This window comes from Arthrobacter sp. PAMC25284 (assembly GCF_019443425.1).
GTDB classification, from domain to species: domain Bacteria; phylum Actinomycetota; class Actinomycetes; order Actinomycetales; family Micrococcaceae; genus Arthrobacter; species Arthrobacter oryzae_A.
On the sequence record NZ_CP080382.1, the window covers coordinates 1,376,093 to 1,606,778 of the forward strand.

Below are 230,686 nucleotides of genomic sequence, written 5' to 3' on the forward strand. Positions count from 1 at the left end.
CCCGGCCGTTCGGACTCCGGGCGCGGCCCCTACAGCTCCACCTCGATCTGGCCATCCACAATCCGGGTGCCATACGTGGCGAGGCGGAGGCCGGAGTTGCCGAGGCACTCTCCCGTGCGGAGGTCGTAGACCTCTTTGTGCAAGGGGGAGGCGAGCGTCTGCCGGGCCCCCGCGGGAGCCGACGATGCCGCGGGCCATCACGTGGGCACCGGTGGCCGGGTCCTCCTGAGCGACCGCGAAGACGTCCCCGCCGACAGTGCGGATCAGCGCGACCTGTTGGCCGAAAATCAGCGCCGCTTCACCCCAGCCCGGCTCCAGATCGGCCACGGCGCACACCCGGTGCCAGCCCGCCCCGAGTCCGGTGGTCTGTTCCTCAAGCGTCAGTACGGTGGTCATCCTGGCCCCTCTCAATTACTGCATCAACCGCTGCTGCGGCCACATACCCACGCTAGGACGGCGGTGTAACAACGGCGTGCAGTGAATGTGTCCACCGTGTAAAAGAGAGTTCACACGGCCGGAAACGTGTTCGTGATGCAGAAGTTAAGACCACGAAACATAAGGGAAACTGAAGCGAAACTGCCCTTGCCTAGTCTGGATGGACCAAGCTGCAGAGCACCGTCTGCGGCCCACCCGAAAGGCCCACCGTGACCGGACAGACTTCAAGCCCCCTGAACCAGGGCGCAGAGCTCCCCTCAACTCCGCGCCGTATCGTCGTCGCCGGAGGCGGCCCCGCGGCCCACCGGTTCGCCGATGCGATGCACGCCCGCGGCCTTGACGGCTGGAATGTCACCGTCCTCACCGAGGAAGCCCACCTCCCCTACGACCGCGTCGCGCTGAGCAAGGCCCTCACGGACAGCACCGTGGACCTCACCCTTGGCAACACCTCGATGTGGGACCACGCCGCCCTTGACCTGAAAACCGGAGAGCGCGTCACCAGCATCGACACCGCCGGCAAGACGGTCCGGACCGCGGCCGGAAGCGTCTACCCCTACGACGAACTCGTCGTCGCAACAGGCTCGGACGCCGCCCGCCTGCCCATCCCCGGCGCTGAACTGACGCACGTTTACCGCACCCTGGAGGACGTCTGGGCCATCAACCAGGCGATTACGGAGCTGACCGCCAGGCTGGGCCGCAAGGTCAGGGCTGTCACCATCGGCGGCGGTCTTCTGGGCCTCGAATCCGCCGCCGGCACTGAGCAGCTAGGCGCCACCCCGATCGTCATCAACGGCTCCCCCTGGCTTATGAACACCCAGCTGGACGAGGGCGCGGGCCAAGCCCTCGGCCGCCTGATTGAGGCCAAGGGATTCACCGTGCACGGCGGGGTGTTCCCCTCCGAGGTCCTTTCCGACGACGACGGCCAGGTCACCGGTGTCCTGATGGCGGACGGCCGCACCATCGACGCCGACCTCGTGGTCGTCGCCGTCGGCGTCCGGCCCCGCGACGAACTGTTCCGGGCTCCCGAGGGTGCCGAGCAGCTCTTCCAGCTCGGCCCCCGCGGCGGAGTTGTCATCTCAGACGGCTGCGAAACTGAGATCCCCGGCATTTGGGCGATCGGAGAGGTCGCGAACTTCGGCGGCATGTGCCTGGGGCCTCGTCGCCCCGGCCAACACCATGGCCGAAATCGTCGCGGACCGGCTGCACGGCGGCGAGGCCACGTTCCCCGGCTTCGACACCGCCACCAAGCTCAAGCTTTCCGGCGTCGACGTCGCCAGCTTCGGTGATGCCTTCGCCCGGACCGAACACGCCCTCGAAATCGTCTATGCCGACCCCGCCCGCGGCGTCTACCAGAAGATCGTCACCACCGACGACGCCAAGACCCTCCTCGGCGGCATCTTCGTCGGCGATGCGACCCCGTACACGTCCCTGCGGCCCATGCTGGGCCGCGAACTGGCCGCCGAGCCGGGCGCCTACCTCACCGCCGCCGGCGGCGGGGACGCCCCGGAGACGGAACTTCCGGACGACGCAACCCTTTGCTCCTGCAACAACGTCAGCGCCGGCAGCATCCGCGACGCCATCAACGGCTGCGGCGCGTGCGAGGGCAACGCCCCGGTCCAGGAACTCGGCGAGCTCAAGGGCTGCACCCGGGCCGGTACGCAGTGCGGTTCGTGTGTGCCGATGCTCAAGAAGCTGCTGGAAACCGAACTGACCAAGTCCGGCGTCGAAGTCTCGAAGGCGCTCTGCGAACACATCGAGCTGTCCCGCCAGGATCTCTTCGACGCCATCCGTGTCCTGGGACTGACCTCGTTCGAAGAGATCATGGCCAAGTACGGCACTGGCGCGGGCTGCGATATCTGCAAGCCGACCATTGCGAACATCCTCGCCAGCCAGAACAGCGCCTACGTCCTCGACGCCGGCCGCGGCACCCTGCAGGACACCAACGACCGCGCTCTCGCCAACATGCAGAAGGACGGCACGTACTCGGTGGTCCCGCGCATTGCCGGCGGCGAGATCACCCCGAAGAAGCTCGGCGTGATCGCCGCCGTGGCGGAAAAGTACAGCCTGTATACCAAAATCACCGGCGGCCAGCGCATCGACATGTTCGGCGCCCGGCTCGAGCAGCTCCCGGAAATCTGGAAGGAACTGGTGGATGCCGGCTTCGAGTCCGGCCAGGCCTACGGCAAGAGCCTGCGCACCGTGAAGTCCTGCGTCGGATCCACCTGGTGCCGCTTCGGTGTCCAGGACGCGGTGGCCATGGCCATCGCACTGGAACTGCGCTACCGCGGCCTGCGCAGCCCGCACAAACTCAAAATGGGAGTCTCCGGCTGCGCCCGTGAATGCGCCGAGGCGCGGGGCAAGGACGTCGGCGTCATCGCCACCGCGGACGGCTGGAACCTCTACGTCGGCGGCAACGGCGGCGCCACTCCGGCCCACGCCGAGCTGCTGGCCAAGGACCTGGACGACGAAACACTGATCAAATACATCGACCGGTACTTTATGTACTACATCCGCACGGCGGACCGGCTGCAGCGCACTGCGCGCTGGCAGGAAGAGCTCGACGGCGGCATCACGCACGTCGAGGACGTGGTGGTGAAGGACACCCTGGGCATCGCCGAGGAACTCGAGGCAGCCATGGCCAGGCACGTGGACACTTACGTCGATGAGTGGGCCGACACGCTGAAGGATCCGGAGCGGCTGCGCCGGTTCCGCTCCTTCGTCAACGCCCCGGACCAGAAAGACGACTCGATCACCTTCGTCTCCGACGAGCGTGGCCAGATGCGCCCGGCCACGGCCGAGGAAAAGAGCTCCACGCTTATCGCCACGACCATCCCGGTCCGGCCCGTCGATGCACCCGAACCCGCCCCCGCCACGGAAAGCAAGGTCTAACCATGCAGCTCAGCATCGATCTCAGCGGCCGCGAAGTCCTCGTCACGGGTTCGGATTCCGCCGCCCGCCAGGCCGTCCGCCGCTTCGAGGCGGCCGGAGCTGTCGTCTCACGGCTGAGCACTCCCCAGGGCGCCGGCCAGGATGGTCCGCTGCCGGAACGGCCGTTCCTGGTGGCCGCCGTCGACGACGGCCAGCCCGGCTGGGAGGCCCTGCTGGACCGGTGCCGCACCGTCGGAATCCTTGTCTCGGCCGAACCCGCTGCGGGTCCGGCCGGCCACATCACGCTCGTGGGCGGCGGCCCCGGCAGCGCCGAGCTGCTGACCGTCGCCGCGGTGGCGGCGCTGCGGGACGCCGACGTCGTCTTCTACGACCGGCTTGCGCCCTGCCAGGAATTGCCCGCCCTGACCTCGGCGGAGCTCGTCGACGTGGGCAAGAAGCCCGGCCACCACAAGGTCAGCCAGTCCGACATCGAGAAGCTCATGGTCGAGAGCGCCCTCGCGGGCAACAACGTGGTCCGGCTCAAAGGCGGCGATCCGTACGTCTTCGGCCGCGGCGGTGAGGAAGTTGCCTCCTGCGTGGCGGCCGGCGTTCCGGTCCGCGTGATCTCCGGGGTCACGAGTGCCATCTCCGTCCCGGCCGCGGCCGGGATCCCGGTCACGCACCGCGAGGTCAGCCATATGTTCACCGTGGTTTCCGGCCACGCCCCGCTGACGGAGAAGGAACACACCCACCTTGCCGGACTCGGCGGGACGATCGTGGTCCTGATGGGTATTGGCACCCTGCACCAGCTGGCGGCCGGTCTCCGCCGCGCCGGCATGCGCGCTGATATGCCGATGGCCGTCGTCGAACGCGGCTACCGTCCCGGCCAGCGCACCACCATCGCCGATCTTGGCACCATCGCCACCGCCGCCGCCGGCTGCTCCAACCCGGCCGTTCTGGTGATAGGCGACGTCGTGAAAGTGGCCGAAACCAACCGCGGCACGGCCGGGGCCGCGGCGGACCTGGACCGTCTGGCCGCCTCCCTGATGGAGGCGTGAGGACCATCATGAGTGCAGTGAACGCGATCGCACCGCCATCCCCGCCCCTGAACGCCCGCCAGCCGGACGAGCTCCAGCCGGACGGCTCTCTGCCGGAAGGGGACACCGCGGCGAGGGCGGACCAGCCGTTGGAGGGATTCCGGATCGGGGTCACCTCGGACCGGCGGTCCCAGGACCTGATCGAGGCCCTCGAACGGCGCGGCGCGGAAGTGCTGCACGCCCCGGCGCTGAAGATCGCCCCCGTGCAGGAGGACCTGCGCCTGATCGAGGACACCCGGGCCATCATCGACGCCAGACCGGACCTCTGCATCGCTACGACCGCCTACGGCATGCGCCGCTGGTGCGAGGCCGCGGACACCTTCGGGATCGGCGAACAACTGCTGGAGACGCTTGGGGCCTGCCGCATGTTCGTCCGCGGACCCAAGGCCCGCGGCGCGGTCCGCGCGGCAGGGCTGGCCGACGTCGGCATCAGCAGCGACGAAACCACCGCCACCCTGGTGGATATGCTCCTCGCCGAGGGAGTGCGCGGAAAGACAGTTGCGGTCCAGCTGCACGGTTACACCGATGTGCGCCAGCTGGAGCGGCTGCGGATGTCCGGCGCCACGGTCCTGACGGTTACGCCCTACCGCTGGGTAAAGCCCGACGGCGAGGACCGGCTGCCGCGGCTGATCGAGGCAGTCTGCAGCGGCAACCTTGACGTGCTGACCTTCACGAGTGCCCCCGCCGTCGATGCGCTGTGGAGCACCGCGCACGAGATGGGGATGTACCGGCAGCTGGTGGAGTGCCTGAAAACCACGGTGACGACCGCCGTCGTCGGCCCTGTCACCGCCCAGCCGCTGCTCGACGTCGGTTTGCACCCGCTGATCCCTGAGCGGTACCGGATGGGAGCGCTGATCCGGCTGGTCTGCGAGCACCTCGCCCTGAACCACGTCCGCCGGCTGGACACGGTGCACGGCAGCCTGGAGCTCCGGGGCCGTTCGCTCCGGATCGACGGCGAGGTCGTGGAGCTGGCGCCCGCGCCGCTGCTGCTCCTGCGTGCCCTGCTGGGTGCCGGCGGTGCCGTCCTGAGCCGGGAATCCCTCGCCGACCTGCTGGAACTGCGCGGCTCTGTGCATGCCCTGGACATGACGGTCAGCCGGCTAAGATCCGCACTGCCGGACGGCCGCCTGATCGAGACCGTAGTGAAGCGGGGCTACCGGATCCGGACCTGATCCGGCCCCCAGCCCACGCCCCTTGTTACCGGCGGGTAAACACTGGCGAACAAACGGTAGGCATACTGCAACCGGGCGGAAACCTCCCGGAAAAAACCGACGCCTACGCTGGGTCCGTCAAGCATTCGGGGCCAACATCGCCGGCCCCACTTCTGAAGGGGCCAGCACATGTCCGTTAGCGCAGCGACCGCCGCACCGACCGTATCCGCCGCCGCGGGGCCATCCGCCGCGGCGCACTCCACCGCACCGTCCGGCACGGCACCGCCCGGGCACCGAATCGTGATTGCCGGCGCCGGCCCGGCCGCCCGGGAGCTGGTCCGCAGCCTCACGCGGACGCCGTTCGCCGGTGTCATCACGGTGCTCAGCAACCGGGACGACGCTCCTGCCGAGCTCTTGGAACTCGCCGCCCTGCCCCGGGTGTCCGTGCGTTTCGGCCAGCCGGCCAGCTTCGTTGACCCCATGGGCCGGCTCGTGACCACCACGGACGGGCTCGAATTCGGCTATGACGAACTGGTCATTGCCACCGGCGCCGGCCCCGCAGAAGCTCCGGTGGAGGGCGGCGCCGGGTGCCTGAGCTATTCCACAATCGACGACGCCGGCCTGCTGGGCGAAACGGTCCGGGACATTGCCCTGGTCCTGGGCCGGCGGCCGCTGGGCATCCTCGTCGGCACCGGCGCGGCGGCGGGCCAGTCGGAAGCGGTCCTGCGGGCCCGCGGTGTCCGGCCGGTCCGCACGACCCTCCGTCCCTCCGCTGCCCTGCCACCCGTCCCCGGGTCGGCCCTGCTCTCCACCGGCATCGTCTTTGCCGACGGATCCAGCATGAGCGGTGACCTTGTTGTCCTGGCCGAGGAGCGCGTTGCCCGGGACGGACTGGCGGCCAGCGCCGGACTGGCGACGGCAGCCGGGGGCGGCATTGTGATCGGCCAGGATTTCCGGACCTCCGTGCCGGGTATCTGGGCGCTCAGGGACGCCGCAGCCTACGACGGCGTCCGGCTGGGTCTCCTGCTTTCGGCGGGAACGGCGGCGGCGGCCTGCGCCTCACACCTGCTGCATGCGACAGCATCAGGACGCGCGGGGGACTCTGTGCCGTGGCCTGCGGCAGGACCGGATGCAGTGGCCGCGTAGAACTGCCCGGCAGCCCCGGGGCAGACTCCGCGGCTGCCCCCCGGGCCCCGGTGATATGGCAAGATGGACCTCTGATACGCCGCGAGCCCTGCGGCGCCGACAGGCCCACGAGGCCACCCGGAACAAGGCCCGCCAGGAAAGGGACCACCATGAGCAACGAAGCCACGGCTGCCGGAAGCACCACCCCCGCAACCCGGGACAGCGCACCGAACATTGCCGCCTATATCGACCACACCCTGCTCAAGCCCGAGGCCAGCGAGGCGGAGGTCCTCAAAGTCTGCACCGAGGCGGCCGAGTACCGGTTCAAGTCCGTCTGCGTCAACCCGGTCTGGGTCAAGACCGTCCACACCGCCCTCAAGGGCTCGGGCGTGCTGACGTGCTCCGTTATTGGGTTTCCGCTGGGCGCCACGCCGAGCGACGTCAAGGCCTTCGAAGCCCGCGGAGCCGTCCTGGACGGCGCGGAAGAGATCGATATGGTGATCAACATTGCCGCCGCCCGCGCCAATGACAAGGGCGCACTGGTGGAGGACATCGCCGCGGTTGCCCAGGCCGTCCACGACGGCGGGGCCATTCTGAAAGTCATCATCGAAACGGCCCTGCTGACCGATGACCAGAAGGTCCTGGCCTGCGAAGCGGCGGTCGAAGCGGGGGCGGACTTCGTGAAGACCTCCACCGGTTTCAACGGCGGTGGCGCCACAGCCGGGGACGTCGCGCTCATGCGCCGCACAGTGGGCCCGGACCTGGGGGTTAAGGCCTCCGGCGGAGTGCGCTCCCTCGCCGACGCACAGGCTATGATTGCTGCAGGTGCAACACGTATTGGCGCCAGCTCAGGCATCGCGATCGTCAAGGGTGAACAGGGTTCGTCCGCGTACTGATCCGTGCCCGCCGCTGCCACAGGTTTGAGCCCCCTCGGGGCCTAGGAGGAACGAATGTCCAAGAACACCAGCAAGGCCCCGCAGGGCGAGAACAACCTGATGTCCACCGTCATCATCTTCGCAGTGATGATGGCCCTGTTCCTGGGCTCCATCTACTCGCTGTCTTTCCTGACGCTCGGCAACCCGTGGCCGATGGCCGTCTGCCTGGGCCTTTTCGCGCTCGCGTTCTGGATCCCGCAGACCATTCTGGGCCGCTCCGATTCGGCCGGCGAGAACTGATTCCTGCCGCCACCCGCGCTTAAACGACTGAAGCTCCGGTTTTCCGGAGCTTCAGTCGTTTAAGGCTCAGCCCGGTGCAGGACCGAACATTCCCTCCAGCAGTGCCGTCCCCAGCGCATACCCGGCGGGGACATACGATCTCGCCAAGGCCAGGACCGCTATGGCCACACCCACCATGGCGTAGGCGCTGACCGGGATCAGGACCAGCCATTCCCGCCGCGAACCGGCCCGGCCCAGCAACGGGATCGAGAACGCCCCGTTGGCCTTCCAGACGTCCTTGACCAGCGGCAGTTTCCGCAGGAACTTCGGCGGCTTGATCACGAGCGGCCAGAGCAGCGGCACTCCCCCGGTGGTAATCATGTCCCCGACGATGTGCACAATGACGCCGGTGAGCATGGAGACCGGCAGCCAGGTCCATTGCTGCGGCGCGAACCACGTCACGAGTCCTGCCATCACGATCGCGAAGACCCAGTTGCTGATCCAGCCGTACTTCGGAAAAAGCTTCAGCGCCTTGGCGGCGATGTTGATCAGAAACAGGCACAGCAACCCGGCGCCGACGGACAGCAGCCCCCACTCCGTAGCGACCTGGAGCTGCCCGGCGAACGTTGCGAGCAGCACGAAGCACACCGCGCCGACGATTGAGTGGGTCCCCTGCCGGTGGCCGCCGCTGACCTTCTCGATGCCGCGGGCAATCAGGTTCGACAGCGGCGGCAGCGAGTGCGCCACGGTACTGGAGCGGTGGTCCCAGTCACAGATCAGGGCCGTTCCGGCCGTCGCCATGGCACCGATCACGATTCCGGTGGCATCCAGCGGATACCAGCCCAGCGCGTACGGCCCGGTCGAGGCTATGGCCACCCACGCCGCGGCACCGGATGCAGCGTGGTGTCCGCCCATCATGCGTTACCCCACCGCCAGCGGCGCGTCCGAGAAAATGTTGCGGATGACCCCGTTGGCCCAGTCGAGGATTTCGGCGTCCTGCAGGTCCCGGCCACCGATCCGGGCCGTCTTGGGCTTGGGCACCAGGACCGCGTCAAGCGCCGGCTTGGCCTGAGCACCGGGATACATCCGGGTCAGCCGCATGAGTTTGGACTCCGGCAGTTGGGCCGGGGAGAACTTGATGAAATTGCCCTGCAGGGCAACGTCGGAGAGCCCGGCCTCGCGGGCCCCCACCCGGAAGCGGGCGACGTCGATCAGGTTCTTCGCCGGCAGCGGCGGCTCACCGTAGCGGTCCACGAGCTCGGCGAGGACCTCATCGATGGCCGCGGAGGTCAGCGCCGAGGCGAGTTTCCGGTAGGCCTCGAGACGCAGCCGTTCACCGGGGACGTAGTCGTGCGGCAGGTGCGCGTTGACCGGCAGCTCAATCTTCATCTCGGCGGCCTTCTCCTCGGCCTCGCCGCGGTAATCAGCCACGGCTTCGCCCACGAGACGGATATAGAGGTCGAAGCCCACACCCTGGATGTGGCCGGACTGTTCGCCGCCGAGCAGGTTGCCTGCACCGCGGATCTCGAGGTCCTTCATGGCCAGCTGCATGCCGGCGCCGAGTTCGTTGTGCGTCGCCACCGCCTTGAGTCGTTCCAGCGCCACCTCGCCCAGCGGTTTTTCCGCGGGGTACAGGAAATAGGCGTAGGCCCGTTCGCGGCCGCGCCCCACGCGCCCGCGGAGCTGGTGCAGCTGCGAGAGCCCGTACTTCTCCGCCCCGTCAACGATCAGCGTATTGGCGTTGGAGATGTCCAGGCCCGTCTCGATGATCGTGGTGCAGACCAGGACGTCGAAGCGCTTCTCCCAGAAGTCCACGATGATCTTCTCCAGCCGGCTCTCGGACATCTTGCCGTGGGCCACCTCCACCCGGGCCTCCGGAACGAGCTCGCGGATGTGCGCTGCGGTCCGTTCAATGGAGGACACCCGGTTGTGGACCAGGAAGACCTGCCCCTCGCGCATCAGTTCGCGCCGGATTGCCGCGGAGGTCTGTTTGTCCGTGTACGGCCCCACATAGGTCAGCACCGGGTGTCGTTCCTCCGGCGGCGTCGCCAGGGTGGAGGTCTCCCGGATGCCGGTCAGGGACATTTCCAGGGTCCGCGGGATCGGGGTGGCGCTCATGGCCAGGACGTCGACGTTGGTACGCATTTTCTTCAGCGCTTCCTTGTGTTCGACGCCGAACCGCTGTTCCTCGTCCACGATCACCAGGCCGAGGTCCTTGAATTCGAAGTCCTTGGACAGCAGCCGGTGGGTACCGATGACGACGTCGACGGCGCCGGTCCGGACCCCTTCGGCCGTCTCCTTGGACTCTTTGGCGCCCTGGAAGCGGGACAATGGCTTGACCCGCAGCGGGAAGCCGGAGAACCGCTCGGTGAATGTCTCGTAGTGCTGTTGGGCGAGCAGCGTGGTCGGCACAAGCACGGCGACCTGCTTGCCGTCCTGGACCGCCTTGAAGGCCGCCCGGACCGCGATCTCGGTCTTGCCGTACCCGACGTCGCCGGAGATGAGCCGGTCCATCGGGATCTCCCGCTCCATATCGGCTTTGACCTCGTTGATGGTGGTCAGCTGGTCGGGGGTCTCCACATAGGGGAAGGCCTCCTCGAGTTCGCGCTGCCACGGTGTGTCGGGTCCAAACGCATGCCCGCGGGAAGCCATTCGCGCCGAGTACAGCCGGATCAGTTCGCCCGCGATTTCCTTGACGGCCTTGCGCGCCTTGGACTTGGTGCTGGCCCAATCCGCACCGCCCATTTTGCTCAGCACCGGGGCGTCGCCGCCGACGTAGCGGGTGACTTGGTCCAGCTGGTCGGTGGGGACGAAGAGCCGGTCCCCCGGCGCGCCGCGTTTGGAGGGCGCGTATTCAAGCACGAGATACTCGCGGACCCCGTCCCCGCCGCCAGCTACCTTGCGCTGGATCAGCTCCACGAACCGGCCAATACCGTGCTGTTCGTGGACAACGTGGTCACCGGCGAGCAGCTGCAGCGGATCGACGGCGTTGCGCCGCTTGGACGGCATCCGGCGCATATCCTTCGTGGATCCGGCCGAGGTCCGGCCCCAGCAGGTCGGCCTCGGTCAGGAGTGCCAGCTTGAGGTCGTCCAGCACGAAGCCGCGACCGGCCGCGGCGGTGGTGATCTCGATCAGTCCGGCCTGCGGCTCCTTCTCGAGGGAATCAACCCGTGCGCACGGGATGTCGGCGTCGTGGAAGAGTTCGGCGAGGCGCTGCGCTGGGCCGGGGCCTTCAGTTACCACCACAATCCGCCACTGCTCCCGGACGCGGGAACCGATGAAGTCCATCATTTCGGCGACGTCGCCCTGGTAGCCACGCGGTTCGCGGGCGTGAAGGTTCAGCACGTCGACGTCGGGCATAAGTTCTTCATCGGTGGCCAGCGAGCTGATGGACCACCAGGACACCCCGTGGGTCAGGGCGGCGGTGCGGGTCTCGGTCAGTGACCGGAAGCTGGCCGAATGCAGGGCCGCCGAGGTCTGCGAACCCAGAATCGCGTCCAGCGCCAGCGGCGCGGTGCCGCCGTCGGACGCGGTCGACCAGGCGGCCTCAAGGAACTCCTCATTGGTGGCGGCGAGGTCGTGGGCTCGTGTCCGGACCTTTTCCGGCTCGATCACGACGGAGATGGACCCGGCCGGAAGCTGGTCCAGGAACGGGACCATGGCATCAACCAGTACGGGCGCGAGGGATTCCATGCCCTCGACGGCGATCCCGCCGGCGATCTTCTCCAGCATGTCCGCCGCAGCGGGCAGCTGGGACTTCAATGTCGCGGCGCGGGACATCACGGAGGGAGTGATCAGGATTTCGCGGCACGGCGGGGCGTGCAGCGTGGTCGGATGGTGCACGCCCGGTGCGCTCAGCGAGCGCTGGTCGGCGACCGCGAACCAGCGCATCTGCTCCACCTCATCGCCGAAGAACTCCACCCGGATCGGGTGGTCATCGGTCGGCGGAAACACGTCCAGCATGCCGCCCCGGACGGCGAATTCGCCGCGGCGGGTCACCATGTCCACGCGGGCGTAGGCGGCGTCGGCGAGGCGCCTCACGACGTCGCTGAACGGGACCTCCTGGCCGGTCGTCAACGTGACCGGTACCAGCTCGCCGAGTCCCGCCACGATGGGTTGAACAACGGCGCGGACCGGCGCCACAACGACGCGGAGGCCGCCCGCGGCGGAGGACTCCGGGTGGGCCAGCCTGCGGAGCACGGACAGCCGCCGGCCGACAGTATCCGAGCGCGGCGAGAGCCGCTCGTGCGGCAGGGTCTCCCAGCTGGGGAATTCGGCCACGACGTCGGCGGGCAGGTAGGCACGCAGGGCCGCGGCGAGGTCTTCGGCCTCCCGGCCGGTGGCCGTAACTGCCAGGACCACGGGCGCCCGTCCGGTCCCGGCAGTACTTGCGCCGGCCGCTTCGGCTGCTTCGACTGCGGACACGGCGAGTCCGTCCGCGAGCTCCGTCAGCAGGGCAGCCCGCAGCCCCGCCGGGGCGCTGATCTGGTAGTCCTCGCTGCGTTCGCCGAACCCGCGTGAGGCTTCGGCCCGGACCCGGGCGTAGTTCCGGTCGTCGGCGAGGGTGCGGCGCAGGCCGGTGAGAGAGGGGCCGTTGAGGCTCATGACTGAAGCTCCTGATGGGATCACGTACGTGCAGGCAACACGAATACCCGGAATTCGTTGGAATCCCGGGTATTCCAAGCCTACCGCGGAGGCGGCGGCACCCCGTCCGGGACCCTGCGTCGCCGGGCAATTCCGGCAGCGGGGGCCTATGCTGGCAGGAGCGGCACCCGGCCGGTTGGCATCGCAGCACGGCCGGACACCGGAAGCGACCCGTCCGACGGGCCGGGCGCTCCGAACGGCTTAACTAGACGGTTGCACGAATCACGCCAGGACCAAGGAGCCAACCATGAACTCCATGCCCGAGGGATCGCCGCAAAGCGGCCCCGCCAGGCCCGCAAGCCCCCGGAAGGTGCTGGTCACAGGCGCCACCGGCTACATTGGCGGCCGACTGGTCCCCCGGTTGCTGGAGGCCGGACACACCGTGAAGGTCATCGTCCGGACGCCCGCCAAGATTGCCGGAGTGCCGTGGCTCAACGACGTAGAGGTCGTACAGGGCAGCCTCGACGACGGCGGGATCCTGCGGGAGGCGCTGGACGGCGTCGACGTTCTCTACTACCTGGTGCATTCGATGGCCGGCGGCACCGGCTTCGAACAAAAGGAAAAGACGATGGCGGAAACCGCGGCCGCGGCGGCGACGGCTGCGGGCGTCAGCCGGATCGTGTACCTCGGCGGCCTCCACCCCGGCGGCACCGAACTGTCCACCCACATGCGCTCCCGGGAAACGGTCGGCAAAGTCTTCCTCAACAGCCAGGTGGACGCTGTGGTCTTCCAGGCAGGGGTGGTCATCGGCTCCGGCTCAGCCTCCTTCGAAATGATCCGGCACCTCTCCGACACCCTGCCCGTCATGCCCGCACCGAGCTGGGTGCGGAACAAAATTGAAGCCATCGCCGTCCGCGACGTGCTCTACTACCTGGTGTCCGCTGCATCCGTTGCCGGTCCGGTCAACCGCACGTTCGATATCGGTTCCCGCCAGGTGCTGACCTACGCAGACATGATGAACGAATACGCCGCCGAAGCCGGCCTGCCCAAGCGGTTGGTGCTCGCGCTCCCGATCCCGGCTGCCAAACTCGCGGGAATGTGGGTGGCCCTGACGACTCCAATCCCGCTGTCCATGTCCCTTCCCCTGGTGGAATCCCTGCAGCACGATGCGATTTCCGGCGAGCACGACATCGATGCGGTGATCCCCCAGCCAGAGGGCGGACTGACCGGTTTCCGGCACGCTGTGGCATTGGCGCTGAATAAGGAACGCGACGGGCAGATCGAAACGGCCTGGTCCAACGCTGGCGCCGACGCCGACCCGTTGCCGAGCGATCCGGACTGGGCCGGCCACCGGGTCTTCGTCGACGAGCGGACCTACGACAGCGAGGCCGCCCCGGAACACGTCTGGACCATCATCGAAGGCATCGGCGGCAAGAGCGGCTGGTACTCCATGCCTTTGGCCTGGACGATCCGCGGCTGGATTGACAGCGTTACCGGTGGCGCCGGGCTCAGCCGCGGACGCCGGCACCCGCACCGGTTGGCCGAGGGCGAGGCAGTGGACTGGTGGCGGGCCGAGCGGATCGACCGCGGCAGGCTGCTGCGGCTCCGCGCCGAAATGAAGGTCCCGGGCCGGGCGTGGCTGGAACTGTCCGTCGAGCCGGACGGGGACGGCAGCCGCTACCGGCAGCGGGCGATCTTCTTCCCCAAGGGGCTCGGGGGCCGGCTGTATTGGCTCGCAGTACTGCCGTTCCACAGCCTGATCTTCCCAGCCATGTCGCGCAACATTGCCGCCGCGGCCCTGAAGCTGCAGGAGGCCGAATCGGAGCAACCCCGGCCCAGCACGTAAGATGTTGGGTGCCCGATTCGTCAAGTTCCATCACCACGGAGGACCCCATGGCCCTGAGTGCATCCACTACCGTCCAGCACAGCGTTGACCGTGTCGCCGCTGTCTTCGCCAATGAGGACTTCCTCCGCCACACGAGCGAACTCGTCGGCGGGACGCTGGAATCCTTCGTCATCGACGGTGATCCGGCCGGAGCGTTCAGCACCACCACCGTGCGGACCATCCCCACCACCCGGATGCCGGACATCGCCCGGAAGTTCGTCGGTGAAAGCGTGAACGTGACCCAGGTTGAGACCTGGGCGGCTCCCACGGCCGACGGTTCCCGGCACAGCAACATCTCCCTGAAAATCGCCGGGGCTCCGCTCGACGTGAAGGCTGTCCAGCGTCTTGTCTCCGACGCCGGCAGTACCCGGATCGAACTCGAAGGGACCGTGACGTCATCCGTACCGTTCCTCGGCGGCAAGATCGCCGACGCGGCCGAGCCGATGGTGGGCAAGGCCCTGAACATCCAGTCCCAGCAGGCCCAGGCCTGGCTCGAGAGCCACTAGCCCCGTGCAGCTTCCTTTTTTTCTGGCCGTTGTGCTGATCGTTGCGGGCCTGTGGTCCCTCGTCGTCTGGCCGCAGTTTCTGCGCCGGGTGATGAAGGACCCACGGGCCCGCGACGCCGGCGGCAAGGCCACCCGATTCCTCACCGTCCACGTTGTCCTCGTCAGCATCTCGCTGCTTTTCGGGGCGGCTACGGCCGCGGTCGGGGTGGCGGGGCTGTTCGGCTAGCGAGCAGAGCCTGCGTTTCCGGCGGGGCCGTCGGAGGGCTCCCTGTTGTGTCGGCTTAAGAGGTCCACGAAGGTTACTTACGCGGGACTTTCCCATGAGTCAACGCGGCCTCTAGTGCGAGCCCCTATCAACTGCTAGCATTCCGGCTCAGGGTGTTGCACCGGATAGCGGGCGGGGCCCTTTCGTCCGGAATTGGGGGCAGGGATGACAGCCTATTTGGCGAGCGCACAAACCGAACCGCAGCAACGGTCGGTCCGCATCGATCTTGTACGTTTGCTGGGACTGACGGTGGTCGTGGCCGGCCACGTCTGGGCCCAGTTCCCGATCGGCGGTTACGTAGCGATTTTCTTCGTTCTCGCCGGCTACCTGCACTCCGGCCGGCGTTCCTTGGCCGCGGAGGTCCGGTACCAGACGTGGAAGCTCCTCATCCCCTATGCCGCCTGGCTGCTGTTGCTGGCCATCCCGTATTTTGTCCGACTTACATTAGGACGGACCGGTCCCGTGGACTTCGGAGGCCGCGCCCTGGATCTGCTCTGGGGCGGCGAACGGGCCACCAGGCCATTTACCGCATTCTGGTTCATGACGGCGATGTTTGTCGCCGCGGTGCTCTTCCGAGTCCTCGTCCGGGCGCCCCGCTGGCTCTACGTCGGCTGCCTCGTGGCCGCCTTGGCAGCGAGCGTCTTTGACCAAGAGCTCCTCGGGGACCGGCCGGGCGCGGCGGACGTCGGGGCGGTGGCAATCCTGTTCATGGCCGCCGGGCATGCCTACCGGTGGATAGAGCCGAAGATCGACCGGCCGTTCACGGCGGCCTTGGCCGTCATCGCCGGGTGCGCCATCCTGGTCGCGTCCGGAACAAGTGCCAGAATGACACTCAAGGCCGCGGACTTCGGGACGCCCGTCCTCAGCGTCGCCGTCGCCGTGCTGATTGCCGTAGCCGCGCTGTCTCTGGCCCGGCCGCTGGCCCGGTCCTTGTCCGCCAACGCGAGCCGGACCGTAACGGCGCTCGTACGGATGGGGACGCCCGTTATTCTGCTCCATGCTGTCCCGCTCTGGCTGTTACCGGACAGCGTTCCCCAGACCGTGAAGTTCGTTCTGGCCTGGGCATTTCCTGTTTGCGTGGCGCTGGCCCTGCTGCGGTTCCCGAATTCCTGGGCCAGGCGCACACTCATGCCGGACAAGAACCACCATCTGCTCTGAACCAACCGGAAGTCCAAAACGCCTGTGCGAAGCGGTCGGCACGGACGTAGGCTGTGAGCAGTTGGCATGGATCACGTGCCAGGGAGGACGTCGAAGAATGCGGATTTCGGTCATCGGTTGCGGATATTTGGGGGCGGTCCACGCGGCCTGCATGGCACGGCTTGGCCACGACGTGGTGGGCATCGATGTCGACGCCGCCAAAGTCGCCCAACTGTCCGACGGCCAGGCTCCCTTCTACGAACCGGACCTCGATGATCTCCTGACCGAACTGGAGGATACCGGCCGACTGCGGTTTACCACCGACATGGCCGCCGCGCGCGGCTCCGAAGTCCACTTCATCTGTGTTGGCACACCGCAAAAACGCGGCGAAAACGGCGCCGATCTGCGGTATGTCGATGCCGCCGTTGAAGCCTTGGCCGCCTACGTCTCCCCCGGCGATGTGGTTGCTGGAAAGTCCACAGTTCCAGTCGGCACCGCTGCACGCCTCGCTGAGGTCATCACAGCCGCGGAGCCGCACGCCACGCTGGTCTGGAACCCTGAATTCCTCCGTGAAGGCCACGCCGTCGCTGATACCCTGGGCCCCGACCGGTTTGTCTACGGCGTACCTGACGGCAGTGAAGAGCACCCCGCAGTGGCTGTGCTGGACCGTGTTTACGAGACTCCGCTGGCCACCGGCACGCCGCGGCTCGTGCTGGACTATGCGACGGCGGAACTGGTCAAGGCAGCTGCCAATTCGTTCCTCGCCACCAAAATCTCCTTCATCAATGCGATGGCCGAGGTCTGTGAAGCCACCGGAGCGGACGTCTCCCGGCTGGCGGATGCGCTCGGCCTCGATGACAGGATCGGACGGAAGTTCCTGAACGCGGGCATCGGCTTCGGCGGCGGCTGCCTGCCGAAGGACATCCGCGCTTTTATGGCCCGCGCCGGTGAGCTGGGCGCGGACCAGGCCCTGTCCTTCCTGCGCGAGGTGGATGCCATCAACATGCGCCGGCGAATCCGGGTGGTGGAGTTGACCCGTGAGCTATGCGGCGGAACCCTGATGGGGCAGCGCATCGCAGTACTGGGCGCCGCGTTCAAGCCCGAGAGCGATGACGTCCGCGACTCCCCCGCGCTCAGCGCGGCGGCGCAACTCCAGCTTCAGGGCGCCATCGTCACCGTCACGGATCCCCAGGCGCTGGCCAATGCCGCCAAGCGATTCCCCGAGTTGCCACTGGAACCTGATCTGGAGGCCACGCTGCACAAGGCGGACGCCGTGCTGCTCCTGACCGAGTGGAAGCAGTACCGCGACATGGATCCGCACACAGTCAAGGCACTGGTGTCAGCTCCGCGCATCCTGGACGGCCGCAACGTCCTGGACCCGGCCAAGTGGCGCGCCGCTGGCTGGACCTATAAAGGCCTCGGCCGGCCCTGACCCGTTGGACCCGACCCGCCGGACCCGGGCCTGCCGGGACGGCGTGCTGCCTGCTATGCGGAGGGCGCCTCTGCTGAGAGCGCCTGGCCAAGGGCATCCTCGGCCGCAACCCAGGACAGCATGGCGCACTTGACCCGGGCTGCGTAGCGGGAAACTCCCTCGAACGCGGCGGCGTCACCGAGGACTTCCGGGTCCGCGGCCACTTTGCCGCGCGAGCGGAGCACTTCCCGGAAGCTGCCGATCACCGTGCGGAGCTCTTCCGGGGTCATGCCCTCGGCCAGATCCGTCAGCACCGAAGCGGAGGCCATCGAGATCGAACATCCGTCGCCGTCCCAGCGCAGCTCGCTCACCTGACCGTCGGACACCGCAACCCGGAGCGTGATTTCATCGCCGCAGACCGGGTTGAGCTGGTGCGACTGTCCCGTTGTTGAACCCCCGGGCGCCGCGACGCCTGCCAGGCCGCTGCCGTGGCGGGCTTTGGAGTGCTCCAGGATGATCTGTTGATAAAGCTGGTCAAGACTCATGTACTGCTGTCCTTAAGCCTGGAAGTAACCGCGGACGCCGGCAACGGCGTCAAGAAACGCGTCCACATCATCTGTTGTGTTGTAAAGGTAGGTGCTGGCCCGTGTGGTTGCCGTCAGCCCGAGCCGGCGGTGCAGCGGCTGGGCGCAGTGGTGACCCACCCGCACGGCGATGCCCCGGCTGTCCAGGAACTGTCCGACGTCGTGGGCGTGCACGCCCGCCACGTCGAAGGCGGCCAGGCCGATCCGTTCCCGGCCCGCCGCCGGGCCCAGCACCCGGATCCCGGGGATGGCTTCCAGGCCTTCCACGAGGCGCTGGCCCAGCTCAGCCTCCCAGGCGTGGATGCGGGCTATTCCGGTTTCGCTGAGGTAGTTCGCCGCGGCTGCCAGGGCCACAGCCTGGGAGATCCGCTGGGTCCCGGCCTCAAAACGCTGCGGGCTGGGCAGAAATCCGGCCCGGTCCATAGTAACGGTGGTGATCATGGAGCCACCGGTCAGGAAAGGCGGCATGGCGTTAAGCAGCTCGGCGCGGCCGTAAAGTCCGCCAATGCCCGTCGGGGCCAGCATCTTATGCCCGGAGAAAACGGCGAAGTCCACGTCCAGGGCCTTGACGTCCAGCGGCAGGTGCGGGGCGGACTGGCACGCGTCGAGCACCACGAGTGCGCCCACGGCCCGTGCGAGGCCCACCAGCGTCTCCACCGGGTTGATGGTGCCAAGGACATTCGAGGCGTGGGTGAAGGCCACGATCCTCGTGCGGGGTCCGATGATCCGGGCCGCCGCGTCGAGGTCCAGGGTTCCGTGGTCATCCACGGGAATGAATTTCAGGCTTGCCCCGGTACGTTCGGTCAGTTGCTGCCAGGGAATCAGGTTGGCGTGGTGCTCCATCTCCGTTACCACCACCTCGTCGCCTGCCGACAGCGCAAACCTCGCGGCCTCCGGAGCGGCGCCGGGGAGCGAGGCGTTAAGGAAGGAGTAGCTGAGCAGGTTCAGGCCTTCGGTGGCATTTGAGGTCCAGACAAGTTCATCGTCTGCGGCGCCAATGAAGGCCGCCACCGTTTCGCGGGCATCCTCGAAGACCTCGGTGGCCTCGACGGCCAGGTGATGGGCGCCGCGGTGGACCGCCGAGTTGCGCTGCTCGTAGAACTCCTGTTCGGCCTCCAGCACGCTGACGGGATTCTGCGACGTGGCCCCGGAATCGAGGTAAATCAGCGGCCTGCCGTTGACGGTCTGCTGCAGGATCGGGAAGTCGTTACGGATCCTCAGGACCTCGTCGTTTCCAATTGCCGCGGCAGAGCTGCGCAGGTGGGCTGGGATGGCAACCATGGGAGGACTCCTGGATTGGCGTTTGCTGCAGCGCATATTCCCGCCGGCCAGTGAGGTCGATGGAAATACGTCACACAGATTCGTCCTAATTATCCCACGGCCGAACAGCCGTCCTTCGCGCTGGGTTCCCGGAGCCGGACCCGGCGGAATTCGACCGGGGGGCCGGCAATGTAATTCTTCAGCAGGGAAAGCCACGCGCCGCCGTACCGGATGTCGTCCGACTCGGCCGTCCAGGTCTGGGATCCGCCGCCCGCGCGCCGGGCCGCGATCCGGCCGGGGCTCATCGCTACCACCAAGGCAACCCATTCTCCGGGCACCGGCGCGGGACTGGAAACGTGGGCAAGACTGACCGCGGGCGACGTGCCGCCGTCCTGTCGATAGAGCGTGAGGGTGCCGTCGGCGGTGAAATCGAGGTGGTACCCCACCACGGACCGGGGGTCACCGGCGCGGTAGGGCCCGTCCCCGTCCTGCCCGAAGGCGACTCCGGCGCCGTTCCGCCCGGCAGGGACCCGCTCCGGCCAGCGGAGCTCAAACTCCAGCTCCCACTCCGGAACATTGACGGATTCGGCCATTGACCCGAGCACATAGCCGGACGTCTCCCGACTGGAGATGCGGACGGCCCCGTCCACGAACGAGGGCTGCTCATCCCAGACTGCGTCGGCCGCCCAGGGCAGATCGCCGGTGCCCCGCCGCCCGTCCGCGAAACTGTCCTCCATGCGCGGCGCATCAAGGTGCAGGACATTCCGGATGTTCGAGCAAATGAAACCGCGCACGCCGAGGTTCAGCAACCGGGCATGCTCGCTGCGCCGGTGGACCTCCCATGCGGCGACGGGCTTCCCCGTGCCCACCATCTCGCGGATCATGGCTTCCGGGGCCGTGTGATGGACGCCAAGCACATCCACCCCCGGCGAAAGCTCTGCGACCCGCTCTTTTTCCCGCGACGTCATGTAACCGAAGGTCGTGTACCCGCGGGCCGCCGCCAGGTCATGGCCGGGCGAGGACGCCGGCTGTTTCCAAACAATGTGTTCGCGCGCGTTTGGATAGTTCTCCAGCAGTTCGAGAATTTCGTCTGCGTTGGTGCCGGGTTTGTCCTCCAGGAAGATTACGTGCGTTGCGGCGAAGGCGTCCAGGACGTCGGTCAGCAGCGGAATGGGTTCCAGCGGTGTCGCCGGACCAAGCCATGCGCGCGCGTCATTGCGCAGCGATTCCACCGCGGCATAGGACGCGCGCGGGATGGTCAAGTCGATCCCCGTCAAGCGCAGGGCGTTGAGGTCGTGGTGGCAGACGAGCACCTCCTCCCGGGTGGAGGACACTGACACCTCGATCGCTTTGAGCCCGGCGTCCACCGACGACTGGTAGGCGCGCATGGTGTGCTCTGGCCAGTTATCCCCCGATCCCCGGTGCGCGACGAAGAACGACGGCGCCGCCAGCAACTCCGCAATCGTAAATGGCCCGCGGTCTCCCGGTGCCGCGATCACGCCCTCCGCCACGAACACGGCGGCCGCAGCGGAGGCCGGCACGATCTCGGCCCGCGGCCGGAACGGGCCGGCCGGCGGCACGGGACATGCCGAGCATCCTGCCGCGCCGAGAACGGTTCCGGCGGCGGTCAGGCCCAGGAAATGGCGCCGGGAGACCGGCATCCGGGAGCCCCTCATGGCAGGCGCGATCCCGGCAACTCCGGCGCGTACAGGTCTCCGGCCATAGGTGCAGGATCAGCCGCAGGCACCCGTGCGCGCTCGAGATTGGACCTCTCACGCGCTTCGTCGGCCGCGATGACCACCATGGCGAAAACGGTCCAAACGACAATTCCAGCGGCGGAACGGGTCGCCAGCGAGCTATAGGTCTGCGGAATGGCGAGCGCCATAATGCCGGCGAGCATCAGTCCGGGGTATCCCGTGCGGCGGCCGTAACGGGCCAACAGGACGAGCATCGACCCGAAGTAAAGGCCCGCGAAGACGACGCCGATATCGATGCCGTACATCAAGGTTGGGTTCTCAAGACTGGTCTCCAGTCCTGCTTGGGCGGCAACACGGTAGCTGGAGCCTATGCCGTCCCCTGCCAGCGCGTAATCGGCCCACCTGCTCAGGTAGTACTCAAGGGCAAGGCCGCGCGCTTCGGTGGAGCCGGTGTCGTTGGAGAGCCGGGCCGCTACACCCGCGATCAAGGGCGAGGCCATGATGGCCGCGCCGCCGCCGGCCATCACCACCAGCATGGCCGACTTAACCCAGACGGGCCGACGGGTGAAAATAAGGACAGCAAAAATGGAGACTGCCAGGCTGGCGAGCCCCACACGAGACTGGGAGATCAGCATGCCCACTGACATGAGTCCGAGCAGCGCGGCTTGGAGCCACGGCCTGCCAATTCCGATGACCAGCGGCGCGGCAACGCAGATAACAAGCGACAGAGCCAGCGGCTGGTCCAGTGTCCCCATCCAGCGGCCGGAATCCCGGGCAAACCAATACTGCGTGCTGAACCCGGACTGGAAGAAAATCACTGACCCCGTTATCCATTGCAGGACGGCAACGCCACACACGAGGGCCACCAGGGACAGCATCAGCGTGCGAAGCATCACCACGAGACCTTGGCCGCGGGCCGCGTGGGACAACAGGAGCAGGAAATAGAGCACCGGAACGACGATCTGATCGATGAGCAGGACCATTCCGCCCCGGCCGGAAGTTACGGAGGTCAGGAAGGCTGCGAGCATCACCACGAACAGAACCAGAAAGAGCACGAAGTGCCGGGCCACGGCCATCCGGATGCTTTCCGGATCGTGAAGCATTCTCATGACGAAGACCGAAAGGACAAGCCAGGTGGCGGCGTGAACGGATAATGGACCGGACGATATTCCCGTGAGAACCGGGGACCCGATGGCCGGGACGAGAAACCAGAGGCAAAGAGCGGCGGCCAGCAGCACCCGCACCTGGTTCCGCAATAGGACTGACGCGCCAAGGCAGAGGCCAATCCACAGCGCCAACTGCATTTACAGCCCCTGGCCGGACGTCTGACGCCGGGACAGGCTGTCCCCGCAAGCGCCCATGCTCAGTGCTTTCCGGCAGCTTCGGTGACCGGCTGCGGTTCCACCGGCGCTGCCGGCGCCGCCCTCCGTTTCCGCCGCGCCCCCGACAGCCGGGAACGCCTGAGGCCCGCCGGGACAGCCTCCGCGAGCTGGCGCGGCAGCGCCGTCAGAACGGCCCCCGACACCCGCCCCTTGACCAGTTCCAGGTTCCGCAGCGATGACCGCAGCAATTCGCGGCTGACCTTCTGGTACATCACGACCATCACCGTCGAGTCGGACCGGACCGCCAGCAGCGCTGCATCGCTCAGCGGCTGCAGGGCGGGCGCGTCAATGATCACACGGGTGTAAGAGCCCCGCATTTCGCCCAGCACGGCGGTCATGGACCGGCTTGCGATGAGTTCGGTCGGATTGTCCGGGGCGGCTCCGGCGGCCACGACGTCGAACCCGGCGCCCGGTGCGTGCTGGATGACGCTTTTCAGGGCGGAGCGGCCGGCGAGGACATCAGTGAGGCCAAGTCCGCCTGGCAGCCCTAGATCGTGAGCCAGCTGCGGCTTGTGGAGGTCGGCCTCCACCAGCAGGGTGCGTTCCCCCGCCTCGGCCCAGGCGCGTGCCAGCATGAGGGCTACCGTGGATTTTCCCTCACCCGGGGTAGCCGAAGTAATAACCAGGACGGCGGAAGCCGGCGCGGCCGGTAAATGGTCGATATTGGTCCGGAGCCGCCGCGCGGCCTCGTCAAACCCGGAGGCCGGCCGCTGCTGCAGGATGGAGATGAAATTACCAGCCTCACCGGCAGCGGGAATGCGCGCAAGCACGGGCACCGCGGCGGCTTCCTCCACCTCAGCCGGGGTCCGGAGCCTCTTGTCCCCCAGCCGGCGCGAGACCACCAGAACGATGCCGGCGCCGAGTCCCAGCAATGCCCCGAGCCCGAGGTTCAACCCGACGCGCGGCGACACCGGATCCGTGGACGCCGTCGGCCCTCCAACCACGTTGAGGTCGGTCTGGCCGGCAGCGTCCTTGGTCTGCCCGGCCTCAACGGCGCGGAGCGATTCGCTGAGACGAGAGGCAATGGTCTGGGCCGCCTGGGTCGCCTTCGCGGGGTCGGGGAGGCTCACCACGACGGTGAGGATCCGGGTGTCCTGGTTTGCCGAGGCGCTGATGCTGCCCTCAACTTCCGCGGACGGGACACTCGAATTGCTGCTGAACAGCTGACGGATGAAACTATCGCTCTCGATCAGGCTGGCATAGGCAGCGACACGTCCGCGCGACAGTTCGAGGGACTGAAGGGGTGACTGGCCGACCGCCGTATGGGACACCACATAGAACTTGACGGCGCTTTGGTACATAGGAATTGTGCTGGCAGTGACGAGCGCCGCGGCGCCCAGACCCGCCAGCAGACCTGCCAGTACCCACAACCAGCCCCGGACTATCGCGCGCCCGTACTCTGCCAACTCCAATGGGCCACCCCCTGTGGCTTCCACGCCGCGCCGATTACCGACACAGTTCGTCATGGTCCCCTGACGCCCCATTATTGACCGAGGTCAGGCGGTAAGGAAGCTTTTTTAGGGGATGGCTTTTGCGTGATAGCCGTGTTAACACCCGTCCCGCGCAGTATGGCCCGGCTGCCTGGTCCCAGGCAGCACACGCCGGAGACCGGGGTCCGAGGTACCGCGGCACCTAGCCAAACACCGCCGTCGGCCGTAGTCTGTCCTCAATCAAGGTGGATCTGCACGGTCTCAGCCAAGGTCTTGACCGCAGGATCCAGCAACAGGTCTCACTAAGCAACAGGTCTCAATAGCGGTCCGCGGCGAGTGGCGTGGCCGGGTCCCTGCAAGGGGGCCCTGTTCCTTCCGTCGTGCGCTTCGTGCGGCGGCGATTGATTTATGGGGGCACGATGTCTAACAGGCGGCAACACCTCTCGGTGCTGGTGGCGCATCCCAGCGCGGATCTCTATGGTTCGGACCGGGTGCTGCTGGAAACCGTTGAGGGACTTCGGCGGGCCGGCGCCCAGGTTGTGGTGACGTTGCCGGCGTCGGGCCCGTTGGTTCCGGAAATCGAGCGCCGCGGGGCTACGGTCGTGTTGTCCCCAACGCCGGTGCTGCGCAAAAGCATGCTGTCCGTGCCCGGTATGTTACGGCTGGCCGTCACATCCGCCCGCGGACTACGCAGCAGTATCGGCGTAATCCGGACGGCGCGCCCGGACGTGATCCTCGCCAACACCATCACGGTCCCGCTCTGGACTCTGGCCGGCCGCCTGACGGGCGTGCCCGTGGTCACCCATGTGCACGAGGCCGAAGCGAACGCCCCGCGGGTGCTGCGGGCAGCCCTGGCCCTGCCGCTGCTTCTCTCCCACGGGATCCTGACGAACAGCCAGTTCAGCGCCGAGACACTGGCCGCGGCGCTCCCGTTCCTGCGTGGCCGCTCGGAGATCCTTTATAACGGCGTCCCCGGACCGACCGTTGCGGTCGCACCGCGTGACGGTCTCCACGGAGGGCTCCGGATCCTGTACGTGGGCCGGCTGTCCCACCGCAAGGGTGTCGACGTCGCGATCGACGCGCTGCTGGAGCTTCGGAGCTCCGGAGTGGAGGCCAAACTGGGCATTGTCGGTGCGGTTTTCCCCGGCTACGAGGATTACGAGGCGGGGCTGCGCGAGCAGGTTGCGGCCAACGGTGCGGAGAGTCATGTCACTTTCCACGGTTTTCAAAACGGGATCTGGCCCTTCCTGGCTGAGTCCGACGTCGTCGTCGTGCCGTCACGGATTGATGAGCCGTTCGGCAACACGGCGGTGGAGGCAGTGCTGGCCTCGCGGCCGGTCATCGTCAGCAACACTTCTGGCCTGCGGGAGGCGGCGGCCGGTTACCGCTCGGCCCAGTTCGTTGAACCCGGCGACGTCGGCGAACTCGCCGCCGCTCTGGCGAGGGTTTCAGTCGGCTGGCAGGACTACCAGGCGGATGCGCGAGTCGACTCCGCGGAAGCCGTGCGTCGGCACAGCCCGGAGCACTACGGAAGGTTGATGGCAGGCCATCTGGCCCAGGCAGCCGGCAAGGCGCTGTGACCGGAACCGCCGCCAGCCGGTCCGCCCCGGGGGCGCGGGCAGCCGGTCATGGCGAACAGAACAGCGGACAGATGCCGACGACGGCACGCAGCGTCCGCTGGAGCTTCGGCGCAGTTCTGGCACGACAGGGATTCCAGCTCGCCTCCGCCGTCGTTCTGGCCCGAATCCTGGGTCCGGAAAGCTACGGCGTCATCGCCGCCGCCACTGTCTATATCAGCCTTGTCGCCCTGCTCCTTGACCAAGGACTATCGGCCGCGCTGATTCAGCACCCGGACGTTGACCGCCGGATGGCCGGTGCGACGGCGACGCTGAACCTGGTCGTTGCCACCGTTCTCGGGGCGCTGACCTGGTGGGCGTCTCCGTCGATTGCGGGGTTCTTCCGGGTGGACGAACTCGAACCGATCCTGCGGCTGTTGGCGTTCGCAATCCCGCTCAAAGCCCTCGCGATCACGCCCCGCGCTATGTTGTCCAGGGAAATGCAACTGCACCGGGTGGGCGCGGCGGACATCGTCGCGGCCGCAATCGGCAGCGCGGCCGGAATCAGCGCAGCGCTGGCCGGCTCCGGCCCCTGGGCCATGGTTTACCAGGTGGTGGCCACGGACCTCGTCTACAGCTGCCTGCTACTGCGCGCCAGCCGTGGACCGCTGCCAAACCTCGCGTTCCGGTCGATCGTTCCGTTGTTCCGCTTCAGCATCAGCGTTTTTGCCACTGATTGCCTGGCCTATGTCTCCCGGAACATGGACAACATCCTCGTGGGCCGGGTGCTCGGCGTGGGTGCACTGTCCCTCTACGGCATGGCCTACCGGATCCTCGTGGTGCCGGTGCAACTGATCGGCCAAACGGTCAACCGGGTTATGTTCCCGGCCTTCGCCAGATCTGCCGACCGCCCCCACGAGGTGGCTGCCCAACTGCTCACCGCCACCCGGCTGCTGGCCATCGCCGCAATCCCACTCATGACTTTCGTTGCCTGCACCGCACCCGAGCTCGTCAATTTGGTGCTGGGAACAGCGTGGCTGCCCGCCGCGGCCTTAGTGAGCGTCCTCGCTATCGGCGGCGCCCGCGAAACCGTATTTTATGTGACCCCGTCCCTCATGAAAGGTCTTGGCAAGGGCGCCCTGATCGTTCGCTACGAGATTCTGGCGGCGCTGATACAAGTAGGCGGCATAGTCATCGGCCTCCAGTTCGGGGTCCTTGGCGTCGCCATCGGCTACTCGGCGGCGGGCTTCGTGCTCACCCCGCTGCTGCTCTGGATCCAGCAGCGGTTGACCGGTGTGACGACCAAATCCCAGCTGGCCGCCATCCTGCCAGCGGTGCACGCCGCCCTCTGGGGCGCCGCTGGCTACTGGCTGTGGTCACTCGTTGACCTGCCCTCCCTGTGGCGCCTGCTGGGCGGGCTGCCGGTTTTCTTCGGACCGGTGGTGGCGGTGCTCTTTGTGTTCCACCGCGCTGTACTGTCCGGCGTTCTTGCTCAAACGCGGGCACTTTTCCGCCGGCCGCCGAGCCAGCCGCAAGTTACATCGTCGGAAGGACCGTAAATGACCGAGACCTTGCCCATCGGCGACGGAACCGCGCCGGGAGGCGTCGTTATCGCGGTGCTGACTTATCGCAGGCCCGCGGACATCGCACTCGCGTTGCCCCGGCTCGCGGCCCAGGCAGCCCCGGACAGCGGTCTCCCCGGACAGCCGCGGGCGACTGTGCTGGTGATCGATAACGATCCGGATGCTGGTGCCCGGGAGACCGTCAGCCAACTGGCCGAGTCCTTCCCTCCCGGGCTGGTGCGGTACGTCCATGAGCCGAGACCCGGAATTGCCGCCGCACGGAACCGTGCCCTGTCCGAAGCGGCTGCCAGCGAACTGCTGGTTTTCATCGACGACGACGAGGTACCGTCCGAGCAATGGCTCACCCATCTGGTGGAGCTTCAGGCGGCCACGGGCGCCGCCGCTGTAGTCGGCCCCGTGATCAGCGAATACGAACACGAGCCCGAGCCGTGGATTGAAGCGGGCGGCTTCTTCCGCCGCCGCAGGCTCGCGACGGGCTCCCGCCTGGACGTGGCGGCGACGAACAATCTGCTGCTGGACCTGCGGCAGGTGCGGGCTCTGGACCTGCGCTTTGACGAACGATTCGGCCTCAGCGGAGGTTCGGACACACTCTTCACAAGAAAACTCGTCCGTCGCGGCGGAGAAATGCTCTGGTGCGACGAGGCCGTCGTTGTGGACCGGGTGCCAACATCCCGGCTCACACGGTCCTGGGTGCTCCGCCGCGCTTTGCGCAGCGGGAACTCAGCCACACGTGTCAGTTTGGAACTTGCGGAGAACATCGGAACCCGTGCCGCGGCCAGGGGTTCGTCGCTCGCCGCCGGAGCGGTGCGGTTGATCGGCGGATTCGGGCGGCTCACGGTCGGCGCCCTGACCGGGTCAGCGGCGCATCAGGCGATGGGACTGCGGACGGCCGCACGGGGCCTCGGGATGGCCTCGGCGGCCTTCGGTTACGTCTACAGCGAGTACCGGAGGAAATAAAGTTTCCGGCGCGAGAATCGGCCCGGCCTGACGGATGCCACCAACCCTGAAATCACGGGGAATTTTGAGCCCTTACGCAAGCGACACGCCCTGCCGTAATAGAGTCGCAACCTCACATATTCCACCGTTACCAATTTGCAACCATTCGATGGCTCGACTAACGTGATCCACCAGAAGCCGGGGTCGGGGATGCCGTCCAGGAAGTCAGGCGTAAATGCTGCCCGTTTGCCCATGCGGACGTCGCAGCACACTCATTCTGCGCCGACAGTGCACATACTAAAATTCGGCAAAGCGACCCAGCGTGGACGCCGCCGGCTGTACCTGGAGCCGGGTGCCATGCTTCCCTCGCTATGACAGTGCGATTCCCTGTGCCCGGAGAACGAAACTTATGAGGTATGACCGTATGGCTATCGCGCCCAAGAACAAGAACATCCGACGAACGTATACTCTCAGCGCTGCCGCCCTCACCGCAGCAGCGCTCACCCTCACTGGGTGTGGAGAGCTCGGGGCATTGACGACTCCCGGCGCTGCGTCGGATGTCCAGGCCGCCGTGAGTGAGGCCAATCCGGCACCGGCCGCGGGAACCGCACCGAACTCCGGCACGGACGGTGCGCCGACGCCGACCCCAGCCACCGACGCACCCGCCCTCGAGGAATCACCCGCTGAGGCACCCGCCGTCAAGGATGCACCCGCAAAGGCACCCGCCGTCGAGTCGGCTTCTGTGGAGTCAGCGGGGCCCGCCGCCTCCCTCACCCCGGCAACCACAGCCGGTTCAGCCGTCTCCGCGACACCCGCCGACGAAGGTTCTGTCGTCCGCGCGGCATCTACCGGCGCAAGTCCGGCAGTCGTAGCTGCTGTGACTGTGCAGCCGAAGAGCGCAATCGCGCCCCAGAGTGTTGCCGCAGCGTCAGCCCCCGCACGCACGGTTGCCGTGCAGGCAGCGCTGACGCCAGGCTCGTATAAGCCATCAGCATCAAACACGGGTGTGCCCGCCGGGACGACACTGAAGGCATACAACACCTCCGGAGCGGACCTGGTCATCACCAAGGATGGCACCGTGCTTGACGGCCTGGACATCTACGGTGACATCAAGGTCCGCGCCAAGAACGTGACCATCAAGAACAGCCGTTTGCGCGGCGGCAAGGCGATCCCCCGGGCCAATACCGGGATCGTGGACGCCACCAACGCGGCCGTGGCAAACCTCGTAATCCAGGACAGCACGATTATTCCGGACCGCGCCTCGTACTACCGCGACGGTGTCGTTGGGCACGACTACACCTCCCGCCGGAACCACATCCAGGGCACGAACGATGGCCTGGGTATCTTCAACCGTCCCGGCGGGCCGGCGGCAGCCAACGTCACGGCCGAGGGCAACTACATCCACGATCTGACTTACTGGTCCAATGACCCGGCTCACCGGGACGGCACGCACAACGACGGCATCCAGGTCCAGGGCGGCCAGAATATCCGCATTGTCGGCAACAACGTCGTGGGAACCTCACGGCCTGGCCCCGGCAGCGCGCCCAATCCCCGTGGCGACAAGGCGGGCACCGCCATCATGCTCCAGCAGAATGTTGCCCAGCTCGCCAACGTGATCGTAGATAAGAACTGGGTCGATGGTGGCCAGACGTCCATCAACATCGACAACGGAAAATACTCGAAGATCACGGTCACACTCTCGGGCAACAAACTTGGCCGCAACCAGTTCGACTTCGGCAATGGCTCGAAGTATCCCGTCCGTATCATCAAGCGCAGCGCGAGCAACACTCCCGGGCTGTCGACCAACCGCTGGGCGGACAACCTCGCTCTGCTCGTCGAAGGCAAGACCGGCGGCATCCGCTACAACAGCTGATATGTAGGCGTTCCTTGTCAAGAGGGCACACCACGACCGGGCGCACCGGGCGCGGTGGCGGTGTGCCGTAACGAGGGCCGGATCCGTCACGGATCCGGCCCTCGGCCGTTCACGTTGAGGCTACCCACCTGCCTGCCGGTTATTTGGCGGTCAGGCTCACTGTGGCGGAAGCCCTTGAATTGCCAAAGATATCCGCGACGACCACGCGGTAGCTGTGGTTCGTCCCGGGCGGGACGGAATCCACGTATTCCAGCATCGGCCGGTACCAGAACCGGGATGACGCCGCTAGGGTTTTGATGAGCACCCCGTCCCGATACAGCTTGTAAGTAAGCCGGGAGTTGTCACGGTCCCAGTTGGATTGCCAGCGGACTTTGACCTTGCCGGCCGACGTCGACGTCAACTCCGGGTTCGTCGCCGTCGACGACGACCTCGGTCCTTCCTTGTTGGGCGCTATGGTGCTGACGGCAAAGCGTGCCAGGCCCTGCTGTCCCCGTTGATTGACGTTTCTGAACTCGCCGCCCATCACGATGTAGTTATTGTTTCCGGTGACGGCCCACGGGCCCTGGTTCTGGCCAGTGGCCGTGCCGGTGTCCATGTCCGGGTACCAGACGAGCAGCGTCGGAATGGGCTCGCCCACAAAACTGGGCAGCCTGGTGCTTGTCCTGGTCATGGTGCCCGTCGCTGCCTTGCTGTAAGCCAGTGCCCGGTGCCATGCCTTGGGGGTTACCTCCGGGAACCCGTTGATCTTCGAGCAGTCGTGAGAGTGGCCTGCCTTGTAGACCGCCGTGTTGTTGCCGAAGATGCTATACGAGTCGCCGCGGCAGTCGTCGATCCATTTGATGTCCAGGTCGGACCAGTTGGCGGCGAATGAACCCTCCAGGTTACCGGTCCCGCCTTTGGATATGCTGATGTAGGCCGTCCCGTACCAGCTGGTGCCATCGCTGGACAGGGACGTGATGGCCGCGTCACGACCGGCATTGCGCACAACACTGTTGACCGGCGCGGGCAGGCTTTTCCCGCTGACGGCGTCCACGGCGCCCAGGCCGAAGCCGGGTTCACTGCTGCCGTTCAGGGTGGTGAATGAACCTCCGGCCACCAACTTTGTCCGGTCCGGTGACAGGACCAGCGCGTTGACGCTTCCCCCCGCGGCCACCGGTTTCCACGGCAGCAGGCCCCCGTCGGTCGCGCGGACCGCCGCAAGCTTGGACCGTCCGGTGGATCCTACGGCACTGAACGATCCGCCGAGGTAGACGACGTCGTTCGTCGCGGAAATCGCTTTGACTGTCGCTGACATTGCCGGTGCCCAGCCGGGAATGACTGCGCCAGTCTTCGGATTGAGGGCGACCGCACGCTTCACCGCGGTGCCATTAACGTTGGTGAAGTCCCCTCCGACATAGAGCCGCTTGCCGTCTGGGGAGCGTGTAACGGCCAGGGCCTGTGCGTTGAGGGAGGCCGCGAAGCCGGTGACCAGCTGTCCGGTGCTGAGGCTGAAGGCCACGATGTTCTTCCGAGGCGTCGTCTGCGAGCCGGGCGCCGCGCCGGGGGGCCGGGCCGTAGCGAATTTGCCGACCGCATAAACGGTGTCTCCGATGATGGTCTGCTGCCAGACGACGCCGTCGATTTGTGCCGTCGGCAAGGAGTCCGCCGTGACGGTGACGGGACTTGCAGGATCAGACGGGTCGGCCGGGGCGGAGTCCGCAGATGCCGCGGGCGCAGTGGCTATCGCTGTGGCGGCCGCGAGCATCACGCTGAGTCCCAGGGCCGGCCACTGGCCTCCGCGCCCGGCAGCCGGTCCGGAATGGTCCGGCAGAATCCAACGGCGCGGGGTCTTACGGCGGCGATGCCCCCGCAGGAACCGGAGTGTCAACGGCATCATAGTCTTCCTTTCCGCACTGCTGCTCTTTTAAGGTGTATCCCTGCCATTCCGGTGACCCTGGCTCCGCTCAATCCGGTGTCACTTCGAAGTCGTCAAAGCGTGCCAGCACCGGGTCGTTGCTCGCGGATCCCGAAAGATAGGACAGCATCCCCACGGTTCCCGCGGATTGCAGGCCGGCGGTGTTGTCGGTGACGCTCAGGTCCCAACTGGCGGGCTCGGGAGTGCCCTGCAGCCATGTCCGTGCGCGGACGGTCGTGGGCGCAATGCCCGTGACTTCGACTCTTAGGTTCAACCTTTGGCCGGCTGTCAGCGTGATGCCGGGCGAGGATTGAGCGAGCGTCGTCTCAGACGTTCCCGAGTGCCGGGTCAGGCGCAGCGCGATGGAACCGGTCGCCGAAACCTTCACTTTGCCCCGGTACTCTGCGATCCCAATCCTCCGGCCGCTCAACCCGAGATATGTGCCGCCACCGTTGCCGATCTTGTCGAGCGATACCGTCACGAGGCTGTTGCTGCTGGTGCTCGAGACTGCCGGCAGGAACGTCGCCGGCCCTTGCCCGGGGGTCAGTCTCATGACACCCTGTCCGCCCGTGACGAAATAAACCGTTGGAGAGCCGTCCACGGACCACTCCCCGCCGGCGTCCGCCGCCCCCCAGCCGGAGGTTTGCGTGCGGGCGAAGGCATCCTGCGCAAGGATGGTCCCGTTCCCGGCCGCGACGGTCACACTGCGCGATGAGGTTGCTGTGGCGCCGGCGTTGTCCGTCACCGTGAGCGTGATCGTGTAGCCGCCGCCAGCCGCATAGTTGTGCGACGCCGTGGCTCCGGTGCCGGTCCCGCCGTCGCCGAAGTCCCAGGCGTGACTGCTGATCGTGCCGTCCGAATCCGTCGAAGCCGACGCATCCACCGCAACGGCCAGCCCGTTGACTGAACTGGTGAACGACGCCGACGGCGGCACGTTGTTCGAGCCGGCTATGGTGATGCTCCGGCTGTCGCCTGCAACGCTGTTTCCCAGCGGGTCTTTTACGGCGATGCGGTAGCTGTGCTGGCCTAATGCAAGTCCAGCGTCCTCGTAGCTCAGGGATGGCCGCTGCCAAAAGGTGGACTGCGAGGACACGGCGTAGACCGGGTCCGGCGCTGAATCCCGGAACACGCTGTAGGTGAGGTTTGAATTGTCCCGGTCCCAGTTGGACTGCCACTGGACGCGGATCCGCCCGGAGCCGGGGCTTGAAAGGGTCGGAACGAACTCGCTCCCCGAGACGCGCGGTCCCTGCAGATTCGGCGCCAAATCCGTGCGGGCGAATCGTGCCAGGCCCTGCTGCGGCTGCTGATTGATGTTGCGGAACTCCCCTACCATCACGACGTAGTCGTTGTTGCCGGTCACCGCCCAGGGGCCCTGGCTTTGGCCGCTTGCCGAGCCGTTGTCCACCTCCGGGAACCAGTTCAGAAGCGACGGTGCGGGTTGCCCGGGAAATGAGGGGTAGCCCTGGGTGTCTTCGGTCAGTGTTCCCGTTGCTGCCTTGCTGAAGGCCACGGCCCGATGCCAGGCGCGCGGTGTCACCTCGGGAAAGCCGCCCAGATTCTGGCAATAGTGCGGATGCCCGGCGACGTAGACGGCTGTTTCATTGGCAAACACCCCGTAGGAGTCACCGTGGCAATCCTCGACCCAAGTGATCCGGCCGTCGGACCATTTGGCGGAAAAGGCGCCCTCCAGGTTGCCACCTGTGCCATAAATGTAGCCGGTGCCGTAGAAATTAGTCCCGTCGGAGGCCAGCGACAGCACAGCGGAGTCCCTGCCGCCGTCACGGACAACATCATTGGCCTGCAACGGCAGGTTGGCGCCGGTGACTGCATTGACCATCCCCAGCCCGTAGCCGGGTCGGTTTGAGCCGTTCAGGGTGGTGAAGGCCCCGCCCGCAACAACTTTCGTTCCGTCCGGGGACACGGTCAGGGCATTCACTTTACCGTTGCCTGCGACCGGGTTCCACGGCAGCAAGGCACCGTCGGCTGCGTTGACGGCGGCGAGTCGGGGCCGTGAGACCGAACCCACTGCGTTAAAGGTCCCGCCCATCCATACGGTGTTGCCGTGCGCGGCAATTCCCCGGACGCCGGCGGCCATCTTCGGCGCGAAAGAGTCGATCAGGTTTCCCGTCACGGCGTCCAGCGCAGCGACCCGCCAGCGCTGGACGCCGTTGACGGAAGTGAAGTCGCCGCCGACGTAGATCCTCGAGCCGTCCGGGGAAGGCGCGATTGACAACGCCTGGGCATTCAGGACAGGGGCAAAGCCTGGAATCAGTTGTCCGGTGGTGAGGTTAAAAGCGAGGATGTTGGACCGGGCGACCTGCTGGGTCCCGGGCGCGGCGCCGAACGGCCGGGCGTTATTGAATCGTCCGGCCACATAAACAGTGTTTCCGATGACGGTGGTCTGCCACGCCACCCCGTCATGCTGGGCGGTGGGCAGGCTGTCCGCCGTGACCGTGACAGGCGTTTTTGGATCATTGGGGTCCACTGGGGCTGAGTCCGCGGAGCTCGCGGGCGCCCCGGTGAGAGCCAGGGCAACGGCCAGCAGCAGCGCGATCGCCGTTGCCGCGACGTTGCCAGCCACGCGCCCAGCACGGACGGGCGCCCCTGGGCCCCGGCCCGGGTCACGCCGGCCCTGCCCGGGTTTTTTGGCTGACGAAACGCTGGCCCTTGGTGTGACAATTGCCCGCCGGGACATGGCCTCACCATCCTCGTCTGCGTGGATCCACATTTCAGCCGCCGCCCCTCAGTTGAGCCGGACTTCAACATCGTCAAAGCGTGCCCGTACAGGTGCGTTGGCGGCACTGCTCCACAGGTAGGACATCAGCCCGACGGAGCCTGGGGCCTGGAGCGAGGCTGTGGCATCACCCGCGCTGAGCAGCCAGTTGGCCGGCTCACTGGCACCGACGCGCCAGACTTTCGCTTGGAGCGTCGTGGGCGAGGATCCGGTCACGGTCATGCGCAGACGGAGCTGGTCCGCCGCGGCCACGGTCAGACCGGGAACGGCGACAGACTGCAGCGTGACCTCCGATCCCCCTGCAACCCTCGTGAGGTAGAGGCTGGCGCTTCCGGTGGCGGAAACCTTTAGCTTGGTGCGGTATTCGTCCGCGCCCACTTTCCGTCCGACAATGCCGAGGAACATCCCGCCGCCGCTGGCTATCTTGTCTGCCGAGACCGTGGCCTGGACATCAGCGCCCGGAGTCGAGATCCCGGCAAGGTAGGCGAGCCGTGAAACTCCGGGGCTGCCCATGACCATGGAGCCGCGGTCCTCTCCCACTGTGTAGTTGCCGGCCGAGCCGTTGACCGTCCAAGCGCCTCCCGGATCGGTTGTCCCCCAGCCCGAGGTTGTGGTCCGGCCAAAGGTGTCGGCGGCGAGCGGGGTCCCCGCTGGCGGCGCCGTCACAGTGACCGGCTTCTTGATGGACGTGGCGGCACCGTCGCTGTCCAGTACCGTCAGGGTGACTTGATACGTGCCGGCTTTGAGATAGCTGTGCGACGCAGTAATTCCGGTGCCCGTGGCAGCATCCCCGAAGTCCCAGGAGTATGTGCTGATCGTCCCGTCGGGGTCGCTGGATGCTGCGGCGTCGAAAGCTGCCGTGAGGTTGGTGACTGCCACCGTGAAACCGGCCGACGGCGGCCGGTTCGGTTGAACGGTCACCGGGGAGGACGTTCTGCTGACGGCGCCGATATTGTCCGTGACCGTCAGGGTGACCTGGTAGGTGCCGCTGCTGGCGTAGCTGTGGTCCGCGGTTCGCCCTGTCGCCGTTGCCGCGTCGCCGAAGTCCCAGGCATACGAGGCGATGGTCCCGTCCGGGTCGCTGGATGTCGATGCGTCCACGGAGACCTTGAGCTTGCTGGTGCTGGAGGCGAACGCGGCGACGGGCGGCTGGTTGCCTGGCGGTGCCGTTGCCGTAACTGTGCGCGTTGTGCTTGCCGAGCGTCCGTCGCCGTCCAGCACCGTCAGGCGGACCATGTAGGAACCTGGCGCTGCATAGGTGTGCTGGGCTGTTACACCGGTTCCCGTGCTGCCGTCGCCGAACGCCCAATTATAGGAGGCGATGGGACCGTTCGGGTCCGAGGAGCCGGAGGCGTCGGCGCTGAGCGTGAGGTAGGTGATCGATGAGGCGAAGGCGGCCGTCGGCGGCGTCGACGCGACGTTCAGGGTCCGGCCTGAGGCACGGTAGTGGGACTGCACCTGTTGCAGTCCCAGGGCTGCCGGGTAGAGCGCCACCTCATCAATGTCTCCCTGCAGGTTGTCGCTTGTGGGGTCGCTGGGCCAGCCGGCCAGTAGGCCCGATCCGATCCGCCAGTATCCGTCAAACACCCTGCCGGTGGTTACGTCCGTGCGGAAGGCTACTCGCGCCCCGTCAATGTAGAGGAACATGCCGCCGGTTCCGAGCGTGGCCACAATGTGGTGCCATTGGCCATCGTTGAACCCTGTTGCGCTGTTGACGGTTCGGATCGCGCCGTTCCACGTGCCGAAATAGATCCGCCCTGCGTCATCCATGTAGACATTGCGGTCCGTCACCTTGGACGTGCCGGCGGCTACGTTGCCGAATCCGATGATATTGCCTCCCTTGGTGGTGCCGGTTCTCACCCAGGCCTCTGCGGTGAAAACGTCCGGGGCTCGGAGGATCCCGTTGTTTACGGCGACGCTGTTGACCGTGCCGTCGAAGGTTCCGGCGCCCGGACCCTCGCCGATGACGGCCCCGTCCATGCGGAGTCCGGCGCCCGGGGCTGCGCCCAGGTCCTCCGCCCCCGCGGAGTCGACGAGCGTTGATCCGGGGCCGTCGCTAAACCGCCAGAAGTTGCCCGGGCCGTCGGCAAGAATGGCGGCCGCGTACCCGCTGGCAGGAGTCGCTTCGGAGGCCGTGATGTTCACGGTGTCAGAGCGCACCTCATTGCCGAGCGGGTCCGTGACGAAGACCCGGTAGCGGTAGCTCTGCCCCGGCACCAGGCCGGAGTCGAGGTAACTCATGCCCGGCCGCTTCCAGAAAGTACTGTCCTGGGTGACGGTATAGACCGGGGAGGCGGTGACGCCATCCCGGATGACGCGGTAGGTGAGCCTGACATTGTCCTGGTCGTGGTTCGCCTGCCAGCGGACCCGGACGGTTCCGGCCGCGGGTGACGTCAGGGTGGGGTTGATGCGGGCGCCGCTAAGTACCGGACCGCGCTTGTTGGGCGCGTTGTCGCGGACTGTGAACCGGACAAGCCCTTGCTGACGGATTCCGTTCACGGTGGTAAATTCGCCGCCCATCACCACGTACTGGTTGTTGCCAGTCACCGCCCAGGGCCCCTGGTTCTGGCCGGTGTACGTGCCCGTGTTCAGGGTGGGGAACCAGTTAAGCAGGGACGGAGACGGCAGCCCGGCCCAGTTGGGGTATCCCAGCGGGTCCCGGATGATGGTGCCGGTGGCCGCTTTGCTGAAAGCGAGGCCGCGCTGGAACCCCCACGGCTCGGTCTGCGGAAAGCCACCGATGTTGCCGCAGTAGTGCGGGTGCCCCACCTTGTAGATGGCGTTGTCCGCCACGTAGACGCCGTAGCTGTCCCCATGGCAGTCTTCCAGCCACCGGATGGCGCCGCCGTTCCACCCGGCGGCGACGGTCCCTTCCAGGTTGCCTCCGGTGCCGAAGACGTAGCCGGTCGCGTATACGTTCTCGGCATCGCTGGCCAGACTGGTGATGCTGGCGTGGAGGCCGCCGTTGCGGACCCTGTTGTTGGCGGCCCAAGGCTGCAGGCCGCCGGTCACGGTGTCCACTGCGGCCAGCCCGTAGCCGGGGTCCGACGAGCCGTTAAGGGTGGTGAACGCTCCCCCGATGACCATCCGACTCCCGTCAGGCGACAGTGCGAGCGCATTCACCCGGCCACCCACCGCCGAGGGCGCCCACCCGGTGAGGGCACCGGTTGAAGCCTGCACCGCGGCGAGCCGGTTTCGCGCGACCGAACCCACCGCGGTGAACAGGCCACCAAGGTACACGGTGCCGGCCGTGGGGACGATCGCCCGGACGGCGGCGGCGGCCTTGGGCAGGAAGGAAGTGATGACCGCGCCTGTGACGGGATTGAGGGCGGCCACGCGCCAGACCGTGGTGCCGTTGACGGAGGTGAAGTCGCCGCCGACATAGATCCTGGACCCGTCGGGGGCTGCCGCGATACTGAAAGCCTGGGCGTTCAGGACTGGAGCAAACGGGAGCAGGTCGCCGGTAGTGAGGTTGTACGCCAGGATGTTGCGGCGGACCACAGTGTTGCTGCCGGCCGGTGCGCCGGCAGGACGCGCCGTACCGAAGCTTCCGGCGACATAAACCGTGTTGCCGACGATGACCTGCTGCCACACCACACCGTCAATCTGCACGGTCGGCAGCCCGTCTGCGGTCACAGTGGCCGGGTCGGCGGAGCTGGCCGGCACCGGCGGGGCGCTATCGGCACCCGCCGGGGTGATCCCGGCCATCCCCATCGTCACTGCCACCGCCGCTGCCGTAGCGCCGGCCAGTAACTTCTTCAGCAGCCGGCGCCCTGCCGGGCGGCGGTCCGATGACGGCAGTGATGTTGGCATGCTCATTCCTGTCCTGGGTCCGGCATTGAGGGGTTGTGTGGCGCTTACGGGTTCTTGACGACGAAGTTGTCGAAACGCAGTGCCACCGGCACGTTGGTCGCCGAACCGGACAGGTACCCGATCAGGGCCCGGGCTGCCGGCGGTCTGCAGTGCCGCGGTTGAGTCGGCAACCGTCAGGTTCCAGTCAACAGGCTCCGTCCCGGAGGCCCGCCAGACTTTGCCGCTAAGGGTCGTCGGTGCCGCCCCGTCGAGTTTGAGCCTAATGACGATGGGGTCATTGGTGCCCATGGTCAGCCCGGCAATATTGATCGGACCGGCCAGCGTGGTCTGAGCATCGTTGATGACCTTCGTCAGGTACAGCGACACCGCTCCGTTGCTCGCGATCTTGACCTTGGCCCGATAGTCGTTGTTGTCCGCCCGGCGGCCGACCAGGGAGACGTACATGCCGCCGCCGTTGGCGATCTTGTCCGCGGAGACGGTCACGCTTCCGTCGAATGGGGCCGTCGACATTGAGGTGAGGTAGGCGGTGCGGCTGGCTCCCCCCACCCCGAGTGTTACCGCTCCGGTTCCGTTGTTGACCGCGAAGTTGGAGTTCCCTCCCGAGACCGTCCAGGCCCCACCGGTGTCCGCCGCGCCGAAACCGTTCGCCAAGGTCCGTCCGAAGGCGTCTGCAGCGAGGACGGCGTTGGCCGGCGGAGCTGTCACGGTCACAGTTGCGGTGGCGGTGCCCTTGCCGCCGTTGTTATCCGTCACCGTCAGGGTGACGGCGTAGCTGCCGGCGGCGGCGTAAGTGTGCGATGCCGTCGACCCCGTGCCCGTTGACCCGTCCCCGAAAGTCCAGGCATAGCCGGTGATGGTTCCGTCGGTGTCCGTCGAGCCCGAAGCGTCGAAGGCGGCCGCCAGTCCGGAGACCGTTTTGGTGAATGCGGCCTTCGGGACAACGTTCGCCGGCGGCGCCGTCACCGATACGGCACGAACCACACTGTTGGTGTTGCCGGTGTTGTCCGTGACCGTCAGTTTGACGTTGTAGGTCCCGGCCGCCGCGTACTTGTGCTGAGCCGTGACGCCGGTGCCTGAACTGCCGTCACCGAAGTCCCAGCTGTAGGCCGCGATCGGACCATTGGCGTCGGAGGACGTGGTGCCGTCCACGGATGCGGTGAGTCCTGCCGTTGTCGAGGTAAAGGCCGCTACCGGCGGGGCCGGCGCCGCGTTGACGGTCCGGCCGGAGGCGACGTAGTGGGCCTGAACCCGGGAGAGCGGCAACACCGCCGGGTAGACGGCGACTTCGTCGATCTGGCCGGCCAGATAACGGCTCGTGGGTTGGCTCGGCCAACTGTTCAGGTTGTCTCCGCCGATCCGCCAATACCCGTCGAACGCCCAGGCCGCGGTGGTGTCGGTCCGTCCCGCCACCTGGGTGGCGTCGACGAAGAGCTGCATGCCGTTCGGTCCCAGGGTCGCGACGACGTGATGCCATTGGTTGTCGTTAAAGCTCTTCGTTGTGTTGACCGTGATCCGGGACCCGGTGCTTCCCTGCGGGCGGACTCCGAAGAAGATACGTCCGGAATTGTCCATGTAGACGTTTCTGTCGTAGTCGGCAGAGACGCCCGTCTGTGAGTTGCCATAGCCGACGATCTCCCCGCCGGCCTTGGTGCCGGTACGGATCCAGGCCTCGGTGCTGAAGACCTGCGGACGTTCAGTCAGGGTCGGGCTGGCGGCGACGCCGTTGGTGCCGCCGTTGAACGTGGCGGCAGTATTGGACTCTCCTGACAGCGCCCCTGCTGCGCCGAAGCTGACGCCGGGGCGGACGAGGAGGTCGTCTTTGCCGGAGAGGTCCACTCCGGTGCCTCCGCCGGTCTCACCCAGCCGCCAGTAGTTGCCCGGCTTGTCCGCCAGAACCTGCTGGGCATAGTTCCCCGGCGGCGTGACCGAACCCGCTGCGGCGATCGTGACTGTGTCGCTGCGTGCTTCGTTGCCGAACGCATCCTTGACGAAAATCCGGTAGCCGTAGCTCTGTCCCGGGGTCAGCCCGGTGTCCAGGAAGGTCATGCCCGGACGCTTCCAGAACGTGGACGCCTGTTTCACTGTCGCGAGCACGGCGCCATTGCGGCGGATCTCGTAGGTCAGGTTCTCATTGTCCTGGTCCCAATTGGCCTGCCAGCGCACCCGCACGGTACCGGCGGCCGGGGTGGACAGGGTGGGGTTGAAGTTTTGCCCCGTCACCCGCGGACCGCGCTTGTTCGGGGACAGTCCGGTACGGGGAAAACGGGTGAGCCCCTGCTGGGGCTGGTTGTTGATGATGGTGAATTCACCGGCCATCACGACGTAGTCCGCGTTGCCGGTGACCGTCCACGGCCCCTGGTCCTGGCCCGTGAAGCTTCCGGCGTTAAGGATCGGGTACCAGTTGAGCAGCGACGGCGCTGGGTTGCCCTCGAAGTTGGTGTAGCCGTGATTTTCCTTCGTGACGACGCCCGTGGCGGCTTTGCTGAACGCGATGCCCCGGTTGAACTGCCAGGGCTGGGTCTGCGGGAAGCCGCCGACGTTGCCGCAGAAGTGCGCGTGGCCGGCCACGTAGACGGCGTCCCCAAGCGGAACGATCGAGTAGGTGTCGCCATGGCAGTCCTCCAGCCACGTGACGGAATCATCTGACCATTTGACCGAGAACATCCCTTCTAGGGTGCTGCTGCGGCCATAGGTGTACCCGGCACCGTAGACGTGGGTGCCGTCGCTGGCGAGGGTCGTGATGGAACCCGTGGTGCCGCCGTTACGCACGATGCTGTTAACCGGGAACGGCAGGACCTTGCCCTGGGCTGTGTCCAGCTTGGCGATGCCGTAGCCGGGGTTGCTGGATCCGTTCATCGAGGTGAAGGCTCCGCCCACGACGATGCTGGCACCGTTCGGGGACAGCACCAGGGCGTTGACCCTGCCCCCCACTGCGGAGGGGTTCCACGGCAGCAGGGAACCGTCAGAGGCCTTGAGCGCGGCGAGCCGGTCCCGGGTGACAGAGCCGACGGCGTTGAAGAGTCCGCCCATGTAGACGGTGGTGTCGGTGGCGATAATCGTTCGGACGGAGGCAGACATCCGGGGCAGGAAACTCATGATGAGGTCACCGTTGGTGGGGTTCAGCGCCACCGCCCGCCAGACGGTGGCGCCGTTGTAGGCGGTGAAAGAACCTCCGACGTAAAGCCGGGAGCCGTCCGGTGAGACCGCCAGTGCCGTGACTTCGGCATTGAAGCTGGGAGTGAAGGTGTTGAGCAGCTCGCCGGTCGTGAGGTTGTACGCCAGGATGTTGTTCCGGGTTACGGTGCCGGTGCCGGGTGCGGCGCCGGCGGGCCGCGCCTCCGTGAAGTCGCCGCCGACGAACACCGTGTTGCCGAGGATCACCTGGGTCCAGGCCACACCATTGATCTGGGCGGTCGGCAGGCCGTCCGCGGAGACCGTGGCAGGGGTGGCCGGATTGGCGGGATCAGCGGGGGCCGTGTCGGCGGAGGCAGGCAGCGCGCTGGTCAGTCCCAGCGACAAGGCCATGGCCGCGGCGAGCACCACCGCCAGCAATTTCTTTGTGGCCGTCAATCCGGCGTACGTCGGCGCCGGTCCCGTAGACCGGCCACCTTCGCTCCGAGCGCTCCCCAGCATTGCGTTCCTCAGCATTATCGTCCCCTTTGGTTCAGTTGAAGACCGGCCGTGGTAGCGCTGAGCGCAGCCACGTCCTGGGCCGTGTAGAGGCCTCGGATCCAGTGATCGTTGCGGTTTTCTCCTACATTGGTTTTCATAAGCGCCTGGCCTTGACTGCCCGGAATGATCGGGAAGTGGCGGGGCGCAGACCGTACCTGCCGCACCGGAATACCCGCACGCAGCGCCACCCAGTGCAGCCAAATGTCGTCGGCGCCGGGGCAGGCGCTCAGGAATCCGTCACCACGCCGCCGCAGCTCATCGAGCATCGCCGGCGGGTAAATCACCCCGGACACTCCGGGGGCGAAGTTGGTGGGCCGCACGGCAGTGTCCTTCGCCCGCGGCCAGGTGCCGTACTCGGCGACAGCGCCGTCAGAGATCCCCATGACGCTGACCCAATGGCCGCTGATGGCATCGGGGTGCCGTCGGCTGGCGTCCAGCAGCAGTGCCAGCCAATTTCGCGGGTAGATAATGTCGTCGTCGGCGGTGACAAGCCGCGCTGTGTGCCCCTCCACTGACTGCACAAACGGGAAGTACTTGGTGTGCGGACCGTAATTCGAGGTGAGCTTAACTTCCAGGCCTCGACGTTCCAGCCTGGCCAGCGACTCCGGACGCGCCTCGAACAACTCCCGGGAATCCAGCCACAGAATAAGCCGGCGCGGCTTCACCGTCCCACGGCCGATCGATTCGATGGCCACGGCCACCGAATGGATCCGGTCCCCATAGCTGGTCAGCGACACGACGACGTCGGCTGTTCCCGTGACCGCGTCGCGGGCGACACCATTCCGCAAGCGCAGATAGGCCAGGGCACCACCGGCCCCGCCGCCTTTTGAGTGTCTTCCGGACTTTGCGGACGGTCATCCGGACAAGCCCCGGCGTGCGCGGGCGCTCCGTTGATCTGGTCATGGCCCGCTTCCTTCCTGGCTGTTGCTGGACGGTTGTTTCGAAGAGACTGCTTTCTGCGGTCGCCTGTGGCTGCCGGGCATCGGCGCTCAGACCGGCGCCTTTCCTGCAAACGTCGCAATAGGCGTCTCGGCCTCGAGGTTGAAGTGGATCGTCACGCTGTCCCGTGCCTCGTTCGGTACAGCAAAGACGAACACACCGTCCCCTGTTTGACCGGGGGCGACGGACTCTGGAAAGGCCACGGGACCGGGTCCGCTGAGCTGGCCCGCCGGGGCCGCGTCCTTGCCGTAGCTCACATCGACTACGGCACGGTCCAGTAAGAGCGCAGCGCCGGTGTTATTGACCACGGTGATCTTGAAGCGGATCGCAGGGCCTGCAACTTCACCGATGCCCGTTGCAATTCCCTGGACGGCCGTCAACTCCGTGATCGTTGCCGAAACGCCGCCCTTCACCTCTTTCTTCGCCTGGAAATCGACCGGAGCGGCCGACGGCTGGGCAATGGCAGCCAGTTCCTCCTCGGACTTTCCGGCCCGGTCAACCGGGGCCGGGTTCACCTCACCTGACGCAGGTGGGGCTGCTTCGCCGGCACCCGGAGGTGCCACCGGCACTGTCCCTGGTTCGGCGGGAACGGCGGCGTCCTTGCCCGGATCCGGCGTTCCGGCGGTGGCGGCAGGGCTTGAGTTGTCCGAAGGTCGCGCCGTCGCAGTGCCGGTCCTGGCATCCTGCGCAGCGTTTGTCCGGCTGGCGCCCTGGAGGGTCGACGCCCATGCGACTCCGCCAATAACGAGCAGTGCGGACACCGCTACCGACGTCGATATCAGCCGTTTGCGCCGGTCTCCCGGCTCGCCCTTGCCCCGGGGTGACCTGGTCAGCTTCTTCATGGCATCGCTCCTGTTCCGACGGCGCCGGCGGCTTCCGCCGCCGTTCCGTGCCGTCTGTGCCGGGGTGGTGCTGGGACGCCTTGTTGCAGCGTTTGATGGTCGTGCCGGGATAGCGGCGCCATGGCGGAGAGCTCACGGAACCATTTGATGGAGGCCAGCACCAGAAAGGCCGCCGTAGCGGCGAAAATGAGGGTGTAGACGGTCAAGAAGACAGGCAGCGCCCCGTAGAAAATGAACGAGAGGCAAAGAACGCCGTAATCCATTGGCACAACCAGCAGCGAGCGGAGCCACGACCGGCCGCCCGGGTCGGCCACGGAAACCCGTCCGGTGTGGCGGCGCAGCTGCTCGGTCAGGATCATGCAGAAGAACAGCGCCGCGGACACGACAGCTGCGCCCAACGGCACGAGCAACCATGTGTGCGCGACCGCGTCGAACCGGTACAGCCCAACGGCGAGCGCCAAGGGCATGAGTGATGTCTTCACGGCATCCACCATGTGGTCCAGCCACTCACCGGCCGGGGAACCGCTCCCCTGCATACGCGCCACCTGGCCGTCGGCGGAGTCGAAGGCGTACCCCACCACCAGACACAGGGCAACGCTGACGCCCACTGCCGCCGAGGGCGGGAATACCACGAGCAAGGCAATGCCGGCGAAGGTGAAAACCGCACTGATGGCGGTCACCGCGTTGGGCCCGAGTCCGGCCCGCAACGCGGCTGCCGCGAGCAGCCGACCGAGCCGGCGGTTGATGTAGCGCGAGTAGGCGGGTGCGCCGCGGGCTGCGGTCTTTTGGGCCGCGGACAATTCTTTGACGGTGGCCCAGTAGCCGGTCGTGCCCCACACGCGGGCAGAGCCGGAGCCGACGGCGGTCATCGCCCGGCTCCGATGCTCTCGTGGGTTGCGCGGGCGGAATGCCGGGGCGCCTTGCGCGGCGACGGTGCCGTCGACCGGACGAGGTCCTGGCAGAGCTGCTCGTAACCGTCCGTGACGGTGTCCCAGTTGTAGCGGCGCGCAATCAGTTGCGCGTGCGCCCCCCTGGCTGCGACGTCGGAGTCTTCGGCTTCGGCGTCCGCCACGAGCCGTGCCACATCTGACGGGTCGGCGAAATACCGGCCGGAGTCTCCGAGCACTTCGCGGTTAAAGCCGACATCGAAGGCATTGGTTGCGGTACCGGAGCCGATGGCCCGGAGAAGGGACGGGTTTGTTCCCCCGACAGAATGGCCATGCCAGTAGACGAGTGCATTCGCGTACATTTGGTCCAGCAAATCCTGGTCCCAGACACCGCCGACAAAGCGGACCCTGTCATCGCCAAGTTCGTGGACCAACCTGGTGTAATGGTCGGAGTACGGGGCGGAACCGACCACCACCAGGGGAAAGCGCGAGTTACTCCGGGCGAAGCCTTCAACGATCATATGGACGTGGTTTTCCGGCTCGAAGCGGGCTACAACCAGATGGTAACCGCGGGCCTCCAGGTCCAGTTGCGAGAGCTTGTCCGCCCGGCCCTGCGTCTGGAGCGGCGCGCCATAGGCCAGGTAGACAGTATCCGCGTCAAACTTGTCCCGGTAATACTCCTGGATTCCGAGGGCGTCGGCGATTAACGCGTCGGACAGCTTGACTGCCAGCCGTTCCACCAACTGGTAATACTTCTTGCCTGTCCGGCCCCATTTGGCGCGTTTCCATTCGAGCCCGTCTACATGAGTTGCGACCGGGATGCCGGCCGCCCGCACCACCGGAAGGTAGGGGGCATTCGCTGCGTTGAACATAATGGCGGCATTTGGCCGGTTCCGCAGCATGTGGGCGACGGACAGGCCGGTGTGGCTCAGCGTTTCGAGCGACCTTTTGCGCAGCGCCGGGAGGTGGATCAGGTCCATGCCCAGATGCTGGGACTGCTTTTCGGCACCATCGCCCGCGTCCCGGCAATAGACAGAGACCTTGTGGCCTCGGAGGACCAGGCGTTTGCCGATTTCCTCGATGGCCGTTTCGAATCCGCCGTAGCGGGCCGGTACTCCGCGGGTTCCCACCATGGCGATATGCAGCCCGCTCATCGCCGGCCTCCCTGCCGGCGCTGCGCCGGCGCTTGGGAGTGATTGATCAGCTCGAGTGCTGTACGCAGGGCCGAACTGGAGGTGTGCACGGTGTAGGGGAAGTACACGACTTCGACGCCGACGGCGCCAAAGGACTTTTCCAGCCGCTGGCCCTGCGGCGTCCCTTTCCAGTCATCACCCTTGAAGAAGACGTTGAATCCGAGTTCTTCCCAGACCTGGATCTTGTCCGGGACGACCTCGGCGAAGGCCTTGTCGACGAAGTCGATGCTGCCGACAATTTCCATCCGCTCAGAAAGCGGGATCAGCGGCGGGCGTCCTTTTACTCTTTCCAGCATTTCGTCGGACACGACCCCGGCAATCAGGTAGTCGCACTCGCTCTTCGCGTGCTTGAGGACGTTGAGGTGCCCAATATGGAATAAATCAAACGCCCCCGGGGCATAACCGATTCTGAGACCCATTATTTTTTTACCTTCCCCTTACTTCTTTCTTGACGCCGGGCTGCCGGTGTTTAGTTCGCATCAACGAACATCCTCGACCCAGCCGAGGATTGATCGTCGTTGCTTTGCCACAGCCCCGGGATACAGGGACGTGTGAGCAGCTGCCGGCCCACGCCGCCGCACTTCGCGGGAGCAATCCTGGCGAGAAGGACTGCGAGGCTGACAGCAGGAAATTGGATGCCGGCCGCCGGACCCGGCGTGGCATTTCTGCGGTGGAAGTCACGGGCGGATGCCCCGGTCTTTGCTATTGCGACAATTCCGGGGTCTGCGACTCGCGGCCGGCGGCGGTAGCGCGTGGGCCATGACTTTCCCGGGTCCACGCGCCCGGCTTGGCGATCACGGTCAGCTTCAACGCTCCAGGGCGGGCTGCGCACCGTGCCGGCGGCAGTTCCTAAGAACCGGGCCGGGCTGAGATTCCATCGATTGCCCAGTGGGCGGTACCAGCCGTGGTGCCGAATGGCGGCGCTCACTTCTGGACAACCGTTCGTTGACGGGCATTCCACTAAAAGGGAGCCGGCGGCGGCTGGGGGGAGAGCCTCGGTCTCAGAAGGCTCTGACGCCGCCGGCTCCGACCTTGGCGCACGGCGGCCGGCTAGGGCCCCGTGCGAATCCACTGAAGGAGTTCGGTAATGCAAGGTTTTGACGCGTCCACTATCAATGGTGGCAAGGGCAGACCCAGCAATCAAGACTGGATCTTGTATCCACACTGTCCTGCTGGTCATGCGCGCGGTCGAAACCGCCCTGAAGCTACTCATTTGAGACCTTTGTGAGTTGTTCCTGGGACTGCGCTAAGTCAATCGCGCGGGTCTGCTCCGTGCACGAGTAGCGCTCACCCGACTTCTCCCGTGGATTCCTCGCCGCGACTACTTGGAGTTACTCCCGCCGATACCCGCGGACACCTGCGCCCTACGCAGGCCAGCCGGACGACGGCGCCGCACGTGCCCTACACCCGGCCTCGGACGGGGAAGCGCCCGCGGGAGACTGCCGGATTGCGGCAGAGGCGCCGCCGGGCGGGAGCACGGCTTCAGGAGCGCAGCGCGGGTTCCCCGCTGAGTTCCGTCCGCCGGCGGACCCCGAGCTTGGCCAGGATGTGCGAGAGATGTCCGGCGACGGTTCGTGGTGACACTCCCAGGACCGCAGCGATTTCGGCGTTCGTCGCGCCGCCTGTGACCAGGTCCCGGATTTCTTCTTCCCGGCCGGTCAGCGCGGTGCCTGCGGTGCCCGGCACAAGGTGGAGGTGCGCGGTCGTCCCGGCTTCAACCAGGCGGTGGTGCACGCGCCGCTGAACCGCCGTCTGCTTCCACCGTTCCGGCGTTTTTTCCACGAGCCGCCCGGCCTGCTCGGCGGCCTCCAGAGACAGCAGCAGGTGTCCGGCGCCCAGGGCGTCGTCGCTGAAATTGATAAGTCCGCCCGCATCGGCGGCGGCCACCGCAGTTGCGTACGATGACAGCAGCCGCGCCTCTGCGCCTTCGACACGATTGCTGCACGCGGCAAGCGCCGCAGCCTGCCCGGTGTCTCCGCAGCGGACTGCCAGGCGCCTGATGTCTGCTTCCACCCCGGCGAGGCCCTCGTGGTCTGCCTCGCGGGCAAGTTGGAGCAGGCCGGCACCGGCGCTGCGGCTCGGGCCCCGGCACTGGGCCCGCCGCATGGCAGTAGGCATCGGCCAGCAACCGCAGGGTGCGCGGCTCTCCGCAGCCGGAGCGGCCATAGGCCACGACATACTTGTGTGCCGCGTCCGGGTTCCCGGCACACCTTGCTGCGTATGCCGCCAGGGCGAGGGCGAAGGGCCGCAGGATCAGCGGATCCGCGATCAGAAGTTCCTCGTCCGCCCACCGCAGTTCAGCAAGGCTGTCCCGCATCCGGCCCTGACGCAACAGCGCGTATCCGCGCACAAGGTGCAGCATGCCACCGCTGAAGAGCAGGCGTCCGGGCTGCTGCGCCGCATAGTCGTCGAGGACCGCCGCCACCTCGATCCAGCACCCGGCACGACTAAGGTTCAGGCAATGGCGGAAGACCATCTCCTCGTAGACCAGCGGAAGAGCCCGGCAGGCGGCTGACGCCCCCAGCCACGCCTCTTCGTCAAGTTGCAGGCCGGACACCATCCGGCCTTGCGCGGTCAACAGTTCGGCGAGTTGGGACAACGCCGGGAGACAGATTTCCGGAACGGACCGGGATGCCTCGGCAAGTTCGCGCAGCCCGGCAGCAACGGCCGGGAACCGCCCATCCCGGCCGCGCAACAGCATATCGGCCGCCATCCCTGCCGCCGGCAATGACGTCCACGGCGTTCCGGCCAGGGACAGCCCGGGGCTGCGTCCGGCCCCTCCAGAGACCGTCCCGCACGCCTTGGCCTGTGTCCGGGGTTCGCTCGTCGCGTGTCTGAGCCTGTCGGCAAGGAGGGCAGCCAGATAGACGGCGCGTCCGTGGTGCAGGGGCAGTGCGTCCTCCAGGTGCCCGGCAGCCGCGTCCATCCGGCCAAGCAGATAGTTTGAGTACGCAAGTTGGATCCGGGCTTCAGGAAGGAACAGCGCGTCATTCACGGCGGCGGCAGCCCGTAAGGCTGTTTCCGGGTCCAGCGCCGTGTTGGCAGCCTCGGCCGCTTGGACGAGTTGCCCGGGAGGAATGGCCGCCCCGCAGTCCAGGGACCAGCGAAGCCGGTTCAGGCGGGCTTCAGGCCGGACATCGTCCGCGCGGAAAAGGCCCAGAATGTTGGCCCGCAGCATAGAACTCCGGGCGGCCGGAACCCGTTGCCTGATGATTTCGCCCACCATCAAACTCGCTGGCCGGACCTCACGGTCCGTTCCGGCTGTGACTGCGATGATCCCGGCCAGGTCCAGGGCATCCACGGCTCTGGACCCGCTGAACCGGAGGACCTGGCTCAGCGGAAGCGGCCCTGCGAGGGCAACAATGGTCGCTGCTGTCCTCGCCTCCGGCGCCATCGAGCGGAGCTGTTGGTACAGGACATCTGAGGCGGGCACCTGCGCAAGTGCCGGGTTGGACAGCAGAAACCACGCGCCGTGGCGCCAACCCAGGACCCCGCTGTCCCGTGCGTGCCGGATCAGCGACATCAGCATCAGCGGGTTGCCCGCTGCCGCAGTGTGGAGCCACCTGCTGACCCACGGGGATACGTCGGACCGGAGGATCTGTTCGCACAACTGATGGGTGCCGCCCGGGCTGAGCGGGGACAGAGTGAATTTTGCCAGCAACCCGTCGTCCCACAGCGTCAGAAAATCCTCGGGAATCAGACTCCCCGGCAGGCTCGTGGCCATGAGACCTGCGACCCCCGTGGCGGCGGCCCGGGCCAGTACCTGGGCGGTGCTGCGGTCCAGGCAATGTGCATCGTCGATCACGAAGAGCGGAGGCTGCGCTTCGGACCGCAGGCTTTCGGTTATTCCGGCCAGAACGGCCGCGTACGAGTCAAGGTCTCTGACTGGAACATTGCCCAGATAGGGCGCCAGCGCCCCGAAGGGTACCGAAGCCAGGGTCCGCGTCGCCGTCAGACGGATGAAATGTTCACCTTGCCCGAGCTCCCGAAGGACCGCTTTGACGATGGCTGTCCTGCCGGTCCCGGCAGGACCGATAATCAGCACCCCGGACCCGGTGCCGGACCGAAGACTGTCCAGCGCACCGCTGACCACGCCGTCGCGTTCGATCAGCGCTGTGCTGTCCGCGGGGCGTGCCATCCTCGAATCCTCATGCCGGGGTCGGGGCCCGCGAATGGACTGCGGGTGTGGCCGGAGTCAGCCGAGCCGGGCGCTCTCCGCCGGCGTGGAAATGACATCTTTGAGTTCCGTTCTGCTGGCAACATGGAGCTTTGAGTACACCTGGTAGAGATGGCCTTCCACCGTACGAACCGATACATGCATTTGCTCCGCGATCTTCCGGTTTGAGGTTCCGGCCGCGGCCCGGACCGCCACCTCGCATTCCCTGGCTGTCAGGGTCGACGTCGTGAGCGAATGCAGACCGTTCTTCGGGCTGCCAAACCGGTCGTCCAGTGATTGCTGGGCCCGTTGGGCGACCCGAAGCGCGATCCTGTTGCCGGCATCGTTGGCGCAGCTGACGGCTTTCCGGGCAGCGTCCCTGGCGAAAACGGCGTTTCCGGCGGCGTCCGCTTCCTTGGAAGCGGCCAGCAACTGCTCGCTGTCGGCTTCCCGCATGCCGTCAGCCAGCCGTGCGCATATGCCCGCGAACGGCCCGCTGACGGTGCCCGCGACGGCACCAAGCTTTTTGCTAAGCTGCCGGTCGCCGAGACGGGCCGCGCCCGCCAGGAATGCGAGTGCCGTCATCGGGGCGGAGGCGTCGGAGTCGGCCTCTGCCTCCGCGACGAGCGCGCGGACCGAGCTCGCCCGCTGGCCGAGCTCTGCCAGCGCCGAGAGTTCCAAGTACCGGGTCATCCGGTCCACGAGCCAGCCCGCGTGGGTCCGCCAAGGGGCGAGTTCGTCCAACAGCCGGCCCGCAACCTCTTCGTCGCCGTGCAGCGCTGCCGTATAGGCGCAGGCAGCCATGGCCAGCCCGGCCAGCGCATCGGGGTCGTGGGCGCGAAGCTGCCACATGCCTGCCTGGAGCCGCGACAGGGCTTCCTCAAGATGCCCGGCGTGGACATCCATGACTCCGTGCCCGATTTCGAACATCCCGCCGATCCGAGTCTGCGGGTCGCCTTTGGAACACGTCTCTTCGATGAAGACCGTTGCCTCCTTGAATCTGGAGGAGAGCAGGAGCAGGAGCAGGAACCGGCCCCGGATCCGGCGGATCACCCGGTCGGAGAGCCGTACTTTTTCTGACGCTGTGTTGATGTGCTGCCCCAGTGCGATCGCGCTCGTGACGCTGCCGGTGGCCGCGAGCGCCTCGCATCGCAGGCTCGCCGCGACGATCTGGGCCTCACTTCCCAGATCACCTGCATCGGCACCGGCGGTTACCGCAAGGACGTCCGCGTAGCGACCCTGAAATGCAGCGAGCTCTGCTTCTGCCAGACGCAGCAACTCCCGGGCGGGCACCACCATGGCGTCGTGCTCAGGTGTTCCTGTGTCGAGCCGCGGCGCGATCTCCCGGAGCCTGCCGCGGGCGTCCCCCGCCGTTGCCTTGCTGCGGCCATCGAGCTCTGCGCGCAGCAGTTCAAGCGTCGCCCACTCCGCTACGGGAAGATCCGCGGCGGTGGAGGCCCCGAGGGCATTGAGGGTCCGGCGGGCGGCCTCGTCGTCATTGAGTGCCAGGAGTGCGCGCACGGATTCGACGGCTATCCCGGTACTCGTACCTGCACCGCGAATCTCGTGCACGAATCTCAGGGCCGCGACAGGGTCGGATGCCTCGTTGGCGCGGCGTGCCGCTGCAAGGGCGGTCCCGGGCAGCACCTTCTCGCCGCAGTCCAGCGCCCACGCGACGCCGACCGGCGCGTCAGCGGCCGTACGGTCCGAGTCCTCAAGCACCGCGGTCAGCCGGTGCCGCAGTTCCGCACTGCGTCCGGGCGGGACGACGCTGGCGACAATTCCGGCGGTCACCGGGTTGGTGATGCTGACCATCGGCGGATGATCATGACTGACCATAATCATGCCCCGCTCCTGCAGGGCATCCATGTCATGCGGGTTGGCAATGCCCATCAGCGTCTGCAGCGGTACGGCTCCGGCCAGGGCCAGCAGTTCAAAAACATCACGTTCACCGGTGCCGAGCCGGTTCAGCCGCGCTTTGACGACGTCCCTGATTTCGCCTGTCAGGGCGATGCCGTCCCTGCCAAGCACCCACACGCCGTCCTGGCGGACGATAGTACCCAACTTGATCTGTTCCCGGGCCAAAGCATGCAGGAAAAGCGCGTTTCCTCCGCTCGCGCTCCACAGCGCCCGCGCCGCGGTAAAGGAGAAGCGGCCGCCGTACTCGAAGTGGAGCGTGGCGGCAGTTTCTGCGAAATCGAATGGCCCAAGGTCGACACGTCTGAGCAGGTCGTCCTTCCACAGGCCCATGATGTCACCGCCGACGTCAGGCATATCCACACATGCGGCCAGGAGGGTGACGTGCGCCCCTGCACTGAGCTGGGCCACCATCATGCTGGATAGGTCGTCGAGGTCGTGGGCGTTATCCACGAACAACACCACGCGGCGCCCCTCGGACTTGGTGTGGAGCAACTGGGTCAAACCCCGCAGCACCATCAGCGGGTGCTCCAGGTGGGACGCGTCCAGGTCATTCAGGAGCACGCTCAGGGCGCCATAGGGAAGTTTTGATGAAATAGAGCTGCCTCGGACCTGGACTACGAGGTACTCGTCTCCGAGCTCTTCGAGCGCGCGTTGGGCGATGAAGGACTTGCCGGCTCCGTGTTCGCCGACGAGTACTATTCCGCAACCCGAACCCGACGTCAGGGTTTCCACAACCTCAGCGACACTTTGCTGCCGGGTGAACGGCCGTTCATGCCGGCCGAGGGCAAGCCGCTGCGCTGGTAATATCGTGTCCGTCTGGCCGCTGCCTGCTGGCAACCCTGCATCTTGCTGAAACATGTGTGAGACCTTCGCAATCAAAGTTTGACCAGTGATGCTTCCAAGGTATTCAGTCCACGTAGTTTCGGGATGCGTAAGTATTACTCGATTACTTAGCGAGTATCCGCTGCCTTCTACTCGGGTGTACTCAGTTAGTGGTGCGGACCCGGCGATGCCAAACCAAGTAGTCGGTCTTCCATTCCGGGTGGCCCGGCCCGTAGTCGGCCCGGCACCGCCCTGGAATGGCCAGCCGCCACGCTCTTAGCCCTCAGCGATCTCCGGCAACTCATCGCGTCCCTTGACCCCGAGCTTGGCATAGCTGCGGTACAAGTGCCCTTCCACCGTCCGGACGGACACATGGAGATCCGTGGCGATCTGACGGTCGCTGAGGCCCTGCACAGCAAGCCCCACGATGTCCCGTTCGCGGCGGGTCAGGATGCTTAACGTCTCGTCGGGTTCTGCTGCCTCCTGCCCAGCGGGCTTGTCGGCCCGCGCCAGGCACCGCTTACGGTGAGTACTCGCCACGCGTTCGCGCAGGGTATCCCCGACGACCCGGTAGCAGTGCGAAGCGGCATCGTAGGCAAGAGCCGCGAATCCCCAGAGCTCAGCGTCTTCGCAGGACTTCGCTGCCTCCAGGTGGTCCGCTGCCTGGTCCGTCATGATGGCTCCGGCATAGGCACTTATTGCGGCGGCCCGCCGGCCTTCCAGACCGGGCGCCAGCTCCAGCAGTCGCGCCGCCGCGCCGTGGTCGCCGAGGGCCAGGCAGAACGCCAGCGCATCGAGTTCCAGTCCGGCCGTATTGACCGTGGGGTCAGGCCTGCCCAGGGCGCTCAGCTCGGCCGCCGCGCCGGGATAACTGCCGAGCCGGGCCTTGCCGTAGATGACGGCCATCGCGGACAGCGCGCGTGCGTAATGCGAAAGGTTTGTGGTCGCGGATTCGTAATCAGCCAGGAACTGCGCTGCTTTGTCTCGGGCTCCCACCTCCGCCGCGGCGGCGAAGGCCATCGCAGCCGTGACGCTAAAGAGGTGCTGGGGGTCAGCCAGCCGGAACGCTTCCAGCGCCGCGCTGAGGGCATTGAGCGATTCCGCCGCTCTGCCCTGGTACAACAGGATGATGCCACGGTCCGCGTGGACTCCTGCTCCGAACGAGATCATGCCGGGACCGGACCGGACTGCCGATTCTGCCACGAGGTTTTCGGCCCATCGCCAGTCCCCCGCATGGATCGCCGCCGCGGCGGAACGGACCAGCACGAAGTCGACGACGAAGTCGGATTCGTCGTCGTCGGGGGCGACGGCCGTCAGGGCTTTGGACAGGACGGCGTGCGCGCTGAGCGGCTTCCCTTGGGTCAGAAGGCGTTCTGCCTCCAGGCAGAGCAGGAATGCCGTCCGCGTACCGTTGGCCGGGCTGCTTTCCGGGTCCGTTGGTCCGTCCGCGGCAGAGTTGTGGTCCGAAAATTCGCCTGCCAGGGCCAAAACCAGGCTCTGCATGGTGTCCCACCGTTCCCGCGTGGAGGCGAGAATGCCGGCGGCGTCTTCGGGGCTGGCCCGGGCCAGCCGTTCGCCGGCCTGCAGCAGTCTGTCGGCACGGTTCATAATCTCTGCCGGCGTGTGTCCGAGGGCCCACAGCACCGCCGCCCACAGCAGGGACCCCGCCAAGAGGTCGGAGACCTTGTTGCCGCGGCCAAAATCGGCTTCCAGGATATCCCGGGCCGCCAGATAGTCGGAGTTGTTGTAGTACGTCCGGGCGATGACGGCCCTGGCCTCAATCTGCAGCTCGGGATCCTGCACCAGAGCCGCGGCCCCGGCGCGCCACGTCGTCTTCGCGGAGCCGGCTGCCGACGCCTGCGGCGCGGAGGAGCTGCCGGTCCTCCACGGCCACCCCGCAATCCAGGGACCAGCTCACGTGCCGCAGGAGCCCTTCGTCCGACGTCGGCTCGCTGTCCATCAGCGGCAGGAGGCTCTGGCGGAGCTGGAGGCTTCGTGCGGGTGAAATCAGGGTCCGCAGGGCGTCGCCGTAAATGCCGTGCCACAGACGGACCTCCGGGCGGTCCGGGTCCGTGGCACGGACCAGTTCGAGTTCAATCAGAGCGGCCACGACATTTTCACCGACCACGGCATCGATCAGTTCCCGGGCGACCGGTTCGGCGAGAGCGATCAGATTCAGTGCCTGGCGCTCCGCGGGCGTGCGCCGAAGCATTTGACGCCGCACCACATCCGACAGCCTCTGCCCGTGGCTGTTCAGATGTCTCGTCAACAGCCAGACGCCATTGCGCTGGAGCAGGGTTCCCTCGCTCCGGGCGTCGTCAATCAACCCGATCAGGAGCAGGGGATTGCCGCCTGAGGCTTCCCAAAGGACTTCGGCGACATTGGGCAGGACCTGGGACCCCAGCCTGCCCTCCAACATCTCCGTCGCCTGCGGCAGGGTGAGTGGACGCAGGTCGTAGCGTTCGGCGATTCCTTCAAACCAGAGTTGCAGGAGCGGTTCCGGCAGGCCGGGACGGGCGGCAGCTCCGACGAGGAGCTTCGCCCAGCCCGCCGCGGCGAGCTCGGCCAGGATTCCGGCCGTGGGTTCATCGAGGTCATGGGCGTCGTCAACGATGAGCAGAAGCGGCTTCTGGGCAGCGCGCTTTTCTTCTTCGAGACGCGCCCACAGGGTCCTCAGGACAGCCAGTTGCGATGTAGCTTCCTGCACGGGCAGGCCGACGATGAACGGGCCGAGCACCCCGTAAGGGACCTTGGCGAGGGCCGGACTCCCGTGGATTCGTATCGGCGATATTTCCGGCCCCAGACTGGAAACGATGGCCTCGATGAGGGTGGACTTGCCGATGCCCGAATCCCCGAGCACGAAGACACCTACGTGGCTGCCGCCCTGGAGCGCCGTGGCCGCGGACGACACTTCGTCCTTGCGGCCGGTCACGCAGCCGGAGCTGCTGTCGCCAGCGTTAGATGAGGCCAAGCAGATCACTCCGCGACGATACTCCGAGTTTCGTGAACACTTGATAGAGGTGGCCTTCAACCGTCCGGACGGAGATGCCCACCTCCAGGGCGATGTCTTTGTTTGATACGCCGTTTCCGGCAAGGGCGGCGATTTGCCGTTCCCGCTCGGTCAGTAACGGACCCCTGTTCCGCGGCATGATCGGGAGTGCCGGCAGTGACTCGGACAGGGCCTCCAGCATGCTGTAGGCAATGTTGGCGCTCGAGGTCAGGCCCGCCGTTTTAGCGAAATCGAAGGCCAGTGCAGCGCATCTGGCCTGCACGGCATCAAGTTCGAGGGCAGCGGCTTGTTCCGCGGCGGTGAGCATGATTGAGGCGTCTTTCTTCCGGCTGCCGACGGCGATCGTCCGGGACAACTCAGCCAGCGGCCCCTGCCGCAAGCCTGCGAGGTCCTCGAGGAACTGGAAATCCTTTGCGGTGCCGTTCACCGTGGCGCCGAGCAGGCAGATACCGGCCAGGGTATAGCGCCCCTCGCGGAAGTGAATGTCGGCCGAGTGAAGCAGCCGATCTTTGGCTTCGGGGTCACCCAGCCACCGCGAGGCCATGTCCATGCAGAATTCCGTAGTGGTGCTGGTCATAAAGCGGGCCGGCCCGTCGGCCGACCGGGCACGGTCCAGATAGATCGCGGCCTGGATGGAGTTACCGGTCTGGGCGTAGGCGAAAGCGGTGGCCGCGTAGGCCTGTTGGAGCGACTGCAATGTGGACCGGACTTCGAGTTGGGCAATCGAGGCGAGCAGCGGATCGAGGGCCAGGTAGCCGCGACCGGCATAGACATAAGCCAGCCCGACGGCAAGGTCCGTAGCGGCACTTCCCGAGTGCAGGCCATGGCCGGTCCGGCCACTGGCGTCGCGGAGCATGTCGATGCTTTGCCGCCACAGGCCGGACAGCAGCAGCACGTTGAAGGCCCGCCATGCGAAGTTCTCACGGATCCGCGGAATACTGGACCAGTCCCCCAGCTGGCCGCCGATATCCCGCATCAGTGTGCGGGCTTCGATCTCTTTTCCTGTCATACACAGGGCCTCCATCAAGATGATCGAGGTTCTGATCCGGAACGCGGGATCGGTGCCCGGAACATCGGCGGTGGCGGCCGCGGCGAGCCGGTCCATCATGGGCTGGAAATCGCCGATGAAGGACAAGTAGTTGAATTCGCAAAACTCCAGGACCAGCGCGGCCCGCGCACATTCTTCATGGGCGGCGGATCCCTCAGGGGCAGCGGACTGCTCGAGCCGTTCCCGCGCCTGGCCGATGAACTCCAGGACGGTCTTCGGGGCATCCTGGAGCCACGACATGCATTCAACTTTGGCCGCGACAAAGTCCGCGAACTCCTCGATCCCGAGGGCTGTCAACTGCGGCGCCGTAACCTCGTTCAACACAGCCCGGGCCTGCCGCGGCAGTCCCAGCTGCAGGTAGGCCGCTGATTTTTGCAGTTGTCCCCCGGCCCATTCCCGGTCCTTGGGAGTGAGGCTGCTGGCGCATTTGAGCGCGAATTTCGGGTCGAAGAGCCGTACGGCAGCCTTGGCCGCCGCCAGCGCGTGGGCGGGCGCGAGTGCGGCCTGGCAGTCATGGGTCCATGCGGCGTAGGCCAGCAGGTCCTCCACGGTCAGCTCATCAAGCTCGTGTTCCTGGTGTCCGGGCACCTTCTCCCGCAGTTCCAGTCGCCGCTCCACGCTCAGCCCGTTTCGGACGATGTCACCAAGGTAGCGGTCGCCGAGGGTGACATGATGTCTGTCGCGCCGGTCCACGACGATCTGGCCCGCGTCCTCCATGTCAGCGATGATACCGGGACTAAACATTTTGGCGAGCCGTGACAGGGGCAGGCTGCGGGCACAGGAGAGCACATCAATGACCTCCCGCGCAACGGGTGATTCACGGGCGTACCGGGCCCGCACGATGTCTTCCAGCGCGGTGCGGCCGTCCAGCACCATCTCGTCGACGAGGGTCCAGACCGAACCGGACAACACCAGGTTGCCGCGTTCAATTTGTTCCGACACGACGGCCTGCAAGAGGGTCGGGCTGCCGCCGACGAGTTCGTGCATTTGGCTTGCGAGGGCCGTGGACACCCGATGACCCAGGGCCCTGCCTGCAGGACATCGAGGGTTTCCAGTTCAGTCATGTTCGCGAGCTTGAATTCGGCCAGCTGTTCCGAGGTGATCAGCCAGTAAAAATCGGCGGGCAGGTCTGTGGTGCGCTGCGCGGTCAAAATCAGCCGGGCGGTCCGGGTCTGGACCAGGTTCAGCAGGACCCCCGTACTGAGTTCGTCCAAGTCGCCGGCGTTGTCCAGCAGGATGACGCATTCGCGTCCGGCGGCGTCGTCGCGGATCAGTGAGGTGATGCCGTGCAGGATGGCCGTGGGCGATCCCAATGCGCTTTGCGGCAGGCGCGCCAGGGTAAAGGCCAGGCATCCGTAGGGGGTACCGGTGCCCGGACCTGAGCTGCGAAGCTGGATCGTGTGTACGTCCGGACCAAATCCCGCCAAGGCGGTGCGCCCGACAAGTGTCTTGCCCACGCCGCGCTCACCCGTGATGACAATACCCATCCGGCCGTCCGTCAGGAGTTCGACCCGGACCTTTTCGGCGTCAGCGTTGCGCGCCACACCGGACCACCTGTGCATGTTGACAATACCTTCAACACGCTCTTCTTCAACAGGTTCCAATGTAGTGGAAACATTCCCCCAGCGCAGCGATTCCCTCGACATGTAGTTTCCTTCGTACTTCTCTGTGGACGGCTCCCCCGGCCGTCTACTTGGAAGTAGCGTAGCCCTATCCCCCAACAAAAGAGTAAACAGATCATAGCCGGAATGCCGGAAACTTGAAAAGGTTTAGGACTATGGGGCCTTTATGGCATGGAATTTCTGCTGGGCGGCCGACAGTCCTTCCCGGACCAGGGCTTCAACGGCGTCGGCGGCGGCGTCAAGCAGGAACGGCACTTCCTTCTTTTCAGCGGTCGAAAAGTCCCGCAGGACGAAGTCGGCAGTGTCCATCCGCCCGGGCGGCCTCCCGACGCCAACCCGGACCCGCAAATAATCCTTGGTGGCCAGCGCCTTGGACATATCCCGCAGTCCGTTGTGGCCGCCTTCGCCGCCGCCGACCTTAAGTTTCACGGTGTTGAACGGAATATCAATCTCATCGTGGACGGCGATGAGATGCCCGGGATCGACGTCGTAGAACCGGGCCAGCGCGGCGACCGGGCCGCCGGAGACGTTCATGTAACAGAGCGGTTTGGCGAGCACGATCCGGGGCCCGCCGATGCCGAGCCGGCCCTCAAGGACCTGGGCCCGCGATTTGTGGGCCTTGAATCCTCCGCCGACCCGGGCGGCAAGCTCATCCAGGACCATTTGTCCGACGTTGTGCCGGTTGCGGCTGTATTCAGGGCCGGGGTTGCCGAGGCCGACGATCAGCCAGGTGTCAGTCATGGATCAATCCTTTGGAGGCGGGCGCAGCCGGGGCGGCACGGGAGGGCACGGTGCCGTCGGCAGGTGGTGACCCGCGCGCAGCGCATACGACGGCGGCCGGGTCCCGCAGGGGACCCGGCCGCGCATTCAATTGGCCGGAATTACTCGGCTGCGGCCTCTTCGGTGGCCACTTCCTCAGCGGCCTCGGCAAGGGCCTCGGAGATGTTGACGACGAGGGCTTCGGCGTCGGAGAGCAGGACGGTGCCCTTCGGCAGGTCCAGGTCGGAAGCGTGGATGTGCTCGCCGGCGGAGCGGCCCTCGATGCTGACCTCAACGGAGGTCGGCACGTGGGTCGCCTCTGCTTCGAGGGACACAACGTTCATTTCCTGGTTGTACACGTTGCCGGGAGCCAGTTCGCCGGTGACGTGGACGGAGACGTCGACCGTGACCTTCTCGCCCTTGCGGACGGTCAGAAGGTCGAGGTGCTCGATGATCTGCTTGATCGGGTCGCGCTGGATGTCCTTGACCATGGCGAGGTGCTCTTCGCCATTGATGTCCAGGGACAGCAGTGCGTTGGCGACGCGAACGGCGAGGGTAGTGGACTTGGCCGGCAGGGTGATGTGGATCGGCTCTGCACCGTGGCCGTAGATAACAGCCGGGATGAGGTTGGCCATGCGGGCGCGGCGGGCATAGCCCTTGCCGAATTCGGTGCGTACCTCTGCTGCGAGCTTCTGCTCAGACATGTCTATCTCCTGATGGATTGGAAGGGTGTTCAGCAAGGGCGGAGGTCTGGTGACGACCTTCAACGCCAGGCGGCCGTGAGGCCGCCCTTCCGAAGGGAGATTCAGACCCAGTCGATAACGGAGACCAGCATCGCGGTTTCCCGTGAATACGGAATACCAGTTGCTCTCCCTCGCCAAGGTTTCGCTACAAGGCTACCAGCGGCCGCCGTGTTTCACTAAAAACGCGGCAACGCGGCCTCCCGCACGCGCGGATCCGGCGGCAGGCCGCCGGTTCCGCGCCCGGGAGATGACTCAGGCCTGTCCGTCGAACAGGCTGGTGACGGAGCCGTCGTCGAACACTTCGCGGATGGCACGGGCGATGAGCGGTGCGATGGAGAGCACGGTGAGCTGCGGGAACCGCTTGTCCGCGGTGATCGGCAGGGTGTCGGTGACCACGACCTCGCGGGCGCCGGACTCCGAGAGCCGCCGTGCTGCCGGGTCAGAGAAGACGGCGTGGGTTGCGGCGATAATAACGTCCTTGGCGCCGGCGTTCTTGAGCACCTGGACCGCACCGGAGATGGTTCCGCCGGTGTCGATCATGTCATCGATCAGCACGCACGTGCGGCCTTCTACCTGCCCGACGACGGTCTTGGAGACGGCCTGGTTCGGCATGGTGAGGTCCCGGCTCTTGTGCACAAATGCCAGCGGTGCACCGCCGAGGCGTTCGGCCCACTGCTCGGCGACGCGGACCCGGCCGGTGTCCGGGGAGACGACCGTGATCTGGTCGGAACCGACGCGGGTGCGGATGTAGTCGGCGAGGAGCGGGATGGCCATCAGGTGGTCCACGGGCCCGTCGAAGAAGCCCTGGATCTGCGAGGTGTGCAGATCCACGCTCATGATGCGGTCGGCACCCGCGGTCTTGTAGAGGTCCGCGACCAGCCGGGCCGAAATCGGCTCGCGGCCCCGGCCTTTTTTGTCCTGCCGGGCGTACGGGTAGAACGGGGACACCACGGTGATGCGCTTGGCGGAGGCCCGTTTGAGCGAATCGATCATGATGAGCTGTTCCATCAGCCAGTTGTTCAGTGGTGCCGGGTGCGCCTGGATAACAAAGGCATCGGTTCCGCGGACGCTCTCTCCGGCCCGGACGTAGATCTCGCCGTTGGCGAAGTCGTAGGCATCCAGGGGCAGCAGTTCGGTTCCCAGCTCCTTGGCGATCTCTTTGGCCAGTTCCGGATGCGCGCGTCCGGCTGCAAGCACCAGCTTCTTCTCGCCGCGTGCCGTAATTTCGCTCATGATTGCTAGCCCTCTTCTGTCGGTGCCGGGGTTTTGGAGGATGGTGTGGCGGCGCGGGCGTCCGCGGTGGCGGCCAGCGACGCGGAGGCGCTGCCGGGCCGGTGCGCGCTGACCCAGCCGGCGACGGTCTGCTGCGGGGCCTGGGACAGCACGAGGGCGCCGGGTGGAACATCTTTGCGGATCACGGCGCCGGCGCCGCTGTAGGCCCCGTCGCCGACCTGGACCGGGGCCACGAACACCGTGTTGGAGCCGGTGCGCACGCCGGAGCCGATGACCGTCCGGTGTTTCTTTTCGCCGTCGTAGTTGGCGGTGATGTTGCCGCAGCCGATGTTGGTGTCTTCGCCGATCTCGGCGTCGCCGGCGTAGCCGAGGTGCGAGAGCTTGGAGCCGCGGCCGATCGTGACGTTCTTGGTCTCATAGAACGCGCCGATCTTGCCGGTCGCGCCGAGTACGGTGCCGGGCCGGAGGTAGGTGAACGGCCCGACGCTTGCCCCGGCGCCGATCGTGGCCCCGGTGCCGTGGGTGCGGGTCACGTTGGCACCCTCTCCGATCCGGACATCGGTCAGCGTGGTGTCCGGTCCGACGACGGCGTCCCGCGCCACGGTGGTGCTGCCGTGCAGCTGGGTGTTGGGGAGCAGCCGGACATCTTCGTCGAGCGTGACCGTTGAGTCAATCCACGTGCTGGCGGGATCCACCACGGTGACGCCGGCGCGCATCCACGCCTCGACGGTGCGCCGGTTGTGTTCCGTGCCAAGCGCGGAGAGCTGGACCCGGTCGTTCGCGCCTTCCACCTGCCAGCGGTCGTCGGTAGTGACGGCGGAGACCCGTCCGCCCGCCGTGCGGGCCAGGCCCAGTACGTCGGTGAGGTACTTTTCGCCCTGCGCGTTGTCGGTCGTGACGTGTACCAGCGCTGCACGCAGCACGGCGGCGTCGAAGGCGTAGATACCCGAGTTGATCTCACGGATGCCACGTTCGGCGTCTGTGGCATCTTTGTGTTCCCTGATGCCGGTGACGGTGCCGTCCGCGGCCCGGAGGATCCGCCCGTAGCCGGTGGCGTCGTCCAGGACCGCGGTCAGAACGGTGACGGCGTTGCCGTCGGCCTCATGCGCGGCAACCAGTTCGGCCAGCAACCGCCCGGTGAGCAGCGGGACATCGCCATAGGTGACGACGACGGTTCCGTTGAGGGACCCCCGGGGGTCCCGGGCGTCGAGGACCTCAAGGGCTGCTTCGACGGCGCGGCCGGTACCCGGCACCTCATCCTGGTCGACGATCAGGGCCGTTGGGTCCAGGCCGGTGATGTGAGCGGCGACCAGGTCCCGTTCGTGCCGGACGACGAGCGCCAGCGCCTGGGGGTCAAGGCTGCGCGCTGCTGCGAGCGCGTGGCCGACGAGGGAACGCCCGCCAATCTCGTGCAGGATTTTGGGGGTCCGGGATTTCATCCGGGTTCCTGCTCCTGCTGCCAGGACGATCACGGCGGCCGGGCCGGAATTCTCGGGGCTCACGTACGGGCTCTCCTTGCTCAGTGGCGTGGTCAGTGGCGTCGGCGGCGGCCTGCAAAGGCCGCTGCCAACGCCTGCCGCCACGTGACGCTACGACTGTTCCGCCCATAGGACTCGAACCTATACTCCACGGCTCCAAAGGCCGGGGTGCTGCCATTACACCAGAGCGGACCGTGCCCCGGCGCTAAGCCTGCGGCACGAGAATCAATTCTGCCACGAAGGTTGATGCTCGTGCGACTCAGCTGCCCGGGCAGCGCAGAACTGTACCTATTCTCCCAGCACCTCAAGGGCGTCAAGCCATTCGACTTCGAGAGTTTCCCGTTCGCCGGCCAGGTCCAGCAGCTTCTTGTTGAGGCCGGCGAGCTCGTCAAACTTGCCGGCGTCCCCGGCGCCGGCGGTCATCTGGGCGTGAATTTTGTCCTCCTGCTGTTTAAGCTTGCCCAGCTGGCGGTCGATCCGGTTTTTGGCTTTGCGGGCGTCGCGCTTTTGGGCTTCCGAGGGTCCCTCCGCGGCGGGGGTGGAACTGCCGCTGGCGCCGGTGACGGGGTTGCCGCCCCCGGTGATGGTGGAACCGGCCAGAGCCGACTCGCGCAATTCGAGGTACTGGTCAACGCCGCCGGGCAACCCGCGGATCTTGCCGTCGCCCAGCAGCGCCATCTGGTGATCCGTCACGCGCTCGAGCAGGTAGCGGTCGTGGCTGACCACAACGAGGGTGCCGGGCCAGCCGTCCAGGACGTCTTCGACGGCGGCGAGGGTGTCGGTGTCGAGGTCGTTGGTCGGCTCATCGAGCATCAGGACGTTCGGCTCGCCGACAAGCAGCCGGAGGAGCTGGAGGCGGCGGCGTTCCCCGCCGGAGAGGTCTTTGACCTGGGTCCACTGCTTCTGGTTGGTGAACCCGAGCTGCTCGACGAGCTGGCCGGCGGTGAATTCCTTCCCGCCCACGTTGAAGGATCTTTTTTCGCGCTCGATCACTTCAATGACGCGCAGGTCCGCGACGTCATCGAGCTCCTTTACCTCCTGGGTGAGCACAGCCGTGACGACGGTTTTACCGCGTTTGACCTTGCCGGAACTCGGCTCGATTTCGCCGTTGAGCAGTTTCAGCAGCGTGGTCTTGCCGGCACCGTTCACGCCGACGAGTCCCAGCCGCTCCCCCGGCGCGAGACGCAGGGTGATGTTGTCGAAGAGCTTTTGTCCGGCGTCCCCGCCGAGGAAGTCCAGGGAGACGTTTTCCAGGTCCAGCACGTCTTTGCCGAGCCGGGCCGTGGCCATCTTGCTGAGCGCCATCGAGTCGCGGGGTTCGGGCACGTCGGCGATGAGCGCGTTGGCGGCTTCAATCCGGAATTTGGGCTTGGCGGTCCGGGCCGGGGCACCGCGGCGCAGCCAGGCGAGCTCCTTTTTCACGAGCTGCTGGCGTTTGCTTTCCACCACGGACGCCGAACGGTCACGTTCTGCGCGGGCGAGGACGTAGGACGCGTAGCCGCCGTCGAACGGGTCCACGATGCCGTCGTGGATTTCCCAGGTCCGGTTGCAGACCTCGTCGAGGAACCAGCGGTCGTGGGTGACGACGAGAAACGCGCCCTGGTTGGCGCGCCAGCGGGTCTTCAGGTGCCGGGACAGCCAGGCGACACCCTCGACGTCGAGGTGGTTCGTGGGCTCATCAAGCATGATGACGTCGTGGTCTTCGATGAGCAGCTTCGCGAGTGCGACGCGCCGTTTCTGTCCGCCGGAGAGGGCGTGGACGTTGGCGTGCCAGTCGACGTCTGAGACGAGGCCGCCCATGACTTCGCGGATCTGCGGATTCGCGGCCCATTCATAATCGGCTTTGTCACCGACAATCGCCTCACCGACGGTGAGGTCGCCGTCCAGCACGTCACTCTGGTCCAGGTAGCCGGTGTTGACTTCACTGCGCTTGGTCACCCGCCCGGAGTCGGGGCTGGCACGCATGGCGAGCAGACGCATCAGGGTGGATTTGCCGTCGCCGTTACGGCCCACCATGCCGATCCGGTCGCCCTCTTCCAGACCGATGGTAATGCCGTCGAGGACGGTTCGGGTTGCGAACGAGACCGTGAGGTTCTCGCCGCCGAGCAGGTGTGCCACTGGGAACTGCTTTCTTCGGTATCTACGGTTAAGAACTATTAAAGGAGCGTATCGGAGATGATGCGGGCGCCGTGCACCGGGCCATGGACTGCCAGTGCGTCCAGGCCGTGGTGGCGGAGCTCCTCGGCGAGGCCGGCCGCCGCGGCCGGCCCGTGGGCCAGGAACGCGACCGTCGGTCCGGAGCCGGAGACGATGCCGGCAATTGCGCCGCACGATTCGCCCAGTCCCAGGGTGTCCCGAAGGCCGGGGGCGAGTTCGATCGAGGCCCGCTGCAGGTCGTTGACCAGGACCCTGCTGAGTGCGTCAGCGTCCCCGTTGCGCAGCGCCGTCAGTACGCCAGGGTCGACGGCGGTGGGCTCCTGGACCGGCAGCCTTTCGGCTGCACGCAACCGGTCCAGAGTCCGGTAAACCTCGGGGGTGGGCAGCCCGAAGCCGGCGGTGACGAGGACCCAGTCCGTCTGCGCCTTGACGAGGGCGGGCGAGAGTTCATCGCCGATCCCGAGCCCGACGGCGGTCCCGCCAAGGAGCGAAAACGGCACGTCGGCGCCGAGTTCGGCCGCCAGGTGCGCCAGTTCGTCGCGGGAGAGCCCGCTGTTCCACAGCGCGTCGCAGGCGAGCAGGGTGGCGGCGGCGTCCGCCGATCCGCCGCCCATGCCGCCGGCTACGGGCACCCGTTTGGTGATTTCCAGGTGGACGCCGGTGGAATGCTCGGAGACGTCGGCCATGATGGCGGCGGCCTTGTACGCGAGGTTGCGTTCATCGAGGGGGATGTCGCTGCCCTCCAGGTCCAGAGTGCTCGCCGGGCTGATGCTCACGGTAATCGCCCCGGTGCCGGTACTGGTGGCGGCAACTTCTTCATAGAGTGAGACGGCGAGGTAGACGCTGGCGACGGAATGGTATCCGTCCGGCCGCAGGGGCCCTACATCGAGTGAGACGTTGACCTTGCCGGGAGCTTTGACCCGGACAGTCCTGGCGGCAAAGCGCTCTCTCACTGCGTTCATGGCTCCACGCTATTCCATGGCGGGCCCGGCTCCAAGCACGGCGCGGAGGCGGCACGGGGCCAGGGCCCTGCAGGACCCGGGAGCCGGGAGGAATCAGGCGTCCGCGGCGTTGCGGGCTTCGGCGATCCGGGCAAAGGCCGCGATGTCAATCACCTCGCCGCGGGCGGTGGGGTCCACGCCGGCGGCACGCAGGCAGCGTTCAGCCTCGGCCGCGTTGCCGGCCCAGCCGGCCAGCGCCGCGCGCAGGGTTTTGCGGCGCTGCGCGAAGGCGGCGTCGATGACGGCGAAGACCTGCTCCCGGGTGGCGGTGGTGACGGGGGGTTCGCGGCGGGTAAACGCGACGAGTCCGGAGTGGATCTTCGGTGCCGGCCAGAAGACGTTCATGCCGATGACGCCGGCCTTGCGCATCCCCGAGTACCAGGCGGCCTTGACCGAGGGCACACCGTAGGTCTTGGAGCCGGGTCCGGCCGCGAGCCGGTCGGCAACCTCGTCCTGGACCATCACCAGTCCGTGGCGAAGGCTGGGGAAATGCTGGAGCAGGTGCAGGACGACCGGGACGGCGACGTTGTAGGGCAGGTTCGCCACGAGGGCGGTCGGCTCCACCGGAAGCTCGGTGACCTTCATGGCGTCAGCAAGGACGAGGTGGAAGTCCGCTGCTTTTCCGGGGCGCCAGTGGTTGACCGTCGCGGGGAGCTTCGCCGCGAGGACCGGGTCGATTTCGATGGCGACGACGGATCGCGCGGCGTCCAGCAGTCCCAGGGTCAGGGATCCGAGGCCCGGGCCGACTTCGAGGACTGTCTCATCCGGGTGGATGTCCGCAGCGGCGACGATTCGCCGGATGGTATTGCCGTCAATAACGAAGTTCTGGCCCAGGGTTTTCGTCGGCCGGACGCCGATTTCCTCGGCCAGCCGTCGGATATCCGAGGCGCCCAGGAGCGGTGCGGGCGCATTTCCGGGCGCGGCCGGGGTCGGTTCATTCACCTAGGTATCCTATCCCGTGCGTCTGACCTGTCAGCGGCTGCGTCCGCGACGGACGCTACCGCAGACCGTACGCCGAGCGGACCGGTCGCCCGCCGGACAGGGAAAGGGCCGGGCCCGGAGGTCCGGACCCGGCCCTTGGCCGCGCTTTGTTGGCGGGTGCTCCGCTAGCGGGAAGCTGCCCAGCCGCAGCCCCAGGGCTGGAGTCCGCGCTGGGCGTAGACCCGGTTGGCGATGTCGATCTGCTGGGCCTTGGTGGCCAGGCTGGCGTTCGGTGCGTAGGCGCCGCCGCCGGATCCGAGCCATGTCCGGACGTCGAACTGCAGTCCGCCATAGTAGCCATTGCCGCTGTTAATGGACCAGTTGCCGGTGGACTCGCACTGGGCGATCTTGTCCCACATGGCAACGTTCATCATTGCCGGGGCCCCGGCGCCAGTGTTGGCGGCGGGCTTGGGCTTTTCCTTGGTGCCGACGGTGACTTTCTGGGTGACCGGCTGTGCGCTGACGGTTTCGGAGACGAGGGTGCGGGACGCTTCCCGTCCGTCCACGAGCACCAGCTTGAAGCTCTTGACGGTGGTGCCGGCCACGCCGGCCTGGGTCACGGTCTTCTCGCCCTTGAACAGTTCGGCGCTTTCGGTGGTCAGCGTTTCGTACGCGACAGGCTCGGTGGTGTCGGCGGTCTGGCTGGCGTCCACCCGGGAGACCTTGATGACCATGTCGTTCACAACGGGGGCGTTTCCGGGCTGGGAGGAGCGGTCACTGGCACCCAGCGACAGGCCTGAATCGTCGAGGACCTCGGAGACGGTGGCAGCGGTGGTGGTGGTCGTGGTGGCGTTGCCGTCTGCAACGACGCTCACGGTCTTCGGAGTGGAAATGGCCACGAACGAACCTGTTACGGCGAGCTGGGCTTCCTTCGGCACGGAGACCTCGGAGGCGCTGGCGACGCCGAGTTCGGTGACGAGGCCTTCAACGGTTGGCGACGTCGTATTGATGGTCCGTTCGGCACCGTCCAGGCTGACTTTGACGGCTTTGGCCAGGTTGACGTTGATAACGGAGCCGTTCCGCACATGGGAATCCACCGAGGGGGAAACCCGGTCGGAGGGCTGCAGTTCAACTTTGGCACCCTTGATGACCTGGCCGACGGTACCGCCGAAGGACTGGACGGAGCTGACCTTTCCGTCGACGTTGAGGGTGACCGTCTTGTTGTTGCCGACGAAGGCAACCAGGCCCAGCACGAGGGCCACGAGGACCACCAGCTGTGAGCCGATCTTGACGGAGCTGATCTTGCCATCCGATGTGAAGAACTTGACCACAGATTGTCCGTTTCTCTTGGACCATCCGGGCACGGGGAAAAGCGGACACGGCGGCCGTCAACACCCCGGGGCGCCGCTTGGAAGCGGGTCCGGCCGTTAGCGGCCGCTGCATGCACTGCCATGTCTGCGACAAGCCGCACCACAACAAGAGCGCGCATCTGATTTAACTGCCTCGATGCACGCCCTGCTGAAGTGAAACTCTCCGAAGGCCTTCCCCGACCCCGGCTACTAGTTGACCACTGTAACCGTAGCGTTATAAAGCAACCAAGATATTGTGCATACCCAGTATGCTGTTGGGTGCCTCAGGCCACTGCCGTCAGGCCCACGTACCGTACGCCCGCTCGGTATTGCCGGCGATCTGCGCGCACAGCCCGGAGAGCTCGGAGCCTGTCAACTCGGCCATGGCCCGTACCGTGTAGGGGACCATATAGCTTGCGTTCGGACGACCCCGGAACGGGTGCGGTGTGAGGAACGGCGCATCCGTCTCGACCAGGATCCGCTCCGGATCCGCGATGGCCAGGGCTGCCCGCAAATTTGAGGCATTCTTGAACGTCAAGGTCCCGGCGAAGGACATGTACCAGCCCTCGGCGTTACACGTCCGCGCGAGCTCCGCATCACCGGAGAAGCAGTGAAACACAACGCGTTCGGGCGGCCCTTCCTCCCTCAGTACCTGCACCACATCATCGTGGGCGTCCCGGTCGTGGATCTGCAGAGTCAGGCCGAGCCGCTTGGCAATGTCGATATGGCGCCGGAACGAATACCGCTGGTGGACCAGGCCCTCCCCCTCGGTCCGGAAAAAATCGAGTCCAGTCTCGCCGATGGCCCGGATCCGCGGGTGCGAGGCCAGCACCTCAATCTCGGACAGTGCATCCTCGAGCTCGCCGCGCAGGGCGTAGCGGGGAGCGTCATTCGGGTGCAGCGCGACGGCGCCCAGGAGCCGCGGGTCCAGATCGACGGCCTGCACGGCAAAGCGGGACGACTCAAGGTCGCACCCGACCTGCACGGCACCCTTGACCCCGACGGCTTCCGCAGCGTCAAGGGCGTCCTTGATTTTGACGGCCACATCGGCGTCGGGGAAATCAAGATGGGTGTGGTTGTCCATCACGGGCACGGGGAGCGGCTCCGGAGCGGGGGGATACCCGTGGCGCCCGGTTCCGTTGCTGCCGGGCGCACGGAACGGCGCGGGGGTAAGGGAATTGACCATCCGTCAAGCCTAACTGGGTCGAAACTGAGATTTGCTGCCTGTGCACTGTCGGGTCCGGCCCTGGTCTTAGTACTCTGGTAGGAACGCAGGCGAACACCTGATGAAGGCGCCGGTAGCCGTTGCCGGTCGCTCCCGGGATCCGCCAGGGCTGAAAGGCTGCCGATGGACTACCAGCGCACTTCTCTAGACGAAGTCCTCACCGAAGGCCAGGGCCTGCGGCCGGTCCCCGACGACGCGTCGGACAGGACGGGACGCAGGCCTGCGCCGCATGTGCCGCCCGCCATGGACAGCGCCGCGTTCCACGCGGCCAGCACCCGGATCCTCGCGTCCATCAATACCGTGATCGACGGCAAGGCAGACGCAGCCCGGATGGCGCTCACCGTGCTTCTGGCACAGGGCCATCTGCTCGTCGAAGATGTCCCCGGCGTCGGCAAAACGCTGCTCGCAAAAACCCTGGCACGCAGCATCCACGGTTCCGTGAGCAGGATCCAGTTCACGCCGGATCTGCTGCCCTCCGATGTCACGGGTGTCTCGATTTACAACCAGGCGTCCCGGACGTTTGAGTTCCGTCCCGGGGCGGTGTTCGCCAACATCGTGATCGGGGATGAAATCAACCGCGCCTCAGCCAAGACGCAGTCGGCCCTGCTGGAGTGCATGGAGGAGCATCAGGTCACCGTTGATGGCTGTTCCTACCAATTGGACGAGCCATTTATGGTGGTCGCGACGCAGAATCCCATCGAGATGGAAGGGACGTATCCGCTTCCGGAAGCGCAGCGGGACCGGTTTATGGCGCGCATCTCGATGGGCTATCCGGACCGGGAGTCGGAGCTGCAGATGCTCGAAACGCACCAGGCGATATCGCCGCTGACGAAGGTGACCGCCGTTGTGACGGCGGCGGACGTGGCAGCCATGATTGCGACCGTGCAGCAGGTCTACGTGGCACGCTCGGTCAAGGAATACACAGTAACCCTGGGGCGCGCCACCCGCGAAAGTCCGGTGCTCCGGCTCGGCGCCAGTCCGCGGTCCATGCTGCAGCTGCTGCGCGCCGCCAAGGCCACGGCTGCGTTGGCGGGCCGGGACTTCGTCGTGCCCGACGACATCATCAGCGTCGCCGAAGCTGTGCTGGCGCACCGGATCATCCTCGAACGCAAGGCCGTCAGCAGCGGCGAGACGGCCGAAAGCATTATCCGATCAATCCTGGTCTCCATTCCGGTCGACCAGGCGAGCACGGCCGGTTCGAGCGGCTGGCGTGCTGGGCGGGAGAACGCCGCAGGCCTTGCTCCCGTGCCGAAACTGCCGGGCCCCCGCCTAGGTATCTGATCGACGTGGCATTGATGGACCGTTTCCCGCGGCACGTCTTCAGCTCCCGGGGCTGGGGGCTGCTGGCGGCCGGAGCGCTGGCCTTGCTGGCTGCCCACATCACGGGGCGGCGTGACCTGCTGGCTTTGGCAACCCTGCTGATCTTCCTGCCGCTGCTGGCCCTGGCCGGAACGCGGCTGCTCCGGCCCCAGTTCCGGGTCTACCGGGAATTCAGTCCCTCGACGGTCGAGACCTCAGCCAGGTCCACCGTGCGCCTGGCCGTAGCCAGGAGTGCTGCCGGATCCGGACACGCCCTCATGGAAGAGCGGCTGCCGCCCAGATTCGGCGAATCCCCCGCGTTCCGGTTCCCCTCACGCTCCAGCCTCGGCGGCACCAGCTACTACGAATACCACCTGCGCTCCCGAAAACGCGGGCAGTTCCTGATCGGGCCGGTGACGGCCGAGATCAGTGATCCGTTCGGGCTCGCCCGCCGCCGCCAGGCCATCGACGACGGCGATCTCCTGACGGTAACCCCCGCCGCCGTCGACCTGTCCCCCACGGGGCTGGCAGGTGCCCGCGGGTACGACGGTGCCACTCCGACACGGGCGGGAGCGAATCCCAGCAATGACGACATCATGACCCGCGAATACCGTCAGGGCGACCCGATGCGCCGCGTCCACTGGCCGGCGACTGCACGTCATGGTGCGCTGATGGTCCGGCAGGAGGAATCCGTCGCCACTCCGGAAGCGACGATCATTATGGACCAGCGGCGGTCCGCGTACCCGGACGGCGGACCGTCCCCGCGGCCAGGTGCACGCCGGTCCGGCGACCGCGGCGGCCACGAACCGGTCACCTGTGACGCTTTCGAGTGGGCAGTTACCGCGGTTATGTCCGTCAGCGCGCATCTCTCCGGACGAAACTACAAACTGCGCTGCCTGGATGTCTCGGGATCACCGGCCTTCCTGCTCTCGCCGTCGGCCCCGGAGCCAGCCGCTGAGGAATATGCCGGCGCTTCCGGGCTCCAATCCGTCGCGGAGAGCCTGGCAGCCATCCAGCTCTCCGGAGCGCCGCCGCACCGCCGGGACAATACGACAACCCCCGACCCCGTCACCGGCGTACCCGTCACCGGATCCGGGCCGTTGCCTTTTGACGACAGACTGATGGACAAGCTCGCTGCCCACCGCCAGCGCGGGCCGATCCTTGCGGTCACAGGAATGCTGACGCTGGCTGAAGCCCGCGCCCTGTCGCCCGCGGCCGGCCTCGGCGCAAATGCCTTTGCCATCGTGATCACGGACGGCACGCCGGATACCGACGCCGTTCTGGACGCCCTGCGGCTCGGCGGCTGGCGGGCAGTCGCCGTCACCGCGGCCACTGCCCTGCCGTCCGCGTGGGCTGCCTACGACGAGGACACGGCCGGCGCGCCGGCTGCGGCCGGCCAGCGCGGCGCCGGTGACCGGCGATGACACTGACCCCGCAGCGCACAGGCACCGGGCCGGCGCGGGCCGGCGCGGAAAATTCGACCGTCCTGGCCCCCGGTGCCCGGCCGGTTCCGGCCGGGCCGGGCATGCAGCCATGGGTGATGGGCATCTCGGTTGCAGTCGCCGTCGCCGGTGCAGCGCTTGGACTCAACGGGGTGCTGCGCGGCTGGATCTGGTACTCACCGGTGCTGACGACGGTCATTGCGGTCACCTTCGCCATGGCAGCCCTCAGGTCACTCCGGCTCCACAGCGTCCCGGTAGCAGCCGGCGGCTTGGCGGCGCTGGTCATGGTCCTGACGTTTACGTTCTTCCGCCAGCACAGTTTCGCGGGATTCATTCCATCCGGCGACACGATGACCCAGGTGGGAAGATTTCTGCGCAGGGCCAGTGAAACGGTGCTGGCCGAAAGCGCGCCCGTGGCCCCGAACGCGGGCATCGTTATGGTGGCCTGCGCTCTCCTGGGTCTGCTGGTCATCCTCATTGATTCACTGGCCTTCCCGCTGGCCTCGCCCGCAACCAGCGGCATCGGCATCCTGGCCATCCTCGTGGTTCCGGCGATCATTAAGCCGCAGAGCGCCGGGGTGGCGGGTTTCGTGGGCGCGGCCGCCGGCTACCTGCTGATCCTGGCCTGCAGCCACTGGTTTGCGCCCGATACCCGGACCGGCGCCGACAACGCCCGGACGCCGGGCCAGTTCCGCCATGCCACAGTGGCCGGAGGCCTGGCCCTGACCCTCACGCTGCTCGTCCAGCCGCTCATTCCGGGCTTCGACCGCGGCTCTTTCCCGCAGGGTTCAAAGCTGAATCCGTTCGGCGTGGCGAGTGGCCTCAATCCCATGATCACTCTCGGCAACAGCCTGCGCAGCCCCGAAGGCGGTGGCCGGATCACCTATGCCACCAACGCGCCCACCACCCCCTATCTTCGCTCCGTCACCGTCGATACGTTCGACGGCGAGGCCTGGGCGCCGGATGACCGGGAGCCGACCCGCCGGCCGGGGACGGGCAGGATGGACTCCGGCCTCGACTCGGCCCCCGCCGAACTGCGGGTTGTCACGGCCATCAGGACGGGCCGGTTCACGAGCCCCTACCTTCCCGTCCCCTACGCCCCCGAAGCCGTCAACGGACTCACCGGACGCTGGAGCTGGGATCCTGCCACGCTGAGCATCCGGGGCATCGATACCGATACCCGCGACCAGCAGTTCGTCGCCATGTCCGTCACCCCGCAACTCACTCCGGAACTGCTGGCCCAGTCCGGCGGGCCGCCCCAGGGAGTGGCCGAACTGTTCGTCCGCCCGCCTGCCAACGTCCCGGACGTCGTGCGGCAGACCTCCGCGTCAGTCGTCGCCGGGTCCTCCACCCCGTACGCCCGGGCAATGGCGATCCAGCAGTACCTGCGCTCTGCCGAGTTCAGGTATTCCCTCGAGTCCCCGGTACAGGGCGGCTACGACGGCAACGGGATGTCCGTCCTGGCGGACTTTTTGGCCCAGAAAAGTGGCTACTGCATCCACTTCGCCTCGGCGATGGCTGTGATGGCCCGGCTGGAGGGAATCCCCAGCCGGATCGCGGTGGGCTACGCCCCGGGGCGGCTCACCGGCGCTACGGTGTCCGTTGCGGGGCAGGGTCCTTTGCCGGAATACGAGGTGGACGCCCGCGACGCCCATGCCTGGCCGGAGCTGTATTTTCAGGGCGTCGGCTGGGTCGCGTTCGAGCCGACCCCTTCGCGGGGCCTGGTACCGGCCTATGCTTCGGTCCCCACGGGATCCGGCGGCGCCAGCACCAATGAACCAAATGACCTGATAATCCCGGCGGACCAGGAGACCCGGGAGCCCGCAGCCCCACTGGGTCCCGTGCCGCTTCCGGGCGTCGCAGCTCCTGCCGGATCCGGCGTGAATCAGGTCTCCGAACACTTGGGCACAGGCGTGGCGATGCTCCTCATCGTGCTGCTGGCGGCGCCCCGGCTGGCGCGCGAGGGCATCCGCCGTCGCCGGCTCCGGGCCGCAGGGTCGCCCGCCCGGCCTGCGCCCGCGCTGCGTGCCTGGGCGGAACTTCGGGATCTTGCCGCCGACTACGGCGTGGTGGCAGGGGCCGGGGATACGGCGCGGCGGTTCGTGGAACGACTGCTGGCCTCGGGGCTGCTCGGGGCGCCGGAGAGGATGGATATGCCGGGCCAGCAGGCCGCGGTGTCCCTGCGGCTGGACTTCGAGAATCAGGAATATGGCCGCCCGTCCCCTGTGGCAGCGCCGGGATCAGCTCCCGCCGGCAGTGCCTCCGCGGCAACCAGGATCGCGCTGGTGCGTGCCGCACTGCGGTCCACCGCGAAGCCCCTGGTGCGGCTCCGTGCGGAGCTGTTTCCGCCGTCGGTCATCGCGGCCTGGCGACGGTCGGCTGCGTCCCCGTTCCGGCCGCTGGCGCAAACGGCACGGCGCACCGTGCGTGGCGTCGCGGATACCGGGTTAGGGATCCGCGACGCCGTCCGCAGGGTGCGCCGGGGCTAGCGTCGGGCCGGGCTGGCAGGTGTTGCTAGCCTGCGTACGGGTCGGCGATGCCGATGTACTGGGTGTAGAGGTATTCCTCGATGCCTTCGAGGCCGCCTTCGCGGCCCAGGCCGGACTGTTTGACGCCGCCGAACGGGGCCGCGGCGTTGGAGACGACACCGGCGTTCAGGCCGAGCATGCCGGTTTCGAGGCGTTCGCCCATCCGGATGCCGCGGTTCAGGTCGCGCGTGAAGACGTAGGCGACCAGGCCGTACTCGGTGTTGTTCGCGAGCCGGACGGCTTCGTCCTCGGTGTCGAACGTGATGATCGGCGCGACGGGTCCGAAGATTTCCTCGGACAGGATCCGGGTGCCTTCGGTGACGCCTTTGAGAATGGTCGGCTGGTAGAAGTAACCGGGGCCGTCGACGGCGGCACCGCCGATGACCGCGACCGCACCGGCGGCCACTGCGTCGGTGACGAGCTCGTGGACCTTGTCCCGGCTCTTGGCATCGATCAGCGGGCCGACCTTGGACTCGGCTTCGGTGCCGCGGGCGGTCGTCATGTCCGCCATCTTCGCGGCGAACTTCTCCGCGAACTCGTCGGCGAGGGACTCGTGCACGATGAACCGGTTTGCCGCTGTACAGGCCTCGCCCATGTTCCGCAGCTTCGCGAGCATGGCCCCGGCGACGGCGGCGTCGATGTCGGCGTCCTCGAACACCACAAACGGGGCGTTCCCGCCGAGTTCCATCGAGGTCCGCAGGACCGTTTCGGACGCGTCGGCGAGCAGCCGGCGGCCCACCTCGGTGGAACCGGTGAAGGAGAGCTTCCGGAGCCGGGAATCCTTGATCAGCGGCCCCGTCGTGGCGCCCGCGGTGGAGGTCGGGATGAGGTTCAGGACACCGGCGGGAAGCCCGGCCTCCATCATCACCGCGGCGAACAGCTGGGACGTCAGCGGGGTCAGGTTAGCGGACTTGAGCACCATCGTGCAGCCCGCGGCCACGGCCGGGGAGACCTTCCGGGTTGCCATCGCCAGCGGAAAGTTCCATGGGGTAATCAGCAGGCACGGGCCGACCGGCTTCTTCGTCACCAGCAGCCGGGACTTGCCGTCCGGGGACACCGAGTACCGGCCGAAGGCCCGCACTGCCTCCTCCGAGAACCAGCGCAGGAATTCCGCACCGTAGGTAACCTCGCCGCGGGCCTCGGCCAGCGGTTTGCCCATCTCCAGGGTCATCAACAGCGCGAAATCCTCGGCGCGGGCCGTGACCAGCTCAAAGGCCCGGCGCAGGATCTCGCCCCGTTCGCGGGATGGAACCTTCGCCCAGGACTCCTGCGCGGCGGCCGCCGCGTCCAGGGCTGCGGCGCCGTCTTCGGGTCCGGCATCGGCCAGGCTCAACAGCACCCGGCCCGTCGCCGGATCCTCCACATCAAAAGTCTTTCCGGACGCGGCCGGACGCCACTGCCCGTCAATCAGCAGACCGGTCGGCACAGAGGCCAGCAGGGCGCCCTCGCGCTCCGCGGTAACAATGGGCTGGGCAGTAACAGTCACAACGACTCCCTCGTCAGCAATACGGTTCGAACTCGGTTTTCAACGCCGCGCAGGCCCTGCAGGATGGCACTGCACGCGCGGTGGGATTACTGCCACGCTACTGCCGTCTTCTCCGGCACGTCTATGCAAGGCCGCACTACATCGGTATGGCTTCTGTGTGCAGTTGCACAGTGGCTGCGGGGGGAAGCATGTCCCGGTCCTGGCGGTCCTGGGACGGGGTAGGTCAACGCGCGGCGAGGACCGCGGCGTAGAGCTCCCGCTTGCTGACCCTGGCGTCGTCAGCCACGGCAGCGACGGCTTCTTTGAGCCGGATTCCCTGCGCGATCAGCCCGTTGACGGCGGCCACGTGATCCTCCGGCCGCCCCGGCCCCGCGCTCGGGAGCACCGCCCACGACGACGGCAATCTCGCCGCGCACGTCGTTGGTCTCAGCCCACTGCAGCAGCTCCCGCAGGGTGCCGCGGATGACTTCCTCGTAGGTCTTCGTCAGTTCCCGGCACACGGCGGCACGGCGGTCCGCGCCGAAACGTTCGTGCAGCGCCCGAAGCATCGGTTCGAGCCGGTGCGGGGCCTCGAAGAACACCATAGTGCGGCGTTCAGCGTCAAGGTCCGCGAGCCGGGTGGTCCGTTCGCCGGCCTTGCGCGGCAAAAAGCCTTCGAAGCAGAAGCGGTCGGTCGGGAGCCCGGAGAGCGCCAGTGCCGTCAGGACGGCAGACGGTCCGGGGGCGGCGGTGACGGTCAGGCCGGCGGCCACCGCACCTTCGACGAGGCGGAAGCCCGGATCCGAGACAGACGGCATCCCGGCATCGGTCACCATGACCAGGGTCTTTCCGGACCTGACCTGCTCCAGCAGTTCGGCGGTGCGGGACGCTTCATTGTGCTCGTGATAGCTGATGATCCGGCCTGCCACTGTGACGCCGAGGGTCTGGACCAGCCGGTGCAGCCGCCGGGTGTCTTCGGCCGCGACAATGTCCGCCGTCGCCAGCAGCTCGACGAGCCGGGCCGAGGCGTCGCCTGCGTTGCCGATGGGGGTGGCCGCGAGAACGATCCGGCCCGGGCCCCCGGGGGACGGAACGACGCCCGGCAGGGCGACGGCGGACCCGGCCGTGTCCGCGGGGCCTCCGTCGTCGGCGGGAAGGATTCGGGAGGTGCTCGGTTCTTGGTCCACACGACCAGCCTACTGCGGGCGGGAGTGTCCGGCCGCAAAAGGTAGCATGGGCAACGTGACGCAGACCCCCGCCCAGGCGCCCGAGGCCGCAACAGTACCGCCAGCCCTCACCGGCGGGACAGCGGTCGTAACCGACACAGGCCGCGCAGACGACTCAGCCCGCGCCGGTCGTCGCCTGGGGCGCCGTTCCGGGACCGGCCCCGGCAACCCTGCCGGGACCGGCACGCGCAGCAGCGCCGGACGGAATCTGGAGGGACACCAATGGATCGCCCGTCCGGCGGAGGCCTTCACCCCTGCAGCCCTGCGCCACCGCCTGATCGGCGGTATCCAGAGCTGGCGGGACTATCCGGCGTCACTCCGGCTGTGGTTCTGGCTCATCCCGGCCCTCACTGCCGGAATTGGCGGCATACTGCGCTTCGTCCGGCTGGACACCCCGCGGAGCCTGGTCTTCGACGAAACCTACTACGTCAAGGACGCCTACTCTTTCCTGGTCAGCGGTTATGAGCGAAGCTGGCCGGACAAAGCCAACGATTCCTTCATCGCCGGCAACCCGGGCGTGCTGCTGGACACCCCCGAATATGTGGTGCACCCGCCGGTCGGCAAGTGGATGATCGCGGCTGGGATGTGGCTCTTCGGCCCGGACAACGCCTTCGGCTGGCGGTTCGGGGCGGCGCTGACCGGGACGTTGTCCATCTTCCTGTTGGCGCTGATCGCACAAAAGCTGTTCCGTTCCCTGGCACTCGGGGCGGTGGCCGGTGTATTGCTCGCCGTCGACGGCCACCACCTGGTGTTGTCCAGGACCTCCCTGCTCGACATCTTCCTGATGTTCTGGCTGCTGGCGGCCTTCGGCGCGCTGCTGCTGGACCGCGATGACGGCAGGCGCCGCCTCGCGGAGCGGCTCGGCCGGCAGGCCGCGGCGTCGCCGGCTGGGCACCCCTCCGGGCTGCAGCTGACGGCCGGCCCCTGGCTCGGAATCCGGTGGTGGCGTCTCACGGCCGGGGTCTGCCTGGGCCTGGCCGTCGGCACCAAATGGTCCGCCCTGTTCTTCCTCGCCGCCTTTGGCCTGCTCGCCGTATTCTGGGACCTGAGCGCGCGCCGGATTGCCGGGGTCCAGGCCTGGATCAGCGGCGGCATCCTCAAAGACGGCGTCGCCGCTTTCCTGGCCATCGTGCCGGTGGCCGGCATCACCTACGCCGCCACCTGGACAGGCTGGTTCCGCTCGACGGATGCCTACTTCCGGCGCTGGGCGGAGTCAAACCCCTCCGTCGAGTGGGGCTGGCTGCCGAACTCCGTCCGGTCACTGGCCCACTACCACCTCGAGGCCTACACCTTCCATCAGGGTCTCGGCTCCGATCATCCCTACGAAGCGAGCGCCTGGAGCTGGCTTGTGATGGGCCGGCCGACGTCCTTCTACTATGAGTCTCCGGAGCGGGGCACCCCGGGCTGCGGCATCGACAACTGCACCACGGCAATCCTGTCAGTCGGCAATCCGCTGATCTGGTGGAGCGCGGCCGCCTGCCTGGGCATCATTTTGTTCTGCTGGGCCGGCCGGCGGGATTGGCGTGCGGGCGCCATCCTCGCCGGGGTGGCCGCGGGCTACCTCCCGTGGTTCATGTATCCGGAGCGGACCACGTTCTTCTTCTACGCCCTGTCCTTCGAACCGTTCCTCGTGCTGGCCCTGGTCTACTGCCTGGGCCTGGTGCTCGGCCGCCGGACGGATCCGGCATGGCGCCGCCGCTCCGGACTGTACCTCGTTACGTTGTTCGTTGTGACGGCCGTTCTTGTCTCGGCGTTCTTCTACCCGGTCTGGACCGCGGAGGTCATCTCTTACCAGGACTGGCGTTTCAGGATGTGGATGCCTTCCTGGATCTAGGGCAGGATGGCAGGAGACCTCCGCCGCCGCCCGGGCGGCCCGGGAAGGGAGACTCCGTGTGAGAGAAGCAAGTACCGCGCTGCTCGCGGACCTGGATCCGGACAGCAACGTCACGGACCTGCTGCTTGAGCAGCATGCCAAGGATCCCGCGCATTCCCTGTACGCCCGCATGCACTCCGGCGGCTGGACCAACGTCACGGCACGTCAGTTCCTGAACCAGGTCACCGCCCTGGCGAAGGGCCTGATCGCCGGGGGCATCACCCCGGGCGAAACGGTGGCCGTGATGTCAGGCACCCGGTACGAATGGACCGTTGTTGATTTCGCCATCTGGTTCGCGGGCGGCGTGACCGTCCCGATTTACGAAACCTCCTCAGCCGGCCAGGTCGAATGGATCCTGCACGACAGCGCCGCCCGGCGTGTCTTCGTCCAGGACCGCGCCAAGGAAGGCCTGGTCCGGGGAGTGCTGGACGCCTCCACACTGCTGGCCGACACTCTCGTCTCGGTCGTCCGGATGGACTACGAAGGCGACGCCCCTAATCTGGCGAGCCTCGCTGCTGCCGGCAGCGGCGTGGGCGACGGCGAACTCGAACGCCACCGGTCGACGGCGGGATTGGCCGATGTTGCCTCCCTGGTCTACACCTCGGGAACGACCGGCCGGCCCAAGGGCTGCGAGATCACCCACGGCAACTTCGCCCTGGTCGCCAAAAACATCATCCTGTTCCTGCCCGATGTGCTCCTGCCGAACGGCGCCCGGACACTGATGTTCCTGCCGCTGGCCCACGTCCTGGCCCGGGCCGTCCAGATGATCTGCCTGAGCGCCGGGGTGACGCTGGGGCACACCGCCAGCGCCAAGGATTTGCCCGCGGATTTTCGCAGTTTCAAGCCCACCTTCCTCCTGGTGGTGCCGCGGATCCTTGAGAAGGTCTATGCAGGCGCCGGGCAAAGGGCCGCACTCGCGCGCCGGGGCTGGCTCTTCGAGGCCGCCGCAACCGCCGCCGTCAGCTATTCCCAGGCCCTGGACGCCGCCGCACGGGGCGCAGGGGCTGGCCCCGGACTGATGTTGCGGGCCAGGCACGCGGCTTTCGCCCGCGTGGTCTATCCGAAGCTGCAGCAGGCCTTCGGCGGGCACCTGCGCTACACCGTGTCCGGAGCGAGCCCGCTGCGGTTACACGAGGCTCATTTCTTCCGCGGTGCCGGGATCCCCGTGCTGGAAGGCTACGGCCTCACGGAGACCACGGCGCCGTGCACGGCGAACACCCCCGCGCTGACCAAGGTCGGCACGGTGGGTATCCCGATCCCCGGAACCACCATCCGGGTCACGGACGACGGTGAAATCCTCGTCAAGGGAATCGGTGTTTTTAAGGGATACCATGCCGATCCGGACGCCAACGCCGCGGCCTTCGTCGACGGATTCTTCCGCACCGGAGACCTCGGCTTCCTGGACGCGGACGGCTTCCTGACAATCACGGGGCGGAAGAAGGACCTGCTGGTCACCGCCGGCGGGAAAAACGTCGCTCCGGGCCCGCTCGAGGAAAAGATCCGGGAGCACCTGCTGGTCGGCCAGGCGGTCGTGGTCGGCGACGGCAGGCCGTTCATCGCCGCCCTGGTCATTCTGGATCCGGAGGGCCTGGAGCAGTGGTGCGCCAGGCACGGGCATCCGGCGATGAGCCGCGCCGAAGCGGCGGCGAACGAAGCCGTCCGGGTCGCCGTCCAAGGGGCCGTCAATGAGGCGAACAAGTTGGTAGCCCGGGCGGAGTCCATCCGTAGTTTTGTCATTTTGGACGCTGACTTCAGCGTCGAATCGGGCTATCTGACGCCGTCGCTCAAAGTCATGCGGGACGCCGTCGTTCGGGACTTCGGCGCCCACATCGAGCGGATCTACGGCTAGGCGCGGCTGTTGCTCTCCTGGGCTTCCGCCTCGGCGGACGCATCCCCGTTCCGGGGTGCCTCCGTGGCGGAAGCGTCCTTCGCGAGGTTGCGCCGTTTACGTGTCGGCCACGTCAGGACCGCGGTGAGCACCGCCGCTGCTAGGACCAGGACACCGATCACGATCCCTGCATCCACCCAGAACTGGCCCGGGAATAGCCGGATCAGGGTGTCCTGCAGGGAGAACGTCCAGGTGCCGCTGGCGAAGAAGACACTATGGAAATCAGCAAAGAACTTCTCCCAGCCAAGGGAGGCCAGCACACCGAGGCCAATGATGATCACGAGGGTCGCGATCGAGCCGGCGAACAACCCGCGGCGCACTCCCCCGGGGCTGCGCCGGCGCAGGTAGATCATGGCGACGACGCTGAGCAGGATCAACACGAAGCCTGCCGTGAAGGCGGACAGGATCACCAGCTTTACGTCGGCCATGTGGCTGACTTCACCGGCGGTGAAGAGGTTGTCACCGCTGCGGTTAACAAGCTCACCCAGGTAGCGGGCTCCGGACCAGTTACTGAGATAGTCCACCGCGTAGGAGCCGTACGTCGTGCGGTCATCGGTACTGAAACCGTACCCGTCGCCCGGGAAGCCGGGGCGGTTGTACTCCACCCAGAGGAACAGCGGACTGGTCACAGCACGGACCGCAAGGACCAGCAGGATGACCGGGTAGAAGACCGCGAGCAGTACCTGCATGACGCGCGGGGCTACGGGCTTGGCCTTGGCCGCCTGCTCGCGCTCCGCGTTCCGGCGCTCAACTTCTTCCTGGGGAGGGCGGACCTGCAGTGCCGATGTCCGCGACGGCTCGTTGTCGCTGGTCCCGCGGCCCGCCCCGGCATCCCCGGAAGCGGCCTCTGCCGCTTTGCGGACAGCACGCGAGTCCGGTTGCTTCCACGCTGCCGGCGGAACCGGCGGAACCGGCGGTGCGGGCTGCTCCGGATGTGGCGGTACCGTACGGCCCGGAGACTCCTGTGGCGCGCGGCCCCCAGCGTCACGTGCCGAAACGGGGTCTCCCGCCGAAGCAGCGTCACGTGCCGAAGTGGCGTCCCTTGCCGAAGCAGCGTCACGTGCCGAAACGGGGTCTCCCGCCGAAGCAGCGTCACGTGCCGAAACGGGGTCGCCCGCCGGATCGGAGTGCTGCCCGGAACGGGTCTCGGGCACCGGGCCGGCGGTGCCGTCGCCGGCTTTCGTGGCCGCAGGGGCCGGCTTCATCCAGTCAAATGCGGGCTCGTCGCCGTCGTCGGTCGGATCCAGCAGAGGATCCTGCCGGTCGGGAGGGGTGGGACTTGTTTCAGTCACTTCAGCTTCGCTTCCGTAGGATTACACGCAGCCGGGTCTGGGCCCGGCACCGCAACTTATCTGTTTCCGAGCCTACCGTCAGGGTGTCGCACCCGGCGAAGAGCCACCCCGGGAGGGACCTCCCAATCGTATTAATGCCCCCCCTGCGGCGTGCGGGGACCGGGCCGGCCGGCCCGCGTGCACGCAACAGCCAACGGCTCAATTGGCGTACTCCGCCCACGGGATGTTCCAGTCGCCGAAGCCGTCATCGAAGTGCGCGAACTCCCCTTCGGTGTTGACAACCTGGACGACGTCGCCGGTGGTCATGTTGTTAAAGACCCAGGCGGCCCGGTCAGCAGTCATGCCGATGCACCCATGGGACACATTGGTGTTTCCGATATAGGGCATCGCCGAGTCAAGGGCCTGGTGGATATACACGCCGCTTGGCGTCAGCCGGAAGGCGTACTCCACGTCGACTTCGCCATAGTTGGCCGGGTCCCCGGGTTTCAGGCCGATGCTGGCGGCGACGAAGCGGTCATAGCGGCGCTTTTCCATCAGGACCAGGTAGCCCCGCGCGGACGGAAAGCGCTGGTCGCCCATGGTCACCGGCCAGGTGCCGGCCGGAACGTCATTGATGCTGACGGAGAAGGTGTGCGCGGAAGCATCGGCGACTGCCACTTTCTTGTCGCCGATATGGATCGTCACGGTCTTGTTGAAGTTTCCAATCTGGCCGTTGCCCAGTTCCACACCGAACATCTTCATGTCCATCGTGATGGTGCTGTTTGCGGCCCAGAAGGTCTCCGGCCGGTAGCGGACCATGCGGTCGCTGAACCAGTGGAAGTCGCCCACCTGGCCGGACGTCGAGGTGATGGTGAGTGCTTTCTCCACAATGTCCCGGTTCAGCACGGGTTCGCTGAAGACGACCTGCAGGGGCTGCGCGACACCAACTTTCATGCCGTCCAGCGGGTAAATGGCCGCATCGGCCTCATTGGCGGCGACCACGGTAGTGAACGTTCGGGTACTCTGCGTCGTCCGTCCTACGGTGTCCGCGACGGTGTACGAGTAGGTGTAGCTGGTATCAAACTTCAGGGTGCCGGTCGTGGTCCAGACGGTTCGATCGGCGCTCAGCAGACCCGGCACCCTGTCGCCGGTGGCGCTCGTCAGGGCGGCACGGTCGACGATTCCGTTGGTGACCGTCAGGGAGACGGGCGCGGCGGGGTTGACCTCAGTGGCACCGGCGGCCGGTACAACGGCTGCCTCTGCCAGGGTGGTGTCCGCGTCCGCGGAGCCCGGCAATCCAACAGCCGACTCGACGCCGCCGCTAGCCTGGTCCGGAGCGGGGACCCCGAAGGCGCCGCAGCCTGTAGCCAGCGCGCAGACAAGCCCCAACAGGGCGATGTTACGGCCGGCTTTGCGGCGTACGGATGCCATCACAGGTCCCGCGCTATTCCATGCGTCATCCTGCCAGCATAGGCGAATCGGGCACGACATCCGGGCGCTTTCCGGCACGATCCGGTTACAAAGCGGGGCCCCGGACCGCACGTCTTACCGCGGTCCGGGGCCCCGTCGTCACCTCAGGCGCGGTACTGCGGCCACGCCGGCCCGGGTAGCCGCGGGCTCCTAGTAGCGGTAGTGCTCCGGCTTGAACGGGCCGGCCACGTCCAGGTCCAGGTACTCGGCCTGCTCCTTCGACAGTTCGGTCAGTTCCACGTCCAGGGGGCCAAGGTGGAGCCGGGCCACCTTCTCGTCCAGAATCTTCGGCAGCACGTAGACCTGCTTTTCGTACTCGCGTTCGCCCTCGGGCTGGTCCCGCTTGGTGAACAGCTCGATTTGCGCGATCGTCTGGTTCGCGAAGGAGTTGCTCATCACGAAGGACGGGTGGCCGGTGGCGTTCCCGAGGTTGAGCAGCCGGCCTTCCGACAAGACGATGATGGAGCGTTCCTCCGGCGTACCCGCGCCGAAGACCCACTCGTGCACCTGGGGCTTGATCTCGACCTTCGTGACGCCGGGGATCCGGGCCAGGCCGGCCATGTCGATTTCGTTGTCGAAGTGGCCGATGTTTCCGACGATGGCCTTATCGCGCATACCGGCCATGTGTTCGGCCATAATGACGTCTTTGTTGCCGGTGGTGGTGATGAAGATGTGGCCCTCGCTGAGGACGGACTCCAGCTTTGCCACCTGGTAGCCGTCCATGGCTGCCTGCAGCGCGCAGATCGGGTCGATTTCGGTCACGATGACCCGCGAGCCCTGGCCGCGGAGGGCTTCGGCTGCGCCCTTTCCAACATCACCGTAGCCGCACACGACGGCGACCTTGCCGCCCATCAGTACATCCGTGGCGCGGTTGATGCCGTCCGGCAGGGAGTGCCGGATGCCGTACTTGTTGTCGAATTTGCTCTTGGTGACCGAATCGTTGACGTTGATCGCCGGGAACAACAGTTTGCCCTGCTCCGCGAGCTGGTAGAGACGGTGCACGCCCGTGGTGGTTTCCTCGGTGACGCCAAGCAGCCGGGAGCCGATCCTGGTCCACTTCTGCGGATCCGCCTCCAGCGATGCGCGCAGGACGCTGAGGAATACGGTGCCTTCCTCGGACTCGTCGGCGGCGGCGTCCGGGACTGCGCCGAGGGCTTCAAATTCGGCGCCCTTGTGAACCAGCATGGTGGCGTCTCCGCCGTCGTCCAGGATCATGTTCGGGCCGAGGTCCGGATTGGCGTCCGCCCCGGGCCAGGTCAGGATCTGCTCGGCCGTCCACCAGTATTCCTCAAGCGTCTCCCCCTTCCAGGCGAAGACCGGGACGCCCTGCGGATCCTGCGCGGTTCCGTTGCCCACTACGACCGCGGCGGCGGCCTCGTCCTGGGTGGAGAAGATGTTGCAGGAAGCCCAGCGGACGTCCGCGCCGAGAGCGGTGAGCGTCTCGATCAGAACTGCGGTCTGGACGGTCATGTGCAGGGAGCCGGCGATGCGCGCGCCCTTGAGCGGCTGGCTGGGACCAAACTCTTCGCGCAGGGACATCAGCCCGGGCATTTCGTGCTCGGCGAGGCGGATCTGGTGCCGCCCTGCCTCGGCCAGCGCGATGTCGGCAATCTTGTAATCGAAAGTCATCTGAATCCTTTGTTCTAGCCGGCTGGTGTGCCGGTGACCATGAAGTACTTCGGTGCCGCAATCGAAACCGATGGGCCGGGGCGGCGCGATCGTGGTGCGGGCTAACCTGCTGCCGGTGCAGCGTCGTGCCGGTCGGACGGGGCTGCGGCGGCCGCAGCGAGCAATTCGGGCGGGAGCAACAGCGGAATGCCGTCTTCGATGCTGTAGCGGAGCGTCTTTCCCGACTCGTCGGCTGCGGCGGAGACAAGCTCTTCGCCGTCCTGCTCCAGCGGTGAACCGGTGACCGGGCATCTCAGAACGGACAACAGGTCGGGGCTGAGCTTTGGCATAGTGGACGCTCCCTGATGGGCGCCACAACAGGCGCCCGTGGCTGACGGACAGTGCAGTTCCCAGCCTACCGTCAGTTGCGGGCTTACGAAGGCTCGCGCAGCACGCGCAGATGCCCCCGTCGGGCACCTTCGGCAGGCGCCGGAGCCTCCAGCGCGGGATGCAGGGTGCGCTGGCCTTTTGCAGGGTCCGCAGCGGGTGGTCGGGAGGCAGCCTCACGGACGGCATTGGCGAGCGCAAGCAGATCGTCGGGGCCGGGGCCGGCGGGAGTTGCCGGCATCGCGAGCCGCAGCACTTCCCACCCGCGGGGGACGGTCAAGGACCCGGCATGCTGGTCACACAAGTCGTAGCAGTGCGGTTCGGCATAGGTGGCCAGGGGCCCCAGCACGGCGGTGGAGTCGGCATAGACGTACGTCAAGGTCGCTACCGCAGAATTGCGGCAGGCTGACCTTGAACAAAGACGAATTGCACCCACGACATCACAGACTACTCCTCCCGGCAGCCAGGACCGCGCATTGAAACGCCGGATGTCCCGGCGGGCCCTGCACTTGGCCGCGCCCGGCGCAGCGGGATGGGTCGTATCGCGTAAACCAGCCGCCGGGTTTAGAGTCAAGGTATGCAGTCATCGCCCCATGAATCGGGTTTTACGGTCCGGATGGCTGACCCCGCCGCCGGACCCACAGCCGCCGGTTCCGCCGCCGCGGCGGTCGGCTCCGCCCGGACGGCCACGGGAAAGAGCTTCCGGCAACGGCGCCGCAACCGCCACGGAAGGGGGCTCCGCGGCGAACTCATGCTCCCCGCCCTGCCCGCCTACCGGACCCGGTCCGACCGGTTCGATGATCTGGTGCTGGATTCCGCCCAACGATTACATGACATCTGGGGCAAGCCCCTGGACGGTGTCAGGTTCGCCGTCGACGAAATCCCGCCGGGCCTCGAGCAGCTTGTGGCGGACCGCGCTCCCGCACCGATGGGCGCTTTTGCGCCGGCGACCCCGGAGGAAGGCCCCGTCATCACCCTGTACCGCAGGGTCGTGGAACAAGGCTCCAGCAGCAGGGAGGAGCTCCCGGACCTCGTCCACGATGTCGTGGTCGAGTACACCGCCGAAATGTTGGGTGTGCCACCGGAGTCCCTCGATCCGGTCTACCGCCGACGCTACTAGGGGCCCAGCCGCTAGTAGCCGAGCGTCACCGGAATCTGTTCCTGCCCTCCGGCTTCCGGGGCGACGGTGAGGATCGAAATATCCTGCGTGCCGTCCTGCAGCAGCAGCACAGCCCCGTAGGCGGGGTCGCCCGCCGCCGACACGAGGTAGCCGACCACCGGGGAACCCCCAACGTCTCCCGGGACCTGGACGAACGTCGTGGTGCCGCCGGCAATGTCCACAGCCGCCGCCGCCCCGATCACACCGTCTGCGGTGATTGGCGTGTAGGAGATGGTGGTCCTGCCCTCGGGTGCACCGAAGACAAGGCGCCGGTCCCCCGTTGCCGGTACCGGAACCACGTGCTGGCTTCCCAGCCGGGCCGCAGCCGGGGACCATGCAATGTCGATGGCGTCGTCGGCGCTGAGCCCACGGGTCGAGCGGGCGGCGGCAGCAAAGGAAACGTCCGAGCTCGCGGCTACGGTGTACAGCCCGGCCGGCACACCCTGCAGCGACACCTCGGTGACTGATCCGGCCTTTACCGTAATCACACCACCGCCCGGCAGCGCCCTTCGGCCGTCCCTGCCGTAGAGATTGATCTCGACCACGGCATCGGCGGTGCCCGGAACAGTCAGCTGGAGGGCCGGCGCGGCGTCGGCGTAACCGGGGCCGGAGGTAAGCCCGGCAAGGGCCTGGGGATCCTGGACTTCGAGCCCGGTGATCACCTGGCGGATCGCAGGGGCGGCACCCGGAGTGATGAAGTCGACGCCGCCGGGCGTGAGTCCGCGGAGCACACTTTGCTGGATGTGGGCCGCGACGGGGCCACCATCACTCTGCACCCTGACGCTGAGCCGTTCCTGGCCCGGCGCCAGGCCACCGAGGATGATGGCGCGGCTGGTGCCCGGGCCCACCAGCAGGCCACGGCTTCCGGGGGCCTGGATTTGTCCGGCAGCGCCAAAGAGCTCCAGGCTGACGGTGGCCGGGGTGCTGGAGGGATTGCTGAGATTCAGGATGGCGGACCGGCCGAGGGCGGTGTTCGCACCGACCAGCCAGAGGTCGTTTCCAGGCCGTTGGCAGGAGGCCGCGGCGGAGCCACGAAGATCCCCGTCGGCAGCGGCATAGCTGACGACTGCTCCGGCCGCGGGCTGGCGGTTGTCCAGCGGCTCGGCGCTGAGGGCACTCACGTCACTGACGCCCAGCCCGGCCACGACGCCGGCACGCAGCACCGGGGTGCCGGTCGCAGGTTCGGTGGCATCAGCCGCCGGCTCCGGGGCGATTTCAGTCAACGGGCTGCCGCCCAAGGGTGCCAGCCGGCTGGCCGGGACGACGCCCGAGTCCGAGCTGAGCACAACGGCATTGAGGCTGGTGGCCGCAGTGGCGGACTCCGGGCTGAACTGGGGATCGGTACCCACCGGGGTGCCTTCAAGAAGCCGGGGCCGGGCCCGGGCAGACACTGATGCTTTGGCCGGCCGGTACGGCCACCAAGGGTGCCTCCAGTGGCCGGCTGGTGGTGCCGGGGACCAGGAGGGACGCCCCGGTCACGAGGGTCCCCGCTGCGGCCAGGAGAACGGCCGCAGACAGAATCCGGCCCGCAGTTCGGGGTCCGGGCACACTCCGGGACACCCGGCCCGGCCGTTTCCCGGCGTCGGACTTCACTTCCTTATACATGGTGACGTTCCTTACGCAGGGCGGCTTCACCCCGGGAGATACCGGTATGGGGAAGGCGGGAGGGCAACGGGATGGCCAGCAGGACGGTCATGCCCATCAGGACCGCCTGGGCTGTTGCCGCCCACGGCTCCCACGGCTCGTCATAGCGGATGCTGAGCCGGCCGCCCTGGGCGGGCAATCTGAACGCCTGCGCCCAGCCGGAGGCGGTGGGGCTCAGCCGACGGCCGTCCAGGGTGGCGGTCCAGTGTGGGTCGGCGCGTTCCGCCATAACCACCAGCCGCCCCTCGGGGCCTGCCGGCACGGTGCCGCCGGCTGCGACGGTTCCTGCCGGGACGGACCCGGTCGCGGTTCCCGCAGCGTCGACAATCCGGACTCGGTGCGTGACGTCGGCGGCGCCGGTGGCGGATTGGCTCAGCGGCGTGATCCGCCAGAGCCAACCGACGTCCGTTTGCCCAACGGCGACGAGTCCGGGAACGGCGTCCATCCGGCTGGCCGTCAGTTGGGCAGCCGTGTCCGCATCACGGAGGATCACGAAGCCAGCGCCGAGGCGTTCGAGGTCCGCACGGGGATCCACGCCCTCCCCTGCGACCAGGGTCGCGACGACCATTCGCAGGGAGGCCTCGACGGGGTCGTCTTCACGCACGCCCTCCTGGCCGGGCTCCCCCGTGATGCTCCGGGAGGCCGCGACGGTGGAGAGCGCGTCCAGGGTCGTTCCGGCTCCACGCATCAGCGACGCGGTGAAGCCGCCGCCATCAGTGCCGGAGATCACCAGGGCCCTGGTCTGTTCGGGTCCTTCGCCTCGGTCGACTGCCGTCGCCGGAAGGGCACGGGTCGTGGCCGGTTGGATCAGCCGCAGCGTGCCGGGACCAGAGCCCGCGGGCTCTGCCACCGGTGTGCCGGTCTGCAGTGCGTTCCGGGCTGCCCAGACACTCAACCCGGCGAGCGGTCCCGCCAACAGCAGGACCAACGCCGTGACTGCGGTCGAACGCAGCAGGATTCTGCGGCCCCGACCGCTGGCCGCGGAACGGCCGGCCGTAGCCAGCAGTGCGTCGGCGGCCAGCAGCGCGGCGCCCAGCAGCGCGAACCCGGCCGCCGAGACGGCGGGGCCGGTAAACGGGGACACCTCGGCATCGGCGCCAAGCCCGGTGACGACCCGCCCGGCAAGCCAGCCGCCGGCCAGCATGAGCAGCGCCGCAGCCCACAGAAAATGCGCGGTCAGGGAGGCCCGCCCGGCGATCAGCCGGCCGGGGATAAACAGGGCAGCTACGGCCAGCAGGAGCACCGGCAGCCCGGTCAGCAGTACCAGCACCAGCGCCCACGGCACAGGAAAAGCAACACCGAACCCGCCGGGCAGGATCAGCCCCGGGAGTCCGTCGCCAGCCGCCAATACCACCGGCTGACCGAGCGCCTGCTGCCAGAGCGGGGCGGCCTCAATCGCCAGTGGCAGGCCCGGGTCGGCCAGGAGGGCCCGCGGCCGATCGATGGTGGCAATCGCGAAAGGAACAAAAAGGGCTAGGCTCGGCAGCATTGCCCACCAAATAGTCCGGCCGCGGCGGCCGAGCACGAGTCCAGCTGCCGCCACGGTGACCAGGGCCGGTACCAGCAGTGAGGGCGCAGCCGCCGTGACGACGGCGAGGGCGAGACCTGCCGCGGCTGCGGCGGTCCAAGAGGGGGTGCCGTTGACGCCGGCCCGGGGTCGGGCCACCGGCATGGCCTGGCCGTGGGCCGGAACCGTGCCCGGCCCGGAGACCGCCGTCGATCCGGTTGCCCGCAGCAGCGCCAGCACGGCCAGCGGAATCATAATGTGCGCCAGCAGGGCACCCAGTCGGCCCTGGTTGAGCGCCACCTGCAGGGCCGGCGCGCCGGCCCATACGAGGGCGGCGGCTAAACGCAAGCGGCGGCGCCCGGTCAGTGCGCCTGCTGCACACCAGGCACCCAGCGCAGAGAGCGGCATTGCCAGGATCAGCAGCCAGACCACACTGCGGTTCGCGTCGCCGGCGCCAAGGACACCCAGCAACCACAAGCAGTACGCGAAGGGATCGCCGTGACCGGGCAGGCCGGCGCCCAGGCTGATCCACCACCCCGACGCGTGGTTCCAGATATCCTCGAGCCGGGCCGACACCGGAATCAGGGCCCCGCCGGCGGCAGCCTCGGCCCGGACCAGTCCGGGCAGCCCGACCAGCGCGGCGGCAGAGGCCACCGTCACGGCGAGCAGCGCGCCGCTGCCGGCCCAGCCCCGCGCCGGTTCGGGCAATGGGGCGAAATCGTCGCCGGAGCCTCCGTTGGGCTCTTCGGCGAGCGGTGCGGGGGCCGGAAGGCCATCGGCATCAGATGCCCTCAGTGCCTCCATCAGGGAACGCCGGTGGGACCAGACATCGCGGCGCGACGTCTGCAGTCCTTTGCTCACGGAACGGTGGATCCGTCGGGTGCGTGCGGCGCTCCGCCGGCCGCGGAACACGGCGGCGGGCCGGACCAGCGCTCCGACGGTGGCGAGAAGCTGGGAAAATCCGTAACCCGGGTCTTTTAGCGCCAGGCTCAGCACAAGCTTAAACAGGCTCCCCACCAGGGCGCCAAGGGCATGCAACGGAACTTTCCATCCGGAAGCATGCTTGAGCCGGAGGTAGACCTGCGCCTTGCGCGCCGCCGTCGCGTTGCCCAGGGCATGGGGCCGGTTCGCAGCGTGGAACATCCTGGCACCCGGGACTACCACCACCCGGTGACCGGCGAGGCGGTTGCGCCAGCAGAAGTCGAGGTCGTCCCCGCTGCCCGGAAGCGCAGGGTCGAATCCGCCAAGTTTCTCCCAGACATCGCGGCGGACCAGCATGCCGGCGGAGTTGACCGCAAAGATGTCGCTGCGGCCGTTGTACTGTCCCTGGTCGAGTTCGTCCGCGTCAATCAGCGTCAGCCGCTCAGCCCACCTGCTGATCGAAAGTCCGACGTCGATGAGCCGCCGCTCTGCGTGCCAGTCCAGCTGTTTACAGCCGGCCACGGTGACGGACGGGGCGCGTTCGACGGCGTGCAGGAGTTCGGCGAGCGCCTCCGGCGCCGGCGCCGCGTCGTCGTGCAGGAGCCAAATCCACTGGGTGGGTGCTTTGCCGTCGCCGGGTTCCGTCCAGGGCGACAATGCGGCCAGTCCGGCGGCGACGGCGCCGCCAAAGCCGCTTTTGTGCTGGCCGACGACGGTGACGCGGGCCTGGCCAAGCGACTGTTCCAGCAGGGCCGCCGAATGATCACGGGATCCGGTGTCGATGCCGATGATGGCGTCCGCAGGCCGGGTCTGGCCGGTCAGTGCCGCGAGGGTTCTAGGGAGAAAATCACCGCCGTCGTGGGCAACCACGACGGCGGTGATGTGTACTTCTTGAAGAATTAGACTGCTCGCTTCCTAAGCCGGCGCCGTTCGCGCTCGGAGAGGCCGCCCCAGATTCCGAACCGTTCGTCGTTGGTCAGGGCGTATTCAAGGCACTGTGAGCGTACGTTGCACGCGCCGCACACTTTTTTGGCGTCGCGGGTGGAGCCGCCTTTTTCCGGAAAGAAGGCCTCGGGATCGGTCTGGGCGCACAGCGCATCGGTCTGCCACCCCAGTTCGCCTTCGTCATCGAAGTCCTGGCGGGCCGGCAGTCCGATCCAGACCGGTTGCGCCGAATGGGTCTGCAGTTCCATCGGAGGGTCAAGCAGATCGCTGCCGTTGTCCGGCCCGGACAAGAGCTCATGGTGTGCCGCGAGGAAGGCCGTGGCGGCGTCCTGCAGGGAGTCCTTGGCGTGTTCGTTGTAGCGGTCAGCCGCGTCCTGGTCAGCCGGATCGACATACCAGTCGCTCGGCACTCCGCGTGAACGGTACTTGGCTGTGGCTTGTCCCGCAACGACAGCATTGTCATGGATACGCTCTACTAGCCCCATGGCGTTTCCTCCCCGATAGTGCAGCCCCTGCAAGACCTCCGGACACACGGATGTGTGCCGGTTTGTGCGCAGTGGCTTTAGACCTCCAATTACACGCGTGTAAGTATCCGGGAGTCAAGCCGCGGCAGAGATAATAATCAACGTCCGGGCCAAAGCGCTGGCACGCCACGCCCGGAAATTTCCTTCGCCTGCATCCCGGTCGACGTCGGGCCGTAAGCGTGCCGCGCGAATCCTGCGGCAGTCCGTGGCGTATCCTGCGGCGTTCCCGCATTTCAGTGCCATTTACGGGGAATCCGGGGGCCCGCTCCGTTCTTCTGCGGGTCATTTCCGGGGATCACCGCCGCCTCCAGGCCGCGGCCGCGCCGGATAATTCGGCCACGTGAAGGAAGTCACATTCATCGGAGCCGCGACACAATGGCCGTGGCAAGATGAAGTCATGAGCATCCCGGTAATCGATCTAATGACAGCCCTGCGCTCCGGCCAGTCCACTTCCCCCCGGCTCACCTGGTACGGCCCGGACTCCGAGCGCGTCGAACTGTCGGGGCGGGTGCTGGACAACTGGGTGGCGAAGACCAGCAATCTCCTGCAGGACGAGCTCGACGCCGAACCGGGGACGCGCCTGCGGCTGGACCTGCCGGCACACTGGAAGTCCGTGATCCTCGCCGTTGCCGCGTGGCAGCTGGGGGTGGAGGTGGTATTCGACGACGCGGAAGCCGAGCTGCTTGCGACGACGGACCCCGCGCGAGGCGCCGCCGAGGGCGGATTCGACGCAGTTGTTGCCGTGGCACTGCCCGCCTTGGCCATGCGCTGGACTGGCGGGTTGCCGTCCGGCGCAATGGACTACGCCGCCGAGGTCCGTTCCCACGGTGATGTGTTCATGGCCCACGTGGAACCGGAGGCCTCGCGGCGCGCCGTCCTGACCTCCGCGGGAACGGCCCACACGCACGGCGGGCTGCTGGAGGGATTTGCCGCATCAGTCGGCAGCGGCACCCGGCTCCTGGTCCGGGCGGACGCCGGACTGGAGGAAGTCCTGGCGCAGTCGCTGGGAGCCTGGCAGGGCGACGGGTCGGTGGTACTGGTTCACCCCGACGTGGCAGTAACAGCGAAGCTGCTCAGCGACGAGCGCGTCCAGGGTCGGTGACGCTTCGTGGGGGCCGGGAGCGCACAGCCACCAGCCCCCAACACTAGGGTGTCGGCCCTGGCCGCTCCTGGTCCTGGCCTGCGGCCTCCGGAACGCGTACACCGGGCTTGGGGTGCGGGTGCCGTTCGATGATCTCGTGGTCGTGTGCGAACTCCGGCTCGTCGTCGAGTTCCTTGTTAAAGACCAGGAAGCGGTAGGCGAAGAACCGGACCACCGTCGCCACGAGGATTCCCGCAACTCCCGCGAGGAACAGCATGTTTTTGTCACTGACGCCCAGACCATACTTGGCGAATGCGGTGAAGCCCGTCGAGATGCCGATGCCGATCCCATTGATCAGCAGAAACATCGTGAATTCGCGCAGCACATTGTCCTGGCGGCGGCGACGGAACGTCCAGAAACGATTCGCGATCCAGGAGAAGACCGTGGCCACGCTGGCCCCAAAGAACCGGGCTTTGGCTTCGCTGTCCGTCATCGGGCCGTGCATCAGGAAGTACGTCAGTCCGTTGTCGATGACGAACGCGACGCCGCCCACGGCACCAAATTTGGCCACTTCGCGCCAAAACAGCGAGGCAAGACCGCGCACCCGCTCGGTAAGTGTAGTAATCATGACCCTCCGTGGCCTCCTGGAACTGTCGGCCGTCGGGCCAAAGCTCCATTTTAGCGCCGTTTCCGGTTCGCGCCGCAGTCCGGCAGCCGGAAGCCGTTTTTGGCCGCCGCATATCTGCGAAACATATCGATTTACACCCCGGGGTGGGGCTGAAGCCGTGAATCCGCGCGGCTTTCGGTAGGCTGGGACATATGACTTTTCCTGTAATCGGTGTTGTTGGCGGCGGCCAGCTCGCCCGAATGATGGCCCCTGCCGCCACTGCCCTGGGCTTTGAGCTCCGCGTTCTCGCCGAAGCCGAGGACGTCTCCGCCGTCTCGGCTGTGGCCAAGGCCCCGATCGGCGACTACACCGATCTGGATCACCTGTTGGAGTTTTCCCGCGGCCTGGACGTGATGACGTTCGATCACGAACACGTCCCGACGGCACACCTGCGCTCCCTGATCGCGGCCGGCGTTAACGTCCATCCGGGTCCGGATGCTCTGGTCAACGCCCAGGACAAACTCGTGATGCGCGCCGCGATCGACCGGCTGGAACTGCCCAACCCACGGTGGGCTGCCGTCGCCGACGTCGCGGAACTGATCGCATTCGGCGAGGACACCGGCTGGCCGGTGGTCTTGAAAATGCCCCGCGGCGGCTATGACGGCAAGGGCGTGCGGATTGTGGGTTCGGCGGACGAAGCCGGGGAGTCCGCAGACTGGTTCCACGCCATGTCCCCCCTGCTGGCCGAGGCCAAGGTGGAATTCAGCCGTGAACTCTCGGCCATGGTCGCCCGGACACCTGACGGCGAATCCCGGGCCTGGCCCGTAGTGCACACGATCCAGGTAGATGGCGTCTGCGACGAAGTCATTGCCCCCGCACTGGACATTCCGGTGGAGGTGGCCGCCGCCGCGGAAAATGCCGCGGTCCGGATCGCCACCGAGCTTGGCGTCACCGGCGTGATGGCCGTTGAACTGTTCGAAACTCCCGGCGTTGGTGCCGGCTTCCTGATCAACGAACTGGCTATGCGGCCGCACAACACCGGCCACTGGACTCAGGACGGCTCCGTTACGAGCCAGTTCGAGCAGCATCTGCGGGCCATCCTGAACCTGCCTCTCGGCGCCACGGACCTGCTCGGTCCCGTCGTTGTGATGAAGAATTTCCTGGGCGGCGAGAACCAGGACCTGTTTTCCGCCTACCCAGCCGCCCTCGCCTGGGAGCCCGCCGCTAAGGTCCACTGCTACGGCAAGGCTGTCCGGCCAGGCCGGAAAATCGGCCATGTGAACCTCGTCGGGGACTCGGCAGCCGGGGTCGCCACGGTCCGGTCCCGGGCCACCGCAGTGGCCGACATCATCCGCACCGGCCGGCCCCAGGCCGGCGCCGCACCGGAAACTTCCCAGGAGACCGCATGAGCACCGACCCGCAGAATCGTCATCCGCAGGAGACCGGCAACCCGGCGACGGCACCGATCGTCGGTCTCGTGATGGGTTCGGACTCGGACTGGCCGGTCATGGAGGCCGCCGCGGAAGCCCTCGCGGAGTTCGGCATCCCGTTCGAGGCGGATGTTGTCTCGGCCCACCGGATGCCGACGGAAATGATCCGTTACGGGCAAAGCGCCCACAAACGCGGCCTGCGCGTCATCATCGCCGGAGCAGGCGGCGCCGCCCACCTTCCCGGGATGCTGGCCTCCGTCACACCGCTGCCGGTCATCGGTGTCCCTGTCCCGCTCAAGACCCTTGACGGGATGGACTCCCTGCTGTCCATCGTGCAGATGCCCGCCGGGGTGCCGGTCGCGGCCGTCTCCATCGGCGGCGCCCGCAACGCCGGCCTGCTCGCCGTCCGCATGCTGGCCGCAGGAACCGACGAACTCTCCGTCCGGCTCACCGCCGAACTGCTGGACTTCGGCCAGGAACTCAATGATGTCGCCACGAAGAAAGGCGCCGCCCTCCGGCAGAAGGTGAGCGAAGTGTTCGCCGACGGCAACGTCGTCACCCGGGGCAGCCGCTAAGGATTACGCCATGACCAACAGTTACGCTCCCTCGCGAGGCCCCGAGCGGCATAACGCACACGAGCAGGCACCACGGCCCGGCGCTGTCCTGACAGACCCAGTGAGGCACCCGGCGGGAGCCCCGGCCCCGGTCCTTGCCAAGCGGGCGTTCCTGCTGATCCTGATCACCCTGCTGGTTCCCGGCAGCGCCCAAACCGTCGCCGGCAGCCGCCGGCTGGGTCGGGTCGCCCTGCGCACCACGCTGACGGTCTGGGCCGTGCTGATTGCCGCGGTGTTGCTCCTCATTGCCAGCCGCCCGCTGCTGATCAATGTCCTCGCCAGCCCGCCCGTTTCGCTCCTTCTCGTCGTGGTACTCGCGGCCCTCTCGCTCGGCTGGGCCGCCCTTTTCCTGAACACCTTCCGCCTCGTCCGGCCCACGCTGCTGGCCCCCGGGATCCGGCTCGGTGCCGCGGCAGCGCTGGTCGTGTCCATGGTCCTCAGCAGCGGCTCCCTCGGCTACGCCGCCTACGTCCTCAATGTCAGCCGTGACGCCATCGGCAGCATGTTCTCCGGTTTCGGACCCACGATCGAGCCCTCCGAGGGCCGGTATAACTTCCTGATGATGGGCGGCGACGCCGGGGCGGACCGGACCGGACGCCGGCCGGACAGCCTCTCGGTCATCAGCGTTGACGCCAAGACCGGACAGACTGCCATCATTTCTGTTCCGCGAAACCTGCAGAATGCCCAGTTCAGCGAGGACTCGCCGATGCGCGCGGTCTACCCGGACGGCTACGACTGCGGAAACGACTGCCTCATCAACGCCATCAACACCGAGGTCACGAATGACCACCAGGAGCTGTACCCCGGCGTGGCCGACCCGGGGGCCCAGGCCACAGTGGAGGCGGTGTCGGGGACCCTCGGGATCACGGTCCAGGCCTACGTGCTGGTGGACATGGACGGCTTCTCGAAGCTCATCGACGCAATGGGCGGAATCAAAATCAAGGCCGGCGGCTGGGTCCCCATCAGCAGCGGCGAAATGCTCGATGAAGCCAACGGCATCCACGGCATGCCGCTCGGCTGGATCGCGGCCGGCGATCAGCACCTAAACGGCTTCCACGCCCTCTGGTACGCCCGTTCACGCGAGTTCGTGGACGATTACGCCCGCATTCAACGCCAGCAGTGCGTGCAACAGGCCATGCTGAAGCAGATGGATCCGGCGACCCTGCTGACCAGGTTCGAAGACATCGCCCAGGCCGGTACCCAAGTGGTGGAGTCCAACATTTCAGCCAGCCAGCTCGGCAGCTTCGTGGATCTTGCCCTCAAGGCCAAGGGCCAAGGGGTGGACCGTTTGACGATAGGGCCGCCGGATTTCGACGCCTCCTTCTCGACGGTCCCGGATTTTGACGTGATCCATACCCGGGTCCGCGCCCTTCTGGATGGAAGCCCGGCAGCGCAAGCCCCCGCGGTCGCCGCCGACCCGCAGCCTGCGGCCCCGGCCCCGGCCCCGGCAGAGGCAGAGCCCGCGACGGGCAGCGCCGCAGCCGCCGACCCGCAACCGTCGTCGGACTTCACCCCGGTGACCACGACGCCGGACGGCGAGCCGATTACCCGTGAGATGCTCGACTACTTCAAGAGCCAGGGCGACGAACAGTCGATCCGCAACCTGGTGGCCAGCAACGGCCTGTGCGCACCGCTCTGATTCCGGATTCGGCCGTACGCCTGAACGAGACCAATGTTCTCTGAACAGTGAAGGACCTGCCCATGTACAAACTGCACAACGTTCTCCGGCCGTATGCCTGGGGATCCACCACCGCGATCGCAGGGCTGCTCGGGAGGCCCGCCTCAGGCGGGCCGGAGGCCGAACTGTGGATTGGCGCGCATCCGGACTCCCCGTCCGCCCTTGTGCAGCCGGCCGATGCTGGCGGCGCCGTGCAACTGGGGCTGGACGAGCTGATCGCCGGGGACCCGGAACACCATTTGGGGGCTGCCAGCATCGCCGAATTCGGTCCCCGCCTGCCGTTCCTGCTCAAGATCCTGGCCGCCGAGAGCCCGCTGTCGCTGCAGGTTCATCCTACTCTCGACCAGGCCCGCGCTGGATTCGCCCGGGAGGAAGCTGCCGGCGTTGACCACGCGGATCCGGCGCGCAACTACAAAGATGACAATCACAAGCCGGAAATGCTTCTGGCCCTGACACCCTTCGAGTCGCTGTGCGGGTTCCGGCCGGCTGCGGATTCCCGCCAGGTCTTTGAACATCTCGTGGCGTGCTTCGACCTCGCCGGACTTGAGCTCCCGCCGCTGCTCCCGCGCCTGCTGGAGGACCTCGCCGGGTCCGACGAGCCGGCGGCGCTCCGTACCGCTTTCGAGCGGCTGCTCGCCGGGGGTCAGGACGTCACGGACGCGACGGCCATGGTGACCGCGGCACTGGAATCCGGCGCACCAATGGCCGGCCATACGGCGGAGCTCTCCACTGTCGTCGACCTCAACAGCCAATTCCCCGGGGATCCCGGCGTGCTCATCTCGCTGCTGCTGAACCGGGTTTCGCTCGAGCCGGGGCAGGCCGTGTTCCTGCCGGCCGGCAAAGTCCATGCCTACCTGCATGGCCTCGGGGTCGAGGTGATGGCGTCCTCGGACAACGTGCTCCGCGGGGGTCTGACGCCGAAGTTCGTTGACGTCCCTGAGCTGCTCAGGACCGTCGCCTTCGAAGCCGTGGGCGTGCCGTTGCTGAACGCGGCGACGTCCGGGCTGGGACAGGAGATCTTCCGCCCGCCGTTCCGGGAGTTCCAGCTGCAGCGGGTGGAACTTTCCCCCGGGTCCGATCCTGTGCCGGTGGCCCAGTCCGGCGCTGCTGTCATCATTGTGGTCTCCGGGTCGGTACTTCTCGACTCCCCGAAGGGAGATCTCCGGCTGGACCGGGGCGCGAGCGCGTTCCTGCCCGCAGCCGAGGCCCCGGTCATTGTCCATGCCGTCTCCGGCGCCACCGCCCCCGCGCTGGCCTTCTCCGTCACTACCGCACTGGACTGATATCTTGGACTTTTTCCTGCAGGGCCCGCAGTGGGCCGCTTTCCAGCGCGACCTGGGCCGGACGGTCCACGAACAGTCCGGACCGGGCTGGAGCTTCCTGGCCGTCGAGGAGTCGAACCCGGCCGGGAGGCTGCTGTATGTCCCGTACGGCCCGGTCGCCGAATCCCTCGAGGCCTTCGACGCCGCTCTGGCGGCGCTGACGGAACTGGCCCGGGGCTGCGGGGCCGTGTTTGTCCGGATCGAGCCGGCCAGGGCCGGCTTCGATGTGTCCGGTGCCGATGCCGTCCTGCGGAGCCGTGGCCTGCGCCCCGCCCCGGCAAACCAGCAGCCCGAGCTTAGCTGGATCGTGGACCTGGACCGTGAGCTGAAAAACATTCTGGCCGACATGAAGCCAGCCAATCGAAATCTCTACCGGAACATCCACAAGAAAGGCGTGACCTTCCGGTCCAGCCAGGACCCTGCGGAAATTTCGGTGCTGCTGACGTTCCTCCATATGACAGCGGCACGCAATGGTTTTAAGCCCCAGAGCGATGAGTACCTCGGCCAGGTGGCCCGTTCGCTGATGCCGGCCGGCGCTGCGACACTCTTCATCGCAGAACTCGAAGGCGCGCCCATCGCCGCTGCGCTGGCCTATGACTCCGCGGACACCAGAACGTATGCGCATGCGGCCCTCGATGACACGCACCGGAAACTCAGCGCCGGGATCCCTCTACTGGTCACTCTCATCGCCGATGCCCGCGAGGCGGGGCTGAAGCATGTGGACCTGTGGGGCGTTGCACCCGCGGATCAGCCGGAGCACAAGTGGGCCGGCTTCACCGCGTTCAAGAAGTCCTTTGGCGGCCGGGAGGTCGCCTACCCCGGAACATGGGACCTGCCGGTCCGAAAAGTGCGCTACGGCGCCTACCATGTGGCCCGGGCCGGCGCGCAGCTGGCCAGGAAATCCGTGCAGGCGCTGCGCGCCAGGCTTCGACGCCAGCCCGGCTAACCACCCCGCGGCCGCGGCGAAGCCCAGCGCCGCGGGACTGGGCGCCGCGGGACTGGTTAAACTAGACGCCGGCGGCGTGCCGTTGCGCGGCGTAGGCGCTGGCCACCATGTCCTCCACGGAGTGCCGCATCACCCAGTCCAGGTCGCGGGCCGCCAGCGCACCGTCCGCGACGATCCGGTCGGGGTCCCCTGCCCGGCGCGGACCGATCTCCGGTTCGAAGTCGATGCCGGTAACCTTCGCCATGGCCGTCATGATTTGGCGCACTGAGAGCCCGTCCCCGGAACCCAGGTTGTAAATCGGTTCCAGTGCCCGTCCCGCGGCGAGGCTCTGCGCTGCGGCCACATGTGAGGTCGCCAGATCAGCGACGTGCACATAGTCGCGCACGCAGGTGCCGTCGGGAGTGTTGTAATCCGTCCCGTAGATACGGGGGGTCTGCCCGGACGTCAGCGCCCGCAGCACGATCGGAAACAAATTGTGCGGGCTGGTGTCGTAGAGTTCGGGCGAGCCGGAGCCGACGACGTTGAAGTAGCGCAGCGAGGTGTGCTGCAGTCCCCGCGCCCGGCCCTGATCCCGGATCAGCCATTCACCGATCAGTTTGCTTTCCCCGTAGGGCGATTCGGGGTTGGTGGGGGTGGCCTCGGTGACAATGTCTCCGCCGGGCGTACCGTAGGTCGCCGCGGAAGACGAGAACACGAGCTTGTCCACTCCGGCGCGTTCCATCGCCCCGAGCAGTGCGGCGGTCCCCGTGACGTTCTGCTCGTAGGTCAGCAGCGGCTCCTGAACCGAGACGCCGGCGTACTTAAATCCGGCCAGGTGGATGACCCCGGCCACGGCATGCTGGGTCAGGGTCCTTTCGACCAACTCCTCGTCGAGGATGCTGCCGAGAACAAACGGCACTCCGGCCGGAACAAATTCACGGTGCCCACTGGAGAGCGAATCGATCACCACCGGTCCGATCCCCGCTCCGCGCAAGGCGGCTACCACATGTGAACCGATATACCCGGCGCCGCCGGTCACTAACCAAGTCATGGCTTCAGCCTACCGAACCGGGCTGGCCGGAGCCTGGACCGGCACCGCCGTCGGGAGAAGAACCGCAAAACAGCGGATCCCGGGCGCCAGGGCGACTCCGGGATCCGCTGTTGTTTCGTGCTCAGGGGCGGCGCTAGTTCTTGCGCGCGTACCCTTCCCACTTGCTGGCCTGGTGCTCGCCGTCGACGAAGCGGATGGTGCCGGACTTGGAACGCATCACGATGGACTGCGTGAGGACCTTGTCCTTGGAGTAGCGGACTCCCTTGAGGAGGTCGCCGTCGGTGATGCCGGTTGCGGCAAAGTAGCAGTTATCGCTCGTCACGAGGTCGTTGGTGGACAGCACGCGGTCAAGATCGTGTCCGGCGTCGATCGCCTTCTGCTTCTCATCGTCGCTGGTGGGCCAGAGCCGGCCCTGGATGACGCCGCCAAGGGACTTGATGGCGCAGGCCGTCACGATGCCTTCCGGAGTTCCACCAATGCCCATCAGGGCGTCAACGCCGGTACCGGAGCGTGCCGCAGCAATCGCGCCTGCAACATCGCCGTCCATGATGAACTTGGTGCGCGCACCGGCCTCGCGGATTTCCTCCACGAGCGTGCGGTGCCGGTCGCGGTCCAGGATCATCACGTTGAGCTGGTTGACCTTTACGCCCTTGGCCTTGGCGATGAGGTGCAGGTTCTGCTTGACCGGCAGGCGCAGGTCCACCATGTCCGCAGCTTCGGGGCCGGTGACGAGCTTTTCCATGTAGAACACGGCGGAGGGATCAAACATCGAACCGCGCTCGGCCACGGCCAGGACGGCCAGGGCGTTGTTGATGCCAAGGGCTGTCAGCCGGGTTCCGTCGATGGGGTCGACGGCGACGTCGCATTCCGGACCGGTTCCGTCACCGACGTGCTCGCCGTTGAAGAGCATCGGGGCTTCGTCTTTTTCACCCTCGCCGATGACCACAACGCCGTTGAAGTGGACTGTCTGGAGGAAGGAGCGCATGGCGTCGACGGCGGCACCGTCAGCCTTGTTCTTGTCACCGAAGCCGACCCAGTGGCCACCGGCAATGGCGGCGGCCTCAGTGACGCGGACCAGTTCCAGCGCAAGGTTGCGGTCAGGCTCGTCGACTCCGACCGCGAGCGAGGGGGAAAGCGTGGAGTACTTCTGGGACATAGGCGCTGGTGTCACGTGAACCTCTTCTTCGAGTGGCGATCGTTGAACCCGTACGGCCGTATCGATCCGTCGCGGTGTTTGTCTGCTTCTGATCATAGCCATTGCGGCGCCTCCGGGCCCCTAGAATGACATGCCCGTGAAACACATCACCGGCCGGCTGGCCGGTCCGAGTGTGAGATCGGCTCCGTCATAGGCGACTATAGAAGCGTGAGCGAAACGCAGGATGTACCCCCCGCAGCCCCAGGATCCTCCGGCCCAGGAACGACCGGCCAGGCTCCGGCCGGGCCGGAAGAGGCGCCGGTAAGGCCGGTCCTGCGCGCCGCAGCCGCGAAACGCGCCAACGCGTCGGTGCTGGGGATGTTCATCGCCCTGGCCATCAGCATCGCCGTTTTCCTCCCGATCGTGCTCCTCAACCCCGGGCCGAAGTCCGATGGTTACCGCCCCAACATCGACGTCGCTGCCGTGTCCCGGAACGCCACGGATGTGGCAGGATTCACACCCGCGGTGCCTGATACAGGCGGCGCCTACCGCGCCAACTATGCGCGCTGGGAGTCCGGCACGACCAGCGGAGTGCCGACCTGGGAGGTCGGGTATCTCACCCCGAACGAATCCTTCATTGGATTGGTGCAAACGCGGCAGCCGAACCCCACGTGGCTCCTCCAGCAGACACGGAACGCCGGGGTGACCGGCACGCGGAGCGCCGGCGGAGCTGATTGGGAGCTCCGCGACACCAGCAAGGGCCAGAAAAGTATGGTGCTGGTCCGCGCCGGCACTACCGTGGTCCTGTCCGGGGCGGCGAAACTGGACGAGTTCTCCGTCCTGGCCGCCGCCGTCGTCCAGGCAATAGACTCCAGCGCGGCGTCCACCCCGGCCGCGCCTGCGGCTCCTAACACCCCTGCCGCCACTGACGCCGCTGACGCAACAATTTCCGCGCCTGCCGCTCCGTCGCCGTAAAGTGTAGGCCGTGGCCACATACCTGACTCCTGCCCTTGCCTGGCGCCGTCTTCGCGACGGCAATGAGCGTTTCGTCGCCGGCGAATCCTCCCATCCCAACCAGGACGCCTCGCGGCGATCCTCGCTTGTCGAGAACCAGCACCCCTTCGCTGTGATCTTCGGCTGCTCCGACTCCCGGCTTGCCGCCGAAATCATCTTCGACCTGGGGCTGGGGGACGCGTTTGTGGTCCGCACCGCGGGGCAGGTCATCGACGACGCCGTGCTCGGCTCGCTCGAGTACAGCGTCAGCGAACTGGGAGTTCCGCTGATCGTAATCCTCGGCCATGACAGCTGCGGCGCCGTGAGCGCCACTAAGGCGGCCGTGGAAACGGGCAATATGCCGATTGGTTTTATCCGCGACCTCGTCGAGCGCATCACACCCTCCGTCCTGACGTCCATGCGGAATAACCAGCACGACGTCAACGACATGGTCGTTGAACACGTCAAGCAGACATCGCAGCGGCTGGTGGACAGTTCACGGGTGATTTCCGCTGCCGTCGACAGCGGCCGGGCGGCCGTGATCGGGCTGTCGTACCGGCTGGCCGAGGGCCGGGCGGACCTGGTTTCCGGAATCGGTGAACTCTAGGGCACAGCGGACGCTCCGGCCGGTCTCCTGTTCACGGTTTTCGGTGCGGCGCCCGCTCCCAATAAGCTAGGCCCATGACTTCCATAGACGAGTTGAAATCTGAAGAATTCCGCATTGAGCACGACACCATGGGTGAAGTCCGCGTCCCGGTGAACGCCCTGTACCGCGCCCAGACCCAGCGCGCGGTCGAGAACTTCCCGATCTCCGGCAAGACCCTCGAACGCGCCCACATCGAGGCCCTCGCACGCGTCAAGAAGGCAGCCGCCCAGGCCAACGCGGAACTGGGAGTGCTCGACGGCGAGCTGGCCCAGGCGATCGCAGACGCCGCCGATGAGGTTGCCACCGGGAAGTACGACGGCGACTTCCCGATCGATGTCTTCCAGACGGGCTCCGGCACGTCCTCGAACATGAACACCAACGAGGTCCTCGCCGAGCTGGCCTCACGTGCGCTGAAGGCGGCCGGGAGTGACAAAGTTGTCCACCCGAACGACCACGTCAACGCTTCCCAGTCATCCAACGACGTCTTCCCGACGTCGGTGCACGTGGCCGCCACGTCCGCGCTGATCAACGATCTCATCCCGGCTCTGGGCTACCTGGCCGATTCCCTCGAGCGCAAGGCCGTGGATTTCAAGGACGTTGTAAAGTCCGGCCGCACGCACCTGATGGACGCCACCCCGGTCACCCTGGGCCAGGAGTTCGGCGGCTACGCCGCGCAGGTACGCTACGGCGTCGAGCGCATCAACGCTTCCCTCCCCCGGGTCGCCGAAGTACCCCTCGGCGGCACTGCCGTCGGCACCGGCATCAACACCCCGGCAGGGTTCCCGGAACGCGTCATCGAGCTGCTCGCGGCGGACACCGGGTTGCCGCTCACCGAGGCCCGTGACCACTTCGAGGCCCAGGCCAACCGTGACGGCCTGATCGAGGCCTCCAGCCAGCTGCGGAACATCGCGATCTCCTTTATGAAGATCAACAATGACCTCCGCTGGATGGGTTCCGGCCCCAACACCGGCCTCGGTGAAATCGCCATCCCGGACCTGCAGCCGGGATCCTCGATCATGCCGGGCAAGGTCAACCCGGTCATCTGCGAGGCCTCGATCATGGTCTGCGCCCAGGTGATCGGCAACGACACCGCGATCGCGTGGTCCGGCACCAACGGTGCCTTCGAACTCAACGTGGGCATCCCGGTCATGGCCGCGAACCTGCTCGAGTCCATCCGGCTCCTGGCCAACACCAGCCGCGTGATGGCCGACAAGATGATCGATGGCATCACCGCCAACGTTGAGCGCGCACGCTTCCTCGCCGAGGCGTCGCCGTCGATCGTCACCCCGCTGAACAAGTTCATCGGCTACGAGAACGCCGCCAAGATCGCGAAGAAGGCTGTCGCCGAAGGCCTGACCATCCGCGAGACCGTTGTGGCCATGGGCTTCCTGGAACGCGGCGAACTGACCGAAGAACAACTGGACACCGCCCTGGACGTTATGTCCATGACGCGTCCGCCGCACAAGGCCTAGCTGTCCTCAGCCAGCTCCGGGGCCCCGCCACGAATGCAGCAACCGGCACCGGACGGCGGCCGGCACCTTCCCCCGGGAAGGCGCCGGCCGCCGTCGTCGTTGCCGCTACAGCAAAGAACTGTCGCCGCCGGCCGACTCGCGCTCCTCGCTGGTGTAGGCGGCCGCAGCGGCGGCCTCCGCCAGGCTGGCTCCGCCGATCCGGGCCTCCCGCAGCCGGCGGGTCTTCGCGGATTGCACAGAGAACGCCGCGTCGACGTTTCCCGCCGCGTATGTCAACGCGTCTTCGGCCTTGATGCCAAGCCCGTGCGCGGTCAGCACGGCGTCCTGGTTGGCGCCCAAATAGGTGAATTGCCACCCCCACTGGCTCTGCTGCCGCTCCACGAGCGACTTCACCAGGGCAGCGCCCGCCTCCCGGGACGAGTTCTCGTGACCGTCCGTCAAAACCGCGACGAGGACGGTACCGGGCCGCTGATTCTCCGGCAGCCCGGACAGTTCGGAGCCTGCTTCTCCGATCAGCCGGACCATGGCGTCATGCAGTGCAGTCGAGCCCCGGGGCTGCAGGTCCAGCGGTGGGACGTCCTGGATGTCCACGGCCGCGTAGACGTGCTCGTAGCTGTCATCGAACTGGGCCAGCGACAGCCGGCACCGGCCCCGCCACGGCTTGCTGCTCGCGGACAAATGCAGCGAAACCGCCGACGGTGTCGTCGGCGATGGCGCTCATGGACCCCGAACGGTCCAGCAGGACGTAGATGTACGTCAGGGCTGAGTCGGTCATGATTCCCCCATTCCGGTCCGGGGAAGCCCGGGCCATGTTCCTCCGGCGGTATGCCGGATATCCGCAGACTACGGCCAGGCACCGACAGGAAACGATGCCGGCAGGAACGACGGCCAGCTCACCCGTCCCGGCGGTTGACGCACGGGCCGAAATCCACAGGGCCCTGCGGCCTTGGGGGATGCGGCGCCCCTGCTGTGCCTCACGGGATCAGCGCCGGTAGCGGACGGCCGCCTCGGGTTCGCTGGCCTGCCGGATCGATTCCAGATGGCCCGGCATCAGCTCCGGGAAGTCCGCAGGCAGGAACCAACCGACGGCCAGGGATTCGTCGTCGTTGACCCTGGCCTCACCCGAAACGTAGCGGCAACGGAAGGCCAGCGTCAGGAAATGGCAGACATCGCCGTTGGGGTAGTGCGTGGGACCGACGGTGTCCACGGAAACGAGCCGCTCGGTTTCGGCCACCACCCCGGTCTCCTCGAAGATCTCGCGCACCAGGCCCGGCGCCGGGTCTTCCCCCGGTTCCAGGATTCCGCCGATGACGCCCCAGCGGCCGTTGTCGGCCCGCTGGCCGAGCAGCACCCGGCCCGTATCGTCGAAAACCACTCCCCTGACCCCGGGAATCCAGAGCGTTGCGTGTCCGATTTTCTCGCGCAGCGCGAGGATGAAGTCCGGTATGGCCATGCCGCCAGCCTAATCTGCGTGCCGCTTCAGGCGGCGGGAAAGAGCATGGCCGCGGCTGTTCCGGCCAGCATAAAGGGTCCGAAGGGGATGGCCGATCCCAGGGTGCCGCGGCGCAGGGCGATCATGCCCAGGCTCCACAAGCCGCCGAATACGAAGGCCGCAAAGGCCCCGGCGGCGACATGGTGCCAGCCCAGGAAGCCCAGATACATCCCCAGGACGCCGGCGAGCTTGACGTCGCCAAAGCCCATGCCCGGGGGGTACACCGTGTGCAGGAGAAAATAGAACAGCCACATCACCGCCCCGCCGGCGAGGATCCGAAGACCCGGCAGGCCGAAAAGCGCGGCGGCATCGTCCGCAGGGACCGGGTCCGGTGCAGCCAGAACCGCCAGGGACGCCGCTGCGCCGAGCAGCAGCACCCCGGCGATCCCGTACGAGGGAAAGACAATCCGGTCCGGGAGCAAGTGGTGACGGACGTCGATGATGGTGAGCTGCACTGCCATGAGCACGAAGTACGCGCAGGCAGCCACCACCAGCCAGAAGGCGAGCGGGCTCACTGCACCGAGATTGCCGAGTCGTTCGATCACTCTCGGATGCTACTGCATCACTCCCCTGTAAGGGCCGTCCGTATGCGTGGACCGCACGCGTACACTGTGGATATGGCCGCATGGGACAGCAGAAACCGGCATGAGCCGCGGGCGTCCGGCGGCCGGCCCGGGCAGGCGGCGGCCTTTCGGAATCTGTGCCGGTCCTCGCCCTGGAAGTGGCAATCACTGCGGTTTGAATATCTGGACCGGCCCTTCGACGGCCCGGCCGGGACAGCAGACGGCGCAGCGGACCTGGTCCGGGCGTGGCTGCGGCGGCCCGGAGCACTGCGGCTTGAGACCGCGGCAGGGCTGGTCCTGCACAGCACCACCGGCATTAACGATTCCCGGGACGGTTTCTACGTCAGTTCCACCCGCAAGTCCTGGCTGCTGCCGCCCCGGCTGGTCAACCCCGTCTACGACGACGACGGACTGGTCAGGCGCCGGCCGGAGGCGGCCTACGGCGAACCTGGCTTTGGCAACGGCCGCTTTGCCGCGGCCCTGGACCCGGTGGAGCTGTCGGGAAACGCCCCGGTGCCGATGGAATTCCCGAACGCCAACCCCGTGGAACTGGAATCCATCAGCGAGGTTGACCACGAGGGCCGTCCCGCGCTGGAGGCCACGATCAGCCCCAACTCTTCGTACCGCCCGGGCGATCCCGGGGCGCCGCTGTGCCGGCCGGGCCGCACCCTCGTGAGGATCGACGCCGGCACAGGGGTCTGCGTCGCGAGCCGTTGGCTCGATGGCGGCACCGATGCCTACGGACACTGGCTGCGGATCCTGGCGGTGGACGAGTACATGCTGGACGACCTCTTCCTTGACCGCTCCATGAACCTCACGGACGTCCGCCGGCACATCAGCTGGGACGTGCCGGCCGATTGACCTTTGACCGGGCCGGTTGACTGGCGGCTGCGGCCCGCAGCGGCTAGGCTCCCCCGATGACTGATCCCGCCTCCTACTGGCCGCCCTTCGGCCTGACCCTGGCCACGCCCCGCCTGATCCTGCGGCCCATCCGCGACGAGGACATCCCGGCCGCAGTCTCCGCAGCACTCAGCGGCGTCCACGCACCGGGGCCGGAGCCCCTTCACCAGGCCGTGGGCCGAGGCACCGGCACACGAGCTGGGGCCGAATATGGCCCAGTGGTACTGGCGCTGCCGGGCAACCATGACCCCGGAGGCGTGGACACTGCTGCTGGGAATCTGGCACGAGGACGAGTTCATCGGCTGCCAGGACGTCGAGGCGAAGGACTTCGGCACCCTCAGGACCGTCTCCACCGGCTCGTGGCTGCGCCTGAGCGCCCAGGGCCAGGGACTGGGCAAGGAAATGCGGGCCGCCGTCGCGGCCTACGCCTTCGACTACCTCGGTGCTGACATCGCGGAATCCGAGGCGGCTGCCTGGAACGGCGCCTCCCTCGGGGTGTCCCGTTCGCTCGGTTACGAAATCAACGGGGTCACCCGGGCCAACTGGGGCGGCACACTTCAGGACGTCCAGAAGGTCCGGCTCACCCCCGCGACCTTCAAACGCCCGGACTGGACCCTCCACGTCGACGGCCACGAACCCACAGCCAAGTACCTGGGCATCTGACGACCGGCCCGGCCACGGCGAACGGCCGTGGCCGGGCGCAGCAACCGCCTAGATCTCCGTCTCCTCCAGCAACTCCGTGACGAGCGCCGCGATCGGCGAGCGCTCGGAGCGGGTAAGGGTCACGTGGCCGAACAGCGGGTGCCCTTTGAGAATCTCGACGACGGCAGCCACGCCGTCGTGCCGGCCGACCCGGAGGTTGTCGCGCTGGGCGACGTCGTGGGTCAGGACGATCTTTGAGTTCTGCCCGATCCGGCTCATCACCGTCAGGAGCACGTTCTTCTCCAGCGATTGAGCCTCGTCCACGATCACAAACGCGTCGTGCAGGGAACGGCCCCGGATGTGGGTCAGCGGCATCACTTCGAGCATGCCGCGGTCCATCACTTCCTCGACGACTTCCTGGCTGACCAGGGCGCCGAGGGTGTCAAAGACCGCCTGCGCCCAGGGGTTCATTTTCTCGGCCTCGGAGCCGGGCAGGTAGCCGAGCTCCTGACCGCCGACGGCATACAGCGGCCGGAAGACGATCACTTTGCGGTGTTCCCGCCGTTCCAGGACTGCCTCGAGTCCGGCGCACAGGGCCAGCGCGGACTTGCCGGTGCCAGCTCGTCCGCCGAGCGACACGATACCCACCGAGGGGTCCATGAGGAGATCGATGGCGAGCCGCTGTTCGGCGGAACGCCCGTGCAGGCCGAAGACGTCGCGGTCACCCCTGACGAGCCGGACCTGCTTGTCCGCCCCAACGCGTCCCAGTGCGGAGCCGCGGTTGGAGAGGAGGACCAGGCCGGTGTTGGTCGGCAGTTCGGCTGCGGCCGGGATAAAGACCGGCTCGTGGCCGTAGAGGGTTGCCACCTCTTCCTCGCTCGCGTCGATCTCGGCAACGCCTGTCCAACCCGAATCCTGGACGAGTTCGCTGCGGTATTCGTCCGCCGCCAGTCCCATTGCAGACGCCTTGACCCGCATCGGCAGGTCCTTGGACACGACCGTCACGTCGCGGCCCTCATTGGCCAGGTTCTTGGCGACCGCAAGGATCCGGCTGTCGTTGCCCGCCCCGCGGAAGCCGGAGGGCAAAACCTCCGCGGAGATGTGGTTCAGCTCCACCATCAGCGTGCCGCCCTCGCGCCCGATCGGGATGGGCCGGTCCAGGCCGCCGTGCTCAAGCCGCAGGTCATCGAGCAGCCGGAGCGCTTTGCGGGCAAAGTAGCCGAGCTCCGGGTCGTGGCGCTTGCCTTCGAGTTCGGTGATGACAACAATCGGCAGGATGACTTCGTGCTCCGCGAAACGCAGGAGGGCCCGCGGATCAGAAAGCAGCACGGAGGTGTCGATCACGAAGCTGCGGGCCGTGCCCCGGGTCCCTGTCCCTTCCCCGGAAACAGAAGGACCGGCCGCAGCGTTCGAACCCGCTGCTCCGGTCTTTGACGCGGCTCGCTTGTCGCGAGAAGTAGCTTTCCATCCCTGGTCGGAAACCACAACGGACAGGTTTTCAGAAGTAGCCACATCGACTCCAGCCCCGGGCGCACGCCCGGATTTGTTATTGGTGAGGCGGTTCGGCCTCGAGGCCGGACGCGGCCTCCCATACACCCGGTGCGACAATCCGCTCCATGTACTGGCCTCCCCGATCGACCGGCAAATTGCCCGCCGATGGGTCAAAGGTAAGTCTCCGTCAGCGCAATTACCAGACTATTTCCCGGCGATTCCTGTTGCGGGGAGGTAAACTCAAAATGAACGGCTCACGCGCCGAAGCGGCGCTGCCGCCCGGCGTAATCCCGCAACGCCCGGAGGAAGTCCACCTTCCGGAACGCCGGCCATAGCGCTTCGCAAAAATAGAATTCGCTGTAAGCGCTCTGCCACATCAGGAAGCCGGAGAGACGCTGCTCCCCCGAGGTGCGGATCACGAGGTCCGGGTCGGGCTGGCCCCGGGTGTACAGGAACCGGGAGATGTCTTCAACGCTGAGCCCGTCGGCCAGTTCCCCGATGTCCGCACCGCGGGCGACGGCGTCGTGCAGCAGTTCCCGGACGGCGTCGACGATCTCCCGCCGTCCGCCGTAGCCTACGGCGACGTTGACGTGGAGCTTTTCGTGGGCAGGGGTGCGGGCCGTGAGCTTGTTGAGCCGTTCGGCCAAATAGCCCGGCAGCAGCTCCGGGGCCCCCCATGGCATGCACGGACACGTTGGCATCCTCGTCGAGCCGGTCCAGGGTGTTGGCAATAATGCCCATCAGCAGGTCCAGCTCCTCGCCCGAGCGGTTCATGTTGTCGGTAGAGAGCATGTAGAGCGTGACGACCTTGACGCCGAGTTCCTGGCACCAGCCAAGGAACTCGTGGATCTTGGCGGCCCCGGCCTGGTGGCCCTGGCTCGTCGGTGCGTTGAACTGCCGGGCCCACCGCCTGTTGCCGTCAACCATCACTCCGATATGCCGGGGGATGCGTTCGGTGTCCAGTGACCGCTGGAGTTTACGCTCGTAGAAGCCATAGAGGAACCCGGGCATTTCCATCCGGAGCTTCACCTGACTTCCCTGAGGTATGACTGCAGTGCAAGTCCTAGGCTACCTGCCGCAGGAGGGAGCCGTGTGCGCGCCCGGGTCCGGTGGGGCCGGCGGCATGCTACCTGTGAGTAACATACCGGGCGGCGGGATATCATGGCGGCATGGAAAGCAAGAGCCCGGCGCCACGCCGGCGGCCAACGGACCGCGCGAACGGGGCGGTGGATGACGCCGCGATCCGGATAGCTGAACTCCTGATGATCAAACCCCAGTGGCGCGGCTGGATCCACACCGTCACCGCACCGCTGGCGTTCGCGGCCGGCCTCGTTCTCGTGATCCTGGCTCCGACGCCGGAAAAGAAAATCACGTCGGCGATCTATGCTCTCACCGGGGTTCTCCTGTTCGGCATCAGCGCCATCTACCACCGCGGCAACTGGTCCCCCGGTGTCAAAATTGTCCTGAAGCGGCTGGACCACACCAACATCATGCTGGTCATCGCGGGCAGCTACACTCCGCTGGCATGGTCACTGCTGGACCGGCCCAAGGCCGAGCTGCTGCTGTGGCTCATCTGGTCAGGAGCGATCCTCGGTGTGCTGTTCCGGCTGCTGTGGACGAATGCCCCCCGCTGGCTTTACGTGCCGATCTATATTGCCCTCGGCTGCGGAGCGCTGTTTTTCCTGCCGGATTTCTTCGCCGCCAATATCGCCTCGGCCGTGCTGATCTGCGTTGGCGGTGCCCTGTACATTGCCGGCGCCGTCTTTTATGCCCTCAAGAAACCGAACTTCAGCTACAAGCATTTTGGTTTCCATGAACTCTTCCACGCCTTCACCGTCTTTGCCTTCGCGGCGCACTACATCGCCATTGCGTTCGCCGTCCTGAGCTGACACCCCCCTGCTACGGGTCGCTTGAGCCGGTGGCGGTGCAGTCCCCTGCCGAGAGCGCGGCGCGCGCACCGGCCACCAGGACCGGGTCTGTGGCATCCAGTTCCTGTGCCCCGCCGCCGGGACCAGCCGGGTGCCGGTCCAGGACCACGACCCGCGCCGAGAGGTGCACGGCGGCCACGCCTGCGGCTGCCAGTGCCGGGATGTCCTCCAGCCGCACGCCGCCGCCTGCCATAATCTGCACTCCGTCCGGCGCGAGCCGGACCATGGCCGCCAGAGTGGCGAGCCCTTCAATACTGCAGACCGCCGCGCCGGAGGTCAGCACCCGGCTCACCCCCGACCCGGCCAGCCGGACCAGCTCCACCAGCGGGTCTGCTGTGGCATCCAGTGCCCGGTGGAAGGTCACAGGCAGGTCCCCGGCTGCGGCAGTGAAACGTGCCAGCACGTCCAGGTCGATCCGGCCGTCTGCAGTGAGCGCGCCAACCACCACGCCGCCCACCCCGGTGCCGGCCAGTGAAGTGATGTCAGCGCACATCGTGCGCACGTCCTCGTACGAGTACACGTAGCCGCCGCCCCGGCTGCGCACGAGCACGTGAACAAACCCGGCCCTTCCACCTGCGGCCTCCACAGCCAGCTGTACGGCGCCCATGGACGGCGTCAACCCGCCGGTCCGCAGCGCCGCGCACAACTCAACCCGGGTGGCCCCGCCTTCCAGGGCAATGCGCACTCCGGCGGCGTCCTGGACAGCAATCTCCAGATCAGTCATGCGACGGACCTTCTTTCAGCTCCGGCAACCCCGGGCCGGCCGGCATCGGTGCGCTGCCCGCCCGGGCGCTGCCGGCCCCGTCATTGACAAACGGCGGAGGGGAGGTCCATTGCCCTGCCCGCATGACGGCACAGACGGTGAGGCCCTCGTCGAGGACGACGAGGTCGGCGCGCTTCCCCGGCTCCAACGCCCCGACATCGGAGAGCCCCAGCATGGTGGCGGGGTGCTCCGTAAGGGCGGTGAGTGCTTCCCCGAGGGGCACGCCTGCCGCCTCCACGGCGTACCGGAGAGCCGCGTCCAGGGTCAGTGTGCTGCCGGCGATGCTGCCGCTGCCGGCCAGGCGGGGCCCTGTCCGTCGCGGACGTCAACGTCAAGGCCGCCGAGCCGGTAGCGGCCTTCGGGGGCGTCAGCGGCTGCCATGGCGTCAGTAACGAGAACTGCCCGCGCCGGGCTGTCGAAGATTCTCCTGATCATTGCGGGGTGAAGGTGAACACCGTCGGCTATCAGTTCTACGAACACATCCTTGTCTTCCAGCAGCGCTGTTGCCGGCCCGGGTTGGCGGTGATGGATGGGCCGCATGCCGTTGAAGACGTGCGTTCCCGCGGTGGCCCCGGCCTGGATGGCAGCCCGGGTTTGCTCGTAGGAGGCATCCGTATGACCGATGGCGGCGACGGCTCCGTAGCTGCAGATCTGCCGGACGGCGTCGAGTCCGCCGGCAAGTTCCGGGGCCAGGGTGACCATGCGCACCGTCCCGGCGCCTGCCTGCAGGAGATGGGCAACGTCGCCCCGGGCCGGGGCGCGCAGCAGTTCCGGAGCGTGCGCGCCCTTATGTGATGGGCTGAGCCATGGCCCTTCGAGGTGGATACCTGCCAGGTCCCCGCTGCGGACATGGGGCGCCAGCCTGCGGACGTGTTGTTCCAGCTGATCCAAGGGCGCGGTCACGAGGCTTGCCATGATTGTAGTTGTCCCGCGCCGCAGATGGGTCGTCGCGATGCGGCCGGCGGCGTCCGGATCCGGGTCGTCAAAGGACTGCCCGCCGCCGCCGTGGACGTGGGCATCGATGAAGCCCGGCACGAGGGTCATTGCAGTCCTGAAATCGGGATCGCGGGGTGGCTTCCCCCTGCCGACGGCGTGGATCTGTGCCTCCGAAATTTCAATCCAGCCTGGTTCCAGCCACTCGCCGGCGCTGAAAATGCGTGCTGCTTCGATGATCATAAGGTTGTGCTTCCGTTCGTCCGCCCCGGGCGGGCCCTGATGGCTGTGGGAGATCCTGCGGCTGGTCAGGCTCGTTGCAGTTTGCTGGCGGCGGCCTCGTCGAGGATGACGGTGACGTTCGGGTGGAGTTGGATCATGGAGGCCGGAAACTGCTCGGTGACCGGGCCTTCGATGGCCCGGGCCACGGCCTCCGCCTTACGGTGGCCATGGGCAATCAGCAGCAGGTGCCGGGCTTCGAAGATGGTGGCCAGGCCTTGGGTGATGGCGTGCGTGGGAACGTCTTCCAGCGAGTCAAAGAACCGCGCGTTGTCTGCCCGGGTGCTGTCGGCCAGTTCAACCACCCGGGTCCGGGAAGTGAACGCGGACGGGGGTTCGTTGAAGGCCAGATGTCCGTTGGATCCGATCCCGAGGACTTGGAGATCAATGCCTCCGGCCGCGCGGATGCGGTCTTCAAAGCCGGCCGCCTCGAGGGCGCCGTCCGCCGCCTCCCCATCCGGGGTGTGGATGAGCGCAGGGGCCAGTCCCAACCGGTCGACGACTTCGCGGCGGATGACCTGGGCGTAGCTGTGTTTGTGGGTGGAGCCCAGTCCGAGGTATTCGTCGAGGGAGAATCCGCGCACCCTGCCGAGGTCGAGGTTCTCCGCACCGAGGGCCTCGTAGAGCGGCATTGGTGATGAGCCGGTCGCCAGCCCCAGGACGGCATCGGGTTTCCCCCTGATCAGGGCGGCAACCATCAGGGCGCCGCTGGCACCGGCCTGGCCGGGGGTGCCGGTCTTGATGATTTTCACGTGGATTTCGTTGTTCCTGTCGTGCAACCGGGTGGCCCGGTTCGGATGGCTTGATATGTGTCGGCGGCCCGAGGATTCACTTCACGCTGCCGGCGGACAACCCGCCGATCAGGCGCTTTTCGATCAGCATAAAGAGGATCACTACCGGGACGACGGCGACGATAGAGACGCCGAAGACGTACTGCCAGGCGGAGTCATACTGGCCGACGAATCTGGTCAATGCGACGGAGAGCGGCTGATTCCCTGCCGTCTGCAGGATGACGAGGCTGGCCGCGAACTCATTCCAGCAGGAGACGAAGGTGAAGATGATGGCGGTGACGATACCCGGCCAAACCAGGGGGAGGTTGATCTTGAACAGGACGCTGAACCGCCCGGCGCCGTCAATCTGCGCTGCCTCATCGACTTCTTTGGGTACGCCGGCGAAGAAGCTGTGCATGATCCACACCGCGAAGGAGAGGTTGAAGGCGGCGTTGATCAAAATCATGGCGAGCCAGGTATCGGCAAGGTTCAGGGCGATCATCTCCCGGAACAGGCCCGCGGTCAGAACCGCGGGCTGCAGCATCTGCGTCACGATCACCAGGAACATAAAAACCATTTTTCCCGGGAACTTGAACCTGGCCGTGTAGTACGCGGCGGGGGTGGCGACCAGCAGAACCAGGATGGTGGCGCAGGAGGCAATGACGATGGTTGAGATCAGGTTTTGCGTCAGTGGCGTCTCCGGCGTTGACCACATGCTGGCGTAGTTGTCGAAGCGGGGCGTGGCCGGGAAGTACTCCGGGGGGACGCTGAGGATCTCCGGGCGGCTCTTCAGCGAGCCGATGGCCATAATTACATACGGGGAAAGGAAGGCCAGCGCGATAACCAGGCCGATCGCCATACGCAGCGCGACGCGGGGGCCGCTGGCCTGATCGCTGCCGTAACGCGTCTTGCGCGGCGCGGTGCGGACGACGGCGGGACTGGCCGTTGGTGTCCCGGCCACCGGCGGGAGCGTCGAATGTGCCATTAGTCCACTTCCTTCATGGGTTTTACGATTTTGATGTAGGCGGCAACGACCACCAGGACAATTGCGAAGTTCACGACGCTCATGGCGCTGGCGACATCCAGCCGCTGGTCGACCTGGATCCACTTGAACATGCGGGTGATGAGAGTGTCGGCGTCGTATCCGGGCAGCGAGCCGGTAATGAGTTTCAGAATCGCGAGGTTGTTGAAGACGTTGATGATGTTGATCAGTACTGCCACTGCGATGCTGTCGCGAAGCTGTGGCAGGATCACGCTGAAATAGGTGCGGGCCGGGGTGGCACCGTCCATCTTTGCGGCTTCGAGCACCTCTCCGGGTACACCCTGCAGGCCCGCGAGGATTGTGTAGGACGTGAACGGCAGGGAGACGAAGACTGCGATCACGATGGCGATGATGAACGCGGAGGGCATGCTCTTGGTGAAGCCGAAGGGGGCATCGATCACTTGCAGGTCCACCATGAACTTGTTGATGATGCCGTAGAAGGGGTCCAGGCCGTAGACGAACACGGTGGTGGTCATCACCACGCTGGCAGCCCAGGGCACAATCACGGCCATCCGGACCATGGTCCGTCCGGGGAAAGGCTTGTTCAGGAATTGTGCCAGCGCCAGCGACAGCACCACGGTGACGAGGACGACCGCGACAACCCATACCACGGTGTTGGTGAGCACGCGCGGGAAGGACGGATCGGCAAAGACCGTCGTGAAGTTTTTCAGTCCCGCGAACCCGGTGTCCGTCCCAAAGTTGCTGATCGAGCGGAATGCGTTGTAGATCATGTAGCCGGCAGGGAACAGGACTATCCCGACGATCAGCATCAGGCAGGGGCCAATCCAGGGCAGTGCCTTCCAGATGCTGTCCCGGCCACGGCCGGTCTGGGGCCCGCGGGGCGCACCCGGCCTGGCCGTTGGGGTGTCGGTGGTATCGGCTTTGGCGGCTGTTGTGCTCATGGGAGATTCTCCGGGGGGTGGAAGAGGGCGGATCTGTCAGGGGATGGCCGGCGGGTGACGTGTCCGTCAACCGCCGGCCATCCCTACGGCCTAGGAAGCGGCGTCCGCCTTGGCCTGGATTTCCTTCAGTACCGTGGCCGGGTCCTTCCCCTGCGCGATCTGGCCGATCAGCGACTGCACTGCGCCCTGGGTTGCGGTCCATGCCTTATTGGTGGACGGGTAGAACCTGGCGTTGGGCAGGAGGTCCAGGAACGGTTTCGTATCCGGGTTGGAGGCGAGTTTCTCGGCACCGGACTTGGTGGTGGGCAGGAATCCCTCGGCCTCGACCCACTGGGTGTAGACGTCGGTCGAGTAGAAGTAGTCCAGGAACTTCCTGATGGCGTCCTGCTTCTTGCCGTCATTTTTGAACGCCATCAGGTGGTCAGCGACGCCGAGAGTGAACGGTGATCCGTCTTTCGTGGGGATCGGGGCAATACCGTAGTTCAGCGCCGGGTTCTTTTCCTTGATCTGGCCCACGGTTGGAGGCAGTGCCTCGATCATTCCCAGCTGGCCCTGGATGAAGACGTTGATCAGCGGGGTGCGGTTGGTGGCGCCGGCGTCGGCCTGCGTGAGCTTTTCGTCCACCAGTTTCTGTATGAACGTGGCGCCTTCGAGGTTCTCCGGAGTGTCCACGGTGATCTTCTGGGCATCGCCATAGCCGCCGCCCGCACCGTAGAACCAGATGCCGGTTTCGCCCTGCGCCTCCTCGGAACCGAGCGGGAGCCCGTATCCGGGGACTCCGGTTTCCGTAATCTTCCGGGCAGCCGTTTCCAGTTCGTCCCAGGTCTTCGGAGGAGCGGAGATCCCTGCCTTGTCGAAGAGGTCCTTGTTGTAGAAGAGAGCGCGTGCGGACGCAATCAGCGGCATACCGTATTGGGCGCCGTCCACGGAGGCGTTCTTCGCGAAGGTGTCCTGGAAGTCCTTGGCCGTGGAGTCTGAGAGAACGTCCGTCGCCGGGTAGAGCAGCTGGTCATTGGCGAAGCCTGCGAAGGCATCGATGTTGAGGATATCCGGGGGCCTGCTGTCCCTGGATCTTGGTTTTCACGACATCGTTGATGTTGTCCCAGGACTGGACCTCAAGGTTCACCTTGAGGTCCGGGTTGCTGGCCTCGAAGTCCTTGATGATGCTTTCCCATCGGCCCTTTGTGCCGTCGGAGTAGCTCGGGACCAGAAGGTTGATGGTGTTTTCGCCGGCGCCGGCGTTGCCGCCGGATCCGCCGAATCCGCAGGCGGAGAGCAGCATGCCCGCTGCCGCAATTGAGGCGAGTGCGCCGGTGCGCAAGGACTTCTTCATTGTCTTCCTTTACGTTCAGGGGGTGCCATCCGCCTCCACCGCGGGCCTGGAGCAGGGAGCCTGCCGAGGCCTCGAAGGAAGGAATTTGACGATTCATGATGTTAGCGTCACTCAAAAATGCACTTCTAATCATCTTGTGTATCGATTGTCGCGTGATCCAGCTCTCAGGTCAACTCTTTTCTGTGACCAATTCCTCCGCCTGGCCGTCGAAATTTAGACATCCGGCACGCGCCGTGGCCAGATTGCGGCCAGCCGGGGTCGCCAACATGCACTTCCGGGCCAAAGCCGGCATCATGGACCCGAATAGATCGATCGTGATGTTTACATGCGTCAAACAATCAGTAATAATCATCTAGTCAGGTGATTCAGAACGGCGCCGCCCCCCGGCTGCCTACAGGTCCCTGATGGCCTGACATCTGCCCCCTCACCACTAGGAGCCTGTCCCATGACTGAGCTGCATACCGACCGTTCCCTGCTTGGCGCCCACATGGAAGCTGAACTGACGTCCCAGCCCGAAATTTGGGCACGCGCAGCCGAACAGGCCCGTTCCGAGGCCCAGGCCCTGCTGCCCGCCGACGGCCAGAAGATTGCCGTCATCGGATGCGGCACGTCCTGGTTCATGGCGCAGTCCTATGCGTTCCTGCGCGAATCCGCCGGTCGTGGGGTAACGGACACGTTCGCGGCCTCCGAGGCCTTCGTCGACCGGGGCTACGACGCGGTGGTGGCGATCACTCGTTCGGGGACCACCACGGAGGTCCTGGAAATACTCCAGAGGCTGCAAGGCAGCGTCCCGACGGTGGCCCTCGTAGGTGATACCGGGTCGCCCGTCGCGGATATCGCCGGGTCCGTCATCGGCCTGCCGTACGCGGATGAGCAGTCGGTCGTGCAGACCCGGTTTGCCACCTCGGCGCTGGTTTACCTGCAGACCGCGCTCGGCATTTCGGTGGATTCAGCCATCTCTGATGCCGGCGCCGCCGTGCTGGAGCCGATCGCGCCGGAACTGATGGCTGCCGAACAGTTCACGTTCCTTGGCCGCGGCTGGACCGTCGGCCTGGCCCACGAGGCGGCCCTGAAGATGCGTGAAGCCTCCCAGTCCTGGACCGAATCGTACCCGGCGATGGAATACCGTCATGGCCCCATCGCCATCGCTGCACCCAACCGCGTCACGTGGCTCTTCGGCGAAGAACCTCACGGGCTGGCTTCAGACGTCGCGAACACCGGAGGCTTGTATATCCACCGCGACGCAGCACCGCTGGCCGAGCTCGTGCGGGCCCAGAAAGTTGCTCTGGAACGTGCCCGCGTCCTCGGCCTGAACCCCGATCAGCCGCGGAACCTGAGCCGCTCCGTCATTCTGGATGCCTAGCCGATGAACGAGCATGGCGGACAATCCGGCTCCGCAAGCGGACCGGCTGTACTGGCCTTCGACGTGGGCGGAACGGATATGAAGGCCGGCATTGTCTTGGCCACGGGCAGGATCATCGGCCTGCGCCGGATGGCCACCCCCAGGCATCCGGTGGATACGGGAGGCGCGGTGATCGAAAAAATCACCGAAGTCGCGTCGGAATACCGGGGCCTCTACCCTGGTCATCCTGTCCGCGCCGCCGGGCTGATCGTCCCCGGCCTGGTCGATGAGGCAACGGGCACAGGCATCCTCTCCGCAAACCTGGGCTGGAAAGACTTTCCGTTTGCGGAACGGGCGCAGGCCGCGCTTGGGCTTCCGGTGGCCTTCGGGCATGATGTGGGGTCCGCCGGGGAAGCCGAGTTCAGGTTCGGGGCCGCCCGCGGCGCCTCCAACGCGGTCGTCCTGGTCATCGGGACCGGTATTGCCGGGGCGGTCTTCGTCGATGACCGGCGTCTGACCGGCGGCGGATACGCCGGCGAGCTGGGGCACGCCCCGGTGCCGGATCCTGACCGCCCGGGTTCCACCACGATTCTGGAAGCCGTCGGCTCAGCGGGAGCCATTGCGTCCCGTTACTGCGCCGCCACCGGACGCAGCGTCGACGGAGCGCGGCAGGTTCTTGACCTGGCCGCAGCAGGCGATCCGGAGGCCTACCGGGTCTGGAGCGAGGCGGTCGACGCGCTCGCCTTCAGTATCGTCCAGTGCGTTTCGATCCTCGGAACCGAGACGGTCGTGATGGGCGGCGGCCTGTCCCAGGCCGGGGAGGCGCTGCTGGCACCCTTGCGGACACGCGTGGAAAACCTGCTCAGCATCCACCGGCGCCCCCGGATCGTCCCCGCCACCCTGGGTCAGGACGCCGGGCTGATCGGCTCCGCACTGAAAGCCCGCGAGCTCCTGAGTTCCATCGAATCCAACATCGAGGCGCCATGACCCCCCCGTCACACCGGCTCATCGTCACGGTCACACCCAACCCGGCACTGGACATGACCTACCACCTCGACGGCTTCCACCCGGGCCGGACACACCGCGTCTCACCGCCGCTGGAGCGGGCCGGAGGCAAGGGTTTGAATGTCGCCCGGGTGGCCCACCAAATGGGCCACCCCGTTCTAGCCGTAGCTCCCGTGGGCGGCGCCGCCGGCGCGGTATTCCGCACGGATCTGGAGGCCAGCGGCATACCCCACCGGCTCATCCCGGTGACAGCGGACACCCGTCGAAGCATCGCTTTCGTTGATTCCGGCCAGGATGTCACGAGCATCTTCAACGAGCACGGACCGGCGTTGGGGGCTTCCGGGTGGCAGGGGCTGAGCGCCGCGATCACGGAGACACTGGACGGCCCTGGCAGACCCGGCACCCCGGACTGCGGAGTGCTCGTCGGCTCCGGCAGCCTCCCGGCAGATGCACCCGATGACTTTTATCCGGAGCTGGTCAGGCTTGCACACAGCCGCGGTGTGCCGGCCGTCATCGACACGTCGGGACCACAAATGCTGGCCGCGGCGCGGGCCGGAGCGGACCTCCTCAAGCCAAACCTCGAGGAACTGATGGAAGCAACAGGCCAGACCGACCTGTCCCAGGCAGCGTGTCACCTGATGGAACTGGGGGCCCGGATGGTGCTCGTCAGCGCCGGTGCCGACGGGATGTACGCTTTCACGGCCCAGTCCCCCGCCAGCGTGTGGAAAGCGCGGCTGCCCCGGCCGCTGGCGGGCAACCCCACCGGTGCCGGTGATGCAGCGGTCGCCGCCGCTGCTGTGGTCATGGCTTCGGGCCGGCGGGACCCGGAGCAGATTTTGCGCGCAGCAACCGCGTGGTCGGCGGCCGCCGTGCTGATGCCGGCCGCCGGCGAAATTTCGCCACGTCACACCGAACTGGCGCAGCACCTGATCGTCACTTATGAGGAGAATCCGGCATGACCCTTGTCCCCACAGCAGAACTGATGGCCGCTGCGGCCGCCCGCGGCACCGGGCAGGGCGCCTTCAACGTTATTCATTTAGAAACCGCGGAGGGTTTGATCGCCGGGGCCCAAAAAGCCGGGCTGCCGCTCATCCTGCAGATCTCCGAGAACTGCGCCAAATACCACGGCGGCCTCGAAGCCCTGGCGCTGGCCTCGATGGCGCTGGCAAAGAGGGCCAGCGTGCCCGTTTCCCTTCATCTCGATCATGCCGAAGACGAGCAGCTGGCGATGCAGGCTGTTGATCTGGGCTTCGGCTCCATCATGTATGACGGAGCCCACCTGGAGTACGAAGACAACGTTGCGGCTACCGCCCGGGTCACCGAATATGCTCATGCTATGGGTGTGTATGTGGAAGCGGAACTGGGCAAGGTCGGGGGCAAGGACGGCGCGCACGCGCCCGGGGTGCGCACCGACCCGAGGGAAGCCGCCGACTTTGTCGCCGCGACCGGAGTCGACGCCCTCGCCGTCGCCGTCGGTTCCTCCCACGCGATGACTGAACGCAGCGCCGCCCTCGATCTGGAGCTGATCGGCCGGCTTCGCGGAAGCCTGGATGTCCCGCTGGTGTTGCACGGTTCCTCCGGCGTTGCCGACCAGGACATCGTCGCCGCAATTTCCGCAGGCATGACCAAAATCAATGTCTCCACCCATCTGAACGGGTTCTTCACCCGCGCCGTGCGCGACTGCCTCAACACCGATCCGGATCTGGTCGACTCACGCCGGTATCTACGGGCAGGCCGTGACGCGTTGGTGCCCGAGTCGGCCAGGCTGTTAACCCTCTTCGCCTCTCTGGAGTAAGACTCATGAACCGCACCGAGCGTTTGAACGCCATCCTGAACCTGCTGGCCGAAGATGGGCAGGTTGAAGTGGATGACATCGTTGAGACCCTGGCCGTGTCACCGGCCACGGCCCGGCGTGACCTTGACAGCCTGGCCACGCAGAGGCTGTTGACCCGCACCCGCGGCGGTGCGGTCAAGGGTTCCGTGGCCTATGACCTGCCCGGCCGCTACAACCGTGATGACCATTCCCAGCAGAAACAGCTCATCGCCCAGGCTGCCAGCAGCCTCATACCGCGTGGCGCCGTCGTTGGGCTCTCCGGCGGCACCACCAATACCGCTATCGCGCAGGTCCTGGCCACCCGGGCGGACCTGAACGTGCCATCGAACCGGCCGGCGCTGACCGTAGTGACCAATGCGATCAACATCGCGGCCCAGCTCGCTGTGCGTCCCAATATCAAGATCATGGTGACCGGCGGAATCGTCAACCCCCGCTCGTACGAACTCGTGGGGCCATTCGCGGATGCGACCCTTCAGAACGTGGCCCTGGATCTGGCCTTCATTGGTGTTAACGGTGCCGACCCCGTCCTGGGGCCCACCGTGAACGACGAAGGCGAAGCCACAGTGAACGCACTCATGGCCCGGCGTGCGGCCGAGGCGTACATGGTCGCGGACTCGTCGAAGATCGGCCAGCGCTCCTTCGCCACCATGAGCGGAGTCGTGTTCCGCAATCTCATCACCGATGCCGGCATCACCCCCGCCGACCGGGAAGCGTTCGAAAGCCACGGCGTCAAAGTCATCATCGCCCGCTGACGCACCCGTCCTGAACCGACCGGAATGCGGCGACGGTCAGAGCCCGCTCCCGGCCATCTCCGCCAGGCGTTGCCGCACCCCGGCGGCGGACCCGACGGGGAGGTCGCAGACCATGCCGCGGCATAGAAAAACCCTCGGTGTGCCATCCGGGGCCGGCTGGCGGCCGCGCAGCAGCGGCACGGCCGCCTCGGCGCCGTCGCCCGTCCCCGTTGCGTCGTCCTGGAGCGCGATGACCAGGCCCGGGCTGGGCGAGAGCAGCAGTTCCCGGTGCAGTGCCGCCCGCTCCGGAGTGTCCGGGCCGACGACGGCAGCTTCCACCGGGCCGGCAAGCGCCGCCTGCGCCGTCGCAAGGAGCCAGCCCGCCACCCGGGGCACCCGGGAAGCGAGCGGCGGCAGGACCGCGAAAATATTGCCGGCCAGTTCCCGGTGCCGGACGGACCCGGAGAGGGCCGAGTAGCTCAGCAGCGAGCCGGCGAAAGCGGCGGCACCACTGGGCGTGGCGTTATCAAATGGTTCCAGTGCGGTCCCCTGGCCTTGGGCGTTGGAGACCTGCGCTGATTCCCCCACGGTGTCAGTGAGTGTGCCTGCGGCGCCGAACCGTTCACAGGCAGCCGCCAGAATATCCTCCGCGAGCCGGTACCAGCGGGCGTGACCGGAGACCGCGTAGAGGGCGAGCAGGCCGTCGGCGCAAAAAGCGTAGTCCTCCAACAGGCCGCCGATCCCCCGGGCGGCGCCGCGGTGGGAGACCCGCACCAGGGTCCCGGCCGCGCCGACGGAGGCCGGCTGCCAATGCACCCGCTCCAGGTAGGCGGCGATGCGCTCAGCGGCGGCCAACAATCCGGGCTCCTCCAGAACGGCCGCGGCCTCCGCCAGGGCGGCGACGGCCAGTCCGTTCCAAACTGCCACGACCTTCTCATCACGGGCAGGCTGCGGCCGGCGGGAGCGTGCCTCCAGCAGCACCGGGTGCGCCCGCTGCCACAAGGCGTTTTCCGCGCTGTTGAGGGCCCTGCCGGGGTGCAATGGGGCTCCCTCGGCCGGGACGGGCCCGCGGGTGTGCGCCAGCATGAACCCCGCCACGGCTGCGCCGTCGGCCGGCCCGAGGAGCGCCGTCAGCTCGTCCGGTGTCCACAGGTAGCTGGCCCCCTCCAGATGGACACCGTCCACAACGGTGTCCGCGTCCAGGGACGAGGCGAGGGCCGCAGCTCCCGCGCCGCGTCCGCCCGGGATCCCGCCGCCGGGCGGTTCGGTATCGGGTCGCTTCGTACCGGGAAGTTCCGCGTTCTCCGGCTCGTCCTCCAGCCCCAGGGCGGCCAGCAGCCACCCGGCGGTGCGTGCCGCGACGTCGGCGGCCTCCGCTGCCGGATACTCGGCCGTCCCGCCAAGGCGGACCCAGTGGACGTAGACCCGCAAAAGCTGGGCGTTGTCATAGAGCATTTTTTCGAAGTGTGGCACGGACCAGTCACGCGTGACCGAGTACCGTGCGAACCCGCCGCCGAGCTGGTCGAACAGTGCCGACCGGGACATCGCGGCGAGCGTGCGTCCTGCCATGTCCCGGGCCGCGTCCGCAGTGTCCGAGGCCACGGCGGCATGCCGGATAAGGAACTCCAGGACAGCGGGGGGCGGGAATTTGGGTGCGGCGCCGAACCCGCCACAGACCTGGTCTTCAGAGCCGGCGAGCACACCAACGGCTTCCGCCAGGAGCGCGGCGTCCACCGGCTGGGGCGCCCCATCCAACCGGACGGCGGCGGCCGATTGTGATGCGGCCAGGCCTTTGGCCAGTCTGGCGGCGTTCTGTTCGACGGCGTCGCGGCGTTTCAGCCAGGCGTCGTGCACGGCCTCAAGGACCTGTATGAAGGATGGCCGGCCGGGCATCGGCCGGGGCGGAAAGTACGTACCGGCGTGGAATGCACGGCCGTCGGGCAGGAGGAAGACGGACATCGGCCAGCCGCCTTCGCCGCTGAGGGCCTGCGTCACTGCCATATAGACGGCGTCGACATCCGGACGTTCTTCGCGGTCCACCTTGACGGCAACAAAATGGGAGTTCAGGTACTCGGCAGTCTCCGCGTCCTCGAACGATTCATGCGCCATAACGTGGCACCAGTGACAGGCGGCATAGCCGATCGAGAGAAAAACGGGCACGTCACGGGCAGCGGCGAAGCCAAAGGCCTCATCACCGAAGGGGCGCCAGTGCACCGGGTTTCCGGCGTGCTGGCGCAGATAGGCAGACGGTTCACCGCCCAGGGCGTTGAACGCTCCCGGGCCTGCGTCCGCGGAACCACCGTCAGCGGCTTGCCGGTCCCGCATCGCCGTTGACTTCCGGTCGGGTTCCGTCCCGGGCAGGGTCCTGGGGGGTGCCGGCGGACTCCGGGCCGAGGCCCGCCGCGACGGCCTCCGCAGCGGCCGCGCGTTCCTCCTCGACCTGCGCGCGGTAGCGGACGCGGCGGATGCGCCGCACCATGTCCACGATCAGCACCGCAGTGAGCACAACGATAAAGGCGGTCAGCAGGAAACCGAGCAGGCCCGGAGTGACCTGGTCCTCGGACAGCCCCGGGCGCAGCGACGGCGTGGGGGTCGGTGCCGGAGTAGTTGCCAGAGCGATGAGCAAGGAATGCACGGTTGGTACCTTCTATGGGAACTGAGGTGGTCTCCCCCGTCGCGGGCCGGGGGCGTTGCCCGGGTTTCCGTCGCAGCTTCTACAGCCGATAGAAACCCTGGTTCTCTATCTTAGCCCGGCAAAGAGATCCGTTTCCGGCAGTTCCGCGGGGATCCGGGACTGGATCAGGGAGTAATCCTCCCACGGCCAGGTCCTGCGCTGCATCGCGGCCGAGACGGCGAAGAAGAACCCCTCCGGATCGACCTGGGTGCGATGCGCCCGGAGCGCCTCGTCGCGGGCCTCGAAGAAGTCACCGCACTCGATCTGGGTGGTGGTCGGATGGGTCGGCGCCGGCGGAGTGTGGCCTTCCGCATCTGTTTCCAGCCAGGCGGCCAGGCGCTGCGCGTAGGGTGACTCGAGGCCGGATTCTTCCAGCGCATGGTGCAGGGCGCGGAAGCGGTCCGGGCTGAAAGCCCGGTCGTAGTAAAGCTTGCTGGGCTCCCAGGCCGGGCCGGCGCCCGGGTAACGGGATGCATCTCCGGCCGCTTCAAAGGCCTCCACGGCCACCCGGTGCGCCATGATGTGGTCCGGATGAGGATAGCCGCCGTTTTCGTCGTAGCTCAGGATCACGTGCGGTTTGAAGTCCCGGACCAGCCGGACCAGGGGCGCGGCTGCCCGTTCCAGCGGCTGCAGGGCAAACGAGCCGGCCGGCAGCGGCGGCAGCGGATCGCCTTCGGGCAGTCCGGAATCCACAAATCCCAGCCAGCGCTGACGGATTCCGAGCGCCCTGGCCGCGGCTGCCATTTCCAGGCGGCGGGCACCGGCCATGTCGCGTGCAGGGTGCGGCTGGCCTTCCATCGCAGGGTTCTGGATGTCCCCGCGGGAACCGTCCGTGCACGTGGCCACCATCACGTCAATTCCCGCGGCGGCGTACTTGGCCATCGTGGCCGCACCCTTGCTTGATTCGTCGTCGGGATGGGCGTGGACTGCCAGCAGCCGAAGCGGCGCTGACGGACTCGTGGATGCTGTCATCGTGGGACGGCTCCTCTTTCTGCTGGTCTACTGTTCCGCGGGTTGGTGCGGTCGGGCTGCCGGGGCGGCCCGACAGGCGGGAACACACGTGGTGTCGACCGGAACCGGCCCTGTGGACATTACCCGGTCCGATCCACACTAAACTGGTCTGGTGACTTCCCGGGATCAGCCTGCCTCGCCGGCAACTACCAGCCTAGCCAATCGTTACGGCGGCCAAAAGCGGTCATTGTCCGGCCGGACCAAACGCATCATCCTGATCGCTGCTTTGGCCGCGGGTATCGCCTTTATGGCCTGGGTTTCGACGTCGAACGCCACGTCCAGCGTCACGTTCAAGGACATTGGCTACAGCACCCCCGACGGGACCCTCGCCGAGGTCGACTTCGAGGTGACGAAGGACCCCGCGGTGGCCGCGAAATGTGCCGTCAAGGCACTGGACTCCAAGTTCGCCGTCGTTGGGTGGAAAGTTCTTGATATCGGGCCGAATTCCGTCGATACGGGCAAGGACGGCGGACGCACGACTGTCCACCGCGTACAGGTTCGTACGGAGTCCCCGGCGGTCTCCGCCGTCGTCGACAATTGCTGGCTTCCGGACAAGCAGCAATAGCATCAGCGCCGCGGGCCGGCCGCAGCCGGCGGCCGCCGTCGGTCAACACGGTGTGGTCCGCACCGCCTCCCTGTTGGGTTTATCCACAGCATTGACTACACTGAGGTAACACCTTTCCCCGCTGAGCTGGTTACTGAGTTTCACAAGTGGCCACCGTGGCGGGGTCTTTTCTTGTATCACCACCCAAAGGAGATGTCCGTGTCTACCACTAACAGCGCAACGGCGGCTTGGCTCACCCAGGAAGCCTTTGACCGCTTGAAGGCAGAGCTGGACCACCTTTCCGGCGCAGGCCGGGCGGAGATCGTCCAGAAGATCGAAGCTGCCCGCCAGGAGGGCGATCTCAAGGAGAACGGCGGCTATCACGCGGCCAAGGAGGAGCAGGGCAAAATCGAGGCCCGCATCCGCCAGCTCACCGCCCTGCTGCGGGACGCCCACGTGGGCGAGTCCCCCGCCGACGATGGAATCGTCGAGGCCGGCATGCTTGTGGTGGCGAAGATCGCCGGCGACAAAGAGACGTTCCTTCTCGGGTCCCGCGAGATCGCCGGCGATTCCGACCTCGACGTGTTCAGCGAAAAGTCTCCCTTGGGCGCAGCCATCGTTGGCCACAAAGAGGGCGACTCCATCACCTACACGGCGCCGAACGGCAAGGTCATCCCGGTCGAGATCATCTCTGCCAAGCCCTACGCCGCCTGACCCCGGAAACTCAAGCCGGACCCGGAACGCCGGCCCTCCCCGCAGCGGGAGGGCCGGCGTTCCCGTCTGCGGGCGGAAGCCGGCTCGGTTTCTGGCGTTGCGTCCTGGCGTTGCGTCCTAGCGTGGCGTCCTAGCGTGGCGTCCTAGCGTGGCGCGCGGAGCGCCGCCGGCCGCCGCCGACCGAGGAACAGGGCCGCCAGCACGCCGCCCGCTGCCCCGCCCAGGTGCGCTTGCCAGGACACATAGCTGGCCACCGTGGGAAGCACGCCGAAGAGAATGCTGCCGTACGCCATAAACAGCAACACGGACAGCAGAATCTGCCACCAACTCCGGTTCACGAAGCCACGCACCAGCAGAAACGCGAAGAGCCCGAAGACAAGCCCGGACGCGCCGACGGTAACTTTGAACCCTCCGATCAGCCACACCAGGACCCCGGAGCCGAGCCAGCTTGCCGCCAGCGCGGTCAAAAACACCCGCAGTCCGGACAGGAAAACGAGGAAGCCGAAGATCATCAGCGGCAGCGTGTTGGAGATCAGGTGGGCCAGGTTCGCGTGCAGCAACGGGAACGTCAGGATGTCCAGGATCCCATCCAGGCGTCGTGGGCGCAGGCCGAATATTCCGTTCAGGGAATGCAGCAGCAGCGTGTTGACAAGCTCGATCCCATAGAGCAGGGCCACAAACGAGCCCACCACGAGCAGCCCCCGGCGGGCGCGGCGGGCCGGGGAATCGCCGGCGCCCGGCCGGTCCGCCCGATACACGTTCATATCCATGGCCGCGGCTCCTAGTGCACCACGATCGGCTGGAACCCCTCGGCCCGCAGCGCGGCAAGGACTTGTTCGCAGTGTTCGTGACCCTTGGTTTCCAGGTTCACCGTGATGGAGACGTCACCCATGCTGATCGACCCGCCCACCCTGGTGTGGTCCAGCCCGGTGACGTTGGCATCGTTTTCGGCGATGATGCGGGCGATAGTGGCGAGCGAGCCCGGCCGGTCGTCGAGCATCATGCGCACCGTCATATACCGGCCGGCCGCGGAGAGGCCGCGCTGGATAACCTTGAGCATCAGCATCGGGTCGATATTGCCGCCGGAGAGCACCACGGCAACAGTTCCCGGGTTCTCGATCTTGCCCTCCATCAGCGCCGCGATGCCGACCGCACCGGCAGGTTCGACTACCATTTTGGCGCGTTCAAGCAGGAAGATCAGTGCCCGGGCCAAGGCATCCTCGCTGACCGTCACAACGTCGTCGACGAGTTCCCGGATGATGCTGAAGGGCAGTTGTCCAGGCCGGCCAACGGCGATGCCGTCCGCCATGGTCGAAACGCGCTTGAGCGGCACGAGGGCGTCAGCAGCCAGCGACGGCGGGTAGGCGGCGGCATTTTCGGCCTGCACGCCGATGACACGGATTTCGCGGCCCAGTTCCTTGGCGCGGGCCCTTGACCGCGACCGAGACGCCGGCCAGCAGCCCGCCGCCGCCGACGCCGATGAGGATCGTGTCGACGTCGGGAATCTGTTCCAGGATTTCCAGCCCGACGGTGCCCTGGCCGGCCACGATGTCGACGTCGTCGAAGGGGTGGACGAAGACGGCGCCGGTTTCGTCGGCGAAGCGTTTCGCCTCGGCCAATGCCTCATCGACGTTGTGCCCGTGCAGCACCACTTCGGCGCCGTGGCTTCGGGTGGCCGCGAGTTTGGGCAAGGCGACGCCCAGGGGCATGTAGATCCGGGCGCTGATGCCCAGGCTCTTCGCTGCGACGGCCACGCCCTGGGCATGGTTTCCCGCCGAGGCCGCGACGACGCCGCGCCGCTTCTCCGCCTCGGAAAGCTTCGCCATCCGCACATAGGCTCCGCGGACCTTAAACGAGCCGGCGCGCTGCAGGTTCTCGCATTTGAAATAGACATCGCCGCCCACCATGCTGCCGAGGGCCCGCGAGGATTCAACGGGCGTCCGCGTAATAATCCCGTCGAGCAGCTTCTGCGCCTCCAGGACATCGTCCAGCGTGACGGGCAGGCTCTCCAGGGTATTCACGAAACTGTTCTCCATCTTCGGTTCTGGCTCCGGCGCCGCGTCAGGCATTGCTGCCCGGGGCACCGCTTGTTGGTGCGGCGTCACTGCGGCCGGGTTTCCCCGGCAGATGGACGTCTTTGAAAGTGTTGTCAGCGCTGGTGTCATCGGGGGCAGTGACGCTCTGCCGTTCCGCTGTTTCCAGCACCTCATCATGTTCCCACGTTCTGCCTGCTATGTAGCGAATCGAGGAGTTTGCGACGGCGAGGAGCGGCACCGAAAACAGCGCCCCGGGAATCCCGGCGAGGTACGATCCCGCCGCGACGGACATGATGACGGCCACGGGATGCAGGGCGACGGCCCGGCCCATCACGAGAGGCTGCAGGATATGGCTCTCCAGCTGCTGGACCGCCAGCACGATCGCCAGCATAATCATGGCGTTGACCGGGCCGTTCGCCACGAGGGCCAGGAGGACCGCGATCGCGCCGGTCACGAGGGCGCCGACCACAGGGATAAAGGAGCCGATGAAGACCAGGACACCCAGCGGCAGGGCCAGCGGGACACCGATAATGGCGGCGCCGACGCCGATCCCGACGGCGTCCACGAAAGCCACAAACATCTGGATGCGGGTGTAGCTGACCATCGAGGTCCAGCCCCGCCGGCCGGCGCCGTCAGCGGCCCGTCGCGCTTTTTTGGGCAGCAGCCGGACGAGGAACGCCCAGATCCTGTCGCCTTCGAGCAGGAAAAAGACCAGCACGAACAGTGCCAGGACCATCCCGGCAGCGAAATGCCCGGCCGTGCTCCCGAACGTCAGCGCCCCACTGAGGATGCTGCTGCTGTTGTTCTGCAGCGCGGCGGTGCCTTCCTGGAGGTATTTGTCGATCTGGTCGGCCGTCAGGTGCAATGGTCCCTCTGACAGCCAGGCCTGAACCTGCTGGACTCCGACGAGGGCCTCGGACCAGAGCGCCCCGAACCCGGAGACGAGTTGCCGGCCCACGAGCGAGAGCGCCCCCACGATCGCGCCGAGGAAACCCAGGACGGTGACGGCTACGGAGAGTCCGTTGGGCAGCCGGAGGCTGTCCAACCGACGCACCACCGGGGTCAGGAGCCCGGCAAGCAGCGCGGCCACCATGACCGGGATGATCAGGAAGCTGACCCGGCCGAGCAGCCAGACCAAGGCGCCGCCCACCACCAGGAGGAGACCGATCCGCCAGGCCCACCCCGCGGCGATCCGGACTCCGTAAGGAATGTCCTGGTCAAGGTCCTGGCCGGTGATGACGCGGGGCGCACCGGATCCGGCGTCGTGTGGGGTTACGGCTTCGTCAACTGGGGTCATAGCCCCATGATTCCGCAGCCGTGCGCCGATATGAAACCCGACACGGAGCCCGGCCGGGACCCGTGTTCAGCTGCCGGTACCGTCCAGGGACGCGCTGATGCCCCAACTGATCGAGAACTGACCGCCCGGTGCCAGCCAGCGGAGGCCGTCGCCGGTGTTGAACGCGTTCGCCGGCCCGGTCATGGGCTCTATTGCGACGGCCTTGGTCCTGCCGGGGAATTGGGTGGTGACAAAAACATGGACGTACCCACAGGTCGAGTCCTGCCACAGGCTCACACTCCGGCCGTCCGGTGCGCGCAGCGTGGAGCGCGCAATCCCTCCGTCGAACGCCAGGTCCGTGTAGGCGGAATCCAGATCCAGCCCGCCGACCAGGCTCCCGGCGCGCAGATCGGCGGCGCCGGTGACCGGTTCCGTGCTCCGCGGAATGAGCCGTTCGTCCGTCACAAGCCGGGTGCCGGCGTCGACGGTGAGCGTGAGCTCCTCGCTGGGCACGTCGCCGAGGCGCAGATAGGGGTGTGAGCCCAGGACGAACGGCGCCGTCTCGTCCGAATCATTGACCAGGGTCTGCCGGACCACCAGCCCCAGGTCTTCGGCGAGTTCATAGCGGACCCGGTGCCGGACCAGGAACGGATAGCCGTGCTGCGGGAACACAGCGGCCTCGAGGGTGACGGCGAACTCGCTTTCGTCGACGAGCGCATACGCGGCGTTCCGCAGCAGACCGTGGCTGGCGTTATTGCGGGAGACTTCGGTGATATCGAGCTGGAGTTTCTTACCGTGCAGGTACCAGACCCCGTCCTCAACCCGGTTCGCCCAAGGCGCCAGCGTGACTCCGGTAGCACCAGGCGGGATTTGCGTATCGCTGTAGCTCTCGGTCAGCTGGGTGCCGCCGCGGCTGTACCAGCGCAGGCCTGCGGCCAGTTCGGTGACAACGGCGAGCGCGTCGCCACGTCGAAGTTCATATTGCCGGCCTGACGCGTAGCGCCGCACTGACGCCCCAGGGGCGCCGCCCGTGCTCGCAGCCTCCGGAGTCCGGCCGGACAGTGGTTCGCTCACATTCATGGGCTCCACGGTACAGACCGCGTGGCTGCCCGTACATCGGACCCGCCAAAGAGACCCGCCCCGGGACTGGTGCTAGGTTGATGGGGACTCAACGATCCGGATCCGGCGCCGGCGCCGGGCAAGCAGCCCGGCCGACCACCACCGGCGAAAGGCGCATCGGCATGACAGACTCCTTGGACACAGCGGAGCTCGCGGCCAGATTCCGGGCCGTCTTCGGGGCCGCGCCGGACGGCATCTGGCAGGCACCGGGCCGAGTGAACCTGATCGGCGAACACACCGATTACAACGACGGGTTCGTGCTCCCCTTCGCCATCGACAAGGCCGCCCGGGTGGCGGTCCGGATCCGGCCGGACTCGACCGTCCGCATGCTGTCCACGTTTGGAAACCAGGGAATTACGACGGCGGACACCGCTTCGCTGCATCGTAAGAGGGCGAAGGGCTGGACCAAGTATCCGCTCGGCGTCATCTGGGCGTTGCAGCAGCGCGGCCTGGCCGTCCCGGGCGATGACCTGCTGGTGGACTCAGACGTTCCCCGGGGCGCGGGCCTGTCCTCGTCACATGCTATTGAATGCGCCGTGATTTCGGCGTTGAACGACCTGACCGGTGCCGGGCTCGGAGCCGAGGACATGGTCCTCGCCACCCAGCAGGCCGAGAACGGGTTCGTCGGCGCCCCCACCGGCATCATGGACCAGTCCGCCTCACTGCGGGCCGTCGCCGGCCATGCCGTGTTCCTCGACTGCCGGGACCAGAGCATTCGCCTGATTCCCTTCGACGCACGGGGCGCCGGCCTGGTTCTGCTTGCCATCGACACCAGGGTGTCGCATTCCCACGCCGACGGCGGCTACGCCTCCCGGCGGCAATCCTGCGAACTCGGCGCCGATGTGCTCGGCGTGGGCGCCCTGCGCGACGTCGGACTGGACGATCTCACGGAGGCTGGCGGACTCCTGGACCCGGAGACGTTCCGCCGGGTGCGGCACGTGGTCACGGAGAACGACCGGGTACTGCGCACCGTTGAGTTGCTGGAAACCGCTGGCCCGGGCGCCATCGGCCCGCTGCTCGATGCCTCCCATGCCTCGATGCGGGACGATTTCGAGATCTCCTGCGCCGAGCTGGACCTCGCCGTCGACACGGCCCGCGCGGCCGGCGCCATCGGCGCCCGGATGACCGGCGGCGGTTTCGGCGGTGCCGCGATCGCACTTGTCCCCGTCGGCTCCGAGCCGCGTGTCCGCGACGCCGTTGCCGCCGCATTCGCCCGGGCCGGGTACGCCGCACCGGACATCTTCAGCGTCCGCCCCGCGGCCGGGGCCATACGGCTGGCCTAGCCGGAGCGTAGGCTGACCCTATGCCGGAAGCCGTCATCGTCTCCACTGCCAGAAGCCCGATCGGCCGCGCCTTCAAGGGGTCCCTGAAAGATGAGCGGCCTGATGATCTTGCCGCCGCCATGGTCACAGCCGCGCTGGCCCGGATTCCGGGCTTCGACGCCGCTGACACCACGGGCCGGGGCCTCGACGACCTCTATCTGGGCTGCGCCGAGCCAAGCGGTGAAGCCGGCTCAAACATGGCCCGGGTTGTCACGATCCTGACCGGCCTGGACAACGTGCCCGCCGCGACCGTCAACCGTTTCTGCGCCTCCAGCCTGCAGACCCTCCGGATGGCTTTTCACGCCATCAAAGCCGGTGAAGGACACGCCTTCGTTGCGGCAGGAGTGGAGGCCGTGTCCCGCTACCGGGACTGGGCCGGCGCCGGAGAGAGCGATGCGGACACCCACAATCCGCGCTTCGACGCCGCCTCGGAACGTACCAGGATCCGGGCGGCCTCAAATTTGCCGTGGACCGATCCGCGTCTGGGCGGGCGGATGCCGGACATTTACATCGCCATGGGGCAGACGGCGGAAAACGTCGCCACGACCTACGGCATCAGCCGGGCGGATCAGGACCAGTGGGGCGTGCTGAGCCAGAACCGGACAGAGGCGGCAATCGCCTCCGGCTTCTACGCGCGCGAAATCACCCCGTACACGCGCCGTGATGGGGCGGTGATTGACCGGGATGACTCGCCGCGGCCCGGGGTCACCCTGGAGGCGGTGAGAGACCTGTCTCCGGTCTTCCGCACTGAAGGGACCGTGACGGCGGGGAACGCCTGCCCGCTCAATGACGGGGCGGCCGCCGTCGTTGTGATGAGTGATGCGCGTGCCCGCGAGCTGGGCCTGCAGCCGCTGGCACGGATTGTGTCCACCGCGGTGAGCGCGCTGTCGCCGGAGCTGATGGGCATGGGCCCCGTCGAGGCGACGCGCAAGGCCCTCCGGCAGGCCGGACTGGCCATCGGCGACATCGACCTGGTGGAACTCAACGAGGCCTTCGCGGTCCAGGTACTCGCCTGCGCCCGGGAACTCGGTATCGCCCCTGGCCGGCTAAACGTCCACGGCGGGGCCATCGCCCTCGGACACCCGTTCGGGATGACGGGTGCCCGGATGGCCACCACACTGTTGAACGGTCTCCGGGAGCGTGATGCGGAACTGGGTCTGGCCACACTCTGCGTGGGCGGCGGCCAGGGGATGGCCGTTGTCCTGGAGCGGCTCGGCTAACGTGCGGCCCGGGTGGCCAGGCGCATGCGGGACCTGCCGTCGACGCAAGAGGGCCCCACCAATCGGTAGGGCCCTCCGGTCCGGCCTGGGCCGGGATGCGTGTCAGTCGTCGCCGCGGAGAATCGCCAGGAGGCGGATGATCTCGACGTACAGCCAGACCAGGGTCACGGTCAGACCGAACGCTGCAGTCCAGGAGAACCGCTGCGGGGCGCCGTTGCGGACGCCGGCTTCGATGCTCGTGAAGTCCATGATGAGGGAGAAGGCTGCCAGCCCGATCGCCAGCACGCCGATGAAAACACCCAGCGGGATGCCGAAGATTTCGAAACTGGTGCGCAGGCCGAAGGGGGAATCAACGGCGCCGGTCCACATCATGACCATGTTGATGAGGGCGAAGACCGCGTACCCGATCATCGCGATCATAAAGAAGCGCATGGCCTTGGGCGTGGCCCGGACCTTGCCGCTCTTGAACAGCACCAGCGTGACCGCGAACACGGACAGGGTGCCGATGACGGCCTGCAGGCCAACGCCCGGGAACATCCCATCGAGGACCCTTGTCAGGCCGCCGAGGAAGAGGCCTTCCAGCCCGGCGTACGCCAGGATCAGTGCCGGTGAGGGCTGCTTCTTGAACGTGTTGACGAGCGCCAGGACGAATCCGCCCAGCACGCCGACGATCATCAGTATCATCGCCAGGCCCTGAGCAACAACGAGGGTCACGGCTGCGCCGGCCATCAGCACGCCGAGGCAGGCCGCCGTCTTGACGATCACGTCGTCGAACGTCATCCTGCCGGTATCGGCCGGGCCGGCGGCGGGACGGTTGTACATATCCTGCAACTCGTCCTGGGACATGCCCTTCTGCCCGGCTGCCCAGCCGGTCTTGCCGTCCATGACCTGACCGGGCGCGCGTCCCGGAGCCTGACCGTAGGCGCTCTGGCCATAACCGGCCTGTCCGTACGGGTTCTGGCCATAGGGAGCAGACGGTGCCTGGGTGGCTCCACGGAAGTTCTTTCCGTTGAAGATCGGGTTTCCGCCAAGTGCCATTGCGGGTGTCCTCCAAGTAAGGGGGTTGGTGATGATCTGGTATCAGTTAAACGTTATAGCAACGCTACCAATTCCCACGCCCCGGCGGGAGGGTTAGTTCCCGCGCCCCACACGCTGCAATCCAACCGTGACCCCGCGCCAGCAACTGGCGCCCGGCTAGTGCGCTGTCCCGGTCCTCCGGGAGGTGGCCGGAGCCCGACTATCTCCAGCCAGCAGATCTGTCTGCCAGTCCCCCGCGACGTCATCCAGCCGTTTGACAGGATCGGGCCGGGGCACCGGGAGGGGTCCGGGGATCGGCGCCGGTGTCCCCGCACTCGTATTGATGATCACGTCGTCAATGTAGATGTCACCCATTTGCTGATCATGTTCAGACCCGAGCTGCACCGCGTCAGCCGGCGCTGATCGGACACTCTCCGAACTGCCTGCATAGACGGACCGCCCGTCCCACCAGATCTGGACAGAGGTTTCGGGACCGTTGGGCACCACGTGCATCACCAACCGGTGCCATGTGCCGATAGGAACATTTGAGGTCAGTGTGGTGTAAATATTGCCTTGCGGAGACGCGGTGCGGAGCACGAGCTCCCGGGTGACATTTTGGCGGAAGACGTCCAGGACCCGGACCCCTCCGGAGAAAAACCGGAAATACGGGACGTTGTTCCCGGCCATCCCCTCGCCGGCGATGTTGAACCAGCCATCCACAAATGCCTCGGTCATACCAGGCGGGAGGCTGAGCGTCATATTGGCGATCGAGCCGGGGTCTGCTGTGGCGCGGAGAACGGCAGAGCAGTTGGCCGAACGGGAAGTTTCGGAAGACACCGCCACCCTGCCGGTGCCCGCCATGGCGGGCGTGAAGCCCTCGAGGGTGCCCGCTTCGAAATTTGCCGCCGCCAGCGTCGTCCCGGGATAGGGATCAGCGGGCGGCGGAGTTCCGGCCCGGCACGCCTGCGCTCCGGCAGTCGCTGGACCGGAGCTGAGGGCCGGCAGGCCGAACAGCGCCAGCACAACAGAACCAGCCAGGCACAGCTTAAACACCCGGTTCATCGGTCGGTCCTCCACCATCGGCATCAGGCCGGAAACTCCAACCCCGCCACCGCTCCGCATCTGCAATGTTTCGTTCCCAGCACCATAGCCCCGGCACTCTTGGGAAAACCTTGAGTAACTCACCGCACCACTCGCTCAAAGGAGGCCTTCAGGCGCCGGCTTGCAGGGTTGCCCGGACCGGACACAGACCCACCGTTTAGGAATACACCGGATCAACAAAAGTTTTCTTTAGCACTACTGAAGTTTTGGATTCGCTCAACTTCACGGTTGTTATCTGATCGCGACATTTCCCCAGACCATACCGGCATTCGTCACTCATTTCGGCCTGTAGCATTGGGCGCAAAGGGTGACCAGCATCACAAATATTCCGCTCTACTGCAGGATCAAAAAGCACCGCCCGTTGGCCCCTGAACGTTCGCATCGGTTGCAAAAGACGCAACCCAGACCATCCCCCTGTGGAGGTTTTCAATTTGAGAAGCACAACGAGAGGCCTGTCGCAGCGACGGGGCGGGAGACTGCTGAAAGCCATGGGCGCCGTATTCGCCGCCGTGGCAGCACTCCTGCTCATCGTCGCGCCGGCAACCCACGCCACGACCCCCTCACCGACACCATCCCCGTCGGTTTCCCCGTCAGTATCAAACGAGACATTCACGAACAACATCAGCGGGTTCCTGCGCGGCGATGACCGCACCCCGCTGGCCGGGGTGAAGATCGCGGTCAAGGGCGAAGGCTTTACCGGTTCGACTGAATCCTCGGCGAACGGTTCATGGTCGATTGGGGTCCCCACGCAGGGGACATACGAGGTCAATCTCGACGAGTCGACTATCCCGGACGGCCGCAAGCTCGCCGACGGCCAGGAAAACCCCCGCACCGTCACGTTCAGCCAGACTTCCAACCTCTCGGTGATCTTCGCCTTCGGTGAGGGCATCGTGGTCCAGCAACAGGACTTCGGCAAGAACCTGATCAACAGGCTGGTGGCCGGGCTGAGCTTCGGCCTCCTGCTGGCTCTCGCAGCGGTAGGACTGTCCCTGATTTTCGGCACCACCGGCCTGACCAACTTCGCCCATGGCGAGATGGTGACGCTGGGCGCCGTGCTGGTCTTCGCCTTCAGCGCGATGAACCTGCCATTCTGGCTGGCCATCCTCCTCGCCGTCCTGGGAGGCGGGTTGTTCGGCTACGTCCAGGACGCAGGCCTGTGGAAGCCGCTGCGGCGGCGCGGAACAGGCCTTGTCCCCATGATGATCGTCAGTATCGGCCTGGCCCTCGCCACCCGCTACGCCATCCAGTTCTACTTCGGCGGCGCAACCCAGCAATTGCCGTTTGCGCAAAGCGCGGAAATCCAGATCGGCCCGATTTCGATTTCCCCGAACAACCTCTGGTCGCTCCTGATCAGTGCGGTTGTCATCTCAGTGCTCGGCGTCGTCCTGCTCAGGACCCGCCTCGGCAAGGCCACCCGCGCGGTGGCTGACAACCCGGCCCTGGCCGCCGCGTCAGGCATCGACGTCGATTCCGTCATCCGGATTGTCTGGATCACCGGCGGCATGCTGGCCTCCCTGGGAGGCATCCTGTGGGCCTACTACCGCCCCGGCGTCACCTTCGATATGGGTTCGCAGATCCTGCTGCTCATCTTCGCGGGCGTGACCCTTGGCGGCCTCGGCACCGTCTTCGGCGCCCTGATCGGCTCTGTCATTGTCGGCATCTTCGTGGAGCTGACCACCGTCTTCGGCCTCGCTGCCGATCTTAAGTATGTGGGGGCCCTGTTCATCATGATCGTTGTCCTCTTGTTCCGGCCGCAGGGAATCCTGGGTCGTCGCGAGCGCGTGGGTTAGGAGACAGTCATGGACTTCGGATTTATTATTTCCAATGCTGCGGGCGAGATTTTCAGCCCGACGACGGCGGCTTACGCACTCGCTGCCCTCGGCCTCGCCGTCCACTTCGGCTACTCCGGCCTGCTGAACTTCGGCCAGGCCGGTTTTATGGCCGTCGGCGCCTACGGCTTCGCCATTTCGACGCTGACCTTCAATGTGCCCTTCTTCGTCGGCCTCCTGATCGCCGTGGTACTCGCCTCGATATTTGCCCTGCTGCTGGGCATCCCGACCCTCCGGCTGCGTGCCGACTACCTCGCCATCGTGACGATTGCCTCGGCCGAAATCGTCCGCTACATCGTCACCACCAACCAGCTCACCTCGGTGACCGGCTCGGCTAACGGCCTGGCCGCCTTCGAAGGCGGATTCTACGACATGAACCCGTTCCCCGCCGGTGACTACTTCGGGATGAACAATCGGGACTTTTTCATCCGCATCGTCGGCTGGGGTCTGGTGGTTCTGTGCTGCACCCTGGTATGGCTCCTGATGCGCAGCCCGTGGGGCCGCGTTCTGAAGGGTATCCGGGAAGACGAGAACGCCGTCCGCTCGCTCGGCAAGAATGTCTACGCCTACAAGATGCAGGCGCTCGTCATCGGCGGCGTGCTCGGCGCTCTGGCGGGCATGATCTTCACTCTTCCACGCGGCGCGGTGCAGCCGGCAAACTACGGCACTGAACTGACGTTCTTCCTGTACACCTGCCTGCTGCTCGGCGGTCTCGGCACCGTCCTCGGACCCGTCATTGGCGCCATGATCTTCTGGGTGGTGCTGTCCTTGACCCAGGGCCTGCTCTTCGGGGCCATCGAGTCCGGCGCCATCACCTTCCTGAACACGGTCCAGGCCGGGCAGCTCCGCTTCATCCTCGTGGGTGTGGCTCTGATGCTGCTGATGATCTTCAGGCCGCAGGGCGTCTTTGGCAACAAGAAGGAGCTGGCATTCGCATGAGCGCGAACCCAACCGAAGAAAACATCGACTACATGACGGACACCCGTCCGATTGCCGTCGGGGACGCAGTTCCCGGCTGCAAGAAGCGGGATCCCATTGTGGTGGCCGAAAACGTGACCCGGACGTTTGGCGGCATCAACGCCGTCGACGTCGAATACCTCGAGATCCCCCGGCACAAAATCACGGCGCTGATCGGACCCAACGGGGCCGGCAAGACGACGCTCTTCAACCTGCTGACCGGGTTCGATACCCCGAATTCCGGCAAGTGGGAGTTCGAGGGTCAAAGCATCGCCGGGGTCTCGTCCTACAAGGTCGCACGCATGGGTATGGTGCGCACCTTCCAGCTCACCAAGGTGATGGGCAAGCTCACGGTTATGGAGAATATGCGCCTCGGCGCCTCCAAGCAACCCGGAGAAAGCCTGTCCAAGGCGCTCTTCAAGGGCATTTGGGGCAGCCGGGAAAAGCAGATCACCGCAGAGGCGGACGTGCTGCTGGCGAAGTTCAAGCTGGACACCAAAAAGGACGATTACGCCGCGTCGTTGTCCGGCGGCCAGCGCAAGCTGCTCGAAATGGCCCGGTCCCTGATGGTACGGCCGAAGCTCGTTATGCTCGACGAGCCCATGGCCGGTGTCAATCCGGCCCTGACCCAGTCACTGCTGGACCACATCAAGAACCTCAAGGCCGAAGGGATGACCGTGCTGTTCGTCGAGCACGACATGCACATGGTGCGCCATATCGCCGACTGGGTGGTCGTCATGGCCGAAGGCAAGATCGTGGCCGAAGGTCCACCCGGCGACGTGATGAAGAACCCTGCCGTGATCGACGCCTACCTGGGCGCGCACCACGACGTGGATCTCGGCGACACGGATGGCCTCCTCGAACTTGAAAACAACCTTGAGGCCGACGAGGAGTCGGTCGTTGGCACCGCGGACGCGGGGATCATTGCCAAGGATGTCATCATCAAGGAAACCGAGGACCGCCGGAGTACCCGCGGAAAGCACAGCCACGATGACACCACAGAGAAGGGCACAGAATGAGCGCCACCAATGCGGCGCCGGCCGCCAAGCCCCTGCCGGATGAGGATTCGGTCGTCAAAGTCACGGACCTCGTGGCCGGGTACCTTCCGGGCGTCAATATCCTCAACGGCTGCAGCATCGAGGGCCCGCAAGGGCGAACTCATCGGCATCATCGGCCCCAACGGCGCCGGCAAGTCGACACTGCTCAAGGCAATGTTCGGCCTGGTCAAGGTCCACTCAGGTTCCGTAGTGGTCCGCGGCCAGGACATCACCGGGCTCAAGGCGAACAAGCTGGTCAGCCGGGGCGTGGGCTTCGTTCCGCAAACCAACAACGTCTTCGCCGCCCTGACCATTGAGGAAAACCTCCAGATGGGCATGTTCCAGCGGCCCAAGGACTTCGCCCAGCGGTTCGACTTCGTGACCGGCCTGTTCCCCGAACTCGGCAAGCGCCGCGCCCAGCGGGCAGGTTCACTCTCGGGCGGCGAACGCCAGATGGTGGCCATGGGCCGGGCCCTGATGATGGACCCCGCCGTGCTGCTGCTTGACGAGCCATCGGCAGGCCTCTCCCCCGTCAAACAGGACGAGACCTTCCTCCGGGTTCATGAAATCAACAGGGCCGGCGTTTCGGTGATCATGGTGGAGCAGAACGCGCGCCGCTGCCTGCAGATCTGCGACCGCGGCTATGTCCTGGACCAGGGCAAGGATGCGTACACGGGCACCGGGCGTGAACTCATGAAGGATCCCAAGGTGATCCAGTTGTATCTGGGGACCCTGGCCGACACCGTCGAGTAAGACCCGCTACACGAGGGCCGTCACCATCCGGTGGCGGCCCTTTTGCGCGCCTTGGGCACCCTGCCGGGCCCGTGCCCCCTCCCCCGACGGAACCACAGCGCCACAGGGCACACGGGGCACTCATTCGGGCCGGCACGGACCGTGCACCCGTAGCCAGGGGCCCGGGTGCCCGGGTGCCCGGGGCCCGATACCGTACCTGCCCCCGCTGCCCCGGCCCCTGCCCCTTCCTCTGCCGGCGTCGAGAATATCCTGCCGGGTGTGACGCCGCAGCCAGGACAATCGCGGCGGCCCGCTCCTCCGGGCACGCAGAAGGCCCCCGTCCGCATGGACGGGGGCCCTCAACGTTGTGTCAGAAAGTGGCTTTACAGCTTGCCGAATTCTTCCTTGATGGGGGTGTAGTTGTTGTCTTCCTGGAACTCGTAGATGCCGATGTAGGCTTCCGTCGGGTCGCCTGCGTCTGAGAACGTTACGGGGCCGGACTGGCCGTCGTAATCGATGTCCTTGCCGTTACGGAGCAGAGTGACGCAGGTCGGGAAGCTGGTGCACTTCTCCCCGACTTCCGACACAGCCTTCAGCTGCGCAGCAATATCGACACCCTTGGTGCTCTGGGCGGCCTCAGCAGCCAGGGCGATCAGGTTGACGGCGTCGTAGGACTCACCACCGTAGGTGAAGTCTGTCAGGGCCGGATCAACGGCCAGCATCTTCTGCTTGAACGAGTCCTTGGCGAAGGTGCCGGGAATGGTGCCCTGGGCGCCCTTCAAGGTACCCGGCTGGAAGTCGGTGCTGTAGTTGGTCATGTTGCCGTCCACCATAAAGAGCTGCGTGGGCTTGACGCCTTTGCCCGTCATGAGCGGAACGATCGACTTCGCCTGGTCGAAGGTGATCAGGGCGATGGCGTCCGGCTTGGCAGCCACGACCTTGTCCACCTGGCTGCTGAACTGGGAATCACCCTCATTGAACAGTTCCTGGGCGACGACCTGTCCGCCGGCTGCTTCGAAAGCGGACTTGACGTTCTCCGCCAGACCTGTTCCGTAGGCGTCATTCAGGACGATCATGCCGACCGTCTGGGCGCCGCAGCTGGCCATGTAGTTGCCAAGCACTTTGCCCTGGAGCACGTCCGAGGGAGCGGTACGCCAGTACAGACCCTTGTCATCCCAGGCGGTGAAGTCCGGGGAGGTGTTGGCCGGCGAGAACATGATGGTCCCGGCACCGGTGATCTGGTTGATGACGGTCTTGGACACACCGGATGAAGCGGCGCCGATAATGGCACTGACGCCCTGGCCCAGCAGCGAGGTGGTGGACTGGGTGGCGATGTCGGTCTTGGTGTCACCGGAGTCGCGGTGAATGATTTCGACCGGCTTGCCCAGGACGCCTCCGGCCTCGTTGACTTCCTTGATGCCGAGGTTCACGCCCGCAATTTCGGGCGGGCCGAGGAAGGCCAGCGAACCGGTCGTCGGCAGGAGCGAACCCAGCTTCAAGGGTGCATCGGTGGTTGTGGTGGAGGCGGGGACAGCCCCGGCGTTAGGGGCCTCGGCGGCCGCGCTTGCCCCGGCGCCGGCCCCGGGAGCGGGGCAGGAAATCCCTGCAGCATTGACGGAGGCTGACCCGCTGGCCGTCGGAGTGGACGTGCCACCACAGGCGGTAGCCAGGAAGGTGACGCCGAGGCCAAGCGCAGTGAGCTTGGCGATGCGGGGCGCCACCTGGGGGAGTGAAGTCATGTACAGTCTCCTCGATCGAAAGGTACGAACGCCTTTGACACGAAAGATCAGGTGTTCCTGATTCCATCTCAAGCTAGTGCAATTTCGACGCGAAAATAAGTGAGTACGGTCACATCCTCATAACAGTCGTTGCATAGAGGAAATCTGGCACCGGAATTGGTCCGGGTGGGCCGATACAACCACTCCGCGGACGCCCAACACCGCGTCCCGCGGCACAACTCACGGCACAGCTACAGTGCCCCAGGTGGGACTCGAACCCACAACACGCGGATTTTAAGTCCGCTGCCTCTGCCAATTGGGCTACTGGGGCGCCCGGTCCATGGTATCCCGCCGCAGGCCGGCTAGTTGTTTGCCAACGGCCCGGCGTAGCGAAAGGATCCGCTGACCCCGCCGGGCCAGACAGCCAGGGGCAGCAGCTGGAAATGCCCGGCCCAGGACGGTTCCGGCGGCTCCACTCCGAGGGTGACAGAGGGGACGAACCCAAAGCGGGCGTAGAACTCCGGGCTGCCCAGCAGTGCGATCCCCCGCTCCCCCGCCGCATTAGCCCGGACGACTGTTTCTTTGACGAGCGCAGTGCCGATACCGTGGCGCTGAAGCCGCGGGACAACTCCGATAGGGCCGAGGCCCAGCAGTTCCAGCTCCCCCACCCAGCCTCTCGTGCTGATCACATGGCCGACGATCTGGCCGTCGAGTTCCGCGACAATACTGAATTCCGGCAGGTATTCCGCACACTCGAAGAGCCGGGCCAGCAGCTTGACTTCCTTGGGCTCGCCCTCGACCGGCAGCCCCGTCTCGGGCGAAACCGCAAAGGCAGCGGCTGTGAGCGCCAGAATTGCCGGACGGTCAGCGGGTGTCTCCGAGCGCAGTACAGGTTTCTGGGCGGGCCGCTGCCTGCCGGCATCTTCCGCCAGCTCGTGCAGGGCTTCGAGCGCCCGGTCGACGTCTGCCACGGGCACCAGGAGATGGTCGTGGTGAAACCCGGCGAGGACATTGCAGCTGATCTTCGCAGCGGTCAGGGCCGCACTGACCGCCGCCGTCAGGCCAACGGCTTCCAGCGCCGAATGCACCTCCAAGGTGATCCAGGCCCCGACAAAGTCGTACGACAGACCCAAGCCGTCCGCCTCGGACCGCGGCATAACCACGGTCAGTCCCTCAGCTTCTCTGACCGCTGCCTCGACTCCCCCGGCCAACGGTCTGCCGTGCGGCCACAGCACGTAAACGAACTCTCCGTCCCGGCGGACGGGATGCATGGTGGCCAGCAGGGTGCGGAGGTCCTTTTCACCTGTCGTCATGGAGCCAGTCTAGGCGCAGCCCCGTGTGCGCGGCGGCGGGCGGCAGCGGCAACAGAGGCCCGCCAACGGCAGCGGCGGCCGCTCCCCATGGGGAACGGCCGCCGCAAGCCAATGCTTCAGACTATTTGGAGTCTGCCGTGACACGTTCCGCGGAACCGGCAGCCCTGGGCTGCTTCGCGGCGGGAGCGGCGGCCGGCTTCGGAGCCGGTGTCGCCGCGGCCACGAAAGCACCGCGGGGGTTGTCCAGATCGATCAGCTGCGTGGTGTCGCGGCCCATAAGGAAGATCAGGATCCAGTTCATGATGACGCGGATCTTACGCTCGAAGGTGGGCATCGCGAAGCCGTGGTAGCCGCGGTGCGCGAGCCAGGCCAGCGGTCCCTTCAGCCCGATCCGGCCGAGGATGTTGATGTTCGCAACACCCTTCCACTCGCCGAAGCCGGCGACGGCGCCCAGGTTCTTGTGCTTGTAGTCCTTGAGTTCCTTGTCCCAGCGCGAGGCCCACAGGTTCTTGGCGAGGCGCTTGGCCTGGCGCAGAGCGTGCTGGGCGTTCGGGACGCACGTGCCGTCCGGCAGGCCGCTGCCGCTGAGGTCCGGCACGGCCGCGACATCGCCGGCGGCCCAGGCGTTCGGAATGATGCCTTCGTCGCCGGCGATCCGCAGGTCCGCCAGGACGCGGACGCGGCCGCGCGGTTCGAGCGGGAAGTCGGTGGAGCGGACCATCGGGTTCGCCTGCACACCGGCAGTCCAGACGAGGGTATCGGCCTCGAAGTCCTGGGCCAGCGACTTGTCCGGCAGGTTGATGAGCTTCAGGGACCCCTCGGCGTTGTCCAGTGAGGTGTTGAGCAGGACCTCGATGCCGCGGCTGCGCAGGTGTTCAACAACCCACTCGGCCTGGCTGGCCGTGACCTCGGGCATGATGCGGCCCATGGCCTCGACGAGGACGAAGCGGACTTCCTCCTGCTTGACGCGCGGGTTGTTTTTGACCGCCGCGCGGGCGAGGTCTTCCATTTCGGTGATGCATTCGATGCCGGCGAAGCCGCCGCCGACAACCACGAAAGTCAGGGCGCGAGCACGCTCGGCGGGGTCGGTCATGGACGACGCAACCTCGATGCGGTCCAGGACGCTGTTGCGCAGGGCAACGGCTTCCTCAATGGTCTTGAGGCCGATTCCCTTCTCAGCCAGTCCCTTGATGGGGAAGGTGCGGGTGATGGCGCCGGCTGCGATGACGACGTCGAAGTACGGAACCTCGAAGTTGTCGCCGCCGTCTGCGGGGGCAACCACAGCAGTGCGGTTGGCATGGTCGATCGAGGTGACGCGGCCCTGAAGGAGTTCAGTCTGCTTCAAGTGCTGGCGGTGCGAGACCACGGCGTGGCGCGCTTCGATGTTGCCGCCGGCAACTTCCGGCAGGAAGGGCTGGTAGGTCATGTAGGGCAGGGGATCCACGAGGGTGACGATGCCACCGGCATTCGCGATCTTCTTCTGCAGTTTGAGGGCCACATACAGGCCGACGTAGCCGCCGCCGACGACGAGCACGCGGGGACGGTCCAGGAGTTGAGGGGAGGAAGCCATACAGTAAGAATACAGTAGTTTGTGAAAAACTTCACTAACTAGTGCCGGTCACGGCTGCCTGCCGTATCGAGCACTCCTGTGTCCCCCGCGCCGGTCGCGGCCGGCGGGTTCCGGAGTGCGCGCCGCAGGTGGAAACCGGCGGCGCCGACGATGCCGAGCAGGAGGCTCCCGAACCCCAGGACAACGAGGGCAGGCACGGCGTCATCCAGCGGCGACGGGGCTTGTGCAACCGGGACGGTTGGCTCCGGCAGGGTGGGCGCGACGTCCGACGGTGCCGGGGCTGCCGAGGCCGCGCTCGTCTCCGCGTTTCCGCGCCGGTGGACCCGGATCCAGTCCGACATCGAACCCAGCGGGTTGACCTTCGTCTCGGGAACGTCCGCCTTGAGCGCGGCTTCCGCGTCCAGGACACCGTAGCCATACAGCGGGTCCTTTCCCGGCACCCCGGCGTCCCTGGCGGTGCTGACGATCCTGTTGATGACCTGCTTCGCCGTCATCTCCGGCCATTTGGAACGGATCAGTGCTGCCACACCGGCAACAATGGGGGTGGCTCCCGAGGTCCCGGCCCAATCGGCATAACCACCGCCAGGCAATCCCCCGACCAGATCCTCGGCCGGCGCTGCTACGCCGATACTGATGCCTTGCGAGGAGGAATCGATGCTGGCGGTCCCCCGCCGGCTCAGTCCTGCCACGGTCAGCACTCCGGGAATCGTGGCAGGGGCGCCGACCTGTACGTTGCCGCCCACGCGGTTGCCCGCTGCAGCGACGATCACAACGTCCTTCTGCTCCGCGTACAGGAACGCCGCGTCCCAGCTCTGTGGCCATTCCGGCGAGGTACTGCCCAACGAAATGTTGATGACCCGTGCGCCGTTGTCGACGGCCCACCGCACGGCCTCGGGAATCTGTTCCTGGTCCGTCTTGCCGCCGGGGTTGTCCGATCCCAGCCAGGTCGAGACGGACAGCAGCTGGGCTTCCGGGGCGACGCCGACGAGCCCGTCGGGCCCCCGGGGAGGAGGATGGACTGGCGCTGGCGCTGGGGCTGGCGCTGGGACTGGCTTTGGCGCTGGCAGGCCGGTGGCCGCGACCGGCCAGCAGCGTCGCCACCAGCGTCCCGTGCTCGGGCTTGGCGCCGATACTCAGGCGCCCGTCGGGGCTGCCGGCACCGGACATGTCGGAGCCCCCTGCCAGGACCCCCGCCAGATCCGGGTGCGTGCCGTCCACGCCGCTGTCGATGACAGCGATCTTGACGTTGGCACCCTTGGAGACCTCCCAGGCCTTGGTGATGCCTGACTCGGCGAGCCAGTACTGCTTGTCGCGCCAACTGTCGGCCTGCGCGGCCGGGGCAGCGGTCAGGGCCGCCATGAACGTGCCCGCCGCCACAGCCAGGGCCATCAACGCGGAGACGGTCCGGCCGGGCCGGGCTGTTGCTCTGGTCATTCAGGTCCTTTTGCGGTTCGGCTGGTGGCTCTGCCGTGATGGCCGGCTGACGCGCCGTCAGCTGATGCTAAGGGCGATTCCGTCAAGAATATCGTGTTCGCTGGTGACTGCTGTCGCGATCCGGCCGCCGGTGGCTTCGGCCAGGCGCTCCAGAACCCGACGCCAAATGAGTCCACCGGCTCCGATCACGTCCACCCGGCCGGGGTGCATGTAGGGCAGGGCCGCCCGGCTTTCGCGGGTCATTGCGAGGAGATCTGTGCAGGCGTCGCGGCCGGCATCAAGTCCCAGTTCGGTGCCGTGGATTGCCTCCGGAGAGTACTCCGGCAGCCGCAATGCATGGGCCGTGATGGTGGTGACGGAGCCTGCCACGCCGACCACGACCGCGGTGCGTTCCAGCGGGACGGTCAGTGCCGCCTCGCTGATCGCGGCGTCGACGTCGGCCTCTGCCGCCTGGATTTGCGCAGCGGTGGGCGGGTCGCTGCGCAGGTGCCGTTCTGTCATTCGGACGCAGCCGACGTCGACGGACCGGGCCGCAATGACGCCGTCGGCGTTGCCCACTACGAACTCGGTGCTGCCGCCGCCAAGATCGACGACCAGGACCAGGTCCCCTCCCCGCGACGGCAGGACGCTGCTGGCGCCGGCAAAGGACAGGGCTGCTTCCTCATCGCCGGTTATCACCTCCGGCTCCACGCCCAGGAGATCGCGGATCCCGTCAACAAAAACTTGCCGGTTGCGGGCATCGCGGGTCGCGGAGGTGGCGACAAAACGCACCTTCCCCGCGCCGTGCTCGCGGATCATGGCAGCATAATCCGCGGCGGCGGCGAACGTGCGGTCAAGGGCGTCCCGGGAGAGTTCTCCGGTAGCATCCACGCCCTGCCCCAGCCGGACGACGCGCATTTCGCGCACGACGTCGGTCAGACGCGGAGTGCCGCCGTCGGCGTCGATGTCCGCGATCAGGAGCCGGATGGAGTTGGTGCCGCAGTCGATGGCGGCGACGCGGCTCACTGGCCTGCTCCGGAGCTATCGGCAGTTCCGGCGCTGGTCTTGCGGACCGGGGCCGGTCGTCCGACAATGGCCGGCAGGCCTTGCGGCCCGTGCCGGCTGAGGTCCCGCGACGGAGCCTCTCCCCCGGTGTCCCAGGCGCCGTCGCAATAGCACCGGTCGGCAGTCCACCATTCGGCGATGGCCGCGACCGCTTCATCGCCGAGCGGGTTGACGCCCGGTCCGGCGGCGAGGGAATGGCCGACGAGGACGTGCAGGCATTTGACCCGGGCCGGCATCCCGCCGGCGGAGATTCCGTCGATTTCGGGGACGGCTCCGATCCCGGCACGGGCACCGATCCCGGCCCGGGTGGCGAGGTAGGCCTCGTGGGCGCCGCGGTAACCGGCGGCCAGATCGGCGTCGGCGCCCAGGCGCTCGTTCATCTCGTTCATCAGGCCGGCGGCTTCCAGCCGTGAGACGGCGGAGGTGATGACCGGATGGGTCAGGTAGAACGTGGTGGGAAACGGGGTGCCGTTTCCCAGCCGGGGTGAGGTGGCGGCTACGAGCGGGTTGCCACATACGCAGCGCGCCGGAATTTCTACGACGTCCCGGACGGGGCGTCCCAGTTGGCGGCTCAGGACGTCGAGGTCGTGTGGCGACGGCCGTCGGGATCCTTCCGCGGTGCCTGCCGTGTTCTCATCCGCCGGGTCCGCTGCGGCGGTGGGCTCTGGCGATTGGTTCTCGTCCACTGGCGTGGCACCTTCCTGCCCTGTGGAGGATCGTCCGGGGACGATCCGGCGGCGGGCGCCGCTTCTAGTCTGTTGCCGACCGCCTGATGGACTCCCACAGGGTGTCCACCCAGGGCAGGTTGGCTGGGTCTTGGGCTGTTGCTGCCGCGGCCGCGCTTCCGGACTCCGTGGCAGGAAGATCGCTGCCGAAGACCCAGTAGCCCGTCTCTCCGGGCATAACCATGTTAATGCGGTTGCGCGCCTGCTGCTTGACGTAGTTGGGGTCCTGCCACCGCGAGACCTCGCGTTTAAGGTCGTCCCGGGTGGCTTGTTTGTCCGCGATGTCGGCCTCGAGAGCGGCGATCTCAGCACGTTTGTCGACGAAAATCTTTACGGTGGGCGCCAGCAGGATAGTGATGGCAATCATAACGACGCCGAGTGCCAGGAGCCGTCCGGAGAACGCCTTGGCGGGGACGGGCTCGAGGTTTTCCCCGGCGGTGTCCCCTCCGGCGGCGGTTTTGGCGGTCCCGTTGCGGCCAGGCAGACCATTGCCGGGCCGGCGGGACGTGGTTTTTCCCGATGCCGATTTGCCGGCTCCCCGTTTGCCGGGCTTCGGGTTGCCGGATGCCGGCGGCGGGGATTGCACCTCATGGTTTGTGCCCGGGGCGGGTGCGCCGCCGAAGTCGGCCTCGATGACGTCGCCGCCGCCGTCCGCAGCCACTGACTCTGCCTCTGACGCCGCGGGCGTAGCCCGGGGGACCTTGGGACGGCGGGTGGCCATGTCACTCCTGTAATGCCCGGTCCCTGCCGGGCTGGGGTTGCTGCTTCCACGCTGGCGTCCATGGCTGGGACCGGGTCCGCCGGGCGGGTTCGCCGGCCGGGGGCCGGTGCGCCAGCGGCTAAAACAGAACCGGTGGCCATGGTCTTTCAACCATAGCCACCGGTTACCGGTTTGTGGTGCTTCTAGCCCTTGAAACGCGGGAAGGCGCTGCGGCCGGCGTAGCGTGCGGCGTCATCGAGTTCCTCTTCAATGCGCAGCAGCTGGTTGTACTTCGCGACGCGCTCTGAGCGGGCCGGTGCGCCGGTCTTGATCTGACCGGCGTTGGTGGCAACGGCGATGTCGGCGATGGTGGTGTCCTCGGTCTCGCCGGAGCGGTGCGAGGTGATGGTGGTGTAGCCGGCGCGCTGCGCGAGCGAAACGGCGTCCAGGGTCTCGGTCAGGGAACCGATCTGGTTGACCTTGACCAGCAGCGAGTTGGCGGTGCGTGAGTCAATGCCGGTCTGCAGGCGCTCCGGGTTGGTGACGAAGAGGTCGTCGCCAACAATCTGGACCTTGTCGCCGACGGCGTCGGTAAGGGTCTTCCAGCCGTCCCAGTCGTTCTCGTCCAGCGGATCTTCAATGGAAACCAGCGGGTAGTCGGCAACGAGTTCGGCGTAGTACGCGCTCATCTCGGCGGCGCTGAGGGACTTGCCCTCGAACTGATAGGCACCGTCCTTGTAGAACTCGGAGGAGGCAACATCCAGGGCCAGGGCGATGTCCTTGCCCGGGGTGTAGCCGGCGTTCTTAATCGCTTCCTGGATCAGGTCCAGGGCTGCACGGTTGGAGGGCAGGTTCGGGGCGAAGCCGCCCTCGTCGCCGAGGCCGGTCGACAGGCCCTTGGCCTGCAGGACTGCCTTGAGCTCGTGGTAAACCTCGACGCCCCAGCGAAGGCCTTCGGAGAAGGTGTCCGCACCGAGCGGCACAATCATGAATTCCTGGATGTCAACATCGGAGTCGGCATGCGAGCCGCCGTTGAGGATGTTCATCAGCGGCACGGGCAGGACGTGGGCGTTCGGGCCGCCCAGGTACTTGTAGAGCGGCAGATCCGCGGAGGCGGCTGCGGCGTTGGCCACGGCCAGGGACACGCCCAGGATGGCATTGGCGCCGAGCTTGGACTTGTTGGCGGTGCCGTCCAGGTCGATCATGGACTGATCGATGCTGCGCTGGTCGGTGGCGTCGAAGCCGATCAGAGCCGGGGCGATCTGGTCGATGACGGCATCGACGGCCTTCTGGACACCCTTGCCGAGGTAGCGGCCCTTGTCACCGTCCCGGAGTTCAACGGCCTCGTGCTCGCCGGTGGAGGCTCCGGAAGGTACTGCTGCGCGGCCGATCTGGCCGTCCGAGAGCAGGACTTCAACTTCTACGGTCGGGTTGCCACGGGAATCGAGGATCTCGCGGGCGTGAATGGCATCGATAAGCGCCATGGAAAAGCTCCTTTGGGTGAAGCGATTGCTGGGAATCTGAGTGCCGGATGTCCAGCCGTGCATCAGGCCGGACATCTGGCGTAAAACCGACGTCCTCGTCGCCTTTAGCCTAGTCGAGAGCGGCCTGGGTTACGGAACCCTATCCAGTCTCCGGACGTCACGAGGCGGATGACGGGCGGCTCTGCCGGGCCTGGAAGCGCCGCACGGCGCCGCGCAGGGCGCGTTCAGCGTCCAGGCCCTTGGCCTGGGCGGAGGCCACGACGCCGAACAAAAACTCTCCGAGCTCGTCTTCGGTCGCGGGTCCCCGGGCGTCCGTTCCGGCGTGTCCCGCGGCGGGGTTGCCGCCGCGGTCCGCGCGCGGCGGTGCGGCCGGCAGGCCTGCCCGTTCGGCGCGGTCCAGCAGCTTCTGGGCCCGGGCCAGGGCCGGAAGGTCCGCCGGAACGCCGTCGAAGGCGTGGCTGCGATCCGGTCTCTCCGCTTTCTTCACGGCGTCCCAGGTCAGGACGATTTCCTCCACAGTCGCGGGGAATGTTTCGTGCAGCGTGCCGTCGTGGCGGAACACGTGCGGGTTGCGGCGGATCATCTTGTCAGTGAGTCCGCGGGCGACGTCGTCGAACGTGAAGGAGTTCCGCTCCTCAGCGAGCCGGGAGTGCAGGACCACCTGCAGCAGGACATCGCCGAGCTCGTTCTTCAGCTCGGCGTCCTGTCCCCCTGCCTCGATCGTCTCCGCCACCTCGTACGCCTCCTCCAGGAGGTATTCCACGAGGGACCCGTGGGTAAGGGCGCCCGTCCAGGGGCAGTGTTCGCGCAGGGCCACAATGACCCCCAGCAGCTCCCACAGCCCCTGGCCGGACGGTACTTCTCCTTTAGCCAAGGTCGGCGTAGGCCTCGTTGATGTACTCGACCAGGGCTTCCTTCTCCTCCAGCGGGAGGAAGGCCGCCTCGGCCGCATTCAGGGTCAGTTCCAGCAGGTCGTCGAGGTCGTAGTCGAACGTCTCCACGAGAAGCTCGAATTCGTCCGTGAGGGTCACGCCACTCATCAGCCGGTTGTCGGTGTTGATGGTGACGTTGAAGCCCAGCTGGTAGAGCATGTCCAGCGGGTGGCTTTCGATACCTTCGCCGAATCCGGCAATCGCTCCGGTCTGCAGGTTCGAGGACGGGCAGATCTCCAGTGCGATGCCGCGGTCGCGGACCCAGCTGGCGAGATCGCCGAGCGTGACCAGGCCGATGTTGTCGTTGACCTCATCCGCGCCGTCGTCCGTGGCTGCGTCCTCGTCGTCGAATTCCACGGTGATGTCTTCGGCGATCCGCACGCCGTGGCCCAGGCGCAGGGCCCGGCCGTCCACGAGTGCGGACTGGATGCTTTCAAGTCCGGCGGCTTCGCCGGCGTGCACGGTGGCGGGGAAATTGTGCGCCGCGAGGTAGGTGAAGGCGTCCTTGAAGCGTGCGGGCAGGAAACCGTCCTCGGCCCCGGCGATGTCGAAGCCGACGGCGCCGTTGTTGCGGTGCCGGACTGCCAGTTCGGCGATCTCCTGGCCGCGGTCTGCATGGCGCATGGCGGTGATGAGCTGCCCGACCTGGATGTCCCGGCCGGTTTCGGCCACGGCATCGACGCCGGCGTCCAGTCCTGCCTGGACGGCCTCGACGACGTCGTCCAGGCTCAGGCCCTGCTGCAGGTGCTGCTCGGGCGCCCAGCGGACTTCGCCGTAGACGACCCCGTCGTCGGCCAGGTCTTCGACGAATTCCTTGGCGACCCGGCTGAGGCCTTCCCGGGTCTGCATCACGGCGATGGTGTGGTCGAAGGTTTCGAGGTAGCGCACCAGCGAACCGGAGTCGGCAGACTCGCGGAACCACTCGCCGAGCGCGACGGGATCGGTCGAGGGCAGGGGGTGACCCACCGCCGCGGCAAGTTCGATGATGGTGGCCGGACGCAGTCCGCCGTCCAGATGGTCGTGCAGGGAAACCTTGGGGAGGGCCTTCAGATCGAAGTCGAGGTCAGGGGCATCGTCAGGAATTGTGTCAGTCACGTTCCCACCTTAGGGTCGCAGGACTTCCGGCGCTACTTCCCGGCGGCGTCGGTTTCGGCGGACGGCCCGGCGAGGGCGACACTTTCGGCGCGTGCATCCGTTGTTGCTGCCGGTTCCGCTGGTTCCGCCGGTTCCGCTGGTTCCGCTGCGGGGTCCTCAGGCTGCACGTCGTGCCGGGCGAGGCGGCGGTGCCACCAGCGCAGGAGGTGATCGATCAGGATTCCAAGCACGATCGCGAAGACCACGGCGATACCGGCACTCAGCAGCGGGTTATGGTGCAACAACGGGAAGGAGCTCGCAAGGAGTCCGATGCCGATGGAGTAGGCGACCCAGGTGACGCATGCCGCCGCGTCAAGGACGAAGAACCGGCGGCGCGGAAAGCCGGTAGTGCCGGCGACGTAGTTGACGGCGACGCGGCCCCACGGGATGTACCGGGCAGTGAAGATCAGGACGGCGCCGCGTTTCTCAAGTTCCTGGCGCGCCCAGGCGAACACCAGCTGGACCTTGGGCCGGCGCATCCAGCGGAATCGCTCCAGACCGATTCTGCGTCCCAGCAGATAGGCCATGTTGTCACCGGCTATGGCGCCGACGAGGGCCGTCAGGCCGAGGATCCAGAGGTTGGGCTGCCCGCTGCGCAGCGAGAAAGCGGAGAGCGCCACAATGAGCGTCTCACTGGGGACCACCATGGCGAAGCCGTCGACGAAAAAGAAGACCAGCAGCACCGGATAGATCCACCACTGGCCGGCCGCGTGGAGCACGGCGTCACTGATGAAATCCATGCAGGCACTGCTCCTCAACGATCGTGATGCTGACGGACGGGCGGGACGCGGACGGTCTGGAATTGGCACCGCTGATCCGGCGGGGGCCGGATCGTTCCCAGTGTCCCATGGCCGCGTTCAGTTTCGCTACGGGCGCGTCCCGGACCGCCGTGGGCCGTCGTCATGGCGAATCCGCGGGGGGAACTGTGGACGTCGGTTCCACCGGCAGCCGGCCCCGGACCTTGCCAATCACGAAATCCACGAGGACTCCCAGCACAATCGCACACAGGATGGCGATGGTGGCCCCCAGCAAGTGGTTCTCCTCGAACCACTGCCCGAAGAACATGCCGATGCCCACCGAATAGACGGCCCACAGCACCGCCGACAACACGGTCAGCGCCACGAACCTGGGCCGCGGGAACCCGGTGGCCCCCGCCGTCAGGTTGACGGCCACCCGCCCGATCGGGACGAAGCGGGCCACCAGGATCAGGGACGCCGGCCTCTTCCGGAGTTCTGTTCCGGCCCAATGGAAGGTCGTCTGCATTCGCGGTCCACGCATCCAGGCCCGGCGGCTGGTGCCGGCGCCCCGGCCGATCAGGTACGCAATGTTGTCGCCGATAAAAGCGCCCGCGGCGGCCGTGCCGATCAGGTAGAGCGGAACGGGAACGTTTGCGGTGGCGGCGACGGCGGCCAGGCCGACCACCACGGACTCGCTGGGAATGGGTGGAAAGAAACCGTCAATGACGCAGCACGCGAACACAAGGACGAGGACCCAGGGTTGTCCTGCGGCCGCGAGGATGAAGTCATTGATTTCCTGCACAGTTTCCTAACGCGCGGCGGGGTCCGTTTTCTCCCTGGCCGGCGCGGCGGCCGGCGGCGTACTGCCGCCGGCCGCCCGCCTGCCCGGGAATTTGCCGCTTTGCCGTGGTGCCCAGTCTAGTGCCGGAACGCCTTAGGCGATGCGGTCGATGATCAGCCGCTGGGCGGGCCGGGATCCGTCCGGAGCGATAACGGCGGCGTGTTCGAGGGCCTCCCTGGCCCGTGCAAACTTCTCCGGGGTGTCGGTCAGGAGGGTCATCAGCGGCTCGCCGGCTTTGACCGTGGCACCCGGCTTGGCGTGCATGCGCACTCCCGCCCCGGCCTGGACCATGTCTTCCTTGCGGGCACGCCCTGCCCCGAGCCGCCACGCGGCAACACCGACAGCCATGGCGTCGAGTTCGACCAGGACACCGTCGGCCTGCGCGTAGATAACCTCGGACTCCCTGGCGACGGGAAGCTTCGCCCGGGGATCCCCGCCCTGGGCCTCGATCATCCGGTTCCAGACATCCATCGCCCGGCCGTCCTTCAACGCGGCCCGGGGGTCGGCGTTGCGGACGCCGGCGCAGGCCAGCATCTCTTCGGCCAGCCGGACGGTGAGTTCAACGACATCTTCGGGGCCGCCCCCGGCGAGCACCTCGACGGATTCCTCGACCTCGATGGCGTTTCCCGCCGTCAGGCCCAGGGGTGTGTTCATGTTGGTCAGCAGCGCCACGGTGTTGACGCCGGCGTCCTTGCCCAGCGCCACCATGGTTTCCGCCAGTTCGCGTGCCCGGGCCTCGTCCTTCATAAAGGCGCCACTGCCGACCTTAACGTCCAGGACCAGCGAACCTGTTCCTTCGGCGATTTTCTTGCTCATGATCGAGGAGGCGATCAGCGGGATGGCCTCTACCGTGCCGGTGACGTCCCGGAGTGCGTAGAGCTTTTTGTCCGCCGGGGCCAGGCCGGCACCGGCGGCACAGATCACCGCACCGATGTCCTGGAGCTGGGCCATCATTTCGTCGTTGCTCAGCGCCGCCCGCCACCCCGGGATTGACTCCAGCTTGTCCAGCGTGCCGCCGGTGTGCCCGAGCCCGCGGCCCGAAAGCTGCGGAACGGCGACGCCGAATACCGCCACAAGGGGCGCGAGCGGAAGGGTGATTTTATCCCCCACCCCTCCGGTGGAGTGCTTGTCCGAGGTGGGCTTCACCCCGCCGCCGGGCTGGCGGAGGCTGGAGAAGTCCATCCGTTCGCCGGAGGCGATCATTGCCGCCGTCCAGCGCGAAATCTCCTCCCGGTCCATGCCGTTGAGCAGGATGGCCATGTTCAGGGGCCGCCATCTGCTCGTCGGCGATGGCGCCGCGGGTGTAGGCATCGATGGTCCAGTCGATCTGGTCCGGGCTAAGGACGCCCCGGTCCCGTTTGATCCGGATGATATCGACGGCGTCGAACGCTTCGTGTGCTGCTGAGGTGGGTGTCACCGGGTTTCCTCCAAGTGTTGGGGACCGAAGGCGTCGGGAAGCACCTGGTCCATGGTCTTGATGCCCTGCGTGGTCATGAGTTCCATTTCCGGAGCCCGGAATTCGTACAGCAACTGCCGGCAGCGGCCGCACGGCATCAGGACGTTGCCGCCGGCGTCGACGCAGTAAAAGGCCCGCAGCCGGCCGCCGCCGGTCATCTGGAGCTGGCCCACCAGCGCACATTCAGCGCAGAGGGTCAGGCCGTAACTGGCGTTTTCGACGTTGCAGCCGCTGATAATCCGGCCATCCGTGGTGAGCGCGGCCGCCCCGACCGGGAACTTCGAATAGGGTGCGTAGGCATTGCGCATGGCGGCGTTGGCGGCCGCTTCGAGCGCCGCCCAGTCGGCATCGTTCACGGTCACGGTCAGCCCTTCACGTACGGGACGCCGCTGGCCGCCGGAGGACGGGACTTTCCGACGAGGCCGGCCACTGCCAGCACCGTTACGAGGTAGGGCAACATGGCCATAAACTGGCTCGGCACCGGGGTGCCGATAATAGTCACAATGCTCTGCAGGTTGTCCGCGAAACCGAACAGCAGTGCCGCGAAGAAGGCACCGATCGGGTTCCACCGGCCGAAGATCAACGCGGCGAGGGCGATGAAGCCGCGGCCACCGGAGATCTCCTTGGTGAAACTGTCGATTGCCACGAGGGTGAAGAAGGATCCGCCGATACCGGCGATGGCGCCTCCCAGCGTGACGTTCCAGAACCGGGTGGCGTTGACCTTGATGCCCATGGTGTCCGCAGCCTGCGGGTGTTCCCCGACGGCCCGGACCCTCAGGCCCCATTTGGTCTTGAACAGCCCGACCCAGACGAGGATGACGGCGACGTACATCAGGTAGCCCACCACGGACTGCTTGAACAGGATGGGCCCCAGGACCGGGATGCTGGAGAGCACCGGAATGTCGATGATGGGAAGCCGGCCGGGCGAGTTGAACGTCGCCTTGTCGGCCTGCATCACGGTGCTGAACAGGAAGCCGGTGAGGCCGGAAACCAGGACGTTCAGGACAACGCCGACGATGATCTGGTTGACAACGTATTTGATGCTGAACACAGCCAGGACCATGGACACCAGCGCACCGGCGCCGGCGGCGGCCAGCAGGCCGACAAACGGGTTCTGCGTTACCGAAGCCACGATGGCGGCGGTGAAGGCCCCCGCCCAGGAGCTGGCCTTCGATGGCGATGTTCACGACGCCGACGCGCTCGCACAGCACCCCGGAGAGGGAACCAAACACCAGCGGCACGGCCAGCGTCACGGACCCGGCGATGAGTCCGGCGAGTGAGATGCTCGTGGTCCGGGCACCGCCGACCACCCAGATCAGGAACGCGGCAACGAACAGGACCGTGAACAGGATCGGCAACCAGCGCGGCGCCCGCTGATCCCGGGTCTTCAGGAATGCGGCGTAGCCGGCCAGTGCCAGCAGGATGACTGAGAGCACGGTACCGCCCAGGGCGGCCGGCACTTCAATGGCCGGGAGCTGGAAAAAGTCCCCACCGGAGGAGATGCCGAACTTCGCGGTCTTGTCCGGCCCGAGCAGGCCAAAGAAGACAAATGCCACGATCCCGAGGAGGCCCAGGGTTACCGGCAGCTTCCACGTCACGGGCGTGACTGAAACGGCCGGTGCGGCCTGCCCGGCCGGCTTGTTTGCTGTGGTTGTTGTGCTCATGCTGCACCTCCGGTGCTTGCTGCCTTGCGCGAGGTGCCGGCCGTGGCGGGCTTCTTCTTACGCGGATTAAGTCCGAACACGGCGCGCACGAGCGGCGGCGCTGCGATGAAGAGGACGATCAGGGACTGGACAACGAGCACGATATCGATCGGGGTGCCCGTCTGGATCTGCATCTGCACTGCCCCGGCGCGGAAGGCCCCGAACAGCACGCCGGCGGCAAAGGTGCCCCACGGCGACGACCGGCCCAACAGCGCGACCGTGATGGCGTCAAAACCGTACGTCGCCGCGACCCCGTCCGTGAGGACCTTCTCGGTGCCCGCGACCTGGGCGACACCGGACAGGCCGGCCAGTCCGCCCGCGATGGCCATCACCAGCACCGTGGCTCGGGGGACGTTGATGCCGGCGGTCAGGGATGCTTTCGGGTTGGCACCGACGGCACGGAACTCAAAACCGATCGTGGACCGGTTGAGCAGCCACCAGACGAAGACGGTCGCCGCGATGGCGAGCAGGAAGCCCAGGTGCAGCCGGTACTGGCTGCCGAAGATCTGCGGGTACACCGCGGTGGCGTCCAGGATCGGGGAGATCGGGGTGGTCTCCCCCGGCCGCTGGAACGCCGGGGTATCCAGCAGATACCGCACCAGGTACAGGGCAATGTAGTTGAACATGATGGTCACGATGACCTCGTGCGCCCCGGTCCGGGCTTTCAGCAACCCAACGATGCCGCCCCAGATGGCGCCGCCCACGACGCCGGCCACGAGGACCAGCAGCAGGTGCAGGCCGAGCGGAAGGTGCAGGGCAAAGCCGACCCACGAGGCAAGGATGCCGGCGATGATGATTTGGCCCTGTGCGCCGATATTAAACAGTCCGGCACGGAACGCCAGGGCCACACCGAGGCCCGCGGTAATCAGCGGCGTGGCGATGGTCAGCGTTTCCATCAGCGGTGCGATCTGGCCGGCCAGTCCGGAACCGCGCGGGTTGAAGACCGAGCCCTGGAAGAGCGCAACGTAGGACCGGGTGGCTGCGGACCAGACGGCGCCGAAGAAGTCGGCCGGGCGGGCGAACAGGTAGCCCGCTGTGGCTTCGACCCGCCGGTCCGTGCTGGCGATCAGGAGCCCGCCGATGATGAGGGCCAGCAGGACGGCCAGCACGGAGACCATGCCGCTGCCGGTGAAGATCTTGCGCAGGACGGAATCGGCGCCGTCAGGCGCCTCAGCCGGGGGTTGCTCGGTTGCCGGTGCCGGAACGGGGCTCGGTGATTCGGCTTGTTCCAGGGGGTCCTGGGGAGTTTTGTCAGACATGGTCGCCTCCCTCGGCGCTTGCGGCCGGGCGGTTCGGGGAAGTGGGCTCTTCGTTGGCGGCCTCGTGCGGCGTCACACCGGCCATCATCAGGCCAAGAACGTTCCGTGCTGTGCCGGCGGGGACAATTCCCACAAGCCGGCCTTTGTAGAGGACCGCGATCCGGTCGGCGAGTTCGATGACCTCATCGAGTTCGGTCGAGACAATCATGACCGGAGTCCCATTATCGCGCTCAGCTACGATCCGCTTGTGCAGGAATTCAATGGAGCCGACGTCGACGCCGCGGGTGGGCTGGGACGCGATAAAGAGCCGTAGCGGCCGGGACAGCTCCCGGGCCATCACAACTTTCTGCTGGTTTCCACCGGACAGTGTGCCTGCGGACAGTGAGCCGGAGGGGGTGCGGACGTCGAATTCCTCGATCCGGGAGGCCGCGTTTTCCAGGACCTTGGCAGGGCTCATGCTGATGCCCTTCGCGAAGGGCGCCTGATCGTAGCGGTCCAGAATCAGGTTTTCTGCGATGGAGAAGGAACCGATCAGGCCGTCGACGGAACGGTCCTCGGGAACGAAGCCGACGCCGGCACCCAGGATGTCCTTGACGCTGCGGCCCGTCAGCTCCTCGCCGTCCAGGAGGATGGAACCGTGCACCCGCTGTTGCAGGCCCAGAATGGCCTCGGTGAGTTCGGTCTGCCCGTTGCCCTGGACACCGGCCACGGCCAAAATCTCACCCCGGGCGATGTCGAAGCTGATGCCGTCCACCACGTGCTGGCCGCTGGGCGCAATGACGGTGAGGTCTTTGACCTGGAACGTTGTTTCCTGGGGCACGGCCGGAGCCTTGTCCAGGGTGAGGCTGACGGCGCGGCCGACCATCAAGGACGCCAGTTCGGTGGTTGACGCGGTGGGGCTGGCAGTGCCCACGACCTTGCCCCGACGGATCACCGTGATTGTGTCCGAGACTTCCCGGACTTCGCGGAGTTTATGCGAGATGAAGACGATGGACGTGCCGTTGCTCTTGAGCTGGCGCATGATATCCAGCAGTTCGTCGGTGTCCTGCGGCGTCAGGACGGCAGTGGGTTCGTCCAGGATGAGCACCTTCGCGTCGCGCACTAGGGCCTTGATGATCTCTACGCGCTGCTGGACACCGACCGGGAGGTCTTCCACGAGGGCGTCCGGGTCGACGTCGAAGCCGTACTTGTCCGAGATCTCGCGGATTTTGCGTCGCGTGACGTCCAGGTCCAGGAACCCGCCGGGTTTCGTGCTCTCGCCGCCCAGTGCAACGTTTTCAGCGACGGTGAAAACCGGCACCAGCATAAAGTGCTGGTGCACCATGCCGATCCCGGCGGCCATGGCGTCGCCGGGGCCGCGGAAGCTGACGGGTTTGTCGTCAATCAGGATTTCGCCCTCGGTGGGCTCGTACAGCCCGTAGAGGACGTTCATCAGCGTGGATTTACCGGCGCCGTTCTCGCCCAGCAGGCAGTGGATCTGCCCGGGTTCAACCACCACGTCGATGTGATCGTTGGCTACCAGGGAGCCGAAGCGTTTGGTGATCCCTTTGAGTTCAAGTTTCAAAACTCTGACCAATCTAGAATTGTCCGGCGGCTGTGCCGGTCAGGAAATGGGTCTGCGGCACCAGCCTAGTGCCCGCAGACGGGCGCGGATCGGGACCGCGCAAAACGAAAAGCGCCACAGCCCGTGCGGTGAGTGACCGTACGGGCCGTGGCGCTTCGTGGAGAAGGTTAGGCCTTCGGGCTCGCTGCCGATTCGACCTTGAGCTTGCCGTCGGCAATGTCCTTCTTGATCTGCTCCAGCTCGGCCTTCAACTCAGCCGAAACCTGGGAGTCCAGATCGTGGAACGGAGCCAGCTGAACTCCGTCGTTGGCCAGGGTGCCAACATACGGCGTGTTGGAGAACTTGCCGTCCTTGTCTTCCTTGATAACGGTCTCGACTGCCTCGCCCATCTGCTTCATCACGGAGGAGAGCATGATGTCCGCGTAGTCCGGTGCCGTGAGGTAGCCGTCGGAGTCAACCCAGATCAGCTTGACGTCCTTGCCTGCGGCTTTGGCTTCCTTAAGCGCTGCGCCTGCGCCCTTTCCGACCGGTCCCGCGACGGGCATAACGATGTCCGCGCCCTGGTCGAGGAAGTTCTGGGTGAACTGCTTGCCCTTGTCCTGCTTTTCGAAGTCACCGGTGAACGAACCGTCCTGCGCGGCCTTGTTCCAGCCCAGGACCTTGACGTCGGCGCCCTTTTGCTCGTTGTAGTACTTCACGCCGTCGGCGTAGCCGTCCATAAAGATGGTGACGGTGGGGATCTTGATGCCGCCGAACGTGGCGACTGTTCCGGTCTTGGTGGTGCCGGCGGCAAGGTAGCCCGCCAGGAACGCGGCCTGGGCCGTGTCGTAGATGATCGGCTTGACGTTGGCGATCGGGGTGTCGTAGCCGAAGTCGATGATGGCGAAGTGCGCGTCCGGGTTTGCCTCGGCCTGGGCCTTGGTGGCATCGCCGAGCAGGAACCCGACCGTGATGGTCAGGTCGCAGCCGGCGGAGACCATGGCTCGGAGGTTCGGTTCGAAGTCGTTGTTGGTCTTGGACTCGACCTGGTTGACCTTGATGCCCAGGTCCTTTTCGGCCTTCTTCAGGCCCTCGTAGGAGGACTGGTTGAAGGACTGGTCATCGAACCCGCCTGAGTCCGAGACGATGCAGCCTGTGTAGTCACTGGCCGCGCCGGTCGCGCCGCCTCCGGCCTCCGGGGCCGCACCGCAGCCTGCCAGCAGGAGCGCCGCGGCGCTCACGGTGGCAAGGCCGGCCATTGAACGGCGGCCAAGGGCTGCACGCATTGAGTTCTTCAATTTTCCTCCAGGACGAAAGAGTTGACGCTACGACGGAGAGTTCAATGAGTGTCTGTTTCGGATTTCCGTTGAAACGCTGTTGTCACTGATGAGTTCGCAGCACTGCGCCGTGGCGCACTGACTCAAGCTACTGTAGTGGTCTGGGACACGTTCGAATAACACAGTGTGCCCGGATTACCCAGATTGTTGAGAATTTGTTACCAAGCAGTAGTGGCCGCGGCCCTGAGGGGCAGCGGCCACTGTTGCCATGCGGGTGTCCTTAGAGCCGGACGAGCATCTTGCCGGTGTTGGCGCCGTCGAGCAGGTCCATGAAGGCCTGCGGGGCATTCTCCAGCCCGTCGACGATCGTCTCGTCGTACCGGACGGTGCCGTCGGCGAGCCAGCCGGCCATCGCTTCGGCGAACTCGCCCATGTGCTGCCAGTAGCTGCCCACCAGGAATCCCTTCAGCGTCAGTTGTTTGCCGACCGCCATCATGAGGTTCCGCGGCGCCGGAGTGGGTTCGGTGGCGTTGTACTGCGAGATGGCTCCGCACATGGCCACGCGGCCACCCACGGTGAGCGCTGACAGCGCGGCTTCGAGGTGCTCCCCGCCGACATTGTCGAAGTACACGTCGATGCCGCGCTCCCCCGCCGCTGCGGCCAGCTGCTCGGCAACCGGACCGTCGTTGTAGTTGAAGGCGTTATCGAAGCCCAATTCCAGCAGGCGTGCGACTTTTTCGGCGGAACCGGCGCTGCCGATTACCCGTGAGGCTCCCATGGCTTTGGCGATCTGCCCCACCAGCGATCCGACGGCACCGGCCGCGCCGGAGACGAAGACGACCTCGCCGGGCTGGAGGTTGGCGACCTTCAGGAGTCCGGCAAAAGCTGTGAGCCCGGTCATGCCCAGCGCGCCGAGGAATGCAGGCGCCGGGGCCAGGTCAGTGCGCGCCGGCGCGGTGGCGGCGGAATCCAGCACGGCGTATTCGCGCCAGCCCAGGGAATGGACGACGACGTCGCCGACTTTGCGGTCATCGGAACGGGAGGCGATGATTTCGCCCACCGCGCCGCCCTCCATCGCTTCATTCAGCTCGTAGGGCGCCGCGTAGGACTTGGCGTCATTCATGCGGCCACGCATGTACGGGTCAACGGAGAGAAAGAGGTTTCGGATCAGGACCTGGCCCGCCTGCAGCTCGGGAAGCTCGGATGACGCGAGACGGAAGTCCGCCGGAACGGGGCGGCCGACCGGCCGGGCTGCGAGCTGGATCTCCTGCGTGGTGCTGGGAACGATCGTGGTTTCGGTCGCGGTGCTCATGCGGCAAACTCCAGGATTTTGATGTCGACGGTCATGTTGCCTCGGGTGGCATTGGAATACGGGCAGATCTGGTGGGCTTTGGCCACGAGCGCTTCCGCGGTCTGCGCGTCCACGGCCGGCAGTGCGATCTCGAGTTCGGCGGCCAGTCCGTAGCCGGCACCGTCTTCGAGGGCGCCGAAGTGGATCTTGGCGGCGACGGCGGAATCAGTCAGGTCAGCCTTTTCCCTGCGGCCCACGAGCCGCAGGGCTGAATGGAAGCAGGCGGCATAGCCGGCAGCGAAGAGCTGCTCGGGGTTGGTGCCCGCGCCGTCGCCGCCCAGCTCCACGGGGCTGGCGAGGGCGACGTCGAGCTTGCCGTCGCTGGTGCGGGCATTTCCGTCCCGGCCATCGCCCGAGGCGAGCGCCTCGGCGGTATAGAGAGTCTTCATACGGAGTCCGATCTGGTCAGTGGAATCATGCGAAATCTGTAGGCACGGCAAAGCACGCGGCGCGTGCGGGCCGGCGTCTAGCGGGAGGACTGCAGTGCGGCGGCGAGCCGGTTGAGGGTGTCGCGCAGTTGGTCGAGTTCGGCGGTGGATAATCCGGCGGCCTCCGCCAGCCGCTGCGGGACGCCGGCGGCTTTGGCACTCAGTGCGGCGCCGGCGTCCGTGAGGAAGACCTCGACGCGGCGCTCATCTGCCGCGGACCGCCGCCGCTCCACGAGACCGAGGGCTTCGAGCCGCTTGAGCAGCGGCGAGAGCGTCCCAGAGTCCAGGGCGAGCTCCTCCCCCAGCTCGCGAACGCTGCGGGGCTGTTCCTCCCAGAGCACCAACATCACAAGGTACTGCGGGTAGGTCAGGCCCAGCTCCTCGAGCATCGGGCGGTACGCCGCGGTCGTGGCGCGGGTCGCCGAGTACATGGCGAAGCACACCTGGCGGTTGAGGCGCGGTGCGTCGAGCGGACCGGCACCAGATCCGGACGTCGCGGGCTGCTGGGCTTCGTTCATGACATAAACATAGCCAACAATTCAATTGTGCACAACTCAACTGAAGGGAGAGCGGGGAAACGCCCGGGCCGGAGCCCGGGCGTCTGCGGCCTAACCCGCCAGGACGTCCCGCAGGGTTGTGGCGGACCGCCCCGTGATGGCCTCGACGTCGTTGCTAACGGCGGCGAGCTCCCCCGCGGCGAAGGCAGTGTATGTGGAGACCCACGATCAATCCGCCATTCCTGGGCCCCCGACTGCTGCCGGGAGCTGCAGGCCTCGTCGAGGGTCGCATTGTGGAACGTGATCTCCCTGCCCGTGCGACGGACAGGGCCCGGGCGGCGCCGGTCATGTGTAGTCCATCCCGGACAACTTGATGTGCTCCTCGGTCACATAGTGGTCCCGGCCCAGCGTGAACGTCGACTCCGGCGACGCGTCGATGAAGGAGGTGTAGACCACATGGGGGACGCCGGACGCAGCGGCGGATTCGATAAAGGTGCGGTGCTGGTCGAAGCGCTCGGGGCCTTCGGGAGCGGATACCATCAACAGCACTTCGACGCCCTCGAGCGCGGCTCCGGAAGCGTCCACATCTGTGTCGGCAAACCGGCAGGCCGTTGCGTCGGGGAAGACCTTCGACAACGGCTTGGGACGGTTCGCCCCGCCGCATCCGGATGCTCTCGACCCGAACAAGACCGAAGCAATCACGCGGCTCCTCAAGGCCGTAGTCGCTTCGGTGGCCTGAGCACCCGCCGAAGCGGTCCCACACACGGCGTTCCCGGCGGAATCCCAGCGGACGCTGGCACGATGGAGGCATGACTCCTGCTCACGGTTCTTCCGGCTTCTTCCGACGTCCCCAGCCCACTAAAACCAAAGCCGGTCAAGAATCGGTGTGGGACTACCCGCGGCCGCCAAGGGTCGAGCCACGTTCAGAACGCGTCATTGTGCGGCTTGGCGGGCAGATAATTGCCGACACCACTGATGCATTGCGCGTCCTGGAGACGAGCCATCCGCCTGTCTACTACTTGCCATTGGACGCATTCCCTGCCGGTGTCCTCGTCCCGGTCCAGGGCACGAGTTTCTGCGAGTTCAAGGGGGAAGCGCACTACTTCGACGTCGCTGCGGGCGGAGTCATCGCTCCCCGCGCCGGGTGGACCTACCCGGAGCCCACCCGGGGCTTCGAGGCACTCTGTACCCGTGTGGCCCTCTACCCGGGACACATGGACTCCTGCGAAATCAACGGCGAGCAGGTGACCTTCCAGGAGGGTGACTTCTACGGCGGCTGGATCACGAGGCAGATCGTCGGCCCGTTCAAAGGCGGCCCCGGCACTGCCGGGTGGTGAGCGCATCGCTCCCGCACGCCCAGATCGAACCCGGCTGCTCCCCGGCAAAGTCGCCGGCGCTGTGCCCGCCGGCTAGAGGTCGCGGATTGTCCGGAGCGCCGCGGCCGTGAGCACCTGGATGCCCAGGCCCAGGGCCCGCTCATCCACGATGTAATCGCCACGGTGAAGGTCGTACTCTTCGCCGCCCGGCGTCTTGGTGCCCAGGCGCATCATGGCGCCGGGAACGTCCGCCAGGAACCAGGCGAAGTCTTCGCCGCCCATGGACTGTGGTGTCAGGACGACGGCCCCCTCACCGATCTCGGCACGCGCCGCGGCCTCGATCAGGGCCGTTTCGTGCTCGGAGTTCACCACGGGCGGCACGCCGCGGGTGTGTTCCAGATGGACGTCGACTCCGTACGGCGCCGCGACCTGCCGGACCACATCGTCCAGCAGTTCGCCGGCGCCGTGCCAGGCGTCGCGGTCCAGGCACCGCATGGTGCCGGCCATGTAACCGGTGCCGGGGATGGCGTTCGGGGCGGAACCGGCGGAGATCTGTCCCCAGACGACGGAGACGCCGCTGCGGACATCGACCCGGCGGGAGAGCACGGCCGGGACATTCACCGCGATCTGGGCCAGTGCAAACACCAGATCCTCGGTCAGGTGCGGGCGGGACGTGTGGCCGCCGCGGCCGGAGAGTTCAATCTTGATAGTGTCCGAGGCCGAAGTGATGGCACCGATCCGGGTGCCGATTTTGCCGATCTCGATCCGCGGATCACAGTGCAGCGCCAGGATGCGCGGCACCCCCTCCAGCACGCCCTGTTCAATGCAGGCGTGCGCGCCGCCGGGCATGGTTTCCTCGGCGGGCTGGAAGATGATCCGGACCGATCCGCCCAGCGGCGATTGCTCGTGCATCCGCTGCAGGATCAAAGCGATCCCCAGCATCGTGGTGGTGTGGACATCATGCCCGCAGGCGTGCGTTACACCGTGGTTTTTCGAGGCGAACGGCAGCCCGGTGTCCTCGATGATCGGCAGGGCGTCGATGTCGCCGCGCAAGGCGGTCGCGATAGGGCCCTTCGCCGATATCGACGCTGAGTCCAGTGCCTTCGAGCCGGCGGGGCGCGAGCCCGGCCGCTTCGAGCCGCTGCGCAAGCTTCTCCGTGGTCCGGAACTCCTTGAAGGACAACTCCGGGTGCGCGTGGAGGTCGCGGCGGAACGCGATCAGCTCCGGCAGGAGGGGCTCCAGCCATGGCCCCACCAGTGTGGTGGGCTCAGCTTCAGTAGTGTAGTTGCGCACGGAACAACTCTATCGAGGGTGCACCGATTAAAGGCATCGGCTACAGCGGGTTACGGATTCCCTGCGGCGCGGAGCCTCCGCAGCGTCAGCCACGGCGGCAGAACCGCTAGAGAACGTCGGCGTCGCCCCTGGCCTTGAGGGCATCCACAGCCTGTTTGACCCGCTGCGAATGCGCCTTCGTGGTGACCAGGAGGGCATCGGGAGTGTCGACAATAACGACGTCCTTGATCCCAATCAGGGCGATCACCCGCTTGGTATCGGAAACGACAACGCCGCTGGCGTTCTCGGTGAAGACGCGGGCACCCTCGCCGAGGACCGTGACGTCGTCGACTTCCCGGGCGCTGTTGAGCCGGCCGACGGAGGCGAAGTCTCCGACGTCGTCCCAGCCGAAGATGCCCGGCACGACGGCGACGTCCCCGGCCGCCGCGGCGGGTTCGGCGACGGCATAGTCGATGGCGATCTTGGGCAGCGTGGGCCATATCCGGTCCTTGACCTCGTCCCGTTGCGGAGTGTCCCAGGCCCGGGCGATTTCCTGCAGCCCGGCGAAAAGCACTGGCTGGTTGGCTTCGAGGTGCTTGAGCATCAGCGCGACGGGCGCCACGAACATCCCGGCGTTCCAGACGTATTCGCCGCTGTCCACGTACTGCTGGGCAACGTCCTCGCTGGGCTTCTCCACGAACTCCACAACGGACTGCGCGCTCGGCGCACCGGGGATGTTAAGGGTGGCGCCGGAACGGATATAACCGAACCCGGTGGAAGGGTGGGTTGGTTTGATGCCGATGGTGACGATTTTTCCGGCGGCCGCGGTGTGGATGGCCTCACGGACGGCGTCCTGGAACAGATCTTCCGGGCTGATCACCTGGTCCGCGGCGAAGGAGCCCATGATGGTGTCCGGATCCCGCTCGTGCAGGATGGCCGCGGCCAGGCCAATTGCCGCTCCGGAGTCCTTCGGCTCGCTCTCCAGCACCAGATCGGAATCCTTGATCTCGGGCAGTTGGCTGCAGACCGCCGCGCGGTGCGCAACGCCGGTGACGACCAGCATGTGCGTTCCCGCGAGGGGATGCAGGCGGTCATAGGTGGCGCGCAACAGCGTACTGCCGGACCCCGTGAGGTCATGGAGGAACTTGGGGGCTGCTGCCCGTGACAGCGGCCAGAGCCGGGTCCCCACACCGCCCGCTGGAATGACCGCGATGAAGCGGTCCAGCGGTGAATCCTGGTTTGTCACTTTGTCTGTAGTCATCACCGCCACTTTAGCTGACGCCGGTGACTCCGCAGGGTAAAGCACCCCGCCGCACCCACGGGGCCGTCCGCGAATGTGTCCTTCGTCTCACTTTGGCGCAAAACCGCGCCGGAGGACGTCCCCGGCGGAGCGCCAAATTGAATATGCTGTGAGCGGAGCCTAGATTTAGGCTTGAGCTTACGAGTGCTCTCGCAGCAGGCGTTTCCCCCGCGTGGTCCCATGCCAGCGCCGCTGTGTCGCAGGGAGGTTTATTCAGTGCCGACAAAACCAGCTGGCACCTTGTACCGCGGCCGTGAAGGCATGTGGTCCTGGGTTGGACACCGCATTACCGGTGTAGTGATTTTTTTCTTCTTGTTGGTCCATGTGCTGGACACCTCATTGGTGCGTGTCTCTCCGGAGGCGTACAACGCCGTGATCGGTTCCTACAAGAACCCCCTGATGGCCCTGGGTGAAACGGGCCTTGTTGCCGCGATCGTATTTCACGCCTTCAACGGCCTGCGGATCATCGCCGTCGACTTCTGGAAAAAGGGCGCGAAGTACCAGCGCCAGATGCTCTGGGCGGTCCTGGCTCTCTGGGTCGTCGTGATGGTGGGCTTCTCCATTCGCCACCTTTCCCTCGCCTTTGGAGGTCACTAAACCATGACTGCTTCTCAGATCCAGTCCCCGCGCTCTGGAAAGATCCAGCCGCAGTACCGCCGCAGCGGTTCGTCCAGGGGCAACTTCGAAATGCTGGCATGGCTGTTCATGCGGCTCTCGGGCGTCGTCCTGGTTGTCCTGATTTTCGGCCACCTGTTCGTCAACCTCCTGGTCGGCGAGGGCATCAAGGCCATCGACTTCGGCTTCGTGGCCGGTAAGTGGGCCGATCCGTTCTGGCAGATCTGGGACCTTGCCATGCTGTGGCTCGCCATGCTGCACGGGACTAACGGCGTCCGTACCATCATCAATGACTACGCGGAGAAAGACTCCACCCGTCTGGCGCTGAAGGTCGTGCTCTACGCGGCAACCACGGTCATCATCGTCCTGGGCACCCTTGTGATCTTCACGTTTGATCCGTGCCCGGTCGTGAACGGCGTCCAGTTGCCCGGCGGCTTCTGCCCCGCGTCCTGACGGGCGCCACCGCCGCGGACCGCTGCCTCGGCAGCAGTTGACGGTCCGCCGCGGCCCTGCTCCCTTTGCCCGCTGCGGGCCGGGAACAATCACGAGACTTCACCGCACCGGCTCCGCCGGCGGTGTTAGACAGAGAATTTTGAGAGAAAGAGCGTCTGGTATGCAGGTCCATAAGTACGACGTCGTCATCGTCGGTGCCGGTGGCGCCGGGATGCGCGCGGCGATCGAATCCGGTCAACGCGCCCGAACAGCAGTACTGACCAAGCTTTACCCCACCCGCTCCCACACCGGCGCGGCCCAGGGCGGCATGTGCGCGGCACTGGCCAACGTCGAAGAAGACAACTGGGAGTGGCACACCTTCGACACGATCAAGGGCGGCGACTACCTGGTGGACCAGGACGCGGCCGAGGTCATGGCGAAGGAAGCGATCGACGCCGTCCTGGACCTGGAAAAGATGGGCCTGCCGTTCAACCGCACGCCCGAGGGCCGCATCGATCAGCGCCGCTTTGGCGGGCACACCCGCGACCATGGCAAGGCTCCCGTCCGCCGCGCCTGCTACGCCGCCGACCGCACCGGCCACATGATCCTGCAGACGCTCTACCAGAACTGCGTGAAGCACAACGTGGAGTTCTACAACGAGTACTACGTCCTGGACCTGCTGACGGTCGAGGAAGAGGCCCTCCGTGAGGACGGCACGTCGTACATCCAGAAGCGCGTTGCCGGTGTTGTGTCCTATGACCTCGCTTCCGGCGAACTGCACGTCTTCCAGGCCAAGTCCGTGATTTTTGCCTCCGGCGGTGCCGGCAAGGTCTTCAAAACCACTTCCAACGCCCACACCCTCACCGGTGACGGCATGGGCATCGCGTTCCGCCGCGGCATCCCGCTGGAAGACATGGAGTTCTTCCAGTTCCACCCGACAGGCCTCGCCGGCTTGGGCATCCTGCTCTCCGAGGCCGCCCGCGGCGAGGGCGCGATCCTGCGCAACTCCGAGGGTGAGCGCTTTATGGAGCGCTACGCCCCCACCATCAAGGACCTCGCCCCGCGCGATATCGTGGCCCGTTCCATGGCCAACGAAGTCCGCGAGGGACGCGGTTGCGGCCCGAACAAGGACTATGTCCTCCTGGACCTGACGCACCTTGAACCGGCCCACATCGACGCGAAACTCCCGGATATCACCGAATTCGCCCGCACCTACCTGGGGGTGGAACCGTACACCGAGCCGGTGCCGGTTTTCCCGACGGCGCACTACGCCATGGGCGGCATCCCCACCAACATCACCACCGAGGTCCTGCAGGACAACAACACCGTGGTCCCTGGCCTCTATGCCGCCGGCGAGGTGGCGTGCGTGTCAGTGCACGGCTCCAACCGGCTCGGCACCAACTCGCTGCTGGACATCAATGTCTTCGGCAAGCGGGCCGGCATCGCCGCGGCCGAGTACGCCAAGACGGCGGACTTCGTGGAACTCCCGGAAGATCCGGAGGCCTATACGCTGAACCTGCTCGAGCACGTCCGGACGTCGGCCGGGACCGAGAAGGTCGCCGCGATCCGCAAGGAACTCCAGGACACCATGGATGCGAACATGCAGGTGTTCCGGACCGCGGACACCCTGAACCAGGTCCTGAAGGACATCGAGTCCTTCGAGGAGCGGTACCAGCGGATCAGCGTCCAGGACAAGGGCAAGCGGTTCAACCTGGACCTGCTCGAGGCCGTGGAACTTGGCTTCCTGCTGGAACTGGCGAAAGTCATGACCGTCGCGGCGCTCTACCGTGAGGAATCCCGTGGCGGGCACTTCCGCGAGGACTTCCCGGACCGTAACGACGAGAAGTTCATGAAGCACTCCATGGTGTACAAGGCAGACAGCGCACCGGCCGCCGGCGCATCGGAAACTGCCGAACTCGCACCCGGCATCCGGATCGGCAGCAAACCGGTTGTCTTTACCCGTTACGAGCCGATGGTGAGGAAGTACTAGAAATGACCGCTGAACTCGCTGAACCAGCCTCCAAGATTGAACTCCCCGCGCACATCGGCGGCGGCGGCGAAATCCCCACGTTCGACGTCACCCTCCGGGTGCGCCGGTACAACCCCGAGGTTTCCGACGACGCCACCTGGGAAGATTTCCAGGTCACCATGTACGGGACCGACCGGGTGCTCGATGCCCTGCACAAGATCAAGTGGGAAACCGACGGCAGCCTGTCGTTCCGCCGCTCCTGCGCCCACGGCGTGTGCGGTTCCGACGCGATGCGCATCAACGGCCGCAACCGGCTGGCCTGCAAGACCCTGCTGAAGGACCTGGACACGACCAAGCCCATCACGGTCGAGCCCATCAAGGGCCTGCCGGTGGAAAAAGACCTGATTGTGGACATGGAGCCGTTCTTCCAGTCCTTCCGTGAGGTTATGCCGTTCCTGATCAACAAGGGCCATGAGCCCACGAAGGAACGTCTCCAGTCGGCGGAGGAACGTGAACGCTTCGACGACACCACCAAGTGCATCCTGTGCGCCGCGTGCACCTCCTCCTGCCCGGTGTTCTGGACCGATGGCCAGTACTTCGGCCCGGCCGCCATCGTGAACGCGCACCGCTTCATCTTCGATTCCCGGGATGACGCCGGCGACATGCGCCTGGAGATCCTCAACGACAAGGAAGGCGTGTGGCGCTGCCGCACCACCTTCAACTGCACCGAGGCATGCCCCCGCGGCATCCAGGTCACGCAGGCGATCGCCGAGGTTAAGCAGGCCATCCTGTCCCGCAAGATCTAGCGGCCGCTCTTACGCGACAGTCGACGACGGCGCCATTTCCCACCAGGGACCCCACAACACTGGGTCCCCCTGCCCAAGCTTGTGCGAGGGTAGGACTGTGGGGGATGGCGCCGTCGCCGTATCCGCACCACTGATCCCTCCGGCGAAAGGCCCGCAGTGACCCGCTCCGAAAAAGTCTCGTTCCACGGATCCACCGGAGAGCTGCTCTCCGGCATCGTCGACGTGCCCGCGGGGCCCGGTGAAAGGCTGGGGCCTCTTTTCCCACGGCTTCACCCTCGGCAAAGACAGCCCCGCAGCCTCGCGCATGTGCAAAGCGCTGGCGGACAGCGGCGTGGGCATGCTCCGCTTCGATAACCTGGGCCTCGGCGAGTCCGGCGGCATGTGGGCGGAGGGATCCTTCAGCCACAAGGTCGCCGACACCGTCGCCGCGGCCGAGTTCATGCGCGCCTCCGGCCGCGAGGTTTCCCTGCTCGTGGGCCACTCCTTCGGCGGTTCAGCCGTGTTGTCGGCGGCCAGCCAAATTCCGGGAATCGACGCCGTCGCGACCGTCGGCGCACCGTTTTCACCGAATCATGTGGCGCATGTCTTTGACGCCGCCCTGGAGACGATCCGCCGCGACGGCAGCGCCGAAGTGGACCTCGGCGGCAAGGTCGTGGAGATCCGCCGGCACTTCGTGGAGGATCTGCGCGCAGCGGACCTCACCGACTGCATCAGGCGCCTGCACATGCCCCTGCTGGTGCTGCACTCCCCCACCGACAACACGGTAGGGATTGAGAATGCCAGCAGCATCTTCCAGACGGCACGGCACCCGCGCAGCTTTGTCTCGCTCGAGGGCAGCGACCACCTGCTGACGGGCAAGGGCCAGGCCGCACGCGCCGCGAAGATTATTTCGGCGTGGGCCGACCAGTACCTCGACGCCGGAGCATAGCACCCGGGGACCGCGGGTGCTCCACCGGGGTCTTACCAGGCTGGACCTGACGGGCGCCCCAGCCGGTGGTGGTCGCCGTCCCCGGGGTCTTCAGATCCGCTTCCCGGAGAACGGACCACGAGGCGGCGAAAAGGTAGACCTGGCTGACGAGGTTGAACCAGATCAACAAGCCGATGATAATGGCGAACGGCGCCAGGATGGGATTGCGCCCGGCCCCGGCAAGCAGCTCAGTGCTGAACACCTGCAGCACTGTGGTGCCGATCCCGGCCAGGATGGTACCTTGCAGCAGCGCCTGGCGGCCGAGCTGCAATCCGCCGGCGAGCCGGAACAGGATCACCGCCGTCACCCAGTTAAGCAGTAAGGGGACGGCGATCTTGATCAGCCCGGCGATCGGCCCGGCCACCCGAGGATCCAGTTGAAGCAAGTCCATGAGCCACCCGGCGGCTGTGCCGAAGACCAGCGAGGCGCCCGAGCTGATGACCAGCGCCAGGCCCCAGCAGCAGCAGCGTGCCGACATCAAAGAGTTTGCTCAACACCGGATTGCGCTTGAGCGGGGCGAGCATGGCTACGCCGCGAAAGCCCTGCCGGATGCCGTTGATCCAGCCTAGCGACGTCACCACCGTCACGACGGCGGCTATCGCCGCCGTCAGACCAAGCCCGCCGGGATCCAGCAGTTCCTGCGGGTCCACAAGCCCGTCGTTGCCATTGACCTTCAGCAGTCCCGGAGCAGCTACCGCGACGCTGTTGACCAGGCGGTCCAGCAGTTCCGGCTGGCCGCGCAGCGCAAGGCCGGCCACGGAGAACCCGGTCGTCAGCAACCCGGTGATGGAGAAGAACATGGTGAAGCCAATGCCGGCGCTCATCAGGGGTCCGCGTTCGAGGTTGTAGTGCTGGAACGCGCGCATCGGGCGGAGGGCATTGAGCCGGGCCAGCAGCCACTGCACCATAGGCATCAGCGCAGCCACGCCGCCGCTGGCGCGCCGGGCTTTGCCCCACTCGACGCGTTTGCGGATCACCTCAAGCTTGAGCTTCGCCAGCTCTGTCGGGAGCGGCGGCTCAGCGGGCCCCTGTTGCCCCGTCCGGGCCTCGGTCGTCGTCCGGTTCGGTCCCAAAATTAAGCTCTTCCCGTAGCTGCCAGATGCCGTTGTCGTCGTGCTCGTAAAGTCCCATGCTAACCACCGGAAACGTTGCCCGGTAATTTTTGAGCGCCGCTTCGGCTTCGTCGAGGCTTTCCGGTGCCACGTCGTGGGCGACGGTTACATGCGGATGATAAGCGAACGGCAGGTCCCGTTCCAGCGGACCGGTCTGGAGTTCCCGGTGCAGGCTGACGCAGTCGCCGAATCCGTCTTTGACATTCACGTACACAACCGGGGACACCGGCCGGAAGGTCCCGGTGCCTGCGATGGTCACCGTGAACGGATCCTGCTTCCGGGCGACCGCCCGGACGTGGGACAGCGTCGCATCCCAGTCCTGGGTCATTGTTGTGGTGATCAGCGTGATGTGCGCGGGAATGACGCCGGCCATCGGGTCGCCGAAGGATGCCCGCCAACGCCCCAGCTCCTCGGCAATGTCCGGCGGGAAACCCAGGATCACGCCGATGCTGACGCCTTCGCGGGGTCCGTGCCCATTCGACGTGGCGTCTTTCGCGATGACTTTGCTGACGGGGGACATTGACCTAGCGGACTCCGGCCAAGCTGAGCGACGGCAGGAAGCCCATGCGCTCGTAGACCCGGGCCAGCGTAACCGAAGCAATTTCCCGTGCACGCTCCGCGCCCTGGGCCAGCAGCCTGTCCAGCTCTGCGGGATCGGCCATCAGCTCGTTCGTGCGGTTCCGCAGCGGCGTGACAAAGTCAACCATCACTGCGGCCAGATCCGTTTTCAAGTGGCCGTACATTTTGCCTTGGTACTCGGCTTCCAGCTCTGCCACGGTTTTGCCCGTCAGCGTTGAATAGATCGTCAGCAGGTTGGAGATGCCCGGCTTTTCCTCCCGGTCAAAACGGATGTCCGTCCCGGCATCGGTCACGGCGGACTTGATGCGTTTGGCAGCGAGCTTGGGGTCTTCGAGCAGCTGGATGGATCCGTTGGGAGATTCACCCGTCTTGGACATCTTGGCGGCGGGGTTCTGGAGGTCGTAGATTTTTGCGCTGGTCTTGAGGATGGTCGCCTCGGGCACCGTGAAGGTCTCCCCGTAGCGCGTGTTGAAGCGCTGCGCCAGGTTGCGGGTCAGCTCAAGGTGCTGGCGCTGGTCCTCGCCCACCGGCACCAGGTCCGTCTGGTACAGGAGGATGTCAGCGGCCATCAGCGTCGGATACGCGAACAGGCCGAGTGTCGCGGCGTCCGCCCCGGACTTCTGCGTCTTGTCCTTGAACTGCGTCATGCGGGATGCTTCGCCGAAACCCGTGATGCAGTTCAGCGCCCAGGCCAGCTGCGCATGCTCAGGAACATGCGACTGCACGAAGAAGATGGACTTGTCGGGATCGATTCCGGCCGCAATGTACTGGGCCGCCACCACCCGGGTGCGTTTGGCCAATTCGGCAGGTTCGAAGTCAACTGTGATGGCGTGCAGATCCGGAATGAAAAACACGGCGTCGTATTGGGACTGCATGTCCACCCAGTTGCGCACCGCGCCGATGTAGTTGCCCAGGTGCAGGGAATCCGCCGTGGGCTTCGCGCCGGAAAGAATGCGCTTCTTTGTGGCAGCAGCGGTTGAGCTAGTCATGTTGATAAAACCTTCGGGCTCAGAGCCGGTAGTCCACTACCAGCGGGGCATGGTCGGAGAAGCGGGTGTCCCAGGACGGGGCGCGGTCGACGACGGCGGACACCGCCGCCGCGGCCAGGGCCGGCGTGGCCATCTGGTAATCGATGCGCCAGCCTGTGTCGTTGTCGAAGGCCTGGCCGCGCTGCGACCACCAGGTGTAGGGGCCATCGACCGGGCCGGAGAGTTCCCGGTGGACGTCTTTCCAGCCGATCTCCTCGCCGAAGAAGCGGTCGAAGTAGGCCCGTTCCTCGGGCAGGAATCCGGCCTTTTTGACGTTGCCTTTCCAGTTCCGGATGTCCAGTTCGGTGTGCCCGACGTTCAGGTCGCCCACCACGAGGGCGTGGTCGCTGTGTTTGGACAGTTCGGGCAAACGGCTGATCATCACGTCGAGGAACCGGAACTTGTCATCCTGCTTCGGGGTTCCCGCCTCGCCGGAGTGCACGTAGGCGCTGACAACGGTCAGCTGGGAGGCTTGGCCGGCGGCATCGTGGACGGTGTAATCGGCTTCCACCCAGCGACCGGCCGTGGCGAAGTAGTCGTCGCCGATGCCAACCCGGGTGGCAAGGGGCTCGGCGCGGGAGGCGATGGCAACACCGGCGCGGCCCTTGGCTTCTGCTTCGGCGTGCAGGATGAACCAGCCCTCTCCGATGAGCGCCTCAACAATCTCATCCGGTGCGCGGACTTCCTGCAGGCAGAGGATGTCCACGTCGCGGGGCTCCAGCCATTCCGCCATACCCTTCCGGTAGGCGGCACGGAGGCCATTGACGTTGACTGATGCGATGCGAAGGTGGTCCTTCTTCAATGCCGAGATCACCCGATCCACTCTAGTCGATGATGGTTCCGCGGACGGGCTCGCCGGAGCCGCCGCCGGGCTTGATCATGTCCCTGGCGTTCGTGGCGGTGATCTCTATGGTCTCCAGGGGCCCGTCGGATCGTTTCCTGGTCCGCGGCGTCGCCCTTGGCACGTTCCTGCTCCACAACGCGGATCTGCACCTGGACGATCTTGAAGGAGTGATCGAGCTTCATGTCGCGGACACCGTCGGCTTCGTGGGGTCCGTTGACGAGGCGGGTGGAGCCGTGGTCGGCGCTGCCCGACGACGGTGCACGGCCGGCTGCGGCGTTGAAGGCGTTCTGCGCCTCGTTGAGTTTGGCGCCTGCCTTCCTGGCCGCCTTCCGGATGCTGAAGACCACGAAGGATGCCAGGACGAGCCAGAAGCCGGCGATGATCGCCACCACCCAGCCGACGACGTCGTTCTGGTTTGCTGCGAAGATCACCGCGACCAGGAACGCGATGATCAGCACCATCAGTCCGGGTCCGCTGATGCGGAGCACGGAAAAGCGGGACCGCGGCGTGGACGCGGACGGATCTGACGATGACGCGGGGTTGCCCAGAGATTGCATGTGCTTATTATCGCAAATGTGCCGGGGCCGGAATCGCGCTTCCACCCCGGGCGAACGGGACGGCATTAACACGGCAGGGCGCCGGCTCCCGAAGGAACCGGCGCCCTGCCACGGCGTTACCCGGGCGGCGCCTAGCCGATACCGGCCTGGCGTTCCGCGGACTCCACCACGTTGGCCAGCAGCATGGCGCGGGTCATCGGCCCCACACCGCCAGGGTTCGGGGACAGCCAGGCGGCGACACCGGCGGCTGCGGGGTCCACGTCCCCGGTGACCACGGCCTTGCCGTTGCCGTCGTCCACCCGGCTGACGCCGACGTCGAGCACAATTGCTCCCGGCTTCAGGTCTTCCGCCTTGATCATGTGCGGCTGGCCGGCGGCGGCGATGACGACGTCGGCCTGCCGGAGTTCGGCGGACAGGTCCACGGTGCCGGTGTGGGCCAGGACCACCGTGGCGTTGACGTCCTTGCGGGTCAGCAGGAGGCCGACGGGACGGCCAATAGTGACCCCACGCCCCACCACGAGCACGCGTTTGCCGTTGAGCTTGATTCCGTGCCGGGCCAGCAGCTCCACACAGCCCTTGGGTGTGCAGGGCAGCGGCGAGTTCATGGGTTTGCCGACATTCGCGACGAGCCGGCCGAGGTTCATCGGGTGCAGGCCATCGGCGTCTTTCTCCGGATCCATGGCCTCCAGGATGACGTCCTGATCAATGTGCTTCGGCAACGGCAACTGCACGATGTAGCCGGTGCATTCCGGGTTGTCGTTCAGTTCGCGGATCACAGCCAGGAGATCGTCCTGGCTGGTGTCCTCGGGCAGGTCGCGGCGGATCGAAGTGATGCCCACTTCGGCGCAGTCCTTGTGCTTTCCGCCGACATACCACGTACTGCCGGGGTCGGACCCCACGAGCACGGTGCCCAGGCCCGGGGTGATGCCCCGGGCCCTGGAGCGCGGCAACGCGTTCGGTCAGTTCGGCCTTGATGGCAGCGGCGGTAGCCCTACCGTCAAGAATTTGTGCGGTTGCTACAGAGGTCATGGACTACCACTGCTCGTGCTGCGGGTACAGCGGGAAATCGTCGGCGAGCCGGTCCACGCGGGACTGCAGCGCCTCAACGTCGGCCGCGGAACCGGCCTTCAGTGCGGTGGCGATGATGTCGGCAACCTCGGTGAACTCCTCGGCGCCGAAGCCGCGAGTGGCCAGGGCCGGGGTGCCGATGCGCAGGCCTGAGGTGACCATCGGCGGGCGCGGGTCGAACGGGACGGCGTTGCGGTTGACGGTGATCCCGACGGAGTGCAGCAGATCCTCGGCCTGCTGGCCGTCCAGCTGGGAATGACGCAGGTCCACGAGCACGAGGTGCACGTCGGTGCCGCCGGTCAGCACAGACACACCGGCCTCGGCAACGTCGGCCTGGCCGAGGCGCTCGGCGATGATCTTGGCGCCTTCCAGGACGCGTTCCTGGCGTTCTTTGAATTCCGCGGTGCCGGCGATCTTGAAGGCCACGGCCTTCGCAGCGATGACGTGCATCAGCGGGCCGCCCTGCTGGCCCGGGAAGACGGCGGAGTTGAGCTTCTTGGCCCACTCCTGCTTGGCCAGGATGACACCGGACCGCGGACCGGCGAGGGTCTTGTGCACGGTGGAGGTCACGACGTCGGAGTGCGGCACCGGGCTCGGGTGCAGTCCGCCGGCGACGAGGCCGGCGAAGTGCGCCATGTCGGTCCAGAGCAGCGCGCCGACTTCGTCGGCGATCGAACGGAAGGCGGCGAAATCAAGGTGCCGCGGGTAGGCGGACCAGCCGGCGATGATGACCTGCGGCTTCTCGGCGATGGCCTGTTCGCGCAGCTTGTCCATGTCGATCCGGAAGTTGTCTTCCTCAACCTGGTAGGCGGCAACCTCGTAGAGCTTGCCGGAGAAGTTGAGCTTCATGCCGTGGGTCAGGTGTCCGCCGTGGGCCAGCGAGAGGCCCATGATCTTGTCCCCGGGGGTGATCATGGCGTGCAGCGCGGCGGCGTTGGCCTGGGCGCCGGAGTGCGGCTGGACGTTGGCGTATTCGGCGTCGAAGAGGTCCTTGACCCGGTCGAGGGCCAGTTGCTCGGCGACGTCGACGTATTCGCAGCCGCCGTAGTAGCGGCGGCCCGGGTAACCCTCGGCGTATTTGTTGGTCAGGACGGAACCCTGGGCTTCCATCACCGCGCGCGGGGCGAAGTTCTCGGAGGCGATCATTTCCAGGGTGCCGCGCTGGCGGCCCAGTTCCTGGGCTAGCACGGCGGCGATTTCGGGGTCAAGCTCGGCGAGTGGCTGGTTGCTCACGGCGGTTGAGGTGGCGGTGGTGGTAGTCACGAGGAACTCCTGGCTAGGCAACGGGAACTGCTATAGGTCAGGCTACCGGCTGGCCCTGCTGCGCTGCCCCTTGGTTACGGGCCCGCACGGCATCGGCTGGGCGCCCGTGGGGACCCCCAGCAACAGGCCTGCAGCCCTCAGGCTGCCAACCGGTAAGACATGACCCTCGGCCCAGGCGTACGATCCGTGGTCTTCGTGAGTGCCGCTCCCTGATGGTTAGCCATCCAACGCCAGTTGCGACCCGTTAAGACTACCAAAACCCGCGGAGGGCCTGACCTCCGACGCGGGTAGGCTGTTCTTCGTGATTGACGAGAACCTGACTTCTTCCCACATCCTGACTCTTTCCTGCCCTGACCGGCCGGGAATCGTGCACGCCGTTGCCGGCGCCCTGCTCGTGGCCGGTTGCAATATTACGGATTCACAGCAGTACGGCAGCCAGAGCACCGGCACGTTTTTTATGCGGGTGGAAGCGACGACGGCGGTCCCGGCTGCCGAACTGCACGCGGCCCTCGAGCCCGTCGCGCAGGCTTTCGGGATGCAGTGGAACCTGAACCCGGCCGGCCGGAAGGTCCGCACCCTGCTGATGGCGAGCACTTCAGCCCACTGCCTCAATGACCTGCTGTTCCTGCAGCGCTCCGGCACCCTGCCGATTGACATCCCGGCCATTGTGTCCAATCACCGGGATCTGGCGGGCCTGGCCGAGTTCTACGGCATCCCGTTCCACTACATCCCTGTCACCCAGGACACTAAAGTGCAGGCCGAGGACGAGCTCCGCGCGCTGATGGCCGAGCACGACGTCGAACTCACGGTGCTGGCCCGCTACATGCAGATCCTTTCCGACGAACTCTGCAGCGACCTCACGGGCCAGGCCATCAACATTCACCATTCCTTCCTGCCCTCCTTCAAGGGCGCCAGGCCATATCACCAGGCGCACGCCCGGGGCGTGAAACTCATTGGGGCCACGGCGCACTACGTCACGGCGGCCCTGGACGAGGGTCCGATCATCGAGCAGGAAGTCATCCGGGTCGATCACCGGCGCACGGCCGAGCAGTTCGTCCAGATGGGCCGCGACGTCGAGGGCCGCACCCTGGCCCAGGCCGTGCAGTGGCATGCCGAGCACCGCGTGCTGCTGGACGGCAACCGGACCGTGGTCTTTAACTAGGCCGCCGGACCGCTGCTGCTGGGCCGATATTGCCGGGGCCAAGACGCTGGGCGTTGCCAGCGGACGACCGGCACCCTTAACTGGACCTATGGCAACATTCCGGGACGCGCGCCTGACCGGCTTCGTCGCGTTACTCAAGGCTGAGGGCCGCCGCGCCGTCCTGGGCCTCGATTGCGGGCGGGGCGCTGACGGACTGGCGTTTGTCCAGGCAGGCATCCATTTCACCGGAGTTGATTCCTCGGAGGAGAATGTCCAGGCAGCCCGCGCCCGCGGCCTCGAGGCCTCGGTCGCGCAGGCAAGCAGCCTGCCGTTCGCGTCCGCGGCGTTCCCGGCAGTGTGGGCGGTCGATGCACTGGCTGGGCTGCCGCCGGCCGAGTGCGTCGGCGTCATCGCCGAGTTGGGGCGCGTTGCCGGCCCTGGCTCCCCGATCGCCGTCGTCCTTGCGGAATCCCGGTCCCAGGATCCCCACGGCGTGGCGGGGGTCCTGCACGACCACGCAACCGAACGTTTCACGGTGCTGCGCTCCCCCGGCCCTGACGGTCCCGCCTAGCGCGGAGCATTTCCGGCGCGGTCCCGCCTAGCGCGGAGCATTTCCGGCGCGGAGCCGACGCGCGCGGAGCCGACGGGCACGATGTGACCGGCGGCAGGTCGTCCCCCGGTCACCGTGTCCTAGGCTGGGGGCATGGCTCCTCTCTACGCTTTCGCCGGCGACACCCCGGCTGTCCATGACTCCGTTTTTGTCGCACCGACGGCATCGCTTATCGGCAAGGCCAGCCTGGCCGAGAACTCCAGCGCTTTCTACGGTGTCTGCGTCCGCGCGGACACCGCTGCCATCACCGTGGGCGCCGGCACGAACCTGCAGGACAACGTTGTGCTGCATGCCGACCCCGGCTTCCCCTGTTCCGTCGGGGCCCGGGTCAGCGTCGGCCACGGCGCCGTGGTGCATGGCTGCACGGTCGAGGACGACTGTCTGATCGGCATGAGCGCCACCATCCTCAACGGCGCCGTGATCGGCGCCGGCTCGCTGGTGGCGGCCGGGGCGGTGGTGCTCGAAGGCACCGTGGTACCGCCCCGCTCGCTCGTCGCCGGGGTGCCGGCCAAGGTCCGCCGGGAACTGAGCGACGAGGAGTTCGCCGGCATCCAGCACAACGCGGCACACTACCGGGACCTGGCCCAGGCGCACCGGGAAATGCACGGCAGCTAGGACTCGCTTCCGCTCCCGCAGCGCGCAAAAACCCTGGCGACACCCGAATTCGGGTGTCGCCAGGGTTTTGCGCGTCGCCGGCCCTATTGCGCGTCAGTCGAACGAAATCGGGCCCAGCTCTTCGAGCAGCTCCCCCGGTCCGGGGTTCGCGGCGTGGGAGTGGCCGCCGAGATGGTTCACGACGCCCCACACAGCGTTCAGCCCGGTCGTGACGGCGCCCTCGGCCCAGCCGGCGGTGAAGGAGACGTCGTCCCCGGCCAGGAAGATCCCGCGCTGGTTTTCCGGCAGATGATCCTGTTTGAAGTGGGTGAACAGGCGCTGCTGGTAACGGTAATGCCCGGGCAGGTTGGCCTTGAAGGCCCCCATGAAGTTGGGGTCCGCTTCCCACGAGACGGTAATCGGCTGGCCGACGATGTGGCTGGCGATGTCAACCCCCGGGTATATCTGCCCGAGCGAGTGCAGCATCAGTTCCACCCGCTCCTCGGCGGTCAGGGCCAGCCACTTCAGCGCGTCGTCGTTCCAGGTGTAGGACAGCAGGATGACCGCGGGCTGGTCGGGCCCGTTGTCCAGCAGGTAGGTGGCGCGGTTCAGCCGGTCCGTCAGGGTCATGGACATCACCTCGCGGCCTGTCGCGGGATCGATGTCCTTCCAGAACGGCCGGTCCACCATCACAAACGTCTTGGAGGACTGCATGTAGTGGGAGCGTTCGATTGCGGTCCACAGCTCCGCGGGAAACAGCGCTTCTTCCGCGTGGATGCGGGTGGAGAGCAGCCAGGACTGGCAGGTGGTGACGACGGCCGGGAAAGCTGCTTCGCGCCCCCAGCGTTCCCGGACGCGGAAGTCCCCGCCGCCGTCCCGGGCGATCCGGTCCACGGCGCCGCGCGGCGCGCCGGCGTGCAGTGATGCCAGCGAGGTGCCGCCCGGCCAATGCGCCATGCCCGACGGCGCGTGCTGCCACAGCGCCTCGGGCAGCCGCTGCGCGCCGCCGGTAATCAGACGGTGCTGGTCATCGGCGTCGGTGTAGACAACGCGCAGGATTTCCAGGATGGAGTTGGGGAAATCGGTATCCCAGCCGCCGGTGCCGAACCCGACCTGGCCGAACGCCTCGCGGTGGGCGAAGCCGGCCTTCTTGAAGGAGTCGCTGGCGGCGATGAAGCCGTAGAACGTCTGTTCGTCCAGGTGCGGGAGAAGTGCGTTCCAGAGTTGCTTGATCCGGGCGGTGTCCCGGGCCCTGATGGCGGCCTGCATCTCGGCGAACTGTGCGCCGTCGTTAACGGCCGCTTTCCACGCCTCGGCCACTTCCAGGAAGAACGGCGGAAGGTCGGCGGCGGTGGCGGCGTAGTACTTCTCCCCCGCCAACTCGATCACGGTGCTCGAGGTCGCCGCGGCGAGCGGGTTCGGGAATTCCTCGGTGCTCAGCCCCAGCAGGTCCACATAGTGGTAGAACGCCTTGCCGGAGACCGGGAACCGCATCCCGCCGAGGTCGGCGACCACCCCGGGCGCAGACCGGAAGGTGGCCGTCCGGAGGCGTCCGCCGATCTGGTCGGCCTCATAGATGACCGGACGAAGGCCCAGCTTCATCAGCTCATAGGCGGTGACGAGCCCGGAGAGCCCTCCTCCGACGACGGCGACTTCGGTCCCGTACAGTTCCGGCGGAACAGCGCCAAGGCCGTCCGGATGCGCCAGGAAGTGGTCATAGCTGAACGGGAAGTCCGGGTTGAGCATAGTGATGGGCGCCTCGGCTGCCGCGCCGGCCCCGGGGGTGGCGTCTGCTGACGGTTTCGGGGCGGGAAGTTCGGTGGCGGTGGTCATGAGATCTCTGCCTTTGTCGGTTCGGGTGCGGCGGTGGCGCCAGGTGCTGTGCTTCGTGATGCTTCACGGTATTCCGCATCGCTCAGCGCAGCCACCCTGGAATGCCGGCGGCCGTAGCCGAGGTAGGCTGCCAGCCCGACAACCATCCAGATTCCAAAAACCGCCCAGGTCTCGGCGCCCAGATTGGCCATCAGGTAAGCACACATGAGTGCACCGAGGATGGGGGTGAGCGGAAACAGCGGGACACGGAAGCTGCGCGGCAGCTCCGGGCGGGTGCGGCGGAGGTGGATGACGGCCACGTTGACCAGGGCGAAAGCGAACAGGGTGCCGATGCTGGTGGCGTCGGCGAGCGCACCGAGCGGGACCAGCCCGGCAGTCAGGGCAACGACGGAACCGACAATCAGGGTTCCTGCCACCGGGGTGCCGGTCCGGGCCGAGACGCGGCCGAATATCTTGGGGATCATCCCGTCCCGTGCCATGGACAGCAGGATGCGGGTCTGACCGTACAGGACGGTCAGCACAATGCTGGCGATGGCCAGGACCGCACCGACGGCGAAGACCACGCCAACCCAGGGCTGCCCGGTGGTTTCCTCGAGGATCTTCACGAGCGCCGCTTCGGTGCCGTCAAACCAGCCCCACGGCCGGGCGCCGATGGCGGCGACGGCCACGAGGACATAAATGCTGGTGACGATCAGCATCGAGAGCAGGATGGCTCGCGGCAGGTCACGCTTGGGGTTGCGGGCTTCTTCGCCGGCAGTGGACGCGGCGTCAAACCCGATGTAGGAAAAGAAAACCCGGGATGCGGCGGCGGAGACGCCGGCGGCGCCCATCGGCAGAAGTGGTTCGAAGTGCGCACCGTTGAACGCTGTAAAGGCCACGGCACAGAAGAACACCAGGATACCGACCTTGATAACGACAATCGCGGTGTTCACCCAGGCGCTCTCCCTGGCCCCACGGACCAGAAGCACCATGGCAAGCACCACAATCGCGATGGCTGGAGCGTTCAGCATCCCACCCGCCCCGGGGGGCTGGGACATGGCGTCCGGCAGGGCCAGGCCGAAGACGGACAGGGCTTCATTTACGTATTGCCCGGATCCGACAGCGACAGCGGCGACAGAGACGGCATATTCCAGGACGAGGCACCAGCCGCAGATCCAGGCCATGCCCTCGCCCATCGTGGCGTACGTGTAGGAATAACTCGACCCGGCGGCGGGCACCAGTCCGGCCATTTCCGCGTAGGAGACTGCCGAGAGCAGTGCCGCGAGTCCGGCGATGGCGAAAGCAATCCAGATGGCCGGCCCGGCGAGGGGTACCGAATCGCCCAGGATAACCAGGATGCCGGTACCAAGCGTGGCGCCGACGCTGATCATGGTCAGCTGGAGCACGCCGAAACTGCGGATCAGGCCTGTCCCGCCGTGTCCGCTCTCGGCCTCGCTGACCAGTTGCCCGATCGGCTTGCGGCGCAGCAGCTGGGCCGCCAGGCCCGGACGGGCTGCGGCGGCGGGCGGCCGTTCCCCGGCAAGAGTTGGCACAGTCATCGTTGACGTCCTTATCGTTCAATGGTGGTCGGTTGCTCCCCGGCTCAGCGTATGCGCGTGAGGCGCCCCTCACAGTTGTGCAAAGTGCCCTATAGTCAACAGTCATGAGGCAGAACGCACCAAGATTGATAGCACTGCGGGTGCCTGTCCGCAGCAGATGCCCCGGCCGTGGCTGCTGAGCCGCCGGAGCAGCTCGGCTTCGTCACCCTGGACCAGTTCCTGCACAAGCTGCCAGCGCGCCTGACCGTATTGCACGATGCGGGCAACGGCGCGGATCGGCTGCGCTGGGTGGAACCAAGCGAGCTTGAGGATCCGACGCCGTACCTGCTCGACGGCGAATTCCTGCTGACCGCGGGGCTGCCGTTCCTGGACGAAGGCGGACGCGAGGAACGCGTGGACGCCTACGTCCGGCGGCTTGTCAGCGCCCGCGTCGGCGCGCTTGGCTTCGGCCTGGAGCCCTACTTCGATGCCGTCCCGGACACCGTGCTACAGGCCTGCCGGCGGCACAACCTGACCCTTGTTGCCGTCCCGCGGACTGTCCCCTTCGCCGCAGTCGGACTGGAGTTTTCCCGGCTGCTCGAATCGGACTCCGCAAAGACCTTCCGGCATCTGGCCGACACCAACAAACAGCTCATGCGCGCGGTGCTGTCCGCCCGGCCCGAGCACGAGCTCCTCGCGGCGCTGGTGCAGCGGGTGCCCGTCTGGGCAGTCCTGCTCGGCTCCGACGGACGGGTGCGCGCCCGCGGTGCAAGCGGAGCGACCCAGGGCATTCCGGCCAGCGCGGACCCGGCGCTTCTCAAGCCGCTTCTGGCCAGGCTACTGGCCGGCAGCGGTCCCCGGGTAGAGATGGATTCGTTTGACGCCGCGGGTTCCTCACTGGTTTTCGGCTACCCGCTGCGCAGCACGCGGGACGCCACCCTTGGAGCCCTCGTCCTGGGCACGGACACCCCGTTGACGCCCGCGCAGAACAGTGTGGTGGCGACCGTCGTCGGGCTCCTGGAACTGCTGGTCCGGCAGCGCACGAGCGGTGCGCTGGCGCCCAGCCAGCTCGCCACCGCCCTGCTGCTGCATCCCGACAGGATCGCGGCAGGTCCCACCCGGCACATCAACGGGCTCAAGGACCTGCTGGCGCAAAGTGTTTCCTCGACCAGATCCGGGGAGCTGCGTGTGGTGCAGGGAATCCGCCCCGATGCCGCGCCCGGGACGAGCCGCACCGGCGAGGGTCCGGTCCGGGAACTGCTTGACTGGCGGCGTCTCTTCGACACCAAGCTCGTGGAAGTCACCGACTACGGCTTCGCGGCCATCACCCGGCTGAAGGTCGACGACGCATTGCTGGCCGACGTTGAACGGCTCGGCTGGCGCCTCGTGATCGGCAGCGGCACGGAATTGACCGGCCTCGCCACCGCCTACCAGGACGTGACATCCCTGCGCGGCCGTGCCCGCTCTGACAGGCGCAGCATCCGGGCCGATGAGGTGTCCTGGTCCGTGACCGGACTGTTGGGCCAGGAGGCCGGTGCGATGCTGGCGGCCCGGCTGCTGGGACCACTGCTGGCGCTTGAGACCGTTCGCGGGGACGGCCTGCTGGGCATCCTGCGGGCATGGCTCGGCGAGAACGGCAGCTGGGACGCCACGGCGAAGGCCACCGGCCTGCACCGCAACAGCGTCCGCCGGCAGATCGGCATGATTGCCGACCTGCTGGGCATGGACCTCGACCGGGCGCAGGCCCGGGCCGAACTCTGGATTGCCCTGCAGTACACCCGCCGTCCCGGACCGCTGGGCGGCCCTGGCGAAGGCCCCGCGACGGGCCCGGTTCAGCCTTCCCAGCCCCGGTAAGTCCCGGGCCGGTGGTCCCGGAGATACGAGACAGCATCGGCGTCGTCCGGGCCAGCCACCCCCACCTCGGCAAACAGCAGTTCGGCCCCGGATCCGGCGGCCGCCAGCAGCGAACCGTCGGCAGCCGCAATGACGCTGCCGCCCGGGAATTCGATGCCGTCCTCGGCGCCGGCGTGGTTGGCGTAGGCGACCGCCATGTGGTTCTCCAGCGCCCTGGCCCGGATCAGGACCTGCGGCACGGCGTCGAACCCGGGGCCGAGTGCGGTCGGGACCAGAAGCAGACCGGCGCCGCGGAGCGCGGCGGCGCGCGCCGTTTCGGGAAACTCAATGTCGTAGCAAATCGCCAGGGAGGTGCGGACGCCGTGAAAATCCACGACGGCGGGAGCCGCATCGGCCGCCTTGAAGACCGAGCGCTCGTCCGGCCCAAACAAATGGACCTTGGCATAGCTGAGCAGTTCCGTGCCGTTCCCGTCCAGGAGGGTGGCCGTGATGCGCCATTGCCCGTCTGCGGTCACGGCCGGAAGACTGTAGACCAGGCCGATGCGGTGCTGCCGGGCTATCTCCACCATGACCTGGCGGATCGCGGGCAACGTGCTGGGATCCAGATCAGTCCGGAGCCGGCACGGCGCATAGCCCACCGGGAACAGCTCCGGAGTGAGCAGCAATTGCCCGCCCGCTGATGCCGCTCTGCGGGCAGCGTCGTCGATCGCATCGCAGTTCGCCGACACATCGAGCACGGCAGCCTTCGCCTGCATCAGGGCCAGTAGCACCATTACCACCTCAAGGATCGCCGGGTCTCCGCACACCGCCTGCGGACGAACCCAGCGTAGCCGGGCCCGGGGTGGGAGCAGCGGTGCATTTCCGCCCCCAGGGACCCTCCACCGGACGGAATGCCCCCAATGGACGGCGGTCTCTTCTGCAACGATTGCGTTAACTTCTTGACTACAAGCCGCGGATACGGCACGCTTCTTTACATGCCCTCACCAACGAGCTCAACGAGGAGCCGTACCAAAAACCCCGGATCGCAGTCCGCCCTCCGTCACCTGAACCAGCAGCGGATCATCGATTGCCTCCGGTCAGGCCCGTCCACGCAGGCGGAACTGGCACGGCAGACCGGCCTGTCCACCGCCACCGTCTCCAACATCGTAAAAATCATGCAGGACGAGGGGACGGTCTCGACCGAGCCGACCACCAGCTCGGGGCGGCGCGCCCTGAACGTCCGACTCAACGGCAATGGCATCGTAGCCGTCGGCATCGACTTTGGCCGGCGGCACCTGCGCGTGGTCCTGGCGTCCCTGGGCTACCACGTGATTGCGGAGGAATCGGTTCTGCTGCCGCTCGGCCATCACGCCGACGAAGGCATCGCGGCCGCTGTCGCACTGCTGGACCGGCTGCTGGAGCAAAGCGGCGTCCAACGCAGCGCCCTGGTGGGTGCCGGCGTCGGCATCCCAGGACCCATCGACCGCCGCACCGGCACCGTCGCCCAAGGGGCAATCCTGCCTGAATGGGTCGGCATCAACATCCTGGAGCACCTTGAAGAAACTCTGAAGATCCCCGTCTTTGTTGACAACGACGCCAATCTTGGCGCCCTGTCCGAAGTCACCTGGGGGCCGCACGGCGGCATCTGCAACCTGATGTTCCTCAAGATCGGTTCGGGCATCGGCGCCGGCCTGATCCTCAACGGCGCCCCGTACTACGGCAGCGTCGGCGTGACGGGGGAAATCGGCCACGCCACCATTCATGAGCACGGGTTGGTGTGCCGCTGCGGCAACCGCGGATGCCTGGAAACCATTGCGTCCACGACCACCATGATCGAGCTCCTGAGCCGGGGCGAGAACTACCCCCTGGCCCCCGGGGACATCGTCCGGAACGCGCTCGCGAAGGATCCAGCGACACTGCGCGTGGTGGATGACGCCGGCCTCGCCGTGGGGCGGGCCCTCGGCAACGTGGCCAACCTGATCAACCCCGAAGTCATCGTGATCGGTGGCCCGCTGGCAGTCCTCGGTGAGCTGCTGCTCACGCCCGTCCGGCGGGGACTGATCCGCCACGCCGTGCCGGTCATCGGCGAATCCACCACGCTGACTATGTCCTCGCTCGGCGAGCGGGCAGAGGCTCTGGGGGCCGCGGCCCTGGTCTTCCAGCACGCCGGAATCCGCGCGCCGTGACGCTATCGTTATCGAGCTGTTGCGTTAAAGACTTGACGACAATGCACGTGATCCAGTTTACTTTTTCATCAGACGGCCCTGTTTTTTACAGGGCGACAACGAAGTCACCACGGGAGGCGTACGGCACATGACGTCCGACACCACGCACAGCGATCCGATCATTCTTGAAATGCGATCCATTACCAAGGAATTTCCCGGCGTCAAGGCCCTCGACGAGGTCAGCCTCCGGGTCAAGGCCGGCGAAGTCCACGCCATCTGCGGCGAAAACGGCGCCGGCAAGTCGACCCTTATGAAGGTCCTTTCCGGCGTATATCCCTTCGGCAGCTATGACGGCGACATCGTCTACCAGAACGAGGTTCAGCAGTTCAGGGACATCCGGGCCAGCGAACACGCCGGAATCGTGATCATCCACCAGGAGCTCGCCCTGATCCCGGAGCTCTCCATCATGGAGAACATCTTCCTCGGCAACGAACCCACCAGGCGCGGTGTCATTAACTGGGATGAGGCCCGCAGCCGGTCCATCGAGCTCCTGGCCCGAGTTGGGCTCCGCGAGGACCCGGACACCCCCATCAAGGAAATCGGCGTCGGCAAGCAGCAGCTCGTGGAAATCGCGAAGTCGCTGAACAAGTCCGTCAAAATCCTGATCCTGGACGAGCCGACGGCAGCCCTGAACGAGTCCGACTCACAGCACCTGCTGGATCTGATCCTGGGCCTGAAGGGCAAGGGGATTACGTCGATCATCATTTCGCACAAACTCAACGAGATCGAACAGATCGCGGACTCCATCACCATCATCCGCGACGGAAAATCGATCGAAACCCTTAACGTCAAGGCCGACGGTGTCGACGAGGACCGGATCATCAAGGGCATGGTCGGCCGGACCCTGGAGTCCCGCTTCCCGGAACATGAACCGAAAATCGGCGACGTGCTCTTCGAGGTCAAAAACTGGACCGTTGGCCATCCGCAGATCGAGGACCGTTTGGTCTGCAAGGGTTCAAACTTCCACGTCCGCAGCGGCGAGATCGTCGGTTTCGCCGGCCTGATGGGCGCGGGACGGACCGAACTGGCCAGGTCAATCTTCGGCCGGTCCTACGGCCGTTTCATTTCCGGCCACCTCTATAAAGAGGGTAAGGAAATTACCCTGAAGACCGTCCGCCAGGCCATCGACGCCGGCCTCGGCTACGTCACGGAAGACCGGAAGTCGCTCGGACTGAACCTGCTCGATGACATCAAGACGACCACCGTGTCCGCCAACTTGGAAAAAATCAGCAAGCGCTCAGTCGTCGATGACAACAAGGAATTCGCCGTCGCCGAGGAATACCGGAAGTCGCTGCGCACCAAGACCCCGTCCGTCGAGGAAGGCGTCTCAAAACTCTCCGGCGGCAACCAGCAAAAAGTGGTGCTCGCGAAATGGATGTTCACCGATCCGGACCTGCTGATTCTTGACGAACCAACCCGCGGAATCGACGTCGGCGCGAAGTACGAGATTTACGGGATCATCCAGCAGCTGGCCAACCAGGGGAAGGGCGTCATTGTTATTTCCTCCGAACTGCCGGAACTACTGGGGCTCTCGGACCGCATCTACACCATCTTCGAGGGCGCCATCACCGGTGTCCTCAACAAGGAAGAAGCCAGCCAGGAAAGCCTGATGAAACTGATGACTTCCGCCCGCACGGCCGCCTGACTTTCTGGAACATTCCAGACCCTTCCAGACACAAGGACTGACACAATGAACGCGTTAAAGAAGCTCTTTGGCGGCAACACCCGCCAATTCGGCATGATCTTTGCCCTCGTGGCACTGATCGTCTTCTTCCAGGTGGCCACCGGCGGCAATACGCTCACCTCCGGCAACGTCATCAACCTCTTCAACGGCAACTCCTACATCCTGATCCTTGCCATCGGCATGGTGCTGGTGATCATCGCCGGACACATTGACCTGTCCGTTGGTTCCGTCGCGGCCGTTGTGGGCGTGGCCGTGGCCATGGCCGTCCGGGACTGGGGTATCCCCTGGTACGCCGGCGTTCTGCTGGGTCTGGTCCTCGGCGCGCTGATCGGGATGTGGCAAGGCTTCTGGGTGGCCTACGTCGGCATTCCGGCCTTCATCGTCACGCTGGCCGGCATGCTGTTGTTCCGTGGCCTCAACCAGTTCATCGGCAAATCAAACACCATCCCGGTCCCCCGCGACTTCCAATATTTGGGCTCCGGCTACCTCCCGGAGGTGGGGCCGGACACCGGCTTCAACAATCTCACCCTGTTGCTTGGCCTGGCCGGTGTTGCGTTCGTCATCTTCAGCGCCGTGCGCTCCCGCTCCCATGCCAAGACCATCGGCGCCCACGTCCCCGAAGCCTGGGTCGTTATCACTAAGCTGGTCCTGGTCTGCGGCGCCATCCTGTTCGCCACGTACCTCTTCGCCACCGGCCGGCCCGGTACCTCGTTCCCCATCCCGGGCCTCATCCTGGCCCTCCTGGTGCTGATCTACGGTTTTGTGTCCTCCAAGACGATCGTCGGCCGCCACGTCTACGCCGTCGGCGGCAACCGCCACGCGGCCGAGCTGTCCGGTGTGCAGTCCAAGAAAATCAACTTCCTCGTCATGATGAACATGTCGATCCTGGCCGGCCTCGCCGGCATGATCTTCGTGGGCCGCTCCACCGCTTCCGGCCCGTTCGACGGCGTCGGCTGGGAACTGGACGCCATCGCGGCCGTGTTCATCGGCGGCGCAGCAGTAACCGGCGGCGTCGGCACCGTGATCGGATCGATCGTCGGCGGCCTCGTGATGGCCGTCCTGAACAACGGCCTGCAGCTGCTGGGCATCGGCGCCGACCTGACCCAGATCATCAAGGGCCTCGTCCTGCTGATCGCGGTGGCCTTCGATGTTTACAACAAGTCCCAGGGCAAAAAGTCCATCATCGGCCTGATGATGAAGAACTTCGGCCGGAACAACGAGATCAAGCCTGACGAGACGACCCGCACCAAAGAGGTCATTCACCGCGAGGCCTGATCGGCTCCCCCACACGCTTCCCACTCCACCTATAGAAAGAGAACCAAGTAATGCAAATGATTGGTAAAGCTGGAAAGGCAGCGGCAATCGCCGCTATTGCAGCACTGGCGCTGACGGCCTGCGGCCGCTCGGAGCCCACCACGGCAGGCGGCGCCTCCGGCGCAGCAGGATTCCCGCAGGACTCCTCGATCGGCGTCGCGCTCCCGCAGAAGACCAGTGAAAACTGGGTCCTGGCCGAGAAGCTGTTCAACGACGGCCTCAACGGAGCCGGATTCAAGGCCGATGTGCAGTTTGCCAACGGCGGCGTTTCCGAGCAGCAGAACCAGATCAGTGCCATGGTCACCAAGGGTGCCAAGGTCATCATCGTCGGTGCCATCGACGGCGCCCAGCTCGGCACCCAGCTCCGGCAGGCCAAAGACGCCGGCGCGACCATCATCGCGTACGACCGTCTGCTGCTGAACACCGAGAACGTGGACTACTACGTGGCCTACGACAACTTCAAGGTCGGCGAACTGCAGGGCCAGGCGCTGCTGGACGGAATGAAGGCCAAGAAGCCCGAGGGCCCGTACAACATCGAGCTCTTCGCCGGGTCCCCGGATGATGCCAACGCGAAGGTCTTCTTCGACGGCGCCATGAGCATCCTGCAGCCGAAGATCGACGACGGCACCCTCACGGTCATGTCCGGACAGACCTCGTTCGAACAGGCCGTCACCCAGGGCTGGAAGGCTGAAAACGCCCAGCGGCGTATGGACACCCTGCTCGCAGGCACCTACGGTTCCGCGACGCTCGATGGCGTGCTGTCCCCGAACGATACGCTGGCCCGGGCAGTCCTGACCTCCGTCAAGGCCGCCGGCAAGCAGCTTCCGGTCATCACGGGCCAGGACTCCGAGGTTGAGTCCGTCAAGTCCATCATGGCCGGCGAGCAGTACTCCACGATCAATAAGGACACCCGCAAGCTCGTTGAGCACGCGATCACCATGGTCAAGGACCTGCAGGCAGGCAAGACGCCCGAGGTCAACGATGACAAGTCCTACGACAACGGCACGAAGGTCGTTCCGGCGTTCCTGCTGGAGCCGGTCATCGTGACGGCAGAAAACGTCAAGACGGCCTACACCGACGATCCGGTACTCGGCCCGCTGACGAAGTAGTCGCACACCAGGCAGTCCGCGCTTCGGCCGGAAACTGCCGCAAGAGCCCCGGCTCCCCCGCAATGAACTGCACCCCGAAAGTTGGACTGAGAAATCAGTTCTGACTCTCGGGGAGCAGTTCAGCAAGGGAGGGCCGGGGCTCCTTGTGTCCGGGCCGGCTGTGTCCGGCCCCGGCTGCAGCAAGGCCCCGGTGCCGCGTTCCAGGCTTTCACAGCGCAGACACAGCCACGGGCTGTCCGCCGCACAGCCCGCCCAACGACTCTTGGACGAGCAGCCGGCCATACCGTCCGGCACAAGATCCTAGGAGTCCAGTGAGCGTCCTCGCCCGAAGCGTAGGTAATGCCTTCCGAAACAAGGTCCGGACCGGGGCCGTGGTGGCAGTACTGGCCGTCGCAATCGGCCTCGCCCTGTCCATGCTCGTTGCCAATCAGGCGGTGGCCGCCAAGGTGGCGGAACTCAACACCTCTGTCGGCACCGTCCTGACCGTCAACCCGGCCGGCGGCCAGGGCTTCGAAGGCGGCGGCGAACCGCTGACGTCTGCCCAGGCCGCCACGGCCGCCGCCGTGCCAAACGTAACGTCCGTCGTCGGGACCCAGGCGCTCCGGCTGAGCAACGCCACCGCTGCCGCCGCCGGGCAGGGCGGCCCGGGCGGGCAGCCCACCGCGGCTCTCACCACCAGCCTCACGGCCGCCGTCGATGCCGGAACCCTCGGCAACCGCAACCAGGACACGGGCACGACCGGCACTGCGCAGCCCGCGCGGACGCTTTCGATCACCGCCACCGGGATCGGCGCCGAAGTGGACACCACCGGCAAGGCGCTGGAAATCACTGACGGCACCGGCCTGGGCGATTACACGGCCGTGTCCGACACTGCGATCCTCGGTACCACCCTCGCCGAGAAAAACGGCGTGTCCGTCGGCTCCACGTTCACCATCAACGACCAGACGTACACCGTCGCGGGGCTGTTCGACGCCGGGACGGCCTTCGGCAACAACGCCCTCTACCTCACCCTCCCGGCCGCCCAGGCCCTGGCCGGGCTGCCGGACGAGCTGTCCACGATGATCGTCACGGTCGACAGCATGGAAAACGTCGACGACGCCAAGATTGAGCTCCAAAGTGCACTCGGTGCCGATAAAGCCGATGTCACGCAGGGTCAGCGCAACCTCGAAACCGCCGTCAGCTCGCTGGACAGTGTCAAGAACATCTCGCTGCTCGCCTTCGTTGCCGCCCTTGGCACCGCTGGCGTGATCATCCTGCTCATTATGGTCATGCTGGTCCGCGAGCGCCGCCGGGAGATCGGCGTCCTCAAGGCGATCGGCGCCCCTAACAGGACCATCGGTCTGCAGTTTGTCCTCGAGGCCCTCGTGCTCGTGACACTGGGCAGCGCGGTGGGCGCCGCCGTCGCATCCTTCGCCAGCGGCGGCATCGCCTCCGCCCTGGTCAGTACCAGCACCACTTCAACTACGACGGCGGGACCCGGCCAGCGCGGCGGCGGAGGCGGCGCTGCCTTCGGCGGTGCCAACCAACTGCTGACCTCCGTCACGGCGAGCGCCTCCCCCGGCGTCATTGCCGCCGGCATTGCCGCGGTGTTCGGCGTGGCCATCATCGGCTCACTCGTCCCGGCCCTGCTCACCGCCCGTATCCGCCCCATCGAAGTCCTCCGAGGAGAGTAGCCATGATCGAAGTCAAGAACCTCGTCCGCACGTTCAATTCCGGCGACCGGACCATCAAGCCCGTCAACGACGTCAGCTTCGAGCTTGAACAGGGCACCCTGGCCTCGATCGTGGGCAAGAGCGGCAGCGGCAAAAGCACCCTGTTGTCCCTGCTCGGCGCGCTGGACAAGCCGACCAGCGGCGACGTCATCGTCAACGGCGTGAGCCTCGCCGGTATGCCGGACGGCAAACTGACCGAGTACCGCCGCCGGGACATCGGCTTTGTGTTCCAGCAGTTCAACCTGATCCCCAACCTCTCGGCCGTCGACAATGTGATGCTGCCGATGGAATTTGCCGGCGTCGGGAAGGCGGCGCGGCAGGAACGGGCCCGGGAACTGCTCGAACAGGTCCAGCTCGATCCGGAAAAGCATGTCCGGCGCATCAACCGGCTCTCCGGCGGCGAACAGCAGCGGGTGGCAATCGCCCGCGCCCTGGCCAACGAGCCCAAACTCATCCTGGCCGATGAACCCACCGGAAACCTGGACGAGCAGACCGGTGACCACATCATCGAACTGCTCAGCTCGCTCAGCCGGGACCACAACACCACGATCCTGGTGGTCACCCACGACCGGGCCCTGGCCAACAAGACGGACCGCCGGTTCCGGCTGCAGCAGGGCCGGCTCACCGAGGAAACCGCCCGGATCAAGTCGCCGGCCGCAGCGACGGCCTGAGCGACGAAACGGCCTATCCGAAGCGACCCGGACCCGCACCGGACGGCTTCCGCAAGGTGCAGGAGGATCTGGTCCAGACCCTCCTGCACCTTTCGTAGTCTTCCCCCCATCCCTCCCGCACCTTTCGGCGTTTCCCGCCCATCCCTTCCTCAGCTCCCGCAGCAATACCCCACACCCTCCCGCAAGTGGGTGAGAGGATGGCACCATGACCGCCCACATCGCGACGCCGTGGCTTTTCTCCCAGCCGGATCAGGACCCCCGCACAGCTACCGGCGCCAGGCTGCGCTGGGGCGTGATCGCCACCGGCGGCATCGCCGCATCCGTGACCCGGGACCTGGCCCTCCTGGCCGACGCAGAGCTTTACGCGGTCAGTTCCCGCACCCAGGCGGCCGCGGATGCCTTCGCCGCCGACTACGGCTTCTCCCGCGCCTACGGTGACGACGATAAGCAGATCGGGTATCGGCGGCTGCTGGAGGATGACGCAGTGGATATCGTCTACGTCGCCACTCCGCACGCCCACCATCACGAAATCGCCCTGGCTGCGTTGTCCGCGGGCAAGCACGTACTGTGCGAGAAAGCCTTAACTGTCAACGCCAGGGAAGCTGCGGAGCTTGTGACTCTGGCGCGGACCAAGGGTCTGTTCCTGATGGAAGCGGTGTGGAGCCGCTTCCTGCCCGGGATGCAGCGGGCCTTCGACATCGCCGCCTCCGGCGAAATCGGCGAGGTCCAGTGGGTCAGTGCCGATCTTGGCTTCCCGGCGCCGTACTCCCCCACGTCCCGGCTCTGGGCGCCGAAGGACGGAGGCGGCGCCCTGCTGGACCTGACCGTCTACCCGCTGCTGTGGGCGCTGGGCACACTGGGCTTTCCGCAGACCGTCAGCGCCACCGGATGGCTGAACGACGACGGCGTCGACGCCCAGAACGCCCTCACTCTCGGGTACCAGCACGGCGCGCAGGCGCAGCTGACATCATCTTTGCTGGCCTACGGCCCCCGCACCGCCACCGTGGCGGGCAGCCTGGGGTATTTCCAGAGCGTCGGCTCGATCAACAATCCTGCGGAGCTGCTGGTCAGGACCGGCTTCGACGAACCGCGCCGTGAACACTTCGACGTCGTGGGCCGGGGCTACACCTACGAGCTCCGGGAGGTGACGCGCTGCGTCCAGCAGGGCCTCACCGAGAGTCCCGTGATGCCGCTCGAGGATTCCCTGAACATGATGCGGCTTTTCGACGGCGTCCGCGCCCAGCTCGGGGTCAGCTACCCGAACGACGCCCGCGGCTGACGTCACGGATCCAGTTCTCTTTCGACGTGCTATGGACTCGCAGCGGAGGGCCCGACCTAACCTGAAAGGTATCGTCGGGTTGTCCGGGAACGGGGGTGTGCGCATGGAGCCAGCTTCCAGGACGTTCTGCGCGTCTCTCCGCAGGCCGTTGCGCCGGCTGCTGCTGGCTGGAATCACCGGCGTTGTCTGGCTCGGGCTCTCCGCCGGGGCCGCCACCGCCGAGGGCGGCCAGGCCCTCCCCGGGGCGGGCGGCACTGCTGGCGCCGTTGGGGCCGCTGGGGCTGCGGGCGTCGATGCCGACGACCTCTTCGACGATGATGCGGTGGATACCTACGCCGACGATCTCTTCGACACCGATGATGAAGAAGACTTCTTCGGCGCCGGGGATGACGACCATGGCGATGACCATGCCGCTGCGGGTCCCTACCATGCACCTGTCGTCGTTGAGTGGTCGGCGGTTTCCGTTCCGACAGAGCCTGCAGCGACTCCGACCGCGGCAGCGGCATCCCCGGATCCGACGGCTTTGGAACCGGACGGCGGGCCAACCGCTCCCGCCCTTGATCCGGCCACTGACCCGGCCATCGTCCCCGACCCGGCAGCGCCTCCACAGCCGGGTGGCACACCCGGGCCCGCGCCTCCCGCCGCGGATCCAGCACTGGATCCGGGCCTGGATCCAGACGGGTCCGTGCCCCCTTCAGACGGCACGCTTCCGGATGGCCAGGATCCCCGACAGAACCCTCCGGCGGACGACACCACGTCACCGGCGGAAGGATCCTCGACTGATCCGCCCAGTGCAGCTGGTATTTCTCCGGATGCCGGGCCTGCCGATGCTGCGGCAGACGCGGAAACCGCCGGGCCCGCCGGGGCACCGGGTGATGCGCACGTCGACACGCCATCCCTGGAGGCGCCACGTCCGGCACAGGTTCTGTCCCCGCGCGGTCCGGACGTTAACTGGCAACCGGCAACGCCCTATTACTTTCCTTCCCAGCCCTGGGCAGCCGCCCTCCCGCCCGCAGCCGCTGTTCCGGCGGCGCAGAGGGCCCAGGCACCCCCTGCCCCGGTGTCCGATGACGGCGGTACCCCGGAGCCAGGCCCGGCAGGCCCGGGACCCTGGCACGCCGGCACCGGGCTACCCGGACCGGATGCGTTGCCACCCGCGCCAGGTTCCGGCTGCGGAAGCGGGCACTCCTCCCAAGGTCCCGGCGCGACGGCCGCCTGGCTTCCAGGCTTGAACTTCTCTCTGCCCGTCACTGGGGCCGACCCCATCAGCGGTCCGCTCCAGCACGGGGAATCAGCCTTCTGTGCTGACCCCGGTTCTTCCCCTGACTGACTAAGCCGTCTCTGACTCCCCAGAGCACGGCCCTTCGGGCTGCCATGCTGCACCCGTTAGACGTCATCCAGGAGAATTCCCATGGACAATCCCGTCCTTACCCGGGGTTCCGGCACGCCACTTCAGAACCGGACGCCGCTGTCAGCGCACTGCAGGTCCTGCCCGCCGCCACCAGGCCCGGAGCGAAAGTTGCGACCGCCAGGACATGCGCCAGCGCCGGCGGACCACAAGACCCGTCCGCCCTAATGAACCCGATGGTTTCCGTCCAGGTCCGGTGGCTTCCGGAGCGAAGGTCGTTGGGTCCGCTGGGGGACCCAACGGCATTCATTGGCTCAGGTGGAGGAGCCGGACCCTGGCAGGTTGACCAACTCCTCGTTGTTGCTGCCCATACCCGACCCCGTATTATTCTCGGAGGGCGCCGCCGTGGCGTACCGGAAAGGACGGGGCAGCGTGGACGGGTCACCCGCAGACAACACGACGGGGCTGTTGGGTGGCCGCTATAGACTGGGCGACGTCATCGGCCGCGGCGGAATGGCCACGGTCTACACCGCACGGGACATGAACCTGGGCCGCTCGGTCGCGCTGAAGCTGTTCGACCCGCGGCTGGCCGACGCCGATGAACTCAGGCGCCAGGACGCCGAGATTGAACTCCTGGCCAGTTTGAATCATCCAGGCCTCGTGACATTGTTTGACGCCGGAGCGGACAACAGAATCCCCGGCGAACCGCGGCCGTTCCTGACCATGGAATTGGTGGACGGCGAGGACCTCAGGGACAGGCTGCGGCGCAGCCCGGTGACACTGGAGGAATTGGCCGTCATCGGTGCCGGTGTCGCCGATGCCTTGGCGTACGTCCATTCGCTTGGCATCATCCACCGCGACATAAAGCCGGCAAACATCCTGCTGGCTCCCGTCAGGGCCGGGGACCCCCTTCGGCCAAAACTGACCGATTTCGGCATCGCTAGGATTATCGACGGCACCCGGCTCACGGCCACCGGCACCATGGTAGGAACCGCCGCCTATTTGAGTCCGGAACAGGCCCGGGGCTCTGATATCGGCCCTGCCAGCGACATCTACTCCCTAGGGCTGGTGTTACTCGAGTGCGTCAAACGCGAAATCGAGTACCCGGGCAACGCCGTGGAGTCGGCTGTGGCACGCCTCCACCGCCAACCGGCCGTCCCCGAACACCTCGGGCCGGAATGGACGCAACTGATCCGCGCCATGACTGCCGCGCTACCGTCTGAGCGCCCCTCCGCAACCGCTGTGGAAACAGCCCTCCGCAGCGCCGTCGCCTCGCCGGAGTCCACTCCGGGTCTACCGGCAGGAATGGAAACCCAAGTATTGCCTGCCCCGCCGGCGCGGCCTCCCCAGCTGCCTGGCACCGGAGACGGCAACGGAACGCTTCGGATGGAACCGTCCCTCTCCGGCGGCGCTTCCGGCCACACCGGCCCGCCGCGGCCCGCCCGGCCGCCCGGGCCGTCCCGCTGGCCTGCCCGCCTGCGACGAACCGGCCGGCGAACTCGCATCGCCGTGGCTCTCGCCGGAGTGGCGTTGCTCGGAGCGATCAGCGCCGGAGCCATCGCCCTTTCTGTCCCGGAAGCCCCCGCCGTCGTTGTCCCGTATCCCGCCGTCACGGGCAGCCTCGGCGAGCACCTGAAACAGCTGCAGGAGAACGTCCAGCCATGAACCGCAACAGCAGCCAGTCCCGTACCGGAAATCGCCGCCCCCCGATACTCACCGGGTTCCTTCTTTCCGCCGCACTGACCGGTGTCCTCGCCGGCTGCGGCGGTCCGGCGCCCGAGCTCAGTAACGACGCCGCCCGTGAACTCCAGTCCCAGGTCCTGGCAGTCACCGAAGCAGCAGCGGCTGACGACGCAGGCACCGCGCTGACGCTGCTCGATGAACTGGCGACGCGGCTCGATGGGGCCGCGGCGCGGGGCGAGGTCTCGTTCAAGCGCCACCAGAGCATCGGCGCGTCCATCGACGCCGTCCGAGTCGACTTGACGGCACGGAAGGCCGCCGTGGAAGCAGCAGCCCAGGCCGCAGCGGAGCAGGCTGCGGCGGAAAAAGCAGCAGCGGAGAAGGAGGCTGCGGCGCAAGCCGCTGCAGCCCAGGCCGCGGCTGAGCAGGCGGCGGCTGAGCAGGCGGCGGCTGAGCGGGCCGCCGCCCAGGGCAAAGCCGACAAGCCAAAGGGCAAGGGAAAAGACAAAGACTGAGGCGGCCGGGCACGGGGCCGAAGTCCGCCCGGCTGCGGCGCGCCGCACCCGACGCTTATCTCCTTGGACACGGAAACGGCGCACCGGGAACTCCCGATGCGCCGTTCCGGCACTACAACTTATTCCTCAGGGACTCAGCCCAGCATCCCCAGGACCTGGCTGAACGTGGCCGAAGGGCGCATGACGGCGGAGACCTTGGCCACATCGGGGCGGTAGTAACCCCCGACGTCGACCGGCGAGCCCTGCACAGCCAGCAGTTCGTCGTTGATCGCATCCTCGTTCGAGGCCAGCGCGTCGGCGACGGCGGCGAAGGCGGCGGCCAGCTCGGCGTCGTCGGTCTGCCGGGCCAGTTCCTGGGCCCAGAACTTGGCCAGGTAGAAGTGGCTGCCGCGGTTGTCCAGTTCGCCGGCCTTGCGGCGCGGGGACTTGTCCTCCAGCAGGAACGTGCCGGTGGCACGGTCCAGGGTGTCGGCCAGGATCTGGGCGCGGGCGTTGCCCGTGCTCACCGCGAGGTGTTCGAAGCTGACGGCCAGGGCAAGGAATTCGCCAAGGCTGTCCCAGCGGAGGTGGTTTTCCTTGATCAACTGCTGGACGTGCTTGGGAGCGGAGCCGCCGGCACCGGTCTCGAACAGTCCTCCGCCATTGATCAGCGGCACGACCGAGAGCATCTTGGCGCTGGTGCCCAGTTCCAGGATCGGGAAGAGGTCCGTGAGGTAGTCACGGAGCACGTTGCCCGTCACGGAGATCGTGTCTTCACCCTTGCGGATGCGGTCCAGCGTGTAGGGCCGTGGCCTTCTCCGGGGACATGATCGTGATCTGGAGGCCATCGGTGTCGTGCTCGGCCAGGTATTCCTCGACCTTGGCGATCATCCGGGCATCGTGCGCGCGGCCCTTGTCCAGCCAGAACACAGCCGGCGTAGCGGAGGCACGGGCGCGGGTGACGGCGAGCTTGACCCAGTCGCGGATCGGCACGTCCTTGGTCTGGCAGGCACGCCAGATATCACCGGGCGAAACCTGGTGCTCGACGAGCACGGTGCCGGCGTCGTCGACGATCTGGACGGTGCCGGAGGCCTGGATCTCAAACGTCTTGTCGTGGCTGCCGTACTCCTCGGCAGCCTGGGCCATCAGGCCGACGTTCGGCACGGTGCCCATGGTGGTCGGATCGAAGGCTCCGTGGGCCCGGCAATCGTCGATAACCACCTGGTAGATGGCGGCGTAGCTGCTGTCCGGCAGCACCGCGAGGGTATCGGCCTCCTGGCCGTCACGTCCCCACATGTGGCCGGAGCTGCGGATCATGGCCGGCATTGAGGCGTCGACGATCACGTCGGAGGGCACGTGCAGGTTGGTGATGCCCTTATCCGAATCGACCATGGCCAGTTCGGGGCCGTCGTTGAGGCCCTTCTGGATGGCAGCCTCGACGTCGGCGCGGATCTCCTCGGGGAGGTCGTGAAGCCCGTTCAGGATGGAGGCAAGGCCGTTGTTGGGGCTCAGGCCGGCCGCGGCGATCTGCTCGCCATAGCTGGCAAAGAGATCCGCGAAGTAGGCCTTGACGACGTGGCCGAAGATGATCGGGTCCGAGACCTTCATCATGGTGGCCTTCAGGTGGGCGGAGAACAGCACACCCTCGTTCCTGGCCCGGGCAACCTGGGCCGCCAGGAACTCATCGAGGGCGGCGGCGCGCATCACGGTTCCGTCGATGACCTCGCCGGCCAGGACGGGGAAGGCACGTTTGAGGACCTTGACCGTGCCGTCTTCCTTGACCAGCTGGATCTTGACGTTGCCGTCGGCCTTAATGACCACCGACTTTTCGTTCGAGCGGAAGTCGTCGGCGTCCATGTGGGCGACGTTGGTCTTCGATTCGGACGTCCAGGCGCCCATGCTGTGCGGGTTCTGGCGGGCGTAGTTCTTGACCGACAGCGGGGCACGGCGGTCTGAGTTGCCCTCGCGCAGCACCGGGTTCACCGCGGAGCCCTTGATCTTGTCAAAGCGGGAGCGGATGTCCGTCTCCTCGTCCGAGGAGGGGTTGTCCGGGTAGTCCGGCAGTGCATAGCCCTGGGCCTGGAGTTCCGCGACGGCGGCCTTCAACTGGGGCACGGAGGCACTGATGTTCGGGAGTTTGATGATGTTGGCCTCAGGCGTTTTGGCCAGCGCACCGAGTTCGGCCAAGGCGTCGCTGACGCGCTGGTCCTCCGTGAGGTAGTCGCCGAATGAGGCGATGATGCGGCCTGCCAGCGAAATGTCGCGGGTCTCCACTTCCACACCGGCAGTGGAGGCGAAGGCCTCGACAATCGGCAAGAACGAATAGGTGGCCAGCATCGGCGCTTCGTCGGTGTGGGTATAGATAATCTTTGCCATTGCGCGGGCGTCTCCCTGAAGGTCTGGGTGTATCCGGAATCGTGGGTTTTGCAACATTCCTAACTTACCCGAGGACACCGGCTTGGCGCCTACCGGCGGCGGCCAACGGCAGATCCATGACATCCCATCACGAATCAACAAGATTTGACAAACGACTTTACAGACTCGTCACACTGCCGTAGTTTCATTCCCATCCCAGCGGCCGCCCACGGTGGCCGCACCGCTTTCCTCCGGTTAGGACACCATGAGAAAACCCAAGACTCTGGCCACCAGCCTGTTCACCCTTACGGCCGCAACCCTGCTCGCTCTCGGAGCGGCCGGCCCCGCCGCAGCGTCCCCCGCAGCTGCCAAGGCGCCCGCTCCGGCGGACGGCGTCAGCAGCCATCTGGTGACCGATGCCGGCGTGGGCTACTGGACACCGGAGCGCATGCGGACCGCCGTTCCCGGCGACGTTCTGGGGAAGAAAGCGATGGAACGCGGCGCTCCGGCCAGGCCGTCCGCCCCGGTGGAGAAGGGTGCCCCGAGCACCATCGAGACCATGGCGCCAAAGGCCGCCGCCACGGTCAAGAAGGCCAACGCCAGCGAGTCCCCCGTCCCGCACATCGGCAAGGTGTTCTTCACCCTCGCCGGGACCAACTACGTTTGCTCCGGCAACTCGGTCTCCGCCGGCAACAAGAACACCGTCTCCACTGCCGGGCACTGCCTCAATGAGGGCCCCGGCGCCTTCGCCACCAAGTTCACCTTCGTCCCGGCGTACCAGAACGGTTCCGCACCCTACGGCCAGTGGACGGCCAAATCCCTGCACGCACCGAGCCAGTGGGCCGCCAACGGGGACTCGACCTACGACACCGGCTTCGCTGTGATGTCCACGCTCAACGGCCAGTCCCTGTCCGACGTCGTGGGCGCCTCCGGCCTGCAGTTCAACGCGGCCCGGGGCTTGACCTACAAGGCGTTCGGGTACCCGGCGGCGGCGCCGTTCAACGGCGAAACCCTCAAGAGCTGCTCCGGCACCGCCAAGAATGACCCCTACAACCCGCAGTTCAACTCCCAGGGCATCCCGTGCAACATGACCGGCGGCTCCTCGGGCGGGCCGTGGTTCATCGGTTCCAGCTCCACCGGCTACCAGAACTCGGTGAACAGCTACGGCTACGGCAGCAACTCCACCACGATGTACGGCCCGTACTGGGGCTCGGTCATCCAGCAGACCTACACCACGGCGGCCGCCTCCTAGCTTCCGCCCAGCAGTCCGACGGCGGTTGCCCCACCAGGGCGGCCGCCGTCGTCGCGCAACTGGACATGTCCCCCGTACAGCCCAGCCACCGGACATAATCCCAACCTGCTCACTCCTTGCCACAAAAAATGGACATGCCCTCCCGGAACGGGAGGGCATGTCCATTGTTTGGGCGGCGGGGCTGCCCGGCGGCCGGTTGCAGCCGGCGGGCAATCCTGCGAAGGCCTAGTGGAAGAAGTGGCGGGCCCCGGTGAAGTACATCGTGATGCCGGCGGTGTTGGCCGCGGCGATGACTTCCTCGTCCCGGACGGAACCGCCGGGCTGGACGACGGCACGGACACCGGCGTCGATCAGGATCTGCAGGCCGTCAGCGAACGGGAAGAACGCGTCCGACGCCGCCACGGCACCGCGGGCACGCTCGGGCGCATCGCTGGAATCGGCACCGGACGCGCCGCCGGCGGCGTCGACGTCGGAGGTCACCGTGACGCCGAGGGAGTTGGCGCGCTCGACGGCGAGCTTGCAGGAGTCGAGCCGGTTGACCTGACCCATGCCGATCCCGACGGCGGCACCGTCGTCGGCGAGCAGGATCGCGTTCGACTTCGCTGCACGGCAGGCAGTCCAGGCGAAGGCGAGGTCGGCCAGGGTCGCGGCGTCGGCGGCCTCACCGGCGGCGAGGGTCCAGTTGGCCGGGTTGTCACCCTCGGCGTCGACCTTGTCCGTCATCTGCACCAGCACGCCGCCGGAGACCTGGCGGAATTCGGAGGGGTAGCGGCCGTAGCCCTCGGGCAGTGCCAGTAGGCGGATGTTCTTCTTCTTGGCGAGGATTTCAACCGCCTCGGGCTCGAAGCCTGGCGCGATGACAACCTCGGTGAAGATGCCCGCGACGGTGGCGGCCATGCCGGCGGTGACGGTGCGGTTCGCGGCGATCACACCACCGAAGGCAGAGACCGGGTCGCAGGCGTGGGCCTTGGCGTGGGCGTCGGCGATCGGGTCGGCTGCGGAGCCGGAACCGACAGCCACACCGCAGGGGTTGGCGTGCTTGATGATCGCCACAGCTGGCTCGGCGAAGTCGAAGGCGGCTCGGAGGGCTGCGTCGGCGTCGACAAAGTTGTTGTAGCTCATGGCCTTGCCGTGCAGCTGATCGGCCTGGGCGATGCCGGCCGGGGCTGCCTTGTCCACGTACAGAGCGGCCTGCTGGTGCGGGTTCTCGCCGTAGCGGAGCACCTCGGAGCGTTCCAGCGCGAGGCCGGTGTAGGCGGGCCAGTCAATGACGCCGTCGCCGTCCTCGTCGAGGAACTGGGTCGCCGTCCAGCTGGCCACCGCGGTGTCGTAGGCGGCGGTGTGCGCGAAGGCCCTGGCCGCGAGCCGGCGCCGGGTCTTCAGGTCGAAGCCGCCGGACGCGGCGGCGGACACCACATCGCCGTAGGTGCCCGGGTCAACCACGATGGCGACGGCGGCGTGGTTCTTCGCGGCGGAGCGCACCATGGCGGGCCCGCCAATGTCGATCTGCTCGACGACGTCGTCCTGCGCCGCGCCGGACTTCACGGTCTCCACGAAGGGGTAGAGGTTCACGACGACGAGGTCGAACGTTTCGATCTCCATGCCGGCCAGCGTTTCCATGTGAGCCGCGACGCGGCGGTCCGCGAGGATGCCGCCGTGGACGCGCGGGTGCAGGGTCTTGACCCGACCGTCGAGCATTTCCGGAGAGCCCGTGACGTCCTCGACTTCCTGGACCGGGATGCCGGCGGCTGCGATCTTCTTCGCGGTGGAGCCGGTCGAGACAATCTTGACGCCGGCAGCGTGCAGGCCCCGCGCGAGCTCCTCCAGGCCGGTCTTGTCGTACACCGAAATAAGTGCACGGCGGATGGGAACACGGTCGATGGATACACGCTCAGTCTGCGGCAAAATCACAAAAGTCTCCGTCTTATGTCGCGGCGGTGCCGCGGATGGTGGGGATGCGTCCAGTTTATCGCGTCACGGGAGCAGCCTTTCCTGTCAGCCGGAGTGTTAAGTACCCCCGGCGTGTTGGCCGCGGCGCGCCAACAACGACCGCCGCCAGTGCAGCGGGCAACGTAAAGTTGCCCGAGGAGGCGGAGATGAATACATACACAACAGTGCCCAGCGGCGAACAGGTGGTCCAGGAACTGCCGTGGCGGTGGAAGGTCCAGGGACGGATCTTCCTGATCGGCGGGCTGGGCTTTATGTTCGACGCCTGGGATGTCACGCTCAACGGCATCCTGATTCCGCTGCTCTCCAAACACTGGGCCCTGAGCGTCGGCGAGGCCGCCTGGATCGGCACGTCCAACCTGATCGGCATGGCGCTGGGTGCCTTTGTGTGGGGCACCATCGCCGACACCATCGGCCGGAAGAAAGCCTTCACCGCGACTCTGCTGATCTTCTCGATTTTCACCGTCCTGGGCGCCTTCTCCCCGGACTTCGGTTGGTTTGTGGCGTTCCGTTTCCTGGCCGGCTTCGGCCTGGGCGGCTGCATCCCGGTCGACTATGCGCTCGTGGGCGAGTTCACGCCCCGCCGGCAACGCGGCCGGGTCCTCACCGCGATGGACGGCTGGTGGCCAATCGGCGCCGCGCTGTGCGGCTTCGTCTCGGCCGGCCTCGTAGCGGCATTCGCGGACTGGCGCCTGACCATGATGGTGATGGTGCTCCCGGCGCTGCTGGTCTTCTGGGTCCGGCGCAGCGTGCCCGAGTCCCCCCTGTTCCTGATCCGGAAAGGCCGCCGCGAGGACGCCGCCAAGGTGATCGACGACCTCGTGGCAGCCACCGGCGCCGAGCCCCGCGCCTACAGCCTCCCGGAGCCGCAGGACGCTCCGCGGCTCTCGGCCGGAAGCGCCTGGACCCAGCTGCGCGCCCTGTGGCAATTCGACTGGAAGATCACGACGGCGGCCTGGTCGCTGTTCTTCTCCATTTTGCTGGTCTACTACCTGGCGCTGACCTGGATGCCGAGGATCCTGATCGGCGCCGGTTTCGAAGAGGCCAAGGCCTTTGTCACGACGGCGTCCATGGCCGCCGTCGGGCTCCTCGGCGTGGTCGTGGCGGCGCTGCTCGTCGAGCGCGTGGGCCGCAAGTGGATCCTGGCGATCACTGGCCCGCTGTCCGCGCTGACCCTGGTGATCGTGGCGATTGTGGTGGACATCCCGACGGCGGCCGTGTTCTGGCTGCTGGTGTTCGGTTTCGTGGTCCAGGTGGCCATTCCCGTGCTCTACGCCTACGTCTCCGAACTGTATCCGACCGAACTCCGCGGCTCCGGCTTCGGCTGGGCCTCAAGCTTCTCCCGGCTCGGGGCAGGCTTCGGTCCGCTGTTTTTCGCCGCGGTCCTCTGGCCGGAGCTGGGACTGGCGACATCCTTCGCGCTGGCCGGCGGGCTGGTGCTGCTGGCCGTAATTTGGATGGCGTTCTTCTCCCCCGAGACCAAACAGCGCCGGCTCGAGTAGGGCCCGAGGCTGAACGCCTCCATAGGAAAACCTGCGCTGTTCGCAGGACGGCGCCCCTCAGCATGATCGCCAAGGGGCGCCGTCATATCAGGCGAACAACGAACTATTGAAGGCAGGTCACGTACACCTGAAGGGACGCCGTGCCCTTGGACTGCGTCACTGTCCATCCGGTCGGTTGATTTGTAGCATTCAACACGGGACGGCTGGCCGTTATGGTGTTGCCCGACGGGTCATAGACGAATCCGCCGCCCATCGCCTTACCTGTGCCGCAGCTTGCCACAACCGTGGATGCTGCCGCCGAATTGGTGACGACCGAGACAGTCGTGGAGGCAGCAGCGCCCGGGGCGCCGGCCGGACCCGCGGGCCCTGCCGGACCCGTCGCACCATCGGCACCGTTCGCGCCCGCCGGACCCGTCGCACCATCGGCACCGTTCGCGCCCGCCGGACCTGTCGCACCATCGGCACCGTTCGCGCCCGCCGGACCCGTCGCACCATCAGCACCGTTCGCGCCCGCCGGACCCGTCGCACCATCAGCACCGTTCGCGCCCGCCGGACCCGTCGCACCATCAGCACCGTTCGCGCCCGCCGGACCCGTCGCACCATCAGCACCGTTCGCGCCCGCCGGACCCGCCGGACCCGTCGCACCATCAGCACCGTTCGCGCCCGCCGGACCCGTCGCACCATCGGCACCGTTCGCGCCATCCAGGCCTGCCGGACCCGTCGCACCATCGGCACCGTTCGCGCCATCCAGGCCTGCCGGACCCGTCGCACCATCGGCACCGTTCGCGCCCGCCGGACCCGTCGCACCATCGGCACCGTTCGCGCCATCCAAGCCTGCCGGACCCGTCGCACCATCGGCACCGTTCGCACCATCGGCACCGTTCGCGCCATCCGAGCCGGCTGGACCCACTCCGCCGTCGGCACCCGTCAACCCTTGAATGCCGCGAGTGCCCCGGATGTTCCAGGAGATCGGCTTCTCCTTCTTAAGGTTGCAAGTGGCCCCGGCGGCGAGGACGCGAAGTTCCCCGCCGTTGTTCTTGTTGACACAACCCCGGATCTCGCCGCCTGAGCCCGTCGAATATCCGTTTGCGTATACTACAGCGCCCGATCCGAGGACGAGCACGGCGGTGAGACCGAGGACTTTCGGACTGGTTTTGGCAAAGCTGAATGGAGACATGAATACCGCCTGCGGATTGGCAAAAATTGGTAAGAGGGCGCAAGACTATGGCCCAAATCACATTCCAACCAGCGTGTTTGGAGCCATTCAGCTACCCGTCTTCTCGCGAGACGTACGTGTCTATTTCAAGGCGCTACTGGGCGGCCTTGAACGCTACTCGGACGCGCCCGCCGCGGCGAGTGCTGCCAGCGTGGACACCAGCAACCTGCGCTCCACGACTTTGATCCGCTCGTGCAGCGCGTCTTCGGTCTCGCCGTCGCCGATCGCCACGGCCTCCTGGGCGATGATGGGGCCGGTGTCCACTCCGGCGTCCGCCCAGTGAACGGTGCACCCGGTGACTTTTACCCCATATGCCAGCGCGTCGCGGACTCCGTGGGCGCCGGGGAAGGCCGGCAGCAGAGCAGGGTGGGTGTTGAGGTACTTGCCGCCGAAGGAGTCGATGAAGTCCGCGCTGACGATGCGCATGAATCCCGACGAAACGACGACGTCCGGTGCGAACGCGGCCACCGCCTCGGTCAGTGCCGCGTTCCATGCCGCCCGGTCCGGGTAGGCCTTGAAATCGACCACGAACGTCGGGATTCCGGCGGCGGCCGAGCGCTCCACCCCGTGGGTTCCCGGCCGGTCGGCACCAACGGCGGCGATCTCGACGTCGAGCCCGCCGGAATTCACGGCGTCAATGACCGCCTGCAGGTTGGAGCCGGTACCGGAAACGAGGACAACGATGCGCATCGTCCCAGCTTATGGGGCCGCTCGCGTAGGCTGGAATCCATGACTTCCCAGAATGCCCCCCGCGGCAGCCAGCAGCAGCAGCCCGGCGCGACGGACGAGGCGTCCGCGGCGAAGATCCGCACCCTGTTCCGCATCTTCAGCCTGGTGATTCTGGGATCGTTCTTCGTCCTCCAGCTGGACATCACCTACGTATGGCTCAGTGCGATCCTTACGGCCGCCGCCCTGGTTCTTGGGATCGTACTGCTTGTCCGGGCCACCACCATCAAAAGTTCCAGGCGAGTCCTGATCGCGGCCATTGTGGCGGTGGTGGTCTCGGCGCTGCAGGTGCTGCTGGTCCTGACGTCGGTGCTGTTCTATTCGCAGCTCCGCGAATTCCAGGAGTGCTCCCGCCAGGCCCTGACCCAGCAGGCAATCTCCCGGTGCCAGACCACGCTGCAGGGGTCTCTGCCGGTAGCGGCCCGCTAGGACGTTACTGTCCGCCGGTGGCGCCGAGGTCCACCTCGCGCAGTTCCTGCTGGCGTTCCAGCCACGGTCCGGCTGCGTAGCCGATCACGACGCCGATCCCCACCTCCGCGGCCACAAAAAGCGCCGTCCGGAGCGGATCCGGACCTATCTCGGTAAGTCGTCCGATCCCGGCCGAGCCGCTGGCTGTCCAGGCCAGCGCAGCGGCGAAGAGGCCGGTGAAGCTGCCAATCACCACGCCCAGGACCAGGGTCGAGGCCGCGGCCGTGAAGGACCGCGCACGGATCTTGATGGAGAGCCACTCATCGAAGTGGTTTTCGCCGGCGCGCAGGAACCACCAGCCGGCCAGGGCCCCGGCGAGCGCCGGAACAACAAGCGCCACGAATCCAAAGTCGAGCGGACCCGACGGAACTGCCGCGAGAACGGGGATGGACGGCAGCGGTCCGACGGCGGTCCCCAGCGGTCCGGCCTGGGAGCCGACGCCGAGCGCGAAGCCGGAGCCTGACGTCCAGGCCAGGGCGAACACCGCGAGGTTGGGGAGGAAGCCCAGCTGGGCGATCGTGAGGACGGCCCCGCCCGTGGCCCCGGCGTCGAGTCCTTCATAGACTGCGATCACGAGGTTCCAGTGGATCACCAGGTCCACCGCCAGAAGCGCGGCCGACGCCGCCAGGGTTGCCATCAAGGCCACCAGCGCGGCGGTGATCGCGGAGCCGAGGTAGGAACCGGCCCAGCGGAAGTTCTGGCCTGTGCGGGACACCCAGGCGACGGCGTCGACGCCGATCAGCCGGCTCCAGGAGCCCGTCTCGCGGCGGGCGCCGATCACCATGCCGAGCGAAACCGGGATCAGCGGCAGAAACGCGGCGGTCCAGAGCCCCACGCCGACCTCGGGCACACGGCAGACGAAGCCGGTGGTCAGGCCGAAGCAGGCATAGATGAGCCATGAGCCCAGCAGCGCCTGCCAGAGCTGGTCGGTGTAGGAAGCGCGCGCCAGGCGTCGACCAGCCCGCCAGGCGAGCAGGAACGGGATGAGAGTCAGAGCGAGCGGGGTGAGCGATAGAGTGCCCGATTCCGGGAGCGCGGCAGGTCCGGCGCCCACGGTTTCCAGCAATAACGGGACGCCGTGGATCAGGAGCCAGGCCTGGCCGGCCAGACGGGCCAGGGCGTCGGGGCGGCTGTCCTGGAATCCGGCGGTTGCCCACACCGCGACGATAGGGGCTATCACTATCAGTGCGGAGATGATGGCGGCCTGGGCGGACTCGAGGGCCCCCTGCAGCCACAGGGGCATGGGGAGGCCCCGTTCTCCGGTCTGGTCAGCTCGCAGTTTCATCGTCTTCCATGGTGCCATGTGCCGGGCAACGGTCCGGATCCGACAGGCTGATTCGCTGGATCGTTGTGATCAGGGCCCTTCGGCCCCGGAGCTTTTCCCGCAGGTCCGCCGTAAAATTGGAGTGTCCGCAATCAGTGGTTTGGAGGCAGAAATGACTACCGCATCTCCTCATGCACATGGCGTTCACTTCGGACGGACGGATGTTCAGAACGTCGGCATGGGTGTAGGTATCGTCCTTATAGTCGTGGGCGTCCTGGGATTCATTCCCGGCATTACCACGCAGTACAGCTCCCTAGCGTTCTTCGGGCCCGCGTCAACGGCCATGTTCCTGGGCCTGTTCCAGGTGTCCATGCTGCTCAACATTGTGCAGTTGGCCATCGGAGCCACCGGCTGGACCATGTCCCGCAACGCAATGGGCGCCCGGAACTTCCTGATGGGCTTCGGTCTGCTGTACATCGTCCTCAGCGTCTACGGGCTCATGGTGGGCGTGGGGTCGGCGGCTAATTTTCTGTCGCTGAACGCCACGGGTGCATGGGCTCTTCTGGCACTGGGCGTTGCAATGATTGGCGCCGGCTGGCTGCTTGCACGGCATCTGGCCGATGACGCAAAAACCCGGTAAGCAACCACCGGGACGTAGGGAGTCGCGAATGAGTACCGTTTCTTAGCAATCCGAAAATTCGAACTACCGGCTGGTGCAGTGGTCTGCGGAAACGCGGCGGCTGCGCCAGCTTTTCTGCGTGCTGTCCGGGCCTGGATCGGGAGGATTTCGGAGCCCTGGGCAACGCGCTGGACGTGGCGCACCCCAGCGCACCCCACGACCCAAAACCCGATTCCTGTGAATATTTTTACTTTAATGAACAGAATCATTGACTCGCTAAAAATCTTCACTATAGTTATGTGAGTCAAGTCACCCAGTGAAGGACAGTCAATGATCACCGAGAGCGCAACGGGCACCGCCTCCCCCGCAACGAGCGCCCTGCTTGCCACCGTCGGCAACAAGGTGCGGTCCATGCGCAAGGAAAAGGGCATGACGCTCGCCAACCTGTCGGAGATCACGGGCCTCAGCCCGGCAATCGTCAGCCAGATTGAACGCGGCCTGGCGAATCCGTCCTTCACCACCCTGGCGCAACTGGCCCACGGCCTGGACATACCGGTCGGGAAATTCTTCATCGGCCAGGCCGAAACCAGATCCCCCGTGGTCCGCAAAACCGAGCGGCGCAACCTCAAAGGCGTTACCCGGGAATCCGTTGGCGAAGCAGTGCACGAATTGCTCACCCCCGGCCTTAACGGTGGCATTGAAGCCCAGTGGATCATGACGCCGCCGGGTCACGACACCAGCTCCAATCCCTTTAGCCACAGCGGCGAGGAGTTCTGCTACATCGTCTCAGGCAAAAAGGACGTCTACCTTGACGGCGTCTGCCACAGCTTGAGCGAAGGCGATTCGATCACCTATTCCTCGGAGATCCCGCACTGGTACAAGAACAGCTACGAAGAGGTATGCGTAGCAATCTGGGTCAACGCACCTCACGCGTGGTAAACGCACCATCCCGCAGCGGTCCTTACCGTTTTTCCACGCTGTCGCAGCCTGAACCTGCCCGCTGACAGACCGTGCCACGTTCGCAGCCACCGTCCCCCAACCCCGGACGGCGATGCGTCATACCCTCATCCGCCCTCCCCCAACGAGCAGGGCGCAAGCGTAAGGAAAATTCCATGCTTGACACCGTCGTCGAGTCACCAAAAGCTTCCCGCCAATTCACGCCCGAAGTCCGCAAAGGCCTACTCGGTCTGGGCCTGGGCAACGCCCTCGAATGGTACGACTGGATGGTCTTCGGCCTCCTGTCCGCATTCATCGGCCCGAACTTTTTTCCCAGCACGGATCCGCTGTCCGCGACCCTGAACACACTGGCGGTCTTCGCCGTCGGATTCGCGTTCCGCCCCCTCGGCGGCGTGCTGCTCGGCACCCTCGCGGACCGGATCGGCCGCCGCCGCGTGATGCTGATGTCCATCATGCTGATGGCCGGCACGACCCTCGTCATCGCCGTTACCCCGAGCTACGCCGAGATCGGCGCCTGGGCGGGCATCATTCTGGTCACCTGCAGGGTCCTGCAGGGTATTTCCACCGGCATCGAAGCCCCGCTCTCCACCTCCCATGCCGTAGAGCTCGTCCCGGACGGCCGTGAAGGCTACGTCGCCGGCATCATGTCCTTCTACGTCAACATCGGCATCCTGCTGGCTTCCCTCGTCAGCTTTCTTTGCAGCCTGACCCTAGGCGGCGCAGTGATGTCCGATTGGGGCTGGCGGGTACCGTTCTTCATCGGCGCCGCCTTCGGCTTCGTCGTCCTCTACCTCCGCCGGGCCCTGCCGGAGACCATGAAACCGGAAGAACTGGCGGGCAATACCCCCGCCGCCGTCTGGACCGGGGTCCGCAAGCACTGGCTCTCAGTCCTGGCCATCATCTTCGTCGTCGGCGCCGCCCAGGCGTACAACTACGCCTGGAACGTCGGACTGCCCAGCGCCGCCCGCGGCAACTTCAAGGAAGACCCCACCTCCGTCTTCGCCGTGACCACGATGCTGGGCATCATCCTGGTGGTCGGCAGCTGGATCATCGGCAAGCTCGCCGACGGCAAGTCCATGTCCCGCTGGTTCCTCATCACCCGCATCCTGGCTATCCCGTCAGTATTTCTCATGCTGATGTATGTCCAGCCCGGCATCGGCGGCTTCGCCGCGGTCCTGCTCGGCGGCTCCCTCGTCCTGGTTCTGAACATGACCCTCTACAACGTGGTCAGCACCTCCCTGATGCCCAAGGCATGCCGGGGCACCGGCGTCGCGCTCGGCTACGGAATCGGTGTCGCACTCTTCGGCGGCACGGCCTCCTACCTGCTCGTGTGGCTCCAATCGATGCAGCTCAACTGGGTGTTCCCGGTCTACGTCGCCGTCCTGTCCATCCTCAGCATCATCTTCTACCTGGCCGCCCGCCGCGCCAACGGCCTCTTCGTCGGAAAGTAAGGATCCCCATGAACACCATGACGTCACTCGAACTCGCCACCACCACCCAGGACCTCACGGCTCCGGTCATCTCCCGCTCCAACGTCCTCGTGGTCGGCGGCGGCCCCCGCCGGCGTCGCGGCCGCCGTCACCGCCGCCCGCTCCGGCGCCTCCGTGACGCTGCTGGAACGTTACTCCTCCCTCGGCGGTCTCGCCTCCGGCGGCATGGTCCTGGTCCTCGATGACATGATCAACGGCCAGGAAATCACCGTCACCGGCATCGTCTCTGAATACGTCGAACGCCTGCAGAAGCTGGGCCTGGCGATCGTCCCGCCCGCCGATGACCGCAAGGCTTCCGAGGAACTGTGGAACAAGTGGGGCCGCTACGGCACCTTCGACTTCCATACCCACGTCAATCCCAAGCCCATCTGCTACGCCGCAGCCTTCGACCCGGACGGCTGGAAGCGGATCTCCAACGACCTCGTCCGCGAAGCGGGCGTCAACCTGCGCCTGCACTCATGGTTCTCCCGTCCGATCGTGGATAACGGCGTCATCAAGGGCGTTATCTGCGAGACCAAGTCCGGGCCGCAGGCCTTTATGGCCGACGTCGTCATCGACACCACGGGCGACATCGACGTTGCGTCCCGTGCCGGCGCCAGCCATATCAAGGACAGCTACCTCACAACGCTCGTTTTCCGCCTCGGCAACGTCGACACCGACGCCGCCGAAGCCTTCGAGCAGGCCAACCCGAAGGAAGCCCGCGCCATCAACCGCACCATCAAGCGTCTGCTCGGGGGCGCCTGGGAGCTGTGGTGGCTCAAGACCCCCATCGACGGTGTGGTCTGGTGCAACGCCCCGCACATGACCGGCTACGACGGCGTGGACCCGGCGGACATGACCGCCGCCGAGTTCGCCGCCCGGGACAAGATCACCGAGGCCGTCGACTTCGTCCGGGCCAACCTGCCAGGCTTCGAGAACTGCTACATGCTCGACGTCGCGTCCCAGATGGGCGTCCGGCAGACCCGCCTGCTCGACGGCGAGTACGTGATGACCAAGGACGACGTCACGTCCCGCCGGCACTTCACCGACACGGTCGCCCGCGGACGCGACTACTACTACCCGTACCGTTCGCTGCTGCCCAAGGAAGTGGATCAGCTCCTCGTGGCCGGCCGCCACTACTCGGCCACCCCCGAGGCCCAGAAGATGTCCCGCGAGATCCCGCCCTGCATGGCCATGGGCCAGGCCGTCGGCGTCGCCGCCGCGCTCGCCGTGGAACAGGGAATCAACGTCCGCGACGTCTCCGCCATCGAAATTCAGCAGGGCATGCGCCGGCACGGCGCTGACCCGGGCGACGTCCCGTCGTCGAACGCCACCCTCGACCTCGACGCGGTGGTCGGGGCATGAGCACCGTGGTCGACGAACTACTGGAGAGCACGACGGCGGTCCCCGCCGCCGCCACTGAACCCGCCCGCACCCCGCTTCCCCTCGAAGGCATCAAAATCGTTGACTTCACCCAGGTTTTTATGGGCCCGTCGTGCACCCAGCTGCTCGGTGATTACGGCGCGGACATCATCAAGGTGGAACGCCCGGGCACCGGGGACATCTCCCGCAACTCCTTCCCGGACAAGGACGGCCAAGACAACCCGATCTTCCTGTCCATCAACCGGAACAAGCGCAGCATCTCTGTGGACACCCGCACCGAGGAAGGCCGCGAGGTGCTTCGCCGGCTGCTGGCCGACGCGGACGTGGTGGTCAGTAACTTCCGCTCCGGCGTGATGGAGCGGATGGGCTTCGGCTACGAGGACCTCGCAGCGGAAAACCCGGGCATCATCTGGGCCTCCGGCACGGGCTTCGGCCCGGCGGGCCCCTACTCGCATAAAGGCGGCCAGGACGCGATCGCCCAGGCCTACTCGGGCGTGATGTGGCGGCGCGAATCGGACGAGATGAAACCGTCGATCTACCCCACCACGCTGTGTGACTACATCACCGGCATGCACCTCATGCAGGGCATTCTGCTGGCGCTGCGTACCCGGGAAACCGCCGGCGTGGGCCAGAAGGTGGAGGTGACCATGTACGACTCCATGCTGCACCTGCAGATGCAGGAGGCCTGCATGCAGCTCAACCGCGGCTACGAGGTCAATTGGGGTGCCATGCCGCTGAGCGGTGTCTTCGAAACCACCGACGGCGCCGTGTGCATGGTGGGCGGCTTCACGCCGGATCCGCTGCAGCGCATTTCCGAGGCGCTGGGCCTGGACGAGGACCTGACGCTCCGGCCCGAGTTCGCGACCCTGACCGAGCAGTTCAAGAACAAGCCGGCCCTGCAGGCGATCTTCCGCGAGCGCATCGCCGCCAACACCACCGAGTACTGGACCACCCGGCTGGAGGACCAGGGCCTGCTGAACGCCCCCGTGCACACACTGGAACAAGCCCTGGCCGATGCACAGACCGCAGTCAACGGCATGATCGTGGAAGCCGAACACCCGGGTGTGGGCACCGTCAAGATGCTCAACGCCCCGATCCGGCTCTCCGCGACCCCGCCCACCGTGCGGCGCATTGCGCCTCGGCTCGGCGAGCACAACGTGGAGGTCCTGCTGGAGAACGGCTTCGACGCCGAAACCATCGAACGCCTCCAACAGTTGGGAGTGCTCCGGTGACGGCCGTTTCAGAAGCTGGGATAACCGCCGTGGAAGAGGTCACGCTGACCATCGAGAACCACGTGGCCGCGGTGGTCATCGACCGCCAGCACGTGCTCAACGCCGTCGACGGCCGCACCCAGGCCCGGCTCAACGAAATCTGGAACCAGTTGGAGGCTGATCCCAGCGTCCGCGCCGTCGTCATCACCGGCGCCGGAACACGGGCGTTCTGCGTCGGCGCCGACATGTCCGCAACGGCCGTGGACAAGACCGGCCTGCAGTACTGGTCCGGCCTGGACCCGAACGGCTTCGGCGGACTGAGCCTGCGCACCAGCCTCGACATCCCCGTCATTGCCCGGGTCAACGGCTTCGCACTCGGCGGCGGCATGGAAATGGTGCTCGGCGCTGACATCGTCATAGCAGCGGAGAGCGCCCGCTTCGGGCTCACGGAGCCACGGGTGGGACGTCTGGCGCTCGACGGCGGCATCCACCAGCTGGTGCGGCGCATCCCCCACACCCAGGCGATGGGCATGCTCCTCACCGGCCGGAAGGCAGGCGCGGCGGAGATGCAGGCCATGGGGCTCGTCAACGAGGTGGTCCCCGACGACGGACTCGACGCCGCCGTGCAGCGCTGGGTGGAGCAAATCCTCGCGTGCGCGCCCACCTCCGTCCAGGCCGTGAAGCAGATGGTCACGAGGACCGGGCATCTCACCGCGGCCGAGGCCCGCGGTCTCCGGCTTCCGGCCCTTATGGCAGCGCTGGACAGCGAGGACTCCGCCGAAGGGGTCCGTGCTTTCCAGGAAAAGCGTCCGCCAGTATGGCCAGGACGCTAACGATGCAGGTCCAACCAACGAAGGAGAATCCAATGCGGGAGTCACTGGCACACGGAGTGTGGGGCGTTGTCGCCACCCCGTTCCAGGGCAGCACGCTGGACGTGGACTCGGACAGCCTGGCCGGGCTCGTGAGGTACTACGAATCCATCGGCGCCGCGGGCCTCACGGTTCTGGGTGTCTTCGGCGAGGCCGCGGGACTTACTCCCGCAGAAAGGACCCTGGTCCTGGAAGTGGCAGTCGAGGAAACGGGTCTTCCCCTTGTGGCTGGCGTGACCTCGCTGTACACCGGCACCGCCATCGAGGAAATCCGAGCTGCGCAGGCCACCGCCGGCGAGCGCCTGGCGGCTGTTATGGTGCAGGCCAATTCCGCGAACCCTGCCGTGGTGGTCGCCCACCTGCACGCCATCCACCAGGCGACCGGCGCCAAGGTAGTGCTGCAGGACTACCCCCTGGCCAGCGGCGTCGGCATCAGCATCGAGTCCCTGATCTCCGTGGTGCAGGCCTGCCGGTTCGTCATCGCAGTCAAGGCCGAGGCGCCGCCCACGTCCGTGGCGATCGCACGGCTCGCCGAGGCGCTCGAGGTGTCTGTGTTCGGAGGACTCGGCGGCCAGGGGCTGCTGGACGAACTCGTGGCCGGGGCAGCCGGAGCCATGACGGGCTTCTCCTACCCGGAAGCGCTCATCGCCACCGTCCGCGCCTGGCAGACGGACGGCTACGAGGCAGCCCGGGATGCGCTGCTGCCGTACCTGCCGCTGATCAACTTCGAGCAGCAGGTCCGAATCGCGCTGCCCGTCCGCAAGGAGTGCCTGCGCCAGCGCGGACTCATCGCCGACGCCGGCGTCCGCGCCCCGGGCGCGGCTTTCCCGGAAGTCCTCCGGCCGAGCATGCTCAAGCATCTGGCAGCGGCCGCCGCGGCTCTGGAGGCGCGTCCGCCCGCGCCGGCCACGGTTCCCACGACAGCGCCGGTGCCGGCGGCACTCACAACCGTAGGAGGTTACTGATGGATCTCGGAATCAGCGGGAAGACCGCCTTCGTGGCCGCATCCACCGGCGGCCTGGGGCTGGCCATCGCACGCGCCCTCGCCGCTGAAGGGGCGCACGTCGCCATCACCGGCCGACGCCACATCCGTGCCAAGGAGATAGTTGCCGAACTGACGGATGCCTACGGGCCGGGCGCCGTCGCCATCGAGGCGGACCTCAGCACGCCCGACGGTGTGGCAGCCGCCGTCGGACAGACCGTGGCCGAACTCGGCCCCATCGATATCCTGGTACTCAACGGACCGGGTCCCAAACCCGGCGCCGCGGCGACGCTCAGCACCGACGACATCGCTGCCGCCTTCGAACTCCTGGTCAAACCCCACCACGCGCTCATATCCCAGGTGCTGCCAGGCATGCGGGAACGCCGCTGGGGACGGATTCTCGCGGTCGGTTCCAGCGGCGTGGCGGCACCCCTGCCCAATCTGGCCGTCTCCAACACCGGACGCGCAGCCCTGGCCGGCTACCTCAAGACCCTTGCCGCCGAAGTTGCGTTGGACTCCGTCACAGCGAACATGCTCCTCCCCGGCCGGATCGCCACGGAACGCGTGGCCGAACTGGACCAGGCCGCCGCCAAGCGGCGCGGCACCACGGTCGAGGACATCCGGCTGGAATCCCGCAAGACCATCCCCACCCGACGCTACGGCGAACCCGGGGAATTCGGCGCTGCCGCCGCCTTCCTCTGCAGCGCCCCGGCGTCGTACATCACCGGCGTCGCGCTCAGGTGCGACGGCGGCCTGATCCGCAGCCTCTAACCCGCCCGTTTCTTCAAAACGACCCGAAGGATCCCCATGACTTCCACGGCAACAGACCTCCCCACCGCCACCGCGCGCGACCTCATCACCGCACGGCACCTTATCAACGGCGAATGGCTCGGCGAGGCGGACACCGAGCGGACGAACCCGGCCCGCCCCGGCGAGCTCGCCGCTCTCTCCCCCAGCGGCACCGCATCAGACGTCGACGCCGCCATCACCGCAGCCGCCGCCGCGCAGCCCGCCTGGGCCGCCCTGCCCGCTCCCTCCCGCGGCGCCATCCTGATGGCCGCCGGCAACCTGCTGCTGGAACGCCAGACCGCCATCGCCGAGGATCTGGTACATGAGGAAGGCAAAACCTTCGCCGAAGCCAAGGGCGAGGTCAAGCGCGCCTCCGATGTGCTGCGCTTCTTCGGTTCCCTCGGCTGGGGCCGCCACCGGCGAAGTCCTGCCCAGCGGCCTGCCGGGCACCACCATCACCACCCGCCGCGAGGCGCTTGGCGTCGTCGGGCTCATCACCCCGTGGAACTTCCCCATCGCCATCCCGGCCTGGAAGTCCGCCCCCGCACTGATCAGCGGCAATTCCGTCGTGATCAAGCCAGCCGAGCTCACCCCGCTCTCCGCCACCCACCTCGCCCGCGCCCTGCAGGACGCCGGGTTGCCGGCCGGTGTGTTCAACGTGGTGCACGGCAAGGGCCGTGTGGTGGGCGACGCCCTTGCCCGCGACCCCCGCATCGCCGGGCTGTCCTTCACCGGCTCGACGGCGGTAGGTCTGGGCCTGCAGGAGATCCTGAACGCCCGCCGTGCCCGGGTGCAGCTGGAGATGGGCGGCAAAAACGGCGTCCTGGTCCTGGACGACGCCGATCCCCGCAAGGCCGCCAAGGTCGTGGCCGCCGGCGCGTTCGGACTCACCGGTCAGGCCTGCACCGCGACGTCCAGGGTCTACGTCACCCCGGGCATCCGAACCGCTTTTCTTGAGGCCCTCACGGAAGAAGCCGCCGCCTACACCCCCGGCGACGGCATGGATTCAGCGATGGGAGCCGTGGTGAGCCGGCAGCAGTTCGAGCAGAACCAGGCAGCGGTGCGCTCCGCCGTCGAACGCGGCGCGACGCTGCTGTGCGGAGAGCACAACGGCGACCCCACGGGAGCGCTGGCCTTCCCCGCCGCCGTGCTCACGGACCTGCCGTACGACGACGCCGCCGTGACCGAGGAAATCTTCGGACCGGTGGTGGCTGTGCTCGAGGTCGCGGACTATGAGGCCGGCCTGACCGCCATCAACGATTCCCGCTACGGCCTCACCGCCGGCATCTGCACCGACTCCCTGGCGTTGTCCACGGACTTCGCCGCACGCGCGCAGGCCGGTGTCATCAAAGTCAATCGTCCCACCGCGGGCTTGGACCTGAATGTTCCGTTCGGCGGTGTGAAGGACTCCTCCACCAACACGTTCCGCGAACAGGGGAAGTCCGCGCTGGATTTCTTCACCTGGGGCAAAACCGTCTACACGGGCGTGTAACCGGTCATGACGTATGTGATCGCGCAGCCCTGCGTGGATGTGAAGGACAAAGCGTGCATCGACGAGTGCCCGGTGGACTGCATCTACGAAGGCGACCGTGCACTCTACATCCATCCGTCCGAGTGCGTGGACTGCGGTGCCTGCGATCCGGTCTGCCCGGTGGAGGCGATCTACTACTCGGACGATGTTCCGGACGAGTGGGCCGATTACGTCAAGGCCAACGTGGAGTTCTTCGAGGAATTGGGGTCACCGCAGGGCGCCTCCGGCCTCGGCAACCTCGGCCGGGACCACCCGGTGATTGCGGCCGAGCCCGTAAGCGAACACGCCGGCTGACCGGCCGTGCTCGTCAAACGACGCGGATAATGCCTGGCGCTGCGGGAATATCCGCTGCGCCAGGCATTTTGCGCGTCGCCCGGCACTATCCGCGGGCCAGGCGCTGCGACAATGGGTCCATGACAGCCATCTTCCTGGCCTGGGACCCGGAGCAACCCACCGGGTGGACCTATGCTGCGGCAGTGGACCAGGTCACCGCGACGGGCCGGTTCCTGGCAACGTGGGGTGTGGACGGCACCTGTGACATTCCAGCGGAAGCGGATGTCTGGCTCCTGTTGCGGGGGCGCCATGCCCGGGGACTCCTTGGCCACGGTGTGGTGGTTTCGGATCGGCCGGAACCGTTCGCGGACCGGGAAATCTCGCCGGCTGCGCTGCCCGTCCGGGTGTCGTTCGATTCGCTTCTGCCCCTCGGGGACCATATTCCTTCGGCGGTCCTCGAAGCAGCCGTGCCGGGCATCGACTGGGACGATATCAAGGCGGACGGCAGCCGCGGCTCCGGGCTGGCCGTTGACCCGTCCTGGGAGACCTGGCTGCGCCGGCTCTGGAGTGAGTCCGGGCCGCAACCCGGACCGGATCCGACGCAGCCCGTGCCGGGAACCTTACCGCCGGGAGCCGTCACCCGCGTCGAAGTGAACCGTTACGAACACAATGCTGACGCGCGCCGGCTGTGCGTTGCCCGGCACGGTACCCGGTGTGCCGTGTGCGGCTTCGACTTCGAGGCCGTCTACGGCGGAATTGGCCGGGACTTCATCGAGGTCCATCACCTCGTGCCGCCGTCGGGCCTGGGCCGGGGCTATGAACTGGATCCCGTTGCGGACATGGTTCCGCTTTGCGCCAACTGCCACGCCATGACCCACCGCGGCGTGGCAGTTCCGCGGACCGTCGCGGAGCTGCGGCGGATCATGGCCTCCGGCGGATTCCTGCCCGGGCAGACCGTCAGCCCCGTAGAACTGGCGGCCCGGCAGGACGCCAGGCGGATCCTGGAGCAGCAGTAGCCGCCCGGGTTCCCCGCAGCAATGAAGGGCTGGACTTCCGTGCCGGCATCGCAGCAGACTGAAGGGAGCAGCTGCTCTTTCAGCGCAGCGAAAGGACTCGGGTCATGCCGGACGTGTCAGCTTTCTTCCCGCTGATCGCCATCATCGTCGGGGTGGCGATCGTCGTCGTCGCCGTTTGGCTGGCAACGAAACTGATGTGGAAGGTCGCGGAGCCGAACGAGGCGCTCATCATCTCCGGTCTGACGCGCGGGACCCTGGAGACCAGGGAGGGCCTGGATTTCAAGATCGTCACCGGGAAGGGCGCCCTCGTGGTGCCCGGCCTCCAGACGGTGCGTGCCCTGTCCCTGACCCTGAATGAAACCGAGCTGAAAGTTTCCTGCGTGACCTCGCAGGGCATCCAGGTGGTGGTCGAAGGAGTGGTCATCTACAAGATCGGTGATGCCCCGCCGTTCATCGCCAACGCCGCCCGGCGGTTCCTCGGCCAGCAGCCCAAAATGCAGAGCCAGGTCTACAACGTCTTTGAAGGGCACCTGCGCTCAATCATCGGCAGCATGACAGTCGAGGAAATTATCCGCGAGCGCGACAAGCTCGGCTCGCAGGTCCGCAGCGCCAGCGGCGTCGAAATGGAGAAACTTGGCCTCGTCGTGGATTCGTTGCAGATCAAGGACCTGCAGGACCCCACCGGCTACATCCAGAACATCGCCAAGCCGCACATTGCCCGGGTCAAAATGGAGGCCCGCATCGCCGAGGCCACCAGGAACCGCGAGGCGGCGGAGAAGGAAGCGGAGGCGGAGGCGCTGATTGCCGACGCCCGGAGCATCTCCGCGATCCGGCAGTCCCTGGCGCTGGCCAATGCCGAGAAGGCCAAGGCCAATGCCGCCCAGGCCGGTCCTCTGGCCGACGCGACCGCACGCCAGCAAGTGGTCGTCCAGGAAACCGAGGTGGCCAAGCTGGAGGCGGGCCGTGAGGAACAGAAACTCCAGACCACGGTCCGCAAGCCCGCCGACGCCAAAGCCTATGCCAAGCGGACCGAGGCCGAGGGACAGAAAGCCGCGGACATCAGCGCCGCCGAGGCCCTGGCCCGCCGCACCGAGCTTGAGGCCCAGGCCAATGCCCGGCGCACCGAATTGCAGGCCCAGGCGAACGCCACCGCCGCGGCGGCCACAGCCGGAGCCACCCGGCTCACCGGCGAGGCCGAGGCGGCAGCCACGAAGGCGCGCGGTGACGCCGCCGCATCCGCCATTAAGGCCAAGGCTCTAGCCGAGGCGGACGGCATCAAAGCCCGGGCCACGGCACTGGGAACCAACCAGGACGCTGTTATCTCGCAGCAGCTCGCCGAAACCATGCCGGCCATCATCGCCGCGGCGGCCGAGCCATTCGCACATATCGGGCAGCTCTCCGTCCTCAACGGCGGCGAAGGAATGAACCGGATGATTGGCGGGATCCTGGCCCAGGTGGGCGACTACCTGCCGACCCTCGCCGCGGCGCTCAGGAACGGCCGGGACCCAACGCGGAGGCCCCCGCCCCACCCGAGGACGCCGGATGCCCGGTGACGCACCGGGACGTTGACCGGAGCCTGACCGGCAGAATCGGCCGGGTCACAGGACGCATCGGGCCGGGCACCATCGGCGAAGTGATGCTCCCGTTCCGCGGCGGCACGAGCGCTTTCCACGCCCATCCCTATGACACGGACCGCGTCTTCGGTGTGGGCGAGCAGGTTCTCGTCATCTACTTCAAGCCGCCGCAGACGGTCTATGTGGATGAGATCCCGGAGATCCTGTGGACGGACGACGGCGGCGTCCGGGCACCCTAAAGCCCGCACCCGCGTCCCGGGGGCCGGACCCGGAGCGCGGGTGCGGGCACTCCTGTTAACCCAATCTTCCCCTCCATGACACGCCCGCTCCCCCGCGCCGTCAGGAACGGGCAGCACCGTGGAGGGGTGAGGATCGCAATTGTGGCCGAATCATTCCTGCCGCACATGAACGGGGTAACCCACTCCATTGTGCGCGTGCTCGAGCATCTGCAGCGGCGCGGGGACGAGGTGCTGGTCATCGCGCCGTCGACGCCGGACACCGACGTTCCGCACGAGGTGTACGGAGCCCGGGTCCACCGGGTTCCCGCGGTGGCTCTGGCCGGCTATGCCACCGTCCGGGTTGCGTGGGGCGGTGTGTATCGGGTCAAGCGCATCCTTGCCGACTACGCCCCCGACGTCGTCCATCTGGCCTCCCCCTTCGTGCTCGGGTGGCGGGCGGCGCAGGCCGCGCACCAGCTGGGGATCCCCACCGTCGCCATTTATCAGACGGAGGTCCCCAGCTACGCGGCCCGCTACGGCGTCCCGTTGCTGGAGAACTGGGCCTGGACCCGGGTGGAGCAGATTCATCTGCTGGCGTCCCGGACTCTGGCGCCCTCCACCTTCGCGCTCAACCAGCTCCGCGGCCGCGGCATTCCGCGGGTTCAGATGTGGCGGCGGGGCGTGGACACCGAGCGGTTCAACCCGGCCCGGCGCGACGCCCGCTGGCGCGCCACTGTGGCCCCGGGTGGCGAGCGGATCATTGGGTATGTGGGCCGGCTGGCGGTTGAGAAACAAGTGGAAGACTTGGCGGCGCTGGCTGGCCTGCCGGGGACACGGCTGGTGATCGTTGGCGACGGGCCGCAGCGCCAGGAGCTGGAAGCGACCCTGCCCGATGCGGTGTTCACGGGTTTCCTGGCCGGCGACGAACTCCCCCTCGCCATGGCGTCCTTTGACCTCTTCGTCCATCCCGGCGAGTTCGAGACGTTCTGCCAGACCATCCAGGAGGCCATGGCATCCGGGGTGCCCGTGGTGGCGACGGGCCGCGGCGGGCCGCTGGACCTCGTGGAGAATTCCCGGACCGGCTGGCTGTACCAGCCCGGTGACCTGACCGGGCTGCAGGACCGGGTGAAGGACCTGATCGGCGACGACGCCAAGCGCCGCGCGTTCGCGTCGGCCGCCTGCGCCTCTGTCCAGGGCCGCACGTGGGCAGCGCTTGGCGACGAACTTCTTGGCCACTATGCCTCCGTCGCCGGAGACCGGACGGCAGGCCCGGCAGGCGCGGCTGGCGCGGCAGGCCCGGCAGGCACGGCTGGCGCGGCAGGCACGGCAGGCCCGGCAGGCACGGCAGGCCTGTCCGGCCCGGCCGGGACTGGTGCCCGCACGGCCCGATGATCCTCGGCCGCCAGGCTTGAGTCCGGAGTGGCTCATCCCACGGCGCGATCCGGCCCGGCCGGTACCGCGTTGGCCGCAAACGGCCGCCCGGGGACCTATGATTTCCGGATGGAAGGTCTCATTGTGGCAAATCGGTGGTTCCGGAGTCGTCCGGTGGAGGTGGCGTGAGCGCACCCCAGGGCAACGGGGCCGGGGCTCCGGACTATGAGACCTTGGTGGAATCCAGCCCGGATGCCCTCCTGGTTCTCACCGGGGACGGCACCATCAGCCTGGCCAATGCCGCCGCTGAACGCATGTTCGGTTACGCGCGGGCCGAACTGCTGGGCCAACACCACCGCATCCTCGCGGCGAAGGGCATCGGCTCCAGCACTGAGCAAGGCGCTCCCACCGACCGCTGCGATGGCGAGCGCGCAGCAGCCACCGACGTTGTTGGGCGGCGCAAGGACGGCTCGGAGTTCCGGGCCGAAGTCGCCAGCGCGCCCATCCCCGGCTCCCCCGGCGCGAACGGCGCCAACGGCGCCGCCCGGGCCTCCACATCGCAAATAGTAATGACCGTCCGCCATGCCTCTCCCCGCGTAGAGGCCGACGCCGGACTTCGTGAGGCCATGTCCCTGCTCAGCGCCACGCTCGAGTCCACCGCCGATGGCATCCTGGTGGTCAGCAGCGAGGGCAGGATCGCCAGCGCGAATAACCAGTTCGTCTCGATGTGGGGCATTCCCGCTGAACTTCTGGCCACCCAGGACGACGAGTCGCTCATGGGTTTTGTCCTGGACCAGCTCAAAGATCCCGGTCAGTTCGTCGACAAGGTCGTCGAACTGTACTCGCACCCCACGGTGGAAAGCATCGATGTGCTGGACTTCCAGGATGGACGGGTCTTCGAACGGTATTCCCGGCCGCAGCGTGTCGCCGAGGAAGTGGTGGGACGGGTTTGGAGCTTCCGGGACGTCACACCGGCCCGGGAGGCGCAGAAGCGGATAGACAAGGCCATGGCTGATCTCGCGGAACAGGCCGCCCAGCTCAAGGCTTTGGCGTTCAAGGATCCGCTGACCGGTCTGTCCAACCGCCAACTGTTCAATGACTATCTGGCGAGTGCCCTGAACGGTCCGTGCGGCACCGCCGTCGACCTTCTCCTGCTGGACCTCGATGATTTCAAGGAAGTCAACGACATCCTTGGCCACCATGCCGGGGACCAGATGCTGATCGAGGTCGCCCGACGCCTGCGCACGTGCGTACGGCCGGACGACGTCGTGGCGCGGCTTGGCGGCGACGAGTTCGTGGTGCTGCTGATCGGTTCGCTGGACCCGGACGCCGTCGCCACACGGATTGTTGAATCCGTGAAGGTCCCGGTCTGGATCGACGGCGCCATGCTGCACCCGAGTCTGAGCCTGGGGCTGGCCTCGATCAGCGACGGCTTTGTGGATGCTTCGGAGCTGCTGCGGCGGGCCGACATCGCAATGTATGCGGCTAAGACGGCCGGCAAGAACCGGTACCTGAAGTTCAGGCCCGAAATGATGTACGAACTCGTGGAGCGCACCGAGATGGAAGCCGGGCTGCGTTTGGCGGTAGACAGCGGCCAGATCGTCGTGCATTACCAGCCCATCCTGCCCACCGGCGGGAACTCCGGCCTCCAGGTTGAGGCTCTGGCCCGCTGGGAACTCAATGGAAGGATCATCCAGCCGCGGCATTTCATCGCCGCGGCGGAGCGCAGCGGACTGATCGTGGAGATCGGCACCGAGGTGCTGATGCGCGCCTGCACTGAGCTCGGGCCCTGGCTGCGGGAGGACGCGGCGAGGTCCGTGGCGGTAAATGTGTCCGGCGTGCAGTTGCGGCATGGCGACTTCGATGAACTGGTCGTGGCGGTGACCGAGTCCTGTGGCGTAGATCTCCGGCAGCTGGTTCTGGAGGTCACGGAGAGTGTGTTCTTTGACAACGACTTCGATGTGATCCACCAGCTCAAGCGCCTCCGGAAGGCCGGCGTGCGGGTGGCTCTGGACGACTTCGGCACCGGACATTCCTCCTTGGGCCGGCTGCAGCAGCTCCCCGTCGATACGCTGAAAATCGACCAGTCCTTCGTGGAAATGATCAAAACCGGGGCCGAAGAATTGCCCATCCTGAATGCCATGATCGCCATGGCCCATGGCCTGGGGCTCAGCGTCACCGCGGAGGGCGTCGAGACCGCCGCGCAGGCCGCCTACCTGGTGAACCTGGGCTGCGAGTCCCTGCAGGGGTTTTTGTTGTCATGTCCGCAACCCGCAGCCGGGCTGGACGCCGGACTGAGCCGGGCCGAAGCAGCCATCGGGCTGACGCTCGCGGCCCACCACGCCGATCATACGGTCGGACGGCCGTGACAGGCACCGAACCGGAATCAACCCTGATCGCGGGCATCCAGACACTATGATGCAGCTAGAGTCGTTATGCCTTCGGCGTTGCCCGGGGCCGTCATCATCCGATGCTTTAGGGGCCGGAAACCGTGGGAATTGAAGATGAAGCTGCGTTGCTGGACCAGGGTCCGGACGCCTACGTACTGCTGACCGCGGACGGAACCATAAAATTCGTGAATTCCGCGGCGGAACGGCTCTTCGGCCATCCCCGCGAGCACTTGCTCGGCGCCGCCTATCACCTGTTGCTCGCCGACGATGAGCACTCTGGTTTCCTGCGGATCTTCGGGCGGTTGGGCCGGAAGAAACATCCCGTCAGCCGGGCTTTTGCCGTCGTCGGCCGGCACCGGGACGGCAGGGAGCTTTCCCTGGAAGTCAGCTGCTCGCTGGTCCGGACCGAGGCGGGAACATCCATGGCCGTCGCTATCCGGGATGCCGGTTTCCGGGAGGATTACGACGCCGGCAGGCGGCTTGCCGTCTCATTGCTGGACGCCACGATGGAGACAGTCTCGGACGGGATCGTGGTGATCTCCAGTGACGGGCAGATCACCGGTATCAACGAACAGTATTTGAAGCTATGGGGGATGCCCGCCGAGCTGGTCGCAGCCCAGGACCCCCGCGCCCTGATCCGGTTCATCGCAGACCAGCTTGTGGACCCGGAGTCCTTCCTGCGGCACGTCACGGCACTGTACGGGGACAACGTGACGCGGAGCCACGCCGTCCTGGAATTCACGGACGGCCGCGCCGTGGAGTTCAACACGATGCCGCAGACGGTCTCGAATACCGTCATCGGCCGGATCTGGAACTTCCGTGACATCACACCCCACCGTCGGGCCCAGAACCAGGCGCGGCGGGCGATGGATGAACTCGCCGAGCAGACGGACCGATTCAAGCGGCTGGCCTTTCAGGATCCGTTGACGGGACTGGCCAACCGGCTGTTGTTCAAGGAACGCGCCGATGCCGCGTTGCTGACGCAGAACCCGGTCCAGGTCCTGCTGCTGGACCTGGATGACTTCAAGGAAGTCAACGACGTCCTGGGACACCATGCCGGCGACGAAATGCTGGTCGAAATCTCCCGCCGGTTGAGGGACTGCGTGGGGCCGCATGGCACGGTGGCGCGGCTGGGCGGGGACGAGTTCGTGGTCCTGCTGGTCGGCTGCAGCGATGCAGACAGCGTCGCCCGCCGCGTCGTGGACGCCCTGAACCGCACAGTGTCCATCGACGGTTTGCAACTGCAGCCGGGCCTGAGCCTGGGCGTGGCGACCCGCACGGACGCGTCCGTGACCTCGTCGGAGCTGTTGCGACAGGCGGACCTGGCCATGTATGCAGCCAAGGAAGCCGGCAAAAACCGGTACGTCCACTTCCGTCCGGAGATGCATGCGGCGCTGCTGGCACGCACCCAGCTGACTGCCGGGCTCAGGCAGTCCGTGGAACTTGGACAAATCGCCGTGCACTACCAGCCCGTTGTCTCCGCCGGCCCGGGTGAGCTGATGGCGCCGGACAATTTCATTACAACGGCGGAACGCAGCGGTATGATCCGGGAGATCGGAGCCGAAGTCCTGCGCCGGACGTGCCTGGAGCTGGGGCCGTGGCTGGCTGGTGACCCGCGCAGGTCCGTGGCCGTGAACGTCTCCGGCGTGCAGTTGCAGCGCCGGGACTTCGCGGAACAGGTAATGGACACCATCAAAAGTAGTGGCCTTGACCCGCGGCAACTGGTGCTCGAAGTGACGGAGAGCGTGTTCTTCGACGCCCATTCGCACGTCATCGCCCAGCTGGAAACGCTCCGCGCGGCCGGCATCCGGGTCGCGCTGGACGACTTCGGAACCGGCTATTCGTCCCTGGGCCGGTTGCAGGAGTTGCCGGTCGACATCGTCAAGATCGACAGGTCCTTTGTGTCGATGGTCGTCACCGGCGCGGAGAAGCTCCCGATCCTCACCTCCATGATCCATATGGCCAAGAGCCTGGGCCTGCAGGTCACGGCGGAAGGC

Annotated in this window: 173 protein-coding genes, 2 tRNA genes and 20 pseudogenes (1 of these 195 only partly in view); 84 read left to right on the forward strand and 111 right to left on the reverse strand. The window is 66.6% G+C overall.

All coding sequences use genetic code 11. From position 1 onward, the window contains the following. Positions 1 to 29: 29 nt before the first annotated feature. Positions 30 to 396, reverse strand: a pseudogene (nirD, locus tag KY499_RS06485) (nitrite reductase small subunit NirD). Between the two features lie 248 nt (positions 397 to 644). Between nirD and nirB the strand changes: the two are divergent. From nirB to KY499_RS06515, 6 genes and pseudogenes are all read left to right on the forward strand, one after another. Continuing rightward, a pseudogene (nirB, locus tag KY499_RS06490) lies at positions 645 to 3,324 on the forward strand (nitrite reductase large subunit NirB). A gap of 2 nt (positions 3,325 to 3,326) precedes the next feature. Further along, positions 3,327 to 4,361: a uroporphyrinogen-III C-methyltransferase gene (gene cobA, locus KY499_RS06495; protein ID WP_219886562.1), complete on the forward strand. Its 1,035-nt coding sequence runs from the start codon at positions 3,327 to 3,329 to the stop codon at positions 4,359 to 4,361. 17 nt (positions 4,362 to 4,378) lie between these two features. Beyond that, the gene (locus tag KY499_RS06500) at positions 4,379 to 5,572 is read left to right on the forward strand and encodes a uroporphyrinogen-III synthase (RefSeq protein WP_375141137.1); all 1,194 of its coding nucleotides are present in this window, start codon (positions 4,379 to 4,381) and stop codon (positions 5,570 to 5,572) included. 168 nt (positions 5,573 to 5,740) lie between these two features. Next, positions 5,741 to 6,697 carry a pyridine nucleotide-disulfide oxidoreductase gene (locus KY499_RS06505; RefSeq protein ID WP_258190994.1) on the forward strand — a complete coding sequence of 319 codons (957 nt, stop codon included), beginning with the start codon at positions 5,741 to 5,743 and terminating at the stop codon, positions 6,695 to 6,697. Between the two features lie 149 nt (positions 6,698 to 6,846). Beyond that, the gene (gene deoC, locus KY499_RS06510) at positions 6,847 to 7,572 is read left to right on the forward strand and encodes a deoxyribose-phosphate aldolase (protein WP_219886563.1); all 726 of its coding nucleotides are present in this window, start codon (positions 6,847 to 6,849) and stop codon (positions 7,570 to 7,572) included. Between the two features lie 54 nt (positions 7,573 to 7,626). Beyond that, positions 7,627 to 7,851, forward strand: a complete 225-nt coding sequence (locus tag KY499_RS06515) for a hypothetical protein (protein WP_123255269.1) — start codon at positions 7,627 to 7,629, stop codon at positions 7,849 to 7,851. Between the two features lie 66 nt (positions 7,852 to 7,917). On the opposite strand, the gene KY499_RS06520 is transcribed toward KY499_RS06515, so the two are convergent. Then, entirely contained in the window at positions 7,918 to 8,748 is an 831-nt protein-coding gene (locus tag KY499_RS06520) for a metal-dependent hydrolase (protein ID WP_183164494.1), read from the reverse strand. Positions 8,749 to 8,751: 3 nt separating this feature from the next. Beyond that, positions 8,752 to 12,436, reverse strand: a pseudogene (gene mfd / locus KY499_RS06525) (transcription-repair coupling factor). Positions 12,437 to 12,731: 295 nt separating this feature from the next. Between mfd and KY499_RS06530 the strand changes: the two are divergent. From KY499_RS06530 to KY499_RS06550, 5 genes are all read left to right on the forward strand, one after another. Then, the gene (locus tag KY499_RS06530; protein ID WP_183164495.1) at positions 12,732 to 14,261 is read left to right on the forward strand and encodes an SDR family oxidoreductase; all 1,530 of its coding nucleotides are present in this window, start codon (positions 12,732 to 12,734) and stop codon (positions 14,259 to 14,261) included. Between the two features lie 47 nt (positions 14,262 to 14,308). Continuing rightward, positions 14,309 to 14,806 carry a DUF2505 domain-containing protein gene (locus KY499_RS06535; protein ID WP_123255266.1) on the forward strand — a complete coding sequence of 166 codons (498 nt, stop codon included), beginning with the start codon at positions 14,309 to 14,311 and terminating at the stop codon, positions 14,804 to 14,806. Between the two features lie 4 nt (positions 14,807 to 14,810). After that, complete coding sequence (locus KY499_RS06540; protein WP_219886564.1) at positions 14,811 to 15,032, forward strand: SCO4848 family membrane protein; 222 nt, start codon at positions 14,811 to 14,813, stop codon at positions 15,030 to 15,032. A 204-nt stretch (positions 15,033 to 15,236) separates the two neighbouring features. Next, positions 15,237 to 16,229 (forward strand): acyltransferase family protein, encoded by a 993-nt coding sequence (locus KY499_RS06545; protein WP_219886565.1) that lies wholly within the window; start codon positions 15,237 to 15,239, stop codon positions 16,227 to 16,229. Between the two features lie 97 nt (positions 16,230 to 16,326). Continuing rightward, complete coding sequence (locus tag KY499_RS06550; RefSeq protein WP_219886566.1) at positions 16,327 to 17,640, forward strand: UDP-glucose/GDP-mannose dehydrogenase family protein; 1,314 nt, start codon at positions 16,327 to 16,329, stop codon at positions 17,638 to 17,640. A 53-nt stretch (positions 17,641 to 17,693) separates the two neighbouring features. Here the strand turns inward: KY499_RS06550 and sufU are convergent, their stop codons facing one another. The 5 genes from sufU to KY499_RS06575 all read right to left on the reverse strand — a co-directional run bounded on the left by sufU (position 17,694) and on the right by KY499_RS06575 (position 23,954). Then, positions 17,694 to 18,164 (reverse strand): Fe-S cluster assembly sulfur transfer protein SufU, encoded by a 471-nt coding sequence (sufU, locus tag KY499_RS06555; protein WP_219886567.1) that lies wholly within the window; start codon positions 18,162 to 18,164, stop codon positions 17,694 to 17,696. A 12-nt stretch (positions 18,165 to 18,176) separates the two neighbouring features. Beyond that, positions 18,177 to 19,484 (reverse strand): SufS family cysteine desulfurase, encoded by a 1,308-nt coding sequence (locus KY499_RS06560; protein WP_219886568.1) that lies wholly within the window; start codon positions 19,482 to 19,484, stop codon positions 18,177 to 18,179. An 89-nt stretch (positions 19,485 to 19,573) separates the two neighbouring features. Then, a complete protein-coding gene (locus KY499_RS06565; RefSeq protein WP_219886569.1) occupies positions 19,574 to 21,139 on the reverse strand; it encodes a glycerophosphodiester phosphodiesterase in 1,566 nt (521 codons plus the stop codon). Beyond that, positions 21,136 to 22,269 carry a hypothetical protein gene (locus KY499_RS06570; protein ID WP_219886570.1) on the reverse strand — a complete coding sequence of 378 codons (1,134 nt, stop codon included), beginning with the start codon at positions 22,267 to 22,269 and terminating at the stop codon, positions 21,136 to 21,138. The genes KY499_RS06565 and KY499_RS06570 overlap by 4 nt, the downstream gene beginning before the upstream one ends. A gap of 254 nt (positions 22,270 to 22,523) precedes the next feature. Continuing rightward, positions 22,524 to 23,954: a polysaccharide biosynthesis tyrosine autokinase gene (locus tag KY499_RS06575; protein WP_219886571.1), complete on the reverse strand. Its 1,431-nt coding sequence runs from the start codon at positions 23,952 to 23,954 to the stop codon at positions 22,524 to 22,526. A gap of 437 nt (positions 23,955 to 24,391) precedes the next feature. Here KY499_RS06575 and KY499_RS06580 point away from each other — a divergent pair, with 437 nt between their 5' ends. The 4 genes from KY499_RS06580 to KY499_RS06595 all read left to right on the forward strand — a co-directional run bounded on the left by KY499_RS06580 (position 24,392) and on the right by KY499_RS06595 (position 29,920). Next, positions 24,392 to 25,552 carry a glycosyltransferase gene (locus KY499_RS06580; RefSeq protein WP_219886572.1) on the forward strand — a complete coding sequence of 387 codons (1,161 nt, stop codon included), beginning with the start codon at positions 24,392 to 24,394 and terminating at the stop codon, positions 25,550 to 25,552. Continuing rightward, positions 25,549 to 27,087, forward strand: coding sequence for a lipopolysaccharide biosynthesis protein (locus KY499_RS06585; RefSeq protein ID WP_219886573.1), 1,539 nt, complete (start codon positions 25,549 to 25,551; stop codon positions 27,085 to 27,087). The genes KY499_RS06580 and KY499_RS06585 overlap by 4 nt, the downstream gene beginning before the upstream one ends. Beyond that, entirely contained in the window at positions 27,088 to 28,068 is a 981-nt protein-coding gene (locus KY499_RS06590; protein WP_219886574.1) for a glycosyltransferase family 2 protein, read from the forward strand. 403 nt (positions 28,069 to 28,471) lie between these two features. After that, on the forward strand, positions 28,472 to 29,920 hold the full coding sequence (locus KY499_RS06595; protein ID WP_219886575.1) for a hypothetical protein: 1,449 nt from the start codon (positions 28,472 to 28,474) through the stop codon (positions 29,918 to 29,920). Between the two features lie 139 nt (positions 29,921 to 30,059). Here KY499_RS06595 and KY499_RS06600 read toward each other — a convergent pair whose 3' ends face one another. From KY499_RS06600 to KY499_RS06715, 25 genes and pseudogenes are all read right to left on the reverse strand, one after another. After that, a complete protein-coding gene (locus tag KY499_RS06600) occupies positions 30,060 to 31,793 on the reverse strand; it encodes a hypothetical protein (protein ID WP_219886576.1) in 1,734 nt (577 codons plus the stop codon). 70 nt (positions 31,794 to 31,863) lie between these two features. After that, the gene (locus KY499_RS06605) at positions 31,864 to 34,395 is read right to left on the reverse strand and encodes a PKD domain-containing protein (RefSeq protein WP_219886577.1); all 2,532 of its coding nucleotides are present in this window, start codon (positions 34,393 to 34,395) and stop codon (positions 31,864 to 31,866) included. Positions 34,396 to 34,557: 162 nt separating this feature from the next. After that, positions 34,558 to 42,009: a PKD domain-containing protein gene (locus KY499_RS06610; protein ID WP_219886578.1), complete on the reverse strand. Its 7,452-nt coding sequence runs from the start codon at positions 42,007 to 42,009 to the stop codon at positions 34,558 to 34,560. Further along, positions 42,009 to 42,821 (reverse strand): hypothetical protein, encoded by an 813-nt coding sequence (locus KY499_RS06615; RefSeq protein WP_219886579.1) that lies wholly within the window; start codon positions 42,819 to 42,821, stop codon positions 42,009 to 42,011. Before KY499_RS06615 ends, KY499_RS06610 begins: the two co-directional genes overlap by 1 nt. Positions 42,822 to 43,022: 201 nt before the next feature. After that, positions 43,023 to 43,814, reverse strand: coding sequence for a hypothetical protein (locus KY499_RS06620; protein WP_219886580.1), 792 nt, complete (start codon positions 43,812 to 43,814; stop codon positions 43,023 to 43,025). Continuing rightward, positions 43,811 to 44,683, reverse strand: a complete 873-nt coding sequence (locus KY499_RS06625) for a CDP-alcohol phosphatidyltransferase family protein (RefSeq protein WP_219886581.1) — start codon at positions 44,681 to 44,683, stop codon at positions 43,811 to 43,813. The genes KY499_RS06620 and KY499_RS06625 overlap by 4 nt, the downstream gene beginning before the upstream one ends. Further along, positions 44,680 to 45,855, reverse strand: coding sequence for a DUF1972 domain-containing protein (locus tag KY499_RS06630; RefSeq protein ID WP_219886582.1), 1,176 nt, complete (start codon positions 45,853 to 45,855; stop codon positions 44,680 to 44,682). Before KY499_RS06630 ends, KY499_RS06625 begins: the two co-directional genes overlap by 4 nt. Continuing rightward, positions 45,852 to 46,313, reverse strand: a complete 462-nt coding sequence (locus tag KY499_RS06635; RefSeq protein ID WP_219886583.1) for an adenylyltransferase/cytidyltransferase family protein — start codon at positions 46,311 to 46,313, stop codon at positions 45,852 to 45,854. The genes KY499_RS06630 and KY499_RS06635 overlap by 4 nt, the downstream gene beginning before the upstream one ends. Before the next feature lie 1,063 nt (positions 46,314 to 47,376). Further along, positions 47,377 to 47,628: a response regulator transcription factor gene (locus KY499_RS06640; RefSeq protein WP_219886584.1), complete on the reverse strand. Its 252-nt coding sequence runs from the start codon at positions 47,626 to 47,628 to the stop codon at positions 47,377 to 47,379. Further along, on the reverse strand, positions 47,609 to 50,032 hold the full coding sequence (locus KY499_RS06645; protein WP_219886585.1) for an ATP-binding protein: 2,424 nt from the start codon (positions 50,030 to 50,032) through the stop codon (positions 47,609 to 47,611). Before KY499_RS06645 ends, KY499_RS06640 begins: the two co-directional genes overlap by 20 nt. Positions 50,033 to 50,089: 57 nt before the next feature. Beyond that, positions 50,090 to 52,828, reverse strand: coding sequence for a LuxR C-terminal-related transcriptional regulator (locus tag KY499_RS06650; protein WP_219886586.1), 2,739 nt, complete (start codon positions 52,826 to 52,828; stop codon positions 50,090 to 50,092). Positions 52,829 to 53,068: 240 nt separating this feature from the next. Beyond that, entirely contained in the window at positions 53,069 to 54,595 is a 1,527-nt protein-coding gene (locus KY499_RS06655; protein WP_219886587.1) for a helix-turn-helix transcriptional regulator, read from the reverse strand. Beyond that, positions 54,570 to 55,763 carry an AAA family ATPase gene (locus KY499_RS06660; RefSeq protein ID WP_219886588.1) on the reverse strand — a complete coding sequence of 398 codons (1,194 nt, stop codon included), beginning with the start codon at positions 55,761 to 55,763 and terminating at the stop codon, positions 54,570 to 54,572. The genes KY499_RS06655 and KY499_RS06660 overlap by 26 nt, the downstream gene beginning before the upstream one ends. Then, a complete protein-coding gene (locus tag KY499_RS06665) occupies positions 55,750 to 57,861 on the reverse strand; it encodes a helix-turn-helix transcriptional regulator (protein WP_258190995.1) in 2,112 nt (703 codons plus the stop codon). The genes KY499_RS06660 and KY499_RS06665 overlap by 14 nt, the downstream gene beginning before the upstream one ends. Before the next feature lie 194 nt (positions 57,862 to 58,055). Next, a pseudogene (locus KY499_RS18740) lies at positions 58,056 to 58,496 on the reverse strand (AAA family ATPase); the annotation flags it as partial. A 129-nt stretch (positions 58,497 to 58,625) separates the two neighbouring features. Continuing rightward, positions 58,626 to 59,213 (reverse strand): aminoacyl-tRNA hydrolase, encoded by a 588-nt coding sequence (gene pth, locus KY499_RS06670; protein ID WP_219886589.1) that lies wholly within the window; start codon positions 59,211 to 59,213, stop codon positions 58,626 to 58,628. Positions 59,214 to 59,353: 140 nt separating this feature from the next. Beyond that, positions 59,354 to 59,935 carry a 50S ribosomal protein L25/general stress protein Ctc gene (locus tag KY499_RS06675; protein ID WP_123255256.1) on the reverse strand — a complete coding sequence of 194 codons (582 nt, stop codon included), beginning with the start codon at positions 59,933 to 59,935 and terminating at the stop codon, positions 59,354 to 59,356. A gap of 291 nt (positions 59,936 to 60,226) precedes the next feature. Next, positions 60,227 to 61,207, reverse strand: coding sequence for a ribose-phosphate diphosphokinase (locus tag KY499_RS06680; RefSeq protein ID WP_123255255.1), 981 nt, complete (start codon positions 61,205 to 61,207; stop codon positions 60,227 to 60,229). Positions 61,208 to 61,212: 5 nt separating this feature from the next. Continuing rightward, positions 61,213 to 62,709, reverse strand: coding sequence for a bifunctional UDP-N-acetylglucosamine diphosphorylase/glucosamine-1-phosphate N-acetyltransferase GlmU (glmU, locus tag KY499_RS06685; RefSeq protein WP_123255254.1), 1,497 nt, complete (start codon positions 62,707 to 62,709; stop codon positions 61,213 to 61,215). Positions 62,710 to 62,805: 96 nt separating this feature from the next. Then, positions 62,806 to 62,877, reverse strand: a tRNA-Gln gene (locus tag KY499_RS06690). 96 nt (positions 62,878 to 62,973) lie between these two features. Further along, positions 62,974 to 64,803 carry an ABC-F family ATP-binding cassette domain-containing protein gene (locus KY499_RS06695; RefSeq protein ID WP_123255253.1) on the reverse strand — a complete coding sequence of 610 codons (1,830 nt, stop codon included), beginning with the start codon at positions 64,801 to 64,803 and terminating at the stop codon, positions 62,974 to 62,976. Between the two features lie 38 nt (positions 64,804 to 64,841). Beyond that, entirely contained in the window at positions 64,842 to 65,804 is a 963-nt protein-coding gene (locus tag KY499_RS06700; protein ID WP_123255252.1) for a 4-(cytidine 5'-diphospho)-2-C-methyl-D-erythritol kinase, read from the reverse strand. A gap of 93 nt (positions 65,805 to 65,897) precedes the next feature. After that, entirely contained in the window at positions 65,898 to 66,785 is an 888-nt protein-coding gene (gene rsmA, locus KY499_RS06705) for a 16S rRNA (adenine(1518)-N(6)/adenine(1519)-N(6))-dimethyltransferase RsmA (RefSeq protein ID WP_219886590.1), read from the reverse strand. Between the two features lie 164 nt (positions 66,786 to 66,949). Continuing rightward, the gene (locus KY499_RS06710) at positions 66,950 to 68,095 is read right to left on the reverse strand and encodes a resuscitation-promoting factor (RefSeq protein WP_219886591.1); all 1,146 of its coding nucleotides are present in this window, start codon (positions 68,093 to 68,095) and stop codon (positions 66,950 to 66,952) included. Between the two features lie 316 nt (positions 68,096 to 68,411). Beyond that, positions 68,412 to 69,299, reverse strand: coding sequence for a TatD family hydrolase (locus KY499_RS06715; protein WP_123254362.1), 888 nt, complete (start codon positions 69,297 to 69,299; stop codon positions 68,412 to 68,414). Between the two features lie 162 nt (positions 69,300 to 69,461). On the opposite strand from KY499_RS06715, the gene KY499_RS06720 reads away from it, so the two are divergent. Genes KY499_RS06720 through KY499_RS06730 form a run of 3 tightly spaced genes read left to right on the forward strand, consistent with a single transcriptional unit; the run spans position 69,462 to position 74,568 of the window. Then, on the forward strand, positions 69,462 to 70,619 hold the full coding sequence (locus KY499_RS06720; RefSeq protein ID WP_219886592.1) for a MoxR family ATPase: 1,158 nt from the start codon (positions 69,462 to 69,464) through the stop codon (positions 70,617 to 70,619). Positions 70,620 to 70,624: 5 nt separating this feature from the next. Continuing rightward, positions 70,625 to 72,061: a DUF58 domain-containing protein gene (locus KY499_RS06725; protein WP_219886593.1), complete on the forward strand. Its 1,437-nt coding sequence runs from the start codon at positions 70,625 to 70,627 to the stop codon at positions 72,059 to 72,061. Next, complete coding sequence (locus KY499_RS06730; RefSeq protein ID WP_219886594.1) at positions 72,058 to 74,568, forward strand: DUF3488 and transglutaminase-like domain-containing protein; 2,511 nt, start codon at positions 72,058 to 72,060, stop codon at positions 74,566 to 74,568. Before KY499_RS06725 ends, KY499_RS06730 begins: the two co-directional genes overlap by 4 nt. Before the next feature lie 25 nt (positions 74,569 to 74,593). On the opposite strand, the gene KY499_RS06735 is transcribed toward KY499_RS06730, so the two are convergent. Continuing rightward, positions 74,594 to 76,093, reverse strand: coding sequence for an NAD-dependent succinate-semialdehyde dehydrogenase (locus tag KY499_RS06735; RefSeq protein ID WP_123254358.1), 1,500 nt, complete (start codon positions 76,091 to 76,093; stop codon positions 74,594 to 74,596). Between the two features lie 223 nt (positions 76,094 to 76,316). After that, positions 76,317 to 77,178 (reverse strand): annotated as a pseudogene (rsmI, locus tag KY499_RS06740) (16S rRNA (cytidine(1402)-2'-O)-methyltransferase). A 127-nt stretch (positions 77,179 to 77,305) separates the two neighbouring features. On the opposite strand from rsmI, the gene KY499_RS06745 reads away from it, so the two are divergent. Next, positions 77,306 to 79,132, forward strand: coding sequence for a dolichyl-phosphate-mannose--protein mannosyltransferase (locus KY499_RS06745; RefSeq protein ID WP_375141125.1), 1,827 nt, complete (start codon positions 77,306 to 77,308; stop codon positions 79,130 to 79,132). 58 nt (positions 79,133 to 79,190) lie between these two features. Beyond that, positions 79,191 to 81,020: a long-chain fatty acid--CoA ligase gene (locus KY499_RS06750; RefSeq protein WP_219886595.1), complete on the forward strand. Its 1,830-nt coding sequence runs from the start codon at positions 79,191 to 79,193 to the stop codon at positions 81,018 to 81,020. On the opposite strand, the gene KY499_RS06755 is transcribed toward KY499_RS06750, so the two are convergent. The 5 genes from KY499_RS06755 to KY499_RS06775 all read right to left on the reverse strand — a co-directional run bounded on the left by KY499_RS06755 (position 81,017) and on the right by KY499_RS06775 (position 86,231). Then, on the reverse strand, positions 81,017 to 82,351 hold the full coding sequence (locus KY499_RS06755) for a TIGR01906 family membrane protein (RefSeq protein ID WP_258190996.1): 1,335 nt from the start codon (positions 82,349 to 82,351) through the stop codon (positions 81,017 to 81,019). The genes KY499_RS06750 and KY499_RS06755 overlap by 4 nt on opposite strands. A gap of 198 nt (positions 82,352 to 82,549) precedes the next feature. Beyond that, a complete protein-coding gene (locus KY499_RS06760; RefSeq protein ID WP_123254356.1) occupies positions 82,550 to 83,761 on the reverse strand; it encodes an Ig-like domain-containing protein in 1,212 nt (403 codons plus the stop codon). A gap of 189 nt (positions 83,762 to 83,950) precedes the next feature. Further along, on the reverse strand, positions 83,951 to 85,429 hold the full coding sequence (gene ahcY, locus KY499_RS06765) for an adenosylhomocysteinase (RefSeq protein ID WP_219886596.1): 1,479 nt from the start codon (positions 85,427 to 85,429) through the stop codon (positions 83,951 to 83,953). 101 nt (positions 85,430 to 85,530) lie between these two features. Next, positions 85,531 to 85,758 (reverse strand): Trm112 family protein, encoded by a 228-nt coding sequence (locus KY499_RS06770; protein WP_219886597.1) that lies wholly within the window; start codon positions 85,756 to 85,758, stop codon positions 85,531 to 85,533. An 83-nt stretch (positions 85,759 to 85,841) separates the two neighbouring features. Continuing rightward, entirely contained in the window at positions 85,842 to 86,231 is a 390-nt protein-coding gene (locus KY499_RS06775) for a DUF3499 domain-containing protein (RefSeq protein WP_123254353.1), read from the reverse strand. 141 nt (positions 86,232 to 86,372) lie between these two features. On the opposite strand from KY499_RS06775, the gene KY499_RS06780 reads away from it, so the two are divergent. Next, positions 86,373 to 86,915 (forward strand): metallopeptidase family protein, encoded by a 543-nt coding sequence (locus KY499_RS06780; RefSeq protein WP_123254352.1) that lies wholly within the window; start codon positions 86,373 to 86,375, stop codon positions 86,913 to 86,915. A gap of 11 nt (positions 86,916 to 86,926) precedes the next feature. Here KY499_RS06780 and KY499_RS06785 read toward each other — a convergent pair whose 3' ends face one another. From KY499_RS06785 to KY499_RS18095, 4 genes are read right to left on the reverse strand one after another with little or no spacing between them, the layout of a single operon-like run. Then, positions 86,927 to 88,303 carry a DUF5719 family protein gene (locus tag KY499_RS06785; protein ID WP_308813082.1) on the reverse strand — a complete coding sequence of 459 codons (1,377 nt, stop codon included), beginning with the start codon at positions 88,301 to 88,303 and terminating at the stop codon, positions 86,927 to 86,929. Between the two features lie 10 nt (positions 88,304 to 88,313). Then, on the reverse strand, positions 88,314 to 88,559 hold the full coding sequence (locus KY499_RS18535) for a hypothetical protein (protein ID WP_308813083.1): 246 nt from the start codon (positions 88,557 to 88,559) through the stop codon (positions 88,314 to 88,316). Then, on the reverse strand, positions 88,552 to 91,896 hold the full coding sequence (locus tag KY499_RS06790; protein ID WP_219886598.1) for a glycosyltransferase family 2 protein: 3,345 nt from the start codon (positions 91,894 to 91,896) through the stop codon (positions 88,552 to 88,554). The genes KY499_RS18535 and KY499_RS06790 overlap by 8 nt, the downstream gene beginning before the upstream one ends. 29 nt (positions 91,897 to 91,925) lie before the next feature. Then, the gene (locus KY499_RS18095) at positions 91,926 to 92,456 is read right to left on the reverse strand and encodes a WhiB family transcriptional regulator (RefSeq protein WP_123254350.1); all 531 of its coding nucleotides are present in this window, start codon (positions 92,454 to 92,456) and stop codon (positions 91,926 to 91,928) included. Between the two features lie 436 nt (positions 92,457 to 92,892). Between KY499_RS18095 and KY499_RS06800 the strand changes: the two genes are divergently transcribed. After that, positions 92,893 to 93,597: a TIGR03089 family protein gene (locus tag KY499_RS06800; RefSeq protein WP_123254385.1), complete on the forward strand. Its 705-nt coding sequence runs from the start codon at positions 92,893 to 92,895 to the stop codon at positions 93,595 to 93,597. A 43-nt stretch (positions 93,598 to 93,640) separates the two neighbouring features. Here the strand turns inward: KY499_RS06800 and KY499_RS06805 are convergent, their stop codons facing one another. Next, positions 93,641 to 94,204, reverse strand: a complete 564-nt coding sequence (locus tag KY499_RS06805; RefSeq protein WP_219886599.1) for a GtrA family protein — start codon at positions 94,202 to 94,204, stop codon at positions 93,641 to 93,643. A gap of 191 nt (positions 94,205 to 94,395) precedes the next feature. Here KY499_RS06805 and KY499_RS06810 point away from each other — a divergent pair, with 191 nt between their 5' ends. The 5 genes from KY499_RS06810 (at position 94,396) to KY499_RS06830 (ending at position 100,173) form a co-directional block, all read left to right on the forward strand. Further along, positions 94,396 to 95,592 carry a 5-(carboxyamino)imidazole ribonucleotide synthase gene (locus KY499_RS06810; RefSeq protein WP_219886600.1) on the forward strand — a complete coding sequence of 399 codons (1,197 nt, stop codon included), beginning with the start codon at positions 94,396 to 94,398 and terminating at the stop codon, positions 95,590 to 95,592. Continuing rightward, on the forward strand, positions 95,589 to 96,188 hold the full coding sequence (gene purE, locus KY499_RS06815) for a 5-(carboxyamino)imidazole ribonucleotide mutase (protein WP_219886601.1): 600 nt from the start codon (positions 95,589 to 95,591) through the stop codon (positions 96,186 to 96,188). Before KY499_RS06810 ends, purE begins: the two co-directional genes overlap by 4 nt. Positions 96,189 to 96,198: 10 nt before the next feature. Then, positions 96,199 to 97,866 (forward strand): LCP family protein, encoded by a 1,668-nt coding sequence (locus KY499_RS06820; RefSeq protein WP_219886602.1) that lies wholly within the window; start codon positions 96,199 to 96,201, stop codon positions 97,864 to 97,866. 62 nt (positions 97,867 to 97,928) lie between these two features. After that, complete coding sequence (manA, locus tag KY499_RS06825; RefSeq protein WP_123254345.1) at positions 97,929 to 99,188, forward strand: mannose-6-phosphate isomerase, class I; 1,260 nt, start codon at positions 97,929 to 97,931, stop codon at positions 99,186 to 99,188. A 4-nt stretch (positions 99,189 to 99,192) separates the two neighbouring features. Further along, positions 99,193 to 100,173, forward strand: coding sequence for a peptidoglycan bridge formation glycyltransferase FemA/FemB family protein (locus tag KY499_RS06830; protein WP_123254344.1), 981 nt, complete (start codon positions 99,193 to 99,195; stop codon positions 100,171 to 100,173). A gap of 61 nt (positions 100,174 to 100,234) precedes the next feature. On the opposite strand, the gene galE is transcribed toward KY499_RS06830, so the two are convergent. Next, a complete protein-coding gene (galE, locus tag KY499_RS06835; RefSeq protein WP_219886603.1) occupies positions 100,235 to 101,203 on the reverse strand; it encodes a UDP-glucose 4-epimerase GalE in 969 nt (322 codons plus the stop codon). 133 nt (positions 101,204 to 101,336) lie between these two features. Further along, positions 101,337 to 102,359, reverse strand: coding sequence for a class II fructose-bisphosphatase (gene glpX / locus KY499_RS06840; RefSeq protein WP_183164423.1), 1,023 nt, complete (start codon positions 102,357 to 102,359; stop codon positions 101,337 to 101,339). Positions 102,360 to 102,566: 207 nt separating this feature from the next. Between glpX and KY499_RS06845 the strand changes: the two genes are divergently transcribed. The 3 genes from KY499_RS06845 to KY499_RS06855 all read left to right on the forward strand — a co-directional run bounded on the left by KY499_RS06845 (position 102,567) and on the right by KY499_RS06855 (position 105,449). Further along, on the forward strand, positions 102,567 to 103,313 hold the full coding sequence (locus KY499_RS06845) for a DUF4245 domain-containing protein (protein ID WP_123254341.1): 747 nt from the start codon (positions 102,567 to 102,569) through the stop codon (positions 103,311 to 103,313). A 10-nt stretch (positions 103,314 to 103,323) separates the two neighbouring features. Then, on the forward strand, positions 103,324 to 103,938 hold the full coding sequence (locus tag KY499_RS06850; protein WP_123254340.1) for a carbonic anhydrase: 615 nt from the start codon (positions 103,324 to 103,326) through the stop codon (positions 103,936 to 103,938). A gap of 74 nt (positions 103,939 to 104,012) precedes the next feature. After that, a complete protein-coding gene (locus KY499_RS06855) occupies positions 104,013 to 105,449 on the forward strand; it encodes a class II fumarate hydratase (protein WP_123254339.1) in 1,437 nt (478 codons plus the stop codon). Between the two features lie 105 nt (positions 105,450 to 105,554). Here the strand turns inward: KY499_RS06855 and KY499_RS06860 are convergent, their stop codons facing one another. From KY499_RS06860 to KY499_RS06870, 4 genes are all read right to left on the reverse strand, one after another. Continuing rightward, complete coding sequence (locus KY499_RS06860; protein ID WP_258190997.1) at positions 105,555 to 106,127, reverse strand: VWA domain-containing protein; 573 nt, start codon at positions 106,125 to 106,127, stop codon at positions 105,555 to 105,557. Next, positions 106,066 to 106,224: a hypothetical protein gene (locus KY499_RS18100; RefSeq protein WP_258190998.1), complete on the reverse strand. Its 159-nt coding sequence runs from the start codon at positions 106,222 to 106,224 to the stop codon at positions 106,066 to 106,068. Before KY499_RS18100 ends, KY499_RS06860 begins: the two co-directional genes overlap by 62 nt. A gap of 207 nt (positions 106,225 to 106,431) precedes the next feature. Continuing rightward, complete coding sequence (locus KY499_RS06865) at positions 106,432 to 106,902, reverse strand: NUDIX domain-containing protein (RefSeq protein WP_123254338.1); 471 nt, start codon at positions 106,900 to 106,902, stop codon at positions 106,432 to 106,434. Between the two features lie 26 nt (positions 106,903 to 106,928). Then, on the reverse strand, positions 106,929 to 107,486 hold the full coding sequence (locus KY499_RS06870) for an A24 family peptidase (protein WP_123254337.1): 558 nt from the start codon (positions 107,484 to 107,486) through the stop codon (positions 106,929 to 106,931). A 72-nt stretch (positions 107,487 to 107,558) separates the two neighbouring features. Between KY499_RS06870 and KY499_RS06875 the strand changes: the two genes are divergently transcribed. Together KY499_RS06875 and KY499_RS06880 are read left to right on the forward strand one after the other, a co-directional pair. Further along, positions 107,559 to 108,365, forward strand: a complete 807-nt coding sequence (locus KY499_RS06875) for a hypothetical protein (RefSeq protein ID WP_219886604.1) — start codon at positions 107,559 to 107,561, stop codon at positions 108,363 to 108,365. 56 nt (positions 108,366 to 108,421) lie between these two features. Beyond that, positions 108,422 to 109,067 (forward strand): annotated as a pseudogene (locus KY499_RS06880) (GNAT family N-acetyltransferase). 48 nt (positions 109,068 to 109,115) lie between these two features. Here KY499_RS06880 and KY499_RS06885 read toward each other — a convergent pair. Together KY499_RS06885 and KY499_RS06890 are read right to left on the reverse strand one after the other, a co-directional pair. Then, positions 109,116 to 110,558, reverse strand: a complete 1,443-nt coding sequence (locus KY499_RS06885; protein ID WP_219886605.1) for a PhoH family protein — start codon at positions 110,556 to 110,558, stop codon at positions 109,116 to 109,118. A gap of 233 nt (positions 110,559 to 110,791) precedes the next feature. After that, positions 110,792 to 111,554, reverse strand: a pseudogene (locus tag KY499_RS06890) (isoprenyl transferase). Between the two features lie 230 nt (positions 111,555 to 111,784). Here KY499_RS06890 and KY499_RS06895 point away from each other — a divergent pair. Beyond that, complete coding sequence (locus tag KY499_RS06895; protein WP_308813101.1) at positions 111,785 to 112,426, forward strand: hemolysin III family protein; 642 nt, start codon at positions 111,785 to 111,787, stop codon at positions 112,424 to 112,426. Between the two features lie 10 nt (positions 112,427 to 112,436). Here the strand turns inward: KY499_RS06895 and KY499_RS06900 are convergent, their stop codons facing one another. The 8 genes from KY499_RS06900 to KY499_RS18110 all read right to left on the reverse strand — a co-directional run bounded on the left by KY499_RS06900 (position 112,437) and on the right by KY499_RS18110 (position 118,487). Then, on the reverse strand, positions 112,437 to 113,189 hold the full coding sequence (locus KY499_RS06900) for a copper homeostasis protein CutC (RefSeq protein ID WP_219886607.1): 753 nt from the start codon (positions 113,187 to 113,189) through the stop codon (positions 112,437 to 112,439). Further along, positions 113,182 to 113,451 (reverse strand): amidohydrolase family protein, encoded by a 270-nt coding sequence (locus KY499_RS18105; RefSeq protein ID WP_258190999.1) that lies wholly within the window; start codon positions 113,449 to 113,451, stop codon positions 113,182 to 113,184. Before KY499_RS18105 ends, KY499_RS06900 begins: the two co-directional genes overlap by 8 nt. Before the next feature lie 41 nt (positions 113,452 to 113,492). Further along, on the reverse strand, positions 113,493 to 114,404 hold the full coding sequence (locus KY499_RS06905; RefSeq protein ID WP_258191000.1) for an N-acetylglucosamine-6-phosphate deacetylase: 912 nt from the start codon (positions 114,402 to 114,404) through the stop codon (positions 113,493 to 113,495). Positions 114,405 to 114,469: 65 nt separating this feature from the next. Continuing rightward, positions 114,470 to 115,192, reverse strand: a complete 723-nt coding sequence (locus KY499_RS06910; protein ID WP_375141126.1) for a glucosamine-6-phosphate deaminase — start codon at positions 115,190 to 115,192, stop codon at positions 114,470 to 114,472. Positions 115,193 to 115,268: 76 nt separating this feature from the next. Then, positions 115,269 to 116,195, reverse strand: coding sequence for a carbohydrate ABC transporter permease (locus KY499_RS06915; RefSeq protein WP_219886608.1), 927 nt, complete (start codon positions 116,193 to 116,195; stop codon positions 115,269 to 115,271). Beyond that, positions 116,195 to 117,154 (reverse strand): carbohydrate ABC transporter permease, encoded by a 960-nt coding sequence (locus KY499_RS06920; RefSeq protein WP_219886609.1) that lies wholly within the window; start codon positions 117,152 to 117,154, stop codon positions 116,195 to 116,197. The genes KY499_RS06915 and KY499_RS06920 overlap by 1 nt, the downstream gene beginning before the upstream one ends. Before the next feature lie 90 nt (positions 117,155 to 117,244). Next, complete coding sequence (locus KY499_RS06925; RefSeq protein ID WP_308813102.1) at positions 117,245 to 118,201, reverse strand: extracellular solute-binding protein; 957 nt, start codon at positions 118,199 to 118,201, stop codon at positions 117,245 to 117,247. Beyond that, positions 118,164 to 118,487, reverse strand: a complete 324-nt coding sequence (locus KY499_RS18110) for a hypothetical protein (RefSeq protein ID WP_258191001.1) — start codon at positions 118,485 to 118,487, stop codon at positions 118,164 to 118,166. The genes KY499_RS06925 and KY499_RS18110 overlap by 38 nt, the downstream gene beginning before the upstream one ends. Positions 118,488 to 118,932: 445 nt before the next feature. Here KY499_RS18110 and KY499_RS06930 point away from each other — a divergent pair, with 445 nt between their 5' ends. The 5 genes from KY499_RS06930 to KY499_RS06950 are packed head-to-tail and all read left to right on the forward strand — an operon-like array spanning position 118,933 to position 123,420. Beyond that, a complete protein-coding gene (locus KY499_RS06930; protein WP_219886610.1) occupies positions 118,933 to 119,850 on the forward strand; it encodes an SIS domain-containing protein in 918 nt (305 codons plus the stop codon). A gap of 3 nt (positions 119,851 to 119,853) precedes the next feature. Further along, positions 119,854 to 120,816 carry an ROK family protein gene (locus tag KY499_RS06935; protein ID WP_219886611.1) on the forward strand — a complete coding sequence of 321 codons (963 nt, stop codon included), beginning with the start codon at positions 119,854 to 119,856 and terminating at the stop codon, positions 120,814 to 120,816. Then, the gene (locus KY499_RS06940; protein WP_219886612.1) at positions 120,813 to 121,793 is read left to right on the forward strand and encodes a 1-phosphofructokinase family hexose kinase; all 981 of its coding nucleotides are present in this window, start codon (positions 120,813 to 120,815) and stop codon (positions 121,791 to 121,793) included. The genes KY499_RS06935 and KY499_RS06940 overlap by 4 nt, the downstream gene beginning before the upstream one ends. Further along, entirely contained in the window at positions 121,790 to 122,629 is an 840-nt protein-coding gene (locus tag KY499_RS06945) for a class II fructose-bisphosphate aldolase (protein ID WP_219886613.1), read from the forward strand. The genes KY499_RS06940 and KY499_RS06945 overlap by 4 nt, the downstream gene beginning before the upstream one ends. A 5-nt stretch (positions 122,630 to 122,634) precedes the next feature. Beyond that, the gene (locus KY499_RS06950; RefSeq protein WP_219886614.1) at positions 122,635 to 123,420 is read left to right on the forward strand and encodes a DeoR/GlpR family DNA-binding transcription regulator; all 786 of its coding nucleotides are present in this window, start codon (positions 122,635 to 122,637) and stop codon (positions 123,418 to 123,420) included. 36 nt (positions 123,421 to 123,456) lie between these two features. Here KY499_RS06950 and KY499_RS06955 read toward each other — a convergent pair whose 3' ends face one another. The 3 genes from KY499_RS06955 to mca all read right to left on the reverse strand — a co-directional run bounded on the left by KY499_RS06955 (position 123,457) and on the right by mca (position 127,045). Further along, positions 123,457 to 125,724, reverse strand: coding sequence for a thioredoxin domain-containing protein (locus KY499_RS06955; protein WP_219886615.1), 2,268 nt, complete (start codon positions 125,722 to 125,724; stop codon positions 123,457 to 123,459). Then, the gene (locus tag KY499_RS06960; protein WP_123254330.1) at positions 125,702 to 126,034 is read right to left on the reverse strand and encodes a hypothetical protein; all 333 of its coding nucleotides are present in this window, start codon (positions 126,032 to 126,034) and stop codon (positions 125,702 to 125,704) included. The genes KY499_RS06955 and KY499_RS06960 overlap by 23 nt, the downstream gene beginning before the upstream one ends. A 105-nt stretch (positions 126,035 to 126,139) precedes the next feature. After that, on the reverse strand, positions 126,140 to 127,045 hold the full coding sequence (gene mca, locus KY499_RS06965) for a mycothiol conjugate amidase Mca (RefSeq protein ID WP_123254329.1): 906 nt from the start codon (positions 127,043 to 127,045) through the stop codon (positions 126,140 to 126,142). A 151-nt stretch (positions 127,046 to 127,196) separates the two neighbouring features. Between mca and KY499_RS06970 the strand changes: the two genes are divergently transcribed. Together KY499_RS06970 and greA are read left to right on the forward strand one after the other, a co-directional pair. After that, positions 127,197 to 127,649 (forward strand): DUF4307 domain-containing protein, encoded by a 453-nt coding sequence (locus tag KY499_RS06970; RefSeq protein WP_123254328.1) that lies wholly within the window; start codon positions 127,197 to 127,199, stop codon positions 127,647 to 127,649. Between the two features lie 198 nt (positions 127,650 to 127,847). Further along, complete coding sequence (greA, locus tag KY499_RS06975; protein ID WP_123254379.1) at positions 127,848 to 128,342, forward strand: transcription elongation factor GreA; 495 nt, start codon at positions 127,848 to 127,850, stop codon at positions 128,340 to 128,342. A 143-nt stretch (positions 128,343 to 128,485) separates the two neighbouring features. Here the strand turns inward: greA and KY499_RS06980 are convergent, their stop codons facing one another. From KY499_RS06980 to KY499_RS06995, 4 genes and pseudogenes are all read right to left on the reverse strand, one after another. Continuing rightward, on the reverse strand, positions 128,486 to 129,112 hold the full coding sequence (locus KY499_RS06980; RefSeq protein WP_258191002.1) for a rhomboid family intramembrane serine protease: 627 nt from the start codon (positions 129,110 to 129,112) through the stop codon (positions 128,486 to 128,488). A gap of 11 nt (positions 129,113 to 129,123) precedes the next feature. Then, positions 129,124 to 130,363, reverse strand: a pseudogene (gene ilvA / locus KY499_RS06985) (threonine ammonia-lyase). 40 nt (positions 130,364 to 130,403) lie between these two features. Beyond that, positions 130,404 to 131,675 (reverse strand): AI-2E family transporter, encoded by a 1,272-nt coding sequence (locus KY499_RS06990; protein WP_219886616.1) that lies wholly within the window; start codon positions 131,673 to 131,675, stop codon positions 130,404 to 130,406. 66 nt (positions 131,676 to 131,741) lie between these two features. After that, positions 131,742 to 132,662 (reverse strand): aldose 1-epimerase family protein, encoded by a 921-nt coding sequence (locus tag KY499_RS06995; RefSeq protein WP_375141138.1) that lies wholly within the window; start codon positions 132,660 to 132,662, stop codon positions 131,742 to 131,744. 233 nt (positions 132,663 to 132,895) lie between these two features. Here KY499_RS06995 and galK point away from each other — a divergent pair, with 233 nt between their 5' ends. Together galK and KY499_RS07005 are read left to right on the forward strand one after the other, a co-directional pair. Further along, positions 132,896 to 134,056, forward strand: coding sequence for a galactokinase (galK, locus tag KY499_RS07000; RefSeq protein WP_219886618.1), 1,161 nt, complete (start codon positions 132,896 to 132,898; stop codon positions 134,054 to 134,056). Positions 134,057 to 134,076: 20 nt separating this feature from the next. Continuing rightward, positions 134,077 to 135,315 (forward strand): acetyl-CoA C-acetyltransferase, encoded by a 1,239-nt coding sequence (locus KY499_RS07005; RefSeq protein ID WP_219886619.1) that lies wholly within the window; start codon positions 134,077 to 134,079, stop codon positions 135,313 to 135,315. A 102-nt stretch (positions 135,316 to 135,417) separates the two neighbouring features. Here the strand turns inward: KY499_RS07005 and KY499_RS07010 are convergent, their stop codons facing one another. Further along, on the reverse strand, positions 135,418 to 136,353 hold the full coding sequence (locus tag KY499_RS07010) for a Bax inhibitor-1/YccA family protein (RefSeq protein WP_219886620.1): 936 nt from the start codon (positions 136,351 to 136,353) through the stop codon (positions 135,418 to 135,420). 156 nt (positions 136,354 to 136,509) lie between these two features. Next, positions 136,510 to 137,394 (reverse strand): hypothetical protein, encoded by an 885-nt coding sequence (locus KY499_RS07015; protein WP_219886621.1) that lies wholly within the window; start codon positions 137,392 to 137,394, stop codon positions 136,510 to 136,512. Positions 137,395 to 137,921: 527 nt separating this feature from the next. Between KY499_RS07015 and KY499_RS07020 the strand changes: the two genes are divergently transcribed. From KY499_RS07020 to KY499_RS07035, 4 genes and pseudogenes are all read left to right on the forward strand, one after another. Continuing rightward, the gene (locus KY499_RS07020; RefSeq protein WP_219886622.1) at positions 137,922 to 139,223 is read left to right on the forward strand and encodes a branched-chain amino acid ABC transporter permease; all 1,302 of its coding nucleotides are present in this window, start codon (positions 137,922 to 137,924) and stop codon (positions 139,221 to 139,223) included. Between the two features lie 9 nt (positions 139,224 to 139,232). Further along, entirely contained in the window at positions 139,233 to 140,201 is a 969-nt protein-coding gene (locus KY499_RS07025; RefSeq protein WP_219886623.1) for a branched-chain amino acid ABC transporter permease, read from the forward strand. After that, entirely contained in the window at positions 140,198 to 141,238 is a 1,041-nt protein-coding gene (locus tag KY499_RS07030; RefSeq protein ID WP_219886624.1) for an ABC transporter ATP-binding protein, read from the forward strand. The genes KY499_RS07025 and KY499_RS07030 overlap by 4 nt, the downstream gene beginning before the upstream one ends. After that, positions 141,235 to 142,009 (forward strand): annotated as a pseudogene (locus KY499_RS07035) (ABC transporter ATP-binding protein). The gene KY499_RS07030 and the pseudogene KY499_RS07035 overlap by 4 nt, the downstream one beginning before the upstream one ends. Positions 142,010 to 142,371: 362 nt before the next feature. Here KY499_RS07035 and KY499_RS07040 read toward each other — a convergent pair. The 23 genes and pseudogenes from KY499_RS07040 to KY499_RS07150 all read right to left on the reverse strand — a co-directional run bounded on the left by KY499_RS07040 (position 142,372) and on the right by KY499_RS07150 (position 165,836). Then, positions 142,372 to 143,727, reverse strand: a complete 1,356-nt coding sequence (locus KY499_RS07040; RefSeq protein WP_219886625.1) for an ABC transporter substrate-binding protein — start codon at positions 143,725 to 143,727, stop codon at positions 142,372 to 142,374. A 236-nt stretch (positions 143,728 to 143,963) separates the two neighbouring features. Continuing rightward, positions 143,964 to 144,037, reverse strand: a tRNA-Leu gene (locus KY499_RS07045). Between the two features lie 31 nt (positions 144,038 to 144,068). After that, the gene (locus tag KY499_RS07050; RefSeq protein WP_219886626.1) at positions 144,069 to 145,019 is read right to left on the reverse strand and encodes an N-acetyltransferase; all 951 of its coding nucleotides are present in this window, start codon (positions 145,017 to 145,019) and stop codon (positions 144,069 to 144,071) included. Between the two features lie 121 nt (positions 145,020 to 145,140). Beyond that, complete coding sequence (locus KY499_RS07055; RefSeq protein ID WP_219886627.1) at positions 145,141 to 146,589, reverse strand: NAD(P)/FAD-dependent oxidoreductase; 1,449 nt, start codon at positions 146,587 to 146,589, stop codon at positions 145,141 to 145,143. A gap of 38 nt (positions 146,590 to 146,627) precedes the next feature. Then, positions 146,628 to 148,023: pseudogene (locus KY499_RS07060) on the reverse strand (S8 family serine peptidase). A 57-nt stretch (positions 148,024 to 148,080) separates the two neighbouring features. Beyond that, entirely contained in the window at positions 148,081 to 149,028 is a 948-nt protein-coding gene (locus KY499_RS07065; RefSeq protein ID WP_219886628.1) for an exopolyphosphatase, read from the reverse strand. Continuing rightward, positions 149,025 to 149,753: a DUF501 domain-containing protein gene (locus KY499_RS07070; RefSeq protein WP_258191003.1), complete on the reverse strand. Its 729-nt coding sequence runs from the start codon at positions 149,751 to 149,753 to the stop codon at positions 149,025 to 149,027. Before KY499_RS07070 ends, KY499_RS07065 begins: the two co-directional genes overlap by 4 nt. 64 nt (positions 149,754 to 149,817) lie before the next feature. Beyond that, positions 149,818 to 150,513 carry a septum formation initiator family protein gene (locus KY499_RS07075; protein ID WP_123254314.1) on the reverse strand — a complete coding sequence of 232 codons (696 nt, stop codon included), beginning with the start codon at positions 150,511 to 150,513 and terminating at the stop codon, positions 149,818 to 149,820. A gap of 182 nt (positions 150,514 to 150,695) precedes the next feature. After that, positions 150,696 to 151,976: a phosphopyruvate hydratase gene (gene eno, locus KY499_RS07080; RefSeq protein ID WP_123254313.1), complete on the reverse strand. Its 1,281-nt coding sequence runs from the start codon at positions 151,974 to 151,976 to the stop codon at positions 150,696 to 150,698. 157 nt (positions 151,977 to 152,133) lie between these two features. Beyond that, positions 152,134 to 152,850, reverse strand: coding sequence for a MazG nucleotide pyrophosphohydrolase domain-containing protein (locus tag KY499_RS07085; protein WP_258191004.1), 717 nt, complete (start codon positions 152,848 to 152,850; stop codon positions 152,134 to 152,136). Continuing rightward, the gene (locus tag KY499_RS07090) at positions 152,843 to 154,003 is read right to left on the reverse strand and encodes an adenosine deaminase (protein ID WP_219886630.1); all 1,161 of its coding nucleotides are present in this window, start codon (positions 154,001 to 154,003) and stop codon (positions 152,843 to 152,845) included. The genes KY499_RS07085 and KY499_RS07090 overlap by 8 nt, the downstream gene beginning before the upstream one ends. Positions 154,004 to 154,035: 32 nt before the next feature. After that, positions 154,036 to 154,782 carry a DedA family protein gene (locus KY499_RS07095; protein ID WP_219886631.1) on the reverse strand — a complete coding sequence of 249 codons (747 nt, stop codon included), beginning with the start codon at positions 154,780 to 154,782 and terminating at the stop codon, positions 154,036 to 154,038. Positions 154,783 to 154,942: 160 nt separating this feature from the next. Next, positions 154,943 to 155,581, reverse strand: a complete 639-nt coding sequence (locus KY499_RS07100) for a DedA family protein (protein WP_123254309.1) — start codon at positions 155,579 to 155,581, stop codon at positions 154,943 to 154,945. A 132-nt stretch (positions 155,582 to 155,713) separates the two neighbouring features. Next, positions 155,714 to 157,037: pseudogene (locus KY499_RS07105) on the reverse strand (thymidine phosphorylase). Further along, positions 157,034 to 157,384: a cytidine deaminase gene (locus tag KY499_RS07110; RefSeq protein WP_258191074.1), complete on the reverse strand. Its 351-nt coding sequence runs from the start codon at positions 157,382 to 157,384 to the stop codon at positions 157,034 to 157,036. The pseudogene KY499_RS07105 and the gene KY499_RS07110 overlap by 4 nt, the downstream one beginning before the upstream one ends. A gap of 56 nt (positions 157,385 to 157,440) precedes the next feature. Beyond that, a pseudogene (locus KY499_RS07115) lies at positions 157,441 to 158,740 on the reverse strand (ABC transporter permease). Continuing rightward, complete coding sequence (locus KY499_RS07120) at positions 158,737 to 160,038, reverse strand: ABC transporter permease (RefSeq protein WP_219886633.1); 1,302 nt, start codon at positions 160,036 to 160,038, stop codon at positions 158,737 to 158,739. Before KY499_RS07120 ends, KY499_RS07115 begins: the two are co-directional and overlap by 4 nt. After that, positions 160,031 to 161,602 carry an ABC transporter ATP-binding protein gene (locus KY499_RS07125; RefSeq protein ID WP_219886634.1) on the reverse strand — a complete coding sequence of 524 codons (1,572 nt, stop codon included), beginning with the start codon at positions 161,600 to 161,602 and terminating at the stop codon, positions 160,031 to 160,033. The genes KY499_RS07120 and KY499_RS07125 overlap by 8 nt, the downstream gene beginning before the upstream one ends. Positions 161,603 to 161,769: 167 nt before the next feature. Then, positions 161,770 to 162,840 (reverse strand): BMP family protein, encoded by a 1,071-nt coding sequence (locus KY499_RS07130; RefSeq protein WP_123254303.1) that lies wholly within the window; start codon positions 162,838 to 162,840, stop codon positions 161,770 to 161,772. A gap of 298 nt (positions 162,841 to 163,138) precedes the next feature. After that, positions 163,139 to 164,170 carry an NADP-dependent oxidoreductase gene (locus KY499_RS07135; RefSeq protein ID WP_219886635.1) on the reverse strand — a complete coding sequence of 344 codons (1,032 nt, stop codon included), beginning with the start codon at positions 164,168 to 164,170 and terminating at the stop codon, positions 163,139 to 163,141. Next, positions 164,167 to 164,598: an organic hydroperoxide resistance protein gene (locus KY499_RS07140; protein ID WP_219886636.1), complete on the reverse strand. Its 432-nt coding sequence runs from the start codon at positions 164,596 to 164,598 to the stop codon at positions 164,167 to 164,169. Before KY499_RS07140 ends, KY499_RS07135 begins: the two co-directional genes overlap by 4 nt. A gap of 77 nt (positions 164,599 to 164,675) precedes the next feature. After that, positions 164,676 to 165,155 (reverse strand): MarR family winged helix-turn-helix transcriptional regulator, encoded by a 480-nt coding sequence (locus tag KY499_RS07145; protein WP_123254300.1) that lies wholly within the window; start codon positions 165,153 to 165,155, stop codon positions 164,676 to 164,678. Positions 165,156 to 165,479: 324 nt separating this feature from the next. Beyond that, positions 165,480 to 165,836 carry a hypothetical protein gene (locus KY499_RS07150; RefSeq protein ID WP_219886637.1) on the reverse strand — a complete coding sequence of 119 codons (357 nt, stop codon included), beginning with the start codon at positions 165,834 to 165,836 and terminating at the stop codon, positions 165,480 to 165,482. Between the two features lie 107 nt (positions 165,837 to 165,943). Between KY499_RS07150 and KY499_RS07155 the strand changes: the two genes are divergently transcribed. Continuing rightward, on the forward strand, positions 165,944 to 166,471 hold the full coding sequence (locus tag KY499_RS07155; protein ID WP_219886638.1) for a DUF427 domain-containing protein: 528 nt from the start codon (positions 165,944 to 165,946) through the stop codon (positions 166,469 to 166,471). Positions 166,472 to 166,543: 72 nt separating this feature from the next. On the opposite strand, the pseudogene KY499_RS07160 reads toward KY499_RS07155, so the two are convergent. Then, positions 166,544 to 167,744: pseudogene (locus KY499_RS07160) on the reverse strand (amidohydrolase). A 106-nt stretch (positions 167,745 to 167,850) separates the two neighbouring features. Next, complete coding sequence (locus KY499_RS07165; RefSeq protein WP_123254296.1) at positions 167,851 to 168,984, reverse strand: mannose-1-phosphate guanylyltransferase; 1,134 nt, start codon at positions 168,982 to 168,984, stop codon at positions 167,851 to 167,853. Between the two features lie 300 nt (positions 168,985 to 169,284). On the opposite strand from KY499_RS07165, the gene sdhC reads away from it, so the two are divergent. The 5 genes and pseudogenes from sdhC to KY499_RS07190 all read left to right on the forward strand — a co-directional run bounded on the left by sdhC (position 169,285) and on the right by KY499_RS07190 (position 173,773). Then, the gene (gene sdhC, locus KY499_RS07170; RefSeq protein ID WP_308813104.1) at positions 169,285 to 169,620 is read left to right on the forward strand and encodes a succinate dehydrogenase, cytochrome b556 subunit; all 336 of its coding nucleotides are present in this window, start codon (positions 169,285 to 169,287) and stop codon (positions 169,618 to 169,620) included. Positions 169,621 to 169,623: 3 nt separating this feature from the next. Next, positions 169,624 to 170,091: a succinate dehydrogenase hydrophobic membrane anchor subunit gene (locus tag KY499_RS07175; RefSeq protein WP_123254294.1), complete on the forward strand. Its 468-nt coding sequence runs from the start codon at positions 169,624 to 169,626 to the stop codon at positions 170,089 to 170,091. A 160-nt stretch (positions 170,092 to 170,251) separates the two neighbouring features. After that, positions 170,252 to 172,060, forward strand: a complete 1,809-nt coding sequence (gene sdhA / locus KY499_RS07180; protein WP_123254293.1) for a succinate dehydrogenase flavoprotein subunit — start codon at positions 170,252 to 170,254, stop codon at positions 172,058 to 172,060. A 2-nt stretch (positions 172,061 to 172,062) separates the two neighbouring features. Further along, entirely contained in the window at positions 172,063 to 172,845 is a 783-nt protein-coding gene (locus tag KY499_RS07185) for a succinate dehydrogenase iron-sulfur subunit (RefSeq protein ID WP_123254292.1), read from the forward strand. Between the two features lie 156 nt (positions 172,846 to 173,001). Next, positions 173,002 to 173,773, forward strand: a pseudogene (locus KY499_RS07190) (alpha/beta hydrolase family protein). Here KY499_RS07190 and KY499_RS07195 read toward each other — a convergent pair. The 7 genes and pseudogenes from KY499_RS07195 to glyA all read right to left on the reverse strand — a co-directional run bounded on the left by KY499_RS07195 (position 173,730) and on the right by glyA (position 180,263). Continuing rightward, positions 173,730 to 174,726, reverse strand: a pseudogene (locus KY499_RS07195) (YihY/virulence factor BrkB family protein). The pseudogenes KY499_RS07190 and KY499_RS07195 sit on opposite strands and share 44 nt — an antisense overlap. A 103-nt stretch (positions 174,727 to 174,829) precedes the next feature. Next, positions 174,830 to 175,444: a 2'-5' RNA ligase family protein gene (locus KY499_RS07200; protein WP_219886639.1), complete on the reverse strand. Its 615-nt coding sequence runs from the start codon at positions 175,442 to 175,444 to the stop codon at positions 174,830 to 174,832. Between the two features lie 4 nt (positions 175,445 to 175,448). Continuing rightward, on the reverse strand, positions 175,449 to 176,492 hold the full coding sequence (gene trpS / locus KY499_RS07205) for a tryptophan--tRNA ligase (protein ID WP_123254289.1): 1,044 nt from the start codon (positions 176,490 to 176,492) through the stop codon (positions 175,449 to 175,451). A gap of 19 nt (positions 176,493 to 176,511) precedes the next feature. Next, positions 176,512 to 177,345, reverse strand: coding sequence for an exodeoxyribonuclease III (locus KY499_RS07210; RefSeq protein WP_123254372.1), 834 nt, complete (start codon positions 177,343 to 177,345; stop codon positions 176,512 to 176,514). Between the two features lie 10 nt (positions 177,346 to 177,355). Further along, positions 177,356 to 177,932: pseudogene (locus KY499_RS07215) on the reverse strand (hypothetical protein). A 131-nt stretch (positions 177,933 to 178,063) separates the two neighbouring features. Continuing rightward, positions 178,064 to 178,961: pseudogene (locus KY499_RS07220) on the reverse strand (bifunctional methylenetetrahydrofolate dehydrogenase/methenyltetrahydrofolate cyclohydrolase). A gap of 3 nt (positions 178,962 to 178,964) precedes the next feature. Next, positions 178,965 to 180,263 (reverse strand): serine hydroxymethyltransferase, encoded by a 1,299-nt coding sequence (gene glyA, locus KY499_RS07225; RefSeq protein WP_308813084.1) that lies wholly within the window; start codon positions 180,261 to 180,263, stop codon positions 178,965 to 178,967. Between the two features lie 301 nt (positions 180,264 to 180,564). Between glyA and purU the strand changes: the two genes are divergently transcribed. The 3 genes from purU (at position 180,565) to KY499_RS07240 (ending at position 182,629) form a co-directional block, all read left to right on the forward strand. Further along, complete coding sequence (purU, locus tag KY499_RS07230) at positions 180,565 to 181,425, forward strand: formyltetrahydrofolate deformylase (protein ID WP_123254285.1); 861 nt, start codon at positions 180,565 to 180,567, stop codon at positions 181,423 to 181,425. Positions 181,426 to 181,513: 88 nt separating this feature from the next. Continuing rightward, on the forward strand, positions 181,514 to 181,975 hold the full coding sequence (locus KY499_RS07235) for a bifunctional 2-polyprenyl-6-hydroxyphenol methylase/3-demethylubiquinol 3-O-methyltransferase UbiG (protein WP_219886640.1): 462 nt from the start codon (positions 181,514 to 181,516) through the stop codon (positions 181,973 to 181,975). A gap of 132 nt (positions 181,976 to 182,107) precedes the next feature. After that, entirely contained in the window at positions 182,108 to 182,629 is a 522-nt protein-coding gene (locus KY499_RS07240) for a gamma carbonic anhydrase family protein (RefSeq protein WP_219886641.1), read from the forward strand. 93 nt (positions 182,630 to 182,722) lie between these two features. Here the strand turns inward: KY499_RS07240 and KY499_RS07245 are convergent, their stop codons facing one another. After that, complete coding sequence (locus KY499_RS07245) at positions 182,723 to 184,441, reverse strand: NAD(P)/FAD-dependent oxidoreductase (protein ID WP_219886642.1); 1,719 nt, start codon at positions 184,439 to 184,441, stop codon at positions 182,723 to 182,725. After that, positions 184,438 to 185,979 carry an amino acid permease gene (locus KY499_RS07250; RefSeq protein ID WP_219886643.1) on the reverse strand — a complete coding sequence of 514 codons (1,542 nt, stop codon included), beginning with the start codon at positions 185,977 to 185,979 and terminating at the stop codon, positions 184,438 to 184,440. The genes KY499_RS07245 and KY499_RS07250 overlap by 4 nt, the downstream gene beginning before the upstream one ends. Before the next feature lie 168 nt (positions 185,980 to 186,147). On the opposite strand from KY499_RS07250, the gene KY499_RS07255 reads away from it, so the two are divergent. After that, the gene (locus tag KY499_RS07255) at positions 186,148 to 187,812 is read left to right on the forward strand and encodes a PucR family transcriptional regulator (protein WP_219886644.1); all 1,665 of its coding nucleotides are present in this window, start codon (positions 186,148 to 186,150) and stop codon (positions 187,810 to 187,812) included. On the opposite strand, the gene KY499_RS07260 is transcribed toward KY499_RS07255, so the two are convergent. Next, positions 187,791 to 188,585 (reverse strand): nitrilase-related carbon-nitrogen hydrolase, encoded by a 795-nt coding sequence (locus tag KY499_RS07260; protein ID WP_219886645.1) that lies wholly within the window; start codon positions 188,583 to 188,585, stop codon positions 187,791 to 187,793. The two genes, KY499_RS07255 and KY499_RS07260, sit on opposite strands and share 22 nt — an antisense overlap. A 201-nt stretch (positions 188,586 to 188,786) precedes the next feature. On the opposite strand from KY499_RS07260, the gene KY499_RS07265 reads away from it, so the two are divergent. The 7 genes from KY499_RS07265 (at position 188,787) to KY499_RS07295 (ending at position 197,785) form a co-directional block, all read left to right on the forward strand. Further along, positions 188,787 to 189,977 (forward strand): ROK family transcriptional regulator, encoded by a 1,191-nt coding sequence (locus KY499_RS07265; protein WP_123254370.1) that lies wholly within the window; start codon positions 188,787 to 188,789, stop codon positions 189,975 to 189,977. Between the two features lie 127 nt (positions 189,978 to 190,104). Next, on the forward strand, positions 190,105 to 191,661 hold the full coding sequence (gene mmsA / locus KY499_RS07270) for a multiple monosaccharide ABC transporter ATP-binding protein (protein ID WP_123254279.1): 1,557 nt from the start codon (positions 190,105 to 190,107) through the stop codon (positions 191,659 to 191,661). A gap of 45 nt (positions 191,662 to 191,706) precedes the next feature. Further along, the gene (gene mmsB, locus KY499_RS07275) at positions 191,707 to 192,975 is read left to right on the forward strand and encodes a multiple monosaccharide ABC transporter permease (protein ID WP_123254278.1); all 1,269 of its coding nucleotides are present in this window, start codon (positions 191,707 to 191,709) and stop codon (positions 192,973 to 192,975) included. Between the two features lie 50 nt (positions 192,976 to 193,025). Then, positions 193,026 to 194,123 (forward strand): sugar-binding protein, encoded by a 1,098-nt coding sequence (locus KY499_RS07280; protein WP_123254277.1) that lies wholly within the window; start codon positions 193,026 to 193,028, stop codon positions 194,121 to 194,123. Positions 194,124 to 194,434: 311 nt separating this feature from the next. Continuing rightward, positions 194,435 to 195,796 (forward strand): ABC transporter permease, encoded by a 1,362-nt coding sequence (locus KY499_RS07285; RefSeq protein WP_219886646.1) that lies wholly within the window; start codon positions 194,435 to 194,437, stop codon positions 195,794 to 195,796. 2 nt (positions 195,797 to 195,798) lie between these two features. After that, positions 195,799 to 196,506 carry an ABC transporter ATP-binding protein gene (locus KY499_RS07290; RefSeq protein ID WP_123254275.1) on the forward strand — a complete coding sequence of 236 codons (708 nt, stop codon included), beginning with the start codon at positions 195,799 to 195,801 and terminating at the stop codon, positions 196,504 to 196,506. Between the two features lie 205 nt (positions 196,507 to 196,711). Further along, a complete protein-coding gene (locus KY499_RS07295) occupies positions 196,712 to 197,785 on the forward strand; it encodes a Gfo/Idh/MocA family protein (RefSeq protein WP_219886647.1) in 1,074 nt (357 codons plus the stop codon). On the opposite strand, the gene KY499_RS07300 is transcribed toward KY499_RS07295, so the two are convergent. Then, positions 197,757 to 198,215: a hypothetical protein gene (locus KY499_RS07300; RefSeq protein ID WP_219886648.1), complete on the reverse strand. Its 459-nt coding sequence runs from the start codon at positions 198,213 to 198,215 to the stop codon at positions 197,757 to 197,759. The two genes, KY499_RS07295 and KY499_RS07300, sit on opposite strands and share 29 nt — an antisense overlap. A 1,350-nt stretch (positions 198,216 to 199,565) precedes the next feature. On the opposite strand from KY499_RS07300, the gene KY499_RS07305 reads away from it, so the two are divergent. Then, complete coding sequence (locus tag KY499_RS07305) at positions 199,566 to 200,798, forward strand: serine/threonine-protein kinase (protein WP_375141127.1); 1,233 nt, start codon at positions 199,566 to 199,568, stop codon at positions 200,796 to 200,798. Continuing rightward, entirely contained in the window at positions 200,795 to 201,328 is a 534-nt protein-coding gene (locus tag KY499_RS07310) for a mucin-associated surface protein (protein ID WP_219886649.1), read from the forward strand. Before KY499_RS07305 ends, KY499_RS07310 begins: the two co-directional genes overlap by 4 nt. A gap of 134 nt (positions 201,329 to 201,462) precedes the next feature. On the opposite strand, the pseudogene KY499_RS07315 reads toward KY499_RS07310, so the two are convergent. Beyond that, positions 201,463 to 203,683 (reverse strand): annotated as a pseudogene (locus KY499_RS07315) (NADP-dependent isocitrate dehydrogenase). A gap of 244 nt (positions 203,684 to 203,927) precedes the next feature. Between KY499_RS07315 and KY499_RS07320 the strand changes: the two are divergent. Continuing rightward, entirely contained in the window at positions 203,928 to 204,914 is a 987-nt protein-coding gene (locus tag KY499_RS07320; RefSeq protein WP_219886650.1) for a serine protease, read from the forward strand. A gap of 225 nt (positions 204,915 to 205,139) precedes the next feature. On the opposite strand, the gene purH is transcribed toward KY499_RS07320, so the two are convergent. After that, on the reverse strand, positions 205,140 to 206,825 hold the full coding sequence (gene purH / locus KY499_RS07325) for a bifunctional phosphoribosylaminoimidazolecarboxamide formyltransferase/IMP cyclohydrolase (RefSeq protein ID WP_258191005.1): 1,686 nt from the start codon (positions 206,823 to 206,825) through the stop codon (positions 205,140 to 205,142). Between the two features lie 185 nt (positions 206,826 to 207,010). On the opposite strand from purH, the gene KY499_RS07330 reads away from it, so the two are divergent. Then, entirely contained in the window at positions 207,011 to 208,363 is a 1,353-nt protein-coding gene (locus KY499_RS07330) for an MFS transporter (protein ID WP_123254270.1), read from the forward strand. A 103-nt stretch (positions 208,364 to 208,466) separates the two neighbouring features. Here KY499_RS07330 and KY499_RS18540 read toward each other — a convergent pair whose 3' ends face one another. Together KY499_RS18540 and purN are read right to left on the reverse strand one after the other, a co-directional pair. Then, positions 208,467 to 209,540, reverse strand: coding sequence for a hypothetical protein (locus KY499_RS18540; protein ID WP_219886651.1), 1,074 nt, complete (start codon positions 209,538 to 209,540; stop codon positions 208,467 to 208,469). A gap of 153 nt (positions 209,541 to 209,693) precedes the next feature. Beyond that, positions 209,694 to 210,269 carry a phosphoribosylglycinamide formyltransferase gene (gene purN, locus KY499_RS07340; protein ID WP_219886652.1) on the reverse strand — a complete coding sequence of 192 codons (576 nt, stop codon included), beginning with the start codon at positions 210,267 to 210,269 and terminating at the stop codon, positions 209,694 to 209,696. Positions 210,270 to 210,308: 39 nt separating this feature from the next. On the opposite strand from purN, the gene KY499_RS07345 reads away from it, so the two are divergent. After that, positions 210,309 to 210,734: a hypothetical protein gene (locus tag KY499_RS07345; protein ID WP_219886653.1), complete on the forward strand. Its 426-nt coding sequence runs from the start codon at positions 210,309 to 210,311 to the stop codon at positions 210,732 to 210,734. Between the two features lie 4 nt (positions 210,735 to 210,738). On the opposite strand, the gene KY499_RS07350 is transcribed toward KY499_RS07345, so the two are convergent. After that, complete coding sequence (locus KY499_RS07350) at positions 210,739 to 212,058, reverse strand: DUF6350 family protein (protein WP_219886654.1); 1,320 nt, start codon at positions 212,056 to 212,058, stop codon at positions 210,739 to 210,741. Between the two features lie 217 nt (positions 212,059 to 212,275). On the opposite strand from KY499_RS07350, the gene KY499_RS07355 reads away from it, so the two are divergent. From KY499_RS07355 to KY499_RS07430, 16 genes and pseudogenes are all read left to right on the forward strand, one after another. Beyond that, positions 212,276 to 212,677, forward strand: a complete 402-nt coding sequence (locus tag KY499_RS07355; protein WP_308813085.1) for a DUF4383 domain-containing protein — start codon at positions 212,276 to 212,278, stop codon at positions 212,675 to 212,677. Positions 212,678 to 212,986: 309 nt separating this feature from the next. Then, a complete protein-coding gene (locus KY499_RS07360; protein WP_123254266.1) occupies positions 212,987 to 213,595 on the forward strand; it encodes a helix-turn-helix domain-containing protein in 609 nt (202 codons plus the stop codon). Positions 213,596 to 213,768: 173 nt separating this feature from the next. After that, complete coding sequence (locus tag KY499_RS07365) at positions 213,769 to 215,064, forward strand: MFS transporter (RefSeq protein WP_123254265.1); 1,296 nt, start codon at positions 213,769 to 213,771, stop codon at positions 215,062 to 215,064. 17 nt (positions 215,065 to 215,081) lie between these two features. Beyond that, a pseudogene (locus tag KY499_RS07370) lies at positions 215,082 to 216,447 on the forward strand (FAD-dependent oxidoreductase). Next, the gene (locus KY499_RS07375; protein ID WP_123254263.1) at positions 216,444 to 217,697 is read left to right on the forward strand and encodes a CaiB/BaiF CoA-transferase family protein; all 1,254 of its coding nucleotides are present in this window, start codon (positions 216,444 to 216,446) and stop codon (positions 217,695 to 217,697) included. The pseudogene KY499_RS07370 and the gene KY499_RS07375 overlap by 4 nt, the downstream one beginning before the upstream one ends. A gap of 29 nt (positions 217,698 to 217,726) precedes the next feature. Then, a complete protein-coding gene (locus tag KY499_RS07380; RefSeq protein ID WP_219886656.1) occupies positions 217,727 to 218,509 on the forward strand; it encodes an enoyl-CoA hydratase-related protein in 783 nt (260 codons plus the stop codon). 32 nt (positions 218,510 to 218,541) lie between these two features. After that, positions 218,542 to 219,510 (forward strand): dihydrodipicolinate synthase family protein, encoded by a 969-nt coding sequence (locus tag KY499_RS07385; RefSeq protein ID WP_219886657.1) that lies wholly within the window; start codon positions 218,542 to 218,544, stop codon positions 219,508 to 219,510. Beyond that, positions 219,510 to 220,298, forward strand: coding sequence for an SDR family oxidoreductase (locus tag KY499_RS07390; RefSeq protein ID WP_219886658.1), 789 nt, complete (start codon positions 219,510 to 219,512; stop codon positions 220,296 to 220,298). The genes KY499_RS07385 and KY499_RS07390 overlap by 1 nt, the downstream gene beginning before the upstream one ends. Before the next feature lie 36 nt (positions 220,299 to 220,334). Next, positions 220,335 to 221,808 (forward strand): annotated as a pseudogene (locus KY499_RS07395) (aldehyde dehydrogenase family protein). Positions 221,809 to 221,814: 6 nt separating this feature from the next. Further along, on the forward strand, positions 221,815 to 222,141 hold the full coding sequence (gene fdxA / locus KY499_RS07400; RefSeq protein ID WP_219886659.1) for a ferredoxin: 327 nt from the start codon (positions 221,815 to 221,817) through the stop codon (positions 222,139 to 222,141). Between the two features lie 119 nt (positions 222,142 to 222,260). Further along, on the forward strand, positions 222,261 to 223,136 hold the full coding sequence (locus KY499_RS07405) for an HNH endonuclease (RefSeq protein WP_123254258.1): 876 nt from the start codon (positions 222,261 to 222,263) through the stop codon (positions 223,134 to 223,136). A 104-nt stretch (positions 223,137 to 223,240) separates the two neighbouring features. Next, positions 223,241 to 224,689, forward strand: a complete 1,449-nt coding sequence (locus KY499_RS07410; RefSeq protein ID WP_219886660.1) for a flotillin family protein — start codon at positions 223,241 to 223,243, stop codon at positions 224,687 to 224,689. Next, positions 224,686 to 224,949 (forward strand): hypothetical protein, encoded by a 264-nt coding sequence (locus tag KY499_RS07415; RefSeq protein ID WP_219886661.1) that lies wholly within the window; start codon positions 224,686 to 224,688, stop codon positions 224,947 to 224,949. Before KY499_RS07410 ends, KY499_RS07415 begins: the two co-directional genes overlap by 4 nt. Before the next feature lie 126 nt (positions 224,950 to 225,075). After that, positions 225,076 to 226,320, forward strand: coding sequence for a glycosyltransferase family 1 protein (locus KY499_RS07420; RefSeq protein ID WP_219886662.1), 1,245 nt, complete (start codon positions 225,076 to 225,078; stop codon positions 226,318 to 226,320). Positions 226,321 to 226,484: 164 nt separating this feature from the next. Next, positions 226,485 to 228,668, forward strand: a complete 2,184-nt coding sequence (locus KY499_RS07425) for an EAL domain-containing protein (RefSeq protein WP_219886663.1) — start codon at positions 226,485 to 226,487, stop codon at positions 228,666 to 228,668. 122 nt (positions 228,669 to 228,790) lie between these two features. Beyond that, a protein-coding gene (locus KY499_RS07430) for a bifunctional diguanylate cyclase/phosphodiesterase (RefSeq protein WP_258191006.1) crosses the window boundary here: on the forward strand, positions 228,791 to 230,686 show its 5' portion. Its footprint extends 219 nt past the window's final position; 1,896 of the gene's 2,115 nt are visible here — the first part of the coding sequence; it begins with the start codon at positions 228,791 to 228,793; the stop codon falls past the right edge of the window.

Bases quoted from the DNA above. Each gene is read 5' to 3' on its own strand.
- KY499_RS07010 (WP_219886620.1), bottom strand. From the start codon at position 136,353: ATGGCACTTGGCGGAAACCCGATCTTCAACGGAAAGAACTTCCGTGGA.
- KY499_RS06550 (WP_219886566.1), top strand. From the start codon at position 16,327: ATGCGGATTTCGGTCATCGGTTGCGGATATTTGGGGGCGGTCCACGCG.
- KY499_RS06595 (WP_219886575.1), top strand. From the start codon at position 28,472: ATGGCTATCGCGCCCAAGAACAAGAACATCCGACGAACGTATACTCTC.
- KY499_RS07355 (WP_308813085.1), top strand. From the start codon at position 212,276: ATGGGTGTAGGTATCGTCCTTATAGTCGTGGGCGTCCTGGGATTCATT.
- KY499_RS07050 (WP_219886626.1), bottom strand. From the start codon at position 145,019: ATGACGACAGGTGAAAAGGACCTCCGCACCCTGCTGGCCACCATGCAT.
- KY499_RS18095 (WP_123254350.1), bottom strand. From the start codon at position 92,456: ATGGGGCTAGTAGAGCGTATCCATGACAATGCTGTCGTTGCGGGACAA.
- KY499_RS06505 (WP_258190994.1), top strand. From the start codon at position 5,741: ATGTCCGTTAGCGCAGCGACCGCCGCACCGACCGTATCCGCCGCCGCG.
- ahcY (WP_219886596.1), bottom strand. From the start codon at position 85,429: ATGACTTTCGATTACAAGATTGCCGACATCGCGCTGGCCGAGGCAGGG.
- KY499_RS06590 (WP_219886574.1), top strand. From the start codon at position 27,088: ATGACCGAGACCTTGCCCATCGGCGACGGAACCGCGCCGGGAGGCGTC.
- KY499_RS07020 (WP_219886622.1), top strand. From the start codon at position 137,922: ATGGGCGCCGTATTCGCCGCCGTGGCAGCACTCCTGCTCATCGTCGCG.
- mca (WP_123254329.1), bottom strand. From the start codon at position 127,045: ATGACAGCATCCACGAGTCCGTCAGCGCCGCTTCGGCTGCTGGCAGTC.
- KY499_RS07025 (WP_219886623.1), top strand. From the start codon at position 139,233: ATGGACTTCGGATTTATTATTTCCAATGCTGCGGGCGAGATTTTCAGC.
- mmsA (WP_123254279.1), top strand. From the start codon at position 190,105: ATGACGTCCGACACCACGCACAGCGATCCGATCATTCTTGAAATGCGA.
- sufU (WP_219886567.1), bottom strand. From the start codon at position 18,164: ATGAGTCTTGACCAGCTTTATCAACAGATCATCCTGGAGCACTCCAAA.
- KY499_RS06950 (WP_219886614.1), top strand. From the start codon at position 122,635: ATGAACCGCACCGAGCGTTTGAACGCCATCCTGAACCTGCTGGCCGAA.
- manA (WP_123254345.1), top strand. From the start codon at position 97,929: ATGTACAAACTGCACAACGTTCTCCGGCCGTATGCCTGGGGATCCACC.
- pth (WP_219886589.1), bottom strand. From the start codon at position 59,213: ATGACTGACACCTGGCTGATCGTCGGCCTCGGCAACCCCGGCCCTGAA.
- KY499_RS18100 (WP_258190998.1), bottom strand. From the start codon at position 106,224: ATGACCGACTCAGCCCTGACGTACATCTACGTCCTGCTGGACCGTTCG.
- trpS (WP_123254289.1), bottom strand. From the start codon at position 176,492: ATGACTAGCTCAACCGCTGCTGCCACAAAGAAGCGCATTCTTTCCGGC.
- KY499_RS18535 (WP_308813083.1), bottom strand. From the start codon at position 88,559: ATGTATAAGGAAGTGAAGTCCGACGCCGGGAAACGGCCGGGCCGGGTG.
- KY499_RS06780 (WP_123254352.1), top strand. From the start codon at position 86,373: ATGCAGTCATCGCCCCATGAATCGGGTTTTACGGTCCGGATGGCTGAC.
- KY499_RS06580 (WP_219886572.1), top strand. From the start codon at position 24,392: ATGTCTAACAGGCGGCAACACCTCTCGGTGCTGGTGGCGCATCCCAGC.
- KY499_RS07295 (WP_219886647.1), top strand. From the start codon at position 196,712: ATGACCGCCCACATCGCGACGCCGTGGCTTTTCTCCCAGCCGGATCAG.
- KY499_RS07185 (WP_123254292.1), top strand. From the start codon at position 172,063: ATGACCGCTGAACTCGCTGAACCAGCCTCCAAGATTGAACTCCCCGCG.
- KY499_RS07235 (WP_219886640.1), top strand. From the start codon at position 181,514: ATGGCAACATTCCGGGACGCGCGCCTGACCGGCTTCGTCGCGTTACTC.
- KY499_RS07300 (WP_219886648.1), bottom strand. From the start codon at position 198,215: ATGGTAGGGACCCGCAGCGGCATGGTCATCGCCATGGTCGTCATCCCC.
- KY499_RS07310 (WP_219886649.1), top strand. From the start codon at position 200,795: ATGAACCGCAACAGCAGCCAGTCCCGTACCGGAAATCGCCGCCCCCCG.
- KY499_RS06945 (WP_219886613.1), top strand. From the start codon at position 121,790: ATGACCCTTGTCCCCACAGCAGAACTGATGGCCGCTGCGGCCGCCCGC.
- KY499_RS06650 (WP_219886586.1), bottom strand. From the start codon at position 52,828: ATGTTTCAGCAAGATGCAGGGTTGCCAGCAGGCAGCGGCCAGACGGAC.
- fdxA (WP_219886659.1), top strand. From the start codon at position 221,815: ATGACGTATGTGATCGCGCAGCCCTGCGTGGATGTGAAGGACAAAGCG.
- sdhC (WP_308813104.1), top strand. From the start codon at position 169,285: ATGTGGTCCTGGGTTGGACACCGCATTACCGGTGTAGTGATTTTTTTC.
- KY499_RS07135 (WP_219886635.1), bottom strand. From the start codon at position 164,170: ATGAGCACCGCGACCGAAACCACGATCGTTCCCAGCACCACGCAGGAG.
- KY499_RS06745 (WP_375141125.1), top strand. From the start codon at position 77,306: ATGGGCAACGTGACGCAGACCCCCGCCCAGGCGCCCGAGGCCGCAACA.
- KY499_RS07240 (WP_219886641.1), top strand. From the start codon at position 182,108: ATGGCTCCTCTCTACGCTTTCGCCGGCGACACCCCGGCTGTCCATGAC.
- KY499_RS06900 (WP_219886607.1), bottom strand. From the start codon at position 113,189: ATGACTGATCTGGAGATTGCTGTCCAGGACGCCGCCGGAGTGCGCATT.
- KY499_RS18110 (WP_258191001.1), bottom strand. From the start codon at position 118,487: ATGAAGAAGTCCTTGCGCACCGGCGCACTCGCCTCAATTGCGGCAGCG.
- KY499_RS07005 (WP_219886619.1), top strand. From the start codon at position 134,077: ATGCCGGAAGCCGTCATCGTCTCCACTGCCAGAAGCCCGATCGGCCGC.
- KY499_RS06915 (WP_219886608.1), bottom strand. From the start codon at position 116,195: ATGGCACATTCGACGCTCCCGCCGGTGGCCGGGACACCAACGGCCAGT.
- KY499_RS06730 (WP_219886594.1), top strand. From the start codon at position 72,058: ATGACACTGACCCCGCAGCGCACAGGCACCGGGCCGGCGCGGGCCGGC.
- galE (WP_219886603.1), bottom strand. From the start codon at position 101,203: ATGACTTGGTTAGTGACCGGCGGCGCCGGGTATATCGGTTCACATGTG.
- KY499_RS07175 (WP_123254294.1), top strand. From the start codon at position 169,624: ATGACTGCTTCTCAGATCCAGTCCCCGCGCTCTGGAAAGATCCAGCCG.
- KY499_RS07015 (WP_219886621.1), bottom strand. From the start codon at position 137,394: ATGAACCGGGTGTTTAAGCTGTGCCTGGCTGGTTCTGTTGTGCTGGCG.
- KY499_RS06630 (WP_219886582.1), bottom strand. From the start codon at position 45,855: ATGAGCGGGCTGCATATCGCCATGGTGGGAACCCGCGGAGTACCGGCC.
- KY499_RS06535 (WP_123255266.1), top strand. From the start codon at position 14,309: ATGGCCCTGAGTGCATCCACTACCGTCCAGCACAGCGTTGACCGTGTC.
- KY499_RS07145 (WP_123254300.1), bottom strand. From the start codon at position 165,155: ATGAACGAAGCCCAGCAGCCCGCGACGTCCGGATCTGGTGCCGGTCCG.
- KY499_RS06935 (WP_219886611.1), top strand. From the start codon at position 119,854: ATGAACGAGCATGGCGGACAATCCGGCTCCGCAAGCGGACCGGCTGTA.
- glpX (WP_183164423.1), bottom strand. From the start codon at position 102,359: ATGTCCCAGAAGTACTCCACGCTTTCCCCCTCGCTCGCGGTCGGAGTC.
- KY499_RS07250 (WP_219886643.1), bottom strand. From the start codon at position 185,979: ATGACTGTGCCAACTCTTGCCGGGGAACGGCCGCCCGCCGCCGCAGCC.
- KY499_RS07245 (WP_219886642.1), bottom strand. From the start codon at position 184,441: ATGACCACCGCCACCGAACTTCCCGCCCCGAAACCGTCAGCAGACGCC.
- KY499_RS07130 (WP_123254303.1), bottom strand. From the start codon at position 162,840: ATGGCCGGCCTTGCCACCGTGAGCGCCGCGGCGCTCCTGCTGGCAGGC.
- KY499_RS07365 (WP_123254265.1), top strand. From the start codon at position 213,769: ATGCTTGACACCGTCGTCGAGTCACCAAAAGCTTCCCGCCAATTCACG.
- KY499_RS06940 (WP_219886612.1), top strand. From the start codon at position 120,813: ATGACCCCCCCGTCACACCGGCTCATCGTCACGGTCACACCCAACCCG.
- KY499_RS06720 (WP_219886592.1), top strand. From the start codon at position 69,462: ATGGACTACCAGCGCACTTCTCTAGACGAAGTCCTCACCGAAGGCCAG.
- KY499_RS06610 (WP_219886578.1), bottom strand. From the start codon at position 42,009: ATGCTGAGGAACGCAATGCTGGGGAGCGCTCGGAGCGAAGGTGGCCGG.
- sdhA (WP_123254293.1), top strand. From the start codon at position 170,252: ATGCAGGTCCATAAGTACGACGTCGTCATCGTCGGTGCCGGTGGCGCC.
- KY499_RS06545 (WP_219886565.1), top strand. From the start codon at position 15,237: ATGACAGCCTATTTGGCGAGCGCACAAACCGAACCGCAGCAACGGTCG.
- KY499_RS06520 (WP_183164494.1), bottom strand. From the start codon at position 8,748: ATGATGGGCGGACACCACGCTGCATCCGGTGCCGCGGCGTGGGTGGCC.
- KY499_RS06565 (WP_219886569.1), bottom strand. From the start codon at position 21,139: ATGAGGGGCTCCCGGATGCCGGTCTCCCGGCGCCATTTCCTGGGCCTG.
- purN (WP_219886652.1), bottom strand. From the start codon at position 210,269: ATGCGCATCGTTGTCCTCGTTTCCGGTACCGGCTCCAACCTGCAGGCG.
- KY499_RS07140 (WP_219886636.1), bottom strand. From the start codon at position 164,598: ATGAAGACTCTCTATACCGCCGAGGCGCTCGCCTCGGGCGATGGCCGG.
- KY499_RS06635 (WP_219886583.1), bottom strand. From the start codon at position 46,313: ATGGGTCTCAGAATCGGTTATGCCCCGGGGGCGTTTGATTTATTCCAT.
- KY499_RS06920 (WP_219886609.1), bottom strand. From the start codon at position 117,154: ATGAGCACAACAGCCGCCAAAGCCGATACCACCGACACCCCAACGGCC.
- KY499_RS07055 (WP_219886627.1), bottom strand. From the start codon at position 146,589: ATGGCTTCCTCCCCTCAACTCCTGGACCGTCCCCGCGTGCTCGTCGTC.
- KY499_RS07260 (WP_219886645.1), bottom strand. From the start codon at position 188,585: ATGGTGCTACTGGCCCTGATGCAGGCGAAGGCTGCCGTGCTCGATGTG.
- KY499_RS06645 (WP_219886585.1), bottom strand. From the start codon at position 50,032: ATGGCACGCCCCGCGGACAGCACAGCGCTGATCGAACGCGACGGCGTG.
- KY499_RS07410 (WP_219886660.1), top strand. From the start codon at position 223,241: ATGCCGGACGTGTCAGCTTTCTTCCCGCTGATCGCCATCATCGTCGGG.
- KY499_RS07385 (WP_219886657.1), top strand. From the start codon at position 218,542: ATGCGGGAGTCACTGGCACACGGAGTGTGGGGCGTTGTCGCCACCCCG.
- deoC (WP_219886563.1), top strand. From the start codon at position 6,847: ATGAGCAACGAAGCCACGGCTGCCGGAAGCACCACCCCCGCAACCCGG.
- KY499_RS07040 (WP_219886625.1), bottom strand. From the start codon at position 143,727: ATGACTTCACTCCCCCAGGTGGCGCCCCGCATCGCCAAGCTCACTGCG.
- KY499_RS06800 (WP_123254385.1), top strand. From the start codon at position 92,893: ATGAGCATCCCGGTAATCGATCTAATGACAGCCCTGCGCTCCGGCCAG.
- KY499_RS07350 (WP_219886654.1), bottom strand. From the start codon at position 212,058: ATGAAACTGCGAGCTGACCAGACCGGAGAACGGGGCCTCCCCATGCCC.
- cobA (WP_219886562.1), top strand. From the start codon at position 3,327: ATGCAGCTCAGCATCGATCTCAGCGGCCGCGAAGTCCTCGTCACGGGT.
- galK (WP_219886618.1), top strand. From the start codon at position 132,896: ATGACAGACTCCTTGGACACAGCGGAGCTCGCGGCCAGATTCCGGGCC.
- KY499_RS07030 (WP_219886624.1), top strand. From the start codon at position 140,198: ATGAGCGCGAACCCAACCGAAGAAAACATCGACTACATGACGGACACC.
- KY499_RS07110 (WP_258191074.1), bottom strand. From the start codon at position 157,384: ATGCGCAATGCCTACGCACCCTATTCGAAGTTCCCGGTCGGGGCGGCC.
- KY499_RS06625 (WP_219886581.1), bottom strand. From the start codon at position 44,683: ATGACCGCCGTCGGCTCCGGCTCTGCCCGCGTGTGGGGCACGACCGGC.
- KY499_RS06530 (WP_183164495.1), top strand. From the start codon at position 12,732: ATGCCCGAGGGATCGCCGCAAAGCGGCCCCGCCAGGCCCGCAAGCCCC.
- KY499_RS06675 (WP_123255256.1), bottom strand. From the start codon at position 59,935: ATGTCTGAGCAGAAGCTCGCAGCAGAGGTACGCACCGAATTCGGCAAG.
- KY499_RS07290 (WP_123254275.1), top strand. From the start codon at position 195,799: ATGATCGAAGTCAAGAACCTCGTCCGCACGTTCAATTCCGGCGACCGG.
- KY499_RS07390 (WP_219886658.1), top strand. From the start codon at position 219,510: ATGGATCTCGGAATCAGCGGGAAGACCGCCTTCGTGGCCGCATCCACC.
- KY499_RS06715 (WP_123254362.1), bottom strand. From the start codon at position 69,299: ATGGTCAATTCCCTTACCCCCGCGCCGTTCCGTGCGCCCGGCAGCAAC.
- KY499_RS06955 (WP_219886615.1), bottom strand. From the start codon at position 125,724: ATGCGGGACCGGCAAGCCGCTGACGGTGGTTCCGCGGACGCAGGCCCG.
- KY499_RS06810 (WP_219886600.1), top strand. From the start codon at position 94,396: ATGACTTTTCCTGTAATCGGTGTTGTTGGCGGCGGCCAGCTCGCCCGA.
- KY499_RS06855 (WP_123254339.1), top strand. From the start codon at position 104,013: ATGACTTCCATAGACGAGTTGAAATCTGAAGAATTCCGCATTGAGCAC.
- KY499_RS06865 (WP_123254338.1), bottom strand. From the start codon at position 106,902: ATGGCCATACCGGACTTCATCCTCGCGCTGCGCGAGAAAATCGGACAC.
- KY499_RS07200 (WP_219886639.1), bottom strand. From the start codon at position 175,444: ATGTCCCCCGTCAGCAAAGTCATCGCGAAAGACGCCACGTCGAATGGG.
- KY499_RS06930 (WP_219886610.1), top strand. From the start codon at position 118,933: ATGACTGAGCTGCATACCGACCGTTCCCTGCTTGGCGCCCACATGGAA.
- KY499_RS06990 (WP_219886616.1), bottom strand. From the start codon at position 131,675: ATGACCCCAGTTGACGAAGCCGTAACCCCACACGACGCCGGATCCGGT.
- KY499_RS07280 (WP_123254277.1), top strand. From the start codon at position 193,026: ATGCAAATGATTGGTAAAGCTGGAAAGGCAGCGGCAATCGCCGCTATT.
- KY499_RS07360 (WP_123254266.1), top strand. From the start codon at position 212,987: ATGATCACCGAGAGCGCAACGGGCACCGCCTCCCCCGCAACGAGCGCC.
- KY499_RS07330 (WP_123254270.1), top strand. From the start codon at position 207,011: ATGAATACATACACAACAGTGCCCAGCGGCGAACAGGTGGTCCAGGAA.
- KY499_RS07265 (WP_123254370.1), top strand. From the start codon at position 188,787: ATGCCCTCACCAACGAGCTCAACGAGGAGCCGTACCAAAAACCCCGGA.
- KY499_RS06600 (WP_219886576.1), bottom strand. From the start codon at position 31,793: ATGCCGTTGACACTCCGGTTCCTGCGGGGGCATCGCCGCCGTAAGACC.
- KY499_RS07405 (WP_123254258.1), top strand. From the start codon at position 222,261: ATGACAGCCATCTTCCTGGCCTGGGACCCGGAGCAACCCACCGGGTGG.
- KY499_RS06560 (WP_219886568.1), bottom strand. From the start codon at position 19,484: ATGGTTGCCATCCCAGCCCACCTGCGCAGCTCTGCCGCGGCAATTGGA.
- KY499_RS06515 (WP_123255269.1), top strand. From the start codon at position 7,627: ATGTCCAAGAACACCAGCAAGGCCCCGCAGGGCGAGAACAACCTGATG.
- KY499_RS07075 (WP_123254314.1), bottom strand. From the start codon at position 150,513: ATGGCCACCCGCCGTCCCAAGGTCCCCCGGGCTACGCCCGCGGCGTCA.
- KY499_RS06680 (WP_123255255.1), bottom strand. From the start codon at position 61,207: ATGAGCGAAATTACGGCACGCGGCGAGAAGAAGCTGGTGCTTGCAGCC.
- KY499_RS07320 (WP_219886650.1), top strand. From the start codon at position 203,928: ATGAGAAAACCCAAGACTCTGGCCACCAGCCTGTTCACCCTTACGGCC.
- KY499_RS07120 (WP_219886633.1), bottom strand. From the start codon at position 160,038: ATGTCTGACAAAACTCCCCAGGACCCCCTGGAACAAGCCGAATCACCG.
- KY499_RS06805 (WP_219886599.1), bottom strand. From the start codon at position 94,204: ATGATTACTACACTTACCGAGCGGGTGCGCGGTCTTGCCTCGCTGTTT.
- KY499_RS18540 (WP_219886651.1), bottom strand. From the start codon at position 209,540: ATGTCTCCATTCAGCTTTGCCAAAACCAGTCCGAAAGTCCTCGGTCTC.
- KY499_RS06770 (WP_219886597.1), bottom strand. From the start codon at position 85,758: ATGCCAAAGCTCAGCCCCGACCTGTTGTCCGTTCTGAGATGCCCGGTC.
- mmsB (WP_123254278.1), top strand. From the start codon at position 191,707: ATGAACGCGTTAAAGAAGCTCTTTGGCGGCAACACCCGCCAATTCGGC.
- KY499_RS06620 (WP_219886580.1), bottom strand. From the start codon at position 43,814: ATGAAGAAGCTGACCAGGTCACCCCGGGGCAAGGGCGAGCCGGGAGAC.
- KY499_RS07155 (WP_219886638.1), top strand. From the start codon at position 165,944: ATGACTCCTGCTCACGGTTCTTCCGGCTTCTTCCGACGTCCCCAGCCC.
- KY499_RS06820 (WP_219886602.1), top strand. From the start codon at position 96,199: ATGACCAACAGTTACGCTCCCTCGCGAGGCCCCGAGCGGCATAACGCA.
- KY499_RS06905 (WP_258191000.1), bottom strand. From the start codon at position 114,404: ATGATCATCGAAGCAGCACGCATTTTCAGCGCCGGCGAGTGGCTGGAA.
- KY499_RS07165 (WP_123254296.1), bottom strand. From the start codon at position 168,984: ATGACTACAGACAAAGTGACAAACCAGGATTCACCGCTGGACCGCTTC.
- KY499_RS07095 (WP_219886631.1), bottom strand. From the start codon at position 154,782: ATGGATTTCATCAGTGACGCCGTGCTCCACGCGGCCGGCCAGTGGTGG.
- eno (WP_123254313.1), bottom strand. From the start codon at position 151,976: ATGGCGCTTATCGATGCCATTCACGCCCGCGAGATCCTCGATTCCCGT.
- KY499_RS07375 (WP_123254263.1), top strand. From the start codon at position 216,444: ATGAGCACCGTGGTCGACGAACTACTGGAGAGCACGACGGCGGTCCCC.
- KY499_RS07345 (WP_219886653.1), top strand. From the start codon at position 210,309: ATGACTTCCCAGAATGCCCCCCGCGGCAGCCAGCAGCAGCAGCCCGGC.
- KY499_RS06700 (WP_123255252.1), bottom strand. From the start codon at position 65,804: ATGAACGCAGTGAGAGAGCGCTTTGCCGCCAGGACTGTCCGGGTCAAA.
- KY499_RS06760 (WP_123254356.1), bottom strand. From the start codon at position 83,761: ATGGCATCCGTACGCCGCAAAGCCGGCCGTAACATCGCCCTGTTGGGG.
- purE (WP_219886601.1), top strand. From the start codon at position 95,589: ATGAGCACCGACCCGCAGAATCGTCATCCGCAGGAGACCGGCAACCCG.
- KY499_RS06980 (WP_258191002.1), bottom strand. From the start codon at position 129,112: ATGGATATGAACGTGTATCGGGCGGACCGGCCGGGCGCCGGCGATTCC.
- KY499_RS06875 (WP_219886604.1), top strand. From the start codon at position 107,559: ATGGCCGCATGGGACAGCAGAAACCGGCATGAGCCGCGGGCGTCCGGC.
- KY499_RS06570 (WP_219886570.1), bottom strand. From the start codon at position 22,269: ATGAGAATGCTTCACGATCCGGAAAGCATCCGGATGGCCGTGGCCCGG.